We start from the raw sequence: 227,451 nt of genomic DNA, 5'->3' as shown, positions 1-227,451 counted from the left end.
CTTCCGCACCCGCCGCGGCACGACAGAACGTCGTCGCCGCGGTGTTCGGCGGGTTCTCCGCAGGCGCCCAGGGCGTCTTGAAGACCGCCGTCGCCGAGCGCTGGTCCCACGCGGGTGAGCTCGTCGACGGTATCGAGGAGCTCGCGATCCGCGCCGCAGCGATCGCGGAGCCCGGCACGGACATCGAGGGGGAGCTCTTCGGATTCTCCCGGGTGATCGCGGCGAACCCCGAGCTCGAACTCGCTCTGGGCAGCCGCGTCGGCGGAGAAGACGCCAAGAGTGCACTCGTCGAGCGCCTCCTGGCCGAAGGCTCCACCAGCGCCGCGACGACGCTGATCATCACGTCGCTCGTGCGCGAGCCGCGCGGGCGACGGGTCCGACGGCTGCTGAACCGGGCGATGAGCGTCGTCTCGAGCCAGCGTGGTCGAGTGGTCGCCACGGTGCACACCGCGGCCCCTCTCAGCGACGCGCAGCGCGCCCGTCTCAGCGACTCGCTCTCGCGTCGCTACGACGGCCAGGTATCGCTCAACGTCGTCATCGACCCTGCCGTCGTCGGAGGCCTGCGCGTGCAGATCGCCGATGACGTCATCGACGGCAGCATCTCCGCACGACTCGCCGACCTTCGCCAGAAGCTCGCGGGCTAACACGACTTCGCGCGGGGAACCGCGCACCCAGATACAAAGGGAAGACAATGGCAGAACTATCGATCAGCCCCGACGTCATCCGTGACGCGCTGAAGGACTTCGCCGCAGCATACGAGCCCTCCGGGGCCGGGGCGACCGAGGTCGGCACCGTCATCGACGCCGCAGACGGCATCGCGCACGTCGAGGGACTGCCCGGCGTCATGGCGAACGAGCTCGTCATCTTCGCCGACGGCACCAAGGGTCTCGCACAGAGCCTGAACGAGCACGAGATCGGTGTCGTCGTCCTCGGCGAGTTCACCGGCGTCGAGGCCGGTCAGGAAGTCACCCGCACCGGCGAGGTCCTCTCGGTCCCGGTCGGCGACGGCTACCTCGGCCGCGTGGTCGACCCGCTCGGCAACCCGATCGACGGACTCGGTGCCATCGAGACCGAGAGCGTCCGCGCCCTCGAGCTCCAGGCTCCCGGCGTCATGCAGCGCAAGTCGGTGCACGAGCCGATGCAGACCGGCATCAAGGCCATCGACGCGATGATCCCCGTGGGCCGTGGCCAGCGTCAGCTGATCATCGGCGACCGCCAGACCGGCAAGACGGCCATCGCGATCGACACGATCATCAACCAGAAGGCCAACTGGGAGTCGGGCGACGTCAACAAGCAGGTCCGCTGCATCTACGTCGCCATCGGCCAGAAGGGCTCGACCATCGCTTCGGTGAAGGGCGCGCTCGAAGAGGCCGGCGCTCTGGAGTACACCACGATCGTGGCGGCTCCGGCGTCCGACCCCGCCGGCTTCAAGTACCTGGCTCCCTACACGGGTTCCGCCATCGGTCAGCACTGGATGTACGGCGGCAAGCACGTCCTCATCATCTTCGATGACCTGTCGAAGCAGGCTGAGGCCTACCGTGCCGTCTCCCTCCTCCTGCGCCGCCCGCCGGGCCGTGAGGCCTACCCGGGTGACGTCTTCTACCTGCACTCGCGTCTGCTCGAGCGTTGCGCGAAGCTGTCCGACGAGCTCGGCGCCGGTTCCATGACGGGTCTCCCGATCATCGAGACCAAGGCGAACGACGTCTCGGCCTACATCCCGACCAACGTGATCTCGATCACCGACGGCCAGATCTTCCTCCAGTCCGACCTCTTCAACGCCAACCAGCGTCCTGCGGTCGACGTGGGTATCTCGGTCTCGCGAGTCGGTGGTGACGCGCAGGTCAAGTCGATCAAGAAGGTCTCCGGAACGTTGAAGCTGGAGCTCGCGCAGTACCGCTCCCTCGAGGCGTTCGCGATGTTCGCATCCGACCTCGACGCGGCTTCGCGTCGTCAGCTCTCCCGTGGTGCGCGTCTGACCGAGCTGCTCAAGCAGCCGCAGTACTCGCCGTACCCCGTCGAGGAGCAGGTCGTCTCGATCTGGGCCGGTACCAACGGCAAGCTCGACACGATCGAGGTCTCCGACGTGCTGCGCTTCGAGCGCGAGCTCCTGGACTACCTTCGTCGCAACACCCAGGTCCTCGAGACCCTCCGCGACACCAACGTCCTCGACGACGCCACGGTCGCCGAGCTCGACAAGCAGACGGATGCCTTCATCCTGGAGTTCCAGGGTGGCAAGGGACACGCCATTGGCGCCCCGGGTCACGAAGAGCACGCTGCGGCCGAGGCGGAAGACGTCAACCAGGAGAAGATCGTCAAGGGTCGTCGCGCGTAACCGCGTGAGGTACTGACATATGGGCGCTCAACTCAGGGTCTACAAGCAGAAGATCTCTTCTGCTCAGACGACCAAGAAGATCACGAAGGCGATGGAACTCATCGCGGCTTCGCGCATCCAGAAGGCGATGGCACGCGTCAAGGCGTCCACTCCCTTCGCGCGTGCCGTGACGAGGGCCGTGTCGGCCGTCGCGACGCACTCGAACGTGGATCACCCGTTGACCCGCGAGTCCGAGAACATCACCCGCTCCGCGGTCGTGATCTTCTCCTCGGACCGCGGTCTGGCCGGAGCCTTCAACTCGCAGATCCTCCGTGAGGGTCTCGAGGTTGCGGAGCTCCTGCGGGAGCAGGGCAAGGAGCCGGTCTTCTACCTCATCGGTCGCAAGGCCGTCGGATACTTCCAGTTCCGACGCCTGGCTGCCGCTGCGGAGTGGACGGGCGACACCGACACCCCGTCGTTCCACACCGCGGAGGAGATCTCCGCGACGCTGCTCGAGTCCTTCTCCCGCGGGGGACAGGACGGCGGCGTCGACGAGATCCACCTCGTGTACAACCGTTTCGTCAGCATGATGACGCAGTCGCCCGAATCCGTGCGTCTGCTCCCGCTGGAGATCACGGAAGCCGATGAGTCGGAGGCCGGTAACACCGTTTACCCGCTGTACGAGTTCGAGCCGGACGCCGAGACTGTTCTCGACGCGATCCTGCCGGTGTACATCCAGAGCCGAGTCTTCAATGCTCTCCTGCAGTCGTCTGCCGCAAAGCAGGCGGCGACGCAGAAGGCGATGAAGTCGGCCAGCGACAACGCCGACAAGCTCATCACCGACTACACCCGTCTGCGCAACAACGCGCGCCAGGCGGAGATCACGCAGCAGATCGCCGAGATCGTCGGCGGCGCCGACGCCCTCTCGAGCAAATAGACCATCAGGAAAGAGACGAAAATGACCCTCACCGCTCCGGCTGACCAGCCGGCGACCGCGGTCGTCGGGCGCGTCGCACGCGTCAACGGTCCGGTTGTCGACATCGAGTTCCCTCATGACTCGATCCCCGACATCTACAACGCGCTGAAGACCACGATCGCGATGGGCGAAGAGTCCACCGAGATCACGCTCGAGGTCGCTCAGCACCTCGGCGACGACCTCGTCCGCGCCATCGCGCTGAACCCGACCGACGGCATCGTCCGCGGCCAGGAAGTCCGCGACACCGGTGAGGCCATCTCGGTCCCCGTCGGCGACGTGACCAAGGGCAAGGTGTTCAACGTCATCGGCGAGGTGCTGAACCTCGAGCCCGGCGAGACCATCGAGGTCACCGAGCGCTGGCCGATCCACCGCAAGGCCCCGAACTTCGACCAGCTCGAGTCCAAGACTCAGATGTTCGAGACCGGCATCAAGTCGATCGACCTCCTCACCCCGTACGTGCTGGGTGGAAAGATCGGTCTGTTCGGTGGAGCCGGTGTCGGTAAGACCGTCCTCATCCAGGAGATGATCCAGCGCGTCGCGCAGGACCACGGTGGTGTGTCGGTGTTCGCCGGTGTCGGTGAGCGCACCCGTGAGGGCAACGACCTCATCCACGAGATGGAAGAGGCGGGCGTCTTCGACAAGACCGCCCTGGTGTTCGGCCAGATGGACGAGCCGCCGGGAACGCGTCTTCGCGTCGCCCTGTCGGCTCTGACGATGGCGGAGTACTTCCGTGACGTGCAGAAGCAGGACGTTCTGCTCTTCATCGACAACATCTTCCGCTTCACGCAGGCCGGTTCCGAGGTCTCCACGCTGCTGGGCCGCATGCCCTCCGCCGTGGGTTACCAGCCGAACCTCGCCGACGAGATGGGTGTGCTCCAGGAGCGCATCACCTCGACGCGTGGTCACTCGATCACCTCGCTGCAGGCGATCTACGTGCCCGCCGATGACTACACCGACCCGGCTCCGGCGACGACGTTCGCCCACCTCGACGCGACGACCGAGCTCTCTCGTGAGATCGCCTCGAAGGGTCTGTACCCGGCCATCGACCCGCTGACCTCGACGTCGCGCATCATGGACCCCCGCTACTTGGGCGAGGACCACTACCGCGTCGCGACGACCGTCAAGCAGATCCTCCAGAAGAACAAGGAGCTGCAGGAGATCATCGCCATCCTGGGTGTCGATGAGCTCTCCGAGGAAGACAAGATCGTCGTGTCGCGTGCACGTCGCATCCAGCAGTTCCTCTCGCAGAACACCTACATGGCCAAGAAGTTCACGGGCGTCGAAGGTTCGACCGTCCCGCTGAAGGAGACCATCGAGTCGTTCGACGCGATCACCCGCGGTGACTTCGACCACGTGGCCGAGCAGGCCTTCTTCAACGTCGGTGGCATCTCCGACGTCGAAGAGCAGTGGGCGAAGATCCAGAAGGAGAACGGCTGACCATGGCGCTGCATGTCAGCCTCGTCTCCGCTGATGCGGAGGTCTGGACGGGAGAGGCGAGCCTCGTGGTCGCCAAGACCGTCGAGGGTGAGATCGGCTTCATGACCGGCCACGAGCCGGTGCTGGCCATCCTCGCCGAGGGCCAGGTTCGCATCACCCAGTCGGATGGCACCAAGGTGCTGGCCAACGCGCAGGACGGGTTCCTCTCGATGGAGGGCGACACCCTGACGATCGTTGCCGGCAACGCGGCTCTGATCGCTTAGCAGTTCCTGTTTCACGCGTCCGCCTCGGCACCCGCACGGGTTCCGAGGCGGACGCGTCTGTATCCACCGAGGTTCCATGAAGATCCTGCTCCCTCCTTCGGAGACCAAGCATGAGGGCGGTGAGGGGTCCCCGCTCGACCTCGCGTCGCTGGCACTCCCGTCTCTGAACGAGCGGCGCGCCGCTGTCGTCGAGGCTCTGATCGACCTCGCTGCCGACGAAGAGGCTGCCCGTCGGGTGCTCAAGCTGAGTGCTCGGCAGAGCGGCGATGTCGCGCACAACAGGGCGCTTCGCTCCGCTCCCACGATGCCCGCGATCGACCGATACACGGGGGTGCTGTTCGACGCGCTCGATGCCCGATCGCTCTCCGTCGCGTCCCGTCGATGGCTGGGTGCCCATGTCTGGATCCACAGCGCTCCGCTGGGACCGGTGGGCGCGCTCGACGCGGTCCCGACGTATCGGCTGGCCGCCGGCACCTCCGTCCCCGGGGTTCCCGCGCTTCGGCGGCATTGGGCGGAGGCCACCTCTGCAGCGATCGCGGAGGCGGATCCGTCGTTCGTGCTCGACCTGCGGAGTGAGGCCTACGTCGCGCTGGGACCCGTGCCGGACTCCGTCTCCTCCGCTTACGTGCGTGTCGTGACGGAGCACGGGAGGGCCCTCAATCACTTCAACAAGAAATCGAAGGGTGCACTCGTCCGGGCGATTGCCGAGGATCGACCACGGGTCGGTTCCCTTCGCGGTCTTCGGCTCTGGGCGGAGAAGCGAGGGATCATTCTCCGCGATGGCGCACACCAGGGCGTGCTGGAGCTCGTCGTCGACGAGTGAGCAGGGGATCGGCCGGGTGTGCCGTGCGTCCACGCGCGGCCACGAGTCGAACGCGCCCGACGGCGTAAGAGACATGCGCGCGTACCCCGGGAAGCGCTAGTGTGTTCAGCGCATGATGCCGCATCATGACTTTCTGGAGGGAACCATGAACGACTACTACGGCTATGACGGCCTGTCAGGCGGAGCGATCCTCGCGCTGACCCTGGTCTACACGATCCTGCCACTCGCCATCTACGCACTCTACTCGTGGTTCTACATGAAGATCTTCGAGAAGGCGGGAGTGCAGGGGAAGTGGCGCGCGTGGGTGCCCGTCTACAGCACGATGATCTTCTACAAGCTCGGCGATCTGAGCCCCTGGCTCGTCCTCTACCTGATGGGTGCCGGTATCCTCGGCGCGATCATCCCGTTCCTCGGGTGGTTCCTGATCCTCCCGCTCGTCGGCATCGCGGGTCGCGTCGTCGACCTGATCGCCGCCTGGCGCGTCGGGCTGAAGCTGCAGAAGGACGCTGTCTGGGTCGTCCTCTACTTCTTCCTGCCTCCGGTGTGGCTCGGCATCAACGCGTTCGACAAGTCGCGCTGGAACCCGAGCATCCAGCCCGCTTCCTGGGCTGCCAACGGTCTGCTCGGCGACCGCACCGCGTGGGAGGGCATCCCCGCTCAGACGTCGGCCGCGGCGCCGCAGCCCGGTTACGGTGCTCCGCAGGGCTACGCGCAGCCCGGACCGCAGGGATACGCGCCTCCCGCGCAGCCGGGGTACGCACCGCCCGCGCAGCCCGGCTACGCACCTCCCGCAGGCCCTGCAGCTCCGGCGACCGGTGCCCCGGTTCCGCCGGTGCCGCCGACCACGCCGCCGGCGCCCCCTGCGGCACCGCCCACGGCTCCGCCCGCACCGCCGACGGCTCCGCCCGCTGCTCCGCCGGCTCCTCCCGCAACCCCGGCGTCCCCGCCGACCGATCCCACACAGCCTCCGGCGTGATGGTCTGACGGTGTGACCTTCTGACACAGAGCCCCCGACCTCGGTCGGGGGCTCTGTGCTGTTCCGAGTGGTCGTCTATCCGCAGCGGCCGCTAACGTGGTGGCATGGTCTCGTCCCAGCGCCGTGTGGGTGCCTCCGGTCTTCTCGTGTCCGCCACCGGCCTCGGCTGCAACAACTTCGGGCGCGCGGGGACGATGACGGAGAGTCTTGCCGGCACGCGCGAGGTGATGGATGCGGCTCTCGCCAACGGCATCACCTTCTTCGACACCGCTGACATGTATGGAGCAGCAGCGGGGGCGAGCGAGCTGCTGATGGGCGAAGCTCTCGAGGGACGCCGCGACCGTGTGGTGCTGGCGACGAAGTTCGGACACGAGCGCGACATGGGTTACGCGTTCCCCGCTGCCCGGGGTTCTCGTCGCTACGTGCGTCGGGCCGTCGAGGAATCGCTGCGCCGGTTGCGCACGGACTGGATCGATCTCTATCAGCTGCATCTCCCCGATCCCGAGACGCCGATCGCGGAGACCACGGATGCCCTCGATGAACTCGTGCGCGAGGGCAAGATCCGCTACTACGGGCACTCGAACTTCGCCGGGTGGCAGATCGCCGAAGCGGAGTTCACGACGAGGGCGCGATCGAGTGGCAGGTTCATCTCGGCTCAGAACCACTACTCCCTGCTGGCTCGGGCGGCGGAGCGGGAAGTGCTGCCGGCGGTGGAACGCTACGAACTCGGCTTCTTCCCGTATTTCCCCCTGCACAACGGCCTGCTCACGGGGAAGTTCACTCGCGACGGCGGGCCGCAGCAGAGCCGGATCATGTCGACACGGCGCCACGTGTGGGAGAACGCACCGTGGGATGCCCTGGATGCATTCCGCGATTTCTGCGATGAGCGCGGCATCACGATGGTCCAGGCGTCGTTCGGCTGGTTGCTCTCGCACGCGGCGGTCTCCAGCGTGATCGCGGGCGCGACCTCGGTCCCGCAGGTCGAGGCGAACGCAGACGCGGGGGAGGCCTGGCGCCCCGACGCGGCCGAACTCGCCATCATCGATGATCTGTTCCCGCTGCCGGCCGATCCGGGCGCCCGGGTGTGATCGAGGTGCGCGTGACTTCTACTACGATGTGTTGTGAGTATCCTGCGACCGTCCGACCCGCCGCAGGCCCATCGGAGGCAGCACGTGGCTGAGACGAAGACGCACCGCGTCACGGTTGCGCAGCGCCCGCTGCTGCTGTCGTGGTCCGGGATCACCGATCAAGGCCGACGCCGGGAGACGAATCAGGACGCGTTCCTCGCCGACTATCCGCTGTTCATCGTCGCTGACGGAATGGGCGGTCATGCCGGCGGCGAGATCGCGAGTCAGAGCACGGTGGCCCGGTTGCAGGCCGTCGTCTCCTCGGGGAAGGTCGACGGACCATCGATCGAGAATGCGCTCGAACTGGCTGTCGGAGACATCGCGGAGCATCCCGAGACCACCGACGAGGGCACGGGGACCACGCTCACGGGAGTGTACTTCGAGACCGACGGGGATGAGCCGCGCTGGACCGCACTGAACATCGGCGACTCCCGCGTGTATCTCCTTCGCGACGATCGGCTGGTCCAGATCACCACCGATCACTCGGTCGTGCAGGAACTGATCACAGCGGGCAAGCTCAGCCCGGAGGAAGCTGAAGGGCACCCCTACAGCAACGTGATCACGCGTGCCGTGGGGGCGAGTGAGCTCACAGCTCCCGATTACGTCTCCATCGACGTGCGTCCCGGTGACCGATTCGTCATCTGCTCGGACGGCCTCACCAAGGAACTGACCGACTACGGGATCCAGCATTTCCTCCGGGAGCACGACGATCCGGGTGCCGCGGTGGACGCGATGCTTGCGGCGGCGTTGGAGAACGGCGGTCGCGACAACGTGACCCTCATCATCGTCCAGGTGGCGGCAGAGGACGACTCGTCCTCCCCAATCGAGAACACCGCGGAGTAACGCTCCAGCGCTGTGCACAGCCCTGTTTCACGGGCCGTGATGCGGTCCACTGGATTCCATGGAATCCCCTCCGATCGTGCTTCCCGCGGCTCCGGCAGCGTCGCCTCGCGCTCCACTGCCTTTCATGGCCGCCCTCGTGCCGGTGGCTACGGCAGTGGTGATGTGGTTGGTCACCGGCTCCCTCTTCGCGTTCTGCTTCGCGGCATTGGGGCCGTTGATGATCGGCGCCTCACTGCTCGACGCGACACGTACGCGGCGCCGTGAACGCCGACGAACCGAGCAGCAGCTCGAAGCCGAGTGGGTTGCGGCGGAAGCGGATCTGGTCCAGCGTCAGCAGGACGAGCTCGAAGCTCTGTGGCAGCGGTGGCCCGACGCCGCGACCTGCATCGCACAGGCGCCTCTGCGCGGCGCTCAGGGAGTCGACGCGACGACTCCGATCGTCATCGGTGCCGGCAACACGACGAGTGCGGTCCGCTGCACCGGCGCGGATGACGCGCGCGGGCGGGACTTCCGTGAACGATGCCGTGTCATCGCGGACGCGCCGGTCTCCGCGCCGATCGGTGGGGGGATCTGTCTTCGAGGTGCGCGGCCTGTGGCCGAGGCGGCAGCGCGCGCTCTTGTCGTGCAGCTGTGTCTGCGGTTCGGCACCGGCCAGCTGTCGCTGATCGGCATCGATCCGGAAGACACTGATCTCGCTGACCACGGCCTGGCGAGCCTGCCCCACGCCCGGAGTGCGCGGCGTGGTGCTTTCCGGATCGGGTTCGGTCCTGCGGCGGGCGTCCGGGGGGACGCGGACGCCCTGATCGTGTTGACCGCGGTGGGGGAGGACGTCCCGGCGGGAATCACGACGGTCATCGACATCGTCGAACCGCGGCGGGCGACGCTGCGCACCCCGACAGGTAGCCAGGCAGTCGCTGTCGAGTGCCTGTCGCGTGCCCAAGCGGAGACCGTCTCCGCGGAGCTGGCGCGTCGCGACGACGAGACGGATGCGATCCCCGACGCGGTGCTGCTCTCCGAGCTCGAGCAGACCTCGGCCGGAGGCGGGCTCGTCGCGACCATCGGCCGAGGCGAACGCGCGAACATCACGGTCGACATCGTGGGAGACGGACCGCACGCGATCGTGACGGGGATGACGGGGACCGGCAAGAGCGAGCTGCTGGTCAGCTGGGTCACTGCCATCGCCACGGCGCACGGCCCGGACGAGGTGACGTTCGTGCTCGCCGATTTCAAAGGCGGTACGGCTTTCGAACCCCTGAGCGCACTGCCTCAGGTGGCCGCCGTCATCACTGATCTCGACGATCAGGGTGCAAGACGAGGCGTCTCCAGCCTGACCGCCGAGCTGCGACGTCGAGAGAGGGTGCTGGCCGCCGCCGGGGCGCGCGACGTCAGCGGTGTGTCGATGCCCCGGCTGATCATCGTCGTCGACGAGTTCGCGGCGCTTCTGACCGAGCACCCCGAGCTCGGTGCGGTCTTCATCGATATCGCTGCCCGTGGCCGCGCCCTCGGGATGCACCTGATTCTCGGGACACAGCGTGCTGCCGGGGTGATCAGAGACGCCCTGGCTGCGAACTGCCCCCTTCGCATCAGCCTGCGCGTCGGCGACGCCGCCGACAGTCGGCTCGTGATCGGTACCGATGCTGCCTCCGCGCTCACGGGAGACGTCGGTTCCCGCGGTCTCGGCTTGCTGCGTCGACCATCCGACCAGGAACCCGTCGCGATGCGCATCGCCCTGACTGAGGCTTCCGATATTCGTGGTGTCGGTCTGCGGTGGGCGGCAGCGGGCGAGTCATCCAGCCCGTGGCTTCCCCCGCTTCCGGCCATCCTGCCGATCGCCGAACTCGTCACGGAGGCCGGAATCCTCCCCGATGCGATCATCCTCGGTCGCGCCGATGACCCTGGTCGCCAGGCGCAGCCGCTGGAGATGCTCCGGCGCGGAGAGGAACGGGGGCTGGTGGTGCTGGGCGCCCCCGGATTCGGTAAGACCTCGGTGCTGAGAGCGATCGCGGCGCAATGCGATGACGCATTCTGGATGCCCGGCGATCCCGAGGGCGCCTGGGACGTGCTCGCCGCATGGGTCGAGGGCGGGGAGCGTCCGCCCTCGGTCGTCCTGATCGACGACATGGATGCGATGCTGGCGACCCTGCCGGCCGAATACGCGCAGCAGCTCGTCCACCGCTGGGAGCGCGTGCTTCGGGCGAGTCCGGACACCACCTTCGTTCTGACGGCCACCAGGGCGAGCGGGGCGTTGGGACGTGTACTCGATCTGGTGCCCCGTCGGGCGCTGTTGCGGATGCCGACGAGACTCGAGCATCTGGCGGCCGGCGGAGAGGCATCGGGGTTCGTGCGCGACCGCGTACCCGGGCGCGCCGTGATCGGAGATCGCGAGGTGCAGTTGGCGTGGGTCGACGAGAGCCGATGGCTGCCGCAGGCAGCGCAGACACCACGGTGGACGCCGTCGTCTGCGATCACCGCTGTCGTCAGTGCCGGCACCGATACGGTCATCGCCGCTCTTCACGACGCGCACCCCGCATGCGAGGTGGTGGCGGCAGGATCTGAGTCGACTTCGCCGGGAACACGCTGCATCGTGGTCGCCGACGCGGAGACCTGGCAGCGGAACTGGTCGCTGTGGCAGCGCATCAGATCGGCAGGCGAGGTGCTCATCCGATGTGAACACCCCGGTGAGCTCCGGCAACTGGTCGGCGCGCGGGAGCTTCCTCCGTATGCACACCCGCACGCAGGCCGGGCCTGGTCGGTCACCGGCTCCGGTGCGCCGAAACGTGTCCACCTCGCCGAACTGTCGCCTCGGTGAAGCGATGCCCTGAGAAGCGTTGCCCTGAGAAGCGTTGCCGTGAGGAGACGTTGTCGTGAGGAGACGTTGTCGTGAGGAGAAGGCGCCGCGAATCGACGCTCGGCGCCGAGGAACACCGCCGCGGGCGTCAGACTCCTGCGCCGGGGCGGATGGAGCCGACGTTCTCCCCTCCGCCGAGCACGGCGAGCGGAAGTGCGTCCGCGAGCGATGCCACGTCGGCATCGCTCAGCCCGCCCGCCCGAGCGAGAAGGGTCGCGGCAACGATCGTCGAGGCTCGAGTGGCGCCGTCGAGCATCTTCAGCGCCACGGTCGTGCCGTTGGGGGCGACCATCACCATCACGCCCTCGGCGCCGTACTTGGTGAACACGCCGAGCCTCTCGGTCGCGATCGTGTCGGGGCGGCCCGGACCCTCGATCGTCCAGGGGTTCTCCCGCACGGCGCGGACCAGGGAACCGGCCACGCGGTGGAGGGCGAAGGGCGAGCGGTCGGAGGCGGTGCCGATGCGGTGGATCGCGCGTGCCAGGCCGGTCAGCGTCATCGCATGGACCGGCGCACCGCACCCGTCGATAGCGGTATGGGCGATCTTCTCGCCGGTGAGGCGCTCGATGACGTCGCGGATGTGCTGTTGCAGTGGATGGGTCGGGTCGAGGTATCCGTCGGTCGGCCAGCCCGTCGCCACGCATGCGCGGAGCATCGCAGCGTGCTTGCCGGAGCAGTTCATGCGCACCCGGGTCGGCTCGCCGTGCTCGCGGACGAGCTCGTCTCGCGACGCCGAGTCGCTCGGCCACGTGGCCGGGCAGCGGAGGTCGTCTTCCGTCAGCCCGCCCTCGGTCAGGATGTCGCGTACCACCGAAGCGTGACGGTCGGTGCCGACGTGACTGGCCGTGGAGAGCGCGAGCTGCTCGCCTTCGAGGACGGCACCTGCGGTGATGCAGGCGATCGCCTGGAGAGGCTTGAGGCTGGATCGCGGCAGGATCAGCGCATCGGCATTTCCATGGCGACCGACGATGTCCCCGTCGGGGGAGAGCACGACGGCCGCGCCGGCGTGGCGGGATTCGACGAATCCGCTCCGCTCGACGACGGCGAGTTCCACGGAATCCTGAACGGTGAGAGTCTCCTGCACCCGTCAACTCTAGCCCGGGGCGTGCGGCGTCTCGCGTCGTGTCGGAGGAGCCTGACAGACTGAGCAGATGGCAGAGACGACCACGCGCACGCTCGGCGAACACCGCTACGCGCTCACCTCGACGTGGACCGGCAACACCGGCACCGGGACGACCGGATACCGGGACTACCGGCGAGACGTGACGATCGAGGTCGAGGGGAAGCCCGATCTCCTCGCCTCGGCAGACAAGCCGTTCCGCGGCGATCCCTCACGATGGAATCCGGAGGACCTGCTGCTCGCCTCCCTCTCCGAGTGCCACCTGCTGTCATACCTGCACGCGTGTGTGACCGCGGGCGTCGTCGTGGTGTCCTATCGCGACCAGGCCAGCGGGACGATGCGCGAGGACGGTGCGGGGGGCGGATCGTTCGTCGAGGTGATGCTGCGGCCCGAGGTCGTCGTCGCCGAGGCCTCGATGATCGACGCAGCAGAGCGCGCCCACGCCCAGGCGAACGAGTGGTGCTTCATCGCGAACTCGATGAACTTCCCCGTACGCCACCAGGCGACGGTCACAGCCCTCGCCTGAGTGGGGCTCACAGGCCTCAGCGACGCTCGTGCGGGAGGGCCTGCTTGATCTTCTCGATGGCACCTTGCGCCGGTGCCTCGTTGTACGCGCCGGCGAGCTCCTGGCCGGAGAGACCATGGATCGCCGCCATGATCTGATCGGTGGCGAGGCGACGTGCGCGTCCACTGGTCGCGGGCCCGTGCGGCGAGAGGTCGAGCGGCTCGCCGAAACGCACGGTGATGCGCTCCTTGAGGGTGGGGATCTTCGCTCCCACCGGCATCACCTTGTCCGTGCCGATGAGGCCGACCGGCACCACAGGGGCGCCCGTCTGCAGAGCGAGGAACGCGACGCCTGTGCGGCCTTTGTAGAGGCGGCCGTCGGTCGAGCGGGTCCCCTCCGGGTACAGGGCGACGGCGAGACCCTCATCGAGGAGCTGGCGTTGCAGATCGAGCGCGTCCAGCGCGGCTTGCCCGGCACCTCGTCGCACCGGGATCGCGCCGATCGATTCGAAGAAGGTCTTGCTCATCCAGCCTTTGAATCCGGTGCCTTCGAAGTACGTCGACTTCGCGAGGAAATGGACGGGACGAGGGGCCGCGACCGGGATCGCGATCGAGTCGATGAATGACAGATGGTTGCTCGCGAAGATGACGGGACCGGTCAGCGGCACGTTGTCGCGCCCCTCGATCCGGGGGCGGTACACCAGACGGGCGAGCGGCGTGATGAGGCTGCGGCCGAGCGTGTAGGCGAACCCGGCGTGGCGAGGCTTCGCAGTCTCCTCTGGCGAGGATTCCTCTTCTGACGAGGATTCGGGCTCGACGGACTGCTCAGAGGTCATCAGAGCAGATTACTCCCGGATCCATGCCGGGGTGGGAATGAAGAGTTGCGCCGCGCCTCCCAGCGCGAGCAAAGGGGTATGGGGCAGGATGGAGTTTCCTGCCCGCGATCCCGAGGTCTCACTGTGCGCAAGCGTCCGCTCATCGTTCTGTCCACCGTCGCCGCGGCGACCCTGCTGCTGGCGGGTTGCGCCGGTGGTGGAGCCCCGGAGAGCTCCGGCACCCCGTCGCCCTCCGCATCGAGCGCGTGCCAGTTGGATGCGAAGTCCGGGGATACCTCGGACGCGGTCGTCGTGGAGGGGGAAGGGGCAGACACCACCGTGACGGTCCCGGCCGATGCGCCGTTCGCCGGCGTCGAGAGGACCGTCATCTCCGAGGGAGACGGAGACGACGTCGTGGTCAATGACCTGGTGTCCGTCGAGTACCAGATCGTCGACGCGACCAACAATCAGGTGCTCGACTCGTCGGCTCGTGGTGAAGGTGGTGTGCTGCCCGTTCTCCTCGACACCAACCAGTCCTCGCTCTTCGTCGCGGCGCTCGAGTGCAAGCCGGTCGGCTCGCGCATCGTGCTGACTCTTCCCGGAAAGGTCCTCGGCGAGGGCGCCAACAACGTGGTCGTCTACGCCGAGGCCGTCGAGCAGCTGCCCGAGGTGGCGACGGGAACGCCGGTCGACCCGACTCCCGGCATGCCGACTGTGAAGCTCGACGACAAGGGCGCTCCGACCGTGACGATCCCGGACGGCGACGCGCCGACGGAGACCCAGGTCGCCGTCCTCAAGCAGGGTGACGGTGCGACGGTCGCCTCCGGCGACCTCGTCGTCGTGCAGTACCTGGGCGTCAAGTGGTCCGACGGCAAGGAGTTCGACTCCAGCTGGAGCCGCGACGCCGCGCCCGCGCAGTTCCAGACCACCGGCGTGGTCGCGGGCTTCCAGAAGGCCCTCGAAGGTCAGAAGGTCGGCTCACAGGTCATCGTCGTGATGCCGCCGTCCGACGGATACGGTGCGAGCGAGGGACATGAGCTCCAGAAGGAGAGCCTCGTGTTCGTCGTGGACATCCTGGCGACGACACCGGTCCAGGCGCAGCAGTAGCCGCTGGGTGCCGAGAGCGTGACCTAGGCTGACGGTATGCGTCGCGTCATCGTCCTCGGCTCCACCGGTTCCATCGGCACCCAGGCACTGGATGTGATCCGTGCCAACCCTCGCCGATTCGAGCTGGTAGGCCTCGCTGCCGGGTCCAACGCCGAGATGTTGGAAGCGCAGGCCGCACAGTTCCAGGTCGAGTCGACTGCTCTCGGCGCGCTCGAGGCCGAGCAGCTGGTCCGTGACGTCGAGGCGGACGTGGTGCTCAACGCCATCACCGGCTCGATCGGACTGGGCTCGACGCTCGCGGCGCTGAAGGCGGGACGCACGCTCGCTCTCGCGAACAAGGAGTCCCTCATCGTCGGCGGCGACCTGGTCCTCGCCGCCGCCGCTCCCGGTCAGATCGTCCCGGTCGATTCCGAGCACTCGGCGCTCGCGCAAGCGCTCCTGGCCGGTACTCATGCCGAGGTGCGCCGCCTCGTGGTGACGGCCTCGGGCGGGCCGTTCCGCGGTCGCAGCCGCGCGGAGCTGACCGAGGTCACTCCGTCCGAGGCTCTCGCGCACCCGACATGGGACATGGGACGAATGGTCACGACCAACTCCGCGACCCTTGTCAACAAGGGACTCGAGGTGATCGAAGCGCACCTGCTGTTCGACGTCGCCTACGACGACATCGAGGTCGTGGTGCACCCGCAGTCCATCGTGCACTCGATGGTCGAGTTCATCGACGGTTCCACGATCGCACAGGCCTCCCCGCCCGACATGCGTCTGCCGATCTCCCTGGGTCTGGACTGGCCGCACCGCGTCGGTGGCGTCGGACGCCCCCTCGACTGGTCATCCGCCACTTCCTGGACGTTCGAGCCCCTCGACGCCGAGGCGTTCCCCTCCGTCGCACTCGCGAAGGCGGTGGGCCGCGCCGGCGGCACCTTCCCTGCTGTCTACAACGCCGCGAACGAACAAGCGGTCGACGCGTTCCACGAGGGACGGCTCTCGTTCCTCGGCATCGTGGACACGATCGCTCGGGTCGTCGACGCGCACGATGCGCCGGACGCCCTCACCGTCGAGACGCTCGCCGAGGCCGAGGCATGGGCGCGCTCGACGGCCGATCGGATGATCGCGGCGGTCTGATCGGGGACCAGGGCGGAGTCGCCCTGGTCGAGCAGGTCAATCCTCGTCGGGGTACGGGACCGGCCAGCGCGGATCGGGTACGGGCCAGCCGGCGTCGCGCAGCGCGCGGCGAGCGAGCTCGCGTGCGGAATACGGTGTGCGGACGCCGCGGATGTCGCGATAGTCCTGGTGCCCGGGGCCGGCCCACAGGATGGCGTCGCCGTCGCCGACCAGGCCGACGGCGGTGACGATGGCGTTCTCGGGCGGTGAGGCCTCGTGTATCTCGGCATCCGGTCGTGCCGTGCGGGCGCCCTCGATGAGGGTCGCCCGGATGGACGCGGGGTCCTCGAAACGGGGGTGGTGATCGGTGACGACGAGGATGTCACTGCCTTCGACCGCCGTGCGCGCCATGTCGAATCGCTTGCTCGCGTCGCGGTCGCCGTCGGCGCCGAAGAGCATCAGCACCTTGCCCGGTGTCACACGCCGGACGGCGGCGAGGGTCTTCTCGAATGCGTCGGGTGAGTGTCCGAAGTCGACGAAGACGGCAGGCCCACGATCGCCGGAGACGAGCTGGGTGCGACCGGGCAGGTAGGCGCGGATCCCCCCGTCGCGGGTGAGCGCATCGACGATGCGATCCCAGGCGTAGCCGCCCTCGAGGAGCATCACGATCGCCAGAGCCGCGTTGGCCGCCATGTGCGGTCCGATCACCGGAACCGTCGTGGTGAGGGACCCGGCGGGGCCGGTCATCGTGAAGGTCGTACCGGCGGCGCGCTCCTCGTCGATGACGACCACCCAGTCCGCGGCGGTCGCGGCGTCGGGATCGGCGGCGATCGACGGAGTGCCGACAGTGACGACCGGGATCTCGGCCCGGTCGACGACGACCGCACCGGACGGGGAATCCAGGCAGATGACCCCGCGCTGGGCGCGGTCGGGCCGGAAGAGGGGCAGCTTCGCCTCGAAGTACTCCTCCATGTCGGCGTAGTCGTCGAGATGATCGTGGCTCAGGTTCGTGAATCCGGCGACGTCGAACAAGATGCCGTCGACGCGGTGACGTGACAGCGCCTGTGCGCTGACCTCGACCGCGACGGCTTCGACCTGGCGCTCACGCATCAGCGCCAGGAGGGCGTGCATCTCGGATGCTTCGGGGGTGGTCAGGCGCGAGACGATGACCTCGCCCGCGATGTGACGTTCTGCGGTGGAGGAGAGGCCGGTGACCACGCCGATCTGATCGAGGATCCCCTCGAGCAGGTGGGAGACGCTGGTCTTGCCGTTGGTGCCCGTCGTCGCGAACAGCAGGGGGAGCGGGTCACCGGCGCCGGTGCCGTAGACCCACGCGCTGAGATCACCGAGCACGGCGCGAGGGTCGTCGACCACGAGGATCGGAAGCCCCGCGGCTTCGGCGATCTCCGCGCCAGCGTCGTCGGTGATGACGGCGACGGCACCCTTCTCAGCGGCGGTGACGGCGAAGTCCGCGCCATGCCGGTTGACGCCGCGGATCGCGACGAATGCCTCGCCGGGACGCAGGTCTGCCGTCGCGAGGGTGATGCCGGAGAGGGCGATTCCGTCGACATCGCCGCGGACGGTGCGGGCGAAACGGGAAGCGAGTTCGGACAGCTCACGCCGGGGCGGGTTCGCGGGGCGGAGCACGGGAGGCAGGCTCGGTTGTTGTTCAATCGACATGGCGCATCCATAATCTCACGACCGTGGTGGGAACCCTTCGCCGAGCGCCCCCTCGCGCGCCGCGTTGCGGAGCACGAGGGGGAGCTCGCGTCGTCAGGCTCGGCGTCGGTAGGCGAGGATCGCGACGACCAGGGCGGCGAAACCGGCGAGAAGCCCACCCGCCCCGAGCGCCACACCCAGGGGATCGGCGACCGTGGTCGGAGCCGTGCTCGCGGCCGCAGTGTCGGATTCGGTGTGCTCGCCGTGCCCGTCGGCGGCAGCGGCCGTGACGGAGACGACCGGAGCCGGCGCGTCGAGGCTGTGCGGATCCTGGCCGTTCTCGGCGATCTGCGTCCATTCGGTCGAGCCCTCGACGCACTGTTGGACCACGGGGAACGCCAGAGTGTCGGGGGTGGTCTCGTCCAGACCGACCCCCATGCTCACCGCGCCGCGAAGGTCGGTGGGCACCGGGGTGACCGCCGTATAGGTCACGGCGCTGACGAGACCGTCGTCGCCGCGCTCGACCTGGATGTCCCAGTCGGAGTCCATCGTCGGCGAGACGGATGCGAGCCCCTCGGGCATCGTGATGCGCAGCGCGGTGGTGGGGGAGTTCTCGCAGCCGTGGGAGAACGAGAACGTGAGCACGCCGTGGTCTCCCGCAGCGATCTCGTCGGGGCTGACGCCCACATGGGCACCTGCCATCGTGGGAACGGCCAGGGCGAGTGCGGCTCCGCCGAGGATACCGAGCGCGGCGCGTCGCAGAGTGAGCGAGCGCCGAGCGGTGGAGCGCAGGGTGGTGGGGCGCGGAGTGCGGGTACGGATGTTGCGGGACATGAGAGTTCTCCTGGTGCTCGAAGTGCGGGCGCGCCACGGTGGCGCATCTCCGCGAGAAAGGGACGCTGCCCGTGTCGGAGCAGCGGATTCGAGTGCGACGGATCAGTCGCGCAGGAGAGCGGGAGGCCCGCGCCTCGGCACAGCGGCCGAGATGGTGACGGCGAAGCTGGCGATGGTGGTCGACCGCAGCCGCGGCGGTCGGCGATGCGTGACCGGTGCCCCGGCGGACGCGCGCCGGAAGAGGGCATCCACCCAGCGGGCGACGGCCCGAACGACCGCTTCTGCGTGCCACACGAGAAGGGTCGTGAGTACCGCTGCGACGACGTGCGCGAACAGCATCAACATGCCAGGGGCTGCTGTGGGCGCCGTGGAAGAGAGGGCGCTCAGATCGAGATGATGGGCGTGACCGCCGCCTGCGATCGGAGCGGTACCGGTGGGCGAGCCCAGCAGTTGGAACACGACGTGGAAAGCGGCCTGTCCGAGGAACACGGCGATGGCGACACGACCGCGCGACTCACGGATGCCCACCAGGAGCGCCGACAGAGGGGTGAGCAGGGTCGCGACCGCCAGGATCAGCAGCATGTGCGGGACCGCTCCGCCGCCGAGGGTGTGCGAGAGGGCTGCGAGCAACGTCGCCACCGAGGAGACGGCGGCAGCGCGCACGAGTCGCAGCTGCCGGGCATTCACAGTCTCAGCCTAGCCGCGCGGGGTGCCGGGCGGATTCCTAGCTGTGGGCACTAACGTTGGCACGTGGAATTCCTGCTCTATCTGGCCGGCATCCTCTTCATGCTGATCGGCCTCGGGCTCTCGATCGGCCTGCATGAGGTGGGCCATCTCGTCCCCGCGAAGCTCTTCGGCGTGCGTGTCGGCCAGTACATGATCGGCTTCGGGCCGCGGCTGTGGTCCCGGCGCATCGGCGAGACCGAGTACGGGTTCAAGCTGCTCCCTCTAGGGGGCTTCATCTCGATGTCGGGCATGTACCCGGCGTCGAAGAACTCGGGCCCGGCGTCCGGCGTGTTCCGCTCGTTGATCCAGGACGCGCGCAGCGCCAACGACGAGACCATCGCCGAGGGTGCCGAGGATCGCGTCTTCTATCGTCTTCCCGTGTGGAAGCGCGTCGTCGTCATGCTCGGCGGGCCGGTGATGAACCTTCTCCTCGCGACCGTGATCTTCACCGTGCTGCTGTCGGGCATCGGCCTGCAGCAGGGAACGACGACGATCGCGTCCGTCACCGAGTGCGTCGTTCCGGCCGGTTCGACGGCGACCGAGTGCACACCCGATGACCCGGCCTCACCCGCCGCGGAAGCCGGGATCAAGCCGGGCGATGTGATCCTGTCCATCGACGGACAGCCCGTGTCGACGTTCGCCGAGGCGACGGCGATCGTGCAGGCCGCGCCAGGCGAGACGCTGGACATGGTCGTGAGCCGCGACGGGGCGGAGCAGTCGCTGAGCATCACGCCGATCGCCGCGGAACGCTCGATCACGGATGCCAGCGGCCAGCCCGTCCTCGATGAGGCCGGAAAGCCTGTCGTGAAGGAGGTCGGCTACGTCGGCATGGGCGCCCAGATGGGCTACGTGCAGCAGCCCCTCACCGCCGGCCCCGAGATGGCGGCGGACAGCACGGCGCGTGTCGCATCCTTGATCGTCACGCTCCCCGTGCGTCTATGGGACGTCGGCGTCTCACTCGTCACCGGCGGAGAACGCGACCCGAACGGACCGCTGAGCGTCGTCGGCGTCGGACGCCTCGCAGGAGAGGCGGCCGCTACCGATGCGCCGATCCTCAACCGGTTCGCGTTCCTGCTCGGTCTGCTGGGGTCGCTGAACATCGCGCTGTTCGTGTTCAACCTCATCCCGTTGCTCCCGCTCGACGGCGGTCACATCGTCGTGGCACTGTGGGACGGCATCAAGCGCGCGTGGGCCAAGCTCTTCCGCCGGCCCCCTCCGGCGCCCGTCGACGCGACCAAGCTCGTGCCGCTGACGGTGGTCGTCGCTGTGCTCCTGATCGGGATGGGAGCGCTGCTCCTGGTCGCCGACCTCTTCAACCCGGTCAACCTTCTCGGCTGAGTTCGCAGGCCTCGCCGGACCGCGCGGGAGGCGAACGCGAGCAGGGATTCCTGCTCAGGCCAGCGCGTGGGAGACGAGACGTTCGAGCGTGCGGATCCCGTCGCGGGACAGGATCGACTCCAGGTGTCCCTGCACCGAAGCGAAGTGGTCTCCGCGGAGCGCGTACACGTCTCCCGAGTCGGGGTCCGCCGAGACGTCGGCGGCGCCGACGACCGTCGTGCCCGGTGCGACCCGCGCGGTGAAGGTGTTGTAGAAGCCGATCGATGCGGTCTCCCCGAAGACCGGGACGGGCTTCTGCAGGCCCTGGTGAGGGGCATCGAGCGGAGTCAGGGCGATGCCGAGCTTGTCGGCGAGGATCTGGTGGCTGAGGCACACAGCGAGCAGCGGCGCGTCGGAGTCCAGTCGGCGGGCGACGACATCGCGCATCCTCGCGATGCGGGCGTTCCGTGTATCCCGAGGGTCGCCGGGGCCCGGGCCGGCGACGACCAGATCGGCGGCGTCCAAGTCCGCGTCCCGCACGTCGGCCCAGGGAGCGATCGTGACGGCGAGCCCGAGATGACGCAGCTGGTGGGCCAGCATCGTCGTGAACCGGTCCTCCGCGTCCACGACGAGAGCGGAGCGGCCGGCGAACGGACCGGTGAAGTCCTCGCCCTGCGGGTTGAGCCAGAACTCGGCCAGTCGGGCGTTGCGCGATGACAGCAGCTCGGCGACGGTCGGGTCGTCGGCGAGGGCGCGCGCGTCGCCGGGCGCGTCGGCGTCGCTACGTGCCTCTGCCACCCGGTCCCGGTCGATCGCGCCGATGGCGCCCAGGACGCCGGCGGCCTTCCCGTGGGTCTCGGAGACCTCGCCCATCGGATCGGAGTGTCGAACCAGCGTCGCGCCGACCGGAACGCTGAGGGTGCCGTCCTGGAGGTAGACGGTCCGGATGAGGATAGGCGCATCCAGGTCGTGCCCGCCGTCCGCATTCGGGGTGAACAGCGCGGCGACACCGGAGTAATAGCCGCGGGGCTTCTGCTCGTGACGGCGGATCACCGCGCAGGCGTTCTGCATGGGCGAACCTGTCACCGTCGGAGCGAACATCGTCTCGCGCAGGATGTCGCGGGGATCGAGGGCGCTGCGCCCACGGAGCATGTACTCGGTGTGCGTGAGTCGCGACATCTCCTTGAGGTGCGGGCCGGTGATGCGGCCGCCGTCGGAGCAGACGGCGCTCATCATCTTGAGTTCCTCGTCGACGACCATGAAGAGCTCCTCGGTCTCCTTGGTCGAGGCGAGGAAGTCGACCAGCGTCTCCTTCGTCGCCCCTCCCGCCGGATGACGGAAGGTCCCGGAGATCGGGTTCATCGTGACGACGCCCTCGCGGGCGACCACATGCGCCTCAGGGCTGGCCCCCACGGCGATGTGCCCAGGAGTGACGACAGCGAACGTCCAGTAGGCGCCGCGCTCGTGCGTGAGGAGAGCACGGAACCACGTGAGTGCCGCAGTGCGGTCCTCGACGTCGATGGTCGCGGTGAAGTCTCGACGGATGACGAAGTTCGCGCCCTCGCCGCGTCCGATCTCGTCGGCGATGACCGTCTCGACGATGGCCGCGTAGTCCGCGTCGGCGATGTCGAAGCCGTCGTCGTGGAGGGGGACGGGCGTGCTCGGGAGCGCGGGCAGAAGCTCGGCTGTCGGGAGGTGCAGGTGCTCGTCGACGATCACGCAGCGCAGCGGCGCCCCGTCGTCCTGGGCGACGAAGCCGCGTTCGCGCACCTGGCGATAGGGCACCATGGCGAACACCTCGCGCGGGGTGCCGTCGACCGAGAGGGGGATGTCGGCAAGCAGCTCGACGTCGACGACGTCCCCGCTGAGCAGCTCGACGGTGTCGGCGCCGTCGCGTGCGATGAGCACGAAGGATGCCGTGGGATCGGCGCTGAGCTCGGCGAGTCGTGAGAGGGTCATCGATGTCTCCTGTGCAGTGCTCCGGCTCGGCGCAACGAAAAGACCGCCCCGGAGGCGGTCTGAATTCGTGGGAACGCGAACACACCGCCTAGAAGGCGGGCCACCAGGTGAAGTTCGCGAGCATGGGGCCGAAACTACCACATCGCGAGCGAGGGCCACGGCGCGATGACATCACCAGATGCTGCCGCCGGCCTCCGTCGACTCGGCGTCGAGGGCGTGATCCACGATGAGGCGCAGGGCGCGCGCCAGTTGCGCGTCGGCGAGGTGCGGCCCGCCTGCAGGGACCGTGGTCGTCGACCACGGAAGGTGCACGAATCCGGCACGCGCATCCGGCCGGACCGCACCCACTGCCGTGTACAGCACGTGGTTGCACACGTAGGTTCCCGCAGAGAGCGACAGCTGCGCCGGCAGCCCTTCCGCGGTCAGAACCTGGAGCAGGCGCTTCACGGGAAGCGTCGAGAATCGCGCGGCGGGACCGCCGGCCTCGCTGGGAGCATCGACGGGCTGCTCGCCGTCGTTGTCGGGGATGCGGGCGTCGATCAGGTTGACACCGATGCGCTCGATCGCGACCCTGCTGCTCCCGCCGGCGAGCCCGGTGGCGATGACGACATCGGGGGAGTGCGCGCCGATCAGGGTCCGGAGCCGGTGAGCGGATGCCTCGAATGCGACCGGAAGTGTGGCCACCACGAGCTCGTGCGGACCGTCGTATGCGGCCGCGACCGCGTTCACGGCATCGGCAGACGGATTGCGGTCCGCCCCGTCGAAGGGGTCGAATCCGGTGAGGAGGACGACGGCCATGCCTCCAGCGTAGGTGCGTCTGTTCAGCCCACTTGCATCCAGGCGGCGTAGGCTTGGGGCGTGCCAGCAGTGAACCTCGGAATGCCGAAGATCCCCGAAGTCCTCGCCCCGCGCCGCAAGTCCCGGCAGATCAAGGTGGGCAAGGTGCTCGTGGGCGGCGACGCTCCGGTCAGCGTGCAGTCGATGACGACCACCAAGACGACCGACATCAACGGGACGCTGCAGCAGATCGCCGAGCTCACGGCTTCGGGCTGCGAGATCGTCCGCGTCGCGGTGCCGCATCAGGACGATGCCGATGCGTTGAAGATCATCGCGATGAAGAGCCAGATCCCCGTGATCGCCGACATCCACTTCCAGCCGCGCTACATCTACACGGCTATCGATGCCGGATGCGGGGCGGTGCGGGTGAATCCCGGCAACATCCGCGAGTTCGACGGCAACGTGGGCAAGATCGCCGAGGCCGCGAAGGCGGCGGGAGTCTCTCTGCGCATCGGCGTGAACGCCGGATCTCTGGATCGCCGCATCCTCAGCAAGTACGGCAAGGCGACGGCTGAGGCGCTGGTCGAGAGCGCCGTGTGGGAGGCGTCGCTGTTCGAGGAGCACGACTTCCACGACTTCAAGATCTCCGTCAAGCACAACGACCCCATCGTCATGGTCAAGGCGTATCGGCAGCTGGCCGAGCGGGGCGACTGGCCCCTTCACCTCGGTGTGACCGAGGCGGGGCCGGCGTTCCAGGGAACGATCAAGAGCGCCACCGCGTTCGGAATCCTCCTCGGCGAGGGCATCGGCGACACGATCCGCGTGTCGCTCTCGGCGCCGCCGGCCGAAGAGGTCAAGGTCGGACACCAGATCCTTCAGTCCCTCAACCTGCGCGAGCGCAAGCTCGAGATCGTCTCCTGCCCCTCATGCGGACGCGCTCAGGTCGACGTCTACACCCTGGCCGAGAACGTGACGGAGGGGCTCAAGGACATGACCGTTCCGCTGCGCGTCGCCGTGATGGGCTGCGTCGTCAACGGACCGGGCGAAGCGCGCGAGGCCGACCTCGGCGTGGCTTCGGGTAACGGCAAGGGGCAGATCTTCGTGAAGGGCGAGGTCATCAAGACCGTGCCGGAGGCCGACATCGTCGCCACCCTGATCGAAGAGGCCAACCGGATCGCCGCTGAGATGGGACCTGAGGCCCCGCTCGGCACGGCCCAGGTCGTCACGGCCTGAGCTCGGAGGAGCGCGAGATGTCGGATGTCACCCTGCCCACGCCTGTCCAGGTGATGGTCGATGCGATCAACGCGGCCGATACCGATGCGTTCGTCGATGCCTTCACCCCGGATGGGCATGTCAGCGATTGGGGCACGGTCAAGGCCGGCCCTGATGGGGTGCGCGAATGGGCAGGCAGCGACGCGATCGGCGCCGGAGCGCGGATGACCGTGCTCTCCGCCGAGACCGACGGCGACACGACCCGCATCCGCTTCGGATGGGCGAGCCGGGTCTTCAACGGAGAATCCGACGGCATCTTCGTCGTCGAGGGCGACAAGCTCGCCAGCTTCACCATCCCGCCGTCCCACTGACATTTCGTACCGGGGTCCGCCCCGCTCTCACGACGGCCCGACGGCCGCGAACACCGTCGAGATCACCGACGAATCCGAGGAGAACCATGTCGACGCCCACCACTGTGACCTTCTCGGACGGGACCATCGCCGGAGACGGCATCGTCACACGTGTGGAGAGCTTCGCCGACGGAGCGGTCGTCGTCGTCGACGCGACGCCCTTCCATCCGGTCGACCACACCTGGCCGGATCAGCCGGGCGACAGCGGAACCATCACGGCCGCCGGCGTCACGGTCACGGTGACCGAGGCTCTCATGGCCGCGATCTCTGACGAGGGCGAGTTCGCCGTGGGCCGCGAGATCCCGGTCAAGCGCGGTGCGGAGGGCTGGACGTGGCTGGTCGGGCATCGCATCGAGGGTGTCGTGCCGGCATCATTCGTTGAGGGAGCACCGGTGGCGCTCGCGGTCGACGGTGCCCGTCGCGCGGGACTCAGCCGCGGCCACACGGCATGTCATGTCGCTTCACTGGCGCTTGATCTGGCCCTCGTCGATCTCTGGCGGAAGGACCCGGGGGAGGACGCTCTCGGGAACCCCGACTTCGAGGGTCGCGCCAACCAGTCCAGTCGTATCCACGAGGACGGGGCCGTCGACGAATACCGGCTCGGCAAGAGTCTGCGCAGGGCAGGCTTCGACACCGAGACGTTCGCTGCGACCCTCGCCGACCGCGAGGCGCAGGTGAACGACCGACTGGCCGCTTGGATCGCCTCGGGCGCTTCCAGCAGCATCGAGGCCGAGGGGCCGACGATCGTCGACCGGCGTCGCTGGCACTGCTCCCTCCCAGAGGGCGAAGCCGTGATCCTCTGCGGGGGAACCCATGCCGACTCCCTCGCCGCGTTCGGATCGATCACGGTGTCGCTCGATCTCAGCGATCCCCAGCTCCTCGTCATGACGACCACGGCTGTCCCCGCCCCCTGACCTCAGCGCACGAACCCGGCCTGCAGCCGTCCGCCCGCTCGATCGAGCTCCTCCTCGACGCGGTCCGCGAAGGCTGCGAAGTCTCCGGCGAGCAGCGGCGCACTCAGCCGCTCGGTGCGCTCCTCGCTCAGAGCGCGCAATCGACGGGGGAGCCACTTCCCGGTGGCGATCCAGCGGCGGTCGCCTAGCAGCATCAGCTCCGCGATCCGCTCGAAGAGCTCATCGGCGACCACGCGTCGCCTATGAGCAGAAGGTCAGATCGCGAACTCGACCTCGCCCTTCGCGATGTCCGCACGCACAATGCGGAGTCGCACGACATCACCCGGCTCCGCACCCGGCGGCAGCGGTGCGGTCGCTGTCACGGCGGGGTCGGCGATCTGCACGGCTGCGCGTTCACCGCGCAGCTCGATCACGGTCGCCTCGATCGTCGTGCCGACCAGGGGCGTGAGCAGCGCGGCCTCGACACTGTTGATCGTCGCCGCGTTGAGGCGCGATGCACGCTGGCCGGATTCCTGCATGAGGGCGGGGAGCTCGCCGAGCGATGCGCGCGCCCATTCGGGGGCGGGCTCGCCGTTCGCGGCGGCGAGGCAGATCGCCAGTGCCCACCGGTCGACGAGTCGGCGCAGCGGAGCGGTCGCGTGGGCATAGGGCGCGGCGATGGCGGCCTGCACGGCGGCGCCCGGCGCTTCGCCGTCGAACACCAGGTACCCGGCTCCGCGGAACAGCGACGACGCGGCCTCCAGCACGGGGAGCGTCATCGGGTCGGCGCGGTCGAGCCCGCGAAGGTAGTCGCCGTATGCACCGGCCGTCCACGGGCGCCCGAGGGCCTCGGTCTGATGCCGGAAGGTCTCGAAAGCGGCCGCATCCGGCTCCGGCATCGTCCGGAGGATGCCGACTCCGGCGTCGAGCATGAGGGAAGCTGCGGCCATCCCGGTCATGAGCGAGAGCTGGGCGTTCCACTCCTCCACGGGAAGTGGGCGGCGTCGTTCGATCGCATAGGTGCCGTCTTCTGCACGCACGACCTCTTCGTCGGGCAGATTCAGGCTCGCTCCTCCTCTCAGGCGCTCCTGCTCCATGCGCAAGGCTCCGATCTCCGGGAGCAGTGCCGCCGGGCCGTCCTCGCCGCGGTCGATCGCCAGCTGCGTCGTCGTGTAGTCGAGCTGTGCGCGCGAACGGATCAGCGCGCGTTCCAGGCGGAAGTCGGAGACGACACCGCTGGAGTCGAGGGCGAAGGTCCACACCAGCGCCGGTCGGTCGACGTCGGCGAGCAGCGAGGCTCGATCCTCGCTCAGCACGCGTGGATGCAGCGGGATCGAACCATCCGCGGCATACAGTGTCTGTCCGCGACGCCGTGCCTCGGCATCCACCGCTCCGCCCGGTGCGACGAACCCCGGGACGTCGGCGATCGCGTAGCGAACGGTGTATCCGGTCCCCGCGCGCTCGAGGTGGAAGGCCTGATCGAGGTCGCGAGACCCTTCAGGGTCCAGCGTTGCGAAGGGGACGTCGCGAAGGTCGATCTGTGGCACGGGGGCGGTGGATGCCTCGGCCTCGGCGATGACCTCGTCGGGGAAGTCGAGGGGAGCATCGACAGATTCCCGCAGCCCGGCGAGTGCCGAGGCCAGCTCGGTCTGCGCAGCGGACGGGGCGACGTGTGATCGGCGCTGGGGCATGGCTCCACCCTAGGCGTGGCGATCAGGCGGAGCGGAATGAACCGGCCCCGTGGACGTCATCCCGCGTTAGCGTGGAGTCATGACCACTGCAGCCAAGGCCCAGACCCTTGTCGGACTCTATGACGCACCGGAGATCCTTCGCGTCGTGAATGTGTGGGACGTCGTCTCCGCGCGGGCGGTCGCCGCCCTCCCCGAGACCCAGGCGATCGCCACCGCCGGACACGGCATCGCGGCGTCGTTCGGCTATGACGACGGCGCCACGCCGCGCGAGATCATGATCGACATGGTGGGTCGCATCGCGGCCGCCGTCCATGTGCCCGTGACCGCCGATCTCGACGACGGATACGGCGACGCGGGGGAGACCACCCGCCTCGCCATCGGGGCAGGCGTCGTCGGCGCGAACGTCGAGGACCGACTCAAGCCGCTCGACGAGTCCGTCGCCTCCGTCGAGGCGATCGTGAAGGCGGCGGAGGCCGAGGGCGTCCCGTTCGCCCTCAATGCGCGCACGGACGCCTTCGTCCGCGCCGGCGGTCGGCCCGTGCAGGAGAGCATCGCCGATGCCATCCAGCGTGGGCGGGCTTACCTCGACGCCGGAGCGACCGCGGTGTTCGTGCCCGGCATCCTCGACATGAACGTCACGCGTCAGCTCGTCGAGGGCATCGGCGAGCGCAAGATCAGCGTCATCGGGATTCCGGGTGCCCTCGCGGCCTCGGAGTACGAGAAGCTCGGTGTCGCGCGCATCTCCTACGGTCCGCTCCCGCAGCGGGTCGCGCTGACGGCGCTGCAGGAGCTGGCGGCCGACCTGTACGCCGGCGGCGTCGTACCCGCGAACCTTCCGGCGCTCAACTGACGTCGTCGAAGACGAGTGACCACGGCTCACTAGACTTGCTCCGTGGTCACTCGTCTTTCGAACTTCTTCCTCCGCACGCTCCGTGAAGACCCTGCAGGCGCAGAGGTCGCCAGCCACCGGCTGCTGATCCGGGCCGGGTACATCCGCCCGCAGGCCGCCGGCATCTTCGCGTGGCTGCCACTGGGTCTCCGCGTCAAGTCGAAGATCGAGACCGTCGTCCGCGAGGAGATGGCCGCCGCAGGCGCACAGGAGGTGCACTTCCCGGCGCTCATGCCCCGTGAGTCCTATGAGGCCACCGGCCGCTGGGACGAGTACGGCGACCTGCTCTTCCGTCTGCAGGATCGCAAGGGCGGCGACTATCTGCTCGCGCCCACCCACGAAGAGGCCTTCACTCTGCTCGTGAAGGACCTGTACTCCTCGTACAAGGATTTGCCGCTCACGATCTACCAGATCCAGGACAAGTACCGCGACGAGGCGCGCCCGCGGGCGGGCCTGCTCCGTGGACGCGAGTTCACGATGAAGGACGCGTACTCGTTCGACTCTTCCGATGAGGGGCTGGACGCCAGCTACCAGGCGCAGCGCGACGCGTACGAGCGCATCTTCCAGCGTCTCGGTCTCGAGTACGTCATCGTCCAGGCCGATGCGGGGGCGATGGGCGGATCCCGCAGCGAGGAGTTCCTGCACCCGACTCCGGTCGGCGAAGACACCTTCGTCCGCAGCGCCGGCGGCTATGCAGCGAACGTCGAGGCGTTCACCACCGCGGTGCCCGAGGCGATCGCGTACGACGCCGACGAGTCCCCGGTGATCTTCGACTCTCCCGACACACCGACCATCGAGACGCTGGTCGCGCATGTCAACCGAGAGCTCGAGGGCGAGTACACCGCAGGCGACACGCTCAAGAATGTCGTGCTCGCGCTGACCCACCTCGACGGCACCCGCGAACTCGTGATCGTCGGCATCCCCGGCGACCGTGAGGTCGACGAGAAGCGCGCCGAGGTCGCCTTCGCGCCTGCCGAGGTCGAGACCGCCACAGCGGACGACTTCGAGAACAACCCGCTGCTCGTGAAGGGCTACATCGGCCCCTGGTCACCCACCGGTGCGGTGCTCGGCGAGGAGTCGGCCACGGGCATCCGGTATCTTGTCGACCCGCGCGTCAGCGAGGGCACCAGCTGGATCACCGGCGCGAACATCGACGAGAAGCACGCGCACTCCGTCGTGGCCGGGCGAGACTTCGCCGCGGACGGCATCGTCGAGATCGCGAACGTGCGCGCCGGGGACCCGGCTCCCGACGGCTCGGGCCCGGTGGAGCTCGCGCGCGGCATGGAGATCGGACACGTCTTCCAGCTGGGCCGGAAGTACGCCGAGGCTCTGGGGCTGAAGGTGCTGAACGAGAACGGCAAGCTCGTCACCGTCACGATGGGCTCGTACGGCATCGGCGTGACCCGTATCCTCGCGATCATCGCCGAGCTCAACAATGACGACAAGGGCCTCATCTGGCCGGCGTCGGTCGCACCGTTCGACGTGCAGGTCGTCGCGGCAGGTCGTGATCAGGTCGCATTCGAGGTGGCGGAAGGTATCTCCGCGCAGCTCGAGGCCGCCGGCCTCGATGTGCTGTACGACGACCGCCCCAAAGTGTCGCCCGGTGTGAAGTTCGGCGATGCCGAGCTCGTCGGAGTGCCGAAGATCGTCATCGTCGGCCGCGGGGCCACCGACGGCCAGGTCGAGCTGTGGGATCGCGCCACGGGGGACCGTGACGCGATCTCCGTCGACGAGGTCGTCGAGCGCCTCACCGTCGCACGCTGAGATCCACGGCCGCGTCGTCAGCAGACGATGCGGCCGTGGTTCATGATGTCGTCGTCCGGCGTATCGCGGGTGACGAGGGACTTGAGCGCTCCGGCAGCGAGGGCGAGTTTTCCCTTCGACGGCTCCCAGAACTCCGTGACCTTCGGAGTCACCTTGAGGAGAGCGATGCCCGGGGTGTCGAGGCCGTCGGCGAACCAGATCTCCAGCGACGCCGAGTAGAGCTCTTCCATCTTCGCGCGGTCGTGCACGACCTCTGCCGTTCCCGCGACGGACACGTAGCGCATCCCCTTCGCATCGCAGTAGGCGAGGCCGACATCGCGGTGCTTGCGCGCCTCATCGACCTTCTCGGTGTCTTCGGCCGTGAAGAACCAGATGTCGCCGTCGTCGTCCATCTGCCGGGTCGACATAGGCCGACTCACGAGGTTGCCGTCGTCGTCGGTGGTGGTGAGCATCGTGATGTCGATGTCCTCCACGAGCTCGACGACGCGGGCGAGGGCTTCGGGTCCTGTGATCTCGGTCATGACGTCAGCGTGCCGCCTGCGGGCGTCGTGGTCACGGGCATTGACACCGTGGCGGTGTCGTGACAGGGAGGCGACGGCGTCTCGCGGCGACACCCCGGCGTTGCGGCCCGTCGTCGCACTGCCGCATGACACCCTGGTGACATGATCGACGCACCCCTCCCCGAAGCCCTCAGCTCCGAGATCAACGCCGTCCTCGACGATGCGGGAGTGCATACCGACCGCAGGCTTGTGATGCGGATGCTGCGCACCGCGATCCTGCTCGGCGAAGACGGCGCCGATCGGCTCGACCTGAAGATCGCCTCGGCGGCGTTGGCCGAGATGCGTGACGCGTTCCGCCTGTTCGCGCCGTTCCGGGGAGTCCCCAAGGTGACGGTGTTCGGGTCGGCCCGAACCCGGCAGGACGATCCGCTCTACCTCACCGCCCGCGACGTCGCCGCCGCACTGGCCGGCGACGGCTGGATGGTCGTCACGGGAGCCGGCCCCGGCATCATGCAGGCGGCTTCCGAGGGCGCGGGCCCCGCGCTCTCCCTGGGGGTCTCCATCCGCCTGCCCTTCGAGGAGAAGCCCAACGGCTTCGTCGCGGGCCAGGACCACGTGGTCGCGATGAAGTACTTCTTCACCCGCAAGCTCATGCTCATCAAGGAATCGCTCGGATTCATCTGCCTCCCTGGCGGCTTCGGCACGCTCGACGAGATGTTCGAGCTGCTCACGCTGCAGCAGACGGGGAAGGCGGAGCCGACGCCCATCGTGCTCCTCGACGAGCCGGGCGGCACCTTCTGGCAGGGGCTGCGGAGCTTCATCGACGACCACCTCGCCCCGACCGGCGTCATCTCGGAGGGCGACTTCGACCGCGTCGTCATCACCGATTCGGTCGACGCGGCCCGGGCGGAGATCACCGGGTTCTGGCACAACTACGACTCGCTGCGATGGGTCGGCGACGCGCTGGTGCTGCGTCTGCGGGCCGAGCCGACGGATGCCGAGATCGAGACGCTCAACGAGCAGTTCGCCTCGATGCTCTCGTCGGGACGGATCGAGCGGACGACGCCGCGGCCGCCGGAGGTGGCCGACGACGACAACCTCGACCTGCCGCGTCTGATCCTGCACCTGGATCAGCGCCAGGTGGGCAACCTGTTCCGGCTGATCGGTGCGATCAACGCACTTCCGTCTGCTCCCGCGCGGTGATACGGGCGGCGAAGTCCGCGAGGTCGACCGGCCGATCGAGGATGCGCTCCGCGGCCCTGTGCCCGGAGTAGAACGCCGCGCCGACCGTCGCCGGCTCGTCACCCCAGGTGGCCTCGCCGGCGAAATGCAGAACGCCGTCGACGGGTCCCGCCAGCGCGTCATGATCGTGATGCGTCGAGCCCAGCGCGAGGTGCGAGTAGGAGCCGTTCGAGAACTCGTCCTCACCCCAGCGGGTGACCCAGTGAGCGAGTGGCTCGCCGACGGCGTCCCCGTAGAGGAGACGCAGCGCGCTGACCGCGTCGGCGACGATCTCGTCGTCCGGACGGTTCTGCATCCGGCGGCCGAACGGCCCGGCGGCAAAGGTCAGCAGGGTGGGGATGCCGCTGACGGCGGAGACGTCGTACCAGGAATGCCAGTGCTCGCCCGCCTCGCCGAGCGCGCGGATCACATAGCTCTCCTCGTTCCAGAACCGCTCGGGGAATTGGACGAACACCTTGTTGAAGACGCCCATCCCCAGCCGTGAGACGGGACCGGCGACCGCATCCGGCAAAGCCGGTTCGAAGGTGATCGTCCCGGCTTTGAGCACGCCGAGCGGCACGGTGACGATCGCTCGGTCTGCGCGGTACTCGGTGCCGCCCGCGTGCACGACGACTCCGTCCGCCGAGCGGCTCACCCGGGTCACGACGGTCTTCAGCCGCACGTCGAGGCCGGCCCCGATGCGCCGCGGCAGCTCGTCGTACCCGCGAGGGAAGATCACCTCGTCTCCGTCGATCGCATCCTCGTCGAGACCGTGCGCGTCGAGGTCGCCGATCCACGCGCCGCACTGCTCCTCGACCCGATGGCGGAAGAACTCGCGGACGTCGTCGATGCGCTCGGGCGACAGCCCCGACCGGTCGAGAGCGCGTTCGGTGACATCGAGATAGGTGTCGCCGGAGGAGGACGCGGCGATCTCCTCGACGAGAAGACGGTCCGCGAGTTCGACGTCGGCGACCCATCGCGAGGTGGCTGCCTCGTCCATGGCACGACCCGTGCCATCGAAGTTCTCGATCGGTCGACCACCCACCTGGAAGCTGCCCACCGTGTACTCGATCGCCGGGATCCTGAGCGCGTGGACGAGGCTCCACAGCGGCGAGTCCTCGATGCCGTGGATCCACGATGCACCGAGATCGACGGAGAATCCGGCACTTCGGTCGGTGTGCATCCGGCCCCCGATGCGGTCACGTCCTTCGAGGACGACGACACTCCGGCCCGCGTCGGCGAGCATGCGGGCGCTCGTGAGCCCCGACATCCCCGCGCCGATCACGATCGTGTCGAATGTGCTCACGTGCTCCTCCTCGAGCGGCTCCGGATCCCGACACCGCCGCCGCCGTGCGAGGGCCGGTGGGCACAGGGTATCGTGGTACGGATGTCGCGCGTGCGAACAGGCGCGACGAGAGCTGAATAGAGAGGCCGTCATGGACATCGAACTGAGTCTGCTGCGAGGGATCGAGAAGGAGAAGGCGATCCCCTTCGATGAGCTCGTCGCGATCATCGAACAGGCGATCCTGACCGCGTACTCCAAGCACGTCTCCGCCGACGGCGTCACTCCCGAGGGCGTCCGCGTGGATCTCGACCGCAAGACCGGCCACGTCGCCGTGCTGCAGGTCGTCAAGGACGAAGAGGGCGCGATCATCGGCGAGGAAGACGCCACGCCGGACGACTTCGGGCGTATCGCGGCGTTCGCGGCCAAGCAGGTCATCAGCCAGCGTCTGCGCGACATCGCGGACGACGTCGTGCTCGGTGACTTCAAGGACAAAGAGGGCGACATCGTCGCCGGTGTGATCCAGCAGGGCCCGAACCCCCGCATGATCCACGTCGATCTCGGAGCCGTCGAGGCGATCCTGCCGCCGGAGGAGCAGGTTCCCGGCGAGGAGTACACGCACGGCTCGCGTCTGCGCGTGTATGTCACCAGTGTCGCCAAGGGTCTCAAGGGGCCGCAGATCACGGTCTCGCGCACGCACCCCGGCCTGGTCCGCAAGCTCTTCGCCCTCGAAGTGCCCGAGATCGCTGCCGGTCTGGTCGAGATCGTCGCCCTGGCCCGCGAGGCCGGTCACCGCACGAAGATCGCGGTGAAGGCGAACGACCCGTCGATCAACGCCAAGGGTGCCTGCATCGGCGAGCTCGGGCGTCGCGTGCGCGCCGTGACCGAGGAACTCGCGGGCGAGAAGATCGACATCGTCGACTACGACGCCGATCTGCCGACCTTCGTGGCGCACGCGCTCTCACCGGCCAAGGTGACGAGCTCTTTCGTGCTCGACGCCAGCACCAAGGCCGTCCGTGCCCTGGTGCCCGATTACCAGCTGTCGCTGGCGATCGGTAAGGAAGGTCAGAACGCTCGTCTGGCCGCCAAGCTCACCGGCGCGAAGATCGACATCCAGCCGGACAGCGTCCTCGACTGACACGGCTTCGGCCTTCCGCCGCGCCCGGGAGCGGGCGAGGTGGGGTGAAACGCAGGTGTAATATGGAACCCGTACGAACGTGCGTCGGTTGTCGCATGCGTGCTCCCCGCTCCACCCTTCTCCGGGTGGTGGCCCAGAACGACACCCTCATCCCCGATGAGCGTGCTGTCCTGCCGGGGCGTGGCGCGTGGGTGCATCCGACAGCTGAATGCATGGCGGCCGCTCTGCGGCGGCGAGCTTTCGGACGAGCACTGCGTGTGACCACTCAGCTGGACACACGGACCTTCGAACAGCACCCACCAAGAAACAAAGGCTGAACAGCTATGGAAACAAAGTGAACGGCTCGAAATGAGACCCGTCCGCGACTAGTGGTCTGCCCTGTCTGGGTGGACCGACTCAGACAGGAGAATTGTGGCTGGTAAACCACGCGTACACGAGATCGCCGCCGAACTCGGCGTCGACAGCAAGATCGCACTTGCGAAGCTCAAGGAACTCGGCGAGTTCGTGAAGAGCCCGTCCTCGACCATCGAACCGCCCGTTGCGCGCAAGCTGCGCGCGGCGATCGAGGCCGATGGCTCGCTCAAGGGCTCCGCTGACGCCGCTCCCGCGGCGAAGCCCGCGGCTGCGAAGCCTGCAGCTGCGAAGCCCGGTGCCAAGCCGGCACCGACCCCGGGCCCCAAGCCCGGTCCGAAGCCTGCCCCGGAAGCTCCGGCCCCCGCACCCGCTGCGCCGGCTCCCGCCCCTGCCCCTGCCCCTGCGGCAGAGGCTCCCGCCGCATCCGATGCGGCGAAGCCGGCCGAGAGCGGCGCGCCGACTCCCGGTGCTCCGCGTCCGGGTAACAACCCCTTCTCGTCGGCGCAGGGCATGGGCCAGCGTCCGGCCGGTCCGCGTCCGGGTAACAACCCGTTCGCGTCGGCTCAGGGCATGGGCCAGCGTCCGACGCCGGGCAACATCCCGCGTCCGCAGGCTCCGCGTCCCGGCGCACCCCGTCCGGGTGCCCCTCGTCCCGGCTCGCCTCGTCCCGGTGCACCGCGCGGTGGCCAGGGCGGTCGTCCCGGTGCTCCGTTCCAGCAGCGTCCCGGCGGCCCCGGTCGTCCCGGCGGTGCCGGCGGACCCGGCGGTGCCGGCGGTCCTGGAGCACGCCCCGGCGGCGGCGGTTTCGCCGGTCGTCCCGGTGGCGGTGGCGGTCGCGGCCGTGGTCCCGGCGGTGGTACCGCAGGTGCCTTCGGCAAGGGCGGCGGCAAGAGCAAGCAGCGCAAGTCGCGGCGGGCGAAGCGGCAAGAGTTCGAGATGCGGAGTGCTCCGGTCGTCGGTGGCGTCAACGTCACCCGCGGCAACGGAGAGATCATCCGCATGCGCCGCGGTGCATCGATCGCGGACTTCGCCGACAAGATCGAGACGCTGACCGGCTACACGGTCCAGCCCGGAACCCTCGTCACCATCCTCTTCAACCTGGGTGAGATGGCCACGGCCACCGAGTCCCTCGATGAGGCGACGTTCGAGGTCCTGGGTGCTGAGCTCGGCTACAAGATCCAGATGGTCTCGCCCGAGGACGAGGACAAGGAGCTCCTCGAGGGCTTCGGTCTCGACCTGGAGGCCGAGCTGGAGGCCGAGAGCGAAGACGACCTCGAGATCCGTCCGCCGGTGGTCACCGTCATGGGTCACGTCGACCACGGTAAGACGCGACTGCTCGACGCGATCCGTCAGACCAATGTGATCGAGGGTGAAGCCGGTGGCATCACCCAGCACATCGGTGCCTACCAGGTGTGGACCGAGCACGAGGGCATCGAGCGCGCCATCACGTTCATCGACACCCCGGGTCACGAGGCGTTCACCGCCATGCGTGCTCGTGGTGCGCAGGTCACCGACCTCGCGATCCTCGTGGTCGCGGCCGACGACGGCATCATGCCGCAGACGGTCGAGGCGCTGAACCACGCCCAGGCGGCGAACGTGCCGATCGTGGTCGCGGTGAACAAGGTCGACAAGCCCGACGCCAACCCTTCGAAGGTGCGTCAGCAGCTGACCGAGTACGGGCTGGTCGCCGAGGAGTTCGGTGGAGACGTCATGTTCGTCGACGTCTCGGCTCGTGCGGGCACCGGCATCCAGGAACTCCTGGACGCCGTGCTGCTCACCGCCGACGCCGGTCTCGACCTGACCGCCAACCCGAACAAGGCCGCTCGTGGTGTCGCCATCGAGGCGAAGCTCGACAAGGGCCGCGGTTCGGTCGCAACGGTGCTCATCCAGTCCGGAACGCTCCGGATCGGTGATGCGATCGTCGCGGGCACGGCGTACGGCCGTGTGCGTGCGATGGCGGACGAGAACGGCGAGCAGGTCCTCGAGGCCTTCCCGTCGCGTCCGGTGCAGGTGCAGGGTCTGAACTCCGTGCCGCGTGCCGGCGACGTCTTCATCGTCACCGAGGAAGACCGCATGGCCCGCCAGATCGCTGAGAAGCGTGAAGCGGTCGAGCGCAACGCCCAGCTGGCCAAGGCCCGCAAGCGCATCTCGCTCGAGGACTTCACCCGTGCGCTCGAAGAGGGCAAGGTCGAGTCGCTCAACCTCATCATCAAGGGTGACGTCTCCGGTGCCGTCGAGGCACTCGAGGAGTCGCTCCTCAAGATCGAGGTCGACGACTCGGTGCAGCTGCGCATCATCCACCGCGGTGTGGGTGCCATCACCGAGTCCGACGTGAACCTGGCGACGATCGACAACGCGATCATCGTGGGCTTCAACGTCCGTCCCGACACGAAGGCGCGTGAGCGTGCCGCCCGTGAAGGCGTGGACATCCGTTTCTACTCCGTCATCTACAACGCGATCGACGAGATCGAGAGCTCGCTCAAGGGCATGCTCAAGCCGGAGTACGAAGAGGTCCAGTCGGGTGTCGCCGAGATCCGCGAGGTGTTCCGCTCCTCGAAGTTCGGCAACATCGCCGGTGTCATCGTGCGGTCGGGAACGATCACGCGAAACGCCAAGGCTCGCGTCATCCGCGACGGTGTCGTGCTGGCCGATGGTCTCGCCATCGAGTCGCTGCGTCGCTTCAAGGACGATGTCACCGAGGTCCGCACGGACTACGAGGCCGGTATCGGCCTCGGCAAGTACAACGACATCCAGATCGGCGATGAGATCGAGACGACCGAGCTCGTCGAGAAGCCTCGCGGCTGATCACTTCGAAACACCTTCGGGCGTCTCCCTCTCCTGCTCCTTCCGAGCACGGAGACGGGGGACGCCCTGAGGGTTCCTGGACAGGGAGAGAACAATGGCAGGCGAAAGACAGGCCCGTCTCGCGGATCGGATCCGCGTGATCCTCGCCGAACGGCTGGAGAAGGGGCTGCGAGACCCGCGCCTCGGCTTCGTCACCATCACGGATGTCCGCGTGAGCGGCGACCTTCAGCATGCATCGGTGTTCTACACGGTGCTGGGGACCGAGGAGGAGCGCATCTCCAGTGGTGCGGCGCTCACGTCGGCGACCGGAATGCTGCGTAGCGAGGTCGGACGGCAGCTGAGCACTCGGCTGGTTCCGACGCTCGAGTTCATTCCCGACGCGCTTCCGGAGAACGCCGACCACATCGGGGCGCTGCTCCGTGAGGCGCAGCAGCGTGATGCCGACGTCGCCAAGCTCGCCTCGTCGGCATCCCATGCCGGTGACGCGGACCCCTACCGTACGGACGACGACGCGGAGTGAGCGCCGTTTGATACGCTCGGCTTCGCGGGACCGGCTCCCGCGAAGCTGAGGGGGAACGGCATCGAGGGTACGGGCACGTCTGGGGGGCCGTTCATCGCGCCCGCCGCCGTCGGTCTCCTCCTGGAAGAATTGCTCGCGCAGGATCTCGGCTGTGCTCCACATGTGCTCGCCCGGTTGGCCGGCGATCTGGATGCCGACGCTGCCACGATCCGCGCGGTCGTCGAGCGGTTGACTCCGCACCAACGCCATGGGCTCCGACCGTTGCCGTCGCCGTTGCCCCTGGTCGCGGCGATCTCACGCAGGTTCGAGGGACTGCTGCTCGACGAGCGGGATCGTCAGCTCCTCCTCGCGCTCGCGGTCTGCTTGGACGATTCGTTGGGTCCGCTCCTGGAGTTCGACGGGCGCACGGCGACCGAGATCGCCGCTGCCGCCGTCGGCGATCACGTGACCCTGCACGCCGGCCGCGTGCGTTTCGTCGACGCCCGACTCTCGATCTGGGTGCGGGCGACGACCTGCACTGCCGGGACCGCGCTGGTCCATGAGCGTCTGAGCGCGGTCTTCCTCGATCGTGGTGACCCGATGAGCGCGGACTGGCACCGGGCTCGGGCATCTCTCGAGGGCGACCCGTCGACCGCACGGGAGCTCACCCTCATCGCGCGGCAGCTGAGCGAAGCCGGACATCCGGAGCGTGCACTGATGCTGGCGCGTGAGGCGGCAGAACATGCAGTCGGCGAGGATCAGGACGAGGCGCGGCTCGTGGCCGGGGCGTCGGCGGTCGGTGCCGGGTTCGCGGTGGAGGCCGCCGCCTGGTTGGGGACGCTGTATCCGCACAGCGGTGAACGACACAGGTGGGCGGGGCTCGGGGCTCTGATCGTGGCGCAGACCTTCGTGCAGGGGGCTGTTCCCGGGATCGATCCGACCACCGTGCGGCCGGGATCCGCCGACGAGAGCGATTGGCGTCATTGGACCAGAGCAGCCGCTCTCGCCGCCATCCTCTGCGCCGAGCGAGGAGACCGGCGGGGGATGCGCCTGTGGCTCGATGCCCTCCGGGACGGTGCCGTGCGGATCGGTGCCGAGCAGGAGCTGAGGGATCCGGTCGTCGCGCTGGGGTGGCTCATGGCCGGAGATCGCGATGCCGACATGGTGACGGAGTCGAGCTCGGTGAGCGGGGGGATGCTCCGAACTCTGCGCGCCGCGGTCGAGGGAGACATCGATCTGGGGCTGCGTCTGCTCGTCGTCGATGAATCGACGCCGTCCGGCGGTCCTGATCCTTTCGTGCCGGGCTACGAGCACAGCCCGGTCGTCCATGCGTATCGGTCGGTCGTCGAGGTCCTCCTGCTCGCGTGGCGAGGTGACATCGGTATCGCGCGGGACAGGCTGATCCAGGCGGCGCTCACCCTTCCCATCGCGCTGCCCCTCGCCGGGCTCGGAGTCGTCCTCGCCCGACGCCTCGATCTGGCGGTGCACGGCGAACTCGGCCCGTTCGCCCGGTCGCTCACGCTCACCCTTCCGCCTGGCGCGAAGATGGATCTGCTCGTGGACCGTGGTGTCCGGTCCTTCCTCACCGGCTCCTTCGACGATGCCGCAGCCACGGTCCGGCTCTGGTCCGATCTCGGCGCCCCGCAGACGACGATGACCGTGCCGGGTCTGGACGAGCTGGCCTCGCCTTCTCCCGGTGTCCCGTTGGCGGCCGCGTCTCTCGAGCCTCCGGAGATCGCGCTGGCGTAGCAGCTGCGGACACGCATCGCGACGGCGGCGGACGGGCGATGGCGTGCGGACGGCGACGAGGTCGCGGAGATCGCGCGAACGTTGCGTTCGCCGTTCGAGCGGGCGCGCGTGGAGATGATGCTCGGAAGCCGGCATGCGATCCGCGGCGATCACTCGGCCGCGAGGATCCATCTGCAGTATGCCGAACGACTGTTCGAGCTCTCCGGCGCGACGGCATGGGCGAAGTCGGTGCGCGGGAGGCTGGACCGACTCGAGGCCAGAGAGGGGAGCATCGTCCCGGCGATGGGCCTGCTCTCGGCATGCCGTGCCGCCTGGTCGCTCCGGCTCACCGCCCGGGAGCTGGAAGTGGCGATGCGCGCGGTCCGAGGTGCAGCGAACCGTGAGATCGGCGAGGAGCTGAACGTTTCGGTCCGCACCGTGGAAGTCCACCTCGGCCGGATCTTCACCAAGCTCGACGTGCGGAGCCGCGTCGAGCTGACGGTACTTGCACATCGCACGGATCAACACGTCTGAGTCGTCATCGTCCGTGATCCGCCGTCGCGCGCGGCGCCGTCAGCGGGGCAGGAACAGGGTGGCCCCGTCGGCTTCGGCGAGCCCGTCGGCGATCAGCGAGTCGATCGCTCGGTCGCGCTGTCCGGTGTCGGGCCAATCCGGGAGGACGGCATCGAGCGGGACGGCCTCCGGATCCCGGCTCCGCAGCAGGCGCAGCACCGCGCCGCGTGCTTGCCGATCGGACCCTTCATAGGCGGCCTGGCGTCGGCGTCCGTCTCCCGTGTCCGGCCTGCCCGCTGCCAGCCATGCGCAACTCCCGGCGAGAGGGCAGAGCGGGCACCGGGGTGCCCGTGACGTGCAGACCGTGGCGCCGAGCTCCATCGCCGCCGCGTTGAACACGGCCGCCTCCGCGACATCCTCCGGCAGCAACGATGACATCAGGTCGAGGTCTCGGCGAGATGCCGCTCCCGGCTGCGCCCGGCCCTCGACGGCACGGGCGAGAACGCGCCGAGTGTTCGTATCGACCACGGGGTGCCGGTCGCCATAGGCGAACACGGCCACGGCGCGGGCGGTGTAGTCGCCGATGCCGGAGAGGGCCAGCAGCGCGTCCACGTCACGCGGAACGACTCCGCCATGACGATCCGTGATCTCGACGGCAGCGCGGTGCAGCCAGAGCGCGCGTCGGGGATACCCCAGGTTCGCCCATTGCTGCACGACCTCCGCCGTCGACGCCATCGCCATCGTGGCAGGGGTCGGCCACCGATCCAGCCATGCCTCGAGATGCGGAATGACCCTCGTCACCGGGGTCTGCTGCAGCATGAATTCGCTCACGAGAACGCCCCAGGCGCCGAATTCGTTATGAAACGCAGACCGACGCCACGGCAGGTCGCGCGCTGTGGATCGATACCATGCGGACAGGCGCGATCTCATCTCGGGACGGGCCTGTATATCGGGCATCCATCCAGCCTACGTGAGCTGCGAGACGAGCCCGGGACCGGAGACAGGGGCATCCATGATCAACACACGTACGAGCGCGCTCATCTTCGTGACGGCCTTGGCCGTCACGAGCCTGGTCGGGTGCACGGGAACGTCGGCACCCGCTTCGACGCCCAGCGGCGGATCCACGCCGAGCGGAATGACGTCGACCCCACCGACGCCGACACCGACAGCGGAGCCTCGGATCGAGGATCCGGCTGACCCCGGAACCTGGATCATCCACGAGGCGGGCGTCGGACCGATCGACGTCGGGGGCGACTTCACCTCGACGCTTGCCGGCCTCACCGGCTCCTGGACCAACGACACCGCGAACTGTTCGTGGTCGGCGTGGTGGATGGCAGCCGCCTCCGCCTACGGTATCTCCTTCGTCCGCGGGACGGAGAGCGAGACGGCGCCCATCCGCGAGATCTCCGTCTACTCCGCGGCCGAAACTCCCGCCGTGGTCCCTGGACCGGTGACGGAGGACGGCCTCGGTATCGGAGCGACCAAGGCCGAGGTGCTCGCTGCGTATCCTGACGCGCAGGAGGGGGTGTCGACGATGGGGAGCGACACCTGGCTCATGCTTCCGAGCGCGACCGACGCCCACGTCTTCTTCGCGTTCCGCGAGAACAGCGACACCGCATGGGACGTCACGGTGACGACCGGCGCCGAACCCTCGTACGAGGTCTGCGGCTGACCCCCGGGCCGGTGCACGGCGTCGCTCTCGGTAGGCTGGGGGGATGGTCTCGCCCGGCATCCTTCTCGTCGACAAGCCCGCAGGGCTGACCAGCCACGACGTCGTCGCCCGCACGCGACGAGCGTTCGGCACCCGCAAGGTGGGGCACGCCGGAACGCTCGACCCGATGGCGACCGGTCTGCTGGTCATCGGCATCGAGGGAGCGACCAGGCTCCTGACGTACGTCGTGGGGGCTGACAAGACCTACGCGGCGACGATCCGGCTCGGACAGACGACGGGCACGGACGATGCGGACGGCGAGATCCTCACGACGGCGGCTCCCGAGGCATGGGAGTCCGTCAGCGATGAAGCGGTCTCCGCCGGAATCGCGAGGCTCACGGGCGAGATCTCCCAGGTCCCCAGCGCTGTCTCCGCCATCAAGGTGGACGGTCGCCGCGCGTACGAGCGTGTGCGTGCCGGTGAAGAGGTCGTGCTCGCAGCGCGCGACGTGGTCGTCTCGCGGTTCGATCTGCTCGGCCGTCGCGAGGGCGACGGGTACATCGATCTCGACGTCGTGGTCGACTGTTCATCCGGAACGTACATCCGTTCGCTCGCCCGCGACCTCGGCTCCGCTCTCGGCGTCGGCGGTCACCTCACCGCGCTGCGACGTACTCGTGTCGGGCCGTTCGATGTGACGGATGCCGTCGGCATCGAAGCGCTCGAGGGTGCACCGACCCTGACCCCCGGTGAGGCTGCAGGACGCCTTCTCCCGGTCCTTGCGATGTCGGTCGATGACGCGCGGGACCTCCGCCACGGCAAGCGTCTCGCAGGGCAGGCCGTCCGTCTCGAGAGCCGCCTCGGCGCAGCGATCGACGAGGACGGGGTTCTGATCGGGATCGTCGAGAGGCGCGGCGCAGACCTCAAGAGCGCCATGAACATGCCGGAGGGCGACCGATGATCCTGTGGTTCACGATCGCGCAGATCGTCGTCGCGGTCGCCGCGGGCGTGTTCTGTCTCGTCGCGGGGCTGATCGGCAGGCGACCGAGTGACTTCAGCGTCGGTGCTCTGGCCCTCGTCGAGGCGCTGCTCGTCGTCCAGGTGATCGTCGCCATCATCGCGCCCTTCTCAGGAAACCCGCCGACCGGAGACCTGCTCGAGTACTGGGTCTACCTGGTCTCCGCCGTGCTCCTGCCCGTCGGCGCGGTGCTGTGGGCGCTCATGGAACGCAGCCGCTGGAGCACCGTGATCCTGGGCGTCGCCGCACTCGCGATCGCGATCATGCTCTGGCGGATGCAGGTCATCTGGGCCGTCCAGCTCGCGTGAGGCGAGAGGCTTGCGCGGAGACCGGCCGTCTTCCGCGGCTCTAGGATGGAATGCGCTATGAGCTCCACCGCCCCCTCCTCTCGGATGACCGGAATCGGTCGTGTCCTCGTGATCGTCTACGCCGTCATGGCGCTGGCCGCCACGGGACGCAGCTTCGTGCAGATCGTCCGTCGGTTCGACGAGGCGCCGCTCGCGTACTCGCTCTCCGCACTCGCCGCGCTCGTCTACATCCTGGCCACGCTCGCCCTCGTCCTGGCTCGTCGTCGCGGCTGGTACACCGTCGCCTGGATCGCGATCGTCTTCGAGCTCACCGGCGTGCTCGTCGTCGGGTTGCTGAGCATTCTGCTGCCCGAGCTGTTCCAGCATGAGACCGTGTGGTCGCTGTTCGGGCGGGGCTATCTGTTCATCCCGCTGGTCCTCCCGATCTTCGGCATCTGGTGGCTGCGCACGCATCGCCCCGCCGAAGTCGCGCGCCCTGTCGAGGTCGACGCGTGATCATCTTCCGAAGCCCGGATGAGGTGCCGGACGACTTCGGCCCGAGCGCGGTCGCCATCGGCAAGTTCGATGGGGTCCACGCCGGCCACCGCGCTGTGATCGCGCGCCTCGAGGAGGCGGCTGCTGCCACCGAGAGCCGATCGGTCGCGGTCACGTTCGATCGCAACCCGTTGGCCGTCATCCGCCCGGATCGCTGCCCCGAGAACGTCGTCACGGTCGACCGCAAGCTCGAGCTCCTCGGTGAGCTCGGGCTCGACGCGACGCTGGTGCTCACGTTCGACGAGGAACTCGCGGCCCGCAGCGCGGAGGATTTCGTCGTCGACATCCTCGTGGGAGCCCTCCAGGTGTCGACGGTCCTGGTCGGGCAGGACTTCCGGTTCGGGAACAGGGGAGCGGGGACGCCGGAGCTGCTGCGCGAACTCGGACCCCGCTACGGCTTCTCGGTCGAGGTCGTCGACGACGTCTACCTTCCGGGTTCTTCGCGGCGCGTGTCGTCGAGCTGGATCCGCGAACTGTTGATGGAGGGCGATGTCGCGACAGCCGCGACCGTTCTCGGGCGGTACCCGGATGTGCGCGGCGAGGTCGTGCACGGGCTCAAGCGCGGGCGGGAGCTGGGCTTCCCCACCGCGAATCTCTCGACCATCGTCGATGCCTTCGTTCCGGCGGACGGCGTCTATGCCGGGTGGCTCGTCGACCACGACACCGGCATCCGGCACCCTTCGGCCATCTCGGTCGGGACCAACCCCACGTTCGACGATGTCCTCGTGCGCCAGGTCGAGGCCCACGTGCTGGGCGAGACCGGCCTCGACCTCTACGGGCACGACGTCACGGTCGAGTTCGTCGACAGACTGCGGGGCATGGTGGCCTTCGAGGGCATCGACAAGCTGATGGAGCAGATGGGTGCCGACGTGAACGATGCCGCACGGGCCCTCGGACTGACGTCGTAGCGCGCGACCCGTTCGGCGGTTCGAATGGGCGGCTCGGCGTGGGCGATCGCGTCCACGCGGGCACGATGACATAGAATGGACATCGGCTCCCGCCGAACTTCGCGAATCTCGCGATCCCCGACGGGAAGAAGATCCACTGTTCGTACGGTCCTGGCTCACGCCACACGCGGACAACGAGAACGGCCCATGGCTTCCTGGGGAAGCCGGAGCCTTCACGCTCAGGAGGAGCATGCCGACTACGGCAACCGCCGCCACGCGGCGCAAGAAGACGTCCCGTCGTGACGACGAGGCACCCCTCATCCCGATCCTCGCGCGCAAGGTGCGCGAGATCGAGGCCAAGTCGCAGCGAGGGAAGCTCGGCCCCACGAATCGGGTGAAGTTCCAGGTGATCGCCTTCCTGGTGCGCGAAGAGCGCGCGCGTGTGAAGGCGGATGCCGAGATCGGTGATCCTGCTCGCGCCGAGCTGTTGAAGCGGCTCGACGGCGTCGCCACGATCCTCGCCAAGACGGCTGCGCGCGACACCTCGCTCATCCAGCTGCTGGAGGCCGACCAGGCGACATCGCCGGTGGCGAAGCGCATGCGCCGCGACTGGCTGCTCGAATCCGGCGCCGACCTCGCCCCGGAAGAGCTCATCATCGCCGACGCGGCACCGGTGCAGATCTCCACGATCCCGGCGGCGATCGCCGAGCGACAGGTCACCCCGCCGTCCGTCGAAGCTCGACAACTGGCCAATCCCTTCCTCGCTCCCGACCTGACGCCCCGTTCGAGCGCCACGCCGCGACGCCGCCTCGACGGCTGGGAGCTCATGGGGCCGCTGTACAAGGCCTTCGAGACCGGAGCCGGCGGATCCGCCGCGTCCATGGATCTGCCTCCGGCGCCGGAGTTCGACCACATCTCGCCCAAGGGCCTCGAGGTCATGGTGCACCAGTCCCGGTTCCTCGAAGCCGTGAAGGCGGGGCACCGCAGCTTCCTCCTCGCCGATGAGCCCGGACTCGGCAAGACCGCGCAATCAGTGCTTGCCGCTTCCGTGGCGGGCGCGTACCCGCTGCTCGTCGTCGTCCCCAACGTCGTGAAGATGAACTGGGCGCGCGAGGTCGAGCGCTGGACTCCACAGCGTCGTGCCACGGTGATCCAGGGTGACGGCGACGACATCGATGCGTTCGCCGACGTGTTCATCGTGAACTACGAGATCCTCGATCGGCACATGTCCTGGCTCGCCTCGATCGGGCTGCGCGGCATGGTCGTCGACGAGGCGCACTTCATCAAGAATCTCTCCTCGCAGCGTTCCCAGAACGTGCTGTCGTTGGCCGCCCAGGTGCGCGAGCGCACTCCCGGGCACGACCCCCTGATGCTCGCCCTCACGGGTACGCCGCTGATCAACGACGTGGAGGACTTCGACGCGATCTGGCGCTTCCTCGGCTGGACCACCGGCGAGAAGCCGGGGCCCGAGCTCATGGAGAAGCTCGATGCGACGGGTTTCACCCCTGCAGATAAGGCCTTCTACCCTGAGGCGCGCGATGCGGTCATCTCGATGGGCATCGTGCGTCGCAAGAAGAAGGACGTCGCCGCCGACCTGCCCGACAAGCTGATCGCCGACCTGCCGGTGCAGCTCGACGATGAGTTCGGACGCAGCATCCGACAGGCCGAGCGCGAGCTGGGGGAGCGCCTCGCCGCTCGCTACCGCCGCATCATCGAGGCCCGCGGCGACCGTGGACTCGCACCCGGAGAGATCGACGACGACATCGTGCGGCTGGTCGCCCAGAACGAGCTCGAGGAGTCGAAGGCCGCCGGCACCGGGGGAGACAATGTCTTCACCATGGTCCGGCGCATCGGTCAGGCCAAGGCGCCACTGGCTGCCGACTACGCCGCTCAGCTGCAGCGTTCGGTCGGCAAGGTCGTGTTCTTCGCGAAGCACATCGACGTCATGGACCAGGCCGAGGCGCACTTCGCCGCCGCCGGCATCCGTTCGGTCTCGATCCGTGGGGACCAGACGTCCACGACCCGCCAGCAGGCGATCGACGACTTCAACGGCGACCCCGAGGTCGGCATCGCCGTCTGCTCTCTCACCGCTGCCGGTGTGGGACTCAACCTGCAGGCGGCGTCGAACGTCGTCCTCGCCGAGCTGTCGTGGACGGCAGCCGAGCAGACGCAGGCGATCGACCGCGTGCACCGCATCGGGCAGGACGAGCCGGTGACGGCGTGGCGGATCATCGCCGCGCACACCATCGACACCAAGATCGCCGAGCTGATCGACCAGAAGCAGGGACTCGCGGCACGCGCCCTCGACGGGGAAGCGGTCGAGGAGTCGGCCGGGGAGCCGGTGCAGCTGGCGGCGCTCATGCACCTGCTGCGACAGGCGCTGGGCGGAGCGTAAGCCTCAAGATCGGCTGTTCTTAACGCGGGATCTGGTGCGAAAGCCGGCGTCGGCGGGAAGTTCATCGATATCGGCGAATCGCCTTGTCAAGATCGGCGTTTTTCGTCGAGCCCGAATGGCGCCCGGGCACGCAGGGGCGCTAGTGTCGATCGAAGGCAGCGTCGCCTGTTCCCCCCATCTCCCGAACGTCTGAAGGCACCAGCATGAAGATCGGCATCCTGACGAGCGGCGGCGACTGCCCCGGCCTCAACGCGGTCATCCGCGGCATCGTGCTCAAGGGCACGACCTCATACGACCTGGAGTTCGTCGGCATCCGCGACGGCTGGCGCGGACTCGTCGACGGGGACTTCATGCCGCTGACCCGGCACGAGGTGAAGGGGCTGTCGAAGGTGGGCGGCACGATCCTCGGCACCAGCCGCACGAACCCGTATGAGGGCGAGCGCGGGGGAGCCGAGAACATCGCCAAGACCCTCTACGGGCACAAGATCGACGGCATCATCGCGATCGGCGGTGAAGGCACGCTCGCAGCCGCCGACCGCCTCGCCAAGGACGGCATCAAGGTGATCGGCGTCCCCAAGACGATCGACAACGACCTGCAGGCGACGGACTATTCGTTCGGCTTCGACACCGCCGTGAACATCGCCACGGACGCGATGGATCGCCTCCGCACGACCGGTGACTCCCACCAGCGCTGCATGGTCGCCGAGGTCATGGGTCGGCACGTCGGCTGGATCGCCCTGCACGCCGGAATGGCTGCCGGTGCGCACGTCATCTGCATCCCCGAGGTACCGATGTCGATCGACGACATCACGGAGCTCGTCACCAGCGCCCACGACCGCGGTCGCGCGCCCCTGGTCGTCGTCTCCGAGGGGTTCAAGCTCCTCGGGATGGACGAGGCATACAGCGACAAGGGGCTCGACGCCTTCAATCGACCGCGCCTCGGCGGTATCGGCGACCAGCTCGCCCCCGAGATCGAGCGCATCACCGGCATCGAGACGCGTGCGACGATCCTCGGCCACATCCAGCGCGGTGGATCGCCGTCGGCCTTCGACCGCGTTCTCGCCACGCGCCTGGGGCTGCATGCGGCGGACGCGATCGTGGACGGCGCGTGGGGTCAGATGGTCGCCATGCAGGGCACCGACATCGTGCGGGTGCCGTTCGCCGATGCGCTCGGCGAACTGAACACCGTCCCGCGCTACCGCTACGACGAGGCTGCGGCGCTCTTCGGCTGAGTCCGAGAGCGATCGGATCCATCACGCCGAATCAGGCGACCTCGCGGAATCAGGCGACTTCTCCTCCCGCGTGCCTGATGCGGCGTGTTCGCCTGATCTCGCGTGCTCTATGTCGCGCGTCGAATCGCGCCCGGGTCGCGCGGTGAAACAGCCGCGGGTTCTCAGGTGTGCGTCTTGTGCCGGTGCAGACCCTGGACTGTTCTGACGTGATCGCCTGATGTGGCGCCCACGAACGGGCGCTCACACCAGGAGGTCCGGCGCTCAGGCGTCGGCGAGGCCGAGCGTCTCGAGGAGCCAGGCGAGTTCGAAGGCCCGCTCCTTCCAAGAGTTGTAGCGCCCGCTCACGCCGCCGTGCCCGGCGACCATCTCGCACTTGAGGAGCACGTCCTTCGCCCCGGCTTCGCGTAGACGGGCGACCCACTTGGCGGGCTCCACGTAGAGCACACGGGTGTCGTTCAGGGATGTGACGGCGAGGATCCGCGGGTATTCGACGCCGTCTCGGACATTCTCGTACGGGCTGTACGACTTCATGTAGGCGTAGACATCCGGGTCGTGGAGGGGGTCGCCCCATTCGTCCCACTCGATCACGGTCAGCGGCAGCGACGGGTCGAGGATCGTGGTCAGGGCGTCCACGAAAGGCACCCCGGCGAGGATGCCGGCGAAGAGCCCGGGCGCGAGGTTCGTCACAGCCCCCATCAGCAGGCCCCCGGCGCTGCCGCCCTCGGCCACCATGAGAGTCGGTGCCGTGACCCCGGTCTCGACCAGGTGCTCGCCGCAGGAGACGAAGTCCGTGAAGGTGTTGCGCTTGTGGAGGAGCTTGCCGTCCTCGTACCACTGTCGCCCCATCTCTCCTCCACCGCGGACGTGCGCCACCGCGAAGATCACACCCCTGTCCAGCTCGGAGAGGCGCGCGACCGAGAAGCCGGGATCGATCGAGTGCTCGTACGAGCCGTACCCGTACAGGTGCACCGGCCGTGCCTCGCCCCCGGGTTCGCCGAACGAGCGCTTCCAGACGAGCGAGATCGGCACGCGGACGCCGTCCGCAGCGGTCGCCCACTCTCGCCTCTGCCCGTAGTCGGCGGGGTCGTATCCACCCAGCACCGGCACCTGCTTGCGCAGCACGAGCTCGCGGGTCGCGAGATCGAGGTCGTACACGGTCCCCGGCGTCACGAACGACGTGTATCCCAGGCGCAGGAACGGGGAGTGCCATTCGGGGTTCCCGCTCACTCCGGCGGAGTAGAGCGGCTCGTCGAAGGCCAGCTCGTCGACGACATCCGTCTCGTAGTCGAGCAGGCCGACGCGTTCGAGTCCTTCGCTGCGGTACTCCACGGTGGCGAAGTCGCGGAACGCGTCCACACCCAGCAGGCGTCTGCCCTGTTCGTGCGCCACCACCACGTGCCGCGATCCCCGGGGGTCCGCGGCGGCGACCGACACGAGCTCGAAGTCGAGGGCTCCGTCGTTGTGCAGCACGAGCAACCGGTCCTCGCCGCCCACGACCGCGTGCTCGACGGAATACTCGACGCCTTCGCGACGCGGCCAGACCAGCTGCGGCTCAGCGGTGAGCTCGCCGGTCAGATCGACGAGGTACTCCTCGCTCGTGATGCTCGAGCCGACCGCGATGACCAGATACCGGCGGCTGCGGGTGATCCCTGCCCCGAGCCAGAACTTCTCGTCCGGCTCGTGGAAGAGCCGCACGTCGTCCGACACCGGCGTGCCGAGGCGATGCAGCCACAGGGTGTCGGGGCGCCAGGCCTCGTCACGGGTCGTGTAGAGCACCCCGGTGCCGTCGGGCGTGAAGAAGGCGCCGCCCGTGTTCGGGATCTCGTCGTCGAGCGTGGTGCCCGTGGCGAGGTCGCGCACGTGCACGGTGTAGAGCTCGTCACCCTCGAAATCGGTGGACCAGAGCAGCTTCGTGGCGTCGTCAGACGTGTCGAAAGCGCCGAGCGAGAAGAAGTCGTGTCCTTCCGATTCGACATTGCCGTCGAGGAGCACGATCTCTCCCGGAACCGCGACTCCTGGCTCGAGACGCGGGGGAGTCCAGTCGTCCGGGGCGGCAGCGGCGCGGCAGTGGATGCCGTACTGGGCCCCCTCCTCGCTGCGGCTGTAGTACCACCAGTCCCCTCGGCGAGTGGGGACGGACAGGTCCGTCTCCTGGACACGGCCCTTGATCTCCTGGAAGAGTCTCTCGCGCAGATCGGCGAGGTGCGCCGTCTCGGCGTCTGTGTGGGCGTTCTCCGCTTCGAGGTGGGAGATGACCTCGGCGGATTCCTTGGCACGAAGCCATTCGTAGGGATCCTCGAAGGTGTCACCGTGATGGGTGCGGAGGGTCGAGCGGCGGTCGGCGGCAGGGGCGTCAGTCACCGTCTCACGCTATCCCAGGTCGAGTTGACCGGCACGGGGGAGGGTGGGAGAATTCACCGGGGCCGGTTAACGGAAGTCAAACCCACGGTGAACTCTTCGTTCGTCACGTCGATCTCGTCGACATCTCCTTCTTCCTCAAACGACCGAAAGCGAACGGTGGAAACCGCAGCCCTCATCGTCGTGCTTGTCATCGCGCTGGCACTCTTCTTCGACTTCACCAACGGCTTTCACGACACGGCGAATGCCATGGCGACGCCGATCGCCACCGGCGCGCTGAAGCCCAAGACCGCCGTCCTCCTCGCCGCAGTGCTGAACCTCGTCGGCGCCTTCCTGTCCACCGAGGTCTCCAAGACCATCTCGGGCGGCATCATCCGCGAGGATGCGATCATCTCCGCGGGAGCCGATCTGTTCCTCTCGTTGATCTTCGCCGGTCTCATCGGCGCGATCACCTGGAACATGCTCACATGGCTCCTGGGGCTGCCTTCGAGCTCGTCGCACGCGCTCTTCGGCGGACTCATCGGCGCCACTCTGGTCGGTGCGGGGATCGGGGGCATCGACTTCGGCATGGTGCTCTCGAAGATCGTGCTCCCCGCCCTGATCGCCCCTGTCACGGCAGGGCTGATCGCGTTCGCCGCGACGAAGATCGCCTACTCGGTCACCCGTCGCTACGACGGGAAGCCCGACGGCCGCGACGGCTTCCGATGGGGCCAGATCTTCACGTCGTCCCTCGTCGCGCTCGCCCATGGGACCAACGATGCGCAGAAGACGATGGGAGTGATCACCCTCGCGATGATCACGATCGGCTGGCAGTCCGGCGCCCATCACGAGCCCGAGCTGTGGGTCATCGTCGCGTGTGCCTTCACCATCGCCCTCGGCACCTACCTCGGCGGATGGCGCATCATCCGCACCCTCGGCAAGGGGCTGACCGACGTCAAGCCCGCCCAGGGCTTCGCTGCAGAGAGCTCGACCGCGGCCACCATCCTCGCCTCCAGCGCCCTCGGCTTCGCCCTCTCCACCACGCAGGTCGCGTCCGGTTCGGTTATCGGCTCGGGCCTCGGCCGCCGCGGGTCCACCGTGCGCTGGCGGACCGCCGGCCGCATCGGAGTCGGCTGGCTGCTGACGCTTCCCGCTGCCGGAGGCGTAGGCGCTCTCGCGGCGCTGCTGGTGGTCTGGCTGGGCAATTGGGGAGTGGCGATCGATGCCGTGATCGCCCTGGTGATCATCCTCGGCCTCTTCATGCGCTCGCGTCGCAATGCCGTCACCCCGGCGAACGCGATGAGTGACGTCGCCGAGTCCGGCAGGGCCGTCGAACTCCCCGATACGCCTCCGCCGACGCGCCGTCAGCAGCGCATCGAGCAGGCCAAGGCCGAGGCCAGGGCCCGTGCCGAGGCGCGCGAGCAGGCGAAGGCTCAGGCGAAGGCTCAGGCGAAGAAGGACGCCGAGAAGAAAGCCGAGAAGAAGAAGGCCAAGAAGGCGGAGGCCAAGGCCGGTGCCGGCTCCTCGAAGGCTGCGGCCTCGACGACGAAGCCCGACGCCGACCGGAACGGGGAGTCCGAATGAACGTCGTGATCGACTGGGTCGCCTTCCTCCAGGTGTTCGCGGCAGCCCTCATCGGCGCCGCCGCCATCGTCACGTTCTACGCGCTGGGACTCCGACTGCTCGTGCGCAGCGGGCGGGCCCCTGTGGTGAGTCCTGCAGAGTTCACGGACGCCATCACCGTGATCACGGAGAAGGAACTCAAGCGCGCCGAGAAGCAGGCGGCGAAGGCGGCACGCAAGAGCCCGCTGACGGAGGGCCAGAAGACGGTGGCCCTGGTCGGCGCTTACGGCTGTTTCGCGCTCTGCGCCGCTGCCGTGGTGAGCGGCATCCTGCTCCTCGTCGTCGGTCACTGACCTCGGCGGGCGAGCGCGGGTCGCGTCCGCCGCTGCCGGTGCGGCAATAGGCTGAGGCCATGTCCGCAGGAACCGGCAGTCCGTACGTCTTCGGCAGGCACGAGCCCGCGTCGCACGTGCTCATCCACGTCAGCGACCCGCATTTCCTCGCGGGGGGAGCGCGCCTGGGCGGACGCTACGACGTCGAGGCGAACTTCGACCGCACGCTCGACGCGATCCGCGCGGTGCATCCGCATCCGACGGCGATCGTCGTCACGGGTGACCTGGCCGACCTCGGCGAGCCCGACGCGTATCGCCGTCTGCGCGCTGCGGTCGAGCCGGTCGCGGCGGAACTCGGCGCCCCGGTGATCTGGGTGGCGGGAAACCACGACGAACGTCCGGCGCTGCGTGAGGGGCTGCTCGATCTGGCTCCGACCGAGGAGCCTGTGACCGGTGTCTGGGACCTCGAGGGTCTCCGACTCGTGGCGCTGGACACGAGTGTCCCGGGCTGGCATCACGGGGATCTCGATGACGGTCAGCTCTCCTGGCTCGCCGAGGTCCTCGCCGAGCCGGCCCCGCACGGCACCCTGCTCGCAATGCATCATCCGCCTCTTCCGAGCCACCTCCCGCTGTTCGACATCCTGGAGCTGCGACATCAGGACGAGCTCGCCGCCGTCGTCCGCGGCAGCGACGTCCGAGGTATCCTCGCCGGGCATCTGCACTACTCCTCGCACGGCACCTTCGCCGGCGTGCCGGTGAGCGTGGCATCGGCGACGTGCTACACCATGAACGTCGCGCGCCCGTCTGCCGAGGTCAACGGAATGGACGCCGCTCAGGCGTTCCACCTCGTGCACGTGTACCCCGACACGATCACCCACACCGTGGTCCCGGTGACCAGTGCCGACACCGGCGACTACTTCTCCGAGGCCTGGCTGGAGCGCATGGCGAAGCTCGACCCGGAAGGGCGACTCGAAGCCTTCTCCCGCAAACCCGCACGCTGAGCGGCGTAGACTGAAGACATCCCCCACCCTTCTCACCCGCCACGACCCACGAGGATGTGACATGGCTTCTGCCGCGCCTACCCTGACCCGCACCGAGACCGATTCGCTCGGGAGCATGGAGATTCCCGTCGACGCGTACTGGGGGATCCACACCGCCCGCGCCGACGCGAACTTCCCGATCACGAAGCGGCCCATCTCGGTGTATCCCGACCTCGTGGTCGGCCTCGCGATGGTCAAGCAGGCCAGCGCCCGTGCGAACCGCGAGATCGGCGTGCTCGACCCGGAGCGGGCGGACCTGATCGACCGGGCGGCTCAGCGCGTGATCGACGGCGAGTTCCACGAGCAGTTCACGGTCGGCGTCATCCAGGGTGGAGCCGGCACGTCGACCAACATGAACGCGAACGAGGTCATCACCAACATCGCGCTCGAGATGGCGGGCCGCGAGAAGGGCGACTACGCCTTCCTTTCGCCGATCGACCACACCAATCGCAGCCAGTCCACGAACGATGTGTACCCGACCGCGGTGAAGATCGGCCTCTCGCTGACCCTGCGCTCGCTGCTCGAGGAACTCGACCTGCTGCGGCTGTCGTTCCTGGGCAAATCGCGCGAGTTCCACGATGTGCTGAAGGTGGGGCGCACGCAGCTGCAGGATGCCGTGCCGATGACGCTGGGGCAGGAGTTCAACGGCTTCGCCACGACGCTCGGCTACGACCACACCCGTCTCACCGAGAACGCCTCGCTGATGTTCGAGATCAACATGGGCGCCACCGCGATCGGCACCGGGATCACCACCCACCCTGGTTACGCACCCGCCGTGCTCAAGCACCTGCGCGAGATCACGTCGCTCGACCTCCGCACTGCCGGTGACCTCGTCGAGGCCACCAGCGACACCGGCTCGTTCATGTCGTTCTCGTCGACTCTCAAGCGCAACGCGATGAAGCTGTCGAAGATCTGCAACGACCTCCGTCTTCTCTCGTCCGGCCCGCAGGCGGGTCTCGGCGAGATCAACCTTCCTGCCATGCAGGCGGGCTCCAGCATCATGCCCGGCAAGGTCAACCCGGTCATCCCCGAGGTCGTGAACCAGGTGGCGTTCGCCGTCGCCGGTGCGGACATGACGGTGACGATGGCGGCAGAGGCCGGACAGCTGCAGCTGAACGCCTTCGAGCCGGTCATCGCGCATTCGATCTTCCAGTCGATCACCTGGATGCGTCAGGCGATGTGGACTCTGCGAGTGAACTGCGTCGACGGCATCACCGCGAACCGCGACCGCCTCGGCGCGATGGTCGGTGCCTCGGTCGGAGTCATCACGGCGCTGACCCCGTTCATCGGCTACGCCGCGGCGGCCGCACTCGCGAAGACCGCACTGCTGACCAACCGCAGCGTGGCCGACCTCGTGGTGGAGGCCGGCCTCATGTCGCGCGACGAGGTCGTCAAGCAGCTCTCGCCTGCGCGCCTGTCGGGACTCGAGACCATCACGGCCGCGATCCCGGTGATCTCACCGGAAGACCTGATCGAGATCTGATCTCACAGACGGATAGACGAAGGGGACGGATGCGCCGGCATCCGTCCCCTTCGTCTCCGTGAAGTCAGTCGGTGATGCGGCAGTGGGTGGTGAGCTCGCCGATGCCGTCGATGCCCACCGTGACGGTGGACCGGTCGCGAAGGAAGATCTGCGGGTCGCGCGAGTAGCCGGCACCGCCGGGGCTGCCGGTCGAGATGAGGGTGCCGGGGAGCAGCGTGAGCGACTGCGAGAGGTGCGCGATCAGCTTCGCCACCGAGCGCACCATCTGATCGGTGCTCGCATCCTGCACGGTGTGACCGTCGACGACGGTCCAGATGTGCAGGTCCTGCGGGTCGGCGATCTCATCCGCGGTCACCGCGAACGGCCCGGTCGGGGTGAATCCGTCGAACGACTTGCAGCGTGACCACTGAGCCTCGGAGAACTGGATGTTCCTGGCGGTGATGTCGTTGACCACCGTGTATCCCCAGACGTGCGACAGCGCATCAGCCTCGGCGACGTCCTTCGCAGGCGAGCCGATGAGCACGCCGAGCTCGGCCTCGTAGTCGACGGCCTCACTCAGCGTGCGCGGCCAGGATGTGGTCTGGTCGTGTCCGGTGAGCGAGTTCGGCCAGAGCGTGAAGACGGTCGGGGCGGCATCGGTCTTGAGACCGAGCTCACTCGAGTGCGCGGCGTAGTTGAGGCCGACGGCCAGGACCGCGGGCGGAGCGAGCACGGCCGAGGCGAACGCCCATCCCGCGAGCGGATGCCGCGGCGCGGTGGTGTCCGCCAGAGCGCGGCGCAGTGCGTCGAGACCATCGTCCCCTCTCTCGATCAGCTGCTGCAGCGTGGCAGGAGGGTCGGTCAGGAGATCAGAGACGAGGACGGCGTCCGAGCCCTCCACGACGGCGAGAACCGCGAGAGGGGAGTCGGGACGGCGCAGGTGAGCGAACCGCATGCTTCTACGCTACCGGGTGGGTGCAGGTCGCCGGGTGGAGGGGGTCGCCATATCCGGGTGCCCGGCGTTGTGCCCATAAGCTTTGCCTATGAGTTCCGGAGGACCGTCCCAGCCGCAGCAGCCCTCGCCGTATGCGCCTCCGCCGGCACCGCCGTTGCCGTCGACACCGCCGCAGCAGGTACCGCCGCAGCAGGCCCCGCAGCCGGTACCGCCGCAAGCCTTCGCGCCCGCGCCGTACGCGAGCCAGGTCTCGGCGCCCGCGGCCCGCACCTCCGTCACGGGGTATGCATCGTCCCTCGCGCAGCCGACGCCCTACACACCGCCGGCTCCCGTCGCCCCGTCGCCGGCGGAGTCGCTCCCGGCGCTGCCCGTTCCGACGAGGAAAGGGCGCACGGTGTCGCTCTGGCTCTTCGGGGTGCTCGGCTTCCTCCTGATCGCCCTCGTCGGCTACTTCGTCTGGGCGCTCGGATCGTTCGCTTCCGTCGTCGGGCTGGTCCTCGCGCTCATCCCTCTGACCATCGTGTTCCTGGGCGTGCGCCTGATCGATCGGTGGGAGCCCGAGCCCAAGCGGCTGGTGGCGTTCGCCATCGCATGGGGCGCCGTCGCGGCCGTCGGGCTCACCCTGCTCGTCGACACCGCGCTGACCCTCCTGCTCGACATCCGCTCCGAGGAGTTCACCGCCGTCGTGCAGGCGCCTATCGTCGAGGAGCTCTGGAAGGGGCTCGGCGTCTTCCTCATCTTCCTGCTCGCCCGACGAGCGTTCGACGGCCCTGTCGACGGCATCGTGTACGGCGCGCTGGTCGGGGCGGGTTTCGCCTTCACCGAGAACATCCAGTACTTCGGGGTGAGCCTCATCGAGGGCGGCGGCGAGCAGCTGACCGTCACGTTCGTGGTGCGCGGGCTCTTCTCGCCCTTCGCTCATGCCATGTTCACCGCGATCACCGGCTTCGCGATCGGCCTCGTCGCTCGGCGTCACGGCTCGGCGAGGGCCGCGCTCGGTGCTGGCGCGGTGGGGGTGGTCGGGGCGATCCTGCTCCACGCTCTCTGGAACGGCTCGGCGACGTTCGCCGACTTCTTCGGTCTCTACTTCACCCTTCAGGTGCCGCTCTTCATCGGATTCATCCTGTGCATCGTCGCGTTGCGTCGTGAGGAGGCCCGACTCACCCGTGCCCGCCTCGAGGACTACGCCGCGGCCGGATGGTTCACTCCCGAGGAAGTCACCATGCTCGCCACCCCTGCCGGGCGCAAGGTCGGACTCGCCTGGGCGTCGCAGCTGCGGGGGGACCGTCGTCCCCTGATGCGTGCGTTCATCAAGGAGGCGACGGAGCTCGCCGCTGTCCGTCAGCGGGCGATCACCGGCCGCGACCCCATGGCCGTGGATGACGAGCGCGCGCTCCTGATCCGCACCAGGGCGACCAGGGCGGCCCTGCTGGCCTACTGACGCCACACGCGACGGCGTACCCTTGTCCGAGGGAAGGCGGTGGCGGATGAGCACCTTCGTCGCGATCCACGGTGGCGGAGATGTCGGATGGTCCTGGCATCTGGTCGCCGCCGAGCTGCGAGCGCGCGGGCACGAGGTGTTCGCGCCCGACCTTCCCGCCGACGACGACACGCTCACTCTCGACGACTACGCCGAGGTGGTTGCGGAGCTGGTGGGTGCGCAGGCGGGGGTGGTGGTCGTCGGTCATTCCTTCGGGGCCTTCACCGCGCCGCTGGTCGCCGAGCGCCTCTCCGCCGATCTCCTCGTCCTGATGGCGGGGATGATCCCGTCCCCGGGCGAGTCCCCGGATCAGTGGTGGGCGAACTCGGGATACGTCACGGCGTCTGCCGCCCAGTCGGCGCGGGACGGCGGGTTGACCGGGAACGACGACCCCCTCGTCAGTTTCTACAACGAAGTTCCGCACGAGCTGGCAGAGGAGGCGCTCCGACGGGAGAGGGCGCATCCGTCGCAGGCGGCGATGGAGAGGCCGTGGCCTCTGGCGGCGTGGCCCGACGTGCCGACGAGATTCGTGCTGTTCGCCGACGATCGCTTCTTCCCTGCCGCATTCCTGCGCGACCTCGCCGAGACCCGCCTGGGAGTGGTCGCGGATGAGCTGCCCGGCGGACACTGCGCGATGCTGAGCCGACCGGTGGAGATCGCCGAGCTCCTCGCAGGATACGTCGAGTGAGGGGCCGGGAATCGCTCCAGGACAAGACTCAGCGCCCGGTGCTGCGGCGATGCCTGCGAGTCTCCCGGGCGCTGAGTTGATCTGTAAACAGGGTGCACCCGGCCCTGCATGAGTGTCAAGAGCTTGTTGCCGAGGTTCGCCGGCGAGGGCGTGAGGTGTTCGCTGTGAGCAGGTGTGCGTGCGTTGACCGGGTCCGTCGGCCTCGGGTTTGATGGAGACATGACTGAACGCACAAAGCCTGAGTTCGAAGCCCCCAGCACTCCCGCTCCGGCGGAGCTCGTCGTCCGCGACATCATCGAGGGTGACGGCGCCGAGGCGAAGCCCGGCGACACCGTCACGGTCCACTACGCCGGCGTCGAGTTCGACTCCGGCGAGGAGTTCGACTCCTCGTGGGGCCGTGGCGAGACGATCCAGTTCCCGCTGCGCGGCCTGATCCAGGGGTGGCAGGACGGGATCCCCGGCATGAAGGTGGGCGGTCGCCGAGAGCTGATCATCCCGCCGCATCTCGCCTACGGCCCGGTCGGCGGCGGGCACTTTCTCTCCGGCAAGACGCTGATCTTCATCATCGATCTGGTCGCCGTCGGCTGACATCGGTCTCTTCCACGAGGCGTCTCTCTCCTCCGGGAGGGAGGCGCCTCGCGGCATGTGCGGGAAAGATTCTTCATTCAGGGGAATACATGCGAATGAATGTAAGTTGTCACAGTGGTCGCGGCGACGCGGCCCCTGTCCCTTGCCGCAGCAGCGGCTGAAGTCTCCAGAGGAGAAGCAATGACCAGCATCGACATCCCCGGCTACCGTCCCGGCACCTGGGTCCTGGACCCTTCGCACAGCGAGGTCACCTTCACCGTGCGCCACATGATGATCTCGAAGGTGCGCGGCACCTTCGGGGTGAAGAGCGCGACGCTGATCGCTCCGGAGAACCCGCTGGACGCCAAGGTCGAGGCGACGGTCGACGTGACCTCCATCGACACCAATGACGAGGGTCGCGACGCGCACCTGCGCTCGGCGGACTTCTTCGACACCGAGAACTTCCCGACCATGGAGTTCGTCTCCACCGGTGCGCACGTCAAGGGCGACGACCTGTACGTCGACGGCGACCTCACCATCCGCGGCGTCACCAAGCCGGTCAGCTTCGAGCTCGACTTCGGCGGCTTCGGCACCGACCCCTACGGCAACTACAAGGCCGGCGCCTCTGCCAAGACCGTCATCAACCGCGAGGACTTCGGCCTCACCTGGAACGCGGCACTCGAGACCGGTGGCGTTCTCGTCGGCAAGGACGTCACGATCAGCCTCGACCTGCAGGGTGCCCTGCAGCAGGACTGACCTCCACGGAGCATCGTCCGGACCCCGGGCCCGTCAGGGCTCGGGGTTCTCTGCGTCGTAGTCGTGGAATCGGCGGTTGCGCTGCGCGAGCGCGGCGACGAGGGCGATGACCAGCACTCCACCGAGCAGGGGAGGGAACCAGAGGGTCGTGAGCGTCGCCAGCGTGCCCGCGTACAGCGCCCCGACGCGGGGCCCGCCGGCGACCACGACGATGAACAGGCCCTGGAGGCGTCCGCGCATCGAGTCGGGTACGGCGGCCTGCATCATCGTGTTGCGATAGATCGAGCTGACGTTATCGGAGGCGCCGGACAGCGCGAGGGCGATGCAGGCGGCGACGATCAGTCCGACGTGAGGAGCAGCCGCACTCGCGGGGGCCGAGAATGCGCCGACGAGCAGGACGAGCCCGAACAGCAGGATCGATGCGCCGTACGCCTCCACCGCCCGGGCGATGCCACGGCCATGCCAGCGGTACTGCACGACGCGACCGGAGAACAGGCTCGACGCGAAGGTGCCCACCGCCACCGCGGCGGTGAGGATGCCGGTCGTGAGCGCTCCGCCGCCCAGCAGCACCGTGCCGAGCGCGGGGAAGAGGACGAGCGGCTGCCCGAACGTCATCGCGATGATGTCGATGATGTACTGCATCCGGATGTTGCCTGCTCTGCGGAGGAAGCGCCAGCCGTCCACCAGCGACTCGAGGCCGGGGCGGACGATCTCTCCCTCCGGCCGCAGCGCCGGGAGCGTCCACAGTCCCAGGAACATCGACAGCATGAGCACGACGTCGATCGTGTACGTCCAGCCGTAGCCGGTGAGGGCGACGAGGAGGCCCGCCAGCGCGGGTCCGGCCATGACCGTCAGCCCGAAGGCCACACCGTTCAGCGCGGATGCTGCGGCGAGCTTCTCGCGGGGGATGAGCCGCGGCACTATCGCCGTGCGCGTGGCCATGCCCACCGAATTGGCGGCGGAGTTGATCATGCTCAGCGCATACAGCCACCAGATGGTCTCCATACCCGTCCAGGTGAGAGCCGCGAGCAGGGCGGTGGAGACGAAAGTGATGGTCGCCGCGATCAGTGCCACCCGGCGTCGGTCGAACGCATCGGCGAGCATGCCGCCGTACAGGCCGGCGAGGATCATCGGCACGAGTCCGGCCACGGCGATCATCGAGACCGCGAAGGTGTTCTGCGTCAGGGCGAACACGTGCAGCATCACCGTGACGATGGTGAGCTGGCCGCCGATGCCGGCGAGTGTCGACCCGATCCACATCCGGGCGAACGCCGGACTGGACTTCAAGGGGGAGAGGTCGATCAGATGACCGCGGCGGGCGCTCACTCCTCGAACTTCTTCTGCACGTTTCGAGACTAGTTGACCCTGACGGACTCGTTCCGCCGCCGGTGTCACCGAGGGTGGTCGTCGGCTGGTAGACTCGTCAGGTTGCCGTTCGATCGGCCGCGGATAAAGAGAGCCCACGTATCAGGCGTCGGGCGCCGCGCAACAAGCAGAGAGGGGATCGAATCTATGGCACTGGAAGCAGACGTCAAGAAGGCGATCATCGAAGAGTACGCGACGCACCCCGGTGACACCGGATCCCCCGAGGTGCAGGTCGCAATGCTGACGCAGCGCATCAAGGACCTCACCGAGCACCTCAAGGAGCACAAGCACGACCACCACTCGCGTCGTGGGCTGTTCCTGCTCGTCGGTCAGCGCCGTCGTCTGCTCGGCTACCTCCAGGACATCGACATCGCGCGCTACCGCTCGCTGATCGAGCGTCTCGGACTCCGCCGCTAAGGCACTGCGATCCTGCGTTCAATCGCGCAGAACATTCTTGAGAAGGCCGCCCCACGGTGTGGGGCGGCCTTCGTCATGTCCGAGGGTTGATTCCCCACTCGCTTTCCGATAGGAAAGTAGAGAGCTTTCCACAAGGAAAGTGGGGGAGGCCCGACATGCAGCAGAAGCCGATTCCCGGTCACGACGCTCTCGTGCCGCCGGATGCCGACATCGCGCGCCGGTATCTGGCCGCAGCGGACGCGGTGGTGGAGCGCCGAGGCCGCGCCGTCGACCGACGTGCGCTCGCCGGGCTCCAGATCGCCAATGCGGTGATCACGGCCGGGTATCTCGTCGCGTTCGCGCTCGTCCTCCGGCAGAGCGATGTCCTCGCCTCCCAGGTGATCCTGTTCACCTTTCTGGTGTGGGGGCAGCTGGCGAGCGGGATGGCGCAACGCAACGGGATGCAGTGGCGCTGGAGCGCTTCCCGGTGGCCGCTCATCCTCGGCGAAGTCGTGGTTCTCGTCGGCGCTGTCGTCGTGTTCGGTCTCGTCGCGTTGGATCCCGGTCTCCCGGTCGGCGTCGTGCTGATCCCCGCGGGCATAGTCCTGGTGGGTATCGGCGGTTACGGCGTGGTCCAGCTGTTCCGCGCGGCCGGAGATTCTCGGTCCCCGCGGCCTCCGCGGGTCACCCTGCCCGCTCCGATCCGATGGGGGACCCTGCTCCTCGGCGTCGCTCTCGGCGTGCTGACCATGCTCGCGGGGGCGCCGGACGATGTGCTGCGCAGCGTGATCACCCTGCTGGTGATGCTGGTTCTCCTCGCCTGGATCGTCGCCTTCAACACACCCGTCGGGCTTCCCGCCATCGGTGCTTCCTGGCGGTGGCCGCATGTGGCGGCATTCTTGCTCGCGGCAGGCATCCCTGTGGCTCTCGTGCTGGGGGGAGGAGGGGGCAGCGCATCGGGGCTCGCCGGTGTCGTCGGAGGTGTCGTCGTGATCGTGCTCTTCGTCCTGGTGTCGTTCGTTCCGGGGCGGGAGGGTCGTGGCTGAGGCGGGGTTCCGGCCGCACCCGCGCACGCAGCTGGACGACAACTTCGCCTCACCGATCCGGTTCTCGTTGATGGCCGCGCTCGGCGACGGCATGGAGTTCGACTTCCCGGCGCTCCGCGACGTCCTCCAATGTGGTGATTCGCCGCTGAGCAAGGCGATCGCGCACCTGCAGACCGCGGAATACGTGCTCGCGCGCAAGGGCGTCGTCGGGGGTCGCACGCGCACGTGGGTGCGTTCGACGAAGGCGGGCCGCGATGCTTTCGCGGCCCACCTCCAGGCGCTCCGGCAGATCGTCGCTCTCGGCGGCGGGCAGGAGTTGTGACCCGTGCGTCAGGCGGGCGCGTTCACGAGGTCGGCGTGGTGGATCGCGGCGACATCCGGGTGGGCGCGCAGGCGTGACTTGAGGGCGTTCTCGCCGTAGAGCGCGTGGATGGGATTGCTCGGGTCATCGGTCACCCCGTTCGCTTCGGCGGCCAGCTCCTCGGGCAGCGCGATCAGGGGCAGCCGCTTGTCGAGCGCAGGGTTGAAGAAGAACGGGATTGAGATCCGCTCGTCCGGTGCCTGCGGCGAGACCACCCGGTGGTTCGTCGCTTTGAGGTACCCGCCCGTCGCGTACTCCAGCAGCTCGCCGATGTTCACGACGAAAGCTCCGGGCACCGGGGGAGCGTCGACCCACGTGCCGTCGCGTTCGACCTGCAGACCGCCCTTGCCCGGCTCCACCCAGAGGAGGGTGAGCACGCCGGAGTCCTTGTGCGCACCGACGCCCTGCTGAGGCTCTGGTTCGTGCGTTCCGGGATAGCGGACGATCTTGATGAGGGTCGACGGCTCGCCGAAGTGCTCGTCGAAGTAGGACTCGTCGGCGCCGAGGGTCTGGGCCCAGGCGCGCAGCAGTTTGCGAGCGACCTCGGACAGGGTCTCGTGCCACTCGGCCACGACATCCTGCAGCTCGGGCTGCGCCGACGGCCAGAGGTTCGGCCCGATGAGGCGGTTGAAGGCGGGGCCGTCGTCGACGGGTTCGCGCTCGGGGCCGATGTCGATCTGCTCGCGCCAGTCGACCTTCCCCTGGGTGCGTTCTCCGCCGATGCGCGTGTAGCCGCGGAAGTGCGGGCTGTTCACGTTCTCGATGGCCAGCTTGTCCTCTTCGGGGAGGGCGAAGAAGTCCAGGGCGGCCCGGTGGAGCCGTGCCTCGAGCGCGGGGGAGATCCCGGTGCCGGTGAGGTAGAAGAAGCCGACGTCGTGGGTCGCCGCCCGCAGGTCGTCGCGGAATCGTGCCGCGGCCTCGGGGCTTTCGTCGAGCTGGGAGAGGTCGAGAATGGGGAGCGAGAGTTCAGCCATGGACCGAGGCTACGTCGCGTCGACCGGGGTGGGATCCTGTGTTGCGCTCCGTTACTTCCGTCCCTCGTGTGCGGTGGAGGTCGATCTCGGTGCTAGAGTCTCCTCGGTAAGGGCTGCCTTACCTCAGTCACCGCCAGAGAGTGTTCTTCCGTGCTCGCCACTTTTCTCATCGGGCTCCGCGAGGGCCTCGAAGCCGCACTCGTCGTCGGCATCCTCGTCGCCTACCTCCGTCGTCTCGGACGGCAGGACGCCCTCCCGAAGATGTGGGCGGGCGTCGGACTCGCGATCGCACTGGCTCTCGGCATCGGCGCGGTGCTCACCTTCGGGGCCTACGAACTCACGTTCCAGGCGCAGGAGCTGATCGGTGGCGGCCTGTCGCTGCTCGCCGTCGCGATGGTGACCTGGATGATCTTCTGGATGCAGCGGGCCGGGCGCAGCATGAAGGCGACGCTGGAGGGTGGCATCGACCGCGCCCTCACTGCCGGCGGCCTGTGGGCGCTCATCGCGATCGGCTTCGTGTCCGTCGCCCGAGAGGGCATCGAGACGACGCTGCTGCTGTGGTCGATGGTCCAGTCTTTCGGCGACGCACCCTCGGCGCTGATGGGCGCCCTGCTCGGGCTCCTCACGGCCGTGGTCGTCGGATGGCTGATCTCCCGCGGTGCGCTGCGACTCGATCTGCGTCGCTTCTTCGCCTGGACCGGCGGGTTCCTCGTGATCGTCGCGGCCGGCGTGCTCGCCTACGCGCTGATGGATCTGCAGGAGGCCGGTGTGCTTCCCGGGCCGTTCACCGCGCTGGCACCGATCGATGCCGTGACCGGCGGCGTGGCTGTCGGATGGGCCGCCTTCCCGTTCGGGTGGGCGTTCGACGTCTCGGCGACGATCGCTCCCGGTGGCCCCCTCGCATCGATTCTGCAGGCGACGGTCGGCTTCATGCCCGCGATGACCTGGATGCAGGTCGTCGCCTGGGTCGCGTACATCTCCGTCGTCGGATGGCTCTACGTCCGCGGACTCCGCTCGAAGCGCCCGTCGAAGCCGCAGGACCCGACGGAGCCCTCGTCTGAATCTCCCTCCCTCTCACCACAAGGAGCAGCATGACCACCTCGCACCGGATCCTGGGGGCGCTGGCAGCCACCGGCGCCGCGGTTCTCGTCCTGAGCGGCTGCGTCGCGAAGAGCGACGCCGGAGCCACCGCGGCCTTCGACGTCTCCTCGACCGACAGCGACTGCGCGGTCTCCGCGGCGACCGCGAAGAGCGGGACCCTGACCTTCAACGTCAAGAACGACACCGCTCAGGTCACGGAGTTCTACCTCCTCGCAGACGACGGCCTCCGGATCGTCGGCGAGGTCGAGAACATCGCGCCGGCCGCCTCGCGCACGCTCACGGTCGTCGCACAGCCCGGTGACTACTTCACTCTCTGCAAGCCGGGGATGATCGGCGATGGCGTGGGGAAGACCGCGTTCACCGTGACCGGGGATCGCGTCGCGGTGGAAGGTCCAGACGCCGAGCAGAAGCAGAAGGCCGTCGACCTCTACGGTGCGTTCGTGAAGGACCAGGTCGGTCAGCTCGTCCCCGCAGTCGAGGACTTCGTCGCCGCCTACGAGTCCGGTGACGACGAGACCGCGCGCACGCTCTTCCCGCAGACCCGCGCGTTCTACGAGCGCATCGAGCCGGTCGCCGAGGCGCTGGGCGACCTCGACCCGCGGATCGACTATCGCGAGGTCGATGCCGTCGCCGAAGGACTGGACTGGACGGGCTTCCACCGCATCGAGAAGGACCTGTGGGTTCCGGCGCAGGACGCGCTGAACGCCGACGGGGAGACCCCCGCGTGGCAGGACTGGGCGCCGTCCACGCCGGAGGAGCGCGCCGACTACGGCGATCTGCTGCTCGCCGACGTGCAGGAGCTCTACGACTACGTGCACTCCGACGACTTCACCACCGCCCTCGACGACCAGGGCATCGGCGGCATCTCGAACGGCGCCATCGCGCTGCTCGACGAGGTCGCGACCGGGAAGATCTCCGGGGAGGAGGACTGGTGGTCCGGGACCGACCTCTACGACTTCGCCGCGAACGTCGAAGGGTCGAAGATGGCGTTCTCGCTCGTGCAGGACTTCGCCGTCGCGCAGGGCGACGAGGGGAAGGCTCTGGTCGCGGAGATCGAGTCGGGTTACACCGCGCTCGAGGAATCTCTCGCGGCTCACGGCTCGCTGGCCGACGGCTTCGTGGGCTACTCGCAACTGACCGAGGCCGACAAGCGCGAGTTCACCGACCTGATCAACGCTCTGGCCGAGCCGCTCTCGCAGCTCACCAGTACGGTCCTCGACTGATCAGCCGCACGCTACGGGATACCATCACGGACGTGAACGAACCAGAAGCGGATGCCGCACCCGAAGAGTCATCGATGGGCGCGGCGTCCGCTCCTGCCGGTTTGAGCAGGCGGGGCCTGCTCGGCCTGGCCATCGGGGGCGGCGTCGCGGGCCTCGCGGTCGGCGCCGGTGCGGGTCTCGCCGGCGGCGTCGCGCTCGGGCGGGCGCGTGCGGCGGAGGACGCGCATTCCGCATACGCGTTCTTCGGCGATCACCAGGCAGGCATCACCACTCCGGTGCAGGACCATCTGCATTTCGCCAGCTTCGACATGATGCCGCGCACGGATCGCGACGACCTCATCTCGTTGCTGCAGGACTGGTCGTACGCGGCCTCCCGCATGGCGCAGGGCCTCGAAGTCAGTGCGACGGGTGCGGTCGGTGGGCCGGCCGAAGCGCCGCCGGACGACACGGGGGAGGCGCTGGGGCTTCCCGCCGCCGGGCTCACGATCACGTTCGGCTTCGGGCCGGGACTCTTCGAGAACGAGGACGGCGACCGCTACGGGATCGCCGCGCAGCGTCCCCCGGGGCTGGAACGGCTCCCGGCGTTCCTCGGTGACGATCTCGATCCGCAGACCTCTCACGGCGACCTGTGCATCCAGGCCTGCGCCGACGACCCGCAGGTGGCGGTGCATGCGATCCGCAACCTCAGCCGCATCGCCTTCGGCCGGGCTCGGCTGCGCTGGTCGCAGCTGGGATTCGGCAAGACGTCGCGCACGACGGCGACGCAGGCGACGCCGCGCAATCTTTTCGGGTTCAAGGACGGCACCGCGAACATCCTGGCCGATGACACCGAGGCGCTCGGCGATCACGTCTGGGTATCGGAGAAGGACGAACCGGCGTGGCTGGCCGGCGGGTCCTACCTCGTGGCCAGGAAGATCGCGATGCTCATCGAGACCTGGGACCGCGTGCGCCTGTCGGAGCAGGACACCATCATCGGTCGGGACAAGGGCGAGGGTGCACCGCTCTCCGGCGGAGACGAGTTCACGGCACCGGACTTCCACAGCAAGGCGATCGACGCGAACAGCCACGTGAGTCTCGCGCATCCGGAGAAGAACGACGGCATCCGCATCCTCCGCCGCGGCTACAACTACGTCGACGGGAACAACACGCTCGGACGCCTCGATGCCGGGCTCTTCTTCCTGTCGTACCAGCGCGATCCTGCACAGTTCATCTCGCTGCAGCGTCGGTTGTCGACAGATCTCATGAACGAGTACATCCGCCACGTCGGTTCGGGCATCTGGGCGGTGCCGGCGGGGGTGAAGCCGGGGTCCTTCGTGGGGGCCGGGCTGTTCGCCTGAGCGGTCACGGCTCGTGTGTGCTCGTGAGCGCCTCCACCGCGAACGCGGCGATGGCATCGGCGCCGAAGTGATCGTCTGCCGTGATCGTGACCACCGCGTCGTCGAGGAAGATGAGCAGCTGGCCGTAGGCGCCGTGAAGTCTCCACGCCGGCCCCGGCCCGCCCCATCCTGCAAGGGCGTAGCGATCGTAGTCCGTGCTCTCGCCGGCGACCCGCCATTCCGTGTGCATCGCGTCGATCCATCCTGGGGCGATCAGCTGTCGGCCCTCCCACACCCCGCGATCTCTGATCAGGAGTCCGAGACGGGAGAGCTCTTCGGTGCGCAGAGAGAGCCCGCCTCCGGCGACGATGCGACCCTGAGGGCTGCGCTCCCACTCCACGTCGATGATGCCGAGCGGGTCGAAGAGACGGGGGACGAGATAGTCGCCGATGTCTCCGACTAGCGCGGCCAGCGCCGTCATCGCGGTGTACGTGCTCGCGTTCGAGTACTGGAACGACCGCCCGCCCGACGGGCGTCGCAGGAACTCGCGGGCGAGGTCCGGCCAGTCCGTCATCAGAGTCTCCGACCAGGGCAGATCGATCCCGCTGGTCATCGAGAGCAGGTGCCGCAGCGTGACGTCCTCGACGCCAGCTCCCAGCTCGAAGCCGGGGAGGTACGTGCCGACGGGCATGTCGAGCGACACCGCACCCTCGTCGGCGGCCAGTCCCGCAGCCAGAACGCAGACGCCTTTCGCGACGGAGTGCACGTCCTCCCGCACGTCGTCGGTCCAGCGGTGGTCGGCGGTCTCAGTGGCGACGCGGACGTGCAGCCCGTGAGCGCCGAACCCCGTCTCCTCGATGCGTTCGACGATGCGGTCTCGAACGGTCTGTGCGCGGCTCACACCTTCGAGGTTATCGTCCGGTCTGGCGCGGGCGCCGCGAGCCCGTCGGGTCGTTCCGGCGCCCCTCCTTGGAGGCCAGCGCCGGGTCGGCGAAGAGCCACCCTGGGCGGGGTTCCACCAGCGGGCGGAAGACCCACCTGACCGGCTTCGTCGCCAGCGCGAGGGCGATCAGCACTGACGCCACGGTGACGAGGGGGAGCCAGATCCAGGTCGGCTCGAGGCTCTGCAGGATCCCGCTCTCGCGGAAGGGGTACAGCACGAACGAATGCAGGAGGAACACGTACATCGTGTACTGGCCGAATGCCGTCCACCAGTGGGCGCCCCGTGGGATGAGGGCGAAGAAGGCGGCGCTGAGCACGACGGCGAGCAACATCAGGAGTATCCGCACCCCGCCGGCCCACCACTGCTCCCCGCCCAGGTCGGCATAGGAGTCCTCGTAGAAGAGCCAGTGCCGCAGGTCGGACGCCTGCCACAGCGGAAGCCAGTTCCAGGCCGCAAAGCCGGCCAGAGCGAAGATCGCGACGGCGCCGCCCCGGATCCACCAGGGGCGGAAGTCGAGGAGGCGGAACCTGTCGACGATGTCGTGCTCGCGCAGCCACCAGCCCAGCGTGAAGAAGGGAAGGAGCCCCAGGGTGCGGGACAGCGAGAACGTGCTGTCGACGTTCGGCAGGTATCCCACTCCGACCGAGATGACCACGGTCCACAGCAGCGGCCACCGAAGCAGTGCGAGGTACGGGAGCACGAGCCGGAAGATCCCGAGCGCGAGGAGGAACCACAGCGTCCAGCTCGGTTTCGTGATGTTCGGATCGACCTGGCCCTCGACCAGCCATTTGGTGAGTGTCCACAGCGTCTCGAAGATGACGTAGGGGAGCAGGATGTCCGTGACCACCCTGGCCATCTGCGTCTTGGAGGGCGAGCCGGACTTCGAGAAGTAGCCGGAGATGATGGCGAACGCCGGCATGTGGAACGCGTACAGCGCGAGGTAGAACGCGAAGGCGATGTCGGAGTCGTACGTCAGGCGCTGGATCGCGTGACCGAGCACGACGAGCACGATGCAGACGTAGCGCGCGTTGTCCCAGAACGGCACACGTCTCCGCCTGCGGGGAACCGATCCTGTGGTGGGCCCTGAGATGTCGGCGCCGGCAGTGCTCATCGTTCGAGGCTACAGGCCGGGAATAAAGTTGCTGTGAGCGCGTTGACACAGATACATTCAAATGAATAGAAACGGATGCGAGTCATCCGGTTCGGAGACACGGAGCAATCATGAGCGAGCAGTCAGGCGCGCAGGCGATGCAGTTCGGCATCATGTCGGTCAGCGACATCACGCGCGATCCCACCACCGGGATCACCCCCAGTGAGCAGGAGCGCATCAAGGCGACCACGGCGATCGCCGTGCACGCCGAAGAGGTCGGACTCGACGTCTTCGCGATCGGCGAGCACCACAACCCGCCGTTCTGGTCCTCCAGCCCCACGACCTTCCTCGCGGCGCTGGCCGCGCAGACCGAGCGCCTGATCGTCTCCACGTCGACGACGCTCATCACCACGAACGATCCCGTGCGCATCGCCGAGGAGTACGCGATGCTGCAGCATGTCTCTGACGGCCGCATGGACCTCATGCTCGGTCGTGGCAACACCGGTCCTGTGTATCCCTGGTTCGGTCAGGACATCCGCCAGGGACTCCCGCTCGCGATCGAGAACTACGCCCTGCTGCACAAGCTGTGGCGTGAGGACGTCGTCGACTGGGAGGGCAAGTTCCGCACGCCGCTGCAGGGCTTCACGTCGACTCCGCGCCCCCTCGACGGGATCGCGCCGTTCGTATGGCACGGATCCATCCGTACCCCGGAGATCGCCGAGCAGGCTGCGTACTACGGTGACGGCTTCTTCGCGAACAACATCTTCTGGCCCAAGGAGCACTACCAGCGCCTCATCGAGCTGTACCGCCAGCGCTTCGAGCACTACGGCCACGGCACACGGGAACAGGCGATCGTGGGTCTCGGCGGACAGGTGTTCATGGCCGCGAAGTCGCAGGACGCGGTGAACCAGTTCCGTCCGTACTTCGACAACGCGCCCGTCTACGGTCACGGGCCGAGCATGGAGGACTTCACCGAGATGACTCCGCTGACGGTGGGTTCCCCGCAGCAGGTGATCGACCGATACGCCGCGATGCGCGAGCACTACGGTGACTACCAGCGGCAGCTCTTCCTGATCGACCACGCGGGTCTGCCGCTCAAGACGGTGCTGGAGCAGCTCGACATCCTCGGTTCCGAGGTCGTGCCGGTGCTCCGCAAGGAGCTCGCGAAAGACCGCCCCGCCGCCGTGCCCGACGCGCCGACCCACACGGCACGCGTCAGGGCCGAATTCGGCGACGGTCCGACCCGTCAGGCGCGCCCCGGCGCCAACCGCGGTGACAACCTGACAGGCGATTCGCCCTACCAGGACAGCCCGGCCCCCGCAGGCGCAGCCTTCGGGCTCGGCCGCACGGAGGCGTGACATGACCGTGCGTCGTATCGCCGTGGTCTCCGCCGGCCTGTCGAACCCGTCGTCCACGAGGATGCTCGCGGACCGACTCGCGGCCGAGACCGTGAAAGCCCTCGCCGAGCACGACATCGAAGCGAACGTCGACGTGATCGAGCTGCGGGACTATGCGCACGACATCACGAACAACCTGCTCACCGGGTTCGCGCCGCCGGCCCTGGAGACGGCGATCAACACCGTGGTCTCCGCCGACGCGCTGATCGCGGTGACGCCGATCTTCTCGACGAGCTACTCGGGGTTGTTCAAGTCCTTCATCGACGTGCTCGACCCGGATGCGCTCACCGGCACGCCCGTGCTGATCGGTGCGAACGCCGGCACCGCGCGGCACTCGCTGGCGATCGACTACGCGATCCGCCCGCTCTTCGCCTACCTGCATGCGGAGCCCGTCTCGACCGGGGTGTTCGCGGCATCGAGCGACTGGGGTGGAGCGGGAGACGACGTCGCGCCGCTCGCCAAGCGCGTCGAGAAGGGTGCCAGGGAGTTGGCGGAGGCGATCGCCCGACGCGAGGCGACCGCCGTCGCCGACCCGTACGATCCGGCGACGTACCTGGGAGAGGGGCGTTCCTTCGGCCACATGCTCGGCGGTCTCGCGGGCGAGTGAGCGGCGCATGACGCCATCGACGATGTCCGAGGGATATCGTACGGTGGCGTCATGCCCACACACCCCGCGCTCGTCGCGCTCCAGGAACGACTCACCGGCACCTTCCTCCTCCCCGAAGACGACGCTTACGATGCAGCGCGACAGCCGTGGAATCTCGCGATCGAGCAGCGGCCGGATGCGGTGGCGATACCTGCCGACGTCGACGACCTCCGTGCACTGCTGAGTGCGGCACGCGAGTCCGGCACGCCGCTCGCGATCCAGCCGAATGGTCATGGCGCCTCCGGATCCCTGGCCGGCACCGTGCTCGTGCGCATGGGCGCTTTCGACGATCTGGAGGTCGACCTCGAAAGCGGCATCGTCAGAGTCGGTACCGGCGTGCGCTGGGGAGCTGTCGTCGAGGCGCTCGAAGGCTCGGGGTGGGTCGCTCCTGCCGGAACCAGTCCGGTGGTGAGCGTCGCGGGGTACACGCTGGGCGGCGGACACTCGTGGTTCAGCCGGACGGCGGGTCTCGGGTCCGACAACCTGCGCGCGGCGTGGGTGCTGCGCACCGACGGCACGCACGAGCGCGTCGACGACGACACCGATGCCGACCTCATGTGGGCGCTGCGGGGCGCCGGCGGCCTCGTCGGGATCGTGACCGCGACCGAGATCGATCTGGTGCGGGCACCCGCCGTCTGGGAGGCGAACCTCACCTTCGACGTCGCTGATGCCCCAGCGGTGGTCCGTGCCGTCCGCGACCTCGCAGCCTCGGCTCCGTCGACGCTCAACGTCTTCCTCAACTCGATGCGCATGCCGGACGCCCCGCAGCTTCCGGAGGAGATCAGGGGAAGGAGCTTCCTCACGGTCCAGGCGCTGTCGGCCGACGGGCCGCAGGAGGAGCTGATCGACACCATACGGCGGGCAGGTACGGTGCGCAGGGAGATCACCGGGCCGACGTCGCCGGCGGCACTCGCGGCCGCCTCGAACGAGCCGACGGATCCCACGCCGGGGCGTGGGGCGTCGATGGCGCTCAGCGTGCTCGACGATGCGACAATCGACGCCCTCCTCGAATTCCGGGAGCTGCCGGAGCAGTGGCCGATCATGGGCATCGACATCCGTATGCTCGGCGGTGCTCTCGATGCACCGCGGCGTGAGGGCTTCGCCTCGCTCGAATCCGTGGGCTGGCTGTTGCACGCTCTCGTGCCGGTGATCCCTGGAGTGCCCGCAGAACCGGGAGAGATGAGTCTCGAGGCCTTCCGAGAGCTGCTGGGACCGAACGAGGCATCGCAGACCGTGGCGACCTTCCTCGAACCGGAACAGACCCTCGAGCGCTGCGGGTCCGACGACGAGATCGCCCGGCTTCGTGATCTGCGTGCGCGCTTCGATCCGCACGCGGTGCTGCACGACGGACGGCTGCCGCGCTGACGGTCAGGTCCCCGGGCCGGGTCGCCTCTTCCAGTCGTACTCGGTCTCCGGCCGTCCGCGGGTCCCGTATCGCGCAGACCGCGTGAGCACGCCTTCGGCGACCAGGTGCTCCAGGTAGCGACGCACGGCGACCCGCGACATGCCGAGACGCTCTGCCGCCTCGCTCGCCGAGAGCGGCCCGTCGGTGCGCAACTCGGCGGTGACCCTGTCGAGCGAGGCCGCCGAGAGCCCCTTGGGGAGGGGGATCGTCGCGGTGGAACGCCCGAGCAGGGCGTCGATTTCCGCCTGCGTCGCTTCGCCCTCGGTGCTCCGCGCCTGTTCGCGGTGCGCGCGGTACTGCTCCATCCGCTCGCGGAACACCGCGAAGGGGAACGGCTTGATCAGATACTGGAAGACACCGAGTGCGGCCATCTGTCGAACGGCGTCGGCGTCGCGGACGCCGGTGATGGCGATCACATCCACGGCCGCGGATCGCCCGCGAAGCGTGCGGAGCACGTCGATGCCGGAGCCGTCCGGCATCGTGATGTCGAGCAGAACCAGGTCGAATGCATCGGGGCGCTCCAGCACGGCCCTCATGGCGGCTCGGGCCCCCGTGCACTCGCCGGCGACGACGAACCCGTCGAGGCGGGCCATGTAGTCGCGATGCAGTTCGAGGGTCAGAGCATCGTCATCGACGATGAGTGTGCGGATCATGCCGGAGACCTCCGTGGCCCTGCTGCGGGGAGGACGACCCGGAACGTCGTCGGATCGTCACTCACGGTCACGGAACCGCCGGCGCCGGTGACCACGGAACGGACGAGCGCGAGGCCGACGCCGCGACCCTGCGCGTCGGCGGGCTTCGTGGAGTAGCCCTGGTCGAAGATCCGCTCCCGCAGGGAAGGCGGGATGCCGGGGCCGCTGTCCGAGACCTCGAGCATGATCCCGGCACCGTGCGGGCGGAGCGAGACCTGAACCCAGCGGTCGTCGGACTCAGCGGCCGCATCCATGGCGTTGTCCACGAGATTGCCGAGCACCGAGACGGCGTCCACCGGGGACAGCGGTGTGCGAGGTGTGTCGGGTTCGATGCGCACCCGCCAATCGATGCCGCGTTCCTTGGCCTGGGAGGCTTTGCCGAGAAGGAGAGCACCCACGGCGGGATCCCCGTGTCGTCGTGCGGTCACCTGGTCGACGAGCGACTGGCTCTGTCGAGAAGTCTCGGTGAGGATCTCGATCGCCTCGTCCCGGCGCCCGAGTTCGAGCAGAGCGACGGCGGCGTGCATCCGATTCCCGTGCTCGTGGGTCTGCGCGCGCAGGGCTTCGCCCAGAGTGCGGATCGATTCGTAGGAAGAGACCGCGTCGCGCACCTGACCGGGTGGCAGATCGCCCGCGATGCGGCGGGTCACGCGTCGGGCGATCACGGCACCGCCGGCACCGAGGGCGACGAGGCCGATCGTGATGCCGAGGGTGAGAGGCAGGCGGCGGATCAGGGTGTCGGTGATCGACTCTGTCGTCACGCCGGCCGAGACCCAGCCGATCAGCGCGCCGTCCGTCGTCGTCACCGGCGCGATGGTGCGCACCGAAGGGCCGAGAGTGCCGGTGAACTCCTCGGTGAGTGGAATGGGCGATGACGGGATCGTTCCCAGGTAGTGACCGCCGATCTGGTCGGTGTCGGGGTGCGTGATCCGCGTGCCGTCCGGCGTCATGACCGTGATGAAGTCGAGTCCTGCACTGGCGATCACCGCGAGCGAATAGGGCTCGAGCACCGGGGTCGCTGAGCCCGGATCATCCCCGCGCAGACCGTCGATCACCAGGGGAGAGGAGGCGAACGCGGCGGCGGTGGCCGCCGTCACCCGTTCGGCCTCGGCGCGGATCGACCGCTGCGCCTCGACCACCAGGTAGACGGCCACCAGAGCGCCGATCACGACGGCCGCGACGAGCAGCACCGCGAAGACCCGGGATGCGGCGCTGCGTGCGCGGGAGGTGTGCGCCATCGCTTCCTCCGATCGTCGATGCTCCGGTGCCGTGACCAATACGACCACAAGTCGCCTCCGTGCGTGAAGTCGGAGACCGTGAGATCTGATCGGCGGCGACGCAGCCGCCCACCAGACGAAGACGTCGATGATCGAGGAGGACGCGATGGCGCTCACAACAGGATTCTCACTGCCGAAGTTCAATTGGCGACGAGGGAAGCAATCGTGGGATCGGCACACCTGGCTGTACGTGTCCGTGCTCCTTGCCGTCGTGCTCGGCGCTGTCGTCGGTCTCGTGTGGCCGGACGTCGGGCAGGCGTTCGAGCCGCTGGGCAAGGGGTTCGTCGCGCTGATCAAGATGATGATCGCGCCGATCATCTTCTGCACGATCGTCGTCGGGGTGGGATCGATCGCCAAGGCGGCCACCGTCGGCAAGATCGGCGGACTGGCGCTGCTGTACTTCATGATCATGTCGACCTTCGCACTCGCGATCGGCCTCGTCGTCGGCAACATCATCCACCCCGGTGCCGGTCTCGACATGGCCTCCTCGACCTATGATGCGGTCGAGACCGAGGCCAAGACCACGCAGGAGTTCATCCTCGGCATCATCCCGACGACGTTCTTCTCGGCCTTCACGGGGGAGAGCGTGCTGCAGGTGCTCTTCATCGCGCTGCTCGTCGGCTTCGCCCTGCAGGGGCTCGGCGATCGCGGTGCCCCGATCATGGAGGCTGTCAAGCAGCTGCAGAAACTGGTCTTCCGCATCCTCGGCATGATCCTGTGGCTTGCGCCTCTCGGAGCCTTCGGCGCCATCGCCGCGGTGGTGGGCAAGACCGGTGTCGCCGCCATCTGGAGCCTCGGAACGCTGATGGTCGCGTTCTACATCACCTGCATCCTGTTCATCGTCGTGATCCTCGGAGTGCTGTTGTGGACGGTTACGCGGGTGAACATCTTCTCCCTCATGAAGTACCTCGCCAGGGAGTACCTGCTCATCGTCGGCACCTCGTCGTCGGAGTCAGCGCTGCCTCGACTGATCGCGAAGATGGAGTTCGTCGGCGTCTCCAAGCCTGTCGTCGGCATCACCGTACCGACCGGATACTCGTTCAACCTCGACGGCACGGCCATCTACCTGACCATGGCCTCGCTGTTCATCGCCACCGGTATGGGGCAGCCGATGACGATCGGCGAGCAGATCGGCCTGCTGGTGTTCATGATCATCGCCAGCAAGGGGGCAGCGGGTGTCACCGGTGCCGGTCTCGCCACCCTCGCCGGTGGTCTCCAGGCCTACCGCCCTGATCTGGTGGACGGTGTCGGCGTGATCGTCGGCATCGACCGGTTCATGTCCGAGGGCCGCGCGCTCACGAACTTCACCGGCAACGCGGTGGCGACGCTCCTGATCGGCACCTGGACGAAGCAGATCGACCGCGACCGTGTGCGGCGCGTGCTCAGCGGCGAGCTGCCGTTCGACGAGTCCCTGCTCGACGGCGTCGACGCCCACGGAAACGCGGACGCTCCGCAGGCTGCGGACATGCAGGAGCTGCGTGAGGCGGCGGTCACCGAGATGGCGGCGAAGGAGGAGCGGGCCAGGCTTCGCGCCGATCGCGCCTGACGCGAGATCGCGCACGACGAGAGGGTGAGGGATGCGGGAGGCCGGCCGAGCCGGCTCCCGCATCCGCGCGGTCAACCGCTCTTGCGTCGGAACTCGCGCCGGGTCTGCGGGGCGTTCGCACTGTGCACGGCGGAGTCGCCGTCGACGTGTGCCTCGCCCTGCCGGTGGTGCGCGTTCTTCTTCTCGAGCGCTTCCTTGAACTTGCGCTTCATCTCCTCGGACGAGGAGGCGCCTTCTTCGGTGCTCATGCCCCGAGCCTAGAGCAACCGGTCCGGCCGGTCATCCTCTGGTGCGGCGCACGCACAGGTCGATCACCGCTCCGAGTCCGATCGCGAGCACGATCGACACCGGCACCGCGACAAGGGGGCCGCCGGGAAGGATCGCCGCAACGGCTGCACCGACCGCTGCCTGGTAGAGCGCCCACCCGGTCGCGGCCAGGGCGACGAGAGCGAGATAGCGGGGAGGATGGATGCGCGATGCTCCGGCGACCAGGTTGATCGCCAGGCGCGCGAACGGCACGAACCGGGCGGTGAACAGCACCGTCGCCATCCCGCCGTCCAAGCGGCGTCGGGCCCACACCAGAGCCTGCTGCACACGGGGCATCCTCATCCACCGCCAGCGCTCGGTTCCCACCGAACGCCCGATGAGGTAGCAGCAGGCGTCTCCGACGGCCGCGGCGACGGCGGCGCAGATGACCACGGCCCAGAGCGGCGGGGAACCCGTGGTCACGGCGACGGCGCCGAGCGCCGTCACCGCGACCTCACCCGGCACGACGACGAAGAAGGCATCGCCGACGACGAGCAGACTCATCACCGCCAGGCTCCACGGGCTGGCGAGCGATGCGGTCAGCAGATCCGTCGGCACGTCGCCCACTGTGCCCGCGACGGGTGAACGGGAACCAAAGACCGGATAGCCGGTGACCCCTTCTCCAGCATCCGGTGAACATCTGGTGCAGGGGAGCGTCTCCGGCGCATGGAGCTCCCGAGTCCCGTCATCCTGGTGCTGTGAGAGTAGCGATCGTCACAGAATCCTTCCTTCCGCACATGAACGGCGTCACCGGCTCGGTGCTGCAGATCCTGCGGCACCTCGAGCGGCGAGGGCATGAGGCGCATGTCGTCGCCCCCGCTGCGGTCGGCGTCCCCGCCGAGGTGAGCGGGGCACGCATCGAGGCGATTCCGAGCCTCGCGCTGCCGGGGTACCGTCATGTGCGGGTGGGCACGTCGAGCGCTCGCCGGGTCGCGTCCTCACTCGCGCGCTTCCAGCCCGATGTCGTGCACCTCGCCTCCCCGTTCGCTCTGGGATGGCGGGGGGTGCTCGCAGCCGAACGCCTCGACCTGCCTGCCGTCGCCGCTTACCAGACCGATGTCGCCGCATACACCGAGCGCTACCGGATCGCGGCGACCACCGGCATCGCCCAGACTCACATCGCCCGCTTGCACAGGCGCGCGACCCTGACCCTGGCGCCTTCGGCTGACTCGGCCGGGCAGCTCGCCGCGCTCGGCATCGATCGCGTCCGGCGGTGGGGGAGAGGTGTCGATGCCGAACGCTTCCAGCCCGCGCGGCGCCAGTATGCGCTCCGCTCCGAGTGGGGCGCCGACGTCGTGATCGGCTATGTGGGACGCCTCGCTCCTGAGAAGCAGGTCGAAGACCTCGCCGCGCTCCGCGACATCCCGGGCACGCGACTGGTGATCGTCGGAGACGGACCCAGCAGGGCACGGCTGCAGGGCCTGCTCCCCGACGCCCTGTTCCTCGGCCACCTCGACGGCGGTGAGTTGGCCGCGGCGATGGCGTCGTTCGACCTCTTCGTGCACCCGGGCGAGAGTGAGACCTTCGGGCAGACCCTGCAGGAAGCGCACGCGAGTGGCGTACCCGTCGTAGCCACGGGGCGTGGCGGCCCGCTCGACCTCGTACGCATGGGAATCGATGGTTGGCTCTACCGGCCGGGCGACCTCGACGATCTGCGGATGCGCGTGGCCGATCTCGCCGGAGATGCGCGCAAGCGACGCGCGTTCGGCGATGCGGGGCGCGTAGCCGTGCAGGAGCGCAGCTGGGAGAGCGTGTGCGATCAGCTCCTCGGCCACTTCGACGAGGCTCGGATGCTGCAGAGGGCCGATTCCGGGGCGCGCTCCCGCCGCGTCGTGCGACCGGAACCGTCCGCGCCGGTCACCGCCCGTCGATGGCACCGCTACGTCGCTCTCGGCGACTCCCTGACGGAAGGACTGTGCGACCCGGCACCCGACGGTGCCCTCCGCGGGTGGGCCGACCGCCTCGCCCTGCTGCTCGCCGCCAGAGGAAGCCTGCACTACGCGAACCTGGCGGTCCGGTCCAAGCGCGTGCGCGACCTCACCGGCCAGCAACTGACGCGAGCACTCGAACTGCGCCCCGACCTCGCGTCGATCCTGATCGGGGCGAACGACCTCGTGAAGCGCCGTGTCGACGTCACAGCGCTCGCCGCGGAGCTCGAGGGGGCGGTGCGACAGTTGCGGGGGATCGGTGCCGACGCGCTTCTGGTGACGCCGTTCCTTCCCGGGCGCCGCGCGGCATCGCTCTACACGAGGAGGTTCTCCGCCTTCGCGACCGCATTGACCGGTATCGCGGCTCGCACCGGAGCGATCCTGATCGACACGGACCTGCATCCCTCATTGGGCGAGCGCCCGAACTGGGGCGAAGACCTGGTGCACCTCAGCAGTCGAGGGCACCGTTTCCTCGCCTATCGCGCCGGCGAGATACTCGGAGTGCCCGATGCGGACACACTGGGAGTGCTCGATGCCGCGATGCACGAGCATGAGCCCATCGGCGCGGGGGTATGGTGGCGCCGTCACGCGTTGCCCTGGGTCTGGCGTCGGCTGCACGGGCGGGCGGCGGGCGACGGGCGGCTCGCGAAGCACGACGACTACGTCTACCTCGGTCGCTCGTCCGCAGCGAGGACGGCGTTCGTCCGCTGACCTCGTGCTCCGGTGGAGTGTTCGGTGCCGCCCCTGCCGTGGGTGCCTCAACGCCGCCCCATGCCGTGGTACTGCCAACCGGCAGCACGCCAGGAGAGGGAGTCGAGACAGTTCCGTCCGTCGATGATGATCCGTCCCCGCACGAGTGCGCCGGCGTGCTCGGGCGAGAGGTCGCGCCGGTACTCGTCCCATTCGGTGACGACGACGACGGCGTCGGCCTCCCGCAGCGCCTCGTCGCGGTCACGCGCGTAGCCGAGCTGAGGGTGCGCAGCCGCGGCGTTGTCGACGGCAGCCGGGTCGGTCACGACGACATCCGCGCCCAGCCCGCGCAGTCGCACGGCAACGTCCAGGGCCGGTGAATCGCGGATGTCGTCGCTGAACGGTTTGAAGGCGGCGCCCAGCACGGCGATCCGCCGGCCGAACACGAGCCCGCCCAGCGCGTCGACCACGAGCTGCACCGCCCGATCACGGCGACGGAGGTTGATGCTGTCGACCTCGCGCAGGAACCCGACCGCTTCGCCGCGTCCCAGCTCTTCGGCCCGTGCGGCGAACGCGCGGATGTCCTTGGGAAGGCACCCTCCGCCGAAGCCGATGCCCGCGCCGAGGTAGCGTCGGCCGATGCGGGTGTCATGCCCGAGCGCGTCGGCGAGCAGGCCGACATCGGCACCGGACGCCTCGGCGATCTCGGCCATCGCGTTGATGAACGAGATCTTGGTGGCCAGGAACGCGTTCGCCGCGCCCTTGACCAGCTCGGCCGTCGCGAGATCCGTGACGAGGAAGGGCGTCCCCGCGTCGAGGGCCGGCGCGTACACCTCTCGCAGGACTCCGACCGCGCGCTGACCCGCCGCATCGGCCTCGGCGCCGACCACGAGGCGGTCCGGGGTCAGAGTGTCGTGCACGGCCCAGCCTTCGCGCAGGAACTCGGGGTTCCACACGAGCGTCGCTCCCGTGACGGCGATGCGCCCGGCCACCGCGACGGCTGTACCGACCGGCACGGTGGATTTGCCCGCGACGACGTCACCGACGCGCAGATGGGGGAGCAGCCCGTCGACTGCCGCATCGACGTGACGCAGATCCGCGGCATGCCCACCCGGCATCTGCGGAGTGCCGACGGCGAGGAAGTGCACGTCCGCACCCGCGGCGTCCGCCATCCGGTCGCTGAAGCGGAGCCGCCCCGAGCGCAGGCCATCCGCCAGCAGCTCCGGCAGCCGTGGCTCGAAGAACGGTGCGGTGCCGGACGCGAGGGCCGCGATCTTCTGCGCGTCGACGTCGATGCCGATCACGTCGTGTCCGACGGAGGCCATGGCGGCGGCGTGCACGGCACCGAGGTAGCCGCAGCCGATCACTGACAAGCGCATGGACTCCACCACAGCGGACGCCCGTCGCTTCGCGGAGTCCGCACGGTGAACGGGCTGTGGACGCGAGATGTCGGATCCGCGATGCGCGACGAGACGCAGGATTTGAGGTCAGCGCTGGTAGGGTGGATGAGGTTGACGTGTGTCAACCGCATAATTTCATATCGACTCATGGAGCGATCGGCGGAGAAGCTGGTCCCCTGTGGTGGGTTCCTCGGCGGATGTCGGGTGGCTTTCTACTGGTGGCCAGCGCAGGCGAGATTCGCGGGAGTGCCCGCGCGCCCGAACCCCTCTGTTCCGCTCCTTTGAACACGCTCGCGCGTCACATGGATTCGCGAGTCTAAACAAAGAAGGAGAGACCTCTTGGAAGGTCCTGAAATCACCGCCACCGAGGCCGTTCTCGACAACGGCCGCTTCGGCACCCGCACCATCCGCTTCGAGACCGGCCGCCTCGCGCAGCAGGCTCAGGGCGCCGTCGCCGCGTACCTCGACGGCGAGACCATGCTCCTCTCGGCCACCAGCGCAGGCAAGCACCCGCGCGAGGGCTTCGACTTCTTCCCGCTGACGGTCGATGTCGAGGAGCGTTCCTACGCTGCCGGCAAGATCCCCGGTTCGTTCTTCCGTCGCGAGGGCCGCCCCTCCACCGAGGCGATCCTGGTCTGCCGTCTGATCGACCGCCCGCTGCGTCCGTCGTTCGTCGACGGCCTGCGCAACGAGGTCCAGATCGTCATCACCGTCCTGTCGATCGCACCGGGCGAGTTCTACGACGCTCTCGCGATCAACGCCGCTTCCGCGTCGACGCAGATCTCGGGTCTGCCGTTCTCGGGTCCCGTCGCCGGTGTGCGTCTCGCGTTCATCCCCGGCCAGGGCGAGCACGCCGACCAGTGGGTCGCGTTCCCGACCGCCGAGCAGGTCTCGGAGGCCGTGTTCGACCTGATCGTCGCCGGTCGCGTCGTGACCAAGGCCGATGGCACGGAAGACGTCGCCATCATGATGGTCGAGGCCGAGGCCACCGAGCACAGCTGGAACCTGATCAAGGCCGGCGCCACCAAGCCGAACGAGGATGTCGTGGCCCAGGGCCTCGAGGCCTCGAAGCCCTTCATCGCGCAGCTCGTCAAGGCTCAGGCTGAACTCGCAGCGACCGCCTCGAAGGAGCCGGGCGTGTACCCGGTCTTCCCCGCGTACAGCGACGAGGTCTACAGCTTCGTCTCGGAGCGCGCATTCGCCGAACTCAGCGACGTGTACCAGATCGCGGACAAGGTCGAGCGTCAGACCGCTGACGATGCGATCAAGGACCGCGTCAAGGCAGAGCTGATCGAGGCCACCGAGGCGGGTTCGCTCCCGGCCGCGGCGCCGCTCGAGTTCTCCGCCGCGTACAAGTCCGTCACGAAGAAGATCGTGCGCGGACGCATCCTCACCGAGGGCGCCCGCATCGACGGTCGTGGTCTGGCGGACATTCGTCCGCTCGACGCCGAGGTGCAGGTCATCCCGCGCGTGCACGGCTCCGCGATCTTCCAGCGCGGCGAGACCCAGATCCTCGGTGTCACCACGCTGAACATGCTCAAGATGGAGCAGCAGATCGACTCGCTGTCGCCTGTGACGAGCAAGCGCTACATGCACCACTACAACTTCCCGCCCTACTCGACCGGTGAGACCGGCCGTGTCGGTTCGCCGAAGCGTCGCGAGATCGGGCACGGCTTCCTGGCCGAGCGCGCCCTCGTGCCGGTGCTGCCGAGCCGCGAGGAGTTCCCGTACGCGATCCGTCAGGTCTCCGAGGCGCTGAGCTCCAACGGCTCCACCTCGATGGGCTCGGTCTGCGCGTCGACCCTGTCGCTGCTGAACGCGGGTGTGCCGCTGCGCGCCCCCGTCGCCGGCATCGCGATGGGCCTCGTCTCCGACGAGGTCGACGGCGAGACCCGCTACGCGGCTCTGACCGACATCCTGGGTGCGGAAGACGCTCTCGGTGACATGGACTTCAAGGTCGCCGGTACCAGCGAGTTCGTCACGGCGATCCAGCTCGACACGAAGCTCGACGGCATCCCGTCGTCTGTGCTCGCCGGCGCGCTGACCCAGGCCCGTGAGGCTCGTCTGACGATCCTCAACGTCCTGAACGCCGCGATCGACGCTCCGGACGAGATGGCGCCCACCGCGCCTCGCGTCATCAGCGTGCAGATCCCGGTCGACAAGATCGGCGAGTTGATCGGCCCGAAGGGCAAGACGATCAACGCGATCCAGGACGAGACCGGTGCGCAGATCTCCATCGAGGAGGACGGCACCGTCTACATCGGCGCGACCGACGGCCCCTCGGCCGAGGCCGCCCGCGCCCAGGTCAACGCGATCGCTAACCCCACGAACCCGGAGGTCGGGGAGCAGTTCCTCGGCACCGTCGTGAAGATCGCCACCTTCGGTGCGTTCGTCTCGCTGCTCCCGGGCAAGGATGGCCTCCTGCACGTCACCGAGGTGCGCAAGCTCGCCGGTGGCAAGCGGGTCGAGAACGTCGACGACGTGCTCTCGGTCGGCCAGAAGATCCTCGTGAAGATCACGAAGATCGACGACCGCGGCAAGCTCTCGCTCGAGCCCGTCCTGGACGACGCTCCTGCCGCTGACGCAGCACCCGCCGAGGACGCTGCAGCCGAGTAAGCGCAGCGTTCCAACGGAACCCGGGTCTCTCCGTCAGGGAGGGGCCCGGGTTCTGCGCTGTCACGGTGTGACCAAATCGTTATCGGGCGTTTCCGCGCCGTTCCCCGGATTGGTCAGGACGTTCGCTGAATTCGCTTACCCTCGAAGTACGCACCGGGGGGTGCAGATCGAGCAGGTACGCAGGTCGGCACGCACCGATCGACGCGGGGGTGAGAGAGTATGCGGTTGTTCAGCGTAGGCGCAGGAGCGTCTGAGGAACGTGCCCAGCAGGGCATCGCCGAGCATCCCTCTGCGCCCATCCCGATCGTCGGGCCAGGGATAGGGGAGACGATCCGAACCGCTCTCGGCGAGACCGGCTACGAGACGTTCCCGTTGATGCTGGGAGCTGCGGAGTTCGGCTGGAACGTCGACCTCGAGACCAGCCACGGCATCCTCGACCGCTACGTGGAGTTCGGCGGAAACGCGATCCACACGGCTGACGGCTTCTCCGGGGGTCGCAGCGAGCACATCATCGGGCAGTGGCTGCGTTCACGCGGCCAGCGCGACCGCAGCATCGTGAGTGTGCGCATCGGGGCCCACGCCGACAACCCCGGTCTGGGCTCGGTCAATCTCGTCCGCGCGGTGGAGGGGTCCCTGACGCGTCTCGACGTGGATCGCATCGATGTCGTCTACCTCGACGCCACCCTCGATGCGACCACGAACCTCGAAGACACGTTGGCGACCGTCGAATGGTTGATGGAGGCCGGAAAGATCGGTGCGCTCGGTGCGTTCGGGTTCGCGCCGGAGCGACTCGTCGAGGCGCGCATCCTTGCGTCGGCCGGCTACCCGCGCATCAAGGTGATCGATGCGCCGTACAACCTCGTCCGTCGTCAGCCGTTCGAGGGTGATCTCCGGCTCGTCGCGGGTGCGCAGAACCTCGCGGTCACGCCATCGCACGCGCTCGAGCACGGCTTTCTCTCCGGGCGCCACCGCAGCAAGGCGCTCACCTCGCGCGGCGTGCGGGGCGAGCAGCTGCGAGGGCATCTCAACCGCCGGGGCATCAAGATCCTGCGCGCTCTCGATCAGGTCGCCGACGAGGTGAGCGCTCCGGTCGCGGCGGTGTCCGTGGCTTGGTTGCTCGCCCAGCGCACGGTCGCCGCGCCGATCGTCAACGCCTTCGCCAGCGATCACGTCGATGAGCTCATGCAGGGAGCGGGCGTCTCGCTTTCGCGCAGCCAGGTCGCCGAGCTCACCCGGGCGGGAAACTGAGTATCCCTTCACCCGTGACATAGGGTGGAAGGGAGGCCCGGCGGATGCTGGCGATGAAGCGAGCGAGTTGTGACGCACTACATATATCTGGTCAGACACGGTGAACATCAGGATGCCGAGCATGGTCTCGCCGACGGACCCCTCTCTCCGAGAGGCCAGCGTCAGGCGGAACTGATCGCCGACCGTCTGTCGGGGCTTCCTCTCGATGCCGTCTGGCATTCACCGTTGCTGCGCGCGAACGAGACGGCGCGGGCGATCGCGGCGCGCCTTCCGTCGGTCGACCCCGAGCCGACCGCTCTGCTCTTCGATTGCGTTCCCACGGGGATGACCGAGGAGACTCCCTCGGTGTTCGAGCCGTTCTTCGGATCCGTCACCGAGGCGGAGATCGAGGCGGGGCGGGCGCAGATGTCGGATGCCGTGAACGAGTTCCTGGTGCGCAAGACCGGCGATGTGCACGAGGTGCTCATCACCCACAACTTCGTGATCTCTTGGTTCGTCCGGGAGGTGCTCTCCGCCCCCGAGTGGCGGTGGATGACCCTCAACCAGTCGCACTGCGGTCTGACGGTGATCGCGCAGAAGCAGGGGCGACCATGGACGCTGCTCACGCACAACGACACCGGCCACCTTCCGGTGGAGCTGCGGACCGGGATCCCCGACGCGCTCCTGGTCTGAGCCACCTGCGCAGGCGCAAGATGGTGCGTCCGGCCCCGCGCGCCCCGGGCCGGACGGCGTCACCCGCGAAATAGACTGGACGCATGACCACGCAGGTAGCACTCGTCGGCGGAACCGGGAAGCTCGGCACGATCATCGGTGCGGTGATCGACGAGCTCGAGGGCTTCGAGGTGAGCCGGGTGCTGACCTCATCCAGTGATCTGTCCGAACTCGACGGCGCCGACCTCGTGGTCGACGCGTCGACGCCGCAGGTCAGCATCGACGTCGTGCGCGCCGCCGTGGAGCGCGGCATCAACGTGCTGGTCGCGACCTCCGGCTGGTCGGCTGAGCGCATCGCTCTAGTGCGCCCTCTCGTCGAGGCGGCGGGCACCGGCGCGGTGTTCATCCCCAACTTCTCGCTGGGATCCGTTCTGGGTTCGGCACTGGCCGCCGCGGCTGCGCCCTTCTTCGGCTCGGCCGAGATCATCGAAGCCCATCGTGAGACCAAGATCGACTCGCCGAGTGGAACCGCTGTGCGCACCGCGGAACTGATCGCTGCCGCCCGTGCCGAGCAGGGGCCGGTCAGCGCACCGCACGCCGACCAGCGCGCCCGCGGGCAGCAGGTCGGCAGCGTGCCGATCCACTCGCTGCGTCGTCCCGGTGTCGTCGCCAAACAGGAGGTCATCCTCTCCGGTCCCGGCGAATCGCTCACGTTCACGCACGACACGATCGATTCGGCGCTCGCCTATGCCCCCGGCATCCGGCTCTCGGTGCCGTTCGCGGTGCAGGCCACCGGTGTGTTCGTGGGTCTCGAGCACATGATCGACATCGGCATCCGGTCGTGATGTCGCGCATCGGCGTCGCGCTGATGGCCGCGGCGCTTCTGGTCTACCTGGCGGTGGCGATCTGGCTCGCCGTGATGTTCATCTCGGTCGGCACACCCGTGTCGATCGGTATGGGGATCACGCTCCTCGTTCTGGCGCCGATCGGAGCCTGGGCGCTCATCCGCGAGATGATGTTCGGATTCGGTGCCGACCGCCTTGGGCGACTTCTCGATGCGGAAGGCGGGATGCCGCCGGTTGAGACCGAACTGACCCCCAGCGGCAGGATCGCCCGCGCTGACGCGGATCCGCTCATCGCGCGGTACGCGGCCGAAGCGGATGCGGCAGGCGAGGACTGGCGGGCGCGCTACCGGTTGGGCGTGGTGCAGGATGCGGCGGGCCGCCGCAAGGACGCCAGGGCCAGCATTCGCGAGGCCATCCGTCTCGCGCCGCGCCGACCCTGACGACGCACTCAGGCGAGCGTGGCCTCGAGGGTGATCTCGATTCCGGCGAGCGCCTGCGACACCGGGCAACCGGTCTTGGCGCCGTTCGCGATCTCCTGGAATGCCTCGGGCGTCAGGTTCGGGACCGTCGCGTTGACGTTGAGGTGGCTGCCGGTGATGCCGACGCCGGGCTTGAAGGTGACCGAGGCCGTCGTGTTCACGCGCTCCGGCGGGGTGCCGTTCTCGGCGAGCGCGTGCGAGAGCGCCATGCTGAAGCAGGAGGCGTGCGCGGCGGCGATGAGCTCTTCCGGGGTGGTCGTCGTGTCGCTGCCTTCGCTGCGGGCCTTCCAGTTGATCGGGAAGGTGCCGAGGTTCGACGACGAGAACGCGACGGTGCCGGATCCCTCCATGAGCGATCCGGTCCAGGTGCTGGCGGCTTCGCTGGTGACGGGCATGATTCCTCCGGTTCTCGAGCTGCGGGCGCAGCGTCGACTCGTGGTCAGCCTAGCGAGCGTCCTGCCGACGCGGAACCGCGGTCAGGCGGGGGTGGCCTCGCGACCGACGACGCCCGCGCGCTGCAGCAGGAGGTAGAGCTGGCAGCCCAGGCAGAAGGCGAAGGCGGCGTTGAGGAATGCGGCGATGAATGCCGCGGACGTCGCGATCGGCAGCGCCCACGGAACACCCAGGAGGTGCAGGACGAGGCCGACACCCACGACGAAGAGCCCGACGCCCTGCGAGAACCGCGGCGGCCGCGGGTCTTCGAGCTCCGTCGGAGCGGCGAGGCGTGGGCGGATCGCTGAGCGGAACAGCGTGGCCCAGGGGGCCGTCTGCGGAGAGACCAATCCCCAGAGGAACAGGAGAGCGATGACGACCGTGAGGAGGAACCCCGGGTCGAGAGCGCGCTGCAGGAGCGGGGCCGAGGAGATCGCCCACCCGGACGGAACGAATGTGGCATCGGCGAGGGGCTGGTAGGCGAACCAACCGAACGAGGCGATTCCTGCCCGGAGAGTCGAGATCCCGATCAGGGCCAGGAACGTCGCCACCAGCAGCAGGACCGCGGTGATGGCGGCGGCGAAGCGGGGGCCTCGGGGGTCGATGCCTGCGGGGGTGCTCATGGGGCGCTCCGGTCTTCCGGCTCAGACGGCGGTGAGGGCTTCGGTGAGGGCGTGCCTGGTCGGCACTCCGTGGAATCTGGCGCGGACGGCACCGGCACCGTCGACCACGAAGGTCGTGGGCGTCTGGAGCACCTTGTAGCGCGCGGAGAGATCGGGCCGGTGCGTCAGATCGACCTCCACATGGGCGAGACCGTCGTGGTCGTCGGCATACGAACCGAGCAGACGTCTCACCTGTGGGCACCGCGCGCACATCTCGGTGCTGAACTGCACGAGAGTCGCGCGGGACCCGAGCTCCGAGGTGACCGCGTCCGCCGGATCGAAGCGGAGAGCACCGCCGTCCCGCCGTCGTCCGTCTCGCCGGCGCAGCACGACGCCGATGCCCGTCGCGAGCACGAGGAGTGCTGCGGCGATACCGAGGGCGAGCGCGGGCGACATGGGTCGAGGATATGTCGTGTCGAAGCGGGATCGGGTCGATGTTTCCGACGATGACGGAGGGCCCACGCGCGGAAGCGGTTCCGCCCGAGGAGGCGAGCGTGACGGTATCGTGGCTGTCATGAGCGCAGCCGTCCCGACTCCTTATGAAGACCTGCTCCGCGACGTCCTGGAGACCGGCACGCATAAGTCCGATCGCACCGGGACGGGGACGACGAGCGTCTTCGGGCGTCAGATCCGCTTCGATCTGTCGAAGGGCTTCCCCCTCATCACCACCAAGCGCGTGCACTTCAAATCCATCGCGTACGAGCTCCTCTGGTTCCTGCAGGGTGATTCCAACGTCGGGTGGCTCCGCGAGAACGGGGTCACGATCTGGGACGAGTGGGCCGATGAATCCGGCGACCTCGGCCCGGTCTACGGGGTGCAGTGGCGTTCGTGGCCGACGCCGGACGGGGGGAGCATCGACCAGCTCTCCGACGTGATCGAGCAGATCCGACGCTCGCCCGACTCCCGTCGGCTCATCGTGTCTGCCTGGAACCCGGCCGACATCCCGGACATGGCGCTCGCGCCCTGTCACGCGCTGTTCCAGTTCTACGTCGCCGACGGCAAGCTCTCGTGTCAGCTGTATCAGCGCAGCGCCGACATGTTCCTCGGTGTGCCGTTCAACATCGCCTCCTACGCCTTGCTGACCATGATGATCGCCCAGCAGGTGGGCCTCGAGCCCGGAGACTTCGTCTGGACGGGCGGAGACTGCCACGTCTACGACAATCACGTCGATCAGGTGCGGGAGCAGCTCAGCCGTGAGCCCTACCCCTACCCGACGCTGCGTTTCGCGCGGAAGCCCGAATCGATTCTCGACTACCGCTATGAGGACTTCCTCGTGGAGGACTATCAGCACCACGCGCCGATCAGGGCGGCGGTGGCGGTATGACCTGGGTCGGGTTGATCTGGGCCGAGGCGCACGGAGGGGTCATCGGTGCCGAGGGTGGCATGCCCTGGCACGTGCCCGAAGACCTGGCGCACTTCAAGGAGGTCACCCTCGGCGCTCCCGTGGTGATGGGGCGCAAGACCTGGGACTCGCTGCCCGAGCGATTCCGCCCGCTCTCCGGACGGGACAACATCGTGGTGACCCGGCAGCAGGACTGGTCCGAAGAGGGCGCGCGGCGTGCATCCACCGTCGCCGAGGCCGTTCGCGGACTCGACAGGGTCTGGATCATCGGTGGGGCGGAGATCTTCCGACAGGTGATCGGCGACGCCGATCGGCTGGAGGTCACCGAGCTCGATCTCGACGTCGCCGGCGACGCCTACGCACCGGCGAAGACCGGGTGGCGCCTCATCGACGAGGGGGAGTGGCTCACGTCGCGCACGGGAGTGCGGTACCGCTTCCTGGGATACGAGCGCTGATGCCCACCGCACTGATCACCGGAGCCAGCGCCGGACTGGGCGCCGAGTTCGCGCGTCAGCTCGCGCGGCGACGTGCCGACCTCGTCCTGGTGGCGAGATCAGAGGACGCGCTGGAGACGCTGGGCGCCGAACTGCGGAGCGAATACGGGGTCGCGGTCGAGATCATCCCCGCCGACCTGGCGGATGAGGCCGGCGTGGAGAAGGTCGCCGTGCGCCTGCGCGACACGGCGGACCCCATCGACCTCTTGGTGAACAACGCCGGGTTCGGTCTTCCGCTGCAGTTCGCCGACAACGACATCGACGATGAGGTGCGTCATCTCCGTGTACATGTGGAGGCGTCGATGCGGCTCATGCACGCGGCACTGCAGTCCATGCGTGGTCGTGGCGGTCGCATCATCAATGTGGCTTCCGTGGCCGGCGTCATCTCCCGGTCGACGTACTCCGCCTGCAAGGCCTGGCTCATCGGATTCAGCCGCTGGGCGAATGCCGAGTACACGCGCGACGGCGTCTCTGTCACGGCGCTGTGCCCCGGGTTCACGCACACGTCCTTCCACGAACGCATGGGGCTCGCGGTGGGCCAGGAGGGCGTTCCCGGCATCATGTGGTTGAACGCGCGGGACGTCGTGCGCGTCGGCCTGCGCGATGCCGCCCGTGGCAGGTCGGTCTCGGTGCCGTCGCTCCGGTACAAGGTGATCGTGGCGCTGACACGCCTCCTCCCGAGCACGCTCACCTCCCGCGTGGCGCGCCGAGGCCGCGTCTGACCGGCAGCGGTCATCTGATCGGCAGCGGTCAGTGGAACCTGCCGAGCAGGATCCCCGCCTTGGCGATCGCCGCGATGGTCTCCCCATCGGTGATGTCGCCGTCGGCGATCATGCGCAGCACGTGCGCGAAAGGTACCCACGAGACGGCCTGGATGCCTTCTTCGGTCTGGCTCTCGGCGGCGTCGCTCCCGTTCGCGTCGTCGTCCTCAGCGACCGGGCGCAGATCGCGTGCGAGGAAGACGTGTTCGGGTGCCTCGGCGATCCCGTTCAGAGCGTGCATGGCCCCCAGGGCCGTCCACTCACCGGCTTCGAATCCGGTCTCCTCCCGGAGCTCGCGTCTCGCCGCGAGCAGGGGGTCTTCCCCGTCGCTGCCGCCAGCGGGGACCTCGATGGTCGTCCCCACGGTGTAGCGGTCGATCGTGACGAGACACACACGGTCTTCCTCGTCCACGGCGACGATGAAGACCGCCGGGTGCTGCATGGTGACGACACCATAGATGCCGTCCGCGCCCGCTGGTCCCGTGACCTGGTCCTCCCGCACACGGATCCACGCGTTCTCGTACTTCGTCTCGGTGTCTCGTGTGACCCATGTCATGCTTCGAGCGTAGAACGGAGACGTCATGCGCGTCACCGCGTCCGCATGAGCGGCAGCCGAACCGATACGCTGGGTCTATGACGCACTCGGGCAACCCATTCGGACAGGTTCTCGTCGCGCTCGTCACTCCGATGACGGCCGACGGCGAAGTCGACTGGCCCGCCGTCGAGAAGCACATCGATGACGTGATCACCGCGGGAGCGGACGGCATCGTCGTGACGGGAACGACAGGTGAGACCTCGACCCTGACGGACCCCGAGAAGCTCAAGCTCGTGGAGGTCGGCAAGTCCGTCTCCGCAGGCCGCGCCAAGATCATCACCGGCGGCGGCTCGAACGAGACCGCCCACGCGATCGAGCTCTACAAAGCCAGCGAGAAGGCCGGCGCCGACGGCATCATGATCGTCACGCCCTACTACAACAAGCCGACGCAGGCCGGCATCCTCACGCACTTCCGTCTGGTCGCCGACGCGACCGATCTCCCGGTGATCCTCTACGACATCCCCGGGCGCACGGGTGTGCCGATCAAGTACGAGACGATCCTGCGTCTCGCGAAGCACCCGAATATCCTCGCCGTGAAAGACGCCAAGGGCGACTTCTCCGAGGTGAGCCGCGTGCTGAACCAGACCGATCTGATGTACTTCTCCGGCGATGACGCGAACGTGCTGCCGCACCTCGCGATCGGCGCGACCGGTCTCATCGGCGTGACGGCGAACGTCGCAGCGGCGCCGTACCGCACGATAATCGACGCGGTGAACGCCGGCGACCTCGCCACGGCGACCGCCGAGCACCAGCGCCTCGAACCGCTCGTCCGCGCGGTGATGACGCATGTTCCCGGAACCGTTGCGGCCAAGTACATCCTGCACGGACTCGGTCGCATCTCGAGCCCGCGCGTTCGCCTTCCCCTGGTCGGTCCCGAGGAATGGGAGGCTGCGCTCATCGAGGATGAGCTCGACCTCGTGCAGAACGTTCCCGGAGCCGATTTCTCGAACTTCCGACCCGACCGCAACGCGGCTGCGGGTGGTGCCCTGCCGAAGGTGCACGGCACGACGCGCTGAGTCGCGTCGCCATGAACGAACGGACGCGCGGAGTGTCCGACTGAGGAGACAGCATGTCCATTCCCCTGGTAGAACCGACCGCTCTCGACGAAGGGACGCTGCGGGTCATTCCGATCGGCGGACTCGGCGAGATCGGTCGTAACATGACCATGTTCGAGTACGACGGGAAGATCCTGATCGTCGACTGCGGTGTGCTCTTCCCCGAGGAGCACCAGCCCGGTGTCGATCTGATCCTTCCCGACTTCGAGCCCATCCGCGACCGGCTCGACGACATCGTCGGCGTGGTGCTCACGCACGGTCATGAAGACCACATCGGCGCGGTTCCGTATCTGCTCCGGCTCAAGAGCGACATCCCCCTGATCGGCTCGGGCCTCACCCTCGCATTGGTCGAGGCGAAGCTCAAAGAGCATCGGATCAAGGCCTTCACGCTCACGGTGAAAGAGGGGCAGCAGGAGCGGGTCGGTCCGTTCGACCTCGAGTTCGTCGCCGTCAACCACTCGATCCCCGATGCACTGGCCGTCGCCATCCGCACACCCGCAGGCATGGTGCTCGCCACCGGTGACTTCAAGATGGACCAGCTGCCGCTGGACGGTCGGATCACCGACCTGCGTGCGTTCGCCCGCCTCGGTGAAGAGGGCGTGGACCTGTTCCTCGTCGACTCGACGAACGCCGACGTCCCCGGCTTCACCCCGACGGAGCGCTCCATCGGTCCCGTGCTCGACCAGGTGATCGCGAAGGCGCCCCGTCGCGTCATCGTCGCGAGCTTCTCCAGCCACGTCCACCGCGTGCAGCAGGTGATCGACGCCGCGCACGCCAACGGCCGCCGTGTCGCGTTCCTCGGCCGCAGCATGGTCCGCAACATGACCATCGCCGAGCAGCTCGGCTACCTCAAGGTGCCGGACGGGGTGCTGATCGACTTCAAGAAGGCGCGCGACCTGCCGGACGAGCAGATCGTCTACATGTCGACGGGCTCCCAGGGCGAGCCGATGGCCGTGCTCAGCCGCATGGCGAACATGGACCACGCGATCGAGATCAGCGAGGGTGACACCGTCATCCTCGCCTCCAGCCTCATCCCCGGCAACGAGAACGCCGTGTACCGCGTCATCGACGGACTGACCAAGCTCGGCGCGAACGTCGTGCACAAGGCGAATGCGAAGGTGCACGTCTCCGGGCACGCCGCCGCCGGTGAGCTGATCTACTGCTACAACATCCTGAGGCCGAAGAACGTCCTCCCCGTGCACGGCGAGTATCGGCACCTGATCGCTAATGCCAAGCTCGCGCAGGACACCGGTATCTCCGAGGAGAACACGATCATCGCCTCGAACGGCACCGTGATCGACCTCAAGGACGGCGTCGCGAAGGTCACCGGGCAGCTCGACCTCGGATTCGTTTACGTCGACGGCTCCACCGTCGGAGAGATCACCGATGCCGACCTCAAGGATCGCCGCATCCTCGGCGAGGAAGGCTTCATCTCCGTGATCGTGGTCGTGGACGCCGGCACCGGACGCATCATCTCCGGTCCCGAGATCCACGCGCGCGGTGTCGCCGAGGACGACTCGGTGTTCGACGACGTCACGCCGAAGATCGTCGCTGCGCTCAAGGAGGCGTCGGGCAACGGCGTCCGCGACACCCACGCACTGTCGCAGGTCGTGCGACGCACGATCGGTCGCTGGGTGAACCAGCGGCTCCGTCGCCGTCCGATGATCGTGCCGCTCGTCATCGAGGCATGACGACAGGCGAGTCGTCTCGCACTCACGGGTGAGCGTCATCCCGATGTAACACCGACGTCCTATGCTCGCGTCATGTACAGGGGCTTCTCCCTTCGCAGGGCGGCGCAGACGGATGCGATGTTCCTCGGCGACATGCTCGTCGAGGCCGCCAATTGGCGCGCCGGGGGAGTGCGTCCCCGTCATGAGGTGCTGACGTCGCCCGACCATCGGCGTTACCTCGCGGGCTGGAAGCGCATGGCGGACGACGGACTGGTCGCGGCCGGCGACGACGGCACCCCGGTGGGTGCGGCCTGGTACCGGGTGCTCCCGCAGAACGATCCCGGGTTCGGTTTCATCGGCGTCGCGGTCCCGGAGCTGATCATCGGTGTGCACCCGCTCTGGCGTGCCCGAGGCGTCGGGCGGGCGCTGCTGCGCGGCGTCGTGCACCTGGCGGGCTCGCAGGGGCATGCCCGGATCAGCCTGAGCGTGGAACGGGACAACTTCGCGCGCAACCTGTATCGAGCCGAGGGTTTTGCCGTGGTGAGTCAGGGCGCGACCCGCGACACGATGGCTCGCGGCACGGCGTGATCGCGCCCCTCGGATCCATGGAAAGCCGCGTCATTACGCGGAGATGTCGGCTGTTGGACGTAACGTGAGAGCATGGCCAGGAGTACCACGAAGACAGAGAGCGCGTCGACCAGCGCACCGTCGCGCCCCAAGCGGCAGACGGCTCCCAAGGCCCAGCCCGCTCGCAAGGCGCAGCCCGCTCCCAAGAAGTACATCGACGAGGCAGACAAGCCGCCGGTCGCCGTCCGGGCCTGGGTCGGGCTGGCGCACGGCGTCGGCGGACTCTTCCGCGCGTTCGGCCCCGAGACTCTCGAGAAAGACGATCGTCGCGACGGTTTTCCCTTCCTCCTCGTGCTCCTCGCCGTGCTCGGTGCGGTCAACGAGTGGTTCTTCATCGGCAACGAGGTCGCTGCGAACATCAGCGCGTATTCGGTCGGAGGGCTGATCGGGCGCGTCGCATTCGTGATGCCCGTTCTGCTGCTCCTGCTCGCCGGATGGCTGTTCCGCCACCCCTCGTCGGTTCACGACAACGGCCGCATCGGAATCGGTTTCGGATTGTTCGTCCTGACGCTCGCCGGCTTCTGCCACGTCGCGGGCGACGGCCCTCAGCCCAAGGAGGGCATGCTCGCACTGAGCGAGTCCGGCGGACTCTTCGGATGGATGCTCGGCCAGCCGCTCAGCTACCTCACCGATATCCCCGCGTACATCGTGCTGTCGCTGCTGGCGGCGCTCAGCATCCTCATCCTCACCAAGACTCCGCCGAACCGCATCGGCGCCCGTCTCGGCGATCTCTACGCCTGGATGTTCGACGCCGAGCGTCCGGAGAAGTCGACCAAAGACTCCGCGGCGATCGACGACACCGACAAGGTCGACGATCCCGACGTGCTGCCGTGGTGGCGGCGCAACAAGACCGGCCGTGAAGAGGACCCCGACGAAGGCACGCTCGGCTCCGACGACATCACCGCACTGCTCACGACCTCCGACCCGACTCCCGCCTACGATCAGGCCGTCGTCGTCGAGAACCCCTACGACGCCGCCACCGAGGTGCTGTCCGACGTGAGGTCCGTCGCCGATTCGCTCGCGGAGCAGCAGACCACGGCACTGCTCGACGACTCCTCCGACACCGGAGAGGTGCCGGAGCTTCCCGGCCTCGACGGCTTCGGCACCGAGGGGCCAGGCGACCGCGGGCCGCAGGCGCCCGTGACGCCGTACATCCTGCCCTCTCCCGGTCTTCTGGTCGAAGGGCCGCCTCCGGTGATGCGCTCCGAGGCCACCGACAAGGTGATCGAGCAGATCACCAGTGTGCTGTCTCAGTTCAAGGTGGATGCGAAGGTCACCGGCTTCTCGCGCGGCCCGACGGTCACCCAGTACGAGGTCGAGGTCGGCCACGGCGTCAAGGTCGAGAAGATCCTGCAGCTGAGCAACAACTTCGCCTACGCGGTCGCCTCGAACGACGTCCGCATCCTCTCGCCTATCCCGGGCAAGAGCGCGATCGGCATCGAGATTCCCAACGCCGACAAGGAGATGGTCGCACTCGGCGACGTGCTGCGTTCGCCCGCCGCGCAGAAGAGCACGCATCCGATGACGATCGGCGTGGGCAAGGACGTCGGCGGCAACATCGTCATCGCGAACCTCGCGAAGATGCCGCATCTCCTGGTGGCAGGTTCCACCGGCTCCGGTAAGTCGAGCTTCGTGAACTCCATGATCACCAGCCTGCTGATGCGGGCGCGGCCCGCCGATGTGCGCATGGTCCTCATCGACCCGAAGCGCGTGGAGCTCACCAGCTACGCCGGTGTCCCGCACCTGATCACGCCCATCATCACGAACCCCAAGAAGGCGGCCGAAGCGCTGCAGTGGGTCGTGAAGGAGATGGACATGAGGTACGATGACCTCGCGTCTTTCGGCTTCCGTCATATCGACGACTTCAACCGTGCCGTGCGCGCCGGGGAGGTCGAGCTGCCGGTGGGCAGCGAGCGCGTTCTGAAGCCGTACCCGTACCTCCTGGTCGTGGTCGACGAGCTCGCCGACCTCATGATGGTCGCCCCTCGCGACGTGGAGGACTCGATCGTGCGCATCACGCAGCTCGCGCGAGCCTCCGGCATCCACCTCGTCCTCGCGACCCAGCGGCCGAGCGTCGACGTCGTCACCGGACTCATCAAGGCGAACGTCCCGTCTCGACTGGCCTTCGCCGTCACCAGTGTCACCGACAGCCGCGTCATCCTCGATAGCCCCGGGGCGGACAAGCTCATCGGTCAGGGTGACGCGCTGTTCTCGCCGATGGGCTCGTCGAAGCCGTTCCGTCTGCAGGGCGCGTGGGTCGACGAGAAGGAGATCGACGCGGTCGTCAAGCACGTCACCCGCCAGGCTCGTCCGGACTATCGTCCCGACGTGCAGGAGGCGATGGAGCCGACCAAGAAGAAGGAAGTCGACGAGGACATCGGCGACGACCTGGAACTGCTGCTCGCGGCTGCCGAGCTCATCGTCTCGTCGCAGTTCGGATCGACCTCGATGCTCCAGCGCAAGCTGCGGGTCGGCTTCGCGAAGGCCGGTCGCCTCATGGACCTGCTGGAGTCACGTGAGATCGTCGGCCCGTCCGAGGGCTCCAAGGCGCGCGACGTGCTGGCCACGGCCGAGCAGCTCCCACAGGTGATGGCGAAGCTGCGCGGTGACGACGTTCCGACGTCGCCGCCCGCTTCCGCCGCCCCTGTCGCTCCGCCGGTGCCACCCCTGCCCCAGACGCACGATCCGGTCGCTGCCCAGTATGAGGGGCTTCCCGAGGTGGAGGCCGAGGGCGACGAAGACGCCTGGGGCCTGACGGGACGCGACTGATGGCCATCCCGCGGCAGCTGCCCAACGCCATCACCGTCGCGCGCATCCCGCTGGCGGTCGTCTTCTTCGTCCTGTTGCTGCTGGGCGGAACCTACGGCCTCGCCGAGCCCGGCCTCCGGTGGGCGGCCGCGGTCATCTTCATCGTGGGGATCTCCACGGACTGGGTCGACGGCTACCTCGCGCGCAAGTACGACATCGTCAGCGATTTCGGCAAGCTCTGGGATCCCATCGCCGACAAGATGCTCACGGGGGCCGGGTTCATCGGACTCGCCATCCTCGGCGAGGTCGGCTGGTGGATCGTCGCCCTCATCCTCGTGCGCGAGTGGGGGATCACAATCCACCGGCTCATGGTCGCCAGCGAGCATGTCGTCGCTGCGGCCTGGATGGGCAAGATCAAGACGGCGTTCCAAGGTGTGGCGCTCGGCTGGGCGTTGCTTCCGCTGCACTATTTCGTCGGTCTCGACGCATGGACGTTGATCACCTTCATCCTCATGCTCATCGTCCTGGTGCTCACGGTCGCGAGCGGTATCGACTACATCGTGGCGCAGGTCCGCGGCTCGCGCCGGAAGTCGTGAGCGACGCGGCTGCTGCCGTCCTTGCGGCGCTGGGTCGACGGGGATGGACGCTCGGAGTCGCGGAGTCGCTGAGCGGCGGCGCCCTGTGCGCCGACCTGGTCTCGGTTCCCGGCGCGTCCACGGTGCTGCTCGGCGGGGTGGTGGCGTACGCGACGCCGGTGAAGGCGTCGGTGTTGGGCGTCGACGCGGATCTTCTCGCCGCGCACGGGCCGGTGCATCCGCAGGTCGCGCTGCAGATGGCAGACGGAGTGAGGAGTGTCGTGAGCGTCGGTGGCTCGCCGGCCGATGTCGGGGTGTCGACGACGGGAATCGCCGGTCCGGATTCCCCCGACGGGCAACCGGTCGGCACGGTGCACATCGGCGTGGCGACGCCGGCGGCGATGAGGACGACGGCCTTCCGTTTCCTCGGAGATCGCGACTCGATCCGCGCGCAGACGGTCGCGGCAGCGCTCGAAGAACTGCGCGCGATGCTGGCGGAATAGCAGGACCGCCGGGGTGGTTATCTCTGATGTGCTCACACTTAAACCACAGAGTGCAGGGGTAGATTCTGTGCATGCCAGGGGTACTAGACTGGCTGTCTCATCGGGGGAGACCTCGAACGATCACATGGGGAGGAGGTTCCGATGATTCTTGTACGACAGGAAATCGGCGATGTGCTGAGGGACTTCCGCCTGCAGAAGGGGCGCACGCTCCGGCAGGTCGCAAGCAAGGCGTCGGTTGCGCTCGGCTACCTCAGCGAGGTCGAGCGTGGGCAGAAGGAGGCGTCGAGCGAGATCCTCGCTTCCGTCGCCGACGCGCTCGACGTTCCCATTTCGACGATCATGCGCGAGGTCGGAGACCGCATCTCGGTGCTCGAGGGCATCCAGGTCTTCCCGGACGTCGTTCCCGACGACCTCGTCGCGTCGATCGAACCTCAGCTTTCGCTGCACTGATCCCCGGTCGGGGAAGCCATGCGTCGTAGTGAGTTCCTTCGCGCCGTCGAGACCGAGTTTCAGGCGCGCGCGTCCTCTCTGGTGAACGACCTGACGCTCAGCGCTGTCGGCGGTCGAACAGCGCTCGAGGCGCTGGCCGAGGGAACCCCACCACGCGACATCTGGTTGGCGTTGTGCGTCGAGATGGACGTTCCGGAGAACAGGCGACACGGCGTCGGTCGGCAGGAGCCGCGCGGACGCTGAGTCGTTCGTCGATCTCCGATGCCTACGGGAAACGACCTGAGATTCACGGCGTGTCGTCGAAGATCTGTTCGAAGCGGGCGTAGTCTTCTGCACAAGTGGTTCAGGGAATCTGTTCTGCACGGTATGTGAGCTCTCCGCGTCGATGTCGGTGGCCTCTCCTACGGTGGAAAACAAGCCGAAGAGCCATTACGCCTTGTCGGAGAGTTTCTCCCAGCCGGGAGAGCCGCGACAGCCTACAGGCGGCATCACGCGCGCAGAAGGAGCACATCATGCCATCACCCGCCGACCGCGAGAAGTCCCTCGAGACCGCCCTCGCCCAGATCGATCGCCAGTTCGGAAAGGGCTCGGTCATGCGGCTGGGCAGCGATGAGCGCGCCCCCGTGGCGGTCATCCCCACCGGCTCCATCGCCCTCGACGTCGCTCTCGGCGTCGGAGGCCTCCCGCGTGGTCGAATCGTCGAGATCTACGGACCGGAGTCCTCGGGTAAGACGACCCTCACCCTGCATGCGATCGCGAACGCTCAGCGCGCAGGCGGAATCGCCGCGTTCATCGACGCCGAACACGCGCTCGACCCCGACTACGCCGCGAAGCTCGGCGTCGACATCGACGCGCTCCTGGTGTCGCAGCCCGACACCGGTGAGCAGGCCCTCGAGATCGCCGACATGCTCGTGCGCTCGGGAGCCATCGACCTCATCGTCATTGACTCCGTGGCGGCGCTCGTGCCCCGCGCCGAGATCGAGGGCGAGATGGGCGACTCGCACGTCGGTCTGCAGGCGCGACTCATGTCGCAGGCGCTGCGTAAGCTCACCGGTGGCCTGAACCAGACCAACACGACGATGATCTTCATCAACCAGCTTCGCGAGAAGATCGGCGTCTTCTTCGGCTCGCCCGAGACGACCGCCGGTGGTAAGGCGCTGAAGTTCTACGCCTCGGTCCGCATGGACATCCGTCGTATCGAGACCCTCAAGGACGGAACCGACGCCGTCGGAAACCGCACCAGGGTCAAGGTGGTCAAGAACAAGATGGCGCCGCCGTTCAAGCAGGCCGAGTTCGACATCCTCTACGGCGTCGGCATCTCCCGTGAGGGCAGCCTGATCGACTTCGGCGTCGAGCACGCCATCGTGAAGAAGTCGGGCTCGTGGTACACCTACGACGGTGACCAGCTGGGCCAGGGCAAAGAGAACGCGCGCACCTTCCTGTTGAACAACCCCGATATCGCGCTGGCGATCGAGACGCAGATCAAGCAGAAGCTCGGTATCGGCGGCCCCGCTTCGGTACCGGCAGCTGCAGACGAGCTCGCTGAGCGTCGTCCGGCCTGATGAACGACACGCGTGGGGGCGATCCCGACCGGATCGCCCCCATCATCCCCCTCTTCGGCGGTGGGTCGAAGAAGCAAACGCACACGCCGCCGCCTCGCCTGGCGGAAGGCGACGACCAGTCGACGGACGATCCCCGCGCCAGCGACGCGGCGGTCTGGCGCACGACCTGGGATGCCCCTCCGGACAGTGCCTCGCACATCGACGCGTCCGACGCGGGTACTCCCAGCGATCGTCATCCCGCGCGGGGGATCAGGGGCAGTTCCGCCACAGCGTCGACGCGTCCGACGAAGTCCGCTCCTCACCTTCGCGCACTCGGCGGCGGAGAGAGCGACGATGCCGGCGCCGACGAGAAGGCATCGTCGGACGAGGTGCGTGTGGCCGCGGAGGAGTCTCTCGTCCGTAAGCTGCGGGCGCGATCGTTGTCCATCTCGGAGGCCCGGCAGGTCCTGCGAGGCGTCGGCCTCGACGGTGGGGTCGTCGACGACGTGATCGATGACTTCTCCCGACGCGGCTATCTCGACGACGCCGCCCTCGCTGCCGTGCTGGTGACATCGGGCGTCGAGCGGAAGGGACAGGGACGGGTCGCGTTGTCTCGCGCACTCGCGCAGCGGGGCATTCCGCGCGATGTTATCGACGGCGCTCTCGACGAGTTGCCGGACGACGATGAAGATCGCGCGCTCGAGTTCGCTCGCGGCAAGGCGCGGTCGATGAGTCGGCTCGATCACGACACGGCTCTGCGGCGGCTGGTGGGCCAGCTCTCACGACGCGGCTACAACGGAGCCGTGGCGATGAAAGCCGCGAAGGCTGCGCTGCGGGAGAACTCCTTCGGAGGTTCCACGTCCGGGGTCCGGTTCGTCGACTCGGACTGATGCCGGGACGCCGCGACAGCTCAGCAACGGCTCGTACAATGGGGAGATCATGACTATCCCGCGCAGCGAACCGACGATCATCGGCGCGTCGTCGGCAGCCGTCGACGACGACGGACGACAGCGATCGTATGAAGTGCGCACCTTCGGGTGCCAGATGAACGTGCACGACTCCGAGCGGCTCTCGGGCTCGTTGGAGAGCGCCGGCTATGTGAGAGCCGTCGACGGTGACGAGGCCGACGTGGTGATCATCAACACCTGCGCCGTCCGCGACAACGCGGCAGGCAAGCTGTACGGCACCCTCGGGCACCTCGCTTCCGTCAAGCGTCGCAAGGAAGGCATGCAGATCGCCGTCGGCGGCTGCCTGGCACAGATGGACAAGCAGGCCGTGCTCGACAAGGCCCCCTGGGTCGACGTGGTGTTCGGCACGCATAACATGGGCTCATTGCCGGGTCTGCTCGAGCGCGCGCGACACAACGGCGATGCCGAGCTCGAGATCCTCGAGTCGCTCGAGGTCTTCCCCTCGACGTTGCCGACCAAGCGCGACTCGGCGCACAGCGGCTGGGTCTCGATCTCGGTCGGCTGCAACAACACCTGCACCTTCTGCATCGTTCCGAGCCTGCGCGGCAAAGAGAAGGATCGTCGCCCCGGCGACATCCTGAACGAGATCCGTCTCCTGGTCGAAGACGGCGCGATCGAGGTCACGCTTCTCGGCCAGAACGTCAACTCCTACGGGGTCGAGTTCGGTGACCGTCAGGCCTTCGGCAAGCTCCTGCGCGCGGCCGGCGACATCGAGGGGCTGGAACGGATCCGGTTCACGAGTCCCCACCCCGCGGCGTTCACCGATGACGTGATCGACGCCATGGCCGAGACGCCGAACGTGATGCCGCAGTTGCACATGCCGCTCCAGTCAGGGAGCGACCGCATCCTCAAGGCGATGCGCCGCTCCTATCGGAGTGAGCGTTTCCTCGGGATCCTCGAGCGGGTTCGTGCCCGCATCCCGAATGCCGCCATCACCACGGACATCATCGTCGGGTTCCCCGGTGAGACCGAAGACGACTTCGAGGACACGATGCGGGTGGTCGAGCAGGCGCGTTTCTCCAGCGCGTTCACCTTCCAGTACTCGATCCGCGAGGGCACACCCGCGGCGACGATGGAGGATCAGGTCCCCAAGGAGATCGTGCAGGCCCGCTACAACCGCCTGATCGCTCTGCAGGAACGTATCTCGCTGGAGGAGAACCGGAAGCAGGTCGGCCGTGAGATCGACGTGCTGGTCTCGACCGGCGAAGGCAAGAAGGATACCGAGACACACCGCCTCACGGGACGCGCCGAAGACAACAGGTTGGTGCACTTCGAGGTGACCCCGGGGTCCGAGCTGCCTCGCCCCGGAGACGTGGTCACCGTGACCGTGACACACGGCGCCCCGTTCCATCTGCTCGCCGACGATCCGACGGGCGCGCCCCTGAAGATCCGTCGGACCCGCGGCGGCGACGCGTGGGATCGATCGCAGTCGGAATCGTGCGCAGTCCCCGCCTCTGTCGGCGACGGTGCGCCGAAGGCCGTGTCGCTCGGTCTGCCCACGCTGCGCGTGGGCGTGTGACCGGACGGAACGTGCCAGCGCCACGTCTCTGGGCGATCGTCGGGGCGACCGGCACCGGTAAGAGCGATCTCGCGATCGAGCTGGCCGAGACGCTGCGTGCGGAGGGAAACCCCGCCGAGGTCGTGAACGCCGATGCCATGCAGCTCTATCGCGGGATGGACGTCGGCACCGCGAAGGTCTCGATGACGGAACGCCGGGGCATCCCGCACCACCTCTTCGACGTACTCGACGTCGACGAAGATGCGGCTGTCGCGTGGTACCAGCCGAGAGCTCGTGAGGCGATCGAAGAGATTCACCGCGGGGGAGGAGACGCGATCCTCGTCGGCGGATCCGGTCTCTACGTATCGAGTGTCGTCTACGACTTCCGATTCCCTCCGCGCGACCCGGAACTACGGGATCGTCTCGAACAAGAGCTCGAGACCCGAGGGGCCGCGCATCTGCTCGAACGTCTGCGCACTCTCGACCCGGAAGCGGCTGCTCGCGTCGATCCACAGAATCCGCGCCGCATCATCCGTGCGCTCGAGGTCCTCGAGCAGGGGAGCGAGACGCACGGTGCCTCGCTTCCGGAGAAGCCTGTCCTGTGGCATCCGCATACTCGTCTCATCGGTCTGCATGTGGACCGCCCCTCTCTCGTGGAGCGGCTGGACTCCAGAGTCGAGCGCATGTGGAAGGGCGGCCTCCTCGCCGAAGTCGAGGATCTTCGTGCGCACGGGCTCGAGCGTGGAGGAACGGCTCCTCGCGCGATCGGGTACGCGCAGGCCCTGGCCCAGCTCGACGGCGGCCTCACGGAGCGTGAGGCGATCGCACAGACCCAGGCGCTCACGAGACGCTATGCGCGACGCCAGGTGTCCTGGTTCAAGCGGTATCCCGACCTGGAGTGGTGGGAGGCTCCGGTGCGGGCCGTGACGCTTCTCCACGCCTGATCTCGATGTCGGAGGGTGCTGCGAAGCTGGCCGGATGACGACGCACTTCTACACGGCCTCCAGCCTCGACGGTTTCATCGCCACCGAGGAGCACTCATTGGACTGGTTGCTCACACAGGACATCGACCAAGACGGACCGATGGCGTACACGGGTTTCGAGCGGAACATCGGCGCTCTGGCGATGGGGTCCTCCACCTACGAGTGGGTGATGCGCCATGAAGAGGGCCGCTGGGGGTACACCCAGCCCACGTGGGTGTTCACCCACCGTCCACTCGACCTCCCGAAGGAGGGCGATGTCCGACTGACGCAGGCCGACATCCGCACGGTGCACGCGGAGATGGCGCAGGCGGCGGGTGGGAAGGACCTCTGGGTCGTGGGCGGCGGAGACCTGGCGGGGCAGTTCGCCGACGCCGGCCTGCTCGATGAGGTGTGGGTGCAGTACGCACCCGTCACCCTCGGCTCGGGAGCCCCGTTGCTTCCGCGCAGACTCGACCTCGAGTTGATCGAGGTGGCGCGAAACCGGAACTTTCTCTGCGGTCGGTACCGGCTCGCGCGGGACGGAGAAGTCCGCGACGATCTCTAGACTGGACCCATGGTCGCATTCACCAAGGGGCACGGCACGGGCAACGATTTCATCATCATCGCTGACCCGGACGGTGAGCTCGACCTCACCGTCGAGCAGGTCGCCGTGCTCTGCGATCGTCAGTTCGGCATCGGTGCAGACGGAATCCTCCGCGTGGTGAAGTCGTCGGCGATTCCCGACGGTGCGGCTGCACTCGACGAAGAGCCGCAGGCGGAATGGTTCATGGACTACCGCAATGCCGATGGATCGGTCGCCGAGATGTGCGGGAACGGCGTCCGCGTGTTCGCCCACTATCTCGTGCGCTCCGGCCTTGCGGCGATCGAACCCGGCTCGACCTTGCCGATCGGCACGCGGGCGGGAGTGCGCGATGTCACCCGAAGCGCGACGGGATATCAGGTCGACCTCGGCCGGTGGAAGCTCTCCGGGGACGACCCGCTCGTTCGAGTGGATGGCCTGTCTGTCACCCGTCCAGGTCTCGGAATCGACGTCGGGAATCCGCACGTCGTGGTGGCGCTCGCGTCGGAGGCTGAGCTCGCGTCCCTCGAGCTCCACCGTGCGCCCGGCCTCGACCCGCTGCTGCCCGCGGGAGCCAACATCGAGTTCGTCGTACCCGGCGAACCGCTCGTGCGCGACGGTATCGGACATGTGAGCATGCGTGTCTATGAGCGCGGGGTCGGAGAGACTCTGAGTTGCGGCACGGGTGTCGCGGCGACGGCCCTGGCGGTGCGCTACTGGGCGGGCGAGAACGCTCCGAGCAACTGGCAGGTCGAGGTGCCCGGGGGGACGCTCGGCGTTCGGATGTTCCCGGCGGAAGACGGCGAGCACGTCGCTCTGTCCGGGCCGGCTCAGCTCGTGTTCCAAGGTGAGGTCGACCTCGCCTGAGGTCCCGACCGTCGGCTTCGGCAGGCCCGCATCGACCTCATCCGAGAATGATCGGCTCCGTCGGCGGGTTTCCGTGCTTGCGCACCTTCAGGATGCGATAGCCCTTGCCCGTAGCGGTGCGGAAGACGCTGTAGCCGGGCTGGAAGGTCGATCCGATCCACCGCTGGAGCGAATCCGCACCGAGATTGCGCTGCACGACCAGCCAGGCATCACTGCGCTCGTCGAGGCGCGGGATCCATCGCTCCAGAAGGCCGTGGAGTTCGTTCTTCCCGACGCGGATCGGCGGATTCGATCGGATCGTGCGGAATGAGACGTGCTCGGGAACATCGTCGGGCAGGGATGCGTTGACATTGGTGAGCCCGAGAGCTGCGGCGTTGCGACGCACCAGATCGAGGGCACGCTCATTCACGTCGACGGCCCATACCGTCGCATGGGGAGCGGCCAGGGCCATCGACAATGTCACCGGACCCCAACCGCTGCCGAGGTCGAGAAGATCGCCGCCCGGGGGTACCGGGGGCATGTTGGCGAGGAGCACTGCAGTGCCGGCGTCGAGACGATCCGGGCTGAAGACCCCACCGGCGGTGGTGACTTCGAGCTCTCGACCCGCGAGTGATACGCGGATCTTACGCAGATTCTCGGGGCTTGCCGGGGCCGCAGTGAAGTAGTGATCTGACCCCATACGGTGAGCGTACCGGACAGCGCGGGCTAAGGTTAAGGCTCGCAACAAATCCCAGAGACAAGGAACGGATGACGGAGACCACCACACCCTCCACCGACGACCACACGGTCGATCGTGTGCTCGCGAACGCGGAGAAGCGCTCGGACGTCCACGTCTTCGGCGCCGCACAGGCGCTGCAGGACGAATCGACGGCATCGCACGCGAGTACGGACGGCGTGCAGTGGGATCTCGAAGACCGACACGCTCTCCGACGCGTCGGTGGACTCTCGACAGAGCTCGAGGATGTCACCGAGGTCGAGTACCGGCAGTTGCGACTCGAGAACGTCGTACTGGTGGGGGTCTACCCCCAGGGGGCGCAGGAAGATGCCGAGAACTCTCTGCGGGAACTCGCTGCTCTGGCGGAGACCGCCGGCGCCGTCGTGCTCGACGGTGTCCTGCAGCGCCGCCCGCACCCCGACGCCGCGACATACCTCGGCCGCGGAAAGGCCCAGGAGCTCAGAGACATCGTCGCCGCTGTCGGGGCCGACACCGTCATCGCCGACACGGAGCTCGCGCCGAGCCAACGACGCGCTCTCGAGGACGTCGTCAAGGTCAAGGTCATCGACCGCACCACCGTGATCCTCGACATCTTCAGCCAACACGCGAAGAGCCGAGAAGGTAAGGCCCAGGTCGAGCTCGCCCAGCTCGAGTATCTGCTGCCTCGTCTTCGCGGTTGGGGTGACTCGATGAGCCGCCAAGCCGGTGGTCAGGTCGGCGCCGGCGGCGCAGGCATGGGCTCGCGCGGTCCCGGTGAAACCAAGATCGAACTCGATCGCCGACGGATCCGCACGAAGATGGCTCTGCTTCGACGCCAGATCCGAGACTTCGGCCCTGCCCGCGACGCCAAGCGCGCCGAGCGCAAGCGGAACACGATTCCTTCCGTCGCGATCGCCGGATATACGAACGCCGGCAAGTCGAGTCTGCTCAATGCGCTGACCAGCGCTGGCGTCCTGGTCGAGAATGCCCTGTTCGCGACGCTGGATGCGACCGTGCGTCGTACGGAGACGGAGGACGGTCGCGTCTACACGCTCACGGACACCGTCGGGTTCGTGCGCAATCTCCCGCATCAGCTCGTCGAAGCGTTCCGGTCGACCCTGGAAGAGGTCGGCGAGGCCGACGTCGTGCTCCACGTCGTCGACGGTTCGCATCCCGACCCGGCGGGTCAGCTGCAGACCGTGCGCGACGTGCTCGGGGATGTCGGCGTCCGTGACCTTCCGGAGATCGTCGTCTTCAACAAGGCCGATCTGATCGCGGAGGACGAGAGGCTCGTGCTCCGAGGCCTTCAGCCGCACGCCCACTTCGTGTCGTCGCGGTCGGGCGAGGGAATCGCGGAACTGCGCGCAGCCGTCGAAGAAGCGCTCCCGAAGCCCGCCGTCGAGGTGCATGCCGTGATTCCGTATGACCGCGGCGATCTCGTGGCAGCGATCCACGAGTCGGGCATGCTCCTCTCCGTGGACCATCGAGAGGATGGCACCGCGGTGCATGCACGCGTGTCAGAGCGTCTCGCCGCGGAACTGGCTCCTTTCACCGCCCACGGCTGAACGCGACTATCGCGCGAGGAACCGCGCCTCCACCGTTGCGGAGATGACGATCTCCTCGGGCTCGTACTCCATGGCCGGTGCCGAGTCGGCGGCGAACGCCACACCTCCACGCGCTTTGAGCATCGGAGCCCCAGGTGACGGCTGTCCGCTGGAGATGAGGCCGGTATCGGCGATCTCCAGCGGCGTGACCTCACCGAGGCCGAGCGCGCCCGCGTAAGCCTCGGCTCGGGTCACGGCGACACCGACAGCGTCCGCCGCCACATCGCGCTCGATCCGCGTGCGTGTCTCGGGCGTGAGGTGCCAGTCCACCCCGCCGACCTCGACGCCGTCCCAGGGGGAGATGTCGGAGACCCACAGCGAGAGCTCGGATGCTTCCGCGAAGGTGGCGGTGTAGTCGATGCTGGCGTAGTAGACGGGGGCGAGGCGCTTGCCCTCGCTGCTCCAGGGGCGTTCGGCGCGCACCGAGAGCCGCTTGCTGGTCCAGTCGACGACGCTGCCGGCGTCTGCGCGCTCGGTGATGCTCGCGCGCACCGGCTCGGCGAGCCGCATCACGTTCTCGACGACCGTGGTGCGCTCGGGGCCCTCGGCGCGTACCCCGACACGGATGGTGGCGCGCTCCGGCGCGACTCGCGCTTCATGCTCGCCGCGGACGGTGACGGTGACTTCGCTCATGGGGCGACTCTACGCCAGCGGCTGGACCCGCCGTGGAATGGCGTGGCGGCGGAGAACGTTGTAGTCTGTGATGCTCGGGTGTTCCTCACCCGGGATGGTAATTCCACAGTGTGACAGCGGCTCCTTCGAGAGAAGGACCACGGGGCTGATCGGTTTCGACAGCGCCTGTGAATCCACGAGAAGCGGGCCGAGGATGCAGAGTTATCTCGTAAACGCTCTCTGCAAAACAATAGTTGCCGAAACCAAGCGCAACGACTTCGCCCTCGCTGCATAAGCGAGCCCGATAGTCCGTCAGGCCGTATGTGATTCCGATACGGATCCTGGCGTCATCTAGGAATCTTGCTGCGTGATGGCGTCTGGACGTCACGTGGGACTCTTCCCAGGCTGGGCTCGTCGACTTAGGTGTCTGTGACAAAGGTCGGAGCCGAGCAGAACGTCTTCACAGACTGCGCCCGGAGAAGGCGTGGAGACTCAGCGTTGGACGGGGGTTCGATTCCCCCCAGCTCCACCATGTCGCTGTCACACAGGAATGAGGCCCGCCTCCCCAGTGATCACTAGGGAGGCGGGTCTTTTCATGTCCGCTCAGACGCCTGGGTACCGATGTCGTGGACCTATATTGAAGTCTGTGGACACGACCCCCGCAGACGTCTCAACCGGTCTCACGCAAGCTCAGGTCTCCGAACGCGTCGCCGCCGGAAAGACGAACGCCTTCGTTGCCGACACGAGTCGCAGCGCCTGGAGCATCGTGCGCGCGAACGTGTTCACGCTCTTCAACGGCATCGTCTTCGCCTGCTTCTTCGTGCTGTTCCTGGTCGGACGCTGGCAGGACGCACTCTTCGGACTCGCCGCGTTCGCGAACGCGATCATCGGATGTGTGCAGGAGTTCCGGGCGAAGTCGGCGCTCGATCGTCTGGCGCTGATGAACGCGCCGCGTGCGCTGGTGCTGAGAGACGGCGAGGAGGCGGAGATCGCCCCCGGCGACGTGGTCCTCGACGACGTCCTCGTGCTCCGCGCCGGCGAGCAGGTGCCGGCCGATGCGCGGGTTCTCGCGTCGCGCGGGCTCCAGATCGATGAGTCGATGCTCACCGGGGAGTCGGACCCGGTCGAGAAGCAGCCCGGCGACGATGCGCTGTCCGGAGCCGTGGTCGTCGCAGGGGAGGGGACCGCGATCGCGACCCGCGTGGGCGCCGATTCCTACGCGAACCACTTCGCCGGGGAGGCGAAGCGTTTCTCCCTCGTCTCGAGTGAACTGCGCACCTCGGTCAACCGGGTGCTGAAATGGGTGAGTTGGATCATCGGCCCCGTCGGCCTGCTCGTCCTGAACGCGCAGATCATCGTGCTCGGCGGCTACACGACCGTGTTCTCGAACGGCGCGTGGGTACAGGCGGTGGTGAACACGATCGCGTCGTTGACGGCGATGATCCCGCTCGGCCTGGTACTCATGACGAGCATCGCCTTCGCCGTCGGAGCCTCACGACTCGCACGCCGGCAGGTTCTGGTGAACGAACTACCGGCTGTGGAAGGCCTCGCGCGCGTCGACGTCATCTGCCTCGACAAGACCGGCACGCTCACCGTCGGGGAGATCGGCTTCGACGAGGCACATCGCCTCCACGGCCTCGCCCCGGAACAGGCAGAGGACGCGGCGGCGGCGCTTGCCTGGTATGCCGCGGCGCCCGATGCGAACCCGACAGCACGGTCGATGCGGACAGCCTACCCGGTCGCCTCGCCACTCGTCGTGTCGGGGTACATCCCGTTCTCATCTGCACGAAAATGGAGTGCGGCGTCTTTCACCGGCATCCCTGGGACCTGGGTGATGGGAGCACCGGAGATGGTGTTCGGCGATGCGGCCACATCGGCGGAGACGGAGCTGGGGCGCACCGTGACGGCACTCGCCGAGACGGGCCGCCGCACTCTCGTGCTCGGCCACGCGCACGCGACGCTCTCGGACGCCGACGTCGACTCCGAGCGGCTCCCTGACGGACTCGCGGCCATCATCGTGCTGACCTTCCGCGAGCAGGTGCGCCCCGACGCCGCTCAGACACTCGCCTATTTCGGGCGCCAGCAGGTGGGCATCCGCATCATCTCCGGCGACAACCCGCGTACGGTGGCGGCCATCGCCCGAGAAGTCGGTCTCGACGTGGCCGACGGCTTCGATGCCAGAGAGCTTCCCGATGATGACGCCCAGCTCGCCGACGTGCTCGACCAGCACACGGTGTTCGGGCGCGTCACCCCCGAGCAGAAGAAGCGCATGGTGACGGCGTTGCAGAGCCACGGACACACCGTCGCGATGACCGGAGACGGTGTCAATGACGCCCTCGCGATAAAGTCCGCGGATATCGGCATCGCGATGAACTCGGGCTCGCCGGCCACGAAGGCCGTTGCGAGGCTCGTGCTGCTTGACGGACAGTTCTCGCACCTGCCGGACGTCGTCGCCGAGGGGCGCCAGGTCATCGCGAACATCGAGCGCGTGTCGATGCTGTTCCTGAACAAGACGGTCTACGCGACACTGCTCGCGATCATCTTCGGGGCGTTCCTCCTCGAGTTCCCGTTCCTGCCGCGACAGCTCTCCATCACGGACGGCCTCACGATCGGCATCCCCGCCTTCTTCCTCGCGCTCATGCCGAACGCGGCGCGCTACGTGCCGGGTTTCCTCCGACGGTCTTTGAGTTTCGCGATCCCGTCGGGCATCGTCGTCGCGCTCGGGCTGACCTGGTACACGTTCGTCGCGCGTGGACTCGGTGTGCACGAGGAGCAGCTGCGCACGGGCGCCACCGTGATCCTGGCCGTCGTCGGCATCTGGATTCTGGCGGTCCTCGCCCGCCCGCTCAACCGGTTCAAGGTGGCGGTCGTCGGGGCGATGTTCATCTTCCTCATCGCAGTGTTCACGATCCCGCTCGCTCGCGAGTTCTTCGTGCTCGTCGACCCGGGGGAGGACCTCGCCGTCGCGCTCACCGGGATCACGATCGTGATGGTCGCGGCCATCGAAGTTGTGCGCTTCGTGCATCGCCGTCTGGTGCTGACGGTGCCGACGAGGAACGCTCCACGCGTGACGACGTCCTCCTCCACGGTGCCCGTCTCCTCGTCGGCCCCCGTCGCCACGGTGATCACCACGGTGGTCGCCGTGCTCGCATACGTCTTCGGCGCGCTGGCGACGGGCTTCGGGATACTGGTGTTCCTGGGACGCTACGACCCGGACGTGAGCGCCTCGGCCTTCTCGCTCACCGGTGCCGCCATCGCCCTGTTCGGTCTTCTGGTCTTCGCCGTCGCCGCCGGGGTCCGCCGCGGAAGCGGGCTCTCCCGCCTCATGCTCACGATCTTCCTCGGCATCGCGATCGCGTTGAGTGCGGTCGTCCTCGTGTTCGGAGACCGCTGGGACTGGGGAGCGGCCTTGACGGTCGCGTTCGCGGCCGCGATCATCGTGCTGCTGTGGACGCCACCGGTCTCCCGCACCTTCGGGCGGATACTCGAGAGTTCGATGGGGTCGGGTCGCCCCTGACGGAGATCGACCCCGACGGGAGTCGACGAGGGATCTAACGCGGCCACTCGATCAGGATGAGCCCCTGGCGCGTGTCCGCGAGGCGCACCCATCCGTCGCCGAAGAGATACGTCATGCCGTAGCCGTCTTCGTCCGTGCCCATGGCGTATCGGGCGTCTTCGGTGAAGTAGACGCCGTCAGGGCCGTCTTCCCGTTTCCAGCCCTCGGCGAGGAGTGCGGCCTGTGCCGCTGCGGCATCGGAGTCGTCGATCGGAGACCAGCCGTACAGCTGCCCATGGTCGGATCCGACGGTGTAATCGGCCCAGAAGCACAGCAGCCCCTCGGTCAATTCGACACCCCCGACGACGAACTCCTTCGTCTCGGCGGTCCAGCCGGCATCGGCGAGAGCGGTGACCGTGCCGGCCGAGATCATCGACTCGCAGGTGAGTTCCGTTTCGGCCGGCTCCGGCGTCGGCGAGGTCACCGGCACGGAGGACGGCGTCGGCTGCGGACTGCCGGCATCAGGCGTGGGCGACGTACGCGGCTCCGGAGCGGCGCACGCGGTGAGGGCTCCGACGAGCAGCAGGACGCCCGCGGCTGCGGACATGATGCGGAAATTCATCGCGGGGGCCTCGTGGTTCGATCAGTTCTGCATCAGGGTGAGGAAGTCGTCGTGAAGGGTGCCGTTGGTTGCGAGTGTCGAGCGGGCGGAGATCGTCTCGACACCGTCGACGTCGGTCATGCGCCCGCCGGCCTCGCGGACGATCGGGACGGCCGCTGCGATGTCGTACTCCTTGACGTCGAACTCGGCGACCATGTCGATGCGTCCTTCGGCGAGGAGCATGTACGAGTAGACGTCCCCATAGGCCCGGTCTCGCCAGACACGCCCGGCCACGGCCAGCAGCGTGTCGAGGCGCCCCGCCTCCGACCACTGCGCGATGCTCTGGAAGCTCACGCTCGCGTCGTCGAGAGAGGAGACCGACGACGTCCGGAGCCGACGCGGTTCGCCCTCGAGCGTGGTCCAGGCGCCTCCGCCGGCCGATGCCCACCAGCGCCGTCCGAGCGCCGGCATGCTCACCACTCCCACCTGGGGGACGCCGTCGATAGCCAGCGCGATCATCGTGCCCCACAGCGGGACGCCACGAAGAAAATTGGCCGTTCCGTCGATCGGGTCGATGATCCACTGACGCTGGGTACTGCCCTGCGCGCCGAACTCCTCGCCGAAGATGCCGTCTTCCGGCCGCTCGGTTTCGAGGATGCTGCGGATCGCACGTTCCGTCGCGAGATCGGCGTCCGTCACATGGGAGTTGTCGGCCTTCGTCGAGATCTCGAGGTCGGACGCGTCGAACCGGGGGAGCGACTGGGCATCGGCGGCATCGGCCAGGCGGAGTGCGAGGTCGAGGTCGTGCCGCAGGCTGTCGGGGGAGGTGGTCACGGTCTAAGAATACTGGCCGGATCGGCGGGGCCGGAGGGCCGAAAGACCATGTTTCGCTACCCGCCCGGCGGCGGCGCGCCCGGGTGCCGGTCTCGATTTCACATGGGACCGGTCGGCTGGTAATGTAATTCCTCGGTCGGGGTTATCCCGGGCCACGCACCTCTAGCTCAATCGGCAGAGCAACTGACTCTTAATCAGTGGGTTCTGGGTTCAAGTCCCAGGGGGTGCACGGAACAGCCTCAGTAGATCTCGCCATCTACCGAGGCTTTTCTGTTTTCCCGGTTGCTCCCCGATGGGGCGAACCTTTCCGCCCGCTTCTCCTCGACGTGTCGGCCGTGCTCGCCCCGCGTGACGACGGCGATGTCATCGTGTGTCCGAGCGACGAGCGCGACGGATTCTGCGGTATCGCGTAATGGATCGAGCCCGCCGCCGTCTCTCATATGGGGACACATGCCTCGCGCCCTCGGACGCCTCACTGCTTCGCAGCAGCGCCGACGGGATGGGCTACATCAAGAACTGGGGAAGATCTTGTACGAGAGAAACGGTGGCGCCGTCGTGCGCCGGAAGACAACCGCGATCATCGCCGCTGCGGCCGCAGCGCTGGGCGCCGTGATCACACTGGCCGGTGCGGGAGCCGCCTCAGCTGCGGAGTACGACTATCCCGCGGCCATCGATCCTTCGTCGATCACCGTGACCACGGTCGGGGGCGGCGGAGCGGTCTCGCAGTGGGACCAGGTGCGGGTCGACGCCGAGTGGTCGGTGCCGGACGGCGCGGTCGGTGGACAGACCTTCGGGTTCACCCTGCCGAAGGAGTTCGCCCGGGCGGGGACATCCTTCTCGGTACCCTCTGCGGAGGATCCGAGCAAGACGATCGCCGAGTGCACCGTGAGCACCGACGCCGCACCGGTCGTCACCTGCACGCTCACCGACTACGTGAACGGGCGCACCGGGGTCAGCGGCTCCCTGTGGTTCGTCGCCTCCGCCGATGAGCAGACGACCGAGAGCACGGTGGAGTTCACCGTCGATGGCACCATCACGCCCGTCGAGATTCCCGGCGGCGGCATCGGACCGTCGTCGCCGCTGCCCACAGAACCGCAGAAGTGGTCGTGGCAGACGGATGACGGCAGGATCGCGTGGCAGCTGGCGCTGCCGGGTGCGAGCTTCGCGGGCGCGGAGTCGATCGTCGTCGACGACACCCTGACCGGGGCGGGCGACGGATTCGCCGAACATCACAACGAGGATGAGCAGCTCGAGGTATGGAGCACGACGATGCAGGATCGGGATCCGCAGTCGATCACGAACTGGACCGGATCATGGAACGACGGCGGCACGGCCTTCCACCTCGTGATCCCCGGCCCGATCGACCCGACGCGGATGTACTTCGTCAAGTACTTCACGGTGCCGAGCTCGCAGGTCGACGGTGCCACCTACGCCAACACCGCCGACGTCAACGGGATCAAGCTCCAGGACAGGGAGGTGTGGTCTGTCACCGGTGGGGGAAGCGGAGACGGCGACGCCACCGGCGCATTCACCCTCACTAAGGTCGTCGGCGGCTCCGGTTCGTCTGAGGTACCGGCCGATGCCGTCTACACCGTGCGCTACAGCTATGGCGACCCGGTCGTCGAGCGCACCGTCACGGTCGCGGCGGGGGCGACCGCACCGCTCATCCAGCTGCCCACGGGGACCGTCGTCACACTCGTGGAACTCACGCCACCGGCGGTCGAGGGGGTCGACTGGGGTGTTCCCGTGTTCTCGGGACCCGATGTGCACTCCGTGGCCGACGGCGGAGCGCAGTTCACCGTCGGCTCCGGTACGACACTCGCGGTCACGCTCACCAACACCGCGACGACGACGCCGCCCGTGATTCCGCCGACGACACCGCCGACACCGCCCACCGCGGTCACTCCGCCCACCGAGCTGCCACTCACGGGTGGGTCGTCGCTGGCCACCACCGGTGGCTATGTGCCCGCCGCGATGCTCTGGGGCGGCGCCGCTGCGCTGCTGCTCGGCATCGCTCTGACCGTTCTCGGAGCGGTCCGGGCGCGCTCGCGCGCGGCCCAGGACTGATCCATCGGACGACTGATCCATCGGACGACTGGTCCATCGGACGACTGATCCACCGGACGAGGCCGGTGCCGAGGAGTCTCCTGCTCCGCGGTACCGGTTTCGTCGTACCGGCTTCGTCGCGCGCGGGAGAGCAAAGGCTCTCCGGTCTTCCGCGAGATCCTTCTCCGTGAGGTCGTTCCCGGGAGTCAGACGACGGCGATCACCGTCGCGTCCGTGATACGGCGGAGCTCGTCGAACGTCAGTGGCATGACGGTGTGCGGATGGCCCGCGGCCGCCCACAGCTCTCGATGGTCCCGCAGTGCTTCGTCGATGAACGTGCGGAGCGGCGCGGGGTGCCCGACAGGCGCGACGCCGCCGATCGCCTGGCCGGTCGCCGAGCGGACCACGGATGCGGGCGCCATGGACACGTCGTCCGCGCCGATGCTCGCCCGCAGGGTGGAGAGCTCCACGCGGTGACTGCCGCTGGTCAGAACCAGGACGGGGACGCCATCGGCGAGGAACACCAGACTGTTGGCGATCGCCGCGACGTCGCACCCGATCGCCGCAGCGGCCTCCACGGCTGTGCGTGCGGAGTCCGGAAGCACACGGATCGCTGTCTCGACGCCGGCGTCCACGAGATGCTCATGCACGAGACGGCTGCGTTCGGGGAGGGAAGGCGTTTCGCTCATCGCCCCACGATATCCAAGGCGCAGGCTGCCGGATCCAGAGGGTGCAGGCTGCGACGCCGGAGCGGGCTCCGCTGGCCGTTCCGACGTCGCAGGTCCGGTTCAGGCGGCGTCGCCCACGAGGATTGCCGCGGCGTCCTCCGTCGTCGCGTCCGCAGGCTCGTCGTCGATGTGCGCGAGCACTCGGCGTCCCAGGAACACCGTGAGTGCGGCCAGCAGCACCGAGGCAGCGGCGAACAGGTAGGGAACCGTCGCGTTGAACGCGTGCCACAGCAGCGCCGCGATCGGAGGAGCCATCGCACCGCCGAGGAATCGCACGGCGGAGTACGCCGAGGAGGCGACGGAGCGCGGAAGATCCGTGGCCTCCATCACGGCCTCCGTGAGCACGGTGTTCATGACGCCGAGCAGGAGCCCGCCGATGACGATGCAGGCGACGAGAGCAGCGGCGTTCGCGACCAGGAGGCCGGCGGCGACGAGGTCGATCGCCAGGAGGGGGAGCACGACGAGGATGATGCGCGTGCGGGGCATCCGGCGCATCAGGATCGGCGCGACCCACACGCTGGTGACGGCGAGTGCGACGCCCCATCCGAAGAACGTGAAGCCGATTCCCATCGCGCCGAAGCCGAGGGGGAACGGCGAGAACGCCAGCAGCACGAAGAAGCCGATGTTGTAGAACAGCGCTGTGATCGCGAGGACCGCCAGTGCGGGACGCCGCAGCGCGGCGAACGGCGCGGAGAACTTCACGGGAACCCGCTTCTCCCCGGGCCCCCGCAGCAGCACGAGCACGGCAACGAATGCGACGGCCATCAGCACGACGACGCCGAAGAACGGGCCGCGCCAGCTCTGCTCCCCGAGGAGTCCGCCGAGGAGAGGGCCCACGGCGATCCCGAGGCCGAGCGCCGCTTCGTAGAGCACGATGGCGGCGCTGCTGCCACCTGACGCGGCGCCGACGATCGTAGCGAGCGCGGTCGAGATGAACAGGGCGTTGCCGAGGCCCCAGCCTGCCCGGAAACCGATGACGGCGTCGACACTGCCGCTCAGGGCGCACAGCAGGGCGAAGACCACGATCAGCGCCAATCCGATGAGCAGGGTGGCCTTCGCGCCGATGCGGCTCGAGATCCAGCTGGTCACGAGCATCGCGAGCCCGGTCACGAGGAGGTAGCTGGTGAACAGCAACTCGGTCTCGACCGGCGAAGCCTGGAGCGATTCCGCGATCGCGGGCAGGATCGGGTCCACGAGGCCGATGCCCATGAAGGCGACGACGCACGCGAATGCGACGGCCCACACCTGGGCCGGTTGCTTCCACACCGAGGGGGTGGCGGGGGTGTTCACCGAGATTCTCCTGTTCGATCAGTGGCGGTGTGCGCGGCGAGAATCTCCGCCGCACGCGTGAGGGCAGCCCATTCCTCGTCGCTCAGCGCGGCGAAGCGCGGGGCGAGCGTGTCACGGAACTCGGCGCGCCAGGCGGCGAGGGCGGCGGTTCCCCGTGGAGTGATGTCGACGACCGTCGCTCGTGAATCGTCGGGATCGGGGGAGCGGAGCACGTGTCCTTCCCGTTCCAAGCCGCCGAGGAGACGGGTCATGCCGGGTTGGGTGGTGCGGGCGGCCGCGGCGAGTTCACCCACCCTTCTCGCGCCTGCCTGTTCGAGGAGGCTCAACACTCGCCACTGCGCCGCAGGTGCGTCGTTCCCGGCGTCCTGAGCGGCGATGCGGCCGAGCGCGTACCCCGACAGCACCAGAGAGGGGATGACATCGACGCGATTCATACCAACGAGTATATACCGGTTGGTATGAATGGTCGTCACCGCCTGGTGCTGGCGATCCTCGCGGAGAGTTGGTGCGCGTGCGCGAGGAGCGTGCGACCGAGTTCGGCCATCCGGTCCGGGCCGAAGCGGAACTCGACGCCGGTCAGACTCAATGCCCACTCCGGACGTCCGGCGCGATCGAAGACCGCAGCGCCCAGCCCCCAGCTGCCCTCGACGATCAGGCCGGGGTTGACGGCATAGCCCCGTTCCTTGGTCTCGGCGAGGCGTGCTCGGAGGGGGAGCTGACCGTGCGCGCGCCCCCACGCTCCCTCCAGCTCGGGGTGGCGGTCGAGATAGGCATCCACATCGTGGTCGGGGAGGAACGCCAGGATGGCGAGTCCGGCGCTGGCGACGCCGAGAGGGAAGCGGACCCCTTCGCTGAGCACGAAGGAGCGGATCGGGAACGACCCTTCCTCGCGAAGCAGGCACACCGTCTCGTCCGCCCGTCGCACGGAGAGGAACGCGCTCTCCTCGGTCTTGACCGCGAGGGAGCGAACGATGTCGCGGGCGAGCGTGGTCACGTCGTAGCGCGCCGCCGCCACGGATCCCATGAGGAACAGCTCCGGCCCGGGCATCCATCGCGTGCTCGCGCCGTCGCGATCAACGAGACCTTCCGACTTGAGGGCGCTCAGAAGACGGTGGGCAGTGGAGCGCGAGAGCTCAGCGGCGACGGCGAGCTCCTGCAAAGAGGCTCCGTCCGAGCCGGCCGCGGTCACCAGGCGCAGCAGGCGCGCGGCCCTCGCGATCGCCTGCGTGCCGGGTACTGAAGAGGCGGGTTCCATAATGTGGACGCTACCTCCGTGTTCGGCCACATCGCAAGATCTGGCTTCCCCGCAGACGGCTCTTCGGCGGATGCTGGGGTGAGCACGGAATCGAAGGAGCCGACGTGATCGACAAGCAATGGGAGTCTGCGGAGGCTGCCGTCTCCGACATCGAGGACGGAGCGTCGCTGGCCGTCGGCGGTTTCGGCCTGTCCGGGAACCCGATCGCCCTGATCGAGGCTCTCCTCGCGCAGGGCACCAAGGGCCTCAGCGTGGTGAGCAACAACTGCGGAGTGGATGACTGGGGACTCGGCGTGCTGCTCGCCGCCCAACGCATCCGCAAGATGACCTCGTCGTACGTGGGGGAGAACAAGGAGTTCGAACGTCAGTTCCTGAGTGGCGAACTCGAACTCGAACTCACCCCGCAGGGCACCCTGGCAGAGAAGCTCAGGGCCGGCGGCTCGGGGATCGCCGCGTTCTACACCCAGACGGGCGTCGGCACGCAGGTCGCCGAAGGCGGGCTGCCGCGTCGGTACAACCCCGACGGAACCATCGCCACCGCCTCGCCGGTGAAGGACGTGCGCGTCTTCGCGGTGAACGGGCAGCCGAAGGAGTTCGTCCTGGAAGAGGCGATCACCACCGACTTCTCGCTCGTGCACGCGGCACGCGGCGACCGACACGGCAACCTCGTGTTCAACAAGGCCGCGCGCAACTTCAATCCGCTCGCCGCGATGGCCGGTCGCATCTGCATCGCGCAGGTCGAGCAGCTGGTGGAGCCGGGCGAGCTCGACCCCGACGACATCCACCTCCCCGGCGTTTTCGTGCACCGGATCGTCGAGGTGGGCACTGACATCCCCAAGCGCATCGAGCGGCGGACCGTCGCCGTGGAAGGAGCCTGAGATGTCACTCACCCGTGAGCAGATGGCGGCCCGCGCGGCGATCGAGCTGGAGGACGGCGCCTACGTCAACCTCGGCATCGGCCTGCCCACCCTCGTACCCAACCATGTCCCGCCCGGGGTCACGGTCGTCCTGCAGTCGGAGAACGGCATCCTGGGCGTCGGTCCCTACCCGCGGGAGGACGCTGTCGACCCAGACCTCATCAACGCCGGCAAGGAGACGGTCACCACCCTCCCCGGAGCGGCGTTCTTCGACTCCGCGACCAGCTTCGGCATGATCCGCGGCGGCAAGATCGACGCGGCCATCCTGGGAGCGATGCAGGTCTCCGTGAGAGGCGACCTCGCGAACTGGATGATCCCGGGCAAGATGGTCAAGGGTCCCGGCGGCGCCATGGATCTGGTTCACGGAGCCGGCCGCGTCATCGTGCTCATGGAGCACGTGGCCAAGGACGGCTCCGCGAAGATCGTCGACGAATGCTCGCTGCCGTTGACCGGTCGCGGTGTCGTCGATCGGATCATCACCGACCTCGCCGTGGTCGATGTGACGGCCGAAGGCCTGGTGCTCGTCGAGACGGCGCCGGGCGTCACGGTCGACGAGGTCATCGCCGCCACGGAACCACCGCTCACCATCTCCCGCACTCTCCTCACCGGAAGGACCACAGACCATGACTGAGAACGATGTCGTCATCGTCGCCGCCGCCCGCACGCCTCAGGGTCGCCTCAAGGGGCAGCTCGCCGCGTTCACCGCACCTCAGCTCGGCTCCTTCGCCATCCGAGGTGCGCTGGAGCAGGGCTCGATCGATCCGGCTGACGTCGACGCGGTCATCGTCGGCCAGGTGCTCGCCGCGGGGTCGGGGCAGAACGCGGCGCGTCAGGCGGCCATCGGCGCAGGGATCGGGTGGGACGTTCCCGCGCACTCCGTGAACAAGGTGTGCCTGTCCGGTTTGACCGCCATCATCGACGCGGTGCGGATGATCCGCACCGGCGACGCCGATGTGGTCGTCGCCGCCGGGATGGAATCGATGACGCGCGCGCCCCATCTGCTCATGGGATCGCGCGACGGCTGGGCGTACGGCAGCGTCGAGGTTCTCGACCACATGGCATACGACGGCCTCACGGATGCGTATGACCGGGAGAGCATGGGCGCGTCCACCGAGCGGCACAACGCGCGCTTCGGACTGACCCGTGAAGCGCAGGACCGGGTGGCCGCGCTGTCGCATCAGCGGGCGACGGCAGCGCAGGAGGCAGGTCTCTTCGACGAGGAGATCGTCGCCGTCGACGTGCCGCAGCGTCGGGGAGAGCCCGTGCGCGTGACGAGGGACGAGGGCGTGCGTCCGGACACCACCGTCGAGACCCTCGCGGGACTGCGTGCCGCGTTCGCAGAGGGAGGTTCGATCACGGCGGGGAACTCGTCACCGATCTCCGACGGTGCCTCGGCTGTGGTGGTGACGACACGACGGACTGCGGACGCCAAGGGATGGCCCGTGCTCGTGACCGTCGGAGCGAGCGGTCAGACCGCCGGTCCCGACAACTCGCTGCAGGCGCAGCCGGCGCGTGCCATCGAACGTGCGTGCGAGAAGCAGGGCATCGCGCCCGCCGATCTCGACCTGGTGGAGATCAACGAGGCCTTCGGCGCTGTCGTCTCCCGTTCGCAGGAGGAGCTCGGCCTGGACGAGGGCATCGTGAACATCCATGGCGGCGGCATCGCCATCGGCCACCCGATCGGCGCATCGGGGAACCGGCTCGTGGTGCATGTCGCACATGAGCTCGCTCGTCGAGGTGGCGGTACGGCCGCCGTCGGCCTCTGTGGCGGTGGCGGTCAGGGAGAAGCCCTCATCCTCACCCGGTGACAAGAGTCTCGGGCGGGGAGGACGTCAGGGGCGAGCGTCCTTCGCGTGGTCCTGCGTGTCGGCGAGAGCCTTCTGCGACCGGAACTGCAGTCGCTGGGCCTTCTTCGCCTTCTTGACCGACTGGGGCGAGTCGGCGTCGACCAGGACGCCGCGGCGCTCACGGTTCATGTCGACGACGGCGCCGACCGCGAGTGCCATCGTGATTCCCCAGCTCACCCACGACAGGACGGCGCGCCAGGTGATCGGCTGCTCGCGCGTGCCGCGCAGCAGGGAGACCCCGGCAGAGATCGCAGCGACAAGTCCAGTGCTGAAGAGGTAGCGCATGCCCCCACGCTACCTTCCCGTACCCCAGGTCGCACCGAGCCTTGACAAGCCCTCCCTGATCCTGGCAGGGGAGTATGTGGTGAAGGACAGGCGGAGGGTGCGTTCGTCGGGGATACCGGAGAAGAACGACGTGCCCGGCACGAAAGCGACGTCGTGAGCGAGCGCTGCGGGAAGCGCCGATGCGGCGTCCCGTCCCTCGGGGAGTCGAACCCAGACGAACATGCCACCGTCGGGTCGGTTCCAGCTGCTTCCGTCCGGGAGCGCGGAGGGAAGCAGCTCCAGCATCGCGTCGCGACGAGCGGCATACGCTTCGCGGATGCGCGAGAGCGCGAGCTCGCCGCGACCCGAAGCGAGGTAGTGGGCGGCCGCTGCCTGGTCGATCGTGGAGGTGTGCAGGTCGGCCGCCTGTTTGGCGATCGTGATCGACGAGCGGATGTCGGCCGTGGTGCGGATCCAGCCGATGCGCAGGCCGGGTGCGATCACCTTGGAGAAGCTGCCGAGGCTGATGACATGTTCGGGGGCGAACGCGGCGAGCGAGGGGAGGGCATCCCCCGAGTACCGCAACTGGCGGTACGGCTCGTCCTCGACGATCCGGAAGCCTCGGCGCTGCGCGATCGCGGCGATCGTGCGTCGTGCTTCGACATCGTGCGTGCGTCCGGTCGGATTCTGAAACGTGGGCACGGTGTAGAAGAACTTCGGTCCATGGTGCGCGGCGAGGCGGTCCAGTGCGTCGAGGTCGAGGTCATCGCCGACGTAGGGGACACCGACGACGCGGGCACCGGCCAGCGCGAACGTCTGGAGCGCTGCGAGGTAGCAGGGCTCCTCAACCAGGATCGTGTCGCCGGGATCGACGAGCGTCGTCGAGATGAGCCCCAGCCCCTGCTGCGACCCCGTCGTGACGATGAGGTCGGATGCCGCGGTGGGTAGCCCGTCGGACGAATAGCGTCTGGCGACCGCGTCCCGCAGTCCCGGGTCTCCCTCGGACGTGGAGTACTGGAGCACCCCCGGGGAGTCGAGCACGGCATCGAACGCGGCGCGGATGCCCTCGACGTCGAAGAGCTCGGGCGCGGGGAGCCCGCCGGCGAACGAGATGACCTCGGGGCGCGCGGTGAGGGCCAGCAGGTCGCGGACCGGCGAGGTCTTGGCACTGCCGGCACGCTGTGAACGCGACGGGAGGGAGAGGATCGGCGCGGCGGGCTGCGGGGCAGTGGGCAACGGGGACTCCTCTTGCGCTTGTCGTTCGGCGGGTGTCGCCCAGACTAGACCCGTCCCGAGGCGCCGGCTTCCCTGCTGTTCCCCGGGCCGACCCGCTATCATGGCCTGGTCGCGGCTCGCCCGCGGCCGCACCCCGTGTATCTACCGGCCGTCGGCATTCCGACGGACAGCGGCGGCACCCGACATCGCGTCCTCGACGCGCGAGAGCCATGACACGCGCCACAGCAATCCCACCACTCACCGAGCCGAGCCTTCTGCGTCTCGCCGGTCTGCCCTACTTCCTGATCGCCTTCATCGCGCGGCTGCCGTTCGCCATGATGGTGGTCGGCGTCCTGACCGTGGTCGTGTCCGCCCGCGGTTCCCTGTCCCTGGGCGGGCTCACCTCCGCAGCCGTCGGCCTCGGCACGGCCTGCTTCGGGCCTCTTCTCGGCGCCGCCGCAGACCGCTTCGGTCAGCGCGTCGTCCTGATGGTGCTCGCCCTCGCCAACGGCGCCATGCTCCTGCTCTTCACGTTCGTGGTCTATGGCACCGCGGCAGACGGCTTCGTGCTGCTGGCCGCAGTGGGCATCGGAGCCACCGCCCCGCAGGTCGCACCGCTCTCGCGCTCGCGGCTGGTGACGATCATCAACGAACGGATGGCCGTGGCTCGCCGCGCCAAGACGGTGTCGGGCACGATGGCCTACGAGTCCGCGGCCGACGAGACCGTGTTCGTCTTCGGTCCCTTCCTGGTCGGTATCCTCGCGTCGGCCATCGCGCCGTGGGCGCCTCTGGTCGGCGCGGCCGTGCTCACGGTGGTCTTCGTCGGTGCCTTCGCTTTGCACCCCAGCGGTCGACACGTGTCGCAGGATCGCGACGCCGACGGCAGGGCGCCGTCCGCCGTCTCCGAGCTGTTCCGCCCGCAATTGCTGATCGTCGTCCTCGGCATCCTCGGAGTCGGGATCTTCTTCGGCACGATGCTCACCTCGCTGACGTCGTTCATGGCCGATCGCGGCGCGCCGGAGCAGGCCGGGCTCCTCTACGGGGTCATGGGCGTCGGTTCCGCCATCCTCGCGCTCGGCGTCGCCTGGCTTCCCGCCGCCTTCTCGATGCGGGCGCGATGGCTCGTCTTCTCCGGCATCCTGCTGGCGGGCACCCTTCTGCTCGGATTCGTCGACACACCGGGCACGATGATGCTGGCGCTCGCGATCATGGGAATCGGCATCGGACCCACCCTCGTCACGCAGTACAGCTTCGGCGCCGCCCGCAGTCCGCGCGGACGCTCGGCCACCGTCATGACCATGTTGGGATCCGGTGTGGTCGTCGGTCAGTCGATCGGAGCCGCGTTCGCCGGTGAGATCGCAGAGAACGTCGGCACTCCTGCGGCGCTTCTCTTGCCGATGATCGCGGCGTTCATCGCCTTCGCGGCGGGCCTGGCCAACTGGTTCCTGACTGGTGTGGGGCGCCGGGAGGCTCTCGTCAAGGCCTGAGCGACGATCCGCGGAAATCCGCGTTCCTCGATAGCCTGGAGGAAACCCCCGGGAGGAGCCCTCGTGGCCGCAGCAGATTTCGTCGTCGTCGCCAACCGCCTGCCCGTGGATCGCGTGGTGGGGCCTGATGGTGAGGAGACCTGGCGCACCTCTCCGGGCGGACTCGTCGCCGCCCTCGAACCCATGATGCGCAGTGTCCACGGAGCCTGGGTGGGCTGGCCCGGTCAGGCCGACGTCGAGCTGGAGCCTTTCGAGGCCGACGGCATCGATCTGATTCCGGTCGCGCTGAGTGCCCAGGAGGTGGCGGAGTACTACGAGGGCTTCGCGAACGACACGATCTGGCCGCTCTATCACGACGTGATCGCTCCTCCGCAGTACCACCGCGAGTGGTGGGATGCCTACGTCACCGTGAATCGACGGTTCGCCGAGGCGGCCGCTGATGCCGCGGCGCCGGAGGGCACGGTCTGGGTTCACGACTACCAGCTGCAGCTCGTGCCGCAGATGGTGCGCGAACTGCGCCCGGATGTCACGATCGGGTATTTCCATCACATCCCGTTCCCCGCACACGGGCTCTACGCGCAGCTGCCCTGGCGTGACCAGGTGCTGCGCGGGCTGCTCGGCGCCGACGTCATCGGCTTCCAGCGCGCGCAGGACGCCACCTACTTCCTGACCGCCGTACGCCGGCGGCTGCGCTACGAGGTGAAGGGCCCCCATGTCTCCGTCCCCGAGGGAGAGGGCACCCGAACGGCGATGGCGCGGGCATTCCCGATCTCGATCGACACCACCCCGTATCTCGAGCTCGCTGCCCGCGAGGATGTGCGCGCGAGGGCGGCGGAGATCCGCGCGAGCCTCGGAAACCCCAAGCGCATCCTGCTCGGTGTCGACCGGCTCGACTACACCAAGGGCATCCGTCACCGCATCAAGGCATACGGCGAGTTGCTGGCCGAGGGACGCCTCAAAGTCGAAGACGTGACGCTCGTGCAGGTCGCCAGTCCCAGCCGGGAGCGTGTGGATGCGTACGTGCACCTGCGCGACGAGATCGAGCTCGCGGTCAGCCGCATCAACGGCGATACCGACACGATGGGCCATTCCGCGATCCGATATCTTCACCAGGGCTATCCGCGCGAAGAGATGGTCGCGCTGTACCTCGCCGCGGATGTGATGCTGGTGACGGCCCTGCGGGACGGCATGAACCTCGTCGCCAAGGAGTATGTCGCGACCCGCGTCGACGACCGCGGAGTGCTGGTGCTCAGCGAGTTCACCGGCGCCGCGGATGAGCTGCGGCAGGCGGTCCGGGTGAACCCGCACGACATCGAGGGTCTCAAGGATGCGATCATGACGGCCGTGGAGATGCCTCCGGCGGAGCAGGGGCGGCGTATGCGGTCGCTTCGACGTCGGGTGCTGGACAACGACGTCGACGCGTGGTCGTCGTCGTTCCTGGCGGCGCTCTCCGAGGTCCGTGGTCGCTGACGTTCCTCCACGACCGAGATACTGAGCGTGCGGCTCACGCCGGAGCCGCCGAGAACCACCCCTGTGATTGGAGAATCCGTGACGCGTCCCTGGACCCCCGGAACCGCTGACGACGACCTGCAGGCTCTGGCTGCCACACCGCGGTTGGTGGTCGCCCTCGACTTCGACGGCACGGCTTCTCCTCTGGTCGCAGACCCGATGGCGGCACGGGCGCTTCCCGAGGTGGCGGTTCAGGTCGAACGCCTCGCCGCTCTGCCGGACACGCTCGTCGCCTACGTCTCCGGTCGCAGCATGCACGACCTTCGCGTGATCACCGAGCACACGGACGACTCCGCGATCGCGCTGGCCGGCTCACACGGCGCCCAGTACTGGTTCCCCGGCGAGGGCGACGTGGACGCACCAGGCGAGGAGACGGAAGAAGGGGCTCGGGAAGAGCTCTGGGCTGCGGCGAAGCCGATCATCGAACGGTACGAGGGTGCGGAGTTCGAGCCCAAGACCTTCGGCATGGGCGTGCACACCCGCCGTGCGGACCGGGAGACCGAGCAACGCGTCTTCGCCGAGATCGACGCGCTCGTCGCCGAGCGATTCCCGCACTGGCGGCGGCGCTCCGGGCACCGGGTTCTCGAATTCTCCTCGCGCACCGAGGGCAAGGACGCCGCGATGGCCGCGCTCCGCGATCGCTTCGATGCCACGGGGATCCTGTTCGCCGGCGACGATGTGACCGACGAGGACGCGATGCGTGTGCTCGGAGAAGGCGACCTCGGCGTGCGCGTGGGCCCGGGGGAGAGCGTCGCGACCTTGCGTGTGGACACTCCACAACAGATCGCCGAGCTTCTGGAGGCGTTGGCGGACGAACGCGCCTCTCGTCGGCAATAGACTTCCGTCATGTCCTCGCATGATCCCTCTCACAGCGCGCCCATCGACATCAAGCCCCGCAGCCGCGTCGTCACCGACGGCATCGAGGCCACGACCTCCCGAGGCATGCTCCGTGCCGTCGGCATGGGAGACGCCGACTGGGACAAGCCGCAGATCGGCATCGCGTCGAGCTGGAATGAGATCACTCCCTGCAACCTGAGTCTCGACCGTCTCGCTCAGGGGGCCAAGGAAGGCGTGCACTCCGGCGGCGGCTACCCGCTGCAGTTCGGCACGATCTCCGTCTCGGACGGCATCTCGATGGGCCACGAGGGGATGCACTTCTCGCTCGTGTCGCGCGAGGTCATCGCCGACTCCGTCGAGACCGTCATGATGGCCGAGCGCCTCGACGGTTCCGTGCTCCTCGCCGGCTGCGACAAGTCGATCCCCGGAATGCTCATGGCCAGCGCGCGCCTCGACCTGTCGAGCGTGTTCCTGTACGCCGGGTCCATCGCTCCCGGCTGGGTCAAGCTCTCTGACGGCACCGAGAAGGACGTCACGATCATCGACTCGTTCGAGGCGGTCGGTGCCTGCCGTGCCGGTCTCATGAGCGAGGAGGACCTCAAGCGCATCGAGTGCGCCATCGCTCCCGGCGAGGGTGCCTGCGGTGGCATGTACACCGCCAACACCATGGCGTCGGTCGCGGAGGCCCTCGGCCTCAGCCTTCCGGGCTCGGCGGCTCCGCCCGCAGCGGATCGTCGTCGCGACTACTACGCCCACCGCTCGGGCGAGGCCGTGGTGAACCTGCTCCGTCAGGGCATCACGACGCGCGACATCCTCACCAAGGAGGCGTTCGAGAACGCGATCGCCCTCGCGATGGCCCTCGGTGGTTCCACGAACGTCGTCCTGCACCTGCTCGCGATCGCCCGTGAGGCCGACGTCGAGCTGAGCCTGCACGACTTCAACCGCATCGGCGACAAGGTCCCGCACGTCGCCGACATGAAGCCCTTCGGCAAGTACGTGATGAACGACGTCGATCGTCACGGCGGCATCCCCGTGATCATGAAGGCGATGCTCGACGAGGGCCTGCTGCACGGCGACGCGCTCACCGTCACGGGCAAGACGCTCGCCGAGAACCTCGCCGACCTCGACCCGCAGCCGATCGACGGCGAGGTCATCCACACCTTCGACAACCCGATCCACGCGACCGGCGGCCTCACGATCCTGCACGGCTCCCTCGCCCCCGAGGGCGCTGTCGTCAAGACCGCCGGCTTCGACGCCGCCGTGTTCGAGGGCCCTGCACGCGTGTTCGAGCGCGAGCGCGCCGCCATGGACGCGGTCGCCGAGGGGGAGATCGAGCCCGGCACCGTCATCGTGATCCGCTACGAGGGCCCCAAGGGCGGACCGGGCATGCGCGAGATGCTCGCCATCACTGCGGCCATCAAGGGCGCGGGGCTCGGAAAAGATGTACTACTCTTGACTGACGGACGATTCTCAGGCGGCACAACCGGCCTGTGCATCGGCCACATAGCACCCGAAGCGGTGGACGCAGGTCCTATCGCCTTCGTGCGCGATGGTGATCTGATACGGGTCGATATCGCAGCTCGCTCTCTCGATCTACTCGTCGACGAGGCAGAGCTCGCCTCCCGCCGTTCTGGCTGGGAGCCGCTTCCCCCGCGCTACACCCGAGGCGTTCTTGCCAAGTACTCGCGCCTCGTGCGGTCCGCCGCCGAGGGAGCGACCACCGGCTGACCCGGACGCTCCGACGTCCGGCGTCCTCCACAGATCATCAGAAGGAAACTCATGACTGCTGATACCGCCCCGGCCGTGCCGAGGCCGCCCGCCCGTCAATCCTCTGCGCCGGAGATCACCGGCGCGGAGGCCGTGGTCCGCTCGCTCGAGCTGCTCGGCGTCACCGACGTGTTCGGTCTTCCCGGAGGTGCGATCCTCCCGGTCTACGACCCGCTCATGGATGCATCCGAGCTGCGCCACATCCTGGTGCGGCACGAGCAGGGCGCCGGTCACGCCGCCGAGGGCTACGCATCGGCCTCCGGCAAGGTCGGCGTGTGCATCGCGACCTCCGGGCCCGGTGCGACCAACCTCGTGACCGCGATCGCCGATGCCTACATGGACTCGGTTCCGATGCTCGCCATCACCGGCCAGGTGTTCTCGACGCTGATGGGAACGGACGCGTTCCAGGAAGCCGACATCGTGGGCATCACGATGCCGATCACCAAGCACTCGTTCCTGGTGAAGGATGCCGCGGACATCCCTGGCGCGATCGCCGCGGCCTACGAGATCGCGGGCACCGGACGCCCCGGCCCCGTGCTGGTCGACATCACGAAGGATGCGCAGCAGGCGACCGCCCCGTTCGTGTGGCCGCCCAAGATCGACCTCCCCGGCTATCGTCCCGTCACGAAGGCGCACGGCAAGCAGATCCAGGCTGCGGCGACGCTGCTCGCCGAGGCCAAGAAGCCGGTGCTGTACGTCGGCGGTGGTGTGATCCGCGGCAAGGCGTCGGCGGAGCTCCTCGAGCTCGCGGAGTCCACCGGCGCGCCGGTCGTCACCACGCTGATGGCGCGCGGCGCGTTCCCCGACTCGCACCCCCAGCACCTCGGAATGCCCGGCATGCACGGCACGGTTCCCGCCGTGCTGGCGCTCCAGGAGGCCGACCTCCTGGTGTCGCTCGGTGCCCGGTTCGACGACCGCGTCACGGGTAAGGCGGCTCTGTTCGCGCCGAACGCGAAGGTCGTCCATGTCGACATCGACCCGGCCGAGATCTCCAAGATCCGCACGGCCGATGTGCCGATCGTCGGCGACGTGCGCGATGTGCTCACCGATCTCGATGCGGCCTTCCGCGGGGCGACCTCCGGCGCGAAGCCCGACATCGAGGAATGGTGGTCGTACCTCGACGGACTGCGCACCGAGTTCCCCCTCGGATACGCGCCGACGACGGACGGCCTCCTGGCTCCGCAGTACGTGATCCAGCGGATCGGCGAGCTCACCGGTCCGGAGGGCATCTTCGCCTCCGGCGTCGGTCAGCACCAGATGTGGGCGGCACAGTTCATCAAGTACGAGCGTCCGAACGCCTGGTTGAACTCCGGCGGTGCCGGCACGATGGGTTACTCGGTGCCGGCCGCGATGGGGGCCAAGGTGGCGCAGCCCGAGCGTCCGGTCTGGGCGATCGACGGCGACGGCTGCTTCCAGATGACGAATCAGGAGCTCGCGACCTGCACGATCAACAACATCCCGATCAAGGTCGCGATCATCAACAACTCGTCGCTCGGCATGGTCCGACAGTGGCAGACGCTGTTCTATGACGGCCGTCACTCCAACACCGACCTGAACACGGGTCACGGCACGATCCGCATCCCCGACTTCGTGAAGCTCGCCGAGGCCTACGGCTGCCTCGCGATCCGCGTGGAGAAGGAAGAGGAGGTGGACGCCGCCATCCAGCTCGCGCTCGAGACGAACGACCGCCCCGTGGTGATCGATTTCGTCGTGAGTGCCGACTCCATGGTGTGGCCGATGGTCCCGCAGGGAGTCAGCAACAGCTATGTCCAGTACGCCCGCGAGCACGCGCCCGCATTCGACGAGGAGGACTGATCCATGTCGACCCACGTGCTGAGCCTGCTGGTGGAGAACACCCCCGGCCTGCTGACCCGTGTCGCGGGGCTCTTCGCCCGCCGCGGCTTCAACATCGACTCCCTCGCCGTCGGCGTGACGGAGGTGCCGGGCATCTCCCGCATCACCGTCGTCGTCGACGTCGACGAGCTTCCGCTCGAGCAGGTCACCAAGCAGCTCAACAAGCTGATCAATGTGATCAAGATCGTCGAGCTCGACTTCGCCACCTCCGTGCAGCGCGAGCACATGCTCGTGAAGGTGCGCACCGACAACGCCACGCGCTCGAACGTGATCGAGGTGGTGAACCTCTTCCGCGCCTCCGTGGTCGACTACGCCTCCGACGCACTCGTGATCGAGGTGACCGGTGACAAGGGCAAGGTCGATGCGATGCTGCGCGCGCTCGAGCCCTTCGGCATCAAGGAGATCGCGCAGTCCGGCCTTCTCGCGATCGGCCGCGGCGGCAAGAGCATCACCGAACGCGTCCTGCGCGGCTGACCAACCCGAGTACCGAGTTTTCGCCGCTCATCGAGTGCGCGAAGCAAGACGAAACGCAAAGAACAAGGAGAAACACATAGTGAGCACCGAGATCTTCTACGACGCCGATGCAGACCTGTCCCTGATCCAGGGCAAGAAGGTCGCGATCGTCGGCTACGGATCGCAGGGTCACGCCCATGCGCAGAACCTGCGCGACTCGGGTGTCGAGGTCGCGATCGCCCTCAAGGAGGGCTCCAAGTCGGCAGCCAAGGCCGAGGATGCCGGCTTCCCGGTGAAGACCGTCGCCGAGGCCACCGAGTGGGCCGACGTCATCATGATCCTCGCGCCGGACCAGCACCAGCGCACGATCTACAGCGAGTCGATCGCGCCGAACCTGACGGCCGGCAAGACGCTCGCCTTCGCGCACGGCTTCAACATCCGCTTCGGTTACATCGACGCTCCCGAGGGTGTCGACGTGATCCTGGTCGCCCCGAAGGCTCCCGGTCACACGGTCCGTCGCGAGTTCGTCGCCGGCCGTGGCATCCCCGACATCATCGCCGTCGAGCGCGACGCATCGGGCAAGGCATGGGACCTCGCGCTCTCGTACGCCAAGGCCATCGGCGGCACCCGCGCCGGCGTCATCAAGACGACCTTCACCGAGGAGACCGAGACCGACCTGTTCGGTGAGCAGGCCGTGCTCTGCGGTGGCGTGAGCCACCTGGTGCAGGCCGGCTTCGAGACGCTGACCGAGGCGGGCTACCAGCCGCAGATCGCGTACTTCGAGGTTCTGCACGAGCTCAAGCTGATCGTCGACCTGATGTGGGAGGGCGGCATCGCCAAGCAGCGCTGGTCGATCTCCGACACCGCCGAGTTCGGCGACTACGTCTCGGGTCCGCGCGTCATCGACGAGCGCGTCAAGGAGAGCATGAAGGGCGTGCTGGCCGACATCCAGTCCGGCGCCTTCGCGAAGCGCTTCATCGACGACCAGGACAACGGGGCCGAGGAGTTCCTGGCACTGCGTGCGAAGGAGGAGCAGCACCCGATCGAGGTCACCGGCAAGGAGCTGCGCTCGCTCTTCGCGTGGAAGCAGCAGGATGAGGACTACGTCGACGGCAGCGCCGCGCGCTGATTCGATTCTCGAAAGAACGGGCGTCCCTTCGGGGGCGCCCGTTCTTCGTGACCGAGGTCATTCTGCCTCTAAACATCCGATGTCTATGCCAGGATGGAGGACATGCGACAGGAATGGTTTGACCGGGCCCGGTTCGGCATGTTCGTCCACTTCGGCCTCTACAGCGGGGCCGCCCGGCACGAGTGGGTCCAGAACTACGAACGCCTCACCGATGAGGACTACCGGCAGTATTTCGAGCACTTCGACCCGGATCTCTTCGATGCGACCGCCCTGGCGCGCACGGCGAAGGAGACCGGCATGGGATACGTGGTGCTCACCACGAAGCACCACGACGGATTCTGCCTCTGGGACTCGAAGCTGACGGACTTCACGTCGGTGACGAACACCGGACGCGACCTCGTGCGCGAGTATGTGGAGGCGCTGCGGGCCGAGGGCCTCAAGGTCGGCCTCTACCACTCGGTGATCGATTGGCATCACCCCGACTTCACCGTGGACTGGAATCACCCGCGCCGTGACGACGAGGGCGCGCACGCGCTGAACGTCGGGCGCGACATGGCCGCGTACCGCGACTACCTCCACGGGCAGGTGCGCGAGCTCCTCACGGACTACGGCGACATCGACTACCTCTTCTTCGACTTCACCTACCCCGAGGAGAAGGACGGATGGGTGGGCAAGGGGCCGGGCGACTGGGACGCGACAGCCCTGCTCGCCCTGTGCCGGGAACTGCAGCCGAACATGCTCGTGAATGATCGTCTGGGCATTCCGGCCGACTTCGTCACCCCCGAGCAGTACCAGCCGACCTCGCCGATCGTGCGTGACGGTGTGCCGCTGATCTGGGAGGCGTGCCAGACGCTGAACGGATCCTGGGGCTACCACCGTGACAACACCGATCAGAAGTCGCCCACCATGCTCGTGCAGATGCTGGTGGACTCTGTGTCGATGGGCGGCAACATGCTGTTGAACATCGGCCCGGACGGACGTGGGGCGATCGCGCCCCGCGATGCGCAGACGCTGGGAGAGATCGGCGAGTGGATGCGCCTGCATCGGGGCGCCGTGATCGGCGCCGGGCACGCGTCGTTCACCCCGCCGCGCGAGGGGGTGTACACGCGTAGGGGGAACCGCCTGTACCTGAACCTGTTCAGTTGGCCGATGGGCTTCGTGCACCTGCCGGAGCTCGCCGGGAAGGTGTCGTACGCGCGGCTGCTGAACGACGGATCGTGGCTCCGGACCAGCGTGTCCGATCCGGATCGCGAGGCGGATCTGATGACGCCTGCGGGGGAGGCCGAGGGGACGCTGACGGTGCACCTCCCGGTGCGACGCCCCGACGTGCTCGTGCCCGTGATCGAACTGACGATGATCGACGACTGAGTCCCTCGTGGCGGCGGCTCAAGCCGTCGCCACGGGGATGTCCATGCCCTCGAGCGCGAGGCGCGCGGCTCCATGCAGGATGGCATCAGCGCCCGTGGTCGCGGACTCGATGCGCAGGCGCTGCGTGGCGAGCGGGTGGCACGCCTCGTAGACCCGGCTGCGGACGGCGGCGATGAACGGTTCGGATGCGCTCATGCTGCCGGTGAGGAACACGGCGTGCGGGTTGAAGAAGTTCACGACGCCGGAGAGCGCCTGTCCGAGATGGGTGCCTGCGGTCCGCACCAGCGTCGTGGCCAGGGGATCCGCATCGCGCGCCAGGCTGAGCACATCGGTCGTCGTGTGCACGGAGTCGTTGCCGCGGTCTCGCATCTGCCGCACGAGGCTCGCCCCGCTCGCCACGGTCTCGAGGCAGCCGGTGTTGCCGCAGGAGCAGGGGATGTCGCCGCTGCCGTCGATGCGGGTGTGCGTGATGTCGCCGGCGGCGGAGGTCGCACCGCGGTGCACGCGGCCGTCGACGATGATGCCGCTGCCGATCGCGGTTCCCGCCTTCACCGTGATGCTGTGGCCGGTGTGGCCGAAGCGCTCACGGTGCTCTCCCAGGGCGGCGAGATTGGCGTCGTTGTCGACCGCCACCGGAACGTCGTAGCGCGTGGAGAGGTGCTCGCCGACGCGGAACCCCGGCCATCCGGGCATCCGCGATGGCTGATCGACCGAGCCTGTCGCGATGTCGACGGGGCCCGGAAGGCTGATGCCGATCGCGTGGACGCGGCCGGCGGACGCCAGGCGGTCGAACACGACACCGAGGCGGTCGAGCGTCGCCTCGGGGCCCTCGGTCACATCGACGGCGATCGACTCGCTGTCCAAGAGGGCGCCACTGAGGGAGTGCCTGCCGATGCGCGCGTGGCCCCCGCCGAGGTCTGCCGAGAGCACGAAGCCGTCCGCGGCGATCTGGAGGACCCGGGGACGTCGTCCGCCGCGCGAGGTGCCGTCGCCCGCTTCGCGGAGGACTCCGGCGTCGAGCAGGGACTGCACGCGGAGTCCGACCGTCGATGCGGCGACGCCGAGCGATGTGGCGAGCTCCGATCGCGAGCGGGCCTCGCCGCGCGCGACGAGGTCGAGGATACGCCGCGTGTGCGGGTCGTCGACGGTGGTGTCAGCGGTGTTCGTCATGGGAGCACTTTCCTGTCGGAGCATCGTCAGCGTAGCGGGGGATGGTCGTGTTTCCCGGGAGTTACGAATTATCAAGGTCCGATAAACATCGGATGTTCAGCTTGCGGCCCCTTGCGAAGTATGAAACGGTAACTTCATACGAAATCCTACTAGGTTAATTCGAGCCTCGAAATAACCAGTTCCCTTCCAGGAGGCATTCAATGAAGAAGTTGCGTGTAGGGGCTGTTGTCGCCGTCGCCGGCGTCGCAGTCGCGATGACCGGCTGCGCGAGCGGCAACGGCACCGGCGGTTCCGCCGACGGCGACACGATCGTCGTCGACATGTGGGCGGGGAGCGAGTCCGACGTCGATGCCCTCGAGGCCCAGGTCGCATTCGCGCAGGAGCAGAACCCCGACATCAAGATCAAGCTGCAGACGTCGCCGTGGAGCGACTTCTTCACGAAGCTGACCACCAACATGGCCAGCGGCAACATGGCGTGCGTGACCGGTATGAGCGGAGCGCAGCTGGGCGGCTACACCGGCGGATTCCGTGAGCTGAGCGATGCCGACCTCAAGACGGCCGGCATCGACTGGTCCGAGTTCAACCCGAGCGCCGACGGCATCCTCAGCTTCGAGGGCAAGACCTATGGCGTGCCCTTCGACGTCGCCACCATGCTCGTGTACTACAACCAGGACATGCTGACCGCAGCGGGCGCCCCCACCCCGGAGATCGGGTGGACGTTCGACGACTTCGACACCATCGCCGCCGCTGCCACCAAGGACGGCAAGTACGGCTTCGGCATGGGCATGGGTGGATACCAGTGGATGTCGATGCCGATCGCGTACTCCGCGACGCAGCCGGCCTCCGAGGACGGCACCCTGCACATCGACGAGAAGGCGTTCGTCGACGCCTCGACCTGGTACGCCGAGCTCGTGACCGAGAAGAAGGTCGCGGCCCCCGTGGCGTCCGCCTCCGACACCGGATGGGGCGAGAACCAGTACACCGGCGCCAATGCCGCGATGGCCGTCGACGGCACGTGGAACGCCGTGAGCTACCTCGACAACGAGTCCGGCTTCGCCGCCGGCATGGTGCCGCTGCCCGCAGGCGCGGACGGCAACCCCGGCCCGATCCTCGGCTCCGGCTACGGCATCTCGGCCAACTGCAAGAACCCGGAGGCCGCCCTCAAGGTCATGGGCTCGCTTCTGGGCGAGGACGCGCAGGACTACATCGCATCCTCGGGACGCTCGTATCCCGCGCGCACGTCGTCGCAGCCGCTGTACTTCGAGTCCATCGACGAGAAGTACCGCGACCAGGTGCAGTCGGTGTTCGAGGCCGCGTTCGGCGACACCGTTCCGCTGTACATGACGAAGAACTGGCAGAAGCTCGACAGCTACATCCAGCCCAACCTGGTCAGCGTCTACAACGGTCAGATGACGATGGAAGAGCTGCTCTCCAACGCGCAGGCGCAGTTCGGCGAGTGACCCGGCTCCGGCCACCGCAGTAACGCAGCAACAGAGAAAGAACTGAGATGACGATCACGACGAGACGTCGACGATCGCTCGCCAAGGTGGAGGCCGGTCAGGCGCTGGGGTTCGCAAGCCCCGCCCTGATCGGGCTCGCCCTGTTCACGATCGTGCCCGTCGGGCTCTCGATCGTGATGAGCGTCTTCGACTGGCCGACCTTCGGCGAGCGGACCTTCAACGGCGTGGACAACTACGTCAAGCTGTTCACCAGCAGCCCCGACTTCTGGCCGGCGCTGCGCAACTCGGCGGTATACACCCTGCTCTACGTGCCGCTGAGCGTCGCTCTCTCGCTCGTGCTCGCTCTCGGCCTCGGATCGCGAATCCGCGGACGAGGAGCCCTGCGCGTGCTCTTCTTCGTCCCCGTGGTGACTCCGATGGTCGCCAACGTGCTGGTGTGGAAGATGATGCTGCAGCCGCAGGGGCTGTTCAACGGTCTCTCGCAGACCTGGTTCGGCATCGAGCTGCCGAACTTCCTCGCCGACCCGTCATGGGCCATGATCATGGTCGTCGTGATGAGCGTCTGGCAGGGGCTCGGCTACAACATGCTGATCTTCTCGGCCGCTCTCGAGCAGCTCCCCGAGAGCGTGCTGGAGGCGGCGAGCATCGACGGCGCCCGAGGGTTCCGCCGGGTATGGAGCATCATCATCCCGATGATCTCGCCGTCGATCTTCTTCGCGACGATCATGACGATAATCACCTCCCTGCAGGTGTTCGTCCAGCCGCAGATGCTCACCGGCGGCGGTCCCGGCAACGCCACCAAGCCGCTCGTCATGTACATCTGGGAGCAGGGGTTCACCTTCGGCGACCTCGGCCTCGCCGCCGCAGCCGCGTGGATCCTCTTCGCGATCATCATCGCGATCACCGGGCTCCAGTTCGCCGCGCAGAAGAAGTGGGTGCACTATGAGCACTGAGACCCTCGTCCGCCCCACGGGCCGTGCCGGCCGCTCCGATCGGGAGCGTGCGCGCGGCGCGGCGACCACACCGGGTGCCCGCGCGCGACTGATCCTCGCCCATGTCGCGATCTACATCGCGGCGCTGATCTTCATCTCCCCGCTGATCTACGCGTTCTTCTCGGCGCTCAAGCCGAACGCCGAGATGTTCTCGATGCCGCCGACCCTGGTGGGTTCCGAGCTGCGGTGGAGCAACTTCGTCGACGTGTTCGCCTACGGGCCGTTCCTGACCTACATCATGAACTCCTTCATCGTCGCGATCGGCGGCACCCTCGTCGTTCTGGTCGTCTCGACCACGGCAGGGTACGCCTTCGGGCGTCTGCGCTGGAAGGGCCGCGACGCGGTGTTCGTGCTGTTCCTCGCGACGCTCATGGTGCCGGCCGAAGTCCTCGTCATCCCGATGTTCCAGGTGATGCAGTGGTTCAACTGGGTCGACACCTACCAGGCGCTGATCCTGCCCTTCGCCTTCGGGGCCTTCGGCACGTTCCTGATGCGACAGTTCTTCCGCGGCATCCCGTACGAGCTGGAGGAAGCGGCACGCGTCGACGGCGCCGGCCCCGTGCGCTCGTTCCTGCAGATCATCCTTCCGCTGTCGAAGTCGGCCGTGGCGGTGCTCGCGGTGTTCACGTTCCTCTCGTTCTGGAACAGCTACCTGTGGCCGCTGATCGTGACGGTCGACTACAACGCGCACGGCACCCTCCCCGTCGGGCTCGCGAGCTTCGCGGGACTCACCGGCACGCGGTGGGACCTGCAGATGGCCGCGGCCATCATCTCGATGGTGCCGACGACGATTCTCGTGATCGTGTTGCAGAAGCACCTCGTCAAGGGCATCGCGATGGCAGGACTGGGCGGGCGTTGAGCATGATCGGTCAGGAACAGCGCACCACCATGCCCGTCGACGGCGTCGTCCTCCCCGACGGCACCGGTCTGGTCGGGATCGACATCGGCGGCACCAAGATCGCGGCGCTCCTCGTCAGTGCCGAAGGAGCCGTCCTCGCCAGGGGAAGCGTCCCGGCACCCGCTGCCCTCGGCGGAGGCGCGATGGCCGATGCGGCGGCAGAACTCACCCGCGCGCTGGTCGCCGAGGCCGACGTGACACTCGTCGCGGCAGGGGTCGGCGCAGCGGGGGTCATCGACCATGAGACCGGGACGATCCGCGCGGCATCGGCCACCTTCGTCGGGTGGGCGGGGTTCCCCCTGGCGGACGAACTCGAAGCACGTCTCGGCGTCCCCGTACGTGTCGAGAACGACGTCAACGCCTTCCTGCTCGGCGAGGCCGCCGCCGACGGGCGCTCGGACCGCGATGTGCTCGGCGTGATGCTCGGCACGGGCGTCGGCGGTGCGCTCATGATCGACGGTGAACTCCATCACGGTCCGCACGGTGCGGCGGGGGAGATCGGACACACCCCCGGCTACAGCGAGCTCGTGTGCACCTGTGGCCAGACCGGCCATCTGGAGACATTGGCGTCGGGCACCTCGATCGCACAGCGCTTTCAGGAGCGCACGGCGGGACCGATCCTCGACGCCAGAGACGTCGCCGACCGTGCCCGACGGGGCGACGTGGACGCGATCGCGGTGTTCGACGCCGCCGGGCACGCGCTCGCGCTCGCGTGTGCCAGTGCGGCGACGATCATGGATCTGCCCTGTGCGATCGTGGGCGGCGGCGTCGCCACCGCCTGGGACCTCCTCGAGCCGGCGATCGCGCGCACGCTGCGCACGGACTCCCCGGTATCGGGCATCCCGCTGCGCATCATCCCCGCCGTCCTCGGTTCCGATGCCGTCGCCCTCGGCGCCATCGAGACCGCCCGCCGTGCCCTCGTGCCGGCACGAGCAGACTGATCCCGGTTCGCACCGACCACCCGATGAGCCCCGAACGCCCGATGAGTCCACCCGACGAGCCCCGACAAGGAGCACACCACGTGACTGCACGTCCCGAAGCCCACGAGATCTGGATGGGTTCCCTTCCTTCCGTCGCAGACGGCGGGCTCCCGAGACCCCGCATCGGCATCGCCGGGATCTCGATCGAGTCGAGCACGTTCTCCCCTCATATCTCCGGTGACGAGGCCTTCACGGTCCGCACTGGAGAGGCCCTGCGCTCGTACTATCCCTTCCTCCAGGACGGGCGCGAGCTCGAAGCCGCCGCGGAGTGGGTACCGCTCACACACGGACGCTCCCTGCCGGGCGGAGCCGTGGCTCCGGAGACCTACCACCGGATGAAGGATGCGATCGTGGAGGGCATCCGCACGCAGGGGCCCTTCGACGGCTTCTTCTTCGACATCCACGGCGCCATGAGCGTCGTCGGCATGGAGGACGCCGAGGGGGATCTCGCTCTCGCGGTGCGCGCGGCCCTCGGCCCCGACACGCTGGTGTCGACCTCGATGGATCTGCACGGCAACGTCTCGGAGGTGCTGCGCGACGCGGTCGATCTGCTGACCTGCTACCGGATGGCGCCGCACGAGGACTGGATGAACACCAAGGAGCGGGCGGTGTGGAACCTGCTCTCGCGACTGCGGGGGCCGCACGGCACCGACCCGCTGCGTCGGCGCCCGTTCACGGCGTGGGTGCCGGTCCCGGTGCTGCTGCCCGGGAAGAAGACCAGCACCCGCCTGGAGCCGGCGCGCAGCATCTACGCGCAGCTGCCCGAGATCGAAGCGCTTCCCGGCGTCGTCGACGCCTCGGTGTGGATCGGCTATGCCTGGGCGGATGAGCCGCGGTGCCAGGCGTACGTCGTGGTCACCGGCGACGACGAGGAGCTGATCGCGCGCGAGGCCGAGCGCGTGGCACGGATGTTCTGGGACGCCCGCGAGGACTTCGTCTTCGTGGCCGAGACCGGATCCCTCGATGAGGCGCTCGAGAAGGCGCTCGCCCCGGGAGCGCCGCATCCGTACCTGATCTCGGACTCGGGCGACAACCCGACCGCCGGTGGTGCGGGCGACGTGACCTGGACGCTCGCGCACCTGCTGCAGCGTGCGGAGCTGACCGACGGCAGCCGCACCACTCTGGTCGCCTCGATCTTCGATCCCGTGGCCGTCACCCAGGCAGCGGCCGCCGGTGTCGGCGCCACCGTCACCCTCGACGCCGGCGCAGGGGTCGACGCAGGCCCGCACGGCCCCGTGCCGATCACCGGGACCGTGTTCTCCATCACCGACGGGGATCCCGATGCGGGCACGCAGGTCGTGATCGCAGTGGGCGGGCTGCACGCCATCATCACCGAGCGCCGCAAGCCGTTCCACCACCTCTCGGATTTCCGGATGCTGGGGCTCGAGCCCACGAGCGCCGACATCGTCGTGGTGAAGATCGGCTACCTCGAGCCGGAGCTGTACGAGCTCGCCGCGGGCTGGACCCTCGCGTTGACGCCCGGAGGTGTCGATCAGGACCTGCTGCGTCTGGGCCACCACCGCCTGCGGCCCGGCGTCTACCCCTTCGACCCGAACGGGAATCCCGATCTCACCGCGGTCGTCGTCCGTCGCGGAACCTCTGAGGAGCAGAGCGCATGATGAACTTCGAGAAGCGCACCGGACCGGACCTCGGCGCGGACGCTCCGACGTACCCCACGCAGGGTGTGCCCGACTGGTACCGCGACGCGAAGCTCGGCTTCTTCGTGCACTGGGGTCTCTACTCGGTGCCGGCGTGGGCCGTGCAGCACGGCGAGGGCGTGAACATCCCGACCGAGGACGCGTACGCCTGGCACCAGTACGCCGAGTGGTACGGCAACACCGTGCGCATCGCCGGCAGCCCCACGTGGGAGCGGCACCAGCAGCTGTTCGGGCCGGGCACCTCGTACGAGGACCTCGCCGATCGGTGGGATGCCTCGGCGTTCGACGCGGACGCCTTCGTGGGCGAGCTCGTCGGCGCGGGAGCCCGGTACATCATCCCCACGACGAAGCACCACGAGGGGTTCTGTCTGTGGGACACCGCGACGACCGGCTTCAACGCGGTGGCTCGTGGTCCGCGCCGTGACCTGATCTCCGAGTTCCACGATGCCACCCGCCGGGCGGGTGCGAAGTTCGGCGTCTACTACTCGGGCGCGCTCGACTGGCATGTGAGCGACTTCCCGGCGATCGAATCGGACACCGATCTGTTCCGGTTCCGTCGCAACGACGCGCACTTCGCCCGCTACTCCGCCGCACAGCTCGACGAGCTCGTGGCGCGCTTCTCGCCCGACGTGCTCTGGAACGACATCGAGTGGCCGGACGGTGGCAAGGGGCGTGACGATTACGCGGTCGCCGCGCTCCTGGAGCGGTACTTCGATGCCGTACCGGATGGTGTCGTCAACGACCGCTGGGGTGTGCCGTACCACGGCTTCCTCACCCGCGAATACACGGACATCCCCGAGATCATCCCGGAGCCATGGGAGTCGACCCGCGGCCTCGGCTACTCGTTCGGTTTCAACCAGGCGGAGGACGAGCGGCACTCGCTGTCCGGTGCGGCGCTCATCCGCCTGCTCGTCGACGTCGTGGCCAAGAACGGCAATCTGCTGATCAACGTGGGCCCTGCGGCCGACGGCTCGATCCCGGAACTGCAGCGGAGCGCGATGCGCGAGCTGGGTGCGTGGCTGCAGGCAAACGGGCACGCGATCTACGGCACACGACCGTGGATCCGGATGGGGGAGCGGAGCGGCGCTCCGCGTCGCTACACGACCACAGGGGCGACGGTGCACGTGCACGCGCTCGACCCGAGCGTCGGCACGATCGGGTTGCCCGATGAACTGCGCACGCGCGATCTGCGCTGGTCGGACGGGTCCGTCGCCGAGCGGTCGGCGCAGGACAGCGCGGTCGTCGTGATCCCGGCCGGTCTGCGCGAAGAGGCTGTCGCGGTCCTGTCCGCAGGCTGAGACGGATCAGATCGCGACGAGGCGAGGGCCCTCCCGACCACGAGTCGGGAGGGCCCTCGCTGTGTGCGCCCGCGCTCAGGGGCGGGTGAGCTCCTCGAGCACCTCGATCACATGCCGATACGGTCGCCCTGTGGCACGTGTCATCCCGATCTCGCAGGTGCGGTTGGCCGACACGAACGCATCGAAGTCGCCGCGCGTGCTCTCGGCCTCCGCGATCTCCGCCGACTCCTGAGCGGTCGCGCTGGCCGTGAGCTCGGGGTGCAGCATGCCGCGGTCCCCGGCGAAGGCGCAGCAGCCCCACCCCTCGGGGACGAACACGTCGTCGGCGACGGCTTCGGCGATCGTGGTCAGCGCCCCGGTCGCCCCGAGCGCCGTCGTGGAACAGGTCGGATGCACCGCGATGGTGGGCAGCTTCGCCGTGACGGTCAGCTTCGGCAGCACCTCGCGGGACACGAAGGTCGTGGCGTCCTCGATACGCAGCCCGGCGTACCCGGGGTTCTTCGCGACCGACTGTGCGAGCATCACGTCCAGGCCCTCGGTGCAGGACGCCGCATCGCACACCACGGGAAGCTCGCCGTGCCGGCTCGCGACCCACAACGACTCCAGGACCCGGTTCGACATGCGTGCGTATCCGTCGAGATGGCCCTTCGACTTCCACGGTGTGCCGCAGCAGAGTCCGCCGTTCTCCTCGGGGATCACGACGGGGATCCCCGCCCGGTCGAGCAGTGCACGCAGGGCATCCCGAGATCCCTCGCCCTCGCCCTCCGCACCGAACATCGTCCCGATGCAGGCGCCGAAGAAGACGGCCTGCGCATCGGTCGGCGACTCCGGGCGCGGGGGCTTCGAGCCGCCGTGGGGGAGCCCGCCGTCGTAGAGGGGCACGGTGTCGGTGCCGAGGACCGCGCGGCCGAGATGGGTGACGCCGCGCACGAGCGGAGCGGGGAGGGCATCGGCGACGGTGAGCGCGACCCCTCCGGCCCGGGTGACCGTGCCCCAGTGCTTCGCGGCCACGCCCCACACCGCGCCTTCGATCGCGTTCGACTGCTCCGCACGAAGCCGACGCACGAGGTCGCCGGTGTTGATGTCGACCGGACAGGCCACGCCGCACATGCCGTCGACCGCACACGTCTGGACGCCGTCGTAGTCGTAGTCCTTCTGCAGGTCGCGCAGCAGCTCGGTGTCGCCCTGCTCCTCGGCCCACGCCATGTCGCGGCGGATCACGATGCGCTGTCGAGGCGTGAGGGTGATGCTCTTGCTCGGACAGGTCGGTTCGCAGTACCCGCATTCGACGCAGCGGTCGACCTCGCGCTCGACCGTCGGCACCCGCTTGAGGTCATGCAGGTAGGAGTCCGGGTCGTCGGAGAGGACCACCCCCGGATTCAGGATGCCGTCGGGGTCGAGGAGGCCCTTGATCTCCCACATCATGTCGGTGAGCTCGTCACCGTACTGGCGGCGTACGAACGGCGCCATGATGCGCCCGGTCCCGTGCTCGGCCTTCAGCGATCCCTGCTGGGACAGCACGAGGTCCACCAGATCATCGGTGAAGCGCCGATAGCGCGCGACGCTGTCGGCATCGTCGAAACGCTCGTTGAGGAGGAAGTGGACGTTGCCGTCCTTGGCGTGCCCGAAGATCACCGAGCCCTCGTACCCGTGCGCGGCGAACAGCTCGATGAGTCGCTCGCACGTGTGGAGAAGACGCGGCACCGGCACCACGATGTCCTCGAGGAGAGCCGTCGTTCCCGAGGGGCGGGCGCCGGCGACCGCGGTGTAGAGACCTTTGCGCACGTGCCACAGTGAAGCGCGTTCTCCGGAGTCCGTGGTGAGGCGCGGTGCCACGGCGAGCGGCAGTACCTCGAAATGCGCCTGTGCCGTCGCACTCGCCTCCCTGAGCGCATCGTCGTCGGAGGCGTGCACCTCCACCAGGAGAGCGGCGTGCCCCTGCACCTCGATCTCCGCGATCGATGCCGGGACGTCGCTCAACCCCTGCGCGACACGGAGGGAGGCGGCATCCATGAGCTCGATGGTGGCGAGTCCGAGTCGGGTGAGGTCGGGAAGTGCCGTCATCGCGGCGGACAGCGTCTCGAACACGAGCAGCCCTGTCGCGATCGACGGGCGCACCTCGATCGTGCGGAAGCGGGCCTCGGCAACGAAGGCGAGTGTGCCCTCGGAGCCGATGATGAGGTGCTCCAGGATGCGCACGGGGTCATCGAAGTCGAGGAGCGCGTTCAGCCCGTAACCCATGGTGTTCTTCATGGAGAACTGCTGGCGCAGGAAGGCGACGCGCTCGGGGGTTGCGAGCAGACGTGCCCGCAGATCGAGCAGGCCCTCGGCGATCGCGGGTTCCGCGGCGTGCAGCAGCTCATTCGCATCCGGACGGCCGGTGTCGAGGATCGTTCCGCTCGGGAGCACGATCGTCATCGACTCGATCGTCCGGTACGAGTTCTCGGTGATGCCGCAGGCCATTCCGCTGGAGTTGTTCGCGACGACTCCGCCGATCGTGCAGGCGATCTCGCTGGCGGGGTCGGGGCCGAGCTTGCGGCGATAGCGCGTGAGTCTGGTGTTGACCTGGCGCACGGTGGCGCCGGGGCCGACGCGCACGGTCGCGCCGTCGTCTTCCACGCGGATCTCGCGGAAGCTGCTGCGGGTGTCGACGAGGATGTCCCCGCTCACGCTCTGCCCGGAGAGGCTGGTGCCCCCGGAGCGGAACGTCATCGTGCGGCCGGCGGCGCGAACGGCTCCGAAGGCGCGTGCCACCCCTTCGGCATCCGCGGGGGAGAGCACCGCATCCGGGATCAGCAGGTAGTGGGAGGCGTCGTGGGCGCGGGCGAAGCGGTCGATGGAGCGCGAATGGACCTGAGTCGCGGAGCCCAGCAGGTCGGGGTCCAGCGGTTCGGCGAGGGTGGTCGGCACGGTGCTCCTCTGCTCCGTCGGAAGGTGATCAACGAGATTGTCAGACAAGTGTACCGAGCGTGCGGCTCTTCGATAGGCTGACCCGCATGACCACCACTTCGGACGCACCGCTGGGGATCGTCGGCGTCGTGGATGCCGTCACCGCACAGCTGCGCGGTCGTATCCTCGGCGGCGAGATCCGCTCGGGGGATCCGATCACGGAAGCGGCCGTGTCGCAGACCTTCGGAGTTGCGCGTCCCAGCGCGAAAGCGGCGATCGAACAGCTCGTCGCCAGTGGCCTGCTCGTGCGCACCGCGCATCGGAGCGCGCGTGTGGTCGGGATCGACCCCGCGACAGTGCGTGACGTCTACCGCACCAGGGTCCGACTCGAGAGCGCGGCGCTTCGCGAGCTCGCGAAGACCAGCACCGTGCCGCGCGCGGCGCGCGATGCGAATGCGGAGATCCTCGCGATGCCCCCGGGTCCCGACCCGGCGACCGTGAACCCCGATCTGCGGTTCCACACCGCCATCATCGATGCACTCGACAGCGAACGCACCGGGCGCATGTACCGCAGCGTGCTCGACGAAGTGCGGCTGTGCATGGCGCAGGTGCAGGGGCGCCGGCTTCTCGACGCCTCGGTGATCGCGTCGCAGCATGCCGAGATCCTCGACGCGGTCGCTTCAGGCGACGGAGAACGGGCAGCGGCTCTTCTCGACGCGCACCTGTCGTCGGCCGAGCAGCGGCTGGTGGAGGCGCTCGACGCGGAGTAGCGTCGAGCGGGCCGTCACTCCGCCGGAGCTTCCTCGACCACGATCGGGGCTTCGGCCGGATCAGCCCACACCGGCGCCGGGAGCACGGTGTCGGTCTGGCCTGCCTGGATCGATCGCAGCGCCTCGGTGATCTGCTCATCGTTCTCGGGGACGGGAAGGTCGCAGGCGCGCAGTTCCGAAGCGAACTGCAGGGTCAGCCGGATCTTGCCCGCCTCGACGGCCTGTGCGGTCGTACCGGTGCGGATCTCGCTCCCGGTCTGGATCGCCGGGACGTCATCGCAGACGTGGTAGACCTTGCCGCCGTCGACCCAGACCACCTCGTCCTTGCCCAGGAGCTGGATCACGGCCGACTGGTCGGCCGTGTACTGCTCGACGGACGCCGGAGCGAAGTCGACGCCGATGAAGACGGCCAGGGCCGCGAGGACGACGCCGACGATTCCAGCCGTGGTCTTCTGGCCCTTGTCCATGTCCTTGTTGAGGAAGATCAGGATGACCAGTGGGAGGAACGCCACGACTGCGACGATCGCACCGAGCTGGTTCTGCACGAAGAACCGCGTCTTGTCCGCCCTGCGCGCGGGGTCGAGGCGGTTGGCCTTCTTCCACAGCACCGAGCCGGTGATGGACAGGGCCGCGATCACGACGAGCAGCACGAGGAGCGTGATGAACGCCCACTGCGGGAACGTCGCGGTGACACCCTGCTCCTCGAGCAGGCCGGTGTCGGGGTTGCGGACGAGGGTGCCGTCTTCGCCGACGAACACACGCTGGCGCAGGAGCCAGAAAATGCCGACGCCTTCGCCGATGATCGCGACAGCCCAGAGGATGGCGGCGATCCAGCGGAAGCGCGTCGCCTTGGCCTTGGCTTCGGGGGTGGGGACCCAACCGGCAGGCGGTTCGGTCGCCGCGCTCTTCGCGGACTGGGCGACGCGGGCGTCGCTGTTCCCGGTCTCGGCGTTCTCGCTCGCAGCCACGGTGTTCCCTTCCCCTCCGGTGCCCGCCGATCCGGCTCAGGGCAACCCCGATCCTAGTGGACCGGGTGTCCTACGCTGGGGACATGACTTCCGATTCCGACGACGCGCTCAGCTGGGACGGCGACGAGGCCTCGACACCGAAGGATCGCGCGCTTCCGCACGGCTGGAACGCCGTCGGCAAGGGCAGCGACGACGTCGGGACGATCGAGGACGACGGCACCGTCACACCGGCGACCGATGACGAGCCCTCGGGTCTGAGCACCCCGATGCTGCTGCTCGTCGGTGTCGTCGGCGGCGTCTACCTTCTCTACACAATCGGCTGGATCGTCGGAGGGCTCCGGTTGCAGCCGCTGGCATCCTTCCTCGTCTCCGACGTGATGTTCCTGCCGTGGTTCTTCCTCGCGATCGCTGCGCCCGCGCTGTGGTTCCTGGCGACCTGGGTGCTCACACGGGGGAGTGCGGCCTGGATCCGCGTCGCGGTGCTGTTCGCGGGGGTCGTGCTCCTCGTCCCCTGGCCCTTCGTCACCGTGGGGGTGATCGGATCATGACCACGTCGTCGAACGAAGCGCAGGTATCCGCGGATTCTCCGCGTTGGCTCGTCGGGCTCGTCATCGGCCTGGCAGGACTCTTCTACGCCTACGCGGTCTGGAATGCCGTCGCGCACCTCATCACGATGGCCCAGACCGGACTGAGTGGCGGCGGGTGGGCGACGCTGCTGTTCGGCGTCGCCTTCCCCGCGATCGTGTTCGTCTTCGCCTATGTGATCGGCCGGCGGCGCCGTGTCGGCGAACTGGCGCTCGTGTTCCTCGCCGGACTCGGCGTCGTCGCGGTGTTCTGGATGAGTCTGATCGCGCTGAGCCTCACGATGCCCAGCGCGTGAGCGGCCTGCCGTACCGCGTCACACGGCACGGAGCGCTGCGCCTGCTCCGGTAGAGTTGACGCGATCGCGCCCCCATGGTGTGCGGCGCATCGGCCCCTGCCGCGCTGCCCCGAAGGATCCACTGTGCCGAAGCCTGTCGTGCTTATCGCCGAAGTACTCTCTCCCGCCACGATCGACGCTCTCGGTCCCGACTTCGACGTCCGTGACGTCGACGGCACCGACCGCGAAGCGCTGTTCGCGGCGCTCGCGGATGCCGATGCCGTGCTGGTCCGCTCGGCGACGCGCATCGACGAGGAGGCGCTGGGGCACGCCCCGAAGCTGAAGGTGGTCGCCCGCGCCGGAGTGGGCCTCGACAACGTCGACATCAAGGCGGCCACGGCTGCCGGCGTCATGGTCGTCAACGCGCCGACCTCGAACATCGTCTCCGCCGCCGAGCTCACGGTGGGCCACATCCTGAGCCTCGCCCGCCGCATCCCGGCGGCGCATGCCTCACTGTCTGCCGGTGCCTGGAAGCGCAGCTCCTTCACCGGCGCCGAGCTGTTCGAGAAGACGGTCGGCATCGTCGGTCTCGGCCGCATCGGCGCGCTCGTCGCCGCGCGCCTCGCGGCTTTCGACATGCGGGTCGTCGCCTACGACCCCTATGTCACGTCTGCCCGCGCACAGCAGCTCGGCGTGCAGCTGCTCTCGCTCGACGAGCTCGTGGCGGAGTCGGACTTCCTGACGATCCACATGCCGAAGACGCCGGAGACGACCGGCATGATCGGTGCCGAGCAGTTCGCAGCCATGAAGCCGACCGCCTTCGTGGTCAACGTCGCACGCGGTGGGCTGATCGACGAGGAGGCGCTGCACGCGGCCCTCGTCGCGGGTGAGATCGCCGGTGCCGGACTCGACGTGTTCACCTCCGAGCCCCCGGCAGAGGGAGGCACCGCGCGGCCGCTCCTCGACCTGCCCAACGTCGTGGTCACCCCTCACCTCGGTGCCAGCACCGAAGAGGCGCAGGAGAAGGCCGGCGTCTCGGTCGCCCGTTCCGTGCGCCTCGCTCTCGGCGGCGACCTCGTCCCCGACGCGGTGAACGTCGCGGGTGGCGTCATCGATCCCTACGTGCGTCCCGGCATCTCGCTCGTCGAGAAGCTCGGCCAGATCTTCGCGGCACTCGCGACGTCGCCGCTCACCAGCCTCGATGTCGAGGTGCACGGAGAGCTGAACGACTACGACGTCAGCGTGCTCAAGCTCGCTGCGCTGAAGGGCGTGTTCACCAACATCGTCAGCGAGACGGTCTCTTACGTCAACGCGCCGCTCCTCGCCGACCAGCGGGGGATCGCAGTGCGTCTGCTCAAGGATGACGTCAGCGACGAATACCGCAACGTCATCACCCTCGCGGGCGCGTTGTCCGACGGCTCGCAGCTCTCGGTGTCCGGCACGCTCACCGGCCCGAAGCAGACCGAGAAGCTCGTCGGCATCAACGACCACCGGCTCGAGCTGCCGATCGAGAAGCACCATGTCGTGATGCTCTACACCGACCGCCCCGGCATCGTCGCCGTGTACGGCCAGAAGTTCGGGGAGGCCGGCATCAACATCGCCGGCATGCAGATCGCCCGTCAGGCCGCCGGGGCCCAGGCCCTCAGCGTGCTGACCCTGGACTCGCCGGTCTCGGACGAACTGCTCGACGACGTGCGCGACGCGATCGACGCCGACCTCTTCCGTCAGATCGAGATCACCGAGGTCTGATCGCACAGGTCTGGCTGCACCGGTCTCAGTGCGCCGATGTAGAAGAGGGCGGGAGCGTGATGCTCCCGCCCTCTTCTCATGTCTCGGCGGGTCAGGCCGTGGCTCTGAGGACCAGGGCGATCAGCTCGGCGAGTTCGTCGCTGCGGGGGACGAGCCGCTCGGGGCCGTGCACGTCTAGCGAGTTGTTGAAGTAGAGCCCGTCGCTCACGAGCATCACGAGGTCGAGGCTCGCATTGTCGCGCACATGCGGGCGGATCGTCTCCGCCCAGCGTCGTCGCGTGTCGCGGAGCATGTCGGCGGCAGGGATTGATCCGCCCTGGGCCAGCCGCGTCGTGGCGATCAGCACGCGATCGAGGGCGTCGTCCTCCATGACCGAGGTGCGCACGTAGTAGGCGACCGGCCCCTCGTCGGCTGCGGTCATGCGTTCGAGGTCGAGCGTCGTGAGCCGGTCGAGCCGCTCGACGAGCCCTGCCTCCAGTTCATCCTTCGACCCGAAGTGGTAGAGGAGGCCACCCTTGGAGACGCCGGCCGCCTTCGCGGTCGCATCGAGCGTCGCTGCACGTTCGCCGTCTTCGATGAGGATCGCTTCGAAGGCGTCGAGCACCTTCTCGCGGGCGAGGGGAGGTCGGGGCATCGTGGATCCTCTGCACAGGGGAGGGGCGGGAATTCTGTTACTATACCATCTGGACGGTTCACTAACCGTGCCGTCATGATTCTGAGAGGTGTTCCATGAACCGTACTGCGTCGATCCCGACGACAGAGACGGACGCTCCCCGCGTCGGAGCCCGCGGCTGGGCGGCACTCGTCGTCCTCATGCTGCCGGTGCTGCTGGTGTCGGTGGACAACACGGTGCTGAGCTTCGCGCTCCCCGAGATCTCGATCGCGCTCGCTCCCACGGGGGCGGAGCAGCTGTGGATCATCGACGTGTACCCCCTGGTGCTCGCCGGCCTCCTGGTCACGATGGGGACGCTGGGCGACCGCTTCGGGCGCCGGAAGATGCTGCTGATCGGTGCGACCGGCTTCGCCGCCGTCTCCGCACTGGCCGCCTTCGCGCCCACTGCCGGGCTGCTGATCGCCGCCCGGGCGCTCCTCGGCTTCTTCGGCGCCATGCTGATGCCGTCGACCCTTTCCCTCCTGCGCTCGATCTTCCAGAATCGCGACCAGCGCCGCATGGCGATCGCCGTGTGGGCGTCGGCGTTCTCCGCGGGCTCCGCGCTCGGACCGATCGTCGGCGGCTTTCTCCTCGAGCACTTCGCATGGGGTTCGGTCTTCCTCATCGCCGTGCCCGTGTTGATCCCGCTGCTCGTCGCCGCGCCGCTGCTGGTGCCCGAGAGCCGCGACCCGAACCCCGGGCGCATCGATCTGATCAGCATCGCGCTGTCGATGGCGACGATGATCCCGGTCGTCTACGCGATCAAGTCGCTGGCCGTCGACGGGCCGAGTCTCAAGGCCGGAGCCTGGGCGCTGCTCGGCTTCGTGATGGGCTACCTGTTCGTCCGTCGCCAGCTGCGTGCCAAGACGCCGATGCTCGACATGGCGCTCTTCCGTCGGGGATCCTTCTCCGGTGCGATCCTGGTCAACCTGCTGAGCGTCGTGGCTCTGGTCGGTTTCCTTTACTTCGTCTCGCAGCACCTGCAGCTCGTCCTCGGGCTGTCCCCGATGATGGCCGGGCTCGCGCTCGTGCCCGGAATGCTCGCGATGATCGTGGCCGGACTCTCGGTCGTCCCGATCTCCCGTCGTATCCCGCCGCACATCGTGATCCCCGTCGGGCTCGCGTTCTCTGTGGCCGGCTACCTGATCGTGGCGTTCACGACGCACGAGCACGGCGTCCTGCCGCTGGTCGTCGCATTCGTGGTGCTCGGCATCGGCATCGGTGCCGCCGAGACGATCTCCAACGAACTGATCCTCTCCAGCGCCCCCGCCGCGAAGGCGGGAGCAGCGAGTGCGGTCTCCGAGACCGCCTATGAACTCGGCGCGGTGCTCGGCACCGCGGTGCTCGGTGGCATCATCACGGCCTTCTACCGCGGGGCTCTCGTGCTTCCGGAGGGCTTGCCGGCAGACGTGGCGCACGCGGCGGGGGAGACTCTCGCCGGGGCCTACACGGCGGCGCAGGCGCTGCCGGGCCAGCTCGGCACCGCGTTGTGGGAGGCGGCGGCGGCCGCATTCGGCTCCGGGGTGATGGTGACCTCGCTGATCGGCGCTGGTCTCGTCGTCGTCGCGGGCGTGATCGCCGCCGTCACACTGCGCAAAGCCCCCACGCACTGACCAGTACGCTGGGAGGACCGGCTCGCTCGCCCTGCGGTGAGCCCGAGCCGGTCCATCCCCGTGCAGTGCGCAAGGAGTCTCATGTCGCGTGTCGTGAAGCTGGCCGTCATCCCCGGAGACGGCATCGGTCCCGAGGTCATCGCCGAAGCGGAGAAGGTGCTCGACGCCGTCACCGCCGACAGTGGTGTGGTCTTCGACAAGACCCGTTTCTCTCTCGGCGCCGGACGCTTCCTCGAGACCGGCGACACCCTCACGGACGATGACCTCGCCGCGATCTCCGCGAACGATGCGATCCTGCTCGGCGCGGTCGGCGGCACCCCGGGCGACCCGCGCCTCAAGGACGCCAACATCGAGCGGGGCCTGCTGCTGAAGCTGCGTTTCACCCTCGACCACTACGTGAACCTGCGGCCGTCGAAGCTGTTCGTCGGTGCCTCGGGCCCGTTGGCCGAGCCCGGCGACATCGACTTCGTCGTGGTGCGTGAAGGCACCGAGGGGCCGTACGTCGGCAACGGCGGGGCCATCCGCAAGGGCACCCCGCAGGAGGTCGCGAACGAGACCTCGGTGAACACCGCCTTCGGCGTCGAGCGCGTCGTGCGCTACGCGTTCGACCTCGCCGAGCGTCGTCATAAGAAGGTCACGCTGGTGCACAAGACCAACGTGCTCGTGCACGCCGGTGCCATCTGGCAGCGCGTCGTGAACGAGGTGGCGGCCGAGCACCCCGACGTCGAGGTCGACTACCTGCACGTCGACGCCGCCACGATCTTCCTGGTCACCGACCCCTCGCGCTTCGACGTGATCGTCACCGACAACCTGTTCGGCGACATCCTCACCGACCTCGCGGGCGCGGTCACGGGTGGCATCGGCCTCGCCGCCTCGGGGAACATCAACCCCGACGGCGCGTTCCCGTCGATGTTCGAGCCGGTCCACGGCTCAGCGCCCGACATCGCCGGACAGCAGAAAGCCGACCCGACGGCGGCGATCCTCTCGATCGCGCTGCTGCTCGACCACCTCGGACTCACCGAGGAATCCGCACGGGTCGGTGCCGCGGTCGAGGCGGACATCGCGGCACGGACGGTGGCTCGCACCACGGCGGAGATCGGCTCCGCGATCACTGTACGCCTCTGACTGCAGGCGTAGGCTGAACGGGCGCGAGGATGCGCCCACCCACGAGGAATGGATGATGAGATGACGACCATCGATGCCGAGGCGACCGTGGCTCCCCTGGAGTTCGCCGTCACGAAGAACCTGACCGCTGCGTCTCCCGCACGGCTCGCCGAGGTGCTGGAGAATCCGGGCTTCGGCGTGGTCTTCACCGATCACATGGTCGACATCTGCTGGTCCGCCAAGGGCGGCTGGCACCGTCCTCGCGTGCAGCCGTACGGTCCGATCCCGCTCGACCCCGCGGCATCGGTGCTGCACTACGCGCAGGAGATCTTCGAGGGTATCAAGGCCTACCGTCACGCGGACGGTTCGATCCACACGTTCCGCCCCGACCGCAATGCTGCGCGTCTGCAGGCCAGCGCTCGTCGTCTCGCTCTGCCGGAGCTGCCGACCGAGTACTTCATCCAGTCGCTGCGCGAGCTCATCGCCGTGGATGGCCGCTGGGTTCCGGACGGCGCTGACCAGAGCCTGTACCTGCGCCCGTTCATGTTCGCGAAGGAGGCGTTCCTCGGCGTGCGCGCCGCGCAGAAGGTCGCCTATTACGTGATCGCGAGCCCCGCAGGCGCCTACTTCTCCGGCGGGGTGAAGCCGGTGCGCATCTGGCTCTCCGAGGAGTACGCCCGCGCCGGCAAGGGCGGAACCGGCAAGGCCAAGACCGGAGGCAACTATGCCTCGAGCCTGCTCGCCCAGAGCGAGGCGAGCGCGAAGGGGTGCGACCAGGTCGTGTTCCTCAACGAGAAGCGCGATGTCGAGGAGCTCGGCGGCATGAACGTCGTCTTCGTCTTCAAGGACGGACGTGTGGTCACCCCCGAGTCGGACAGCATCCTCGAGGGCATCACGCGTGACTCGCTCCTGCAGCTGGCGGAAGACCGCGGCTACACGGTCGAGAAGCGCCCGATCTCGATCGACGAGTGGCGCGAAGGCGTGGCCTCCGGCGACATCGTCGAGGTGTTCGCGTGCGGCACCGCCGCGGTCGTCACCCCGATCGGCGCACTCGTCGGAGACGGGTTCGACGAACCGCAGCCGCTGGGCGAGCTCGCACTCTCGCTGCGTGAGGAGCTCACGGACATCCAGTACGGCCGCCGCGAGGACAAGCACGGCTGGCTTCTGCGCCTCGACGCCTGACCGCTCGGACGGTACCAGCGCCCATCACCGAGACCCACGCCTGCCGCCTGCGCACGTGTGGGTCTCGGTGTCTGCGGTGCGTCTCGGCGGGGTGGGACGCCCTCGCTAGGCTGGATCCCATGAAGATCGCCCGGTTCAGCCACGACGAAGCCATCATGTACGGGATCATCGACGAGCGTGAGCTCGTCGTGCTCGCCGGAGACCCGATGTTCACCGGGTACGAGACCACCGGCGCCCGTGTGCCGCTCGCGGATGCCGCGCTGCTCGCTCCGGTGATCCCGCGGTCGAAGGTCGTCTGTGTGGGCAAGAACTATCACGACCACGCGGCCGAGATGGGGGGAGAGGCTCCCGAGGAACCGCTGCTGTTCCTCAAACCGAACACCGCGGTGATCGGACCTGGTGACGCGATCGTGCGTCCGCCCCTCTCCGATCGCACCGAGTACGAGGGTGAGCTCGTCGTGGTCATCGGCAAGATCGCCAAGAACGTGAAGGCCGAGAACGCGCTCGACTACGTGCTGGGCTACACGATCGGCAACGACGTGACCGCGCGCGATCTGCAGCGCAAGGACGGACAGTGGGCGCGCGCGAAGGGCTTCGACACGTTCTGCCCGCTCGGACCCGTGATCGCGACCGACTTCGATCCCGCGACCGCCACGATCGAGACGCGGGTGAACGGCGAGGTGCGCCAGCACGCTCCGCTCACCGACATGATCCACTCGGTACCGGCGATCATCGAGTACGCCTCGGCCGTGTTCACCCTGCTCCCGGGCGATGTCATCATGACGGGCACGCCGGCGGGCGTCGGAACCTTCGGCGCAGGAGACGTCGTCGAGGTCGAGATCACGGGGCTGGGCATCCTGCGCAACACCGCGCGGGACGCCGCACCCGCGTCATGACCGATGTGGCCCTGACGGCGGCGCAGCAGACGGCGGTCCAGCGACGCACCGTGCTGGTGCTGTCGCTCGGGCAGGTGCTCGGCGGCATCGCCTTCGGTGCCACGGTGTCGCTCGGAGCGCTCCTGGCGGCGGACATCTCGGGGAACGACGCGCTCTCCGGTCTGGCGACCGCCTCGGTCACGCTCGGAGCGGCGGCGTGCGCGATCCCGCTGGCCCGCCTCGCCGCTCGTGTCGGTCGGCGTCGTGCGCTCACGCTCGGCAACCTGTTCGCACTGGTCGGCATCGCGGTCGTCATCCTCGCTGCCTCCCTGCGCATCTTCCCGCTGCTGCTCGCCGGCATCCTCATGATCGGCACGGGCAACGCGGGAAACCTGCAGTCTCGCTTTGCCGCGACGGATCTCGCCGCCCCGCAGCACCGCGGCCGGGATCTGTCGATCGTCGTCTGGTCGACGACGATCGGCGGGGTTGCCGGGCCCCTTCTGCTGGGGCCGGGAGAGATCGTCGGGCAGGCGGTCGGGATGCCTCCGCAGACGGGTTCCTATCTGTTCTCGTTCGTTGCGCAGTGCGCGGCACTCCTGCTCTACATCGTCGCGCTGCGCCCTGATCCGCTTCTCGCGGCGCAGCGGCTCGCCACGGCGTCGGCGGCTGCCGCCGGAGCGGTGGCAGTGGACCGGCCACGGGTGGCGCGCTATGCGATCTTCGCGATCGCGGGGTCTCACGTGGTGATGGCGTCGGTCATGGCCATGACCCCGGTGCACCTGTCGCACATGGCGCACGGCGCCGGAGGCATGGCGGCGACCCCGGCGGATGTCTCGGCTCTGGTGGGGATCACGATCGCCCTGCACGTGGGTGGGATGTACGCCCTGTCGCCGGTCTTCGGTGTGCTCGCCGACAGGTGGGGCCGACTCAAGGTCGTGTTGCTCGGCCAGGTGCTGCTCGCCGGTGCTCTGGCGTTCGCCGTGTTCACGGGTACCGAGGCCTGGGGGGTCATGGTCGCGCTCATCCTACTGGGGCTGGGGTGGAGCGCGGCGACGGTCGCCGGGGCGGCGCTGCTCACCGAGGCCTCCGCGCCCGAGCTCCGCACGCGCAGACAGGGTCGCAGCGATTCGCTCATGAGCCTCTCGGCTGCGGCCGGCTCGGTGCTGGCCGGGGTAGTGCTGTCGAACTTCCAGTACTCCGGACTCGGGATCGCAGCCTTCATCCTGGTCGTCGCGATCGTGGCGCTGTCTCCGCTGGCTCGCGCGGGAGCACGGTGAAGGACTGGTCCGGGGCCGGCGAAGCGTACTCCGCCTCCTACTCGGCGCTGTGCGCCGGGACCTTCGTCGCGATGCGGGAGGCTCTGGGCGAGCCGCACGGCCGCAGCCTGGTCGACGTGGGCGCCGGAGACGGCACCCTGGCTGCGATGTGGACCGCCGAGGGATGGACGGTGACCGCTTGCGAGCCGGAGTCGACCATGCGCGCGGTCTCGCGTCGCCGGCATCCTCGGATCGACACCGTCGACGGCACCTTGCCGGCGCTTCCGTTCGCAGACGGCGCGTTCGACGTCGCCATCGCGAACTTCGTGTTGAATCACGTCCCGTCACCGCGTTCGGCCGCCGCAGAGCTGCGACGGATCAGCCGGGGTGCGGTCGTGGCGACGACCTGGACGCTCTCTCCCTCGTGGTTCTGGGCCGAGATCACCGAGCGTGCCGGTATCGCGCCCTTCGCGGGGCCGAGGCTCCCGGATGACGAGGACTTCGAGCGCACGGCCGACGGGTTCGGGCGGATGCTGCAGGAGGCCGGTCTGCAGCGCGTAGAGGTCACCGAGCTCGACTGGACCTGGAGCGCGGATCCGCGAGCCCTCTGGCGGTCTGTCGAAGGGGGAGTGGCCGGTGCCGGTGCGCTCTACGCCGGTCTCGACGAGGTCGACCGGCAGCGGTTTCGGACCGCTTTCGACCAGGTGGTCGAAGAGCGGAGTGCGAACGGTTTCCTACCGCTGGCGCATCGTGCCGCGGTCGCCGTGAGCGCCGCTCGCTGAGCGCTTCGATCCTCCAGCGGTGCGGTCACCCGTCCCCGTAGAATCGAAGGGCTATGGCTACCCCTCACCCCCTCACCACGACTGTCAGTGGTGCCGACGTCCGCGTCCGCTTCTGCCCCTCACCGACCGGTCTGCCGCACGTCGGCATGGTCCGCACGGCTCTCTACAACTGGGCCTACGCCCGACACAACGGCGGGAAGATGGTGTTCCGCATCGAGGACACCGACGCCGCCCGTGACAGCGAGGAGAGCTTCCGCCAACTGGTCGACGCGCTCACCTGGCTCAAGATCGACTGGGACGAGGGCGTCGAGGTCGGCGGACCGCATGCGCCCTACCGGCAGTCGGAGCGTCACGACATCTATCGCGAGGTGATCGACAAGCTCATCGCGACGGGCGCCCTCTACGAGAGCTACTCGACGGCCGAGGAGATCGACGCGCGCAACGAGGCCGCAGGCCGCGCCAAGCAGCTCGGCTACGACAACTTCGACCGCGACCTCACCGACGAGCAGAAGGCGGCCTTCCGCGCCGAGGGTCGACAGCCCGCTCTGCGCCTGCGCGTGCCGGACGAGGACGTCACGTACGTCGACCTGATCCGTGGCGAGGTCACCTTCCCCGCCGGTTCATTCCCCGACTTCGTGGTCGTGCGTCCGAACGGCGTGCCCCTGTACACGTTCGTGAACCCGGTTGACGACGCACTGATGGGCATCACGCACGTCCTGCGCGGTGAGGATCTGATGCCGTCGACCGCGCGCCAGCTCTCGCTGTACGCGGCTCTCATCGATGCGGGCGTCACGACGTTCGTGCCGCGATTCGCCCACATGCCGCTGGTGCTGGGCGAGACCGGCAACAAGAAGCTCTCCAAGCGCGACCCGCAGGCCGACCTGTTCCTGCACCGCGACCGCGGCTTCATCCCCGAGGGCCTGCTGAACTATCTCGCGCTCCTCGGCTGGTCGATCGGCCCCGACCGCGACGTGTTCTCGCTCGACGAGTTCACCGCGGCATTCGACATCGTCAACGTCAACCCGAACCCGGCCCGCTTCGACCAGAAGAAGGCCGAATCGATCAACGGCGACCACATCCGGATGCTGGGGGAGAAGGACTTCGCCGAGCGGACGATCCCGTACCTCGCCGCGGCCGGGCTCTTCGATGAGCCCACACACGAACAGCTGGTGACGGCGTTCCGCGTGGCGCCCCTCGTGCAGGAGCGCGTGCAGCTGTTGGGCGAGGTCCCCGGGATGGTGGGCTTCCTCTTCACCGACGAGGTCTCATACGCCGAGGACGCGCTCAAGGGACTGCCGGCGAATGCTGCCGAGGTGCTCGATGCCTGCGTCGTCGCTCTCGAGCCGCTGGAGGAGTTCACGCCCGAGAAGATCCAGGAGGCTCTGGCCGCGGAGCTGGTGGAGAAGCTCGAGCTCAAGCCGCGCATCGCCTACGGCCCGCCGCGTGTGGCGATCACCGGCCGCCGGATCTCGCCGCCGCTGTTCGAGTCGATGGAGCTGCTGGGCAAGGACGAGTCGCTGCGTCGTCTGCGTTCCCTGTCGGCGTTCCTCGCGAACTGAGTCGCGACGCGCCCGGGCGGCGGCGCACGGCACCGGTTTTGGTGTTCCGCCGCCGCTCGGGTAGGCTTGATTCTCGGTGCGAGGCTCCGGTTTCGCCCTTGGGGTATGGTGTAATTGGCAACACGACGGTTTCTGGTTCCGTTATTCTTGGTTCGAGTCCAGGTACCCCAGCAAGATGAAAACCCCCGCTCAGGCGGGGGTTTCTTCGTTAGGTGATGCGTCGGAGTCGTCCGCCGCGAGAGTGACGCGTTAGGCAACGGCCCCCGGCTATCCGTGTCAGCACGGAAAGCAGGGGGCCTTCACCATCGGTCGTCAGGCCGCGCGGCGGCGCAGGCGGGCCAGCCACGCGCCAGCGCCCAGCAGGGTGGCAGCCAATCCCGCCCACACCCAGACGATCGCCCCGTCTGCTCCGGTCGTCGCGAGCGGAGCAGCGGAGCCGTCGGTTCCCGGCTTCGCCACGGTGCCGTCTCCGCGTCCCGTGCCGCCGTTCCCGTTGCCGCCGGTCCCGTTCCCGTTGCCGCCCTCGCCGGGGGTGCCGCCCTCGCCGGGGACGCCGGTGTCGGCCGTGGCGAAGTCGATCGAGGCGAGCACGCGGCTCTCGACGCCTGTCAGCACCAGTTCCGCACCTTCGATGGCGAAGCTGTCGACGCCGCTGACCGTGACCGTTGAACCCGCGATCCCGAAACCGGCAGCCGGCGTGAGCGTCAGGCGCACCTGGCCGCCGCGATCCGCAACGCCCTCTGCGGGCGAAACGGTGCCGCCGCGCACCTCGGTGCGATAGCTGAAGCGCACGGCCTGGGCCTCCACGGCGTCGACGGCGGCCTTCAGCGACTCGAAGCTCGTCCGCAGCTGTGCCTTCGTCGGTGCGACGGCGGCGACTGTCGCGACCGTACCATCGGTCGAGCCATCCCGCGCTCCCGGAGATCCCGCGAGCAGAGCCGCACTGTGGGCTGTCGCCGCGGCGAGAGCATCGCCGAGCGTCTCATCGAAGACACGTCCGTTCGCCGCCTCGACCTCGTTGACGTTCATCAGCTCGGTCGCGTATTCGACGGCCTGGGTGAGTGCGGCAGTCTCTGTGGTCGAATCATCGGCGGCGAAGAGGGCGGCGACCTCGGTCGTGGACAGAGCCGTGTCCCACATCCGCAGGTCGTCCATGTCGAGACCGATGCCGTAGCTCTTGCTCCCGTCGACGCCCACGAGCATGTTCAGGCCGCTGGTCATGCTCCCGATCCCCGCGATGCTCGTCTCCTTGGCCAGCATGCCGTCCATGTAGGTGCTCCCGGTGTTGCGCGTGCGGTCGACGGTCACGGTCATGTGGTGCCAGGAGCCGCGGTACTCGCCGACGTCGCCGGTCGCGTAGACGCCGTCGGTGCCGTCGCCGAGCGTGAACTCGAGCTTGCCGGTGTTCGTGCCCTCCGGGGCGAGGTTGATGCCCGAGCGGTACCAGTTCGCCCAGTTCTTGTTGCTGATGATCGCACCGTAGCCGTTGACGCCGGTGACCTTCGTCCAGAAGCTGATCGTGAGGTCCTTGTCGGCGCCGAGGTCGAACTCGGGTCGGGATCCGAGATCGACGTAGCTGCCCGCGCCTCCGCCGATGCGCACGGCTGTTCCGGAGGCCCCAGGGCGATCGGTCGCGACGTAGGAGACCGAGCCGACCGGCTTCGCCGTGGGCCCGGATGCCGCATGCGTTCCGGTGTCACCGAGGTCGCCCTCGAAGGCGAGATGCAGGAACTCGCCGTCCGGTGCAGGTGCCGGGGTCTCCGGGAAATCGGGGAAGACGAGCTCGCCGGCCGTGCGCACGAGGCCGGTGAGCGGCTCCGACGCGTTCTGGAAGTCGTCGTACGCGGTGACCGTGACGGTGTAGTTCTTCGCCGGTTTCAGACCGCGGACGTCGAAGCCCATCGTGTTCGGGGTCATGTAGAACCGCGAGTACGCCTTGAACGATCCGGTGACGGACTTCGCCGCGTTCTTGCCGAAGTCCGGCACCTGGTTCGCCGTGTACGCGACCGGGTTGCCGGCCTGATCACGGATCTCGACCTCGTAGTAGTTCACGAGTTCGTCGTCCTTCGCCTGGTCGAAGTGCAGCGTGAGCGTCTCCTCGGTGACATCGGTCGCGGTGACGGCGGCGGCACCCCACCACGGCGCGGTCGTGCTGCGCTGTGCGGCGGTGTACGTGAAGCCGCTCTTGCCTTTGGTCGTGTCGACCACCCAGGGCATGCCGACCCAGCGCTGATGGGTGACGTCGAATCGACGGATGACAGTGGAGCCGTCGGTGAGCACGGAGATGAAGTTCGCGTACTTCTGCGACACCCCGGCAGCAGGGTCTCCCTGATTGCCCCCGAAGTAGCCGCCGCCGAGGAAGTCGCTCGGCACGTCCTGGTAGATGTAGTTCATCGAGGCGTTCTCGTAGACCGTGAAGTCTTTCTGGAAGATGCTCGTCTCCGGGTTCGAGGAGAAGTGCGTGTGCGCCGAGCCGAGCATCACCTGCGGATAGGACGCGAGGATCCGCTGCAGGTCGGGACCTGCCATGTCGTAGTCGGCGTGGAAGGGCCCCCCGAGCGACGTGCCCGCGTAGCCGCTGTGGATCGAGACGAAGATCGGCTTGGCGGGGTCGTAGTCGGGCTTCGCAGCGATGTCCTGCAGCGTGGTGGTGAGGAAGGCCTGGTAACCGGTGCGCTGCCCGCCGTAGCCGAACGTGCTGGTGCCGTTGTAGTCGAGACCGATGAAGTCGATGCCCTCGATGGTCGTGTGGAAGTTGCTCACGTATGCGCTGTTGGCGTTCGGGTAGTGCCACGCGGGCGCGTCGGCCGGTGCATTCTTCCGCGCGGAGTCGAAGGTCGTGCCCATCAGATCGGCGATGTCGTGGTTGCCCTGGGTGAGCAGGACCTGCGACTCGGGGAAACTCTCGCGCATGACCCGTTCGACCGCGCGATACCAGCCGGCGACCTTCTCGCTGTCGCCGGCGAGGTGGGCGGAGTACTCCGGGTCGTTCGCACCGACGACATCGCCGTTGTCGACCACGACGCGCGGGTCGAAGCCCTTGGCGTCCGCCCAGGAGCGGAGGGCCTGGAAGTGCGGCTTCGCGCCCTCGTAGGCCACCTGCTCGGATGTCTTGTCCGCCGTGGCGGCGCCCCCGAGCTCGGTATCGGACATCGTGATGAACTCGAGTGTGGCGTCGGCGCCGTTGTAGGCGTTGTTCGCGGCGTCGATGCGCTGTTGCGTCATCGGTTCCACGGCGGACGACGAGGTCGGGACGGCCGTCGGCGCGACCGCCGCCGCCGGGAGAACGGGGACCAGGAGCGTGAGGGCCGTCGTGGCCGCGATCATCCCTCCACCGAGTGCGCGGCGTAGGGCCGCCTCCGGACGGGGGCGTGTCGTCTTCGGGCGATCAGGGGTCAGCATGGGGTTCCTCGCAGGTGTCGTCGGGGTTCGGAAGGCGGTCGAGAAGTGTGGGGAAATCAGGGAAGCGCGGGCACGGAGGACATCAGTGAAGCGGCCCAGGGTGCCGTCACGGCGCGGAAGTCGGGGATGCAGGCCGTCGTGCCGCTCGCCTCCCTCCGGTCGGCCCGGACCTGCACGACGCGGCATCCGGCAGCGACGGCAGCACGCACGCCGACCTCGGAGTCCTCGAACACCAGACACGCGGCCGGATCGACGTCGAGCAGGCGGGTCGCCCGCAGATAGGGTTCTGGGCTCGGCTTCGTGCGTCGCACATCGTCCGCGGTCACGACGACGTCGAATACGCCGAGGCTCACGTTCTCGGCGACCGCATCGACCCATGCCCTGGTCGAGCTGGTCACGAGACCGATTCGGATTCCCTCGCGCCGCAGGTGCGCGAGTGCTTCCTCGGCACCGGCGACCCATTCCAGACGCCCCGCGAAGGAATCGATCGTGACGAGCTCCAGCTCCGCCGCGAGCGCGCTCGCACTCGCACGCGTACTCCCGAGCCCGATCAGAGCGTGGGCGGCATCGATGCCGGACAGCCCTTCGAACCCGGCGAGCTGCGCCGACGACACCGTTGTGCCGAGGTGGGTGAGGTGGGCGCTGATCACGTCGAGCCAGGCCCGTTCACTATCGACGAGTGTGCCGTCGAGGTCGAAGAGCACGGCGGCGGGTCGAGCCGCGGCGGGCCGCGCGGGGGTGGAACGAGGGGAGGCGGAGCGATCAGAGGCGAAGCGATCAGAAGCGGAACGATCGGAAGCGGGCGTCGACGAGGTCACGGGACGATTACCCCGCTCCGTGGTGTGCACGGGGCGGCGTGCAGATGAACGACGTCTGAACGATAGCCGCCGGCGGACGTGCAGCGGGGGACAACTGTGAACTGCTGTCCTGATCGCGCGATCGACGGTATCGCGGCTCACCTAGTCTGAGACGGTGTTACCGGCGACCCCGCGCTCCCATCGCGAGATCATGAGCGATCTGATGACCAGGATCATCGATGGGGAGTTCTCTCCGGGCTCCCGTCTTCCGTCGGAGACGAAATTGAGTCTGCATTACGGCTCGACCCGTGGCACGATCCGACGGGCTCTCGCGGGTCTCGAGGACCGAGGCCTGGTATCCCCGGTTCAAGGCGCGGGCTGGACCGTTCGTTCGGGCCGACAGAGTCAGTCGTTCGAAGAACTGCGTTCGTTCGCGCAGTGGGCGCGGTCCAAGGGTCTGGCGCCGGGCGGGCAGGTGCGTCGCAAGGAGTTCGGGGAGGCGACCGCGGCGGAGGCGCGTCGCCTGTGGGTGAGCCCGCGGACGCGTGTGCTGCGCGTGACCAGGACGCGAAGCATCGACGGCCGCGACGTGATGCTGGAGCGCACCAGCTACCCGGACTGGATCGCCGATCGGCTGGCCTCGATCGCCGATGACGAGGCCTCCGTCGTCGAGGCGCTCTCGCGTGACTTCGGGATCGTGACCGCGTTCGCCGAGCACGCCATCGATGCCGTCCCCGTGTCCAGCGCCGACGCCGAGCTGCTCGGCGTGCGTCGGGCGAGCGCGCTGCTGCGGGTGCGCCGCGTGAGCTACACCCCGGCAGGCGAGCCGATCGAGTACGGCGAGGACCGCTACCTGCCCGACACCGTCACGTTCCTCGTCACGGCATCGCGGGAGAGCACACCCCTCACGCGCACCGAGTTCTCGCGGTAGCGGATCAGCTCGCGTCGTCACCCCGCGTCGCGTCCGGCGATGTCGAGGGCGCCGAGTAATGTGAATACGTGACAGGAACACGAGCAGAAGCGGCATTCTCGCGCGCTGTCACCGCATTCAGCACGCCGACTCTCGACCTCCTTCACGGACGTTTCGCGCCCTTCGTCGTCGCGTCCCTCTCGCTGCTGTTCACGGCAGACCGGGCATCCATCCCGATCGCCGACGCCCAGGCCGAGCTCGCCGAGATCCTCGATGAGCTGAGGGGAGCGGGCGACGACGACGACGACCGCCGGGTTCCCGCAGGGACCGGCCGCGACGTCGCGCGGAACTGGGTGCGACTGGGCTGGCTGGTGCAGCAGATCGACGAGGACATCGAGGTGTACCGACTCTCCGCGCACGCCGTCGAGGCGCTGGAGATCGCCGGACGCACGGGCGGGGGGCGCACACGTGTATCCAACTCCCGTGTGCGAACGCTCCTCGACGCCGTGGAGCACCTCTCCGACAGCGCCGAGGCCGATCCCGAGCGTCGCCTGGCTCGTCTTCGGAAGGAGCGGGCGGCACTCGACGCCGAGATCGATCGGATCGAGGAATCGGGCAGGGCGGATCCGCTCGACGATGAAGAGCTGTTCGAAGAAGCGGAGAACGTGCTGCACCTGGCACGGGAGCTCCCCGCCGACTTCACCCGCGTCGCCGAGTCGCTCAAGCTCATGCAGCGCGACGTCGTCGCCCATCTGCGGCGTGACGAGCGCCCGACCGGCGAGGTGCTCCGCGAGTATCTGCGACGCGCGCAGGACGTGATGAACTCGACCCCGGAGGGGCGCGCGTTCTCCGGCGCCCTGCGGCTGATCGGCGATCCGGATCGCATCGACGCGCTCACCGAACAACTGCACGGCCTGCTCCGGCAGCCGTTCGCCCGCATGCTCGACAGCACGCAGCGTGCCGAACTCGACGCCATCGGACGTCGGGTCGAGCTCGGCGTCGAAGAGGTCCTCGCCGCACAGCGTCGAGCGTCGCACGTCATCACCGGCCAGGTGAAGACCCACGATCCGCTGCGGGACCGTCAGATCGACGATCTGCTGCGCGACGTCATCGCCGCTCTCCACATCTGGGACGGTGCGGGGGCGAGCGACTCGCCGGTGCGCAGTCTCCCGCTCGCAGATCTGGGGCACCTCAGACAGACGGTGAGCAGCATCCGCCCGCCGGCCGTCCCCGCACCTCTCGCGGACGCCGACGACGTCGAGTTCGCCGACGTCGACTCCCGCGCGTGGGGCGGTCCGCGGTATGCGGAGCTCGAGGAGTACGTGTCGGGTCTCGGCCCGGAGTTCGACCTCGCCGCGGCCTTCACCCAGGGAGCCGACGATACCCGTCGTCCTGTCGACCTCGTCGGACTGCTCGAGATCGCGCACCGCAACGGCATGACCGAGGGCGAGGAGGTCTCGGTGGTCGAAGCGCGGCGTCCGGACGGATCGACGCGACGTTTCGCTTTCGGCGCCGTCACGGCGCGCAACCCGAAGGAAGAATCACATGCCTGAAGAGAGCCTCGTGACGGAGACGCCGGTCGAGGATCCGTTCATCGCCCCGGTCCCGATGGAAGACGACATCGAGGAGCACTTCGCGGGTGACCGCGGCACGCTGGACCCCGAGATCCGGCGCCTGCTCGCGCACATCCTCCAGCGCCGTTTCATCGCCGCGGAGCGCAACCGCCGGGAATGGGCCCTGCTGCTCGACCATCAGCACGTGATCGAGTCGCGCCTGAACGACCTCTACCTCCGCCTGGTCGTCGACCACGGCCGCGGGTTCGCATACAAGCAGCAGCTGCGCTCCGACGAGATCGACATGCCGGTGTTGCTGAAGGACGCGCCGTACACACGCGCCGAGACCCTGGTTCTCGTGCATCTGCGCACGGTCTATCAGCGCGAGTCCGCCGCCGGCGAGGCATCCGTGCGCATCGACATCGAGGATCTCGAGCAGACCGTGCTGAGCTACTTCAGTGACGTCGACGGCGGCACAGCCCGGCAGCAGAAGGCGATCCGGAACGCGATGGATCGCCTGGATCGAGAGGGCATCGTGCAGGAGGAGACCAGCGGGCGCTATCGCATCAGCGCGCTCGTCGAGGTCGTCCTGAGCGCCGAGACCCTGAAAGAACTCCGCGACTGGCTGCGGTCGCAGGAAGCGGTGGAACGATGACCATGGTCGACACGCTCTTCGGCCTCATCCCGGCGGGTTCGCGCGGGCAGCAGTGGGTGGCGGAGGAGCTGCAGCTGATCAACTGGGGCGGGTACGACGGCGGACCCCATCGTGTGCGCTTCTCGCCGCACGCGACCCTGCTCTGCGGAGGCTCGGGCTCCGGCAAGTCGACGTTGATGGATGCGTACATCGCCTTGATGATGCCGCACACGACGCCGTTCAACGGAGCGTCGAACGGTGGTGTGACGGGTCGCCCGCGCGGCGAGGAGCAGCGGAACATCCTCTCCTACGGGCGAGGGAAGATCGACGAATCCCGCACCGAGGAGGGCACGAAGCTGCGTGTGCTCCGCGGAGACGGGGAGGACACGTGGAGTGCGATCGCGACGACGTGGATCGACCACGACGGGTCGCGGTTCACGGCCGTGCGTGCGTGGTACATCCCCGCGGATGCACGCGTCCTGGAGGACACGACGCGGGTCAGGGCCACCGTGAACGGGGCGTTCGATCTGGGACTGCTGGAGCGCGCGGCGACGCAGCGGCTCTCGGATGCGTCGGTGCGGGCGACGGGGCTGGAGACCCTCGCGACGGACCGTGAGTTCGCGGCGCGCCTGCAGGCGGTGCTCGGGATCGGTGCGGCCGGCTCCGGTGCCAAGGCCATCAGTCTTCTGGCGAGGATCCAGGCCGGGCAGCAGATCACGACGGTCGACGATCTGTACAAGAAGCTCGTCCTCGAAGAGCCCGAGACCATGGCCACCGCAGATGCCGTCGTGGCGCATTTCGACGAGCTCGAGAGCACGCGCATGAGGATGCTCACGGCGAAGCAGCAGGTGAACGCGCTCGAGCCGATCCGGAGCATCAAAGACCGCATCGTCTCGGCGTCCGAGCGTGTGCGCGTGATCGACGAGGTCGGCGTGTTCACGGATCCGACCTCTCTGGCCGCCCTCTGGAACGCGCAGCGACGCCTCGATCTCCTGCGCGACGTGGAGGTCGAGCTGGGGGATCGTTCCCGTGCGCTGAGTCTTGCCGTGCGCGAGAAACGTGCTCTCGTCGATGCCGCGGATGTCGAGCGCGAAGGGCTTCTCGACGTGCTGCGGCAGTCCGGCGGCGACCGTCTCGAGACAGCTCAGCGCGAACTCCGCGTCGCCGAGCGCAGAGTGGACGACGTCCGGTGGGAGCGGGCGAAGTTCGACATCATCGTCCGAGAGCTGGGAGCGGAGGTGGAGACCGCCGCGCAGTTCGACGCCTTCGCCGCCGGCGTTCGGGGGTCGGCTCCGAAGTCCGAGATCCGTGCTGCCCGTGCCGCTTTCGCCGATGCCGAGAGCACACGCCGGACGACGGAGGCCGAGATCCGCCGCCTGCGCGAGGAGCGTGAGAAGACGAGTCGCGTACGCGGGAGCATCCCCGCGCATCTCGACGAGTCGCGCAGCCTGCTCGCAGAGGCGGTCGGGCTCGACCCGGCCGATCTTCCGTTCGTCGGCGAGCTCATCGAGCTGCGGACCGAGTTCGAGCCGTGGCGGGAGGCATTCAACCTCGCGCTCGGAGGCTTCGCCAGGACGCTTCTGATCGACGTCGAGCACCTCGCTTCGTTCCGCACGGCCATCAACTCCGTGCGCACCCCGGAACGTCTGAACTACGAAGGCGTCTATACCGGCATCCCCGAGGTGCGGAACGCCGACCCGAAGACGCTTCCCGGGCGGCTCGAGTACCTCCCGACGCCCTTCACCGGTTGGCTTCAGCAGCGACTTCAGGATCGCTTCGGATACGTCTGTGTCGACTCGTCGTCGCAGTTGGGCGCACACCAGAAGGCCCTCACGATCAGCGGCCAGGTGTCCCAGGGGAGTCGAGGTGCCCACGGAGGGCAGGGGCGCAGCAACGTCCTGGGCTTCACCAACGACCGTCGCCTGCGCGAGATCGACGAACAGCTGCGGCGGCTGACGGCGCAGCACGAGGAGTGCGCGTCCGCTGCGCACGATGCCGAGGCCGCCCTCGACCGCATCGAGGCGCGGTCGACATCCTTCGCGAAGATCGAGGACCTCACGTGGGAGCAGATCGATGTGGTCACGGTGGAGGCCGAGCGGGAGCGCTGGCTCGCGGTCGAGGCGGAGGTCACCACGGCCAGCCCCGAGATCGCGCAACTCAAGCGCCAGGCCGAAGAACTGCGGGCGCGGGCGGCGCGGCTCCGCGATGAAGAGGCGCGTCTCGGCAACGAGCTCGCTCAAACCCAGGAGCAGTGGGGTCGGGTCACCGACGACGTCGACAGCTGTCAGTCGGTCATCGACTCTGCCGCGGCATCCGGACTCGTGCTCGGGAACGGGCACGCCTCGTTCCTCGACAGCCGATTCCTGCACGCCGAGACCGGAGGATCCGCGACGGCGGCGCAGCGCCTGACCCATCTGGACACCGCCCTCAGGACGGCAGCGCAGCGCCTTCTCGATGACCGCCGCGAGGCGGCCGAGGCGCACGAGCAGCAGCGCGAGAGCATGCGCCGACTCATGACGGGGTTCCTCGAGCGCTGGGACACCCTCACGATCCTTCCGGATCCCGACGCTTCGGTCGGGGAGTTCGAGAGCATCCTGGAGGCTCTCCAGACCAACGGGCTCCACGAGCTGGAGACCGAGTGGCGCGACAGCCTGCTCAAACTGTCGGGAAACGACCTGACGAGTCTCGACTCGACGCTCAGCCGGTCGCTCCGTGAGATCAAGGACCGGATCGATCCGATCAACCGGATCATGGAGGAGCTGCCGTTCTACGACGACGATCATCGTCTGCAGATCACCCCCCGGGAGAACCAGACGGAGGCTCGCAAGCGCTTCCGCCGTGAGCTCCGTGAGGTGCGGGGACTCATCGATGCGGCGGCGACGGATGCGGAGCGGGAGACCGTGTACCGCAAGATGAGTCGCCTCATCGCGCGCATGCGCCGCACCGCCCCCGACTTCGCGGAGCTCATCGATGTGCGAAACCATGTGCGGGTGAGCGCGGAGCGCGTCACAGCCGCCACGCGAGAGCACGTCGCGCTCTACGATCACATCGGTGAGAAGTCCGGAGGCGAGTCGCAGGAACTCGTCGCGTTCATCGTCGGGGCCGCCCTCCGGTACCAGCTCGGAGACGCGGGCGCCGCTCGACCTCGCTATGCGCCGGTGTTCATGGACGAGGCGCTGATCAAGGCCGACGCCCATTTCACCAAGCGTGCGATCGGTGCGTGGCGCGGGCTCGGCTTCCAGCTCGTCATCGGTGCGCCGAACGACAAGTACAGCGCGATCGAGCCGCATGTGGACGTCGAGTACGACATCCTCAAGGACACGCGCGGTCGGTCCTGGGCCAAGGCGAAGGTGGGTCTGCCGGAAGCGGGGGTCTGACCGTCGGTCGTCGACGCGCGAGCACCCGTATCGTCAGTCGCACTCCCCGAGGAACCCGAGGTAGCAGACGGCCTCGTGAGTGACTGCTGCTTCGTAGTCGTTGTTCGAGACCTGTCGCGTCGCGACCTCCGGTGTGCGGGTGAGGTGGCCGAAGTCTCCGAGCGAGGCGACGACCGATCCTTCGGAGTCCTCCGCGCGCATGCGATCGATCTCGGCGCGATGCTGTTCGCAGAGCATCGCCGCGGCGGGAACGAGCTCGACGCCGGCGCAGGCTCCCGCATACTGGGCCTCCATCGCGTCGATGCAGTCGGTCCAGTCCTGATCGACGGCGCACGGGCTCACGCCGTCGTCCGCCACCAGGTACAGACCGGTCTCGTACTCCTCGCTGTGGAAGGTCTCGGGCTTCTCGGGCGCATCGACCTTCGTCCAGTGCCGGGCGGTGGTGAACGCCACCACCACGACGATGATCGCGAGCAGCAGCAGGGCACCGACGATGGACAGCGCGACCCAGAGACCGACCCGGCTCTTCTTCTCCGGTCCGCCGGGGACCGGGGCACCGGGAGAAGGGATCGCTGTGGTCGGCGTACCGGCGTACGCCGGCGGAGCGGATGCGAACGCCGCTGTCTGGGCGAAGTCGTGTCCGCCGAGCGGCACCGTCTCGGCGGCCGGGGTCGTCTCGGGTGCGGGGAACGCGGGAGCGGCAGGCTCCGTCTGCGGGTTCATGGATTGCCAGTACGCGTACCAGCTCTGGGCGGCGTGCGGGTCGGCCGCGACCTGCTGGGCTTCGGTGTCCGAGAGCCGGATGCCCAGCCCCTGCCGGGAACCGGCGTCCACCAGTGCGGAACGGAACTCCTCGAGTGACAGCGCCATGTTCGTGATGATGGCAGAAAGCCGCCTCGTCCGACAATCCGCTCGCGAACGCGATGTCTCCGGCATCCGCAAGAATATCGAGGTGATCGGTATGAGGAGCTTCTGGAACGCCCTACCCACGGAGGGGCGGTGGTTGCTGTCGACGGTCGCGATCCAGACGCTCGGTCGCGGTATGACGCTGCCGTTCACGATCATCTATTTCCATGAGGTGCGCGGCTTCGACCTCGGCATCTCCGGAGCGCTGATGAGTCTCATCGCGATCACCGGGCTGATCGTCACAGGCCCCGGAGGGACTCTCATCGATCGCTTCGGCGCACGGCGGGTGCTGATCGTCGGGCTGCTGTCGATGATCGCGGGATGCGCGCTGCTGGCCTACGCCACCCATCCGGTTGTCGCCGCCGTCGCGGTCATGCTGATCGGGGTGAACTTCGGCGTCTCCTGGCCCGGCTTCAACGCCCTCATCGCCACGGTGGTCGAGGGAGAGGTACGTCAGCAGTACTTCGGTGTGAACTTCGCGCTCGTCAACCTGGGGATCGGCGTCGGAGGCGTGATCGGCGGCTTCTTCGTGGACGTGACCGATCCCGCCACCTTCACGACGATCTTCCTCGTCGACGCCGCGAGCAGCCTCATCCCGCTCGCGCTCCTCCTCGGACCGCTCCGCCGTGTGCGCACGCAGCACGACGCCGAGGCCGACGCCCCTCCGGTGGGCGGGTATCGAGAGATCCTGCGGCGGCCGGCCGTGCTCTGGCTGACTCTTCTGACCTTCCTTTCGGTCTTCATCGGATACGGCCAGATGGAGGCGGGCTTCCCGGCGTTCGCCCGCCAGGTGTCACAGGTGTCGACGCAGGTCGTCGGCATCGCGTTCGCCGTGAACACCGCGGTGATCGTGCTTCTGCAGTTCGCCGTGCTCCGGGTCATCTCCGGCAAGAGGCGCACGCGGGTGATGCAGGTGATGGCCCTCATCTGGGCCGTGTCGTGGGTGGTGCTCGGGGCGACGGGCTTCCTGCCGGACACAGTCGCCGCCGCCATCGGCGTCATCGCCTACATGGGAGTCTTCGCGTTCGGAGAGACGATGCTGCAGCCCACCGTTCCCGCGATCTACAACGATCTCGCGTCCGACCGCACGCGCGGCCGGTACAACGCGATCAATTCCGCGGCGTTCCAGGGCGGTGCGATCACGGGCCCGCTCGTGGCGGGTGTGATGCTCGGTGCGGGACTGGACATCGGGTTCATCGGCGTCATGATCGCGGGAAGCCTGGCGGTCGGTGTGCTGGCGCTCGTGCTGGAGCGGGCGGTACCACCGGCTGCGAACGGCGCACCCGACATCCATCGAACGGTCGACGTCGACGACGCGCGGACGCAATAGGCTCCCCTCATGGCTCTGGAGTCTCTCTTCCTCCGTTTGGACCGGATCGCCGGTGGACGAAAGGCCGGCGTCGCGATCAGCGAGGCGGACCGCACGCATCCCAAGACCGTCCGGGCATTCACCTGGATTCTCTGGCTCCTGGTGGTCGAACTCGTCATCGGCGTCGGTGCGGTCATCGTCGCATTGGTGCTGGCGGTCGATGGCGAGTCGGTGTCGTTCGCGGTCTGGATGCGCACCCTCGTCGTGCTCGCGATGACCGCGACGTTGTTCTACTTCGCGTGGCGAGCGCAGCGCGGGTGGCGGTGGGCGTACCAGCGCCTGCGCCTGTTCGCCCAGATCTTCCCCGTGATCACGCTGGTCATGGCGGCGATCCCCGGCCTCTATCCGCTCTGGATGGTGTCGGAGCAGATCGTCTTCAGCCTGATCATGATCGGTATCGCCGACTTCCTGACGAGCGATCACATGCGCAGCACGTTCGCGGCACCGGACGTCGAGCCGACCGCGGAATAGCACGGTAGTCGCCGCGACGCCACTCCCTTCCGCGTATCCCACGGCGCCGCCATCCTCGATCGAAGGCATTCGAGGGAGGCAGCAGCATGGCGAGACTGATCCGTGTGGTTCCGGGGGAGGACCCGGGCTTCCGACGTGTGCGATCCGGATCCGGATTCCGCTACGTCGACCCGGCCGGTGAGACGGCGCCCGAGGCCGATCGGGAGCGGATCCACGACCTCGTGATCCCACCCGCGTGGCATGACGTGTGGATCGCGGCCGACCCGCTCGCGCACATCCAGGCGGTCGGCGTCGATGGCGCGGGACGCAAGCAGTACCTCTATCACCCCCTATGGCGAGTCACCCGGGATCGCCGGAAGTTCGTGCGGGCGCTGGATCTCGCGGCCGCGCTTCCTCGAGCGAGGGCCCAGGTCACCCGTGCGCTCGCGCAGGAGGGGCAGACGAAGGAGCGCGCCCTCGCCGTCGCCTTCCGGCTTCTCGACGATGCGGCCCTCCGCATCGGGTCGGAACGGTATCTCGTCCGCCACGGGAGCCGCGGTCTCACCACACTGCGGAGGCGGGATGTGCGGGTGGAGGGGAGTGAACTGGCGCTCTCGTTCCCTGCCAAGAGCGGCCGTACGGCGTCGATCGAGATCACCGACGAGACGCTCGCCGAGGCGTTGACCGACTTCGCCGCGGGGAAGTCTGCGGCCTTCCTGCTTGCGTACCGCCGAGGGCGTCGGCGGGTACGCATCACACCCGCCGAGGTCAATGCGTACCTCCGAGATGTCACGGGTGCCGCTTTCACGGCGAAGGACTTCCGCACTCTTCACGGCACGATCATCGCGGCCGACGCCCTCGCTCGGATCGGTGAGCTCGACAGCCGCAACCACCGGAGCCAGGCGGAGCGCCTCGCTGTGCAGGCGGCGGCGACGGCGCTGGGCAACACGACCGCCGTCGCACGCGGAAGCTACATCGATCCACGGGTGTTCAGTCAGTACGCGCGCGGACGGACACTCGATCTCTCGGTGACCCCTGAGACGGCCATCCGGCGTCTTCTCGGCGGACCGCAGATCTCGCGTAAGGTCACCCGACGAAGTGCAGCCAGACGACGGCGATGAGCATCGGCACCAGGGGCGTGGCCACTGCCAGGAGAACGGGCCACCATCGCACGCGCGTGTCGACCCCGCGCGCCCGATCGGCGAGAGTGTCGCCGTCGCGGCGGTAGGACGCCGGGTCCAGCGGTTCGGCGGCCTCGTCGCGATAGAGCATGGTGCGGCGTCCGAAGCGGTCGTACAAGGCAGCGATCACGGCGAGGAAGTCGCGCAGCTCTTCATCGTCGGTCAGGTCGACGGCGGGGAAGTACACGTGGAGCGTGCTGTCAATGATCTCCAGATCGAGGTCGGCGCTCTGGTCGAGGAGCACGACCATCAGGTCGGGTGTGAGCACGTAGAGCGCATCCGTCTCGTAGCCCGCCGGCACCGAAACCTCGAAGACGTCGCTGAAGTCGCCCTCGAGTCGAATCCGGGACGCGCCCGTCGGACGTCGGGGGAGCACGCTGAGTGCGCCGCCGCCGCGCCGTGATCGGAGCGTGATACGCGGCGCTTCGGAAGGAAGGGGGATCCGCACCGCCCGCACCGTGTGCATCGTCGCCCCCTCGCGGTCGCCGACGACGAACGTGCGCTCGATGCTGTCGAAGGGGAGGGCCGCGTGTCGCGCGTCCAGATGATCCCGTGCGGTTCGGGCGCCGCGATCGATCTGCTCATCGATGGAGCCACCCCACACGCGGTCGCCGATATCCGTGCGGAACTCCCAGCCGAGTGTCTCTGCGACGGCGGCGAGAGCGGCCCGATGTCGATGATGCCGGCGAACGGCGATCGTCGACGAGGCGACGATCGCCGCGCAGAGAAGCATCGCGGCGACCTGCGCGAGCACGAGCGTCGCGCCGGTCAGGCCGAAGCCCACGGGCAGCAGGTAGAACGCGATCACGGCGGCGATGCCGACCGTGGCCAGCGACGACCCGATGAGGGCGAGGCCGCCCGGCACGCGCTCGTCGGCGTGCGGGGCGGACTCGCCTTCCAGGAGCGTCGGCACCGTCAGGGCTTGTACACGATGGCGATGTTCAGCTGATCGCCCTCACGTGCCCACGCGAGCCAACGCGGCTCGACCGTGCCGGTGAGTCGCTGGATGGGGATCACGTAGATCCCCTGGTCCAGCCGGCTCAGAGCGCGGAACTCGGGCTTCTTCGAGATCCAGATGGTGCCGCCCCCGTCCCAGGGCTCGAGGCAGGTGTACACATAGCCGTGTGCGCGCAGGTTGACCTGGTCGGCGAGGGCATCCGCTTGTTGCCGGAGTTCGGAGACGACCTCCGCGGGCACGATTCCGTCGAGGGCGAAGGCCGCGACGTCGTACACGTTCCCCTCGCCGTAGTCTCGTGTGGTGAGCAGCGTCAGCTCCGTGACGCCCTTGTCGGAGGTGCGGGTCCACAGTGCGTGCGAGCTCTTGGCCCGCTTGTTCATCAGGAACCCGCCGAAGTTCATCTTCTGAAAGGAGAAGTCGTCGAGTTTCGCTGCGATCACTGCACGTGTCGTCATGGGGTTTGTCTCCTCGTCCGGGAGGTCGCGGTCGGCCTCTCCGTCGAGCGAGCATAGGGGTGATGAGCACAGGGCCGTCCGACTCCGAACGAGCCCGAACGGCCGCCGTCCGTCGCCGCGACGGCGTGCCATAGGCTCGACCCATGCCCGCGCCGCGCACCCTCGACGAGCTCTGTCTGGGGCTCGGACGGATGCGCGCGAACGCGGGATCACCGTCGTATGCCGAGATCGCCCGTCGCATCGGCGGCCTGCGCGACGGCGCAGAGCCGCCCAAGGTGACCGTGTACGACTGCTTCCGCCCGGGGCGGAGGCGACTCGATGAACGCCTGGTCGGCGACATCGTGCTCGCCCTCGGCGGTGACGATGCCGAAGCCGGCATCTGGCGGGAGAACGCGCGTCTCCTCAACGGTGAGAGAGCGGGTGTGCACGTCGAGGTGACGCTCGATGTTCGGGACGCGGCGGGAGCGGACGTCGGACGGGAAGAGCTGCTGGCCTCGGTCCCCGAGGCCGAAATCCTCCTCCTCACCGGTCTGCCGGGAGCGGGGAAGACCACTCTCGCGACGGCGTTGGCCGGTCCGTCACCCGTGCTCACCGTGCATCTGCGCGAATCGGACGTGGATCGTCCCCGAGCCGACCCGATCGACGTCCTCCGGCGGATGCTGGGAGCCCTCGGCGTCCGCTCTCTTCCTTACGAGCTGTCGCGGCTGCGCGAAGGGCTGCAGTCCGCGGCGCGAGGCATGACCGTGATCATCGAGGACGCGGGCGATGCCAGGCGTCTCGCCGCGCTGCTCGTCCCCGGTGTGCGATTCATCGTGACGACGCGCGTCGACCTTGCCGACCTGGAGGAGCGGATCTCGGCGATGGGTGCACGCGTGGCGCGGGTCCTCGTCCCACCGATGACGAGCGCCGAAGCCCTCCGACTCCTCACCCATCTCCTCCGGGGGGATGACGCGTCGTCAGGGGCCGATGCCGACGCCGACGTGAACGTGCACGCGGATGCGCTGCGCCGCATCGTCGCCGTCGGCGGGGGTCTCCCTCTCGATCTCGCGATGCTGGCGGGGATCGTGCGGGAGCACGAGGGCTGGTCGTTCCAGGATCTCGCATCGCGGTTCGAGCACGAGCCTCGTGATCTGCGCATCCGCTCCGTCCTGGAGGCGGCGACCCGGTCGCTGTCCCCCTCCGAGGAAGCCCTGCTCGCGGACGCCGCCCTGTTGGACAGGGACATCGACGAAGGAGTGCTCCTGGCCGCGGGCGGGGCATCGTCCGCCCTCGATCTGCACCGGCTGCACGCCCGCCATCTGGTCGAACTGCGCGACGGCCGAGTGCGCATGCACGACACGGTCTTCGCCTTCGCTGCGTCTCGGTCACGATCACTGCGCCCGTCGTCCACCCGCAGAGGGTTCGTGGAGAGGTCCGCGTCTGCGGTGCTCGCGCGGATCCACGAAGATCCCGACTTCGCCGCACGTGCGGTCACGACGGTGCTCGCGGTCGCGGCGGCGGCCCGCGAGCACGGCCTCGACTCCTCGGTGGAGCGGCTGGCGATCGAGGCGCATCCCGCGCTCTCACGCTGGTCGTTCTGGAACGAGTCGCTGCGGCTGCACGACCTCGCGTCGCGAGGAGAGGGGCTCGACCTGGTCCCGGACATCGCCCTCGGCATCGCGCACTGCGCCGAGAAGCTCGGGCGCCTCGACGAAGCGTTGGTGACCCTGAATCGCGTGCGCCGCATCGCCTCGGGTGCGGCGCTGGCGCGCACGTGGAATCAGATCGGCAACGTGCAGCGCTGGATGAGTCACCTCGATGAGGCTGTGGAATCGTACGAACGAGCGATCGCGCACGCACGGGACGCGGGGGACCGGATCGTCGAGGGCCGTGCCACCGGGAATCACGCCGACACCCTTCGTATCCTCACCCGCTATCCGGAGGCGCTGGAGCGCTACGCGAGTGCCCTGTCCATGGCGCAGGCCGAAGGCGATGAGCTCAACATCGCCGTCGTCCGTGGCAACCGCCCGCTCCTGCTCCTCGCCATCGGTCGACTCGATGACGCGGAGGTGGAGCTGCACGGGCTGTTGGACGAGTCGAACGGCGAGCCGCTGCCCTTCGTCCGGCGCACTCTGGCCCTCGTCGCAGAGGCACGAGGCGATGATGTGCGCGCCCGCGAGCTCTGTGCGACTGCGATGCAGACGCTGGCGACCGCGGGCGAGTATGGGACCTCTGCCGACCTCGTGCTCCTGCACGCGCGCATCGACGGACGAGCGGGAGATGTCCGGAAGGCGACGGCTGCCGCGGAACAGATCCTCCGTGAGGCGGAGCGCGCGGGCTCGCCGTTGATCGCGACAGAGGCTGCGAACTCCCTCGCCGAGATCCTGCTGTCTGCGAACACGGAAGACGCGGCGGATGCGGGCGCGGTCCTGCACGAGGCTGAACGACACGCGCAGGAGGCCCGGAGCATCGCAGAGGCGACCGGTGATCGTGCCGAAGTGGCACGAAGCGATGCGATCCTCTCGTCCATCGCGCGGGTGCGAGAAGACGAGGAGTCCGCCGAGGCACGCGCTCACGCTTCGGCACAGGTCTACGCCGAGATCGGGCATCGTCTCCAGAACGCCTGATCCGTCGCACGAGGGTCTGTCCGCCTCGCCTCCGGATGCCAGGATGGAAGCATGGACACAGCCAACCTCACCCGCGAGGAGACCGCAGCGCGATCCGCTGCCGTTACCGTGCACCGCATCCGCGTCGAGCTCGATCTGACCGGAGCGCCGGAGCGTGCTCGGACCGGGTTCCCCAGCGTGACGACGCTCGAGTTCGACGCGACCACCGACACGACGTGGCTCGACTTCATCGGCGAGGGCGTTCAGCGGGTCTCCGTGAACGGGGTCGACCAGGAGATCGTCTATGACGGGGCACGCATCTCGCTCTCCGGGCTCGCCGCGTCCAACCTCGTGCGGGTCGAAGCGGTCGGAACGTACAGCCGTTCCGGTGAGGGACTGCATCGCTTCCACGACCCCGTCGACGATGAGACCTATCTGTACACGCAGTACGAGCCGGCGGATTCGCGACGCGTCATGGCATGCTTCGAGCAGCCCGACATGAAGGCCGAGTACACGTTCGTGGTGGACGCGCCGACCGGATGGGAGGTGCTCTCCAACCAGTCTCCGACGCATACCGACCTCGGCGTCGGTGTGCAACGTGTGGAGTTCGCCCCCACGCTGCCGATCTCGAGCTACATCACCGCCGTCGCTGCGGGACCGTACTCCCGCGTGGATGGGGAGTGGCAGCGCGGCGAGCAGAGCGTCACGCTCGGGGTGTTCGTCCGGAGGTCGCTCGCTCCGCACCTCGAGGCCGAGGAGATCCTCGAGGTCACACGCCAGGGTCTCGACTTCTTCACCGACGCCTTCGCCTCCCCGTATCCGTGGGGCAAGTACGACCAGATCTTCGTTCCGGAGTACAACCTCGGTGCCATGGAGAACCCCGGTCTGGTCACGTTCACGGAGTCGTACCTCTCCCGCGGCGCGGCGACCGATGCGCAGCGCGCGGCTCGCGCCAACACGATCCTGCACGAGATGGCCCACATGTGGTTCGGCGATCTCGTCACGATGACGTGGTGGGACGATCTGTGGCTCAAGGAGTCTTTCGCCGACTACATGGGAGCGCACGCCTCAGCGGTCGCGACGCGCTATCACGATGCGTGGGTCAAGTTCGCCGCGAGTCGCAAGGCATGGGCGTACCAGCAGGACCAACTGCCGACGACGCACCCCATCGTGGCGGACATCACCGATCTCGAGGCCGCCAAGCTGAACTTCGACGGGATCACCTACGCCAAGGGTGCCGCCGTGCTCAAGCAGCTCGTCGCATTCGTCGGAGACGAGGCCTTCTTCGAGGGAGCGCGGCGCTACTTCGCGGCCAACGCGTTCGGCAACACCACCCTCGACGACTTCCTGGTGCAGCTGAGCGCGGTGTCGGGGCGCGACATGAGCGACTGGTCCGCGGCATGGCTGCAGACGTCCGGCGTGTCGACGCTCTGGACGGAGACCGACCCAGAGGGACGACAGATCCTCGTGCAGACCGACCCACGGCCGCATCGACTCCGGATCGGGCTGTACGAGCGCATGGACGGTCGTATCGTCCGCCGTGAGCAGCGCGAGCTCGACGTGGTCGGAGAACGCACGGAGCTCGACCTGCCCGAGGCCGATCTCGTTTTGCTCAACGACGATGACCTCACATACGTCAAGGCGCGTCTCGACGAGGGCTCTCTCGTCACCGTCGAGGAATCCCTCTCGGCGATCGACGATCCGCTGGCCCGTGCACTCGTCTGGTCGTCGTTGTGGAATGCGACGCGGGACGGCGAACTCGCCGCGCAGCGCTATCTCGCGATCGTCCGCTCCCATGCGCCTCACGAGTCCAATATCGGGCTGCTGACGGGAGTCCTCGCGAACGCGATCTACACGATCCGCCATTATGTCTCCGCGACCAGCCGCGAAGAGGAGCAGCGGACGTGGACCGACGGCGTGTGGAGCGCGCTGGTATCCGCCGAGGCCGGCAGTGACGCGCAGCTCTCCTGGGCACGGGCGTTCGCGACCGCATCCGCTTTCGACGACGAGCATCATGCACAGGTGCGAGCACTGCTCGAGGGTGATGCGCCGGAGGGACTCGTCATCGATCCCGACCTGCGCTGGCAGCTGCTCAGCGCACTCGTCACCACCGGACATGCCGACCTGGCCGATGTGGCGGTCGAAGAGCAGCGGGATGACACGGGCGACGGTCGAACAGCCGCACGCCGGGCTCGGGCATCGCGCCCGGATGCGGCGGTACGTCGCGACGCGTGGCAGTCCGCCTGGGAGGATCTCGCGCTCAGCAACGATCACCTCGATGCCGAGATCAGCGGCTTCCGGGCCGGCGGGCGGCGCGACCTGATCGCCGGGTTCGACGCGGAGTACTTCGCCAGGATCGTCCAAGCCTGGGACGAGCGCAGCATCGAGATCGCACGACGGCTGGTCATCGGTCTGTTCCCTGCCGGGGACTCCCTGGATGCCGTCGACGCGTGGTTGGCTGCCAACACAGCGGCGCCGGCGGCATTGCGGCGTCTCGTGGTCGAGCAGCGCGACCACCTCGCGCGGGACCTCCGGGTCAGGGCCGCACAGGACTGAGCCTGCGCGGCCCCGGCTGCTCAGCGTCCGAGGGCCTCCTTCAGGGCCTTGCCTTCGCTGCTCTCCGCCATCGTGTCCCACAGGTCGGCAGAGCTCAACGAGACGTACACCCCAGGCGCTCCTTGTCCGCCGCATCCGTCCCCGTAGGAGACGACACCGATCTGATAGGCGGTCTCGCGAGCGGGCGGCTGGCGGAAGAGGGGGCCGCCGCTGTCGCCCTGACAGGAGTCCTTGCCGACGACCCCGGCGCACAGGTTGACGTCGGGCCGGAAAGCACCGTAGCTGAGCTCGCACTCGGCAGTCGCGAGCATCGGCACCTGTACCTGACGAAGACGGTCGGGGAAGTTGGCGAGAGCGGTGTCCGTGTTCCCCCAGCCGATGACGGTCGCACTCTGACCGGGGCGCAGCAGGGCGTCCGTCCCCTTGGTCGGCAGCTTCACCGGGACGATGCCCTGGACGGGCGCGTCCAGCACGAGGAAGGCGACGTCATAGGCACTGTCGCCGGCGAGGTAGCGAGGATGGACGATGGGCTCGGCGCCGGGGGACTCGGACAGCCCGCGTTCCTGTCCCTGCGTACCGTCGGACAACACCGTACGCCCCACGACCACCGAGACGCCGTCGACGTCGATCGTCGGCAGACCGGTGAGGGAGTCCGTGCCGGTGACGCAGTGCGCTGCGGTCATCACCAGCGTCGGGCCCAGGAGCGAGCCCCCGCAGAAGGATTCGCCGCCGGCCTGGAGCGAAGCCATGAACGGGTAGGCGTCGTTCGGGACCGCCTGGCCCCCGATGATGCGCGACAGCGCGCGCTCGTCCTGGTCCGGTGGGGTCGTGCCGTCATTCGTCGTGGCGCCTGCTGCGGGCCCGATCAGCAGGCTGGCGCAGATGACGGCGGCGCCGGTAATCCCGGCGCCGAGAATCTTCTTCGTTCTGGATCGTACGGTCGTCATGGTGATCTCCGTTCAGATGAGTGATGGGTAACACGCTACTGCGCAGTCAGTACACCATGTCCGAAAACCTGTGGCAAGGATGAGCCCCGAACGTCGGGCGCCCGCCCGCGCGGCATCAGCAGGAGGAGGAAACTCCGGACAGCTCCAGAGCGGTGTCGTGGCCGAGCGCGCGCAGGTCCTCGCGATCGTCGCTCGAATGGCAGAGGATGGCCGCGACGGCTGCTGCCCAGGCGCGAGCGCGCATCCAGGTGGCGTCGTCGTATCTCGATGCCGTCGCGCGCCGGAACACGTGTCGGCCTTCGGTGTCGAAGGCGAGCCACCCCGCGGCGAGATCGTAGGCGGGATCGCCCGAGGTCACATCACCGAAATCGATCAGTGCGGAGAGGCGGTCGCCGTCGACGAGGATGTTGCCGGGGTGCAGATCACCGTGGATCCAGGTGCTCTCGGCTGCTGGTGCGGCGTCCAGGCCCGTCTGCCAGAGGGCGTCGAGAGGCTCCGCGAGCGCTGGGGCGAGGTCGGCGAGGCGCGAGCGGATGCTCTCATCGCGAGCACTCAACGGGACGCCGCGCATGGGGTTCCGGGGCGCATCGACGGGCGCGTCATGGTGCAGGGCGACGAGCACCGCGGCGAGGTCTGCCGCCCAGGAGGTGTTGTCGCGACGGGCGCGACCGAGCGCGTGGCTTCCCGGAAGCCACGGCACGATCGACCACGGCCAGGGGAACATCGGCGTGGGTGCGCCGGCGAACACCGGAAGAGGGGTGCGGACGTTCGTGGGGGCGAGGCGGAGGGCGATCGCAGGAAGGGCGCGCTGTTCGTGCCTGATCAGAGGCGCCGCGCGTTCGCGGCGGGGGATGCGCACCGCGAGGTCGGGCCCGAGGCGCCACGTGACGTTGTCCCATCCCTCAGCGACGCGTGTCAGGGGAAGCGCTGCCCATTGTGGCGCGACACCGTGGAGGAGCTCTCGCACATCACGCTCGGCGAGGGTGAGCTCGGCGGCAGGGGAGTCCGCCATGTTCAGAGATCGAGGGATTCGCCGGGCTCGAGGACGAAGAACTCGCCGCCGCCCTGCTCCGTGGCCCACTGCAGTCGCTGTCGGTGCATGTTCCTGCCGATCACGGACAGCGTCATGTCGTGGGTGCCGAACGCGCGGCGCGGGGCGACAGCGAGCACGTAGTCCATCGCGTCACCGATCTTCAGCCAGGGGGCGCCGAGCGGCGCGGCCAAAGTACCGACGGCGACACCCTCGGGAACCGCGTAGGAGTCGCCGGGGTAGTAGAGCTCGTCGTTCACGAGGACCCCGACGTTCTCGACCGTCGGGAGAGAGGCGTGGATGACCTCGTGCGTTCCGCCGAAGAATCGCAGAGTGAATCCGCCGATCTCCACGGTGTCGCCGGGGGAGACCACCGTGATGTCGTATCCCTCGGCCGCGCGGGCGACACCCGCGGGCGCGAAGATCGGCGTTCCGGGCGCTGCGCGGAGGAGGCGGTCGAAGTGATCGGTCGTCCAGTGGTCCGGATGCTCATGGGTGATCACGATTCCCACCAGATCGGTGAGGTCGTTCAGGGGTGCCGTGAACGATCCGGGATCGATCAGAAGGGTCTTCTCGTTCGCATCGAGACGGAGGGCGGCATGTTCGAACTTGGTGACGCGCATGGCATGAGTCAACTCCTTCAGGTCGCCCACGGCAAACGGAATCGGTGCGCCACGCCCGGGATTCGTCTCAGGGCGGCGCCGATTTGGCGCAGTGAGAATCGCCGTGGCATACTTGAACGGTTGTCGCGCGACGGAAACGTTTCGCCAGACGGCCCCATCGTATAGCGGCCTAGTACGCTGCCCTCTCACGGCGGTAACGCGGGTTCGAATCCCGCTGGGGTCACACAACAGAGAAAGCCTCCGGTTCGCCGGGGGCTTTCTTGTTTCCGCCGTCCACGTGCCCGTGCGCTCAGACTGCGGGTTTCAGCGACATCGCCCGGAAAGTCCGATTGCTCAAGGGCAGGATCATCAGCGCCATCATCGCGCCGCCGAAAATGGTGAACGGCACCCAGAGTGCGGTCGCGGAGGCGAGTGCGCCGAATCCGGCCATCGCGAGCGGCATGAGGCAATCGTCGCCGAGACGGGTGAGGGACCCCATGCGACCGAGATATGCGGTGTCGACGGTCGCCGAGAACGTCGCACTCAGCAGCACCGATGCGTACCCCGCGGTGGCGCCGATGACGAAGGCGGCGGTACCGACGGTCCATGCCGGCCCGAAGCCGAGCGCCACGATTCCGGCGCCCTGCACGACCAGCGCCCAGAAACCTGCCCGTGCCTCGTGCCGCGGGCGCCACTTCGCCACCGACACAGCCCCGAGTGCGGCGCCGAGGCCGAGCAGCGCCTCGAACAGGCCGACAGCCTGGGCGCCCCACCCCTCGTCATGCGCCCTCAGGGCGAGCCCGATCCCGACGGCGGGTCCGACGGCCAGGTTCAGTCCCGAGAGGGCGATCACGAGCGTGCGGGTCGTGGGGTTCGCGGAGAGATGGGCGAACCCGCGCGCGATGCCGCGCAGAGCGGTCTCCTTCTCCGCACGGGCGAGACGGAAGCGGGGGCGCAGCCAGATCGCGATGAAAGCGACCACCAGTGTGAAGGTCAGGGCGTTCACGGATGCGCTTCCGGCGAGACCGGCGTGCGCGACGACGAATCCACCGATCGCCGCGCCGCCCATGGTGCCGAGCCGAGACGCCGTCTGCGCTGCAGCGCCGTAGCTGGGGAGGTCGACGGCTCTGACCAGCTGGCGGGCGATCGTGCCCGCCGACGGCTCGTAGAACGCATCGCAGACGCCGAACGCGATCGCGGCGAAGAGCAGCACGGCGACAGAGGGAGGAGTCGTGAGCACCCAGACCGCGACGGCGACCAGCACGCCGACCCGGAGCACGTTGAACACGAGCATGATGCGACGGGCGTCTGCGCGGTCGGCGATCACGCCTCCGAACAGCAGGATCACCGCCCGGGGCACGGTTCCCGCGGCGACGATCAGTCCTGCGACGGCGGGAGAGGCGACCTGCACGGCCGTCCAGGCGAGGGCGATGGTCCAGAGAGCGTCGCCGGCATCCGAGAGCGCCTTCACGCCGATCCACGCGTGCACCAGGCGATCGCGGCGGAAGGCGGGGGGCGCGACGATCTCGACAGGGTCGCTGACGGTCGACATCACGGCGCCGTCGGGAAGGCGTGCGCGAACACGAAGACGGGAGCGCGGTCCTGGCCATCGTCGAGGTCGATGTCGTCCTGCCACGCGCGGATCGTCGTGAGGATCCGCGCGGAGAGGTCCCGCAGTTCCTCGGGTGACGCCCAGGCTGTGGTCTCGGTGTTCGAGCCGTCGTACCCGGCGAAGGCCGGATCGTGGCGACTGCGATGCCAGCGCTGGAGCCGATCGATCTGCATCCGGATGCCCTGTCGCTGGGCCTCTCTGGCGAGCAGGGCATCGGCGGGCGAATCGGCGTAGTCGTCGGTCGACCAGGTGAGGCCCCGACGCGCGACCTTCCACCAGCTGGTGCGTCTGTCGCCCGCAGGATCCGGGGCGCGTTCCACGACACCGGCGCGCTCGAGCATGCGCAGGTGATGGCTGATGCTGCCGACCTGACTGTCGAGTGCGCGGGCGATCGCGGTGACCTGCGCCGTGCCGTACAGGAGCAGGTAGTCGTAGATGCGGCGGCGCAGCGGGTGATGCACGGCGGTGATCACGGAGATGTCTTCCACGGCAGACGACGCTAATCGCGGTTCACAAGATGCACAAGTGTTCTTGTATAAGCCGGAAAATCAAGAAGGGGCCAGCTCCCGTCACAGGGAGACGGCCTCTTCCTGACACCGCCCGCGTCAGGCTTCGACGATCGTCTCGTCTGATGTCGTCGCGCCGGCGAGGCGTCGGTTCCGTCGTGCGCGGCGGAGGAACCAGACGACGAGCACGACGGCGCCCGCGATCACGAGCCAGGGGAGGAGGAAGCCCAGGGCGATGACCAGCGCGTTCAGCGACACGACGAGCCCGTTCCATCCCGCCGTCAGCCCGTCGACGAAGCCGGCAGGGTCGGCGGTGGTCGGCGTGCTCGCCTTGGTCAGCTGCACCTGCAGCGATGACATGGCGACCTGATCGTCGAGAGCGGCGAGCTGCTGCTCATACGATTCGAGCTGTGCCTGGCGGTCTGTCAGCGCCACCTCGGCTTCGATCAGCTCGGCGACGGTTCCCGACTGCGCCATCAGCTGCGTGAGCCGCTCGACCGACGCTCGGGTGGAGTCGACGCGCGCCTGGAGGTCGATCGCGACCGATGTCACGTCCTGCTTCGACGTCGACGACGAGAGCACGTCGCCGGTGTCATCGAGAGCGGCGATCACGTCGACCAGATCAGCCGACGGCACCCGGATGCTGATCCAGCCGTACGCCGAATCGGCGGGAACGGGGGCCGGCTCGGAGGGGCCGTCGGCGGCGATCGACTTCCCGATCTCCGTGCTCTCGACGTAGCCGCCGTGCTCCTCCGCCAGGGCGGCGATCGCCGTCGCGGCATCGGGAATGCTCTTCACCTGGACCGTCGCCTGCGCCGTGGCGATGATCTGGCGTCCGGTGTCGGCCTCCGCGGTGCCGGACTCCACCGTGCCGGGGAGAGTTCCGTCCGTGCCGGAGCTCAGTGCGCCGTCGGGCAGCGATTCGGGTGTGATCCCGGTGATCCGCTCGGGGGAGGAAGGAGCGGAATCGGCAACGGAGCCGCCGGACGTGCTCACGCCGTCGGCCGTGACAGAGGTGCCTCCGCCGACGGCACCGAGGATCGGCGGAGTCACGAGCACACCCACGACGAAAGCCGCAGCGATGCCTGCGCCGGTGAGCCAACGCCGATGGCGCGTCCGCGATCGCGCTTCCCCGACGTGCGCAGGGGCCCGCTCGGTGGCGATCTCGGCGAAGACCGCGTCTTCGATGCGGGAGATCGTCTCGTCCGAGAGCTCGGGCAGGTCGCCGCTGGTGGTCTGTTCGTTCATGCGTCTCTCGCTTCCGTGACGGCGCCCCGCAACTGCGTGCGCACTCGGGAGAGACGATTCCGAACGACCGCGTGGGTCACCCCGAGCTCTTCGGCAGCCGTCTGATAGGCGTAGCCCTCCGACGCGCACAGGCGGAAGATCTCGCGGTCCAGCTCGCTCAACGTGCCCACCTCCTGCGCGATCCGCGCTGCCAGCTCCGCCGTGATGACCTGTTCCTCGACGCTCACCGTGTCCGGCAGCAGGGTCTCATCGACCGCCTCCGCGGTGTGCGCCTGATCCCTCCGACGTTGGCGAACTCGATTCGCTGCCTGGAAGCGACAGATCGTGGCCAACCAGGGCAGGATCGACTCGCCCTGGAGCTCCAGACGGGGGAGTTTGCGCCAGGCGACGACGAACGTCTCCTGCGTCACATCCTCCGCGTCGGCCGGCGAGGCGAGGATGCCGTGCGCGATCCAGTACACAGGTCGCACGTGTGTGCGGTACAGCTCGCGGAAGGCGCTCTCGTCGCCCGCCGCGGCCTGCGCCGCCCATCTCTGGTCATCTGTCTGCAGGGGCATCCCGGTTCCGTTCGGTGTCTCTCACAGGGAGAGTGTCGATCGACGCCCCATCGTCTCAGATTCGATGCGGGAGCCGGGGGTCGGGTGGGGCGCGAAGATTCGGGCGTCATCCGCTCCCGCTGATGCCGAGGCTCCGGTAGCATTGCCCGGGCGAGAGGGAGTATCCCGAATCCGCGCGTAACGTCATCACGAGCACCGTCATCGCTGCTCCGGGCGCGCGCCGCACGTCAGTGCGGGGGAGAGACTTTCGACTCATTCCCGACCCCTCCGCGAAAGGTGCAGTGCGCCCTTGGACATTCCCGTCTGGTTCGAGATCACCTCGATGATCGTCCTCACGATCATCCTGATCGGCGACCTGCTCCTCATCCGGCTCCGGCCGCACATCCCGTCGACGAAGGAATCCACACTCTGGGTGGTCTTCTACGTGGGCCTCGCGCTGTTGTTCGCTGTGCTCCTCGGAAACGTCGGGGGCTGGCAGAACGCCGGCGACTTCATCACCGGATGGGCGTTGGAGTACAGCCTCTCCATTGACAATCTGTTCGTCTTCGTGCTGATCATGGCCCAGTTCGCCGTTCCGCGACGGCTGCAGCAGCAGGTCTTGATGATCGGCATCATCATCGCGCTCGTCCTGCGAGGGCTCTTCATCCTCGCCGGCGTCGCGATCGTCGAGAACTTCTCGCCGATCTTCTACATCTTCGGCGCCTTCCTCATCTGGACCGCGATCCGCCAGGCCATGCCGGACGGCGACCACGAGGGCGAGGTGCAGCGTGAGAACTTCATCGTGCGGCTGCTGCGTCGCCGGGTGGACATCAGCGAGACCTACGACGGCTCGAAGATCCGCACCACGGTGGACGGCAAGCGCATGTGGACGCCGATGGTCATCGTCTTCATCACCATCGGTGTGACCGATCTGATCTTCGCGATCGACTCCATCCCCGCGATCTTCGAGATCACCACGAACGGCTTCCTCGTCTTCGCCGCCAACATCTTCGCGCTGATGGGGCTCCGCCAGCTCTACTTCCTGCTCGGCGACCTGCTCGACCGGTTGCGCTACCTGCACTACGGCATCGCCGTCATCCTCGGTTTCATCGGCATCAAGCTGATCCTGCACGCCCTGCACGTCAACGAACTGCCGTTCATCAACGGCGGCGAGCACGTCGAGTGGGTGCCCGACATCAGCAACATGGTCTCGCTCGGCGTGATCCTGGCCTCGATGACCATCGCGACGGTCGCAAGCCTGATCGCGTCGTCCCGTGAGAAGCGCGTGGCGAGGCGATCCACCACCGTGGAGTGACGCCGGCGGCGGCACGCTCGCCAGCGGACGCCTCTCCTCTCATCCGCGTGACCACAGAAGCTCGGCGTCCAGGGTGAGGTCGATGATCTGACGAAGCAGCCCACCCATCGTGGTGGAGTTCAGCAGTGCATATCTGTCGTACTCGCCCAGGGGAGCGATCGCCGCGAGCTGCCAGGCCGCGGCGACCGGCTCGTCCGAGATCTCGGTGTCGGCGTCCCACTGCGCTCCGGGGGCGCGTGCGAGAGTGCGGCGCACGATCGCCTCGGCTTCGGTGCGGAGCGGAGTGAGCTCGTCGTTCCATTCGAGCGCGGACAGCGACGTCACCTCGGCGCGGGGGAAGGGGTCGTCATCGAGCCACTCCTCGACAGCGAAGCGGTCGGTGCCGACGGCTACGGCGAGCAGCGCATCCGCACCGGCGGATACGTTCACCAGCCGGGCCATCGTCCCGATACGACTGCGCCGATCACCCCCGCCGACCTCGTGACCGCGTTCGATGAGAACGACCCCGAATCGAGGGTCCTCCTCATCCAGGAGCCGGCCGATCATCGTGAGGTAGCGCGGCTCGAACACGCGGAGGGGGAGCGGCGTATGCGGGAAATGCACGGAGCCGAGGGGGAACATCGGGATGACGGTCACGGCACCAGTCAACACCGAGAGACGTAAAGTGAACAGATGCGTCGACCTCGCCCCATCGCCCCCGCCGCCGGACAGGAATCCGTCTGGGACTACCCGAGGCCCCCGCGCGTCGAGCCGGTCACGGAGCGCGTCACGATCCGCCTCGGCGGAGACCTGATCGCCGATTCCCGTCGTGCGGTGCGCGTGCTGGAGACGAGCCACCCTCCCGTGTATTACCTTCCGATCGCCGACTTCGTCCCCGGTGCACTGGTCGAGGCCGATGGCGCATCGTTCTGCGAGTTCAAGGGCGCGGCCCGCTACTTCGACGTGCGCAACGGCGGCACCGTGCGCCGGGGCGCCGCCTGGAACTATCCGAATCCGACACCGGGATTCGAGGCGCTGACCGATCGGATCGCCGTGTACGCGGCCCCGATGGACGAGTGCACGGTGGGCGACGAGATCGCGACGCCACAGCCGGGTGGGTTTTACGGCGGCTGGGTCACCTCGTCCGTCGTCGGCCCTTTCAAGGGCGATCCCGGTTCCCTGGGCTGGTGACCGTCGGTCCTACCGCCGATCAGAACGCGCGCAGGTTCGCCTGCAGGCCACCCTCTGCGTACTCGCGTCGGAGGATCCCGCGGCGACGCAGAACGGGTACGAGCTCATCGAGCGTCCGGTGCAGCGTCACGGGGTGGAAGTCGCCCCACAGCAGCACGCCGTCGTTGCCCCAGTCGCCGAGCTCCTCGATCAGGTCTGCGAACTCCTCGGCGGTGCCGACGAATCCGGTGCGATCCTTGAGGCGACCGGCGCGGGCGAGCGCGCTCAGATGCGCACGCAGCGGGGCGTCCTCCCCGCGGTCGCCGATCAGGCGCTGGATGCTGCCCCGCGAGACATGGGCGCCGAAGATCGAGAGGTCGAGCGGCCGGTCGAGGTCGAGTGACGTCAGGTCGGTCTCGAGATCACTCGACTGCTTGCGGGCGATCTGCACGAGCGCGGCGTCGTCGGGGTGCGTAGAGGCCGCGACGATGCGATCGGCTTCGTCGCTCGACGACGTGATCACGGGCTGGATGGCGAAGAGGATCTTGATGTCGTCCGGACGTCGGCCTCTCGCGACCGCCGCCTCGTGCACCTTGGCGCGGTAGTCGCGCACGGACTTCTCGTGCAGGGGGGCGAGCGCCAGCTGTACGTCGGAGTTCGCACCGGCGAAGCCGAGTCCTCGGCCCGAGCCGCCGGGCGAGACGATCGCGGGTTCCCCCTCGGTGAACGGCACGGCGTTCAGCGGTCCGTCGAACGCGAAGTATTCGCCCCGGTGCGTGACGGCCCGCAACCGCGTGCCATCGGCGAAGACATCGGTCTCGCGGTCGGCGACGAGGGCCCCGTCATCCCAGCTGCGCCAGAGCGAGCGGATGCCGGTGAGCCATTCCTCGGCGCGGTCGTACGCTTCGTCGTGTCCCAGCTGCGTCGCGTCGGAGAAGTGGCGGGCGCTGCCGGTGTCGGTGACGACGTTGAGTCCGAGCCGGTGACCGCTGAGGTGCTGCAAGGTCGCGAACTGCCGCGCCGCCGTGTAGGGGAGGGAGGCGGCGGGATTCACCGTCGGGACCACGCCGAGATGCCTGGTCGCCTGGAAGAGGTACGGCGCGAGGAGGAGCGGATCATGCTTCGGCCCGCCGAAAGCGTGCCGCACCCGCAGGTCGATCGTCGAAGGCGATCCCAGAGATGGTGCGTCCTCGATGATGACCAGATCGAACCCGGCCTGTTCGAGCGTCCGCGCGGCTTCCTGATAGATCTCGGGACGCGTCCAGTCGTAGTCCCAGTCGAGCGACGGATACCCCCAACCCTGCGGGCCGAAGCCACGGGCGAGGAACCAGCCGAAGTGCTGAGGGCGGGTCATGCCACCGTCTCCCGCACACCCTGGAGCACGCGAGACAGGTCGGAGAGAAGATCGTCGACGTCCTCGATGCCGATCGACAGGCGGAGGGTTCCCGGTCCGACGCCGAGGATCTCGCGTTCTTCGTCGGTGCGCTGCGCATGACTTGTCGTCCCCGGATGCAGCACCAGCGAACGGACGTCTCCGATGTGGGTCATGTGGGTGAAGACCTGGACATCCTCGACGAAGCGGCGCGCTGCGGGGAGTCCGCCCCGAAGGGTGAAGGTGAAGATCGAGCCGGAACCGCCGTCGAGGTAGCGCTTCCCGAGCGCGTGGTCGGGGTGGGAGGGAAGTCCGACGTAGTCCACGCTCTCGACGGCCTCGTGCTGCTCCAGCCACCGGGCGATCTGCAGAGCATTGCGGGACTGACGCTCGACCCGGAGTCCGAGCGTCTCCACGCCCTGTCCGATCAGGAAGGCGTTGAGCGGCGAGGGAGAGGCGCCGAAGCGCGGAGCCACCGACTCCCTGGCGTACGCGATGCGGGCACGACCGCCGTGTCGCGCGAAGACACTGGGCGTCTCGCCTCGACCGGGAAGTACGAGGTGGGGGGCGTTGTGGCCCGCCAGCTCGGCGTCGAAGCGTCCGTCGTCGACGAGCACGCCACCGAGCACGGAACCGTGACCGGCGAGGAACTTCGACGCGGAGTGGACCACGATCGCCGCTCCGTGCTCGAGAGGCCGCAGCAACGCAGGCGTGGCCAGCGTGTTGTCCACGATGAGCGGGATGGCGTGCTCGTCGCCGATGCCGCTGACGGTGCCGATGTCGAGCACGTCGTTGCGCGCGTTGGCGAGCGATTCGGCGAACAGCGCACGGGTGTTCGGGCGTATCGCCGAGCGCCAGGCCTCCGGATCGGCGATGTCGTCGATGAACGTCGTCTCGATGTCGAGCCGTGCCAGGTTGTCGAGGAACAGGCCCCTGGTGCCTTCGTAGATGTGCGTGGACGACACGATGTGATCGCCGGCGCCCGCGACGGTCAGCAGGGCTGTGGCGACCGCCGCCTGGCCGCTGGCAACGAGTACGGCGTCCGCTCCCGATTCGAGGGCGGCCAGTTGCCGTTCCACCGCGCGCACCGTGGGGTTGCCGGTGCGCGTGTATCCGAAGCCTGTCCCTGTGCGGAAATGATCGGCTGCGTGATCGAAGTCGTCGAACTCGAAGCCCGCCGTCAGGTAGATCGGCGTCGCGCGCGACGCCGCAGTCTCGCGGGTTCTCGCCGCATGGACCGCTCGTGTGGCGAAGCGGGCGGAGTCGACGGTCATGCGGTGCCTCTCGGTCGGTCGGGGTGCTCAACAGAGTGTCATGACGGGGAGGAGCATGTCCGAGCGGTGGTAATCTGACGTCATGCGGGCCGTCCTCCTTCTTCTTAGGCGCCGCGACGAGACCTCGTTCTGAGCCCCTCCTCGTCGCGGAGTCCATCGTGGGCCGAACCGCCAGCCACAGGAGACACGCAATGACCACCCCCGCAAACGGTGCCGATTCCGCACGCCGCAGAACTCTCGCAGAGAAGGTCTGGGACGACCATCTCGTCGTGAAGGGTGAGAACGGCGAGCCGGATCTCATCTACATCGACCTACATCTGGTGCACGAGGTCACGAGCCCGCAAGCCTTCGACGGACTGCGCAGCGAAGACCGCCCGCTGCGCCGTCTGGATCTCACGATCGCCACCGAGGATCACAACACCCCGACGTGGGAGATCGACAAGCCGATCGCCGATCTCACCAGCCGTACGCAGATCGAGACGCTGCGCCGCAACGCGGCCGAGTTCGGGGTGCGTCTGCACTCGCTGGGCGACGCCGAACAGGGCATCGTGCACGTGGTGGGTCCTCAGCTCGGGCTGACGATGCCCGGCATCACGGTGGTGTGCGGCGATTCGCACACGTCGACCCACGGCGCATTCGGCGCGATGGCGTTCGGCATCGGCACGAGCGAGGTCGAGCATGTCATGGCGACCCAGACGCTCCCGCTCAAGCCGTTCAAGACGATGGCGATCAACGTCGAGGGGACGCTCCGCCCCGGTGTCACGGCCAAGGACATCATCCTCGCGGTCATCGCGAAGATCGGCACCGGCGGCGGTCAGGGGTACGTGCTCGAGTACCGCGGCAGCGCCATCCGCGCCCTGTCGATGGAGGGCCGGATGACCATCTGCAACATGTCCATCGAGGCCGGGGCCCGCGCCGGCATGGTCGCTCCCGACGAGACGACGTTCGCATACCTCGAAGGCCGCCCGCATGCGCCGAAGGGACAGGACTGGGAAGAGGCCGTCGCGTACTGGCGCACGCTGCCGACCGACGACGGCGCGACGTTCGACGCCGAGGTGTTCATCGATGCCGACCAGCTCGAGCCCTTCGTGACGTGGGGCACGAACCCCGGTCAGGGCAGCTCGCTCTCGGCCTCGGTGCCCGACCCGGCCGAGATCGACGATCCGAACGAGCGCGCCGCCGCCGAGCGTGCGCTGGAGTACATGGATCTGACTCCGGGGACACCGCTCAAGGAGGTGCCGGTCGACGCGGTCTTCATGGGGTCGTGCACCAACAGCCGTATCGAGGACCTGCGTGCGTTCGCCTCGATCATCGAGGGCAAGAAGAAGGCCGACGGGGTGCGGGTCATGGTCGTCCCCGGATCCGCCAGGGTGCGGCTGGAGGCCGAGGCGGAGGGCCTCGACAAGGTCATCAAGGACTTCGGGGCGGAGTGGCGCTTCGCCGGATGCTCGATGTGCCTCGGGATGAACCCCGATCAGCTGGCTCCGGGGGAGCGCTGTGCGTCCACCTCCAACCGGAACTTCGAGGGCCGGCAGGGCAAGGGAGGGCGCACGCACCTCGTCTCGCCGCTCGTCGCCGCAGCCACCGCGATCCGTGGCACCCTGTCCAGCCCGAGCGACCTCACGGAAGGGTTCTGAATCATGGAGAAGTTCACCACTCACACGGGTATCGCGGCGCCCCTGAAGCGCTCGAACGTCGACACCGATCAGATCATCCCCGCCGTCTTCCTCAAGCGGGTCACGAAGACCGGTTTCGAGGACGCTCTGTTCCACGGATGGCGTCAGGATCCCGATTTCGTTCTCAACCAGGCGCCTTTCCAGGGGGCATCGGTGCTTCTCGCCGGACCCGACTTCGGCACCGGATCCAGCCGCGAGCACGCGGTCTGGGCGCTCCGGGACTTCGGCTTCAAAGTCGTGCTCAGCCCGCGCTTCGCCGACATCTTCCGGGGCAATTCGGGCAAGCAGGGTCTGCTCGCCGCGACGATCTCGGAAGAGGATCTCGAGCGGTTCTGGGCTGAGATCGACCGGAATCCCGGGGTCCAGATGACCGTCGACCTCGAGGCGCGCACCGCGTCCATCGGCGACGTCCAGGCCGACATCGGTATCGACGATTACACTAGATGGCGGCTCCTCGAAGGGCTCGATGACATCGGGCTCACGCTGCGCAACGAAGACAAGATCGCGCAGTTCGAGGCCCGTCGCGAGTCGTGGCGGCCCCGAACCCTTCCCGTTCAGTAAGACGGTGGGGGCGGGGGAGCCAGGGGCAACCCGCCCCCGAAATCCGTGAATGAAGTGAGGCTCCGAATGACGACACCTGTGCGCGACGCTCTTCCGGACGGAGTCCCTGCCCTCACCGGAGACGTCCTCGCCATCCGAGGCGGACGTCCGCTTCGCGGCCGTGTCGATGTCAAGGGCGCGAAGAACCTGGCGACGAAGGCCATGGTCGCCTCGCTCCTGGGCGAGACCGTGAGCACTCTGCGCGACGTGCCGGCGATCAGTGACGTCGCCGTCGTGCGGTCGCTGCTCGAGGTGCACGGCGTTCGCGTATCCGAGGGCGATGAGCCCGGTTCGCTCGTGTTCGACCCGAGCGATGTGGAGTCGGCGCACTTCGAGGAGATCGACGCCCACGCGGGAGCCTCGCGTATCCCGATCCTGTTCTGCGGACCGCTGCTTCACCGTCTCGGTCAGGCGTTCATCCCCGACTTGGGTGGATGCCGCATCGGGGATCGTCCCATCGACTTCCATCTGGACGCTCTGCGCAAGTTCGGCGCGATCGTCGAGAAGCTGCCCAGCGGCATCCGCCTCTCGACGGGGGGAAGCCGTCTGCACGGCGCCAACATCCACCTTCCGTACCCGAGCGTCGGTGCCACGGAGCAGGTGCTGCTCACCGCCGTCCGCGCCGAAGGCGTGACGGAGCTGCGCAACGCGGCCATCGAGCCCGAGATCATGGACCTGATCGCCGTGCTGCAGAAGATGGGCGCCATCATCTCGTACGAGCCGAACCGCGTCATCGTGATCGAGGGCGTCGAGAAGCTCCGCGGATACGACCACAGGTCGATCTTCGACCGCAACGAGGCGGCATCGTGGGCATCCGCGGCGCTGGCCACCGACGGCGAGATCTTCGTCGGCGGCGCCAAGCAGCAGGAGATGCTCACGTTCCTCAACGTCTTCCGCAAGGCGGGCGGCTGGTTCGACATCCAGGAAGACGGCATCCTCTTCCGTCGCGACGGCGACATCAAGCCCGTCGTGATCGAGACCGACGTGCACCCCGGCTTCATGACCGACTGGCAGCAGCCGCTCGTCGTCGCTCTCACGCAGGCACACGGCCGCTCCGTCGTGCACGAGACCGTGTACGAGAATCGGATGGGGTTCACCGATGCCCTGGTCAAGATGGGGGCCGACATCGTCGTGCACCCCCGTGGTCTCCAGGACGGCCCGCGCCGCGTTCCGCGGCGGGACCTGGAGCAGGCGGCAGTCATCACCGGCCCGACGCCTCTGCATGGCGCGGACATCGTGGTTCCCGATCTCCGCGGCGGCTACAGCCATGTGATCGCGGCACTGACGGCCACCGGCGAATCGAAGGTGTCGGGTGTCGACATCCTCAGCCGCGGCTACGAGAAGTTCCTCGCCAAGCTCGACGCGCTCGGCGCCGACTTCGACGTCATCCGGTGACCGCGGTGACGTCCCGATCATCGGAGACGAAGCGTCCGAGCATCTTCTGGCCGCTCGCGGCGCTGATCATCCCGCCGGTCTCTCTGATCGCGAAGATCCGTGTCCGCGGGGCCGAGAAGCTGCCCCAGGAGGGGTCGTACGTCCTGGCGCCGAACCACTACTCCGAGTTCGATCCGCTCATCGTCGCCGTCGCCGTGTGGCGCTCCGGTCGCGCGCCGCGGTTCATGGCGAAGGAGAGCCTCTTCTCGGTCCCGGTGCTGGGCTGGTTCCTGCACCGCACCGGGATGATCCCGGTCGCGCGGACCTCGTCCGCTGCCTCCGCACGGCAGACGATGAAGCAGTCGGAGGAGCTCGTCGAGCACGGCCGCGGCGTGATCGTCTACCCTGAGGGCACGCTCACGCGTGATCCCGCCCTGTGGCCTATGCGCGGCAAGTCGGGTGCGGTACGCCTGGCCCTCGCCGATGGCATCCCGCTGATCCCGATGGCCCAGTGGGGCACCCAGGCGATCATGGGGCGCTACCAGAAGGGTCTGAGCCTCTGGCCGCTGCGCAAGCCGGTCCAGGTGCTCATCGGCGATCCGGTCGACGTCTCCGATCTGCGCGAGCGTGCCGGAGAGCCGGCGGCCCTCACCGAGGCCACCAATCGACTCATGAACGCGATCACCGCGCTCCTCGAGGAGCTGCGGGACGAGAAGGCACCGGCGGAGCGGTGGAACCCCGCGAGCCATGGGCAGAAGGAGACCGGGCGCCTTGACTCCTAAGAGAACCGTTGCAGCAGGCCCACGGGCCGCCGTCATCGGCTCGGGCAGCTGGGGGACCACCTTCGGCAAGATCCTCGCCGACGGGGGCGCCCAGGTGACGATGTGGGCGCGTCGTGCCGAACTCGCCCAGGAGATCAACGAGGCCAAGCGCAATTCGCGCTACCTGCCAGGGATCAACCTTCCCCGCACGATGGCGGCGACCCACGAGCTCGCGACCGCGCTGGAGGGGGTGGACCAGGTCTATCTCTCCGTGCCGAGTCAGTCGCTGCGCGAGAACCTGAAAGCTCTGCGGCCGCTGATCGCGGACAGCGACGCGAAGATCATCAGCCTCATGAAGGGTGTCGAACGCGGCACCGGATTGCGCATGAGCCAGGTGATCCAGCAGGAGCTGCGGTGTGACCCCGATCGCATCGCGGTGGCTTCGGGGCCGAACCTCGCCCTCGAGATCGCCCGGGAGCAGCCGACCGCCGCCGTCATCTCCTCACGCAGCCAGGAGACGGCGGAGATCGTCGCACGCGCGGCCCGCAACAGCTACTTCCGTACCTTCGTGAACACCGATGTGATCGGTACCGAGTTCGGTGGCGTCCTCAAGAACCTGATCGCCGTGGCCATCGGCATCGTGGACGGTGTCGGCTACGGCGAGAACACCAAGGCGTCGATCATCACCCGTGGACTGGTCGAGATGACCGACTTCGCGGTCGCGAACGGCGCGCACCCGGAGACGCTTCAGGGCCTCGCCGGACTGGGCGACCTCATCGCCACGTGCCAGTCGCCACTGAGCCGCAACAATACCGCCGGGCGACTGCTCGGTCAGGGATACAGCTTCCAGGACGTCGTGAAGCAGATGCAGCAGACAGCCGAGGGACTCGCCTCCGTCGCGCCCATCCTGCAGCTCGCTCGCGAAGCCGAGGTCGACATGCCCATCGTCGAGCAGGTGAAGATGGTGCTCGACGGCAAGATGGATCCGCGAGACATCGCACCCCATCTGACGACGGACGACGACACCCCGCAGGGTGAGAGGACCAACCATGGACAAGCAGACGGTGGTGGTGCTCTTCGGCGGGCGCTCCAGCGAGCATTCGATCAGCTCCGCAACGGCGGGGGGCGTGCTGGGCGCGATTGACCGCGACCGCTACGCCGTGATCCCCGTCGGGATCACCCGTGAAGGAGCGTTCGTCCTCGAGGACGACGATCCGGCGAAGTTCCCGCTCGATGCCGCGCACCTCCCCGAAGTCGTCGACAACGGCACTCGGGTGCTGTGGCCGGAGCCCGGTGGCGACCGCACGTTGCGGGTCGTGCACGCCGATGGCACCTTCGAGGGGCTGGGGGAGATCGACGTCGTCCTGCCCATCCTGCACGGACCCCACGGGGAGGATGGCACGATCCAGGGCTACTTCGACACCCTCGAGGTCCCCTACGCCGGAGGCGGTGTCCTCGATTCCGCTCTGTGCATGGACAAGCACTTCATGAAGATCGCGCTCGAGGCATCCGGCATCGCGGTCGCGCCGTGGGTGACGGTGCGCCGAAAGGACTGGGACCGCAGTGCCGCAGACGTGCGTGCGCGTGCTGCGGGACTCGGCCTCCCGGTGTTCGTAAAGCCCGCCCGTGCGGGCTCGAGCGTCGGAGTGTCCAAGGTCAAGACCGCCGACGAGCTCGACGCGGCTCTGGCGGTGGCTTTCGCCGAAGACGACAAGGTCCTGATCGAAACCGGGGTGAGCGGGCGCGAGATCGAGGTGGCGGTGCTCGAGACCGCTGACGGAGTCAAGGCTTCGCTGCCCGGCGAGATCGTCTTGACGTCGCGGGGCTTCTACGATTTCGAGGGCAAGTACCTGGGCGGTGACGGCGTGGACGTCGTGTGTCCGGCCGAGGTGACGGATGCGGAGTGCGCAGCGATCCAGGAGATCGGCGTCCGCGCGTTCGAGGCTGTCGACGGACGAGGCCTCGCTCGTGTCGACATGTTTCTGACGCCGTCGGGTGAACTCGTGGTCAACGAGCTCAACACGATGCCGGGATTCACCCCGATCTCGATGTTCCCCAAGTGCTGGGTCGCATCGGGCCTGAGCTACGGCGATCTCATCACCGAGCTCATCGAAGCGGGCCTGCGCCGCTGAGATCGGAGTTCCCCGGGGGCGGTCAGCCCGCGGGGAACTCGACGCGGTCCGTGCACTGTCCGGTCGCCGGCTGGAGCCCGGACTGGATGCTCGCCGAGATCTTGTCGACGATCGCCTGGAAGTCGATCTGTTCGCCACGGCGGATCGTCACTTCCACCGCGGGGTCGCGACCGAAGGTGACGAGGCGCTGACGGTCCTCTTCCTGGTCGAGCACGAGCCAGTCGACGCCGCCGAGGGTCGTGCACACCAGGGCCGACGGCGCAGGGGGTTCGACACCGCACCGCAGCACGACTGTGGGGTCGCCCCAGGCACCGGTCGCCTGCGCGTCGGTGAAGACGCGATCGAGTCCGCCGACGGACTCCGGCAGCAGCACCGAGACGTTCGCACACGCCGGATTGTTCGCATCGGCTGCAGGCTCGAGGTGCACGGTGGTCGAGCAGCCGGCGAGCACCGCGGTGAGGGTCACTGCCCCGGCGAGGACAGCGAGGCGACGGGAACGGGGCATGCTTCCAGGCTACCTTTGACAGCATGCCCTCCCGACACGAAGCCGACGATCCGCGCCTGGGAGATCTCTCCGAAGGGCGCATCCTGCAGGCGATCCTCACACGGACGCCGACGGGGGCCCACACGCTCATCGGGCCGGGAGACGATGCGGCGGTGATCGCCACGCCGTCGGGTTCCGTGGTCGCGACGACGGACACCCTCGTGCACGGCCCGGACTTCCGGCTCGCATGGTCGAGCGGGTACGACCTCGGCTGGAAGGCCGCAGCGGTGAACCTCGCGGATGTCGCGGCGATGGGGGCGCGCCCGACCGCGCTGCTGGTCGCTCTCGCGGTGCCGCGCGACCTGCGGCTCTCTTTCGTGGAGCGGCTCGCCGACGGCTTCCGCGATGCGTGTGCCGCGCTCGCCCCCGGCTGCGCCGTGGTCGGCGGCGACCTGACGGTGTCGGATGTGCTGACCGTGGCGGTGACGGCGCTGGGCGACCTCGAGGGACGCACTGCCGTGACCAGGAGCGGTGCGCGCCCCGGAGATGTCGTCGCGGTCGCCGGTGAACTCGGTCATGCCGCACGTGGACTCGCGGTGCTGTTCGGTCGATTCCGAGACGGCGACGTGCCGGTGGCTGTCGATGCCGCGAAGCTCGCCGCCGGAGAGCGCGCGGCGGTGACGGCGCAGCTGCGGCCCGCGCCCCCGATCGGCCTCGGCGCAGTCGCCGCGACGGCGGGGGCGACGGCGATGATGGACGTGTCCGACGGACTCGCCCTCGATGCGCGACGGATGGCCGCGGCTTCCGGCGTCACGATCGCGCTGGAACGAGCCCTTCTCGGGGACGATCCTGAGCGAGCGATCGCCGGAGGGGAGGATCACGCCCTGCTCGCCGCGTTCCCCGAGGGTGTGCTCCCGCCCGGGTTCCGCGTCATCGGCGCCGTTCGTGCTGCCGGACCGGAAGATCTGCTCTGCGATGACCTTCCCGTCGACCTCAGCGGGTGGGACCCCTATCGGGACTGGGACTCGGTCGCCGGCTGATCGACCGGCTCGTCGTCCTCGTCGGCAGCGGGCTCGGCCCACCAGATGGTGGTGTCGCCGTAGGTCTTCTCCCGGAACTGCTCCAGGTTCGCCGCGCCGAAGTCCGGGGGCGTCGAGCGGCGCGCCCGTTCCACGACGACAACGGCATCCGACGACAGGAGTGGAGCGAGGGCGACGAGATCGGCGGTCATGGCGACGTCATCGAGGTCGTACGGCGGATCGGTGAAGACGAGGTCGAAGGGTCCCGTCGCGCGCTGCAGGAACGCATGCACCGTGCTCTCGTGCACACGACCGAGCGGGAGACTGCCGGCCTTCGCGACCACGCCGGCGTTTCGTCGGACGATGGCGGCGGCCGGGCGTCCGCGCTCCACGAAGTCGGCACTCGCGGCTCCGCGGCTGAGCGACTCCAAGCCCAGGGCTCCCGATCCGGCGTAGAGATCGAGGACCCGCGCCCCGGCGATCGCGCTCAGTGATTCCAGCGCGCCGAACAACGACTCGCGCACCCGATCGCTCGTGGGCCGTGTGCCCGAGCCCGGCACCTCGAGTCGGGCTCCTCTGGCGCTGCCTGCGATGATCCTCGTCACCCGTTCACGATACGACAGGCGGGATGTCTGCCGTGTCCGTCGCGTTCCCTAGACTCGGAACATGTCGCTCACGCTCGATTCCTCGTTGGAGGATGCGCTCGGTGCGGCGTCTGCCAAGACGCTCGGTCGCGCCTTCGGCATGAAGAGCGTCGGTGACCTTCTCGCGCACTATCCTCGGCGCTACGCCGATCCGGGCGAGCTGACTCCGATCCGCGACCTCCCCCTCGGCGAGACGGTGACCATCGTCGCGGAGGTGCTGTCGTCCAGCTTCCGCCGCATGCGCAATCGTCCGGGAGCCATGGTCGATGTCGTGATCGGTGACGGCATCGGACGCATGTCGTTGACGTTCTTCGCGAAGAACGTCGGTGCTGCCGAGTGGCGATCGAAGGATCTGGCGGTGGGTCGAAGGGGCGTGTTCTCGGGAAAGGTCGGCGAGTTCAACGGTGTGACGCAGTTCGCGCACCCCGAATACGAGCTGTTCGACGACGAGGACTCGGCCCGACGCAGTGCGGATGCGCGGGCCGCCGTCCCGATCCCGATCTACCCGGCTACCTCGGCGATCCAGACCTGGCAGATCGCTCGACTCATCGGACGCGTGCTGGATGATCTCTCCGACGCGCCCGACCCGTTGACGGCGGAGATCCGGGAACGAGAAGAGCTGCTCACCGCTCGCGAGGCCCTGGAGCTTGTGCACCGTCCCCGTACTCGCAACGACATCGATCCCGCCGTGCGAACCCTGCGCATGCACGAGGCACTCACCTTGCAGACCGCGCTGCTCCAGCAGCGCGATGCGATCCGTGCCCTCTCCGCCACCTCACGGCCTGCGAGTGCCGGCGGACTGCTCGAACGCTTCGACGCGAGCCTCCCGTACACGCTCACGCCCGATCAGGAGACGGTGGGACACCAGATCGCCGAGGATCTCGTGGGTGCCTGGCCGATGAACCGGCTCGTCCAGGGAGAGGTCGGTTCGGGTAAGACCCTCGTGGCTCTCCGCGCGATGCTGCAGGTCGCCGAGAGCGGCGGGCAGGCGGCGCTGATCGCTCCGACAGAGGTGCTGGCGGGTCAGCACCTGCGTTCCATCGCGAAGATGCTGGGTCCCGATCTCGCGCCCCAGCTGATGCCGACGCTGTTGACCGGTCAGATGCCGGCGGCGGAGCGTCGCAAGGCTGCTCTGCGGGTTGCTTCCGGTCAGGCGCTGATCGTCGTCGGAACCCACGCGCTGCTGGGGGAGAAGACCACGTTCGCCGACCTCGGCCTGGTCGTGGTCGACGAGCAGCACCGGTTCGGTGTCGAGCAGCGCGAGGCTCTACGGGCGAAGGGGTCGAGCCCGCATGCCCTCGTGCTGACCGCGACGCCGATTCCGCGGACGGTCGCGATGACGGTCTTCGGCGACCTCGACACCTCGGTCATCCGCACCATGCCGGCCGGGCGCGCGGGTATCGAGTCGTTCGTGGCGCCGCTCGCTGAGCACCCGGGGTGGTTCAACCGTGTCTGGGAGCGCGCTGCGGAGGAGATCGCTCAGGGACGACAGGTCTTCGCCGTCTGTGCAGCGATCGACACCACCAAGAAGACGACGGAGGCGGGGGAGCAGCCGTCGCTCGCTCCAGAAGGGGCCTCCGGGCCGCGATGGGGCGTCGTACAGCTCGACGAAGCCCTCGCCACCCATCCCACTCTGGGCGGATTGCGCCGCGCCGTTCTGCACGGTCGTATGCCGTCGGACGAGAAGGACGCGGTGATGCAGTCGTTCGCCCGGGGAGACATCGATCTGCTGCTCGCCACCACGGTGATCGAGGTCGGCGTCGACGTGCCCAACGCCTCCACGATGATCGTTCTCGATGCCGATCGTTTCGGCGTCTCGCAGCTGCACCAGCTTCGAGGGCGCGTCGGTCGAGGGGGTGTTCCCGGGCTCTGCCTGCTCGTGACCGAGGCCGAGGCCGGGTCGCTCGCCCGTGACCGCGTCGACGCGGTCGCCGCCACGCTGGACGGGTTCGCCCTGGCGGAGGTCGATCTGGAGCTGCGCGGGGAGGGCGATGTGCTCGGCGCCGCACAGGCGGGTGTGCGCTCTTCTCTGAAACTCCTCCGCGTCGTCAAGGATGCCGGCCTCATCACGCGTGCGCGCGAGGTGGCGGAGAGCATCCTCTCCGTCGATCCGGATCTGGCCGACCACCCGGGCCTGCGCGAGGCGATCGGACGACGTGTGAGCGACGAGGATCGAGCGGCGCTGGCGAAGAACTGAACCGGAACCGGCGTGCCCTAGGCTGGAAACATGAGCAGCCGGATCGCCGTCGTCCCGGGTTCCTTCGATCCGCCGACCCTGGGTCACCTCGATGTGATTCGGCGCGCGGCCGCCCTTTACGACGAACTGCATGTGCTCGTCGTGCACAACCCGGGCAAAGAGGCGATGCTGCCGATCGCACAGCGGCTCTCCCTGCTGGAGAAGTCGATCGCGGATGACGGCATGCAGGGCAACATCGTGATCGGTTCGTGGAGCATGGGCCTCCTGGTCGACTACGCCCGCGATGTCAATGCCGGGGTGCTGGTGAAGGGTATCCGCTCGCAGATCGATGTCGCGTACGAGTCTCCGATGGCGATCGTCAACAGGCACCTCGCCGGTATCGAGACGGTGTTCCTTCTGCCCGACCCGTCGCACGCGATGGTGTCGAGTTCGCTCGTGCGCCAGGTGGCTTCCCTCGGCGGCGACGTGACCCCGTTCGTTCCCGCAGCGGTGGCAGATTTCCTCGACACCGGTTCCCGCGGTATCTGAGTCCCTTCCCTGAGCGCGCGGTCAGGGCGACCGCTCGCGTCGGCCGGTAGCATGGAACGGTGCGCTCTCGAATGAACGGCCCTTTTGTCCTCCCCGTCCGCGATATCGTCCGGCGCCCGGGAGAGATGCGCGAGCACGAGTTCACCGTCGCTCTCTCCGAAGCCTGGGGTGAGGGGATCGTGTCCTACGAGGCGGGATCCGAACTCGATCTCGACGTCCGGCTGGAGTCCGTCCACGAGGGCATCCTCGTGTCGGGAACCGCTGACGCCGAGTACGTCGGTGTGTGCGGAAGATGCCTCATCGACATCACTCGGCCCGTCGAAGTCGAGTTCCAGGAGCTTTTCGCGTATCCTGGTGAGGAAGAAACTGACTTCGAGGTTCAAGACGACCACGTGGATCTTGAAACTCTCGTCAGGGATGCGGCCGTACTGGCACTTCCTTTTCAGCCGGTGTGTCAGCCGGATTGCCCGGGTCTTGACCCGAAAACGGGTGAACGACTGACCGTGAGCACCGGAACGGAGCAGGCCGCTCCCATCGATCCTCGGTGGAGTGCGCTCCAGAACATCACAGACCAAGACGGCACGGAAGAATCTCGTGCCGCCGAGAAAGAAGAGAGCTAGTCATGGCTGGTAACCCCCCGAAGCGCAAGGTATCCCGTTCGAACACCCGCTCGCGCCGCGCGCAGTGGAAGGCGGCGCCCGTCGCGCTCGTCAAGACGATCGAGAACGGCCAGGTCGTCTACAGCCGTCCCCACCAGGCGAAGGTCGTCACCGACTCGCAGGGCACGGAGCTCTTCCTGGAGTACAAGGGCCGCAAGGTCGCTGACGTCTGAGTCGCGTACCGTGACGGAGGTCCCCGGGGGGACGAGGCCTCTCCCAGATAAGCTCCGCGTCGATATCGACGCGGAGCTTCTGGAGTTGGCCCTGACCCACCGCTCCTACGCGTACGAACACGGCGGCATCCCGCACAACGAGCGACTGGAGTTCCTCGGAGACTCCGTCCTCGGGCAGGCGGTGACCGTCATGCTCTTCACCACGCACCCCGACCTCGATGAGGGCGAACTGGCGAAGCGGCGTGCGAGCGTCGTGTCGACGGTCGCTCTCGCCGAGGTCGCTCGAGGGATCGACCTCGGTAGTCATCTGCTGCTCGGTCGCGGCGAAGAGCAGACGGGTGGCCGAGACAAGGATTCGATCCTCGCCGACACGATGGAAGCCGTCATCGGAGCCACCTACCTTTCCGCAGGTCCCGAGGCCGCCACGGAACTCGTGTTGCGTCTGACGAAACCGCTGCTGGCCGACCCGGAACGCTACGGCGCGGCGATGGACCCGAAGACCAGCCTGCAGGAACTCGCGGCCCGCGTCGGTGCGACGCCTCCGCAGTACTCGGTGGAGGCGAGCGGTCCGGATCACGACCGTCGTTTCGTGGCGACCGTCATCGTCGGCGACGTGAGCATGACCGGTGCCGGCAGCAGCAAGAAGACAGCCGAGATGGCCGCGGCTCTCAGTGCCTGGCGCACCCTCAGCGAGCGTGCCTGAGCTTCCCGAGGTCGAGGTGGTCCGGGCGGGCCTCGCCCCGGCCGCGGTCGGATCTCTGATCACCGCGGTGAGCGTGTTCGACGAGCGAGCGCTCACGCGGCACGTCGCCGGCGCCGCCGATTTCGTCGCTCGTCTCGAGGGGCGGACCTTCAGCGCAGCCTCTCGCCGGGGGAAGTTCCTCTGGCTTCCGCTCGACGATGAGGATTCCGCGCTCATCGCGCACCTCGGGATGAGCGGACAGATGCTGTTGCGCGCACCGGACGCCGGTGCCGAGCGGCATGAGCGGGTGCGCATCGGCATCGAGCATCCCGTCCACGGCGAACTCGCGATCGTTTTCGCCGACCAGCGCACCTTCGGGTCACTCGCGGTCGATGCCCTGGTGGATGACGACGGTTCTTCGATTCCGACGCAGGTCGCGCACATCGCCCGCGATCCGCTGGATCCGGCTTTCGACGACCGGGCGTTCCGTGCCGCTCTGGCACGGCGGGGGAGCGCGATCAAGCGCGTACTCCTCGACCAGGGCGTCGTGAGTGGGATCGGCAACATCTATGCCGATGAGTCGCTGTGGGCGGCGCGCATCCACCCGGAGACACCATCCGACCGACTCTCCACACAGGCGGTGCGCCGACTGCTGAACGAGGTGCGGCTCGTGCTGGCGAAGGCGCTCGCGGAGGGCGGCACCAGCTTCGATGCGCAGTACGTGAATGTGAACGGCCAGGCCGGGTACTTCGCGCACTCGCTCAATGCCTACGGGCAGCAGGGAAAGCCCTGCCCGCGATGTGGCACGCCGATCATCCGGGAGAGCTTCATGAATCGCGGTTCGCACTTCTGCCCGCGGTGCCAGCGGCTGCCGAAGTAGGTCGCGTGCTCGGGCCGGGAGCCTGAACGCTGTGTGCGTCAGGCTCCCGGCCCGTCAGTCACCGCAGGTGCGGAGTGGCGGTCACGCCGTCTGGAAGGAGCGCTGGAGCAGCGGGCGGGTGGCCCATGTGGTCGCCCACACCACACCGATCCCGACGGTGACCACGAGCGCGATGGTCATCAGAGAGACCGGAGCGGTGATCAGCGCGATACCGACCAGCGGGAACACCAGGAGCGCAGCCACCAGCGCCGACCCGATCGCCGTCACGAGCAGAGGCGACATGATCGCGCGTCGGCGTGCCCGGTCCACGGTGTCGAGCGGCATTCCGAGGTGGTGCAGGCTGCGGTGCAGTTCGCTCTGGTCGAGAACGTCCGAGGCCTGATTGACGCCGACGGACGCCGCGACCATCAGGAAGGAGCCGATGAGCGTGATGATGAGTCCCGTGCGGATGTCGTCGGCGAGCGCGATGTCGGCAGCGGCGGCGTCGGAATCGCTCATCATGCTCATCAGCGCCACTCCGGTGCCGGCGAAGACGGCCATGAAGCTCGCCATGGCGATTCCACCCACCTGGCGCCAGGCTGCCTTGGGCGAGTCCAGCACGATGCGTGCGGCCAGCAGCCGCTCGGGTCGCTCGGCGCGACGCAACTGACGCGATGCCGCGACCTTGAGCACCCACGGTCCCACGAGATTCAACACACCGAGTGCGGCACCGAACAGTCCCGCGAGGACGACGATCGTCATCACGACTCCACCCACCGAGGGGAACACCTTGATGAGTGCGAACGCGATGGCGATCGCGCCGGCTGCCAGTACTGCTCGAATCCAGTGCACCTTCGGCACATCAGTGCGCGTACGGACGCCCAGCGGCGAGATGACGACGCGACGAAGTCCGATGACGGCGCTGGTGGCTGCGAGCGCGAGCACGGCGACCACGACGATGACGGTCTGCAGCGGAGGGAGGACCACGGCCGCGAACCCGAGCGGCTCCCCGCGGAACGGGATGAGCCCGATGAGCGGACTGATAGCGACATGCCCGATGACGCCGGCGAGGGCGCCGACCGCCGCGACGAGGACGGACTCCGTGACCGTCGCGATCGTCACCCCGCCAGGTGACACACCGAGCAGGCGGAGGGTGGAGAGCCGTTCATCGCGTCGACGCGCGGAGAGACGAGCCGCTGCCCCGCCGAGGGACATCAGCGGCACGACCAGGAGAACGAGAGCGATCGCTGCAAGCCCCTGGTATAAGGGTGCGAACTCATCGGTCCATCCCCAGAAGGACTGTGCGCCCCCGATGACCGTGAGCACCAATGTGGTCACGACCCCGAACGCGACGACGGGCAACGCGAGGACGCTGCCCTGTCCGGGCGCCGGACGCAGGAGGAGCGCCAGCACGTTGCGATTCATGCGGCCACCGCCGAGGAGATGATACGTCCGTCGCGCACGGCGATCGTACGGGAGCAGCGGGCGGCCACCTCCGGGTCGTGTGTGACCACGACGAGTGTCCGCCCCTGCCCGGTCGTCGACCACAGCAGGGCGTCCATCACCTCGGAGGAGGTGGTCGAATCGAGCGCACCGGTCGGTTCGTCGGCGAAGACGAGCTCTGCGCCGGTGGCCTGTGCTCGGGCGATCGCGACGCGTTGTGCCTGACCGCCGGAGAGCTCGCCGATGCGGCGTTCCTCCATACCGGCGAGTCCGAGGGCCGCGAGCCAGGATCCTGCGTGCTGTACGGCATCCTGACGACGGACGCCGTTGATCATGGATGCGAGAGCCACGTTCTCGACGGCGGTCAGCTCGGGAATGAGAAGCCCCTGCTGGAAGACGAAGCCGAACCTCTCGCGACGCAGACGCGACCGCGTGGACTCGCCGAGTGCGGTGACCTCGATCGGGGCGCCCTCGGCGGGGCGGAACAGTACGCTGCCGGAATCGGGGGCGGTGATCCCGGCCAGCACGTGGAGGAGCGTGGTCTTCCCCGATCCGGAGGCGCCCATGATCGCGACGGCCTCGCCACGATGGATCGCGAGGTCGACGCCGGCGAGAGCGCGGGTCGTCCCGAAGTTCTTGATGAGGGCGTGGGCTTCGATCACGGGGATGTTCATGGTTCCAGCCTCGCCGAGCGATCCTGCGCCGTCGTCGCCCCGGCGGATGACCGCGCGGGCCCGACGTCATCCCGAAGAATGAGATCGGGTCCGCGCGCACCTCAGATCTTCTTCTGCCACGCGCCCGCGTACGACACGGGCACGAAGCCGATCGCCTCGTTGATGCTCAGCATCGGTCGGTTCTCCTCGGCGTTGAAGGTGGAGACGACGGTCGAGAGAGGCATGAGCTCGCGCCATCGGAGCAGGTTCGCGCACTTCACGATCGTGCCGAGGCGGTGCCCTCGGTGCTCCTTGCTGACCAACGTTCCGAACTGATGGGTGACACCGGTGCGATCCGCGGCGATGAGCAACTCGTTGTAGGCGACGAGCTGGCCGCTCGGCACATGTAGCACGGCGGCCACGGACACCGTCTGACCCGCACCGAGAAGTCGCGCTTCGCGGCGGACGACGCGGTCCGCGTCCCAGTGTTCCTCGGCGAAGTCCATGTCGCCGCTCGGGGCATCCGTGGAAAGACGTGCGAGCACGGCGGCGAAGCCGTCCCGCCACTCCGGAGGCGTCGGCATGTTCCACTCGACGATGCGGTAGTCCGGCCCGGCGAACGCGCTCGCGTCCGCCAGAGCATCGCGGAGCGGGCGGACGTCGCTGTGCAGGTCATACTCACTGTTGCGCTCGACCTGTTCCAGCGAGTAACCATGGTCCTCGGCGAGCTCGGAGAGCGGGGTGGCGGGGATGCGTCCCCATCCCGTTCGAGGCACGAGCATCCGGTCGGCTTCCACGGGACGGTGGAGACTCCAGATCTGCAGGACGGTTCGCCCGTGAGCGCGTGCTTCTTCTTCGGCGCGGTCGAGCAGAGCGGCCTCGACGCCGAGCCCCCAGTGCGCTTGCGGAACCAAGAGGTCGATCTCGGCCGCATGGGCTTCGGCCTCCTGGGCGAGTGTGACCGTCACCATGCCGACGATCTCGTCATCGATCCGTGCCACGAACCCACGGTCGAGCGCGTCGCTGTCGTCCTGCCAGTTCGGCAGCATCTGCGCGGCGTCCGGGGCGAGATCGGGGAGTCCCACCTGCTCGTCGCACACGAGTCGGTTGAGGTCTCCGTACGCGCGGAACTCCGCGGCGTCGTCGGCATCCAGGGAGACCGGCACGATCAGCGGTGTGATGGTCGGTTCGGTGGTCTTCATGTCAGTTTCTTTCGTGCAGGTGCTCAGGGTGATGATCGAGGCCGGGCGTCTACGGGATTCGACGTTCGCGCCACGAGGAGACGGAACCTCTGTGCGCGCCCGCCCGCGGACTACACGGGCGGGCGCACTCAGAGGGGGACGGTGCTGCGGAGGGCGACCGCTGAATCGCGGCGTCAACGCATTCCGCGCTGCATGTCATACGTCAGCAGTGCGTACGATTCCGCTGCCGAACGATGACGCTGCTCACCGAGCAGGAACATGTCTGCCGGATCGATGCGCAGGCCGCGACGCGGACGTCGGGGGCGCTGCGCCCTCTGGAAGAGCCAGAGGCCGATCCGGAGGGAGAGACGATCGGCGAGCGACAAGCGGCGCAGTTCGTCGGGGCGGGGGATCTGGAGGACCTCGCGGTCCTCGGTATCGGGCGGGTGGATGTCGCTGCGATGCAACGTGGTGTTCACGATGGTTCCTTCGAAAGGGATGGTGGTGATGGATGCGGAAGCACCGCGCGCCGACAGCGGAGCGGTCGGGAACGATGCGGAGGAAGCGTGGGTCGGCGGATGCCACGGAGCGTGGACGCCATACGCGGAGAGGAAGTCGTGATCTGCGGTGCAGATCAGCAGACGGGGCGCGGAAGAGCCGGCCGGAGAGGGCCCACTACGGGCCCGAGATCTCGGGGTGCGGTTCTACGAGAGAGCGCTGATGCGGACGCCGGCGGTTACCGAGAACGCAAAGCGCGGCGCAAAATGCGCGGGCGCGGCGAGGCCAGTGGCCTGTGCGTTGAGCTGAGTCGTAATCATCGGTAACCTCCTTTCGTGTGGCGATCCGGAGGACACGGTAGCGAATCCGCGCGGCGGACGTCAAGCACCTGCGGTTCTCCTCGGCGTGTCGCGCGGTTCCCGAGTTCTCCCACCGTCCGCGCGGGATGAGGCTCCAGGCCCGGAATTCCGGTAGCGTAGCCGCGTGATTCTCCCCGGACGAGCGGCGCCCCCATGCATCTGAAGAGCCTGACGCTCAAAGGGTTCAAGTCGTTCGCGCAGCCGACCAGCTTCGTGTTCGAACCCGGCGTCACCTGCATCGTCGGACCGAACGGCTCGGGCAAGTCGAACGTCGTGGACGCGCTGGCCTGGGTGATGGGTGAGCAGGGTGCGAAGACACTGCGCGGCGGCAAGATGGAAGACGTCATCTTCGCGGGAACCTCGACGCGCGGGCCGCTGGGTCGTGCTGAGGTGCAGCTCACGATCGACAATGCCGACGGTGCCCTGCCGATCGAGTACGCGGAAGTGACGATCAGCCGCACGCTGTTCCGCAACGGCTCCAGCGAGTACGCGATCAACGGCGAGGGATGCCGACTCCTCGACGTGCAGGAGCTGCTGAGCGATTCCGGACTGGGCCGGGAGATGCACGTCATCGTCGGTCAGGGTCGCCTCGACACGGTTCTGCAGGCGTCGCCCGAGGATCGTCGAGGGTTCATCGAGGAAGCCGCGGGAATCCTCAAGCACCGCCGCCGCAAGGAGAAGACCCTCCGCAAACTCGACGCGATGGAGACCAACCTCACTCGGTTGAGCGATCTCGCCGGAGAGATCCGCCGGCAGCTCAAGCCGTTGGGACGCCAGGCCGAGATCGCCCGCGAGGCGCAGACGATCGCTGCCGTCGTGCGCGACGCGAAAGCCCGTATCTTCGCCGACGACGTGGTCGCACTGCGCGCCGCGCTCGCGGACCACACACGCACCGAGCAGGAGCGTCACACCGAGCGTCTGGTGCTCTCGGATCAGGCCGAGACGGTGCGGGCGAACATCGCGCGGCTCGAACAGGATCAGAACTCGGTCGCGGTCGATCAGGCACGCAGCGTGGCGTTCGGCCTCGAGCAGGTTCAGGAGCGGATGCGCGGGCTCTACACCCTGGCGAATCAGCGTCTCGCTCTCCTCGGCACCGACGATGACGACGCCGCGGTCACTGCCGTCACCGTGACGCAGGCCACGATCGACGAGGCAAGGGACGAGATCGACGCGATCTCCGCCGGGCTCGGAGATGCTCAGGACGCCGCGGCGGCTGCCAGCCGTGAGGTGGTGCACGCCCGAGCGGAACTCGACGCGCTCGACGTCGACATCGCCGAGCAGAGCGCCCTGGTCTCCGAGTACGACATGCGCCTCTCCGCCTTGCGCGGGACCGCAGATGCCGCAGCCTCAGCCCTCGCCGCGGTGCGTGGCGCCGTGCTCCGCCAGGAGAACGCGCTCGAGGCCGCAAACGCACGCAGGCGCGAAGCCGCCGAGGCACTCGACGCGATCGACGACGCGGAAGCTCCTGAGGGCACGGCCGTCGAACATGCCGCTGCGTACGACAGTGCGCAACGGGCAGCGACCGCCGCGGAATCGGAGCGTGAGACCCTGCGCGAACGTCTGCACTCGGCAGAGCGCGAGGTCGATGCGCTCACGGCCAAGGCTTCGGCGCTGAGCAGTGCTCTGGCGTTGTCCGGTGGGGCGGCGGAGATCGTCGAAGCGGGCGGAAAGGGTGTGCGGGGGCTCGTCGGAGACGCTGTGCAGGTCCGAACGGGTTTCGAGGCGGCCATCGCCGCGGTCCTCGGTCCGCTCGCGGAGGGCGTGTTGATCGACTCCGTGGACGACGCCTTCGCGTCGGCGAAGGAAGCGGCGGAGCAACGCAGGGGAGTGGTGGACTTCGTCATCGCGAATGCGGTCCGTGGCGACGGCGTGACTCCGACGATCGCCGGAGTCACGCCCGCCGTCGATACCGTGACAGCGCCCGACGGCATCCTCGGCGTGCTCTCGCATGTCCTGATCGCGGACGACCTGGATTCGGCGCGATCGGCGCGGACAGAGCTCGATGTCGCGGGTGACACGGCGACGACGATCGTCACGGTGGCCGGTGACGTCCTCACCGCGCATACCCTGCGCACCGGTTCCGGCGGAGAGCGATCCCGTCTGGAACTCGCCGCCGAGCGGGATGCCGCTGCCGAACGTCTCGCGGAGATCCAGATCGTGGTCGACTCGCTTCGAGAGGCCCGCCGCGACGCCGAGGAGGCTGTCGAGACGACCAGGCGTCACGCGAAGGACGCCCTGCGCGCACTCCGTGAACACGATGCTGCTCTCGCCACGCACGCCGAGCAGCTCAACCGGGTCACGGTGCGTCATGAGTCCGCCGTCGCCGAGTGCGAACGCCTCGAGACCGGGTTGGCACAGGCGCAATCCGCCGTCGCCGAAGCCGAGGCGAAGGCCGGAGCAGCGAAGACGGCGCTGGACGATGCCATCGCGACGCCGAGGCCGGTGCTCGACGCTTCCGCGCGCGACAGCCTGCTCGAGGCGCTCGAGGTCGCTCGCGAGGGTGAAGTGCGGGCGCGGCTCGAGATCGAGACGCTGCGTGAGCGTGTGCGTGCAGCGCAGTCCAGGGTGGTGTCTCTGGAGCGCCAGCGTGAGCATGAACGCGATGCCGCGGCCGAGGCGGCACGGCGAGCAGTCATCCGTCGCGCGCAGCGCGAGGCGGCCTCGGGGGTGGTCGAGGAACTGCCGCGCATCCTCGACTCGCTGGATCGATCGGTGACGGAGGCACGTCTCGCCCTGGGCGAGGCCGAGACCGCGCGCTCGGCGCAGAATCAGGAACTGGTCGGCCTGCGCGCGCAGGAGAGTTCCCTGCGAGAGCGCCTCGCCGGGCTCACCGAGAGCGTGCACGGACTCGAGCTGCAGATCCACGAGAAGAAGCTGCATCTGAACAGCCTGCTCGAGCGCGTCTCCTCCGAGCTCGCTCTCGATGAAGATATTCTCATTGCGGAATATGGCCCTGATCAGCTTGTTCCACGGGATCCCGGTGCTGAACCCGCCGAAGGGGGGCACGACGACACGGCGATACCCTTCGACCGCCGGATTCAACAGCGACGACTCGCGGAGGCGGAGCGCAAGCTCGCACAGCTCGGCCGCGTCAACCCGCTGGCGCTCGAGGAGTTCGCCGCGCTGGAGCAGCGGCACGCCTTCCTCACCGAGCAGTTGGCAGACCTGACCCAGACGCGCCAGGACCTCCTGACGATCATCACCGATCTCGATGACCGGATGCAGACGATCTTCGCGAGTGCTTTCGAAGACACCAAGGAGGCATTCGGTCAGGTGTTCCCGCTGTTGTTCCCCGGTGGAACCGGCAGCATCTCCCTGACGGATCCCGACAACATGCTGACGACAGGCATCGAAGTGTCCGTCCGCCCTGTGGGGAAGAAGATCGAGCGACTGTCGTTGCTCTCGGGAGGCGAACGATCCCTGGCGGCCGTGGCGCTGCTCGTCGCGATCTTCAAGGCGCGCCCGAGTCCTTTCTACATCCTGGACGAGGTCGAGGCGGCGCTCGACGATGCGAACCTGGGGCGATTGCTGACGGTGTTCGAACAGCTGCGGGAGAGTTCTCAGCTGCTGGTGATCACGCACCAGAAGCGCACGATGGAGATCGCCGATGCCCTCTACGGCGTCTCGATGCGGCAGGACGGCGTCTCCGCTGTCGTGGGTCAGCGTGTCGGCGACCGGGCGGCGGCGGTTTAGGGGCGCGTACGGGCTTGCGGGCGGAGCATCCACTCGCACAACCCGTAGGCTGGAGTGATGGCGGAGAAGTCCTGGTCTCTTGGTCGCGCACTGCGCGGCATGTTCGTCAAGCCCACCATCGATGAGACGACCTGGGAGGACCTGGAGACCGCTCTCCTGACGGCCGACTTCGGCCCGGACATCAGCGAACGCGTCGTGGATGAGCTGCGTGCGAAGGTCGAGCGGTACCGCACCACCGACCCCAAGGATCTCCAGCGGATGCTGCGGGAGACGTTGGAGGAGCACTTCGCGAAGTTCGACACGACGCTGAAGCTCACCGAGCGTCCAGCTGTCGTCCTCGTCGTGGGCGTCAACGGCGTCGGGAAGACGACGACCATCGGCAAGTTCACGAAGTTCCTCCGTGGCTATCAGCGCAGTGTCGTGGTCGGCGCGGCCGACACCTTCCGCGCGGCCGCGGTCGACCAGCTCGCCACCTGGGCGCAGCGCGGTGGAGCCGCGATCGTGCGGCCTCAGCAGGAAGGTCAGGATCCGGCATCCGTCGCATTCCAGACGGTCGAGTATGCCAAGCGCGAGGGCATCGAGATCGCCATCATCGACACGGCCGGGCGTCTGCACACCAAGGGCGGCCTCATGGACGAGCTCTCGAAGGTCCGGCGCGTGATCGAGAAGCAGGCGCCGATCAGCGAGGTGCTGCTCGTGCTGGACGCCACCACGGGCCAGAACGGTGTCATGCAGGCCGAGGCCTTCCTCGAGCACGCCGGCGTCACCGGACTCGTCCTCACCAAGCTCGACGGGTCGGCCAAGGGCGGGTTCGTGCTGGCGGTGCAGGAGCGCACCGGTATCCCGGTGAAGCTGCTCGGACAGGGCGAGGGGATCGACGATCTGACCGGTTTCACCCCCCATGTGTTCGTCCAGTCGTTGGTCGGTTGATGACGGGACTACCGCAGTGAGCACGAGGCTGGTTTCATAGCGTTATGGCGATCGAACACGACTACTTCGGACTCCTGTCCTCAGGCCCGGACGGCTCGATCTTCTGGTCGGAGACAGTGGAGCTCGGCGACCAGAGTGTCACCGTCGATCTGACCGCGCCGGATCAGGACGACGTTTCCGCGGATGCGCTCGACATCGCCGCATCGCTCATCGCAGGCCTCGAGAGCGTCGACGACACGGCCCGGCGTGGCATGCTCGCCGAAGTCGATGACCGCACGAGCGAGGTGACCGAGTACATCCTCCAGCAGCAGGAGACGTACGGCGACGATCTGCCGGATGTCCTCGTCGATGTCTCGGGCGATGCCGCCGTCGACATCATCCGATCGCTCCGGTTGATGAGCATGACGATCCTCGCCGATGAGCACGGAGGCTCTGAACCGTTCGCGGTGCTCGAGTATGCGCTCGACGACAGCTCGACGGACGACGTGCTGCTCGTGAATCTCGGCTCGGACGGCAGCGTTCAGTCCGTCATGAGCGCGGACTGATCCGCCGCCCGGACGGGGTCCGGGCAGCGTTCAGGTCAGACGGCCTGCGCGAATCCGAGGTCTGCGCTCTCGGCGATATGCGCGAGGTGTGCGGGGATCTCGCGTCCCTTCGACGTCATGGACTGCGCCCAGAGTCGACCGGCGCGATACGACGACCGCACGAGGGGACCCGCCAGAACACCGAGGAACCCGATGCGCTCGGCCTCCTCCTTGAACTCGACGAACTCGGCCGGCTTCACCCAGCGTGAGACCGGGTGGTGGCGTGGTGTCGGCCGCAGGTACTGCGTGATCGTGATGATGTCGCATCCGGCGTCGTGCAGATCGTTGAGCGCCTGCACCACCTCTTCGGGTTCCTCACCCATCCCGAGGATGAGGTTGGACTTCGTGATCAGTCCGGCGTCCCGAGCCTGGGTCAGGACGTCGAGCGAGCGCTCATAGCGGAACGCCGGCCGGATGCGCTTGAAGATGCGGGGCACCGTCTCGACATTGTGCGCGAACACCTCAGGGCGCGCGTCGAAGATCTGCCCCAGGAACGCCGGATCGGCGTTGTGCTCGTTGGCGAGCAGCTCCACACCGGTGTTCGGGTTCAGCTCATGGATCTTGCGCACCGTCTCGGCGTTGAGCCAGGCGCCGGTGTCCGGGAGGTCGTCGCGGGCCACGCTCGTGACGGTGGCATACCGGAGGTTCATCCGGACGACGCTCTCCGCAACCCGGCGTGGCTCGTCGGTGTCATAGTCGGCGGGCTTGCCCGTGTCGATCTGGCAGAAGTCGCAGCGGCGGGTGCACTGGGAGCCACCGATGAGGAAGGTCGCCTCTCGGTCTTCCCAGCACTCGTAGATGTTCGGGCAGCCCGCTTCCTGGCAGACCGTGTGCAGGTCCTCGCTCTTCACGAGCGAATGCAGCGCCGTGTACTCCGGGCCCATCTTCGCCTTCGTCTTGATCCACTCCGGCTTGCGCTCGATCGGTGTCTCGGCGTTGCGGATCTCGAGGCGGAGGAGCTTGCGACCCTCGGGGGCGGCGGTCATGCGAGGGCTCCTGTCAGTTCGGTGGTCGCGTATTCGGCGAGGAAGGCGCGGGTGACGGCGTCGACGAGTTCGAGGGGCGGGACGGCGGACCCCACGACCTCGCTCACCGTAGTGACGCCGGCATCGATGATGCCGCACGGGATGATGCCGCGGAAGCCGGCCAGCGAGTTGTCGCAGTTGATGGCGAAGCCGTGCATCGTGACCCCCTGCTGCACGCGCACTCCGATCGCCGCCACCTTGTCCTCCGAGAGTGGCCGGCGTACCCAGACCCCGCTGCGGCCCTCGACCTGATAGCCGTCGACGCCGAAGGGGCGCAGCACGTCGATCAGGAGACGCTCCAGACGGCGCACGTGCGCGACGACATCGATCGGCTCGGGGAGTCGCACGATCGGATAGCCCACGAGCTGCCCCGGCCCGTGCCAGGTGATCTTCCCGCCCCGATCGACGTCGATCACGGGGGTGCCGTCCTGTGGCCGCTCCTGGGGTTCCGTGCGCTTGCCCGCGGTGTAGACGGCCTCGTGCTCGAGGAGGATCAGCGTGTCGGGACGGGTGCCGTCGACGACATCGGCGTGGACGCGACGCTGAAGCTCCCACCCGTCGATGTACGGCACGAACGTCGGAGCGAACCCGGGCGTGAGGATCTCGAGCATCACAGAACCGCCTTCATTGCGTAAATGGACTGAGGACAACAATACCCCTCGGCGAGCGGGGGCGGCGCTCTCGACCCGCCCCCGCGATAACGTGAGGACATGAGTTCCACTGGCAGAGCCGGGCGACCCAAGGCGTCGTCGCGGGAGACCCTCGCAGAAGCAGCATGCGAGCTCTTCCTGGAGCGCGGATACGACGCGACATCTGTGGCGGACATCACGCAGCGCGCTGGCGTCAGCCGGTCCAGCTTCTTCAACTACTTCGCGTCCAAGAGCGACGTGCTGTGGTCGGGCGTCGACGAACGGATCGGACAGGCCATCGCCTCGCTGGAACAGCTCGGCAGGGCGACGACCGGCGACGCGGTTCACGACATACTGCTGTCGATCGTGCACGATTTCGCACCGGACCCCCTTGCCTTGGCGCTGCGCAATGCCGCAGCGATGGGGGTGGAGGGCGAGCTCATCCGTGACACCGGTCTCCGCCTCGCCCGTCTGTCCGCGGCGGTGTCACGCGCGGCGTCCGCCTCGGGAGTCGACGTCATCCGTGCCGACATCCTCGGGGCGGCACACGCGGCCGCCGTGCTCTCCTCACTGCGCGTGTGGGCGGAACAGGGAGCCGGACGGGGGACGCCGGAGACGGTCCTGAGGGAAGCCCTGGGAACGATCCACGACCTTCCCTGGTCCTGACTCCCGCGCGGGGCTGAGCGACCGGCCTCGGCTCGCGTAGAATCGGAGCACCATGGCTACATTTGGCACGCTCTCCGATCGGCTCACCGAGACCTTCCGCAATCTGCGCACGAAGGGAAAGCTGACCGCGGCCGACGTCGACGGCACCGTCCGCGAGATCCGACGCGCCCTGCTCGATGCCGACGTCGCGCTCGTCGTCGTCAAGGAGTTCACCGCGAAGGTCCGCGAACGCGCACTCGGCGATGAGGTCAACAAGGCGCTGAACCCCGCGCAGCAGGTCGTCCAGATCGTCAATGAAGAGCTCGTGCAGATCCTCGGCGGAGAGCAGCGCCGTCTGCAGTTCGCGAAGACGGCACCGACGGTGATCATGCTCGCCGGCCTGCAGGGCTCCGGTAAGACCACCTTCGCCGGCAAGCTCGCGAAGCAGCTCGAGGGCGAAGGGCACACGCCTCTGCTCGTCGCCGCCGACCTCCAGCGTCCGAACGCGGTCAACCAGCTTCAGGTCGTCGCGGAGCAGGCCGGTGCGTCGATCTACGCCCCCGAGCCTGGCAACGGCGTCGGAGATCCCGTGAAGGTCTCTCGAGACGGTGTCGACTACGCACGTCGTCAGCAGCACGATGTCGTGATCATCGACACCGCCGGCCGCCTCGGCGTGGACGCCGAGCTCATGAAGCAGGCGGCGGACATCCGCAAGGCTGTCAACCCCGACGAGGTCCTGTTCGTCATCGACGCGATGATCGGTCAGGACGCCGTGAACACCGCCAAGGCGTTCCAGGACGGCGTCGACTTCACCGGAGTCGTGCTCTCCAAGCTCGACGGCGACGCCCGCGGTGGCGCCGCGCTCTCGGTGGCCTCCGTGACCGGCCGGCCGATCATCTTCGCCTCGACCGGTGAGCGACTCGAGGACCTCGAGCCCTTCCACCCCGACCGCATGGCGAGCCGCATCCTCGACCTCGGCGACATCCTCACCCTCATCGAGCAGGCCCAGCAGGCCTTCGATGAGGAAGAGGCCATGAAGATGGCCGAGAAGCTCGCGACCGAGGCCTTCACCCTCGAGGACTTCCTCGACCAGCTTCAGCAGATGAAGAAGATGGGCTCGATGAAGAAGATGCTCGGGATGCTCCCGGGCATGGGCCAGATGAAGCAGCAGCTCGACGACTTCGATGAGCGGGAGATCGACCGCACGGAGGCCATCATCCGCTCGATGACGCCGGGGGAGCGCCGCAACCCCAAGGTCCTGAACGGATCGCGCCGTCTGCGCATCGCCAAGGGTTCCGGTATGACCGTCACCGACGTGAACCAGCTCGTGCAGCGCTTCGAGCAGGCCGCGAAGATGATGAAGACGGTGGCGCGCGGCGGCACCCCGAACATCCCCGGTATGGGGCCGGTGCCCGGGATGGGGCGTCCCGGCGCTTCTTCCAAGCGCGGCAAAAAGGGCAAGTCCTCCGGTGGATCGCGTTCAGGCAACCCGGCCAAGCGCGCGGCCGAGAACGCGGGGATCGCATCGTCCGCGACGCCGACCGGCTCCGGATTCGGTTTGGGCGGCGGGGCAGCTCAAGCTCCGAGCGAAGCCGACCTCGCCGAGATCCAGAAGCTCTTCGGCAAGGGCTGACTCCGCTCAGCGCGGCGCCGTGAGAGCATCCGCGGCCGTTGCATGCGGGGCGGGCGCGGCAGTGCGCCGATTGGGCCGCGAGGCCAGCTGCCCCAGCACGAGTGCGCCCAGAGTCAGGACGAGGCCGATGGCCTGGAGGGGGCTGAATCGCTCCCCGGCGACCACGACGCCGAGCGTCGTCGCGACGATGGGGGAGAGCAGCGCGAGGAGCCCCGGCGCGATGACCGGGAGCTGCTGGACGCCGCGGAACCAGAGCGTGTAGGCGACGATCCCGCCCGCCGTCCCGAGCCACAGGTATCCGAGCACGGCGCTCCCGTCGATGGTCTGGGGCACGCCTTCGACGATCAGTGTCAACGGCAGCAGCAGAAGCCCTCCCGCGCTGAGCTGCCACCCGGCGTAGGCGACGGGCCCGACGCCAACCGGCCGGCCCCATCGCTTCGTCAGGATCATCCCCGCTCCCGTCGCGGTGACGCCTCCGACAGCGGCGAGGATCCCCCCGAGATCCAGCTCGGCGGCGGGACCCAGGACCACCAGGGCCACTCCGCCAGCGCCGACGACGGCAGCGGCGGCGGCGAGCGGCCGGATCCGTTCCTGCAGCACGAGCGCTCCGAGGACGAGGACGATAAGCGGCTGCGCACCCGCGACCGCGGCTGCGACGCCGCCAGGGAGCCGCTCCGCGGCCAGGAACAGCAGCGGGAAGAAGGCGCCGATGTTGAGCCCTCCCAGGATGAACGACTTTCCCCACCACCCGCCGCGGGGGAGACACCTGCTGATGAGGACTGCCAGGAGCCCCGCGGGGAGGGAGCGGAGGAGCCCGGCGAACAGCGGGTGCCCGGGCGGGAGCAGTTCTGTCGTGACGAGGTAGGTCGTGCCCCATGCGATGGGGGCGAGGGCGGTCAGTAGCACCAGGGGCAGGCGGTTCATGCTTCCAGCCTGCGAGGAACAAAGTGATGAGTCCAACGCATGGTTGTCACCGCATACATGAACCGAGATCATGGAAGCATGGAACTTCAACAGCTCCGCTATGTTGTCGAAGTCGCCGAGACGCTGAGCTTCACCCGGGCCGCCGAACGGTGCTTCGTCACCCAATCGGCGTTGAGCCACCAGATCGCGTCACTCGAGCGTGAACTCGGCCGCCGACTGTTCGCACGGTCGAGTCGCCATGTGCGCCTGACAGAGTCAGGTCGGGCGTTCGTCGCACACGCGCGGCGCGCGCTTCGGTCAGCAGACCAGGCGAAGGAGGACGCCGCCGCCGTCGACGGCGTCGTGGAAGGCACGCTGCGAATCGGCGTCATCCCCACGGTGACCGCCATCGACCTCCCCGCGGTGCTCGTCGCCTACCGTGGGGCCTACCCGCTCGTCAGGGTGGAACTGCAGGTCGGAAACAGCGATGTCCTCGCCCGCAGGCTCCGAAACGACGAGCTCGACATCGCGCTGCTCGGACTGCGAGAGGGTGTCGATCCAGAGGGGGTGGAGTCGCGTGTCCTCTCTCGGGATCCCCTCGTCGCCGTCTTCCCTCGCGGGCACGAACTCGCGGATGCGGAGAGCATCGCGCTCGACGATGTCGCGGGGATGACGTTCGCGGACTTCCCGACGGCGACCTCCGGTCGTGCGCAGAGCGACGGGGCGTTCGCCGCTGCGGGCCTGACGCGTGACGTCGCCTTCGAAGCCGACTCCGCGACCCTCATCCTGGGACTCGTGGAGGCAGGGCTGGCAGTGACCCTGCTGGCGCCGGGGACCGTCGATCGCTCCGGTTTCGATGTCGTCACGGTGGAGGTGCGCGGTGGCCCTGTGCGTCTCGAATACCTCGCCTGGGACGCTGCCGCGCCACGGAACGTCGCACGCGCGTTCATCGCCGTGACCGAAGTCGCGCACTCGGCGTGACCACCTCCCGGCGGAATCGACCGTCGGCCAGCCTGCGTTAGTCTGAGTCCGTTTGAGTCCGCGCCGAAGAAGTCCTTCGGCCGGTGATCGCCGGGGGAGAGTACCGCATGGGGTTCCTGAATTTCGGTGAGAAGTCGAACGCAGCACAGCCTGATGCGGATCTCGAAGACCTCACGGTCCCGCAGGCCACCCTGCTGCGCACTCTGTTCGCGGAGAAGTGGCCTACGACAGCAGGGGCGATCACCGTGCACGGCGACTGCGCCGAGGGGGACTCCGGCGCGCAGTACGGGCTGTACAACCTCGCGCGCGCCGTGAAGCTCGAACCGGAGTCGAACTGGCCGGAGGCTGTCGAGCGTCACATCTCCGGTCTGCTGAGCCGTCAGGCCGCCCCTCGCGACGAAGATCTCTCCGATGATCAGGTCCTGTCCCTCGTGAAAGCACGTCTCATCCCGTCGTCGTATCTCCCGGAGAGCCACCGTGCGGCGTACACGTACCGGCGCACGATCGTGAGCGGCCTCGAAGCGATCCTCATGCTCGATCACCCCGAGACCACGACCGCCGTCCCTGACGCGATCGTCGGCCGGTTCGATGCCGGACAGCTGTGGGCCACGGCCCTCGCGGCAGTTTCGGCGGAGCCGATCGAAGAGGTGCACACCGTCGACGTCGGCAACGGCGCGTTCTAAGCGATCGTGTCGGACTCCATGTTCACCGCGAGCCGGGTGCTCGACTTCCCGGCCCTCCTGGCCGCAGCCGGTATCTCATCGGCTCCGCACGGCGTCCTGTTCGCCGTGCCCTCACGTCATCATGTCGCGTTCCATGTGATCACCGGACCGGAGGCGATCTATGTCGTGCAGGACATGCACGGATTCGCTCAGCAGATGTTCGGACAGGGCGTCGGCGAGATCGCGACGGATGTCTTCTACTGGAGCGACTCCGGCTACGAGCAGGTGACGTCGAGCGACGAGAGCGGACGCGTCTCGGTCGACGGTACCGGCGCCTTCTTCGCGTCGATCAACGGGTTCTGACGGTTCAGCGGGCCGCTGCCGCGGAGACGACGAAGCGGGTCCGGAGTTGGACTCCGGACCCGCTTCGCTGTCGCGTCAGATCACTTCACGTCGTCGTCGACCCAGTCCATCGACTTGGTGATCGCCTTGCGCCACAGGCGCAGCTGGCGGTCGCGCTCGGCTTCCTCCATGGACGGCTCCCAGCGCTTGTCCTCCTGCCAGTTGGCGGAGAGGTCGTCGAGCCCGTTCCAGAATCCGACCGCGAGTCCGGCCGCGTAGGCCGCACCGAGCGCCGTGGTCTCCGCGACCACCGGGCGAACGACCGGCACGCCGAGGACGTCTGCCTGGAACTGCATGAGCGCATCATTCGCCACCATGCCGCCGTCGACCTTGAGCTCGGTGAGATCCACGCCGGCGTCCGCGTTCACGGCATCCAGCACGTCACGCGTCTGGAAGGCGACCGCTTCTAGAGCTGCGCGAGCGATGTGGTTCTTGTTCGCGTACCGGGTGAGTCCGACGATCGCGCCTCGGGCGTCGGGACGCCAGTACGGAGCGAACAGACCGGAGAACGCCGGCACGATGTAGACCCCGCCGTTGTCCTCGACCTTGTCGGCCAACTCCTCGACCTCGGGTGCCGAGGAGATGATGCCGAGCTGGTCGCGCAGCCACTGGATCAGCGATCCGGTGACGGCGATCGAGCCTTCGAGGGCGTAATGCGTGGGCTGGTCGCCCAGCTTGTAGCCGACGGTGGTGAGCAGCCCGTTCTTCGAGTGGACGATCTCCTCGCCCGTGTTGAAGATCAGGAAGCAGCCCGTTCCGTATGTGTTCTTGCTCTCGCCCTTCTGGAACGCCGCCTGACCGAACGTCGCCGCCTGCTGGTCGCCCAGGATGCCGGCGATCGGGGTCTCGCGAAGCAACGAGGAGTCCTCCGCCGCGCCGTAGACCTCCGAGGACGAGCGGATCTCCGGCATCATCGACCGCGGCACACCGAAGGCCTCGAGGATGTCGTCGCGCCATTCGAGCGTCTCGAGGTCCATGAACATCGTGCGCGAGGCGTTGGTCACGTCGGTGACGTGCACTCCACCGTCGACGCCACCGGTGAGGTTCCAGAGAACCCAGCTGTCGGTCGTGCCGAAGATCAGGTCGCCGGCTTCCGCCTTCTCACGGGCTCCATCGACGTTCTCCAGGATCCAGGCGATCTTGGTACCCGAGAAGTAGGTGGCCAGGGGCAGACCGACGATCGGCTTGAACCGCTCGACGCCGCCGTCAGCAGCCAGTCGGTCCACGATCGCCTGGGTGCGCGTGTCCTGCCACACGATCGCGTTGTAGGCGGGCTTTCCCGTGGTCTTGTCCCAGACCACCGCGGTTTCGCGCTGGTTGGTGATGCCCACTGCAGCGATGTCGTGGCGGGTGAGGTCGGCGCGGCTCAGAGCCAGGCCGATGACCTCCTGGACGTTGCGCCAGATCTCGGAGGCGTCGTGCTCGACCCAGCCGGCCTTCGGCAGGATCTGCTCGTGCTCTTTCTGGCCCGTCGCGATGATGCTGCCCTTCTTGTCGAAGATGATCGCGCGGCTCGAAGTGGTTCCCTGGTCGATGGCGAGGATGTAGTCAGCCATTGTGTTCTCCTTTGAATTCAGGTCGTTCAGGCGAGGTGCAGCAGGACGGGCGCTGCAGCGGCGGCGATCGCGCCACCGATGAGCGGACCGACCACCGGGACCCACGAGTAGGACCAGTCGCTGGAGCCCTTGCCCTTGATCGGGAGGATCGCGTGAGCGATACGCGGGCCGAGGTCACGCGCCGGGTTGATCGCGTAGCCGGTCGGGCCACCGAGGGAGGCGCCGATCGCGACCACGAGGAGTGCCACGGGGAGCGCGGTGAGCGGTCCGAGGCCGCCGGGGGTGCCGACCTCGATGTCGCCGTAGTCGGCGAACGCGAAGATCACGAACACGAGCACGAAGGTACCGATGATCTCGGTGACGAGGTTCCAGCCGTACGAGCGGATCGCGGGGCCGGTCGAGAACACGCCGAGCTTGTTGGCCGGGTCGGGCTCCTCATCGAAGTGCTGCTTGTATGCGAGCCACGTGACGATGGCACCGAGGATCGCTCCGACGAGTTCAGCGGCCGTGGCCGTCAGGAACATCACGAAGCTGATCTTGCCCGCGAGCAGCAGGCCGATGCCGACGGCCGGGTTGAGGATCGCACCGGAGTAGGCGGAGACGAGCACACCGGCGAAGACCGCGAGGCCCCATCCCCAGTTGACCATCAGGAAGCCGCCGCCGAAGCCCTTGTTCTTCGCGAGGGCCACGTTGGCGACGACACCACATCCGAGCAGCACGAGCATCGCTGTGCCGACCAGCTCGGAGAGGAAGTAGAGACCGAGATTCACATCAGCCATGTCTTCTTTGACCTTTCTTGTGTGTCGGGGCCCCTCTGCCCCGACACGTTATGGGAGTTGCGCCGCGAGGAGGGCGGCAGTCCGAGACCCCGTCAGCCGCGGGTGCGGGACGGGATATCGAGTCCGTGTCGTTCGTTCAGCAGCTGGCGCGTCTGCTCGAGCTCGGCGTCGTGACGCGAGCGATCCCAGCCGAGCATCGGCGCGAGCGCGTCGGCGATCTCGTCGAGGACCTCGGCATCGGCGCCACCGGTGAACGCGATGCTGGTGCGACGCAGGACGACATCCTCGAGGCGCGCCACCATCTCGTTCTGCACCATCCACTCGAGTTCGCGCGTGGAGAGGGCGCCGCCGGCAAGCGGAGCGTCCGTTCCCTGCTCGACGTACTCCCAGACCTGGGCGGCCCGAGTGCCGTAGCGGGCGAGCAGCTGATCGGCGCGGGCACCGGCGCCGGGAAGGTTCTCCTGGATCCAGATGCGCTTGGCCTTCTCGGTGCGCGGGAACTCCCGGCCGCCGCCGATCGCGCGTCCCGCGGTGGAGACGGTCCTGGTGCGGTCGATGAGGCCGAGCACGACGTCGGAGAGCGATTCGCCGAGCGCGCGGAACGTCGTCCACTTTCCGCCGACGAGGCTCACGAGGGGGACTGCGCCCTTCTCGTCGACTTCGATGCGATAGTCGCGGGAGACGAATCCGGGAGCGGTGTCCTCATGGCGCGGCAGCGGACGGATACCAGAGAACTTGTACACGATCTGGTCGCGTGCCACGGGGATCGTCGGGAAGACGTGGTGGATCAGGTCGAAGAAGTAGTCGACCTCCTCCTCGGTGCACACCGGCACCTCGCGCGGGTCGGCGTCGATGTCGGTGGTGCCGACCAGGACGCGTCCCTTGAGCGGGTAGATGAGCACGATGCGGCCGTCGGAGTGCTCGAAGAAGATCTCGCGCCCCCGCGTCGCCTCGAGCAGCTCGGGGTGATCCAGCACGATGTGCGAGCCCTTGGTGCCGCCCATGAAGCGGGTGTCCGTGCCCAGCGCGTCATTGGTGAGGTCGGTCCAGGGGCCGGAGGCATTGACGACCACGTCAGCCTGCACAGTGAACTCCGTGCCGCTCTCGCGGTCGCGGAGGACGACCTTGTCGCCGTCGCGGGCGATGGCCTCGACGTAGTTGAGAGCGTGCGCTCCCGGGTGCGCCGTGCGTCCGTCCTGCAGCACGTCGAGCGCGAGGCGCTCCGGGTCGTGCATCGAGGCGTCGTAGTACGTGGCGGTGTACTTGATCTTCGGGTCGAGCGAGGGAAGCTCGGCGAGAGACTTCTTGCGGCCGAGGAACCGATGGCGAGGCACCATCCCTCCGTCACGGGAGAAGGTGTCGTAGATCGTGAGGCCGACCTTGATCAGGAACGCGCCCCGTTCCTGGGGCTTTCCGCTCTTGTGCGTGAGGAAGCGCAGGGGAGCGGAGAGGATGCCCGAGAATGTCGAGTAGATCGGGATGGTCGTCTGCAGCGGCTTGACGTAGTGCGGGGCGATCTTGAGCAGGCCGTTGCGCTCCTCGACGGACTCGCGCACGAGCCGGAACTCACCGTTCTCGAGGTAGCGGATCCCGCCGTGGATCATGTGGCTCGATGCGGAGGATGCGCCGGAGGCGAAGTCCCCTCGCTCGACGAGCACGACATCGACGCCCTGCAGAGCCAGGTCGCGGAACGTGGAGATGCCGTTGATCCCCCCGCCGATGACGAGGACGCTGGTGCGTCCGGATTCACGGACGGCGCGAATCTCCGCGCGCTCCGCTGACGAGTGTGTCGAATCGATCATCGTCGACCCTCTCTTCCTTACTTGCCAACCAGCATCGACCTGTGTGACATCCCGCGCAAGCCCACTGCACATATGTGCAAGGATCGAGGGCGAGGAGGTCATCATGGCCGGTGCAAGCGCGGAATCCCGCGACAGCAAGCTGATCGCGGCGCTCACCGCCGCGCAGCTCTACTACATGCAGGACAAGACGATGGAAGTCATCGCGAAAGAGCTCGGCACCTCCCGGTCCTCGGTCTCGCGGCTGCTGAGCTTCGCGCGGGAGAGCGGCCTGGTCGACATCCGGATCAACTCCCCGCTCGAACGCCTCGGCATGCTCGAGCATCGGATTCGCGACAGGCATCGGGTGGCGGCGCACGTCGTGCCGATGCCGGAGATCCTCAGCGAGGTCGAACGTCTCGAGCGCGTTGCGCTCACCGCCGGACGGCTGCTGTCGCAGTTCGTCGACTCGAACATGGTGATCGGCGTCGCATGGGGCTCGACCATCAGTGCGGTGAGTCGCGGGCTCACGCAGAAGGAGACGCACAACACGACCTTCGTGCAGCTCAACGGGGCCGGGAACACGCAGACGACCGGCGTGGAGTACTCCAGTGACATCCTGCAACGGTTCGGCAGCGCCTTCGGTGCACAGGTCCAGCAGTTCCCCGTTCCCGCGTTCTTCGATGACCCTGCCACCCGCGAGGCCATGTGGCGTGAGCGCAGCACTCGTCGTGTGCTCGATCTGCAGGCGAAGATGGACGTCGCCGTGTTCAGCCTCGGCTCGCCCGCCGCCGAGGTTCCGAGTCGGGTCTACGTCGGGGGCTATCTCGGACGCGATGACTATCGCAGCCTTCGGGAGGACCACGCCATCGGCGACGTCGCGACGGTGTTCTTCCGTTCCGACGGGTCCTGGCGCGACATCCGTGTGAATGCCAGAGCCACGGGTCCCGGCCTCGACCGTCTGCGTCGCGTCCCGCGTCGCGTGTGTGTCGTCTCGGGAATCCCGAAGCTGGTGAGTCTCCGCGCGGCCCTGGCCGCTGGCCTGATCACGGATGTCGTCCTGGACGAAGGGCTCGCGAGGCGCCTCGTCGAGGACTGAGCTCGCTGCCCTCGACCGCTAGGACTCGTCGGTGGAGGACTCCGGCCCGGAGCGGAACTCGCGGATCAGGTGGTGCACCACCGCTGAGAGGTCGCCCCCCGCGGCATCCGCCACCGCGAGTTGTCGCGCGTAGCTTGCGCCTCCCTCCAGGATCGTGGCGATGCCGCCGAACTCGCGACCGCAGCCGAGCTCGACGGCTGTCGGGGTGAGGGCTTCGAGCGTCTCCGTCAGATGCTCGCGCACCGGGCGCTGCGTGCCGTCGGCGTCGACGATCACGCGGGCCTCCAGCCCGTAGCGCGCGGCGCGCCACTTGTTCTCGCGGTGGAACCAGGCGGGAAGCTCCGGAAGTGCCTTCCCCTCGTCGAGCTGTCGTGAGAAGTCCTCGACGAGCACCTGGACGAGCGCCGCGACCGATGCAAGTTCCGGCAGGGTGGAGAGCCCGTCGCACGCGCGGACCTCGATGGTGCCCCAGCGTGGAGCGGGACGGATATCCCAGCGCACCTCGGTCGCGTCGGCCATGACACCCGTGCGCACCATGTCATCGAGGTAGGACTCGTACTGCGACCAGTCGTGCAGCGGCCACGGCAGGCCGGCGGTGGGAAGCTGCTGGAACACGAGTGCGCGGTTGGAGGCATATCCGGTGCGTTCTCCCGCCCAGAACGGGCTCGACGCCGCCAGCGACTGCAGGTGCGGGAGGAACCCGGCGAGAGCGTTGATGATGGGGAAGACCTTGCGCTGGTCCTCGACGCCGATGTGCACGTGGATTCCCCAGATCATCATGTTGCGTCCCCACCACTGGGTGCGCTCGATCAGGGTGTGGTAGCGCGACTTGTCCGTCACCTGTTGGTCGTACCACTGCGCGAAGGGGTGGCTTCCGGCCGAGAGCAGCTCGACACCCGCCGGATCGGTCGCGGCCCGCACCGCGGTGATGGCGTTCGCGATGTCGTCGACCGCATGAGCCACGGAATCGCCGATACCGCTCGTGACCTCGATCGTGTTGGTGAGCAGTTCGCCGGTGACCGTATGACGCTCGTCGGCGCTCTCGGCCTCGAGCGCGGCGAGAAGTTCGGGGGCGCGACCGACGAGGTCACCGCTCGCGGGGTCCGCGAGCATGATCTCCCATTCGAGGCCGACGGTGGACCGGGCGGATGAGGCGAACTCGAGCTTCACCCGCACAGTCTGGCACGCGAGGCATGCGACACGGCAACGGCGGTTTCCCCACGTTTCGCGCCTGGCGCGCGCATCTGGCAGAATAGAGGGCTGGACCACCTGCTCGACCCTCTATCCAGCAGGTGTCCACACTCATTTGAGCTTCCGCCGGGTGTGCACCCCACTCTCCAGGCGACCGGTTCGTTTCCTTCCACACAATTCAGGAGAATCGTGGCTGTCAAGATTCGTCTCAAGCGCCTGGGCAAGATCCGTGCGCCGTACTACCGCATCGTCGTCGCCGACTCGAAGACCAAGCGCGATGGTCGCGTGATCGAGGAGATCGGCAAGTACCACCCCACCGAGGAGCCCTCGTTCATCGAGGTCGACTCCGAGCGGGCGCAGTACTGGCTCTCCGTCGGCGCGCAGCCGACCGAGCAGGTCGCCGCCATCCTCAAGATCACGGGCGACTGGGGCAAGTTCAAGGGCGACAAGGACGCGAAGTCCACGCTCAAGGTCGCCGAGCCGAAGGTCCCCTTCGAGATCGACGCGTCCAAGAAGTCCGTCGTCAAGCCCAAGGTCGAGAAGAAGGCCGAGGCTCCCGCTGAGGAGGCTCCCGCCGCGGCCGACGCGGAGGCCGCTGAGGCTCCCGCAGCAGACGCAGAGTAATCCGTCGTGCTCGCCGCCGCGCTCGAACACATCGTCAAGGGGATCGTCGATCACCCGGAGGATGTTCGCATCAACGAATCCACGTCGCCGCGAGGCGACCTCCTCGAGGTGCGCGTGCACCCCGATGACCGTGGACGCGTGATCGGGCGCGGCGGCCGCACTGCGAAGGCCCTTCGCACCCTCGTCAGCGCACTCGCTGACGGGCGTCGGGTCCGCGTCGATGTCGCGGACGACTGACGTGGTGCCGAAGGACCGCAATCAGGGCAAGAACCAGTTGC

The 227,451-nt window shown here is 68.1% G+C and carries 210 protein-coding genes, 3 tRNA genes and 1 other RNA gene (2 of these 214 only partly in view); 145 read left to right on the top strand and 69 right to left on the bottom strand.

The window, feature by feature from the left end:
* The 10 genes from GLO27_RS08295 to GLO27_RS08250 form a co-directional block, all read left to right on the top strand.
* Positions 1-644: the 3' portion of a F0F1 ATP synthase subunit delta gene (locus GLO27_RS08295; protein ID WP_021199375.1), read on the top strand. 148 nt of this gene lie to the left of the window's left edge; only the last 644 of its 792 coding nucleotides appear in the window; its start codon lies off the left edge, out of view; the stop codon is at positions 642-644.
* 47 nt (positions 645-691) lie between these two features.
* Positions 692-2,332: a F0F1 ATP synthase subunit alpha gene (gene atpA, locus GLO27_RS08290; RefSeq protein ID WP_021199376.1), complete on the top strand. Its 1,641-nt coding sequence runs from the start codon at positions 692-694 to the stop codon at positions 2,330-2,332.
* 19 nt (positions 2,333-2,351) lie between these two features.
* Positions 2,352-3,248 carry a F0F1 ATP synthase subunit gamma gene (locus tag GLO27_RS08285; protein WP_017830990.1) on the top strand — a complete coding sequence of 299 codons (897 nt, stop codon included), beginning with the start codon at positions 2,352-2,354 and terminating at the stop codon, positions 3,246-3,248.
* A 21-nt stretch (positions 3,249-3,269) separates the two neighbouring features.
* Positions 3,270-4,724 (top strand): F0F1 ATP synthase subunit beta, encoded by a 1,455-nt coding sequence (atpD, locus tag GLO27_RS08280; RefSeq protein ID WP_017830989.1) that lies wholly within the window; start codon positions 3,270-3,272, stop codon positions 4,722-4,724.
* A gap of 2 nt (positions 4,725-4,726) precedes the next feature.
* Positions 4,727-4,987: a F0F1 ATP synthase subunit epsilon gene (locus tag GLO27_RS08275; protein WP_017830988.1), complete on the top strand. Its 261-nt coding sequence runs from the start codon at positions 4,727-4,729 to the stop codon at positions 4,985-4,987.
* A 76-nt stretch (positions 4,988-5,063) separates the two neighbouring features.
* Positions 5,064-5,810 carry a peroxide stress protein YaaA gene (gene yaaA, locus GLO27_RS08270; protein ID WP_167254362.1) on the top strand — a complete coding sequence of 249 codons (747 nt, stop codon included), beginning with the start codon at positions 5,064-5,066 and terminating at the stop codon, positions 5,808-5,810.
* Between the two features lie 145 nt (positions 5,811-5,955).
* Positions 5,956-6,786 carry a DUF5684 domain-containing protein gene (locus GLO27_RS19600; RefSeq protein WP_052514688.1) on the top strand — a complete coding sequence of 277 codons (831 nt, stop codon included), beginning with the start codon at positions 5,956-5,958 and terminating at the stop codon, positions 6,784-6,786.
* A 104-nt stretch (positions 6,787-6,890) separates the two neighbouring features.
* A complete protein-coding gene (locus tag GLO27_RS08260) occupies positions 6,891-7,874 on the top strand; it encodes an aldo/keto reductase (protein WP_029264709.1) in 984 nt (327 codons plus the stop codon).
* Positions 7,875-7,958: 84 nt separating this feature from the next.
* Positions 7,959-8,756, top strand: coding sequence for a protein phosphatase 2C domain-containing protein (locus tag GLO27_RS08255; protein WP_167254360.1), 798 nt, complete (start codon positions 7,959-7,961; stop codon positions 8,754-8,756).
* Between the two features lie 58 nt (positions 8,757-8,814).
* Positions 8,815-11,565: an FtsK/SpoIIIE domain-containing protein gene (locus tag GLO27_RS08250; RefSeq protein ID WP_167254358.1), complete on the top strand. Its 2,751-nt coding sequence runs from the start codon at positions 8,815-8,817 to the stop codon at positions 11,563-11,565.
* Positions 11,566-11,692: 127 nt separating this feature from the next.
* Here GLO27_RS08250 and GLO27_RS08245 read toward each other — a convergent pair whose 3' ends face one another.
* On the bottom strand, positions 11,693-12,688 hold the full coding sequence (locus tag GLO27_RS08245; RefSeq protein WP_031207106.1) for an asparaginase: 996 nt from the start codon (positions 12,686-12,688) through the stop codon (positions 11,693-11,695).
* A gap of 67 nt (positions 12,689-12,755) precedes the next feature.
* On the opposite strand from GLO27_RS08245, the gene GLO27_RS08240 reads away from it, so the two are divergent.
* Positions 12,756-13,250, top strand: a complete 495-nt coding sequence (locus GLO27_RS08240; RefSeq protein WP_021199382.1) for an OsmC family protein — start codon at positions 12,756-12,758, stop codon at positions 13,248-13,250.
* A gap of 16 nt (positions 13,251-13,266) precedes the next feature.
* Here the strand turns inward: GLO27_RS08240 and GLO27_RS08235 are convergent, their stop codons facing one another.
* The gene (locus GLO27_RS08235; RefSeq protein ID WP_167254356.1) at positions 13,267-14,064 is read right to left on the bottom strand and encodes a lysophospholipid acyltransferase family protein; all 798 of its coding nucleotides are present in this window, start codon (positions 14,062-14,064) and stop codon (positions 13,267-13,269) included.
* A 123-nt stretch (positions 14,065-14,187) separates the two neighbouring features.
* On the opposite strand from GLO27_RS08235, the gene GLO27_RS08230 reads away from it, so the two are divergent.
* Positions 14,188-15,150 (top strand): FKBP-type peptidyl-prolyl cis-trans isomerase, encoded by a 963-nt coding sequence (locus GLO27_RS08230; protein ID WP_167254354.1) that lies wholly within the window; start codon positions 14,188-14,190, stop codon positions 15,148-15,150.
* Between the two features lie 36 nt (positions 15,151-15,186).
* Positions 15,187-16,269 (top strand): 1-deoxy-D-xylulose-5-phosphate reductoisomerase, encoded by a 1,083-nt coding sequence (dxr, locus tag GLO27_RS08225; protein WP_167254352.1) that lies wholly within the window; start codon positions 15,187-15,189, stop codon positions 16,267-16,269.
* Positions 16,270-16,305: 36 nt separating this feature from the next.
* Here dxr and GLO27_RS08220 read toward each other — a convergent pair whose 3' ends face one another.
* The 3 genes from GLO27_RS08220 to GLO27_RS08210 form a co-directional block, all read right to left on the bottom strand.
* Positions 16,306-17,928 carry a UDP-N-acetylmuramoyl-L-alanyl-D-glutamate--2,6-diaminopimelate ligase gene (locus GLO27_RS08220; protein ID WP_208323571.1) on the bottom strand — a complete coding sequence of 541 codons (1,623 nt, stop codon included), beginning with the start codon at positions 17,926-17,928 and terminating at the stop codon, positions 16,306-16,308.
* A 93-nt stretch (positions 17,929-18,021) separates the two neighbouring features.
* Positions 18,022-18,741: a YcnI family protein gene (locus tag GLO27_RS08215; protein ID WP_167254350.1), complete on the bottom strand. Its 720-nt coding sequence runs from the start codon at positions 18,739-18,741 to the stop codon at positions 18,022-18,024.
* 102 nt (positions 18,742-18,843) lie between these two features.
* Positions 18,844-19,428: a hypothetical protein gene (locus GLO27_RS08210; RefSeq protein WP_167254348.1), complete on the bottom strand. Its 585-nt coding sequence runs from the start codon at positions 19,426-19,428 to the stop codon at positions 18,844-18,846.
* 63 nt (positions 19,429-19,491) lie between these two features.
* Here GLO27_RS08210 and GLO27_RS08205 point away from each other — a divergent pair, with 63 nt between their 5' ends.
* A complete protein-coding gene (locus GLO27_RS08205; protein ID WP_021199389.1) occupies positions 19,492-20,805 on the top strand; it encodes a M50 family metallopeptidase in 1,314 nt (437 codons plus the stop codon).
* A 54-nt stretch (positions 20,806-20,859) separates the two neighbouring features.
* Here the strand turns inward: GLO27_RS08205 and GLO27_RS08200 are convergent, their stop codons facing one another.
* Together GLO27_RS08200 and GLO27_RS08195 are read right to left on the bottom strand one after the other, a co-directional pair.
* On the bottom strand, positions 20,860-22,743 hold the full coding sequence (locus GLO27_RS08200) for a chorismate-binding protein (RefSeq protein ID WP_021199390.1): 1,884 nt from the start codon (positions 22,741-22,743) through the stop codon (positions 20,860-20,862).
* A gap of 171 nt (positions 22,744-22,914) precedes the next feature.
* Positions 22,915-23,541 carry a pyroglutamyl-peptidase I gene (locus tag GLO27_RS08195; protein ID WP_167254346.1) on the bottom strand — a complete coding sequence of 209 codons (627 nt, stop codon included), beginning with the start codon at positions 23,539-23,541 and terminating at the stop codon, positions 22,915-22,917.
* Between the two features lie 81 nt (positions 23,542-23,622).
* Here GLO27_RS08195 and ispG point away from each other — a divergent pair, with 81 nt between their 5' ends.
* From ispG to GLO27_RS08180, 3 genes are all read left to right on the top strand, one after another.
* On the top strand, positions 23,623-24,753 hold the full coding sequence (gene ispG / locus GLO27_RS08190; RefSeq protein ID WP_021199392.1) for a flavodoxin-dependent (E)-4-hydroxy-3-methylbut-2-enyl-diphosphate synthase: 1,131 nt from the start codon (positions 23,623-23,625) through the stop codon (positions 24,751-24,753).
* Positions 24,754-24,770: 17 nt separating this feature from the next.
* A complete protein-coding gene (locus tag GLO27_RS08185; RefSeq protein WP_136023690.1) occupies positions 24,771-25,103 on the top strand; it encodes a nuclear transport factor 2 family protein in 333 nt (110 codons plus the stop codon).
* Between the two features lie 86 nt (positions 25,104-25,189).
* Entirely contained in the window at positions 25,190-26,056 is an 867-nt protein-coding gene (locus tag GLO27_RS08180) for a hypothetical protein (protein WP_167254344.1), read from the top strand.
* A gap of 2 nt (positions 26,057-26,058) precedes the next feature.
* Here GLO27_RS08180 and GLO27_RS08175 read toward each other — a convergent pair whose 3' ends face one another.
* On the bottom strand, positions 26,059-26,289 hold the full coding sequence (locus tag GLO27_RS08175) for a hypothetical protein (RefSeq protein ID WP_167254342.1): 231 nt from the start codon (positions 26,287-26,289) through the stop codon (positions 26,059-26,061).
* A 21-nt stretch (positions 26,290-26,310) separates the two neighbouring features.
* On the bottom strand, positions 26,311-27,726 hold the full coding sequence (locus tag GLO27_RS08170) for an RNB domain-containing ribonuclease (protein WP_167254341.1): 1,416 nt from the start codon (positions 27,724-27,726) through the stop codon (positions 26,311-26,313).
* Between the two features lie 79 nt (positions 27,727-27,805).
* Here GLO27_RS08170 and GLO27_RS08165 point away from each other — a divergent pair, with 79 nt between their 5' ends.
* Together GLO27_RS08165 and GLO27_RS08160 are read left to right on the top strand one after the other, a co-directional pair.
* Positions 27,806-28,576, top strand: a complete 771-nt coding sequence (locus GLO27_RS08165; protein WP_021199397.1) for an isocitrate lyase/phosphoenolpyruvate mutase family protein — start codon at positions 27,806-27,808, stop codon at positions 28,574-28,576.
* Between the two features lie 42 nt (positions 28,577-28,618).
* Positions 28,619-30,379, top strand: a complete 1,761-nt coding sequence (locus tag GLO27_RS08160) for a proline--tRNA ligase (RefSeq protein ID WP_029258181.1) — start codon at positions 28,619-28,621, stop codon at positions 30,377-30,379.
* A gap of 17 nt (positions 30,380-30,396) precedes the next feature.
* Here GLO27_RS08160 and GLO27_RS08155 read toward each other — a convergent pair whose 3' ends face one another.
* Entirely contained in the window at positions 30,397-30,900 is a 504-nt protein-coding gene (locus tag GLO27_RS08155; protein WP_167254340.1) for a pyridoxamine 5'-phosphate oxidase family protein, read from the bottom strand.
* A 141-nt stretch (positions 30,901-31,041) separates the two neighbouring features.
* Here GLO27_RS08155 and GLO27_RS08150 point away from each other — a divergent pair, with 141 nt between their 5' ends.
* The gene (locus tag GLO27_RS08150; protein WP_021199400.1) at positions 31,042-32,082 is read left to right on the top strand and encodes a TIGR00730 family Rossman fold protein; all 1,041 of its coding nucleotides are present in this window, start codon (positions 31,042-31,044) and stop codon (positions 32,080-32,082) included.
* On the opposite strand, the gene GLO27_RS08145 is transcribed toward GLO27_RS08150, so the two are convergent.
* Positions 32,051-33,406, bottom strand: coding sequence for an NAD(P)/FAD-dependent oxidoreductase (locus GLO27_RS08145; RefSeq protein WP_167254339.1), 1,356 nt, complete (start codon positions 33,404-33,406; stop codon positions 32,051-32,053). The genes GLO27_RS08150 and GLO27_RS08145 overlap by 32 nt on opposite strands.
* 130 nt (positions 33,407-33,536) lie before the next feature.
* Here GLO27_RS08145 and nusA point away from each other — a divergent pair, with 130 nt between their 5' ends.
* From nusA to GLO27_RS08115, 6 genes are all read left to right on the top strand, one after another.
* Positions 33,537-34,520 carry a transcription termination factor NusA gene (gene nusA, locus GLO27_RS08140; RefSeq protein WP_021199402.1) on the top strand — a complete coding sequence of 328 codons (984 nt, stop codon included), beginning with the start codon at positions 33,537-33,539 and terminating at the stop codon, positions 34,518-34,520.
* Between the two features lie 62 nt (positions 34,521-34,582).
* On the top strand, positions 34,583-34,837 hold the full coding sequence (locus tag GLO27_RS08135; protein WP_081860063.1) for a YlxR family protein: 255 nt from the start codon (positions 34,583-34,585) through the stop codon (positions 34,835-34,837).
* Between the two features lie 94 nt (positions 34,838-34,931).
* A complete protein-coding gene (gene infB / locus GLO27_RS08130; RefSeq protein ID WP_167254338.1) occupies positions 34,932-37,679 on the top strand; it encodes a translation initiation factor IF-2 in 2,748 nt (915 codons plus the stop codon).
* A gap of 94 nt (positions 37,680-37,773) precedes the next feature.
* Positions 37,774-38,199, top strand: a complete 426-nt coding sequence (rbfA, locus tag GLO27_RS08125; protein WP_021199404.1) for a 30S ribosome-binding factor RbfA — start codon at positions 37,774-37,776, stop codon at positions 38,197-38,199.
* Positions 38,200-38,328: 129 nt separating this feature from the next.
* Positions 38,329-39,927 carry a hypothetical protein gene (locus GLO27_RS08120; RefSeq protein WP_167254337.1) on the top strand — a complete coding sequence of 533 codons (1,599 nt, stop codon included), beginning with the start codon at positions 38,329-38,331 and terminating at the stop codon, positions 39,925-39,927.
* A 114-nt stretch (positions 39,928-40,041) separates the two neighbouring features.
* On the top strand, positions 40,042-40,440 hold the full coding sequence (locus GLO27_RS08115; RefSeq protein ID WP_167254766.1) for a helix-turn-helix transcriptional regulator: 399 nt from the start codon (positions 40,042-40,044) through the stop codon (positions 40,438-40,440).
* 39 nt (positions 40,441-40,479) lie between these two features.
* Here GLO27_RS08115 and GLO27_RS08110 read toward each other — a convergent pair whose 3' ends face one another.
* The gene (locus GLO27_RS08110) at positions 40,480-41,376 is read right to left on the bottom strand and encodes an A/G-specific adenine glycosylase (protein WP_167254336.1); all 897 of its coding nucleotides are present in this window, start codon (positions 41,374-41,376) and stop codon (positions 40,480-40,482) included.
* Positions 41,377-41,431: 55 nt separating this feature from the next.
* On the opposite strand from GLO27_RS08110, the gene GLO27_RS08105 reads away from it, so the two are divergent.
* The 7 genes from GLO27_RS08105 to GLO27_RS08075 all read left to right on the top strand — a co-directional run bounded on the left by GLO27_RS08105 (position 41,432) and on the right by GLO27_RS08075 (position 48,441).
* The gene (locus GLO27_RS08105; protein ID WP_167254334.1) at positions 41,432-42,091 is read left to right on the top strand and encodes a hypothetical protein; all 660 of its coding nucleotides are present in this window, start codon (positions 41,432-41,434) and stop codon (positions 42,089-42,091) included.
* Between the two features lie 43 nt (positions 42,092-42,134).
* Positions 42,135-43,028 (top strand): tRNA pseudouridine(55) synthase TruB, encoded by an 894-nt coding sequence (truB, locus tag GLO27_RS08100; protein ID WP_021199409.1) that lies wholly within the window; start codon positions 42,135-42,137, stop codon positions 43,026-43,028.
* Positions 43,025-43,393, top strand: coding sequence for a hypothetical protein (locus tag GLO27_RS08095; RefSeq protein WP_021199410.1), 369 nt, complete (start codon positions 43,025-43,027; stop codon positions 43,391-43,393). The genes truB and GLO27_RS08095 overlap by 4 nt, the downstream gene beginning before the upstream one ends.
* A 57-nt stretch (positions 43,394-43,450) precedes the next feature.
* Positions 43,451-43,888, top strand: a complete 438-nt coding sequence (locus GLO27_RS08090; RefSeq protein ID WP_231479831.1) for a hypothetical protein — start codon at positions 43,451-43,453, stop codon at positions 43,886-43,888.
* Positions 43,885-44,835, top strand: coding sequence for a bifunctional riboflavin kinase/FAD synthetase (locus GLO27_RS08085; protein WP_021199412.1), 951 nt, complete (start codon positions 43,885-43,887; stop codon positions 44,833-44,835). The genes GLO27_RS08090 and GLO27_RS08085 overlap by 4 nt, the downstream gene beginning before the upstream one ends.
* Before the next feature lie 229 nt (positions 44,836-45,064).
* On the top strand, positions 45,065-47,209 hold the full coding sequence (locus tag GLO27_RS08080; protein WP_021199413.1) for a DEAD/DEAH box helicase: 2,145 nt from the start codon (positions 45,065-45,067) through the stop codon (positions 47,207-47,209).
* Positions 47,210-47,412: 203 nt separating this feature from the next.
* Entirely contained in the window at positions 47,413-48,441 is a 1,029-nt protein-coding gene (locus GLO27_RS08075) for a 6-phosphofructokinase (RefSeq protein WP_021199414.1), read from the top strand.
* A 261-nt stretch (positions 48,442-48,702) separates the two neighbouring features.
* On the opposite strand, the gene GLO27_RS08070 is transcribed toward GLO27_RS08075, so the two are convergent.
* Positions 48,703-50,802, bottom strand: a complete 2,100-nt coding sequence (locus GLO27_RS08070) for a S9 family peptidase (RefSeq protein WP_021199415.1) — start codon at positions 50,800-50,802, stop codon at positions 48,703-48,705.
* 156 nt (positions 50,803-50,958) lie between these two features.
* On the opposite strand from GLO27_RS08070, the gene GLO27_RS08065 reads away from it, so the two are divergent.
* The 4 genes from GLO27_RS08065 to GLO27_RS08050 all read left to right on the top strand — a co-directional run bounded on the left by GLO27_RS08065 (position 50,959) and on the right by GLO27_RS08050 (position 55,196).
* Positions 50,959-52,362 carry an inorganic phosphate transporter gene (locus tag GLO27_RS08065; protein ID WP_021199416.1) on the top strand — a complete coding sequence of 468 codons (1,404 nt, stop codon included), beginning with the start codon at positions 50,959-50,961 and terminating at the stop codon, positions 52,360-52,362.
* On the top strand, positions 52,359-52,694 hold the full coding sequence (locus GLO27_RS08060) for a hypothetical protein (RefSeq protein ID WP_021199417.1): 336 nt from the start codon (positions 52,359-52,361) through the stop codon (positions 52,692-52,694). The genes GLO27_RS08065 and GLO27_RS08060 overlap by 4 nt, the downstream gene beginning before the upstream one ends.
* Positions 52,695-52,753: 59 nt before the next feature.
* Entirely contained in the window at positions 52,754-53,674 is a 921-nt protein-coding gene (locus GLO27_RS08055) for a phosphodiesterase (protein WP_167254332.1), read from the top strand.
* Between the two features lie 61 nt (positions 53,675-53,735).
* Positions 53,736-55,196 (top strand): aspartate ammonia-lyase, encoded by a 1,461-nt coding sequence (locus tag GLO27_RS08050; RefSeq protein WP_021199419.1) that lies wholly within the window; start codon positions 53,736-53,738, stop codon positions 55,194-55,196.
* Between the two features lie 64 nt (positions 55,197-55,260).
* Here the strand turns inward: GLO27_RS08050 and GLO27_RS08045 are convergent, their stop codons facing one another.
* Complete coding sequence (locus GLO27_RS08045; protein WP_021198596.1) at positions 55,261-56,130, bottom strand: fumarylacetoacetate hydrolase family protein; 870 nt, start codon at positions 56,128-56,130, stop codon at positions 55,261-55,263.
* Between the two features lie 88 nt (positions 56,131-56,218).
* Between GLO27_RS08045 and GLO27_RS08040 the strand changes: the two genes are divergently transcribed.
* The 4 genes from GLO27_RS08040 (at position 56,219) to GLO27_RS08025 (ending at position 59,621) form a co-directional block, all read left to right on the top strand.
* The gene (locus tag GLO27_RS08040; protein ID WP_243844753.1) at positions 56,219-57,571 is read left to right on the top strand and encodes a PrsW family intramembrane metalloprotease; all 1,353 of its coding nucleotides are present in this window, start codon (positions 56,219-56,221) and stop codon (positions 57,569-57,571) included.
* Between the two features lie 46 nt (positions 57,572-57,617).
* Complete coding sequence (locus tag GLO27_RS08035) at positions 57,618-58,298, top strand: alpha/beta hydrolase (protein ID WP_167254330.1); 681 nt, start codon at positions 57,618-57,620, stop codon at positions 58,296-58,298.
* A 219-nt stretch (positions 58,299-58,517) separates the two neighbouring features.
* A complete protein-coding gene (locus GLO27_RS08030) occupies positions 58,518-58,886 on the top strand; it encodes an FKBP-type peptidyl-prolyl cis-trans isomerase (protein WP_021198599.1) in 369 nt (122 codons plus the stop codon).
* A 180-nt stretch (positions 58,887-59,066) separates the two neighbouring features.
* Complete coding sequence (locus GLO27_RS08025; protein WP_167254328.1) at positions 59,067-59,621, top strand: YceI family protein; 555 nt, start codon at positions 59,067-59,069, stop codon at positions 59,619-59,621.
* A gap of 33 nt (positions 59,622-59,654) precedes the next feature.
* On the opposite strand, the gene GLO27_RS08020 is transcribed toward GLO27_RS08025, so the two are convergent.
* Positions 59,655-60,947 carry an MFS transporter gene (locus GLO27_RS08020; RefSeq protein WP_167254326.1) on the bottom strand — a complete coding sequence of 431 codons (1,293 nt, stop codon included), beginning with the start codon at positions 60,945-60,947 and terminating at the stop codon, positions 59,655-59,657.
* A 186-nt stretch (positions 60,948-61,133) separates the two neighbouring features.
* Between GLO27_RS08020 and rpsO the strand changes: the two genes are divergently transcribed.
* From rpsO to GLO27_RS08005, 3 genes are all read left to right on the top strand, one after another.
* A complete protein-coding gene (gene rpsO, locus GLO27_RS08015) occupies positions 61,134-61,403 on the top strand; it encodes a 30S ribosomal protein S15 (RefSeq protein ID WP_017830938.1) in 270 nt (89 codons plus the stop codon).
* A 155-nt stretch (positions 61,404-61,558) separates the two neighbouring features.
* Complete coding sequence (locus tag GLO27_RS08010; RefSeq protein ID WP_167254324.1) at positions 61,559-62,428, top strand: hypothetical protein; 870 nt, start codon at positions 61,559-61,561, stop codon at positions 62,426-62,428.
* Entirely contained in the window at positions 62,421-62,750 is a 330-nt protein-coding gene (locus tag GLO27_RS08005; protein ID WP_167254322.1) for a transcriptional regulator, read from the top strand. Before GLO27_RS08010 ends, GLO27_RS08005 begins: the two co-directional genes overlap by 8 nt.
* 8 nt (positions 62,751-62,758) lie before the next feature.
* On the opposite strand, the gene GLO27_RS08000 is transcribed toward GLO27_RS08005, so the two are convergent.
* Positions 62,759-63,763, bottom strand: coding sequence for an isopenicillin N synthase family oxygenase (locus GLO27_RS08000; RefSeq protein WP_167254320.1), 1,005 nt, complete (start codon positions 63,761-63,763; stop codon positions 62,759-62,761).
* Positions 63,764-63,913: 150 nt separating this feature from the next.
* Between GLO27_RS08000 and efeU the strand changes: the two genes are divergently transcribed.
* The 3 genes from efeU (at position 63,914) to efeB (ending at position 67,424) form a co-directional block, all read left to right on the top strand.
* Positions 63,914-64,858, top strand: a complete 945-nt coding sequence (gene efeU / locus GLO27_RS07995; protein WP_029265548.1) for an iron uptake transporter permease EfeU — start codon at positions 63,914-63,916, stop codon at positions 64,856-64,858.
* Positions 64,855-66,087, top strand: coding sequence for an iron uptake system protein EfeO (gene efeO, locus GLO27_RS07990; RefSeq protein WP_167254318.1), 1,233 nt, complete (start codon positions 64,855-64,857; stop codon positions 66,085-66,087). Before efeU ends, efeO begins: the two co-directional genes overlap by 4 nt.
* A 74-nt stretch (positions 66,088-66,161) precedes the next feature.
* Positions 66,162-67,424: an iron uptake transporter deferrochelatase/peroxidase subunit gene (gene efeB, locus GLO27_RS07985; RefSeq protein ID WP_029258998.1), complete on the top strand. Its 1,263-nt coding sequence runs from the start codon at positions 66,162-66,164 to the stop codon at positions 67,422-67,424.
* A 4-nt stretch (positions 67,425-67,428) separates the two neighbouring features.
* On the opposite strand, the gene GLO27_RS07980 is transcribed toward efeB, so the two are convergent.
* Positions 67,429-68,304, bottom strand: coding sequence for a serine hydrolase (locus tag GLO27_RS07980; RefSeq protein WP_021198608.1), 876 nt, complete (start codon positions 68,302-68,304; stop codon positions 67,429-67,431).
* Positions 68,305-68,314: 10 nt separating this feature from the next.
* A complete protein-coding gene (locus GLO27_RS07975) occupies positions 68,315-69,457 on the bottom strand; it encodes an acyltransferase family protein (RefSeq protein ID WP_167254316.1) in 1,143 nt (380 codons plus the stop codon).
* 110 nt (positions 69,458-69,567) lie between these two features.
* Here GLO27_RS07975 and GLO27_RS07970 point away from each other — a divergent pair, with 110 nt between their 5' ends.
* From GLO27_RS07970 to GLO27_RS07960, 3 genes are read left to right on the top strand one after another with little or no spacing between them, the layout of a single operon-like run.
* A complete protein-coding gene (locus tag GLO27_RS07970; protein WP_021198610.1) occupies positions 69,568-70,794 on the top strand; it encodes an LLM class flavin-dependent oxidoreductase in 1,227 nt (408 codons plus the stop codon).
* Between the two features lies 1 nt (position 70,795).
* Complete coding sequence (locus tag GLO27_RS07965) at positions 70,796-71,440, top strand: FMN reductase (protein ID WP_167254314.1); 645 nt, start codon at positions 70,796-70,798, stop codon at positions 71,438-71,440.
* Between the two features lie 51 nt (positions 71,441-71,491).
* Positions 71,492-72,844 carry an FAD-binding oxidoreductase gene (locus GLO27_RS07960; protein ID WP_167254312.1) on the top strand — a complete coding sequence of 451 codons (1,353 nt, stop codon included), beginning with the start codon at positions 71,492-71,494 and terminating at the stop codon, positions 72,842-72,844.
* Positions 72,845-72,847: 3 nt separating this feature from the next.
* On the opposite strand, the gene GLO27_RS07955 is transcribed toward GLO27_RS07960, so the two are convergent.
* Together GLO27_RS07955 and GLO27_RS07950 are read right to left on the bottom strand one after the other, a co-directional pair.
* Positions 72,848-73,537, bottom strand: coding sequence for a response regulator (locus GLO27_RS07955; RefSeq protein WP_136023728.1), 690 nt, complete (start codon positions 73,535-73,537; stop codon positions 72,848-72,850).
* The gene (locus GLO27_RS07950; protein ID WP_021198614.1) at positions 73,534-74,814 is read right to left on the bottom strand and encodes an ATP-binding protein; all 1,281 of its coding nucleotides are present in this window, start codon (positions 74,812-74,814) and stop codon (positions 73,534-73,536) included. Before GLO27_RS07950 ends, GLO27_RS07955 begins: the two co-directional genes overlap by 4 nt.
* A gap of 145 nt (positions 74,815-74,959) precedes the next feature.
* On the opposite strand from GLO27_RS07950, the gene GLO27_RS07945 reads away from it, so the two are divergent.
* Positions 74,960-76,399 (top strand): cation:dicarboxylase symporter family transporter, encoded by a 1,440-nt coding sequence (locus tag GLO27_RS07945; RefSeq protein ID WP_167254310.1) that lies wholly within the window; start codon positions 74,960-74,962, stop codon positions 76,397-76,399.
* A 71-nt stretch (positions 76,400-76,470) separates the two neighbouring features.
* Here the strand turns inward: GLO27_RS07945 and GLO27_RS07940 are convergent, their stop codons facing one another.
* A complete protein-coding gene (locus GLO27_RS07940; protein ID WP_167254308.1) occupies positions 76,471-76,647 on the bottom strand; it encodes a DUF5302 domain-containing protein in 177 nt (58 codons plus the stop codon).
* Between the two features lie 31 nt (positions 76,648-76,678).
* Positions 76,679-77,263, bottom strand: coding sequence for a VTT domain-containing protein (locus tag GLO27_RS07935; RefSeq protein ID WP_029259006.1), 585 nt, complete (start codon positions 77,261-77,263; stop codon positions 76,679-76,681).
* Positions 77,264-77,442: 179 nt separating this feature from the next.
* On the opposite strand from GLO27_RS07935, the gene GLO27_RS07930 reads away from it, so the two are divergent.
* Positions 77,443-79,344 (top strand): GDSL-type esterase/lipase family protein, encoded by a 1,902-nt coding sequence (locus tag GLO27_RS07930; RefSeq protein WP_208323570.1) that lies wholly within the window; start codon positions 77,443-77,445, stop codon positions 79,342-79,344.
* A gap of 47 nt (positions 79,345-79,391) precedes the next feature.
* Here GLO27_RS07930 and GLO27_RS07925 read toward each other — a convergent pair whose 3' ends face one another.
* The gene (locus GLO27_RS07925; RefSeq protein WP_031206759.1) at positions 79,392-80,702 is read right to left on the bottom strand and encodes a UDP-glucose/GDP-mannose dehydrogenase family protein; all 1,311 of its coding nucleotides are present in this window, start codon (positions 80,700-80,702) and stop codon (positions 79,392-79,394) included.
* 360 nt (positions 80,703-81,062) lie between these two features.
* Between GLO27_RS07925 and GLO27_RS07920 the strand changes: the two genes are divergently transcribed.
* The 5 genes from GLO27_RS07920 to GLO27_RS07900 all read left to right on the top strand — a co-directional run bounded on the left by GLO27_RS07920 (position 81,063) and on the right by GLO27_RS07900 (position 86,523).
* Complete coding sequence (locus GLO27_RS07920; RefSeq protein ID WP_021198619.1) at positions 81,063-83,339, top strand: polyribonucleotide nucleotidyltransferase; 2,277 nt, start codon at positions 81,063-81,065, stop codon at positions 83,337-83,339.
* Positions 83,340-83,558: 219 nt separating this feature from the next.
* Entirely contained in the window at positions 83,559-84,587 is a 1,029-nt protein-coding gene (locus GLO27_RS07915) for an aldo/keto reductase (protein ID WP_021198620.1), read from the top strand.
* A gap of 69 nt (positions 84,588-84,656) precedes the next feature.
* Complete coding sequence (locus GLO27_RS07910; protein WP_021198621.1) at positions 84,657-85,259, top strand: histidine phosphatase family protein; 603 nt, start codon at positions 84,657-84,659, stop codon at positions 85,257-85,259.
* Positions 85,260-85,342: 83 nt separating this feature from the next.
* Positions 85,343-86,083, top strand: a complete 741-nt coding sequence (gene dapB / locus GLO27_RS07905; protein WP_021198622.1) for a 4-hydroxy-tetrahydrodipicolinate reductase — start codon at positions 85,343-85,345, stop codon at positions 86,081-86,083.
* On the top strand, positions 86,083-86,523 hold the full coding sequence (locus GLO27_RS07900; RefSeq protein ID WP_021198623.1) for a hypothetical protein: 441 nt from the start codon (positions 86,083-86,085) through the stop codon (positions 86,521-86,523). Before dapB ends, GLO27_RS07900 begins: the two co-directional genes overlap by 1 nt.
* Before the next feature lie 8 nt (positions 86,524-86,531).
* On the opposite strand, the gene GLO27_RS07895 is transcribed toward GLO27_RS07900, so the two are convergent.
* From GLO27_RS07895 to GLO27_RS07885, 3 genes are all read right to left on the bottom strand, one after another.
* Entirely contained in the window at positions 86,532-86,957 is a 426-nt protein-coding gene (locus tag GLO27_RS07895; RefSeq protein WP_021198624.1) for an OsmC family peroxiredoxin, read from the bottom strand.
* A gap of 81 nt (positions 86,958-87,038) precedes the next feature.
* The gene (locus tag GLO27_RS07890; RefSeq protein ID WP_167254304.1) at positions 87,039-87,617 is read right to left on the bottom strand and encodes a DUF4395 family protein; all 579 of its coding nucleotides are present in this window, start codon (positions 87,615-87,617) and stop codon (positions 87,039-87,041) included.
* 21 nt (positions 87,618-87,638) lie between these two features.
* Positions 87,639-88,052 (bottom strand): thioredoxin family protein, encoded by a 414-nt coding sequence (locus tag GLO27_RS07885; RefSeq protein WP_021198626.1) that lies wholly within the window; start codon positions 88,050-88,052, stop codon positions 87,639-87,641.
* A gap of 118 nt (positions 88,053-88,170) precedes the next feature.
* On the opposite strand from GLO27_RS07885, the gene GLO27_RS07880 reads away from it, so the two are divergent.
* From GLO27_RS07880 to GLO27_RS07870, 3 genes are read left to right on the top strand one after another with little or no spacing between them, the layout of a single operon-like run.
* Positions 88,171-88,980: a thymidylate synthase gene (locus GLO27_RS07880; protein ID WP_029259014.1), complete on the top strand. Its 810-nt coding sequence runs from the start codon at positions 88,171-88,173 to the stop codon at positions 88,978-88,980.
* On the top strand, positions 88,977-89,453 hold the full coding sequence (locus GLO27_RS07875) for a dihydrofolate reductase (RefSeq protein WP_021198628.1): 477 nt from the start codon (positions 88,977-88,979) through the stop codon (positions 89,451-89,453). The genes GLO27_RS07880 and GLO27_RS07875 overlap by 4 nt, the downstream gene beginning before the upstream one ends.
* Entirely contained in the window at positions 89,453-90,214 is a 762-nt protein-coding gene (locus GLO27_RS07870; protein ID WP_167254302.1) for an SDR family oxidoreductase, read from the top strand. Before GLO27_RS07875 ends, GLO27_RS07870 begins: the two co-directional genes overlap by 1 nt.
* 28 nt (positions 90,215-90,242) lie before the next feature.
* Here the strand turns inward: GLO27_RS07870 and GLO27_RS07865 are convergent, their stop codons facing one another.
* Complete coding sequence (locus tag GLO27_RS07865) at positions 90,243-90,809, bottom strand: NUDIX hydrolase (RefSeq protein ID WP_021198630.1); 567 nt, start codon at positions 90,807-90,809, stop codon at positions 90,243-90,245.
* 77 nt (positions 90,810-90,886) lie between these two features.
* On the opposite strand from GLO27_RS07865, the gene dapA reads away from it, so the two are divergent.
* The 14 genes from dapA (at position 90,887) to dapF (ending at position 104,892) form a co-directional block, all read left to right on the top strand.
* Entirely contained in the window at positions 90,887-91,864 is a 978-nt protein-coding gene (gene dapA / locus GLO27_RS07860) for a 4-hydroxy-tetrahydrodipicolinate synthase (RefSeq protein ID WP_021198631.1), read from the top strand.
* A gap of 53 nt (positions 91,865-91,917) precedes the next feature.
* A complete protein-coding gene (locus GLO27_RS07855; RefSeq protein WP_021198632.1) occupies positions 91,918-93,594 on the top strand; it encodes a ribonuclease J in 1,677 nt (558 codons plus the stop codon).
* A gap of 72 nt (positions 93,595-93,666) precedes the next feature.
* Positions 93,667-94,161 carry a GNAT family N-acetyltransferase gene (locus tag GLO27_RS07850; RefSeq protein ID WP_031206761.1) on the top strand — a complete coding sequence of 165 codons (495 nt, stop codon included), beginning with the start codon at positions 93,667-93,669 and terminating at the stop codon, positions 94,159-94,161.
* A 72-nt stretch (positions 94,162-94,233) separates the two neighbouring features.
* Complete coding sequence (locus GLO27_RS07845) at positions 94,234-96,969, top strand: DNA translocase FtsK (protein WP_021198634.1); 2,736 nt, start codon at positions 94,234-94,236, stop codon at positions 96,967-96,969.
* Positions 96,969-97,544 carry a CDP-diacylglycerol--glycerol-3-phosphate 3-phosphatidyltransferase gene (gene pgsA / locus GLO27_RS07840; protein ID WP_021198635.1) on the top strand — a complete coding sequence of 192 codons (576 nt, stop codon included), beginning with the start codon at positions 96,969-96,971 and terminating at the stop codon, positions 97,542-97,544. Before GLO27_RS07845 ends, pgsA begins: the two co-directional genes overlap by 1 nt.
* Positions 97,541-98,026, top strand: coding sequence for a CinA family protein (locus GLO27_RS07835; RefSeq protein WP_021198636.1), 486 nt, complete (start codon positions 97,541-97,543; stop codon positions 98,024-98,026). The genes pgsA and GLO27_RS07835 overlap by 4 nt, the downstream gene beginning before the upstream one ends.
* 141 nt (positions 98,027-98,167) lie before the next feature.
* The gene (locus GLO27_RS07830) at positions 98,168-98,476 is read left to right on the top strand and encodes a helix-turn-helix transcriptional regulator (RefSeq protein WP_017830901.1); all 309 of its coding nucleotides are present in this window, start codon (positions 98,168-98,170) and stop codon (positions 98,474-98,476) included.
* 18 nt (positions 98,477-98,494) lie between these two features.
* A complete protein-coding gene (locus tag GLO27_RS07825) occupies positions 98,495-98,719 on the top strand; it encodes a DUF3046 domain-containing protein (protein ID WP_021198637.1) in 225 nt (74 codons plus the stop codon).
* Positions 98,720-98,988: 269 nt separating this feature from the next.
* A complete protein-coding gene (gene recA, locus GLO27_RS07820; protein ID WP_021198638.1) occupies positions 98,989-100,038 on the top strand; it encodes a recombinase RecA in 1,050 nt (349 codons plus the stop codon).
* Complete coding sequence (locus GLO27_RS07815) at positions 100,038-100,907, top strand: regulatory protein RecX (protein ID WP_167254300.1); 870 nt, start codon at positions 100,038-100,040, stop codon at positions 100,905-100,907. Before recA ends, GLO27_RS07815 begins: the two co-directional genes overlap by 1 nt.
* Positions 100,908-100,956: 49 nt before the next feature.
* The gene (gene miaB / locus GLO27_RS07810) at positions 100,957-102,504 is read left to right on the top strand and encodes a tRNA (N6-isopentenyl adenosine(37)-C2)-methylthiotransferase MiaB (RefSeq protein WP_021198640.1); all 1,548 of its coding nucleotides are present in this window, start codon (positions 100,957-100,959) and stop codon (positions 102,502-102,504) included.
* Between the two features lie 11 nt (positions 102,505-102,515).
* Positions 102,516-103,427: a tRNA (adenosine(37)-N6)-dimethylallyltransferase MiaA gene (gene miaA, locus GLO27_RS07805; protein WP_021198641.1), complete on the top strand. Its 912-nt coding sequence runs from the start codon at positions 102,516-102,518 to the stop codon at positions 103,425-103,427.
* Positions 103,428-103,461: 34 nt separating this feature from the next.
* Positions 103,462-104,010, top strand: coding sequence for a dihydrofolate reductase family protein (locus GLO27_RS07800; RefSeq protein ID WP_021198642.1), 549 nt, complete (start codon positions 103,462-103,464; stop codon positions 104,008-104,010).
* 9 nt (positions 104,011-104,019) lie between these two features.
* A complete protein-coding gene (gene dapF / locus GLO27_RS07795) occupies positions 104,020-104,892 on the top strand; it encodes a diaminopimelate epimerase (RefSeq protein WP_021198643.1) in 873 nt (290 codons plus the stop codon).
* A 37-nt stretch (positions 104,893-104,929) separates the two neighbouring features.
* Here the strand turns inward: dapF and GLO27_RS07790 are convergent, their stop codons facing one another.
* Complete coding sequence (locus GLO27_RS07790) at positions 104,930-105,571, bottom strand: methyltransferase (protein WP_021198644.1); 642 nt, start codon at positions 105,569-105,571, stop codon at positions 104,930-104,932.
* Positions 105,572-105,639: 68 nt separating this feature from the next.
* Here GLO27_RS07790 and hflX point away from each other — a divergent pair, with 68 nt between their 5' ends.
* A complete protein-coding gene (gene hflX / locus GLO27_RS07785; protein ID WP_167254298.1) occupies positions 105,640-107,151 on the top strand; it encodes a GTPase HflX in 1,512 nt (503 codons plus the stop codon).
* 6 nt (positions 107,152-107,157) lie between these two features.
* Here hflX and GLO27_RS07780 read toward each other — a convergent pair whose 3' ends face one another.
* Positions 107,158-107,823, bottom strand: a complete 666-nt coding sequence (locus tag GLO27_RS07780) for an SIMPL domain-containing protein (RefSeq protein WP_021198646.1) — start codon at positions 107,821-107,823, stop codon at positions 107,158-107,160.
* Positions 107,824-107,964: 141 nt separating this feature from the next.
* Between GLO27_RS07780 and ssrA the strand changes: the two genes are divergently transcribed.
* Both ssrA and GLO27_RS07770 read left to right on the top strand, forming a co-directional pair.
* Positions 107,965-108,334: a transfer-messenger RNA gene (ssrA, locus tag GLO27_RS07775) on the top strand.
* A 114-nt stretch (positions 108,335-108,448) separates the two neighbouring features.
* Positions 108,449-111,319, top strand: coding sequence for an HAD-IC family P-type ATPase (locus GLO27_RS07770; RefSeq protein ID WP_292775438.1), 2,871 nt, complete (start codon positions 108,449-108,451; stop codon positions 111,317-111,319).
* A gap of 34 nt (positions 111,320-111,353) precedes the next feature.
* Here GLO27_RS07770 and GLO27_RS07765 read toward each other — a convergent pair whose 3' ends face one another.
* Together GLO27_RS07765 and GLO27_RS07760 are read right to left on the bottom strand one after the other, a co-directional pair.
* Entirely contained in the window at positions 111,354-111,920 is a 567-nt protein-coding gene (locus tag GLO27_RS07765; RefSeq protein ID WP_021198648.1) for a hypothetical protein, read from the bottom strand.
* 21 nt (positions 111,921-111,941) lie between these two features.
* Entirely contained in the window at positions 111,942-112,733 is a 792-nt protein-coding gene (locus GLO27_RS07760) for an inositol monophosphatase family protein (protein WP_029259031.1), read from the bottom strand.
* A 156-nt stretch (positions 112,734-112,889) separates the two neighbouring features.
* On the opposite strand from GLO27_RS07760, the gene GLO27_RS07755 reads away from it, so the two are divergent.
* Both GLO27_RS07755 and GLO27_RS07750 read left to right on the top strand, forming a co-directional pair.
* Positions 112,890-112,962: transfer RNA gene (locus GLO27_RS07755), tRNA-Lys, on the top strand.
* Positions 112,963-113,288: 326 nt separating this feature from the next.
* Positions 113,289-114,800: an Ig-like domain-containing protein gene (locus GLO27_RS07750; protein WP_167254296.1), complete on the top strand. Its 1,512-nt coding sequence runs from the start codon at positions 113,289-113,291 to the stop codon at positions 114,798-114,800.
* Between the two features lie 185 nt (positions 114,801-114,985).
* Here GLO27_RS07750 and GLO27_RS07745 read toward each other — a convergent pair whose 3' ends face one another.
* The 4 genes from GLO27_RS07745 to GLO27_RS07730 form a co-directional block, all read right to left on the bottom strand.
* Complete coding sequence (locus tag GLO27_RS07745; protein ID WP_167254294.1) at positions 114,986-115,468, bottom strand: YbaK/EbsC family protein; 483 nt, start codon at positions 115,466-115,468, stop codon at positions 114,986-114,988.
* Positions 115,469-115,567: 99 nt separating this feature from the next.
* The gene (locus GLO27_RS07740) at positions 115,568-116,797 is read right to left on the bottom strand and encodes an MFS transporter (RefSeq protein WP_036271558.1); all 1,230 of its coding nucleotides are present in this window, start codon (positions 116,795-116,797) and stop codon (positions 115,568-115,570) included.
* Complete coding sequence (locus tag GLO27_RS07735) at positions 116,794-117,231, bottom strand: MarR family transcriptional regulator (protein WP_167254292.1); 438 nt, start codon at positions 117,229-117,231, stop codon at positions 116,794-116,796. Before GLO27_RS07735 ends, GLO27_RS07740 begins: the two co-directional genes overlap by 4 nt.
* 35 nt (positions 117,232-117,266) lie before the next feature.
* The gene (locus tag GLO27_RS07730) at positions 117,267-118,052 is read right to left on the bottom strand and encodes an IclR family transcriptional regulator (protein ID WP_021200367.1); all 786 of its coding nucleotides are present in this window, start codon (positions 118,050-118,052) and stop codon (positions 117,267-117,269) included.
* A 104-nt stretch (positions 118,053-118,156) separates the two neighbouring features.
* Between GLO27_RS07730 and GLO27_RS07725 the strand changes: the two genes are divergently transcribed.
* The 3 genes from GLO27_RS07725 to GLO27_RS07715 are packed head-to-tail and all read left to right on the top strand — an operon-like array spanning position 118,157 to position 120,777.
* Positions 118,157-118,930 carry a CoA transferase subunit A gene (locus GLO27_RS07725; protein ID WP_021200368.1) on the top strand — a complete coding sequence of 258 codons (774 nt, stop codon included), beginning with the start codon at positions 118,157-118,159 and terminating at the stop codon, positions 118,928-118,930.
* A gap of 1 nt (position 118,931) precedes the next feature.
* A complete protein-coding gene (locus GLO27_RS07720) occupies positions 118,932-119,600 on the top strand; it encodes a CoA transferase subunit B (protein WP_021200369.1) in 669 nt (222 codons plus the stop codon).
* Positions 119,593-120,777 carry an acetyl-CoA C-acetyltransferase gene (locus tag GLO27_RS07715; RefSeq protein WP_167254290.1) on the top strand — a complete coding sequence of 395 codons (1,185 nt, stop codon included), beginning with the start codon at positions 119,593-119,595 and terminating at the stop codon, positions 120,775-120,777. The genes GLO27_RS07720 and GLO27_RS07715 overlap by 8 nt, the downstream gene beginning before the upstream one ends.
* Positions 120,778-120,801: 24 nt before the next feature.
* On the opposite strand, the gene GLO27_RS07710 is transcribed toward GLO27_RS07715, so the two are convergent.
* Together GLO27_RS07710 and GLO27_RS07705 are read right to left on the bottom strand one after the other, a co-directional pair.
* Positions 120,802-121,101, bottom strand: coding sequence for a hypothetical protein (locus GLO27_RS07710; RefSeq protein ID WP_021200371.1), 300 nt, complete (start codon positions 121,099-121,101; stop codon positions 120,802-120,804).
* A gap of 9 nt (positions 121,102-121,110) precedes the next feature.
* Positions 121,111-122,316, bottom strand: a complete 1,206-nt coding sequence (locus GLO27_RS07705) for a PLP-dependent aminotransferase family protein (protein ID WP_021200372.1) — start codon at positions 122,314-122,316, stop codon at positions 121,111-121,113.
* A 209-nt stretch (positions 122,317-122,525) separates the two neighbouring features.
* On the opposite strand from GLO27_RS07705, the gene GLO27_RS07700 reads away from it, so the two are divergent.
* The 8 genes from GLO27_RS07700 (at position 122,526) to GLO27_RS07670 (ending at position 132,699) form a co-directional block, all read left to right on the top strand.
* Positions 122,526-123,782, top strand: a complete 1,257-nt coding sequence (locus tag GLO27_RS07700) for an MFS transporter (protein WP_021200373.1) — start codon at positions 122,526-122,528, stop codon at positions 123,780-123,782.
* Positions 123,783-123,845: 63 nt separating this feature from the next.
* Positions 123,846-125,252 (top strand): trehalose-6-phosphate synthase, encoded by a 1,407-nt coding sequence (locus GLO27_RS07695; protein ID WP_021200374.1) that lies wholly within the window; start codon positions 123,846-123,848, stop codon positions 125,250-125,252.
* A gap of 78 nt (positions 125,253-125,330) precedes the next feature.
* Positions 125,331-126,128 (top strand): trehalose-phosphatase, encoded by a 798-nt coding sequence (gene otsB / locus GLO27_RS07690; protein WP_021200375.1) that lies wholly within the window; start codon positions 125,331-125,333, stop codon positions 126,126-126,128.
* A gap of 9 nt (positions 126,129-126,137) precedes the next feature.
* Positions 126,138-127,856 carry a dihydroxy-acid dehydratase gene (ilvD, locus tag GLO27_RS19595; RefSeq protein WP_021200376.1) on the top strand — a complete coding sequence of 573 codons (1,719 nt, stop codon included), beginning with the start codon at positions 126,138-126,140 and terminating at the stop codon, positions 127,854-127,856.
* Positions 127,857-127,907: 51 nt separating this feature from the next.
* Positions 127,908-129,710, top strand: a complete 1,803-nt coding sequence (locus GLO27_RS19590) for an acetolactate synthase large subunit (RefSeq protein WP_021200377.1) — start codon at positions 127,908-127,910, stop codon at positions 129,708-129,710.
* A 3-nt stretch (positions 129,711-129,713) separates the two neighbouring features.
* Positions 129,714-130,223 (top strand): acetolactate synthase small subunit, encoded by a 510-nt coding sequence (gene ilvN / locus GLO27_RS07680; protein WP_017830816.1) that lies wholly within the window; start codon positions 129,714-129,716, stop codon positions 130,221-130,223.
* The gene (ilvC, locus tag GLO27_RS07675) at positions 130,111-131,331 is read left to right on the top strand and encodes a ketol-acid reductoisomerase (protein ID WP_279587989.1); all 1,221 of its coding nucleotides are present in this window, start codon (positions 130,111-130,113) and stop codon (positions 131,329-131,331) included. Before ilvN ends, ilvC begins: the two co-directional genes overlap by 113 nt.
* A gap of 102 nt (positions 131,332-131,433) precedes the next feature.
* Entirely contained in the window at positions 131,434-132,699 is a 1,266-nt protein-coding gene (locus GLO27_RS07670; protein ID WP_167254286.1) for an alpha-L-fucosidase, read from the top strand.
* 18 nt (positions 132,700-132,717) lie between these two features.
* Here the strand turns inward: GLO27_RS07670 and GLO27_RS07665 are convergent, their stop codons facing one another.
* On the bottom strand, positions 132,718-133,869 hold the full coding sequence (locus GLO27_RS07665; protein WP_021200380.1) for an ROK family transcriptional regulator: 1,152 nt from the start codon (positions 133,867-133,869) through the stop codon (positions 132,718-132,720).
* A gap of 200 nt (positions 133,870-134,069) precedes the next feature.
* Between GLO27_RS07665 and GLO27_RS07660 the strand changes: the two genes are divergently transcribed.
* The 6 genes from GLO27_RS07660 (at position 134,070) to GLO27_RS07635 (ending at position 141,155) form a co-directional block, all read left to right on the top strand.
* A complete protein-coding gene (locus GLO27_RS07660; protein ID WP_029265506.1) occupies positions 134,070-135,329 on the top strand; it encodes a sugar ABC transporter substrate-binding protein in 1,260 nt (419 codons plus the stop codon).
* Between the two features lie 47 nt (positions 135,330-135,376).
* On the top strand, positions 135,377-136,282 hold the full coding sequence (locus tag GLO27_RS07655; RefSeq protein WP_167254284.1) for a sugar ABC transporter permease: 906 nt from the start codon (positions 135,377-135,379) through the stop codon (positions 136,280-136,282).
* The gene (locus GLO27_RS07650) at positions 136,272-137,180 is read left to right on the top strand and encodes a carbohydrate ABC transporter permease (RefSeq protein ID WP_029259044.1); all 909 of its coding nucleotides are present in this window, start codon (positions 136,272-136,274) and stop codon (positions 137,178-137,180) included. Before GLO27_RS07655 ends, GLO27_RS07650 begins: the two co-directional genes overlap by 11 nt.
* A 2-nt stretch (positions 137,181-137,182) precedes the next feature.
* Positions 137,183-138,160 (top strand): ROK family protein, encoded by a 978-nt coding sequence (locus tag GLO27_RS07645; protein WP_167254282.1) that lies wholly within the window; start codon positions 137,183-137,185, stop codon positions 138,158-138,160.
* 113 nt (positions 138,161-138,273) lie between these two features.
* A complete protein-coding gene (locus GLO27_RS07640; protein WP_208323690.1) occupies positions 138,274-139,818 on the top strand; it encodes a M81 family metallopeptidase in 1,545 nt (514 codons plus the stop codon).
* Complete coding sequence (locus tag GLO27_RS07635) at positions 139,815-141,155, top strand: alpha-L-fucosidase (RefSeq protein ID WP_021200385.1); 1,341 nt, start codon at positions 139,815-139,817, stop codon at positions 141,153-141,155. The genes GLO27_RS07640 and GLO27_RS07635 overlap by 4 nt, the downstream gene beginning before the upstream one ends.
* Before the next feature lie 75 nt (positions 141,156-141,230).
* Here the strand turns inward: GLO27_RS07635 and GLO27_RS07630 are convergent, their stop codons facing one another.
* Positions 141,231-144,065: an FAD-binding and (Fe-S)-binding domain-containing protein gene (locus tag GLO27_RS07630; RefSeq protein WP_167254278.1), complete on the bottom strand. Its 2,835-nt coding sequence runs from the start codon at positions 144,063-144,065 to the stop codon at positions 141,231-141,233.
* Positions 144,066-144,151: 86 nt separating this feature from the next.
* Between GLO27_RS07630 and GLO27_RS07625 the strand changes: the two genes are divergently transcribed.
* Positions 144,152-144,814 carry a GntR family transcriptional regulator gene (locus GLO27_RS07625; RefSeq protein WP_021200387.1) on the top strand — a complete coding sequence of 221 codons (663 nt, stop codon included), beginning with the start codon at positions 144,152-144,154 and terminating at the stop codon, positions 144,812-144,814.
* Between the two features lie 14 nt (positions 144,815-144,828).
* On the opposite strand, the gene GLO27_RS07620 is transcribed toward GLO27_RS07625, so the two are convergent.
* Entirely contained in the window at positions 144,829-145,782 is a 954-nt protein-coding gene (locus GLO27_RS07620; RefSeq protein WP_021200388.1) for a hypothetical protein, read from the bottom strand.
* Positions 145,783-145,865: 83 nt separating this feature from the next.
* Here GLO27_RS07620 and GLO27_RS07615 point away from each other — a divergent pair, with 83 nt between their 5' ends.
* From GLO27_RS07615 to serA, 3 genes are all read left to right on the top strand, one after another.
* Positions 145,866-146,330: a hypothetical protein gene (locus GLO27_RS07615; protein ID WP_021200389.1), complete on the top strand. Its 465-nt coding sequence runs from the start codon at positions 145,866-145,868 to the stop codon at positions 146,328-146,330.
* The gene (locus tag GLO27_RS07610) at positions 146,327-146,662 is read left to right on the top strand and encodes a hypothetical protein (RefSeq protein WP_021200390.1); all 336 of its coding nucleotides are present in this window, start codon (positions 146,327-146,329) and stop codon (positions 146,660-146,662) included. The genes GLO27_RS07615 and GLO27_RS07610 overlap by 4 nt, the downstream gene beginning before the upstream one ends.
* Before the next feature lie 123 nt (positions 146,663-146,785).
* Positions 146,786-148,390, top strand: a complete 1,605-nt coding sequence (gene serA / locus GLO27_RS07605; RefSeq protein WP_021200391.1) for a phosphoglycerate dehydrogenase — start codon at positions 146,786-146,788, stop codon at positions 148,388-148,390.
* A 91-nt stretch (positions 148,391-148,481) separates the two neighbouring features.
* On the opposite strand, the gene GLO27_RS07600 is transcribed toward serA, so the two are convergent.
* Positions 148,482-149,024, bottom strand: coding sequence for a TetR/AcrR family transcriptional regulator (locus GLO27_RS07600; RefSeq protein WP_021200392.1), 543 nt, complete (start codon positions 149,022-149,024; stop codon positions 148,482-148,484).
* Between the two features lie 95 nt (positions 149,025-149,119).
* Between GLO27_RS07600 and GLO27_RS07595 the strand changes: the two genes are divergently transcribed.
* From GLO27_RS07595 to GLO27_RS07560, 8 genes are all read left to right on the top strand, one after another.
* Positions 149,120-150,655 carry an MFS transporter gene (locus tag GLO27_RS07595; protein WP_021200393.1) on the top strand — a complete coding sequence of 512 codons (1,536 nt, stop codon included), beginning with the start codon at positions 149,120-149,122 and terminating at the stop codon, positions 150,653-150,655.
* Between the two features lie 81 nt (positions 150,656-150,736).
* The gene (locus GLO27_RS07590; protein ID WP_167254276.1) at positions 150,737-151,780 is read left to right on the top strand and encodes a 3-isopropylmalate dehydrogenase; all 1,044 of its coding nucleotides are present in this window, start codon (positions 150,737-150,739) and stop codon (positions 151,778-151,780) included.
* A gap of 60 nt (positions 151,781-151,840) precedes the next feature.
* Positions 151,841-152,941, top strand: a complete 1,101-nt coding sequence (locus tag GLO27_RS07585) for a branched-chain amino acid aminotransferase (protein ID WP_029265497.1) — start codon at positions 151,841-151,843, stop codon at positions 152,939-152,941.
* Between the two features lie 119 nt (positions 152,942-153,060).
* On the top strand, positions 153,061-153,837 hold the full coding sequence (locus tag GLO27_RS07580) for a fumarylacetoacetate hydrolase family protein (RefSeq protein WP_167254274.1): 777 nt from the start codon (positions 153,061-153,063) through the stop codon (positions 153,835-153,837).
* Positions 153,834-155,093: an MFS transporter gene (locus GLO27_RS07575; protein ID WP_167254272.1), complete on the top strand. Its 1,260-nt coding sequence runs from the start codon at positions 153,834-153,836 to the stop codon at positions 155,091-155,093. Before GLO27_RS07580 ends, GLO27_RS07575 begins: the two co-directional genes overlap by 4 nt.
* On the top strand, positions 155,090-155,854 hold the full coding sequence (locus GLO27_RS07570; RefSeq protein WP_167254270.1) for a class I SAM-dependent methyltransferase: 765 nt from the start codon (positions 155,090-155,092) through the stop codon (positions 155,852-155,854). Before GLO27_RS07575 ends, GLO27_RS07570 begins: the two co-directional genes overlap by 4 nt.
* 53 nt (positions 155,855-155,907) lie before the next feature.
* Positions 155,908-157,413: a glutamate--tRNA ligase gene (gene gltX, locus GLO27_RS07565; protein ID WP_029259059.1), complete on the top strand. Its 1,506-nt coding sequence runs from the start codon at positions 155,908-155,910 to the stop codon at positions 157,411-157,413.
* Between the two features lie 99 nt (positions 157,414-157,512).
* Positions 157,513-157,584: transfer RNA gene (locus GLO27_RS07560), tRNA-Gln, on the top strand.
* Positions 157,585-157,725: 141 nt separating this feature from the next.
* Here GLO27_RS07560 and GLO27_RS07555 read toward each other — a convergent pair.
* Entirely contained in the window at positions 157,726-160,815 is a 3,090-nt protein-coding gene (locus tag GLO27_RS07555; protein ID WP_167254267.1) for a LamG-like jellyroll fold domain-containing protein, read from the bottom strand.
* Positions 160,816-160,871: 56 nt separating this feature from the next.
* Complete coding sequence (locus tag GLO27_RS07550) at positions 160,872-161,519, bottom strand: HAD family phosphatase (RefSeq protein ID WP_021200401.1); 648 nt, start codon at positions 161,517-161,519, stop codon at positions 160,872-160,874.
* A 268-nt stretch (positions 161,520-161,787) separates the two neighbouring features.
* On the opposite strand from GLO27_RS07550, the gene GLO27_RS07545 reads away from it, so the two are divergent.
* From GLO27_RS07545 to GLO27_RS07530, 4 genes are all read left to right on the top strand, one after another.
* Positions 161,788-162,543, top strand: a complete 756-nt coding sequence (locus GLO27_RS07545) for a GntR family transcriptional regulator (RefSeq protein ID WP_318387081.1) — start codon at positions 161,788-161,790, stop codon at positions 162,541-162,543.
* A 68-nt stretch (positions 162,544-162,611) separates the two neighbouring features.
* A complete protein-coding gene (locus tag GLO27_RS07540) occupies positions 162,612-164,075 on the top strand; it encodes a DUF3375 domain-containing protein (protein WP_021200403.1) in 1,464 nt (487 codons plus the stop codon).
* The gene (locus tag GLO27_RS07535; RefSeq protein WP_021200404.1) at positions 164,068-164,730 is read left to right on the top strand and encodes a DUF4194 domain-containing protein; all 663 of its coding nucleotides are present in this window, start codon (positions 164,068-164,070) and stop codon (positions 164,728-164,730) included. The genes GLO27_RS07540 and GLO27_RS07535 overlap by 8 nt, the downstream gene beginning before the upstream one ends.
* The gene (locus tag GLO27_RS07530; protein ID WP_167254265.1) at positions 164,727-168,086 is read left to right on the top strand and encodes an SbcC/MukB-like Walker B domain-containing protein; all 3,360 of its coding nucleotides are present in this window, start codon (positions 164,727-164,729) and stop codon (positions 168,084-168,086) included. Before GLO27_RS07535 ends, GLO27_RS07530 begins: the two co-directional genes overlap by 4 nt.
* 33 nt (positions 168,087-168,119) lie before the next feature.
* Here the strand turns inward: GLO27_RS07530 and GLO27_RS07525 are convergent, their stop codons facing one another.
* The gene (locus GLO27_RS07525; RefSeq protein WP_029259065.1) at positions 168,120-168,956 is read right to left on the bottom strand and encodes a hypothetical protein; all 837 of its coding nucleotides are present in this window, start codon (positions 168,954-168,956) and stop codon (positions 168,120-168,122) included.
* Here GLO27_RS07525 and GLO27_RS07520 point away from each other — a divergent pair.
* The 3 genes from GLO27_RS07520 (at position 168,955) to GLO27_RS07510 (ending at position 171,932) form a co-directional block, all read left to right on the top strand.
* The gene (locus GLO27_RS07520) at positions 168,955-170,322 is read left to right on the top strand and encodes an MFS transporter (RefSeq protein ID WP_021200407.1); all 1,368 of its coding nucleotides are present in this window, start codon (positions 168,955-168,957) and stop codon (positions 170,320-170,322) included. The two genes, GLO27_RS07525 and GLO27_RS07520, sit on opposite strands and share 2 nt — an antisense overlap.
* Positions 170,323-170,331: 9 nt before the next feature.
* The gene (locus GLO27_RS07515) at positions 170,332-170,832 is read left to right on the top strand and encodes a hypothetical protein (protein ID WP_021200408.1); all 501 of its coding nucleotides are present in this window, start codon (positions 170,332-170,334) and stop codon (positions 170,830-170,832) included.
* 86 nt (positions 170,833-170,918) lie between these two features.
* Complete coding sequence (locus GLO27_RS07510; RefSeq protein ID WP_021200409.1) at positions 170,919-171,932, top strand: DNA topoisomerase IB; 1,014 nt, start codon at positions 170,919-170,921, stop codon at positions 171,930-171,932.
* Here the strand turns inward: GLO27_RS07510 and GLO27_RS07505 are convergent.
* Both GLO27_RS07505 and GLO27_RS07500 read right to left on the bottom strand, forming a co-directional pair.
* Positions 171,898-172,905 (bottom strand): DUF3137 domain-containing protein, encoded by a 1,008-nt coding sequence (locus tag GLO27_RS07505; protein WP_167254263.1) that lies wholly within the window; start codon positions 172,903-172,905, stop codon positions 171,898-171,900. The two genes, GLO27_RS07510 and GLO27_RS07505, sit on opposite strands and share 35 nt — an antisense overlap.
* A gap of 2 nt (positions 172,906-172,907) precedes the next feature.
* Positions 172,908-173,405 (bottom strand): hypothetical protein, encoded by a 498-nt coding sequence (locus GLO27_RS07500; protein ID WP_167254261.1) that lies wholly within the window; start codon positions 173,403-173,405, stop codon positions 172,908-172,910.
* Positions 173,406-173,548: 143 nt separating this feature from the next.
* Between GLO27_RS07500 and GLO27_RS07495 the strand changes: the two genes are divergently transcribed.
* Entirely contained in the window at positions 173,549-176,011 is a 2,463-nt protein-coding gene (locus GLO27_RS07495) for a tetratricopeptide repeat protein (RefSeq protein ID WP_167254259.1), read from the top strand.
* 51 nt (positions 176,012-176,062) lie between these two features.
* Positions 176,063-178,546, top strand: a complete 2,484-nt coding sequence (pepN, locus tag GLO27_RS07490) for an aminopeptidase N (protein WP_167254256.1) — start codon at positions 176,063-176,065, stop codon at positions 178,544-178,546.
* Positions 178,547-178,566: 20 nt separating this feature from the next.
* On the opposite strand, the gene GLO27_RS07485 is transcribed toward pepN, so the two are convergent.
* The 3 genes from GLO27_RS07485 to GLO27_RS07475 form a co-directional block, all read right to left on the bottom strand.
* Positions 178,567-179,493, bottom strand: coding sequence for a serine protease (locus GLO27_RS07485; protein WP_208323568.1), 927 nt, complete (start codon positions 179,491-179,493; stop codon positions 178,567-178,569).
* Between the two features lie 115 nt (positions 179,494-179,608).
* The gene (locus GLO27_RS07480) at positions 179,609-180,505 is read right to left on the bottom strand and encodes a phosphotransferase (RefSeq protein ID WP_167254254.1); all 897 of its coding nucleotides are present in this window, start codon (positions 180,503-180,505) and stop codon (positions 179,609-179,611) included.
* A 2-nt stretch (positions 180,506-180,507) separates the two neighbouring features.
* The gene (locus tag GLO27_RS07475; RefSeq protein WP_029265478.1) at positions 180,508-181,146 is read right to left on the bottom strand and encodes an MBL fold metallo-hydrolase; all 639 of its coding nucleotides are present in this window, start codon (positions 181,144-181,146) and stop codon (positions 180,508-180,510) included.
* A 150-nt stretch (positions 181,147-181,296) separates the two neighbouring features.
* Here GLO27_RS07475 and GLO27_RS07470 point away from each other — a divergent pair.
* Positions 181,297-181,369, top strand: a tRNA-Glu gene (locus GLO27_RS07470).
* 66 nt (positions 181,370-181,435) lie between these two features.
* On the opposite strand, the gene GLO27_RS07465 is transcribed toward GLO27_RS07470, so the two are convergent.
* From GLO27_RS07465 to GLO27_RS07450, 4 genes are all read right to left on the bottom strand, one after another.
* Positions 181,436-182,677 carry an MFS transporter gene (locus GLO27_RS07465; RefSeq protein ID WP_021200417.1) on the bottom strand — a complete coding sequence of 414 codons (1,242 nt, stop codon included), beginning with the start codon at positions 182,675-182,677 and terminating at the stop codon, positions 181,436-181,438.
* Positions 182,677-183,225 carry a helix-turn-helix domain-containing protein gene (locus GLO27_RS07460; protein ID WP_021200418.1) on the bottom strand — a complete coding sequence of 183 codons (549 nt, stop codon included), beginning with the start codon at positions 183,223-183,225 and terminating at the stop codon, positions 182,677-182,679. Before GLO27_RS07460 ends, GLO27_RS07465 begins: the two co-directional genes overlap by 1 nt.
* A gap of 117 nt (positions 183,226-183,342) precedes the next feature.
* The gene (locus GLO27_RS07455; RefSeq protein WP_167254252.1) at positions 183,343-184,491 is read right to left on the bottom strand and encodes a DUF4349 domain-containing protein; all 1,149 of its coding nucleotides are present in this window, start codon (positions 184,489-184,491) and stop codon (positions 183,343-183,345) included.
* The gene (locus tag GLO27_RS07450) at positions 184,488-185,048 is read right to left on the bottom strand and encodes a sigma-70 family RNA polymerase sigma factor (RefSeq protein WP_029265475.1); all 561 of its coding nucleotides are present in this window, start codon (positions 185,046-185,048) and stop codon (positions 184,488-184,490) included. The genes GLO27_RS07455 and GLO27_RS07450 overlap by 4 nt, the downstream gene beginning before the upstream one ends.
* A gap of 289 nt (positions 185,049-185,337) precedes the next feature.
* On the opposite strand from GLO27_RS07450, the gene GLO27_RS07445 reads away from it, so the two are divergent.
* Positions 185,338-186,342: a TerC/Alx family metal homeostasis membrane protein gene (locus tag GLO27_RS07445; protein WP_021200421.1), complete on the top strand. Its 1,005-nt coding sequence runs from the start codon at positions 185,338-185,340 to the stop codon at positions 186,340-186,342.
* Between the two features lie 39 nt (positions 186,343-186,381).
* On the opposite strand, the gene GLO27_RS07440 is transcribed toward GLO27_RS07445, so the two are convergent.
* A complete protein-coding gene (locus GLO27_RS07440; RefSeq protein WP_167254250.1) occupies positions 186,382-186,978 on the bottom strand; it encodes an LON peptidase substrate-binding domain-containing protein in 597 nt (198 codons plus the stop codon).
* Positions 186,979-187,014: 36 nt separating this feature from the next.
* Between GLO27_RS07440 and GLO27_RS07435 the strand changes: the two genes are divergently transcribed.
* The gene (locus tag GLO27_RS07435) at positions 187,015-187,512 is read left to right on the top strand and encodes a DUF427 domain-containing protein (RefSeq protein ID WP_021200423.1); all 498 of its coding nucleotides are present in this window, start codon (positions 187,015-187,017) and stop codon (positions 187,510-187,512) included.
* 19 nt (positions 187,513-187,531) lie between these two features.
* Here GLO27_RS07435 and GLO27_RS07430 read toward each other — a convergent pair whose 3' ends face one another.
* Both GLO27_RS07430 and GLO27_RS07425 read right to left on the bottom strand, forming a co-directional pair.
* Complete coding sequence (locus tag GLO27_RS07430; protein ID WP_021200424.1) at positions 187,532-188,845, bottom strand: LLM class flavin-dependent oxidoreductase; 1,314 nt, start codon at positions 188,843-188,845, stop codon at positions 187,532-187,534.
* Entirely contained in the window at positions 188,842-190,137 is a 1,296-nt protein-coding gene (locus GLO27_RS07425) for a PLP-dependent transferase (RefSeq protein WP_021200425.1), read from the bottom strand. Before GLO27_RS07425 ends, GLO27_RS07430 begins: the two co-directional genes overlap by 4 nt.
* 191 nt (positions 190,138-190,328) lie before the next feature.
* On the opposite strand from GLO27_RS07425, the gene leuC reads away from it, so the two are divergent.
* The 6 genes from leuC (at position 190,329) to GLO27_RS07395 (ending at position 196,680) form a co-directional block, all read left to right on the top strand.
* Entirely contained in the window at positions 190,329-191,774 is a 1,446-nt protein-coding gene (gene leuC, locus GLO27_RS07420) for a 3-isopropylmalate dehydratase large subunit (protein ID WP_021200426.1), read from the top strand.
* Between the two features lie 3 nt (positions 191,775-191,777).
* Positions 191,778-192,374, top strand: coding sequence for a 3-isopropylmalate dehydratase small subunit (leuD, locus tag GLO27_RS07415; protein ID WP_021200427.1), 597 nt, complete (start codon positions 191,778-191,780; stop codon positions 192,372-192,374).
* A gap of 66 nt (positions 192,375-192,440) precedes the next feature.
* A complete protein-coding gene (gene murA, locus GLO27_RS07410) occupies positions 192,441-193,808 on the top strand; it encodes a UDP-N-acetylglucosamine 1-carboxyvinyltransferase (RefSeq protein ID WP_021200428.1) in 1,368 nt (455 codons plus the stop codon).
* Positions 193,805-194,569: a lysophospholipid acyltransferase family protein gene (locus tag GLO27_RS07405; RefSeq protein ID WP_167254248.1), complete on the top strand. Its 765-nt coding sequence runs from the start codon at positions 193,805-193,807 to the stop codon at positions 194,567-194,569. Before murA ends, GLO27_RS07405 begins: the two co-directional genes overlap by 4 nt.
* Positions 194,559-195,692 (top strand): NAD(P)H-dependent glycerol-3-phosphate dehydrogenase, encoded by a 1,134-nt coding sequence (locus GLO27_RS07400; RefSeq protein WP_167254246.1) that lies wholly within the window; start codon positions 194,559-194,561, stop codon positions 195,690-195,692. The genes GLO27_RS07405 and GLO27_RS07400 overlap by 11 nt, the downstream gene beginning before the upstream one ends.
* The gene (locus GLO27_RS07395; protein WP_167254244.1) at positions 195,598-196,680 is read left to right on the top strand and encodes a D-alanine--D-alanine ligase family protein; all 1,083 of its coding nucleotides are present in this window, start codon (positions 195,598-195,600) and stop codon (positions 196,678-196,680) included. The genes GLO27_RS07400 and GLO27_RS07395 overlap by 95 nt, the downstream gene beginning before the upstream one ends.
* 22 nt (positions 196,681-196,702) lie before the next feature.
* Here GLO27_RS07395 and GLO27_RS07390 read toward each other — a convergent pair whose 3' ends face one another.
* Positions 196,703-197,185: a DUF3515 domain-containing protein gene (locus GLO27_RS07390; RefSeq protein ID WP_021200432.1), complete on the bottom strand. Its 483-nt coding sequence runs from the start codon at positions 197,183-197,185 to the stop codon at positions 196,703-196,705.
* Positions 197,186-197,208: 23 nt separating this feature from the next.
* On the opposite strand from GLO27_RS07390, the gene thiL reads away from it, so the two are divergent.
* Positions 197,209-198,204 (top strand): thiamine-phosphate kinase, encoded by a 996-nt coding sequence (gene thiL / locus GLO27_RS07385; RefSeq protein ID WP_167254242.1) that lies wholly within the window; start codon positions 197,209-197,211, stop codon positions 198,202-198,204.
* Here the strand turns inward: thiL and rsmD are convergent.
* On the bottom strand, positions 198,174-198,788 hold the full coding sequence (gene rsmD / locus GLO27_RS07380) for a 16S rRNA (guanine(966)-N(2))-methyltransferase RsmD (protein ID WP_167254240.1): 615 nt from the start codon (positions 198,786-198,788) through the stop codon (positions 198,174-198,176). The genes thiL and rsmD overlap by 31 nt on opposite strands.
* Positions 198,789-198,849: 61 nt before the next feature.
* Here rsmD and GLO27_RS07375 point away from each other — a divergent pair, with 61 nt between their 5' ends.
* The 6 genes from GLO27_RS07375 to mutM all read left to right on the top strand — a co-directional run bounded on the left by GLO27_RS07375 (position 198,850) and on the right by mutM (position 203,946).
* On the top strand, positions 198,850-201,024 hold the full coding sequence (locus GLO27_RS07375) for an ATP-dependent DNA helicase RecG (protein ID WP_167254238.1): 2,175 nt from the start codon (positions 198,850-198,852) through the stop codon (positions 201,022-201,024).
* A gap of 30 nt (positions 201,025-201,054) precedes the next feature.
* Complete coding sequence (coaD, locus tag GLO27_RS07370) at positions 201,055-201,552, top strand: pantetheine-phosphate adenylyltransferase (RefSeq protein WP_029259089.1); 498 nt, start codon at positions 201,055-201,057, stop codon at positions 201,550-201,552.
* Positions 201,553-201,623: 71 nt separating this feature from the next.
* The gene (locus tag GLO27_RS07365) at positions 201,624-202,172 is read left to right on the top strand and encodes a DUF177 domain-containing protein (RefSeq protein ID WP_021200437.1); all 549 of its coding nucleotides are present in this window, start codon (positions 201,624-201,626) and stop codon (positions 202,170-202,172) included.
* Between the two features lie 2 nt (positions 202,173-202,174).
* On the top strand, positions 202,175-202,384 hold the full coding sequence (gene rpmF, locus GLO27_RS07360) for a 50S ribosomal protein L32 (RefSeq protein ID WP_017830754.1): 210 nt from the start codon (positions 202,175-202,177) through the stop codon (positions 202,382-202,384).
* 10 nt (positions 202,385-202,394) lie between these two features.
* Positions 202,395-203,087 carry a ribonuclease III gene (rnc, locus tag GLO27_RS07355; RefSeq protein WP_029265467.1) on the top strand — a complete coding sequence of 231 codons (693 nt, stop codon included), beginning with the start codon at positions 202,395-202,397 and terminating at the stop codon, positions 203,085-203,087.
* The gene (gene mutM / locus GLO27_RS07350) at positions 203,080-203,946 is read left to right on the top strand and encodes a bifunctional DNA-formamidopyrimidine glycosylase/DNA-(apurinic or apyrimidinic site) lyase (protein WP_167254236.1); all 867 of its coding nucleotides are present in this window, start codon (positions 203,080-203,082) and stop codon (positions 203,944-203,946) included. Before rnc ends, mutM begins: the two co-directional genes overlap by 8 nt.
* A gap of 81 nt (positions 203,947-204,027) precedes the next feature.
* Here the strand turns inward: mutM and GLO27_RS07345 are convergent, their stop codons facing one another.
* The 4 genes from GLO27_RS07345 to GLO27_RS07330 all read right to left on the bottom strand — a co-directional run bounded on the left by GLO27_RS07345 (position 204,028) and on the right by GLO27_RS07330 (position 207,681).
* Entirely contained in the window at positions 204,028-205,350 is a 1,323-nt protein-coding gene (locus GLO27_RS07345) for an FtsX-like permease family protein (RefSeq protein ID WP_167254234.1), read from the bottom strand.
* Positions 205,347-206,042 carry an ABC transporter ATP-binding protein gene (locus GLO27_RS07340; protein ID WP_021200441.1) on the bottom strand — a complete coding sequence of 232 codons (696 nt, stop codon included), beginning with the start codon at positions 206,040-206,042 and terminating at the stop codon, positions 205,347-205,349. Before GLO27_RS07340 ends, GLO27_RS07345 begins: the two co-directional genes overlap by 4 nt.
* A gap of 101 nt (positions 206,043-206,143) precedes the next feature.
* Entirely contained in the window at positions 206,144-207,223 is a 1,080-nt protein-coding gene (locus GLO27_RS07335; RefSeq protein ID WP_021200442.1) for a GNAT family N-acetyltransferase, read from the bottom strand.
* A gap of 173 nt (positions 207,224-207,396) precedes the next feature.
* A complete protein-coding gene (locus GLO27_RS07330; RefSeq protein WP_021200443.1) occupies positions 207,397-207,681 on the bottom strand; it encodes a hypothetical protein in 285 nt (94 codons plus the stop codon).
* 531 nt (positions 207,682-208,212) lie between these two features.
* Between GLO27_RS07330 and smc the strand changes: the two genes are divergently transcribed.
* The 3 genes from smc to GLO27_RS07315 are packed head-to-tail and all read left to right on the top strand — an operon-like array spanning position 208,213 to position 213,227.
* Positions 208,213-211,752, top strand: a complete 3,540-nt coding sequence (smc, locus tag GLO27_RS07325) for a chromosome segregation protein SMC (protein WP_167254232.1) — start codon at positions 208,213-208,215, stop codon at positions 211,750-211,752.
* A 57-nt stretch (positions 211,753-211,809) separates the two neighbouring features.
* Positions 211,810-212,682: a signal recognition particle-docking protein FtsY gene (ftsY, locus tag GLO27_RS07320; RefSeq protein WP_167254230.1), complete on the top strand. Its 873-nt coding sequence runs from the start codon at positions 211,810-211,812 to the stop codon at positions 212,680-212,682.
* 44 nt (positions 212,683-212,726) lie between these two features.
* A complete protein-coding gene (locus GLO27_RS07315) occupies positions 212,727-213,227 on the top strand; it encodes a DUF2004 domain-containing protein (protein ID WP_017830742.1) in 501 nt (166 codons plus the stop codon).
* Between the two features lie 35 nt (positions 213,228-213,262).
* Here GLO27_RS07315 and lipA read toward each other — a convergent pair whose 3' ends face one another.
* On the bottom strand, positions 213,263-214,252 hold the full coding sequence (gene lipA, locus GLO27_RS07310) for a lipoyl synthase (RefSeq protein ID WP_167254228.1): 990 nt from the start codon (positions 214,250-214,252) through the stop codon (positions 213,263-213,265).
* Entirely contained in the window at positions 214,249-214,902 is a 654-nt protein-coding gene (gene lipB / locus GLO27_RS07305) for a lipoyl(octanoyl) transferase LipB (protein WP_167254226.1), read from the bottom strand. Before lipB ends, lipA begins: the two co-directional genes overlap by 4 nt.
* A gap of 99 nt (positions 214,903-215,001) precedes the next feature.
* Between lipB and GLO27_RS07300 the strand changes: the two genes are divergently transcribed.
* Both GLO27_RS07300 and ffh read left to right on the top strand, forming a co-directional pair.
* A complete protein-coding gene (locus tag GLO27_RS07300) occupies positions 215,002-215,586 on the top strand; it encodes a TetR/AcrR family transcriptional regulator (RefSeq protein WP_167254224.1) in 585 nt (194 codons plus the stop codon).
* A 52-nt stretch (positions 215,587-215,638) separates the two neighbouring features.
* Positions 215,639-217,198, top strand: a complete 1,560-nt coding sequence (gene ffh / locus GLO27_RS07295; protein WP_021200451.1) for a signal recognition particle protein — start codon at positions 215,639-215,641, stop codon at positions 217,196-217,198.
* A gap of 6 nt (positions 217,199-217,204) precedes the next feature.
* On the opposite strand, the gene GLO27_RS07290 is transcribed toward ffh, so the two are convergent.
* Positions 217,205-218,122 carry an EamA family transporter gene (locus GLO27_RS07290; protein ID WP_167254222.1) on the bottom strand — a complete coding sequence of 306 codons (918 nt, stop codon included), beginning with the start codon at positions 218,120-218,122 and terminating at the stop codon, positions 217,205-217,207.
* Positions 218,123-218,200: 78 nt separating this feature from the next.
* On the opposite strand from GLO27_RS07290, the gene GLO27_RS07285 reads away from it, so the two are divergent.
* The 3 genes from GLO27_RS07285 to GLO27_RS07275 all read left to right on the top strand — a co-directional run bounded on the left by GLO27_RS07285 (position 218,201) and on the right by GLO27_RS07275 (position 220,107).
* On the top strand, positions 218,201-219,082 hold the full coding sequence (locus GLO27_RS07285) for a LysR family transcriptional regulator (RefSeq protein WP_167254221.1): 882 nt from the start codon (positions 218,201-218,203) through the stop codon (positions 219,080-219,082).
* Between the two features lie 107 nt (positions 219,083-219,189).
* Positions 219,190-219,765 (top strand): hypothetical protein, encoded by a 576-nt coding sequence (locus GLO27_RS07280; RefSeq protein WP_167254219.1) that lies wholly within the window; start codon positions 219,190-219,192, stop codon positions 219,763-219,765.
* A 6-nt stretch (positions 219,766-219,771) separates the two neighbouring features.
* Positions 219,772-220,107: a hypothetical protein gene (locus tag GLO27_RS07275; RefSeq protein WP_167254217.1), complete on the top strand. Its 336-nt coding sequence runs from the start codon at positions 219,772-219,774 to the stop codon at positions 220,105-220,107.
* Between the two features lie 80 nt (positions 220,108-220,187).
* Here GLO27_RS07275 and glpK read toward each other — a convergent pair whose 3' ends face one another.
* The 3 genes from glpK to GLO27_RS07260 form a co-directional block, all read right to left on the bottom strand.
* Positions 220,188-221,702, bottom strand: a complete 1,515-nt coding sequence (gene glpK, locus GLO27_RS07270) for a glycerol kinase GlpK (RefSeq protein WP_021200455.1) — start codon at positions 221,700-221,702, stop codon at positions 220,188-220,190.
* A 26-nt stretch (positions 221,703-221,728) separates the two neighbouring features.
* On the bottom strand, positions 221,729-222,481 hold the full coding sequence (locus GLO27_RS07265) for an MIP/aquaporin family protein (RefSeq protein ID WP_021200456.1): 753 nt from the start codon (positions 222,479-222,481) through the stop codon (positions 221,729-221,731).
* Positions 222,482-222,573: 92 nt separating this feature from the next.
* Entirely contained in the window at positions 222,574-224,283 is a 1,710-nt protein-coding gene (locus GLO27_RS07260) for a glycerol-3-phosphate dehydrogenase/oxidase (protein ID WP_021200457.1), read from the bottom strand.
* A 103-nt stretch (positions 224,284-224,386) separates the two neighbouring features.
* On the opposite strand from GLO27_RS07260, the gene GLO27_RS07255 reads away from it, so the two are divergent.
* A complete protein-coding gene (locus tag GLO27_RS07255; RefSeq protein WP_021200458.1) occupies positions 224,387-225,358 on the top strand; it encodes a sugar-binding domain-containing protein in 972 nt (323 codons plus the stop codon).
* Between the two features lie 18 nt (positions 225,359-225,376).
* On the opposite strand, the gene GLO27_RS07250 is transcribed toward GLO27_RS07255, so the two are convergent.
* Positions 225,377-226,528, bottom strand: coding sequence for a glutamate--cysteine ligase (locus tag GLO27_RS07250; protein WP_167254215.1), 1,152 nt, complete (start codon positions 226,526-226,528; stop codon positions 225,377-225,379).
* A gap of 210 nt (positions 226,529-226,738) precedes the next feature.
* Between GLO27_RS07250 and rpsP the strand changes: the two genes are divergently transcribed.
* The 3 genes in view from rpsP to rimM are tightly spaced (at most 6 nt apart) and all read left to right on the top strand, a layout consistent with a single transcriptional unit that may run on beyond the window.
* Positions 226,739-227,173, top strand: a complete 435-nt coding sequence (gene rpsP / locus GLO27_RS07245) for a 30S ribosomal protein S16 (protein WP_021200460.1) — start codon at positions 226,739-226,741, stop codon at positions 227,171-227,173.
* 6 nt (positions 227,174-227,179) lie between these two features.
* On the top strand, positions 227,180-227,410 hold the full coding sequence (locus GLO27_RS07240; protein WP_017830729.1) for an RNA-binding protein: 231 nt from the start codon (positions 227,180-227,182) through the stop codon (positions 227,408-227,410).
* On the top strand, positions 227,394-227,451 hold the 5' end (the start) of the coding sequence (rimM, locus tag GLO27_RS07235; protein WP_136024839.1) for a ribosome maturation factor RimM. The gene runs 560 nt beyond the window's last position; only the first 58 of its 618 coding nucleotides appear in the window; its start codon is at positions 227,394-227,396; its stop codon lies beyond the right edge, outside the window. Before GLO27_RS07240 ends, rimM begins: the two co-directional genes overlap by 17 nt.

Origin of the sequence: Microbacterium sp. Be9 (assembly GCF_011754135.1) — a bacterium.
Classification (GTDB): Bacteria; Actinomycetota; Actinomycetes; order Actinomycetales; family Microbacteriaceae; genus Microbacterium; species Microbacterium maritypicum_A.
This window is presented reverse-complemented; position numbering and strand designations above follow the sequence as displayed.

What these genes read in the sequence shown, in the direction of transcription:
- atpA (WP_021199376.1), top strand. Translation starts at nt 692, where the DNA reads ATGGCAGAACTATCGATCAGCCCCGACGTCATCCGTGACGCGCTGAAG.
- GLO27_RS08285 (WP_017830990.1), top strand. Translation starts at nt 2,352, where the DNA reads ATGGGCGCTCAACTCAGGGTCTACAAGCAGAAGATCTCTTCTGCTCAG.
- atpD (WP_017830989.1), top strand. Translation starts at nt 3,270, where the DNA reads ATGACCCTCACCGCTCCGGCTGACCAGCCGGCGACCGCGGTCGTCGGG.
- GLO27_RS08275 (WP_017830988.1), top strand. Translation starts at nt 4,727, where the DNA reads ATGGCGCTGCATGTCAGCCTCGTCTCCGCTGATGCGGAGGTCTGGACG.
- yaaA (WP_167254362.1), top strand. Translation starts at nt 5,064, where the DNA reads ATGAAGATCCTGCTCCCTCCTTCGGAGACCAAGCATGAGGGCGGTGAG.
- GLO27_RS19600 (WP_052514688.1), top strand. Translation starts at nt 5,956, where the DNA reads ATGAACGACTACTACGGCTATGACGGCCTGTCAGGCGGAGCGATCCTC.
- GLO27_RS08260 (WP_029264709.1), top strand. Translation starts at nt 6,891, where the DNA reads ATGGTCTCGTCCCAGCGCCGTGTGGGTGCCTCCGGTCTTCTCGTGTCC.
- GLO27_RS08250 (WP_167254358.1), top strand. Translation starts at nt 8,815, where the DNA reads ATGGAATCCCCTCCGATCGTGCTTCCCGCGGCTCCGGCAGCGTCGCCT.
- GLO27_RS08240 (WP_021199382.1), top strand. Translation starts at nt 12,756, where the DNA reads ATGGCAGAGACGACCACGCGCACGCTCGGCGAACACCGCTACGCGCTC.
- GLO27_RS08235 (WP_167254356.1), bottom strand. Translation starts at nt 14,064, where the DNA reads ATGACCTCTGAGCAGTCCGTCGAGCCCGAATCCTCGTCAGAAGAGGAA.
- dxr (WP_167254352.1), top strand. Translation starts at nt 15,187, where the DNA reads ATGCGTCGCGTCATCGTCCTCGGCTCCACCGGTTCCATCGGCACCCAG.
- GLO27_RS08220 (WP_208323571.1), bottom strand. Translation starts at nt 17,928, where the DNA reads ATGTCGATTGAACAACAACCGAGCCTGCCTCCCGTGCTCCGCCCCGCG.
- GLO27_RS08215 (WP_167254350.1), bottom strand. Translation starts at nt 18,741, where the DNA reads ATGTCCCGCAACATCCGTACCCGCACTCCGCGCCCCACCACCCTGCGC.
- GLO27_RS08200 (WP_021199390.1), bottom strand. Translation starts at nt 22,743, where the DNA reads ATGACCCTCTCACGACTCGCCGAGCTCAGCGCCGATCCCACGGCATCC.
- GLO27_RS08195 (WP_167254346.1), bottom strand. Translation starts at nt 23,541, where the DNA reads ATGGCCGTCGTCCTCCTCACCGGATTCGACCCCTTCGACGGGGCGGAC.
- ispG (WP_021199392.1), top strand. Translation starts at nt 23,623, where the DNA reads ATGCCGAAGATCCCCGAAGTCCTCGCCCCGCGCCGCAAGTCCCGGCAG.
- GLO27_RS08185 (WP_136023690.1), top strand. Translation starts at nt 24,771, where the DNA reads ATGTCGGATGTCACCCTGCCCACGCCTGTCCAGGTGATGGTCGATGCG.
- GLO27_RS08180 (WP_167254344.1), top strand. Translation starts at nt 25,190, where the DNA reads ATGTCGACGCCCACCACTGTGACCTTCTCGGACGGGACCATCGCCGGA.
- GLO27_RS08170 (WP_167254341.1), bottom strand. Translation starts at nt 27,726, where the DNA reads ATGCCCCAGCGCCGATCACACGTCGCCCCGTCCGCTGCGCAGACCGAG.
- GLO27_RS08165 (WP_021199397.1), top strand. Translation starts at nt 27,806, where the DNA reads ATGACCACTGCAGCCAAGGCCCAGACCCTTGTCGGACTCTATGACGCA.
- GLO27_RS08155 (WP_167254340.1), bottom strand. Translation starts at nt 30,900, where the DNA reads ATGACCGAGATCACAGGACCCGAAGCCCTCGCCCGCGTCGTCGAGCTC.
- GLO27_RS08150 (WP_021199400.1), top strand. Translation starts at nt 31,042, where the DNA reads ATGATCGACGCACCCCTCCCCGAAGCCCTCAGCTCCGAGATCAACGCC.
- nusA (WP_021199402.1), top strand. Translation starts at nt 33,537, where the DNA reads ATGGACATCGAACTGAGTCTGCTGCGAGGGATCGAGAAGGAGAAGGCG.
- GLO27_RS08135 (WP_081860063.1), top strand. Translation starts at nt 34,583, where the DNA reads ATGGAACCCGTACGAACGTGCGTCGGTTGTCGCATGCGTGCTCCCCGC.
- rbfA (WP_021199404.1), top strand. Translation starts at nt 37,774, where the DNA reads ATGGCAGGCGAAAGACAGGCCCGTCTCGCGGATCGGATCCGCGTGATC.
- GLO27_RS08115 (WP_167254766.1), top strand. Translation starts at nt 40,042, where the DNA reads ATGATGCTCGGAAGCCGGCATGCGATCCGCGGCGATCACTCGGCCGCG.
- GLO27_RS08110 (WP_167254336.1), bottom strand. Translation starts at nt 41,376, where the DNA reads ATGCCCGATATACAGGCCCGTCCCGAGATGAGATCGCGCCTGTCCGCA.
- GLO27_RS08105 (WP_167254334.1), top strand. Translation starts at nt 41,432, where the DNA reads ATGATCAACACACGTACGAGCGCGCTCATCTTCGTGACGGCCTTGGCC.
- truB (WP_021199409.1), top strand. Translation starts at nt 42,135, where the DNA reads ATGGTCTCGCCCGGCATCCTTCTCGTCGACAAGCCCGCAGGGCTGACC.
- GLO27_RS08095 (WP_021199410.1), top strand. Translation starts at nt 43,025, where the DNA reads ATGATCCTGTGGTTCACGATCGCGCAGATCGTCGTCGCGGTCGCCGCG.
- GLO27_RS08090 (WP_231479831.1), top strand. Translation starts at nt 43,451, where the DNA reads ATGAGCTCCACCGCCCCCTCCTCTCGGATGACCGGAATCGGTCGTGTC.
- GLO27_RS08080 (WP_021199413.1), top strand. Translation starts at nt 45,065, where the DNA reads ATGCCGACTACGGCAACCGCCGCCACGCGGCGCAAGAAGACGTCCCGT.
- GLO27_RS08075 (WP_021199414.1), top strand. Translation starts at nt 47,413, where the DNA reads ATGAAGATCGGCATCCTGACGAGCGGCGGCGACTGCCCCGGCCTCAAC.
- GLO27_RS08060 (WP_021199417.1), top strand. Translation starts at nt 52,359, where the DNA reads ATGAACGTCGTGATCGACTGGGTCGCCTTCCTCCAGGTGTTCGCGGCA.
- GLO27_RS08055 (WP_167254332.1), top strand. Translation starts at nt 52,754, where the DNA reads ATGTCCGCAGGAACCGGCAGTCCGTACGTCTTCGGCAGGCACGAGCCC.
- GLO27_RS08050 (WP_021199419.1), top strand. Translation starts at nt 53,736, where the DNA reads ATGGCTTCTGCCGCGCCTACCCTGACCCGCACCGAGACCGATTCGCTC.
- GLO27_RS08045 (WP_021198596.1), bottom strand. Translation starts at nt 56,130, where the DNA reads ATGCGGTTCGCTCACCTGCGCCGTCCCGACTCCCCTCTCGCGGTTCTC.
- GLO27_RS08040 (WP_243844753.1), top strand. Translation starts at nt 56,219, where the DNA reads ATGAGTTCCGGAGGACCGTCCCAGCCGCAGCAGCCCTCGCCGTATGCG.
- GLO27_RS08035 (WP_167254330.1), top strand. Translation starts at nt 57,618, where the DNA reads ATGAGCACCTTCGTCGCGATCCACGGTGGCGGAGATGTCGGATGGTCC.
- GLO27_RS08030 (WP_021198599.1), top strand. Translation starts at nt 58,518, where the DNA reads ATGACTGAACGCACAAAGCCTGAGTTCGAAGCCCCCAGCACTCCCGCT.
- GLO27_RS08025 (WP_167254328.1), top strand. Translation starts at nt 59,067, where the DNA reads ATGACCAGCATCGACATCCCCGGCTACCGTCCCGGCACCTGGGTCCTG.
- rpsO (WP_017830938.1), top strand. Translation starts at nt 61,134, where the DNA reads ATGGCACTGGAAGCAGACGTCAAGAAGGCGATCATCGAAGAGTACGCG.
- GLO27_RS08010 (WP_167254324.1), top strand. Translation starts at nt 61,559, where the DNA reads ATGCAGCAGAAGCCGATTCCCGGTCACGACGCTCTCGTGCCGCCGGAT.
- GLO27_RS08000 (WP_167254320.1), bottom strand. Translation starts at nt 63,763, where the DNA reads ATGGCTGAACTCTCGCTCCCCATTCTCGACCTCTCCCAGCTCGACGAA.
- efeO (WP_167254318.1), top strand. Translation starts at nt 64,855, where the DNA reads ATGACCACCTCGCACCGGATCCTGGGGGCGCTGGCAGCCACCGGCGCC.
- efeB (WP_029258998.1), top strand. Translation starts at nt 66,162, where the DNA reads ATGGGCGCGGCGTCCGCTCCTGCCGGTTTGAGCAGGCGGGGCCTGCTC.
- GLO27_RS07975 (WP_167254316.1), bottom strand. Translation starts at nt 69,457, where the DNA reads ATGAGCACTGCCGGCGCCGACATCTCAGGGCCCACCACAGGATCGGTT.
- GLO27_RS07970 (WP_021198610.1), top strand. Translation starts at nt 69,568, where the DNA reads ATGAGCGAGCAGTCAGGCGCGCAGGCGATGCAGTTCGGCATCATGTCG.
- GLO27_RS07965 (WP_167254314.1), top strand. Translation starts at nt 70,796, where the DNA reads ATGACCGTGCGTCGTATCGCCGTGGTCTCCGCCGGCCTGTCGAACCCG.
- GLO27_RS07960 (WP_167254312.1), top strand. Translation starts at nt 71,492, where the DNA reads ATGCCCACACACCCCGCGCTCGTCGCGCTCCAGGAACGACTCACCGGC.
- GLO27_RS07955 (WP_136023728.1), bottom strand. Translation starts at nt 73,537, where the DNA reads ATGATCCGCACACTCATCGTCGATGACGATGCTCTGACCCTCGAACTG.
- GLO27_RS07950 (WP_021198614.1), bottom strand. Translation starts at nt 74,814, where the DNA reads ATGGCGCACACCTCCCGCGCACGCAGCGCCGCATCCCGGGTCTTCGCG.
- GLO27_RS07945 (WP_167254310.1), top strand. Translation starts at nt 74,960, where the DNA reads ATGGCGCTCACAACAGGATTCTCACTGCCGAAGTTCAATTGGCGACGA.
- GLO27_RS07940 (WP_167254308.1), bottom strand. Translation starts at nt 76,647, where the DNA reads ATGAGCACCGAAGAAGGCGCCTCCTCGTCCGAGGAGATGAAGCGCAAG.
- GLO27_RS07930 (WP_208323570.1), top strand. Translation starts at nt 77,443, where the DNA reads ATGAACGGCGTCACCGGCTCGGTGCTGCAGATCCTGCGGCACCTCGAG.
- GLO27_RS07925 (WP_031206759.1), bottom strand. Translation starts at nt 80,702, where the DNA reads ATGCGCTTGTCAGTGATCGGCTGCGGCTACCTCGGTGCCGTGCACGCC.
- GLO27_RS07915 (WP_021198620.1), top strand. Translation starts at nt 83,559, where the DNA reads ATGCGGTTGTTCAGCGTAGGCGCAGGAGCGTCTGAGGAACGTGCCCAG.
- dapB (WP_021198622.1), top strand. Translation starts at nt 85,343, where the DNA reads ATGACCACGCAGGTAGCACTCGTCGGCGGAACCGGGAAGCTCGGCACG.
- GLO27_RS07900 (WP_021198623.1), top strand. Translation starts at nt 86,083, where the DNA reads ATGTCGCGCATCGGCGTCGCGCTGATGGCCGCGGCGCTTCTGGTCTAC.
- GLO27_RS07895 (WP_021198624.1), bottom strand. Translation starts at nt 86,957, where the DNA reads ATGCCCGTCACCAGCGAAGCCGCCAGCACCTGGACCGGATCGCTCATG.
- GLO27_RS07890 (WP_167254304.1), bottom strand. Translation starts at nt 87,617, where the DNA reads ATGAGCACCCCCGCAGGCATCGACCCCCGAGGCCCCCGCTTCGCCGCC.
- GLO27_RS07885 (WP_021198626.1), bottom strand. Translation starts at nt 88,052, where the DNA reads ATGTCGCCCGCGCTCGCCCTCGGTATCGCCGCAGCACTCCTCGTGCTC.
- GLO27_RS07880 (WP_029259014.1), top strand. Translation starts at nt 88,171, where the DNA reads ATGAGCGCAGCCGTCCCGACTCCTTATGAAGACCTGCTCCGCGACGTC.
- GLO27_RS07875 (WP_021198628.1), top strand. Translation starts at nt 88,977, where the DNA reads ATGACCTGGGTCGGGTTGATCTGGGCCGAGGCGCACGGAGGGGTCATC.
- GLO27_RS07870 (WP_167254302.1), top strand. Translation starts at nt 89,453, where the DNA reads ATGCCCACCGCACTGATCACCGGAGCCAGCGCCGGACTGGGCGCCGAG.
- GLO27_RS07865 (WP_021198630.1), bottom strand. Translation starts at nt 90,809, where the DNA reads ATGACATGGGTCACACGAGACACCGAGACGAAGTACGAGAACGCGTGG.
- dapA (WP_021198631.1), top strand. Translation starts at nt 90,887, where the DNA reads ATGACGCACTCGGGCAACCCATTCGGACAGGTTCTCGTCGCGCTCGTC.
- GLO27_RS07855 (WP_021198632.1), top strand. Translation starts at nt 91,918, where the DNA reads ATGTCCATTCCCCTGGTAGAACCGACCGCTCTCGACGAAGGGACGCTG.
- GLO27_RS07850 (WP_031206761.1), top strand. Translation starts at nt 93,667, where the DNA reads ATGTACAGGGGCTTCTCCCTTCGCAGGGCGGCGCAGACGGATGCGATG.
- GLO27_RS07845 (WP_021198634.1), top strand. Translation starts at nt 94,234, where the DNA reads ATGGCCAGGAGTACCACGAAGACAGAGAGCGCGTCGACCAGCGCACCG.
- pgsA (WP_021198635.1), top strand. Translation starts at nt 96,969, where the DNA reads ATGGCCATCCCGCGGCAGCTGCCCAACGCCATCACCGTCGCGCGCATC.
- GLO27_RS07830 (WP_017830901.1), top strand. Translation starts at nt 98,168, where the DNA reads ATGATTCTTGTACGACAGGAAATCGGCGATGTGCTGAGGGACTTCCGC.
- GLO27_RS07825 (WP_021198637.1), top strand. Translation starts at nt 98,495, where the DNA reads ATGCGTCGTAGTGAGTTCCTTCGCGCCGTCGAGACCGAGTTTCAGGCG.
- recA (WP_021198638.1), top strand. Translation starts at nt 98,989, where the DNA reads ATGCCATCACCCGCCGACCGCGAGAAGTCCCTCGAGACCGCCCTCGCC.
- GLO27_RS07815 (WP_167254300.1), top strand. Translation starts at nt 100,038, where the DNA reads ATGAACGACACGCGTGGGGGCGATCCCGACCGGATCGCCCCCATCATC.
- miaB (WP_021198640.1), top strand. Translation starts at nt 100,957, where the DNA reads ATGACTATCCCGCGCAGCGAACCGACGATCATCGGCGCGTCGTCGGCA.
- GLO27_RS07800 (WP_021198642.1), top strand. Translation starts at nt 103,462, where the DNA reads ATGACGACGCACTTCTACACGGCCTCCAGCCTCGACGGTTTCATCGCC.
- dapF (WP_021198643.1), top strand. Translation starts at nt 104,020, where the DNA reads ATGGTCGCATTCACCAAGGGGCACGGCACGGGCAACGATTTCATCATC.
- GLO27_RS07790 (WP_021198644.1), bottom strand. Translation starts at nt 105,571, where the DNA reads ATGGGGTCAGATCACTACTTCACTGCGGCCCCGGCAAGCCCCGAGAAT.
- hflX (WP_167254298.1), top strand. Translation starts at nt 105,640, where the DNA reads ATGACGGAGACCACCACACCCTCCACCGACGACCACACGGTCGATCGT.
- GLO27_RS07780 (WP_021198646.1), bottom strand. Translation starts at nt 107,823, where the DNA reads ATGAGCGAAGTCACCGTCACCGTCCGCGGCGAGCATGAAGCGCGAGTC.
- GLO27_RS07765 (WP_021198648.1), bottom strand. Translation starts at nt 111,920, where the DNA reads ATGAATTTCCGCATCATGTCCGCAGCCGCGGGCGTCCTGCTGCTCGTC.
- GLO27_RS07745 (WP_167254294.1), bottom strand. Translation starts at nt 115,468, where the DNA reads ATGAGCGAAACGCCTTCCCTCCCCGAACGCAGCCGTCTCGTGCATGAG.
- GLO27_RS07735 (WP_167254292.1), bottom strand. Translation starts at nt 117,231, where the DNA reads ATGAATCGCGTCGATGTCATCCCCTCTCTGGTGCTGTCGGGGTACGCG.
- GLO27_RS07730 (WP_021200367.1), bottom strand. Translation starts at nt 118,052, where the DNA reads ATGGAACCCGCCTCTTCAGTACCCGGCACGCAGGCGATCGCGAGGGCC.
- GLO27_RS07720 (WP_021200369.1), top strand. Translation starts at nt 118,932, where the DNA reads ATGTCACTCACCCGTGAGCAGATGGCGGCCCGCGCGGCGATCGAGCTG.
- GLO27_RS07715 (WP_167254290.1), top strand. Translation starts at nt 119,593, where the DNA reads ATGACTGAGAACGATGTCGTCATCGTCGCCGCCGCCCGCACGCCTCAG.
- GLO27_RS07710 (WP_021200371.1), bottom strand. Translation starts at nt 121,101, where the DNA reads ATGCGCTACCTCTTCAGCACTGGACTTGTCGCTGCGATCTCTGCCGGG.
- GLO27_RS07700 (WP_021200373.1), top strand. Translation starts at nt 122,526, where the DNA reads ATGACACGCGCCACAGCAATCCCACCACTCACCGAGCCGAGCCTTCTG.
- ilvD (WP_021200376.1), top strand. Translation starts at nt 126,138, where the DNA reads ATGTCCTCGCATGATCCCTCTCACAGCGCGCCCATCGACATCAAGCCC.
- GLO27_RS19590 (WP_021200377.1), top strand. Translation starts at nt 127,908, where the DNA reads ATGACTGCTGATACCGCCCCGGCCGTGCCGAGGCCGCCCGCCCGTCAA.
- ilvN (WP_017830816.1), top strand. Translation starts at nt 129,714, where the DNA reads ATGTCGACCCACGTGCTGAGCCTGCTGGTGGAGAACACCCCCGGCCTG.
- ilvC (WP_279587989.1), top strand. Translation starts at nt 130,111, where the DNA reads ATGCGATGCTGCGCGCGCTCGAGCCCTTCGGCATCAAGGAGATCGCGC.
- GLO27_RS07670 (WP_167254286.1), top strand. Translation starts at nt 131,434, where the DNA reads ATGCGACAGGAATGGTTTGACCGGGCCCGGTTCGGCATGTTCGTCCAC.
- GLO27_RS07665 (WP_021200380.1), bottom strand. Translation starts at nt 133,869, where the DNA reads ATGACGAACACCGCTGACACCACCGTCGACGACCCGCACACGCGGCGT.
- GLO27_RS07660 (WP_029265506.1), top strand. Translation starts at nt 134,070, where the DNA reads ATGAAGAAGTTGCGTGTAGGGGCTGTTGTCGCCGTCGCCGGCGTCGCA.
- GLO27_RS07655 (WP_167254284.1), top strand. Translation starts at nt 135,377, where the DNA reads ATGACGATCACGACGAGACGTCGACGATCGCTCGCCAAGGTGGAGGCC.
- GLO27_RS07650 (WP_029259044.1), top strand. Translation starts at nt 136,272, where the DNA reads ATGAGCACTGAGACCCTCGTCCGCCCCACGGGCCGTGCCGGCCGCTCC.
- GLO27_RS07645 (WP_167254282.1), top strand. Translation starts at nt 137,183, where the DNA reads ATGATCGGTCAGGAACAGCGCACCACCATGCCCGTCGACGGCGTCGTC.
- GLO27_RS07640 (WP_208323690.1), top strand. Translation starts at nt 138,274, where the DNA reads ATGGGTTCCCTTCCTTCCGTCGCAGACGGCGGGCTCCCGAGACCCCGC.
- GLO27_RS07635 (WP_021200385.1), top strand. Translation starts at nt 139,815, where the DNA reads ATGATGAACTTCGAGAAGCGCACCGGACCGGACCTCGGCGCGGACGCT.
- GLO27_RS07625 (WP_021200387.1), top strand. Translation starts at nt 144,152, where the DNA reads ATGACCACCACTTCGGACGCACCGCTGGGGATCGTCGGCGTCGTGGAT.
- GLO27_RS07615 (WP_021200389.1), top strand. Translation starts at nt 145,866, where the DNA reads ATGACTTCCGATTCCGACGACGCGCTCAGCTGGGACGGCGACGAGGCC.
- GLO27_RS07610 (WP_021200390.1), top strand. Translation starts at nt 146,327, where the DNA reads ATGACCACGTCGTCGAACGAAGCGCAGGTATCCGCGGATTCTCCGCGT.
- GLO27_RS07600 (WP_021200392.1), bottom strand. Translation starts at nt 149,024, where the DNA reads ATGCCCCGACCTCCCCTCGCCCGCGAGAAGGTGCTCGACGCCTTCGAA.
- GLO27_RS07595 (WP_021200393.1), top strand. Translation starts at nt 149,120, where the DNA reads ATGAACCGTACTGCGTCGATCCCGACGACAGAGACGGACGCTCCCCGC.
- GLO27_RS07590 (WP_167254276.1), top strand. Translation starts at nt 150,737, where the DNA reads ATGTCGCGTGTCGTGAAGCTGGCCGTCATCCCCGGAGACGGCATCGGT.
- GLO27_RS07585 (WP_029265497.1), top strand. Translation starts at nt 151,841, where the DNA reads ATGACGACCATCGATGCCGAGGCGACCGTGGCTCCCCTGGAGTTCGCC.
- GLO27_RS07580 (WP_167254274.1), top strand. Translation starts at nt 153,061, where the DNA reads ATGAAGATCGCCCGGTTCAGCCACGACGAAGCCATCATGTACGGGATC.
- GLO27_RS07575 (WP_167254272.1), top strand. Translation starts at nt 153,834, where the DNA reads ATGACCGATGTGGCCCTGACGGCGGCGCAGCAGACGGCGGTCCAGCGA.
- gltX (WP_029259059.1), top strand. Translation starts at nt 155,908, where the DNA reads ATGGCTACCCCTCACCCCCTCACCACGACTGTCAGTGGTGCCGACGTC.
- GLO27_RS07555 (WP_167254267.1), bottom strand. Translation starts at nt 160,815, where the DNA reads ATGCTGACCCCTGATCGCCCGAAGACGACACGCCCCCGTCCGGAGGCG.
- GLO27_RS07535 (WP_021200404.1), top strand. Translation starts at nt 164,068, where the DNA reads ATGCCTGAAGAGAGCCTCGTGACGGAGACGCCGGTCGAGGATCCGTTC.
- GLO27_RS07530 (WP_167254265.1), top strand. Translation starts at nt 164,727, where the DNA reads ATGACCATGGTCGACACGCTCTTCGGCCTCATCCCGGCGGGTTCGCGC.
- GLO27_RS07520 (WP_021200407.1), top strand. Translation starts at nt 168,955, where the DNA reads ATGTTCGTGATGATGGCAGAAAGCCGCCTCGTCCGACAATCCGCTCGC.
- GLO27_RS07525 (WP_029259065.1), bottom strand. Translation starts at nt 168,956, where the DNA reads ATGGCGCTGTCACTCGAGGAGTTCCGTTCCGCACTGGTGGACGCCGGT.
- GLO27_RS07515 (WP_021200408.1), top strand. Translation starts at nt 170,332, where the DNA reads ATGGCTCTGGAGTCTCTCTTCCTCCGTTTGGACCGGATCGCCGGTGGA.
- GLO27_RS07510 (WP_021200409.1), top strand. Translation starts at nt 170,919, where the DNA reads ATGGCGAGACTGATCCGTGTGGTTCCGGGGGAGGACCCGGGCTTCCGA.
- GLO27_RS07500 (WP_167254261.1), bottom strand. Translation starts at nt 173,405, where the DNA reads ATGACGACACGTGCAGTGATCGCAGCGAAACTCGACGACTTCTCCTTT.
- GLO27_RS07495 (WP_167254259.1), top strand. Translation starts at nt 173,549, where the DNA reads ATGCCCGCGCCGCGCACCCTCGACGAGCTCTGTCTGGGGCTCGGACGG.
- pepN (WP_167254256.1), top strand. Translation starts at nt 176,063, where the DNA reads ATGGACACAGCCAACCTCACCCGCGAGGAGACCGCAGCGCGATCCGCT.
- GLO27_RS07485 (WP_208323568.1), bottom strand. Translation starts at nt 179,493, where the DNA reads ATGACGACCGTACGATCCAGAACGAAGAAGATTCTCGGCGCCGGGATT.
- GLO27_RS07480 (WP_167254254.1), bottom strand. Translation starts at nt 180,505, where the DNA reads ATGGCGGACTCCCCTGCCGCCGAGCTCACCCTCGCCGAGCGTGATGTG.
- GLO27_RS07475 (WP_029265478.1), bottom strand. Translation starts at nt 181,146, where the DNA reads ATGCGCGTCACCAAGTTCGAACATGCCGCCCTCCGTCTCGATGCGAAC.
- GLO27_RS07465 (WP_021200417.1), bottom strand. Translation starts at nt 182,677, where the DNA reads ATGTCGACCGTCAGCGACCCTGTCGAGATCGTCGCGCCCCCCGCCTTC.
- GLO27_RS07455 (WP_167254252.1), bottom strand. Translation starts at nt 184,491, where the DNA reads ATGAACGAACAGACCACCAGCGGCGACCTGCCCGAGCTCTCGGACGAG.
- GLO27_RS07450 (WP_029265475.1), bottom strand. Translation starts at nt 185,048, where the DNA reads ATGCCCCTGCAGACAGATGACCAGAGATGGGCGGCGCAGGCCGCGGCG.
- GLO27_RS07435 (WP_021200423.1), top strand. Translation starts at nt 187,015, where the DNA reads ATGCGTCGACCTCGCCCCATCGCCCCCGCCGCCGGACAGGAATCCGTC.
- GLO27_RS07430 (WP_021200424.1), bottom strand. Translation starts at nt 188,845, where the DNA reads ATGACCCGCCCTCAGCACTTCGGCTGGTTCCTCGCCCGTGGCTTCGGC.
- GLO27_RS07425 (WP_021200425.1), bottom strand. Translation starts at nt 190,137, where the DNA reads ATGACCGTCGACTCCGCCCGCTTCGCCACACGAGCGGTCCATGCGGCG.
- leuC (WP_021200426.1), top strand. Translation starts at nt 190,329, where the DNA reads ATGACCACCCCCGCAAACGGTGCCGATTCCGCACGCCGCAGAACTCTC.
- leuD (WP_021200427.1), top strand. Translation starts at nt 191,778, where the DNA reads ATGGAGAAGTTCACCACTCACACGGGTATCGCGGCGCCCCTGAAGCGC.
- murA (WP_021200428.1), top strand. Translation starts at nt 192,441, where the DNA reads ATGACGACACCTGTGCGCGACGCTCTTCCGGACGGAGTCCCTGCCCTC.
- GLO27_RS07395 (WP_167254244.1), top strand. Translation starts at nt 195,598, where the DNA reads ATGGACAAGCAGACGGTGGTGGTGCTCTTCGGCGGGCGCTCCAGCGAG.
- GLO27_RS07390 (WP_021200432.1), bottom strand. Translation starts at nt 197,185, where the DNA reads ATGCCCCGTTCCCGTCGCCTCGCTGTCCTCGCCGGGGCAGTGACCCTC.
- thiL (WP_167254242.1), top strand. Translation starts at nt 197,209, where the DNA reads ATGCCCTCCCGACACGAAGCCGACGATCCGCGCCTGGGAGATCTCTCC.
- GLO27_RS07375 (WP_167254238.1), top strand. Translation starts at nt 198,850, where the DNA reads ATGTCGCTCACGCTCGATTCCTCGTTGGAGGATGCGCTCGGTGCGGCG.
- coaD (WP_029259089.1), top strand. Translation starts at nt 201,055, where the DNA reads ATGAGCAGCCGGATCGCCGTCGTCCCGGGTTCCTTCGATCCGCCGACC.
- GLO27_RS07365 (WP_021200437.1), top strand. Translation starts at nt 201,624, where the DNA reads ATGAACGGCCCTTTTGTCCTCCCCGTCCGCGATATCGTCCGGCGCCCG.
- rpmF (WP_017830754.1), top strand. Translation starts at nt 202,175, where the DNA reads ATGGCTGGTAACCCCCCGAAGCGCAAGGTATCCCGTTCGAACACCCGC.
- GLO27_RS07345 (WP_167254234.1), bottom strand. Translation starts at nt 205,350, where the DNA reads ATGAATCGCAACGTGCTGGCGCTCCTCCTGCGTCCGGCGCCCGGACAG.
- GLO27_RS07340 (WP_021200441.1), bottom strand. Translation starts at nt 206,042, where the DNA reads ATGAACATCCCCGTGATCGAAGCCCACGCCCTCATCAAGAACTTCGGG.
- GLO27_RS07335 (WP_021200442.1), bottom strand. Translation starts at nt 207,223, where the DNA reads ATGAAGACCACCGAACCGACCATCACACCGCTGATCGTGCCGGTCTCC.
- smc (WP_167254232.1), top strand. Translation starts at nt 208,213, where the DNA reads ATGCATCTGAAGAGCCTGACGCTCAAAGGGTTCAAGTCGTTCGCGCAG.
- ftsY (WP_167254230.1), top strand. Translation starts at nt 211,810, where the DNA reads ATGGCGGAGAAGTCCTGGTCTCTTGGTCGCGCACTGCGCGGCATGTTC.
- GLO27_RS07315 (WP_017830742.1), top strand. Translation starts at nt 212,727, where the DNA reads ATGGCGATCGAACACGACTACTTCGGACTCCTGTCCTCAGGCCCGGAC.
- lipA (WP_167254228.1), bottom strand. Translation starts at nt 214,252, where the DNA reads ATGACCGCCGCCCCCGAGGGTCGCAAGCTCCTCCGCCTCGAGATCCGC.
- lipB (WP_167254226.1), bottom strand. Translation starts at nt 214,902, where the DNA reads ATGCTCGAGATCCTCACGCCCGGGTTCGCTCCGACGTTCGTGCCGTAC.
- GLO27_RS07300 (WP_167254224.1), top strand. Translation starts at nt 215,002, where the DNA reads ATGAGTTCCACTGGCAGAGCCGGGCGACCCAAGGCGTCGTCGCGGGAG.
- ffh (WP_021200451.1), top strand. Translation starts at nt 215,639, where the DNA reads ATGGCTACATTTGGCACGCTCTCCGATCGGCTCACCGAGACCTTCCGC.
- GLO27_RS07290 (WP_167254222.1), bottom strand. Translation starts at nt 218,122, where the DNA reads ATGAACCGCCTGCCCCTGGTGCTACTGACCGCCCTCGCCCCCATCGCA.
- GLO27_RS07285 (WP_167254221.1), top strand. Translation starts at nt 218,201, where the DNA reads ATGGAACTTCAACAGCTCCGCTATGTTGTCGAAGTCGCCGAGACGCTG.
- GLO27_RS07280 (WP_167254219.1), top strand. Translation starts at nt 219,190, where the DNA reads ATGGGGTTCCTGAATTTCGGTGAGAAGTCGAACGCAGCACAGCCTGAT.
- glpK (WP_021200455.1), bottom strand. Translation starts at nt 221,702, where the DNA reads ATGGCTGACTACATCCTCGCCATCGACCAGGGAACCACTTCGAGCCGC.
- GLO27_RS07265 (WP_021200456.1), bottom strand. Translation starts at nt 222,481, where the DNA reads ATGGCTGATGTGAATCTCGGTCTCTACTTCCTCTCCGAGCTGGTCGGC.
- GLO27_RS07260 (WP_021200457.1), bottom strand. Translation starts at nt 224,283, where the DNA reads ATGATCGATTCGACACACTCGTCAGCGGAGCGCGCGGAGATTCGCGCC.
- GLO27_RS07255 (WP_021200458.1), top strand. Translation starts at nt 224,387, where the DNA reads ATGGCCGGTGCAAGCGCGGAATCCCGCGACAGCAAGCTGATCGCGGCG.